226 protein-coding genes and 2 tRNA genes (1 of these 228 cut by a window edge) are annotated in these 230,686 nt (G+C 32.9%); 100 read left to right on the top strand and 128 right to left on the bottom strand.

Annotated features, from left to right (window positions below; all coding sequences use genetic code 11):
• Window positions 1-703 precede the first annotated feature (703 nt).
• The 7 genes from ABD940_RS00005 (at window position 704) to ABD940_RS00035 (ending at window position 5,754) form a co-directional block, all read left to right on the top strand.
• Window positions 704-1,123, top strand: coding sequence for a helix-turn-helix domain-containing protein (locus ABD940_RS00005; protein WP_345199443.1), 420 nt, complete (start codon window positions 704-706; stop codon window positions 1,121-1,123).
• Window positions 1,099-1,434 (top strand): helix-turn-helix domain-containing protein, encoded by a 336-nt coding sequence (locus ABD940_RS00010; RefSeq protein WP_345199445.1) that lies wholly within the window; start codon window positions 1,099-1,101, stop codon window positions 1,432-1,434. The genes ABD940_RS00005 and ABD940_RS00010 overlap by 25 nt, the downstream gene beginning before the upstream one ends.
• 59 nt (window positions 1,435-1,493) lie before the next feature.
• Complete coding sequence (locus ABD940_RS00015; protein ID WP_345199447.1) at window positions 1,494-2,129, top strand: hypothetical protein; 636 nt, start codon at window positions 1,494-1,496, stop codon at window positions 2,127-2,129.
• Window positions 2,130-2,142: 13 nt separating this feature from the next.
• On the top strand, window positions 2,143-2,778 hold the full coding sequence (locus tag ABD940_RS00020; protein ID WP_345199448.1) for a hypothetical protein: 636 nt from the start codon (window positions 2,143-2,145) through the stop codon (window positions 2,776-2,778).
• Between the two features lie 6 nt (window positions 2,779-2,784).
• Window positions 2,785-3,447 carry a hypothetical protein gene (locus ABD940_RS00025; RefSeq protein ID WP_345199450.1) on the top strand — a complete coding sequence of 221 codons (663 nt, stop codon included), beginning with the start codon at window positions 2,785-2,787 and terminating at the stop codon, window positions 3,445-3,447.
• A 603-nt stretch (window positions 3,448-4,050) separates the two neighbouring features.
• A complete protein-coding gene (locus ABD940_RS00030) occupies window positions 4,051-4,560 on the top strand; it encodes a helix-turn-helix transcriptional regulator (protein WP_345199452.1) in 510 nt (169 codons plus the stop codon).
• A 162-nt stretch (window positions 4,561-4,722) separates the two neighbouring features.
• Window positions 4,723-5,754, top strand: a complete 1,032-nt coding sequence (locus ABD940_RS00035; RefSeq protein WP_345199454.1) for a hypothetical protein — start codon at window positions 4,723-4,725, stop codon at window positions 5,752-5,754.
• Between the two features lie 496 nt (window positions 5,755-6,250).
• On the opposite strand, the gene ABD940_RS00040 is transcribed toward ABD940_RS00035, so the two are convergent.
• The 7 genes from ABD940_RS00040 to ABD940_RS00070 all read right to left on the bottom strand — a co-directional run bounded on the left by ABD940_RS00040 (window position 6,251) and on the right by ABD940_RS00070 (window position 9,967).
• The gene (locus ABD940_RS00040) at window positions 6,251-6,922 is read right to left on the bottom strand and encodes a hypothetical protein (protein ID WP_345199456.1); all 672 of its coding nucleotides are present in this window, start codon (window positions 6,920-6,922) and stop codon (window positions 6,251-6,253) included.
• A 120-nt stretch (window positions 6,923-7,042) separates the two neighbouring features.
• The gene (locus tag ABD940_RS00045; protein ID WP_345199458.1) at window positions 7,043-7,432 is read right to left on the bottom strand and encodes a hypothetical protein; all 390 of its coding nucleotides are present in this window, start codon (window positions 7,430-7,432) and stop codon (window positions 7,043-7,045) included.
• Between the two features lie 250 nt (window positions 7,433-7,682).
• Window positions 7,683-8,093 carry a 5-fold beta-flower protein gene (locus ABD940_RS00050; RefSeq protein WP_345199460.1) on the bottom strand — a complete coding sequence of 137 codons (411 nt, stop codon included), beginning with the start codon at window positions 8,091-8,093 and terminating at the stop codon, window positions 7,683-7,685.
• 10 nt (window positions 8,094-8,103) lie between these two features.
• The gene (locus tag ABD940_RS00055; RefSeq protein WP_345199462.1) at window positions 8,104-8,556 is read right to left on the bottom strand and encodes a hypothetical protein; all 453 of its coding nucleotides are present in this window, start codon (window positions 8,554-8,556) and stop codon (window positions 8,104-8,106) included.
• 10 nt (window positions 8,557-8,566) lie between these two features.
• Window positions 8,567-8,830: a hypothetical protein gene (locus ABD940_RS00060; RefSeq protein WP_345199463.1), complete on the bottom strand. Its 264-nt coding sequence runs from the start codon at window positions 8,828-8,830 to the stop codon at window positions 8,567-8,569.
• A gap of 124 nt (window positions 8,831-8,954) precedes the next feature.
• Entirely contained in the window at window positions 8,955-9,422 is a 468-nt protein-coding gene (locus ABD940_RS00065) for a hypothetical protein (protein ID WP_345199465.1), read from the bottom strand.
• A 20-nt stretch (window positions 9,423-9,442) separates the two neighbouring features.
• Window positions 9,443-9,967: a hypothetical protein gene (locus tag ABD940_RS00070; protein WP_345199467.1), complete on the bottom strand. Its 525-nt coding sequence runs from the start codon at window positions 9,965-9,967 to the stop codon at window positions 9,443-9,445.
• A gap of 344 nt (window positions 9,968-10,311) precedes the next feature.
• Between ABD940_RS00070 and ABD940_RS00075 the strand changes: the two genes are divergently transcribed.
• Complete coding sequence (locus ABD940_RS00075; RefSeq protein ID WP_345199469.1) at window positions 10,312-11,361, top strand: hypothetical protein; 1,050 nt, start codon at window positions 10,312-10,314, stop codon at window positions 11,359-11,361.
• Window positions 11,362-11,422: 61 nt separating this feature from the next.
• Here ABD940_RS00075 and ABD940_RS00080 read toward each other — a convergent pair whose 3' ends face one another.
• From ABD940_RS00080 to ABD940_RS00120, 9 genes are all read right to left on the bottom strand, one after another.
• A complete protein-coding gene (locus ABD940_RS00080) occupies window positions 11,423-11,962 on the bottom strand; it encodes a hypothetical protein (RefSeq protein ID WP_345199470.1) in 540 nt (179 codons plus the stop codon).
• Window positions 11,963-12,008: 46 nt separating this feature from the next.
• A complete protein-coding gene (locus ABD940_RS00085) occupies window positions 12,009-12,446 on the bottom strand; it encodes a hypothetical protein (protein ID WP_345199473.1) in 438 nt (145 codons plus the stop codon).
• Between the two features lie 5 nt (window positions 12,447-12,451).
• Complete coding sequence (locus ABD940_RS00090) at window positions 12,452-12,901, bottom strand: hypothetical protein (protein ID WP_345199475.1); 450 nt, start codon at window positions 12,899-12,901, stop codon at window positions 12,452-12,454.
• A 107-nt stretch (window positions 12,902-13,008) separates the two neighbouring features.
• On the bottom strand, window positions 13,009-13,245 hold the full coding sequence (locus ABD940_RS00095) for a hypothetical protein (RefSeq protein ID WP_345199478.1): 237 nt from the start codon (window positions 13,243-13,245) through the stop codon (window positions 13,009-13,011).
• 81 nt (window positions 13,246-13,326) lie between these two features.
• The gene (locus ABD940_RS00100) at window positions 13,327-15,255 is read right to left on the bottom strand and encodes a leucine-rich repeat domain-containing protein (RefSeq protein ID WP_345199480.1); all 1,929 of its coding nucleotides are present in this window, start codon (window positions 15,253-15,255) and stop codon (window positions 13,327-13,329) included.
• 164 nt (window positions 15,256-15,419) lie between these two features.
• Window positions 15,420-15,493: transfer RNA gene (locus ABD940_RS00105), tRNA-Arg, on the bottom strand.
• Window positions 15,494-15,567: 74 nt separating this feature from the next.
• On the bottom strand, window positions 15,568-17,331 hold the full coding sequence (locus tag ABD940_RS00110) for a TonB-dependent receptor (protein WP_345199482.1): 1,764 nt from the start codon (window positions 17,329-17,331) through the stop codon (window positions 15,568-15,570).
• Window positions 17,332-17,364: 33 nt separating this feature from the next.
• Complete coding sequence (locus ABD940_RS00115; RefSeq protein ID WP_345199484.1) at window positions 17,365-17,862, bottom strand: hypothetical protein; 498 nt, start codon at window positions 17,860-17,862, stop codon at window positions 17,365-17,367.
• The gene (locus tag ABD940_RS00120; protein ID WP_345199486.1) at window positions 17,862-20,825 is read right to left on the bottom strand and encodes a tetratricopeptide repeat protein; all 2,964 of its coding nucleotides are present in this window, start codon (window positions 20,823-20,825) and stop codon (window positions 17,862-17,864) included. The genes ABD940_RS00115 and ABD940_RS00120 overlap by 1 nt, the downstream gene beginning before the upstream one ends.
• Before the next feature lie 250 nt (window positions 20,826-21,075).
• On the opposite strand from ABD940_RS00120, the gene ABD940_RS00125 reads away from it, so the two are divergent.
• The 3 genes from ABD940_RS00125 (at window position 21,076) to ABD940_RS00135 (ending at window position 23,835) form a co-directional block, all read left to right on the top strand.
• The gene (locus tag ABD940_RS00125) at window positions 21,076-22,884 is read left to right on the top strand and encodes an amino acid permease (protein WP_345199488.1); all 1,809 of its coding nucleotides are present in this window, start codon (window positions 21,076-21,078) and stop codon (window positions 22,882-22,884) included.
• A gap of 138 nt (window positions 22,885-23,022) precedes the next feature.
• Window positions 23,023-23,361 carry an Mpo1-like protein gene (locus ABD940_RS00130; RefSeq protein WP_345199492.1) on the top strand — a complete coding sequence of 113 codons (339 nt, stop codon included), beginning with the start codon at window positions 23,023-23,025 and terminating at the stop codon, window positions 23,359-23,361.
• Between the two features lie 126 nt (window positions 23,362-23,487).
• On the top strand, window positions 23,488-23,835 hold the full coding sequence (locus ABD940_RS00135; protein WP_345199494.1) for a DUF4377 domain-containing protein: 348 nt from the start codon (window positions 23,488-23,490) through the stop codon (window positions 23,833-23,835).
• Between the two features lie 39 nt (window positions 23,836-23,874).
• Here ABD940_RS00135 and ABD940_RS00140 read toward each other — a convergent pair whose 3' ends face one another.
• A complete protein-coding gene (locus tag ABD940_RS00140) occupies window positions 23,875-24,825 on the bottom strand; it encodes an SPFH domain-containing protein (RefSeq protein ID WP_345199497.1) in 951 nt (316 codons plus the stop codon).
• Between the two features lie 189 nt (window positions 24,826-25,014).
• Between ABD940_RS00140 and ABD940_RS00145 the strand changes: the two genes are divergently transcribed.
• The 6 genes from ABD940_RS00145 to ABD940_RS00170 all read left to right on the top strand — a co-directional run bounded on the left by ABD940_RS00145 (window position 25,015) and on the right by ABD940_RS00170 (window position 28,782).
• The gene (locus ABD940_RS00145) at window positions 25,015-25,587 is read left to right on the top strand and encodes a Crp/Fnr family transcriptional regulator (protein WP_345199499.1); all 573 of its coding nucleotides are present in this window, start codon (window positions 25,015-25,017) and stop codon (window positions 25,585-25,587) included.
• A gap of 110 nt (window positions 25,588-25,697) precedes the next feature.
• Window positions 25,698-26,231, top strand: coding sequence for a YceI family protein (locus tag ABD940_RS00150; protein ID WP_345199501.1), 534 nt, complete (start codon window positions 25,698-25,700; stop codon window positions 26,229-26,231).
• Between the two features lie 31 nt (window positions 26,232-26,262).
• Window positions 26,263-26,484: a tautomerase family protein gene (locus ABD940_RS00155; protein ID WP_345199503.1), complete on the top strand. Its 222-nt coding sequence runs from the start codon at window positions 26,263-26,265 to the stop codon at window positions 26,482-26,484.
• 7 nt (window positions 26,485-26,491) lie between these two features.
• Complete coding sequence (locus ABD940_RS00160) at window positions 26,492-27,223, top strand: SDR family NAD(P)-dependent oxidoreductase (protein WP_345199506.1); 732 nt, start codon at window positions 26,492-26,494, stop codon at window positions 27,221-27,223.
• 2 nt (window positions 27,224-27,225) lie between these two features.
• Window positions 27,226-27,678 (top strand): nuclear transport factor 2 family protein, encoded by a 453-nt coding sequence (locus ABD940_RS00165; protein ID WP_345199508.1) that lies wholly within the window; start codon window positions 27,226-27,228, stop codon window positions 27,676-27,678.
• Window positions 27,679-27,708: 30 nt separating this feature from the next.
• Window positions 27,709-28,782, top strand: coding sequence for an NAD(P)H-dependent flavin oxidoreductase (locus ABD940_RS00170; RefSeq protein WP_345199510.1), 1,074 nt, complete (start codon window positions 27,709-27,711; stop codon window positions 28,780-28,782).
• A gap of 7 nt (window positions 28,783-28,789) precedes the next feature.
• Here the strand turns inward: ABD940_RS00170 and ABD940_RS00175 are convergent, their stop codons facing one another.
• A complete protein-coding gene (locus ABD940_RS00175) occupies window positions 28,790-30,145 on the bottom strand; it encodes a deoxyguanosinetriphosphate triphosphohydrolase (protein WP_345200703.1) in 1,356 nt (451 codons plus the stop codon).
• A 161-nt stretch (window positions 30,146-30,306) separates the two neighbouring features.
• Between ABD940_RS00175 and ABD940_RS00180 the strand changes: the two genes are divergently transcribed.
• The 3 genes from ABD940_RS00180 (at window position 30,307) to ABD940_RS00190 (ending at window position 32,749) form a co-directional block, all read left to right on the top strand.
• A complete protein-coding gene (locus ABD940_RS00180; protein WP_345199512.1) occupies window positions 30,307-30,849 on the top strand; it encodes a hypothetical protein in 543 nt (180 codons plus the stop codon).
• Between the two features lie 62 nt (window positions 30,850-30,911).
• Window positions 30,912-31,646, top strand: coding sequence for a DNA-formamidopyrimidine glycosylase family protein (locus ABD940_RS00185; protein ID WP_345199514.1), 735 nt, complete (start codon window positions 30,912-30,914; stop codon window positions 31,644-31,646).
• Between the two features lie 11 nt (window positions 31,647-31,657).
• Window positions 31,658-32,749 (top strand): hypothetical protein, encoded by a 1,092-nt coding sequence (locus ABD940_RS00190; protein WP_345199517.1) that lies wholly within the window; start codon window positions 31,658-31,660, stop codon window positions 32,747-32,749.
• Here ABD940_RS00190 and ABD940_RS00195 read toward each other — a convergent pair whose 3' ends face one another.
• Window positions 32,750-33,475 (bottom strand): LytR/AlgR family response regulator transcription factor, encoded by a 726-nt coding sequence (locus ABD940_RS00195; RefSeq protein ID WP_345199519.1) that lies wholly within the window; start codon window positions 33,473-33,475, stop codon window positions 32,750-32,752.
• Complete coding sequence (locus ABD940_RS00200; RefSeq protein WP_345199521.1) at window positions 33,472-34,548, bottom strand: sensor histidine kinase; 1,077 nt, start codon at window positions 34,546-34,548, stop codon at window positions 33,472-33,474. Before ABD940_RS00200 ends, ABD940_RS00195 begins: the two co-directional genes overlap by 4 nt.
• Window positions 34,549-34,742: 194 nt before the next feature.
• On the opposite strand from ABD940_RS00200, the gene ABD940_RS00205 reads away from it, so the two are divergent.
• The 8 genes from ABD940_RS00205 to ABD940_RS00240 all read left to right on the top strand — a co-directional run bounded on the left by ABD940_RS00205 (window position 34,743) and on the right by ABD940_RS00240 (window position 41,593).
• Window positions 34,743-35,171, top strand: a complete 429-nt coding sequence (locus ABD940_RS00205; RefSeq protein ID WP_345199523.1) for a hypothetical protein — start codon at window positions 34,743-34,745, stop codon at window positions 35,169-35,171.
• A gap of 2 nt (window positions 35,172-35,173) precedes the next feature.
• Window positions 35,174-36,139, top strand: coding sequence for a DUF6268 family outer membrane beta-barrel protein (locus tag ABD940_RS00210; protein WP_345199525.1), 966 nt, complete (start codon window positions 35,174-35,176; stop codon window positions 36,137-36,139).
• Between the two features lie 195 nt (window positions 36,140-36,334).
• Window positions 36,335-36,997, top strand: coding sequence for a glycosyltransferase family 32 protein (locus ABD940_RS00215; protein ID WP_345199527.1), 663 nt, complete (start codon window positions 36,335-36,337; stop codon window positions 36,995-36,997).
• 1,033 nt (window positions 36,998-38,030) lie between these two features.
• The gene (locus tag ABD940_RS00220) at window positions 38,031-38,747 is read left to right on the top strand and encodes an AAA family ATPase (protein WP_345199530.1); all 717 of its coding nucleotides are present in this window, start codon (window positions 38,031-38,033) and stop codon (window positions 38,745-38,747) included.
• Entirely contained in the window at window positions 38,744-39,484 is a 741-nt protein-coding gene (locus tag ABD940_RS00225; RefSeq protein WP_345199532.1) for a YggS family pyridoxal phosphate-dependent enzyme, read from the top strand. Before ABD940_RS00220 ends, ABD940_RS00225 begins: the two co-directional genes overlap by 4 nt.
• Window positions 39,481-39,855 (top strand): hypothetical protein, encoded by a 375-nt coding sequence (locus ABD940_RS00230; RefSeq protein WP_345199534.1) that lies wholly within the window; start codon window positions 39,481-39,483, stop codon window positions 39,853-39,855. The genes ABD940_RS00225 and ABD940_RS00230 overlap by 4 nt, the downstream gene beginning before the upstream one ends.
• Before the next feature lie 122 nt (window positions 39,856-39,977).
• Window positions 39,978-40,463, top strand: a complete 486-nt coding sequence (locus ABD940_RS00235; protein ID WP_345199537.1) for a hypothetical protein — start codon at window positions 39,978-39,980, stop codon at window positions 40,461-40,463.
• 194 nt (window positions 40,464-40,657) lie between these two features.
• The gene (locus tag ABD940_RS00240) at window positions 40,658-41,593 is read left to right on the top strand and encodes a hypothetical protein (protein WP_345199539.1); all 936 of its coding nucleotides are present in this window, start codon (window positions 40,658-40,660) and stop codon (window positions 41,591-41,593) included.
• A gap of 116 nt (window positions 41,594-41,709) precedes the next feature.
• Here the strand turns inward: ABD940_RS00240 and gcvP are convergent, their stop codons facing one another.
• Window positions 41,710-44,568, bottom strand: coding sequence for an aminomethyl-transferring glycine dehydrogenase (gene gcvP / locus ABD940_RS00245; RefSeq protein ID WP_345199542.1), 2,859 nt, complete (start codon window positions 44,566-44,568; stop codon window positions 41,710-41,712).
• Between the two features lie 382 nt (window positions 44,569-44,950).
• Here gcvP and ABD940_RS00250 point away from each other — a divergent pair, with 382 nt between their 5' ends.
• Complete coding sequence (locus ABD940_RS00250; protein WP_345199544.1) at window positions 44,951-45,106, top strand: hypothetical protein; 156 nt, start codon at window positions 44,951-44,953, stop codon at window positions 45,104-45,106.
• Here the strand turns inward: ABD940_RS00250 and ABD940_RS00255 are convergent.
• From ABD940_RS00255 to tpx (ABD940_RS00350), 20 genes are all read right to left on the bottom strand, one after another.
• Window positions 45,103-45,753 (bottom strand): DnaJ domain-containing protein, encoded by a 651-nt coding sequence (locus ABD940_RS00255; RefSeq protein ID WP_345199547.1) that lies wholly within the window; start codon window positions 45,751-45,753, stop codon window positions 45,103-45,105. The genes ABD940_RS00250 and ABD940_RS00255 overlap by 4 nt on opposite strands.
• Before the next feature lie 398 nt (window positions 45,754-46,151).
• Window positions 46,152-46,424: a hypothetical protein gene (locus tag ABD940_RS00260; RefSeq protein WP_345199550.1), complete on the bottom strand. Its 273-nt coding sequence runs from the start codon at window positions 46,422-46,424 to the stop codon at window positions 46,152-46,154.
• A 77-nt stretch (window positions 46,425-46,501) separates the two neighbouring features.
• Window positions 46,502-46,861: a hypothetical protein gene (locus tag ABD940_RS00265; protein WP_345199552.1), complete on the bottom strand. Its 360-nt coding sequence runs from the start codon at window positions 46,859-46,861 to the stop codon at window positions 46,502-46,504.
• Window positions 46,862-46,874: 13 nt separating this feature from the next.
• Window positions 46,875-47,429 (bottom strand): RNA polymerase sigma factor, encoded by a 555-nt coding sequence (locus tag ABD940_RS00270; RefSeq protein WP_345199554.1) that lies wholly within the window; start codon window positions 47,427-47,429, stop codon window positions 46,875-46,877.
• A gap of 236 nt (window positions 47,430-47,665) precedes the next feature.
• Window positions 47,666-48,124 carry a DoxX family protein gene (locus ABD940_RS00275; protein ID WP_345199557.1) on the bottom strand — a complete coding sequence of 153 codons (459 nt, stop codon included), beginning with the start codon at window positions 48,122-48,124 and terminating at the stop codon, window positions 47,666-47,668.
• 53 nt (window positions 48,125-48,177) lie between these two features.
• The gene (locus tag ABD940_RS00280) at window positions 48,178-48,651 is read right to left on the bottom strand and encodes an SRPBCC family protein (RefSeq protein WP_345199559.1); all 474 of its coding nucleotides are present in this window, start codon (window positions 48,649-48,651) and stop codon (window positions 48,178-48,180) included.
• Between the two features lie 32 nt (window positions 48,652-48,683).
• Window positions 48,684-49,112, bottom strand: coding sequence for an SRPBCC domain-containing protein (locus tag ABD940_RS00285; RefSeq protein ID WP_345199561.1), 429 nt, complete (start codon window positions 49,110-49,112; stop codon window positions 48,684-48,686).
• Window positions 49,113-49,178: 66 nt separating this feature from the next.
• Window positions 49,179-50,012 carry an SDR family oxidoreductase gene (locus ABD940_RS00290; RefSeq protein ID WP_345199563.1) on the bottom strand — a complete coding sequence of 278 codons (834 nt, stop codon included), beginning with the start codon at window positions 50,010-50,012 and terminating at the stop codon, window positions 49,179-49,181.
• A 47-nt stretch (window positions 50,013-50,059) separates the two neighbouring features.
• Window positions 50,060-50,917, bottom strand: a complete 858-nt coding sequence (locus ABD940_RS00295) for a VOC family protein (RefSeq protein WP_345199565.1) — start codon at window positions 50,915-50,917, stop codon at window positions 50,060-50,062.
• A gap of 93 nt (window positions 50,918-51,010) precedes the next feature.
• Entirely contained in the window at window positions 51,011-51,253 is a 243-nt protein-coding gene (locus ABD940_RS00300; protein ID WP_345199566.1) for a helix-hairpin-helix domain-containing protein, read from the bottom strand.
• Between the two features lie 41 nt (window positions 51,254-51,294).
• Window positions 51,295-51,708, bottom strand: coding sequence for an SRPBCC family protein (locus tag ABD940_RS00305; RefSeq protein WP_345199567.1), 414 nt, complete (start codon window positions 51,706-51,708; stop codon window positions 51,295-51,297).
• Between the two features lie 72 nt (window positions 51,709-51,780).
• Window positions 51,781-52,212, bottom strand: coding sequence for a VOC family protein (locus ABD940_RS00310; RefSeq protein WP_345199568.1), 432 nt, complete (start codon window positions 52,210-52,212; stop codon window positions 51,781-51,783).
• A gap of 309 nt (window positions 52,213-52,521) precedes the next feature.
• Window positions 52,522-53,298, bottom strand: coding sequence for an alpha/beta fold hydrolase (locus ABD940_RS00315; RefSeq protein WP_345199570.1), 777 nt, complete (start codon window positions 53,296-53,298; stop codon window positions 52,522-52,524).
• A gap of 2 nt (window positions 53,299-53,300) precedes the next feature.
• Window positions 53,301-53,825, bottom strand: a complete 525-nt coding sequence (locus tag ABD940_RS00320; protein ID WP_345199571.1) for a DinB family protein — start codon at window positions 53,823-53,825, stop codon at window positions 53,301-53,303.
• 75 nt (window positions 53,826-53,900) lie between these two features.
• Complete coding sequence (locus ABD940_RS00325) at window positions 53,901-54,308, bottom strand: VOC family protein (RefSeq protein WP_345199572.1); 408 nt, start codon at window positions 54,306-54,308, stop codon at window positions 53,901-53,903.
• Between the two features lie 77 nt (window positions 54,309-54,385).
• The gene (locus tag ABD940_RS00330; RefSeq protein ID WP_345199573.1) at window positions 54,386-54,976 is read right to left on the bottom strand and encodes a Crp/Fnr family transcriptional regulator; all 591 of its coding nucleotides are present in this window, start codon (window positions 54,974-54,976) and stop codon (window positions 54,386-54,388) included.
• Window positions 54,977-55,266: 290 nt separating this feature from the next.
• Complete coding sequence (locus ABD940_RS00335) at window positions 55,267-56,478, bottom strand: DUF763 domain-containing protein (protein WP_345199575.1); 1,212 nt, start codon at window positions 56,476-56,478, stop codon at window positions 55,267-55,269.
• A gap of 139 nt (window positions 56,479-56,617) precedes the next feature.
• Window positions 56,618-57,022 carry a glyoxalase superfamily protein gene (locus ABD940_RS00340; protein WP_345199576.1) on the bottom strand — a complete coding sequence of 135 codons (405 nt, stop codon included), beginning with the start codon at window positions 57,020-57,022 and terminating at the stop codon, window positions 56,618-56,620.
• Window positions 57,023-57,082: 60 nt separating this feature from the next.
• Window positions 57,083-58,594, bottom strand: coding sequence for a T9SS type A sorting domain-containing protein (locus ABD940_RS00345; RefSeq protein WP_345199577.1), 1,512 nt, complete (start codon window positions 58,592-58,594; stop codon window positions 57,083-57,085).
• A gap of 183 nt (window positions 58,595-58,777) precedes the next feature.
• Window positions 58,778-59,275: a thiol peroxidase gene (gene tpx, locus ABD940_RS00350; protein WP_345199578.1), complete on the bottom strand. Its 498-nt coding sequence runs from the start codon at window positions 59,273-59,275 to the stop codon at window positions 58,778-58,780.
• Between the two features lie 378 nt (window positions 59,276-59,653).
• On the opposite strand from tpx (ABD940_RS00350), the gene ABD940_RS00355 reads away from it, so the two are divergent.
• From ABD940_RS00355 to ABD940_RS00385, 7 genes are all read left to right on the top strand, one after another.
• Window positions 59,654-61,378: an HAD-IIIC family phosphatase gene (locus ABD940_RS00355; protein WP_345199579.1), complete on the top strand. Its 1,725-nt coding sequence runs from the start codon at window positions 59,654-59,656 to the stop codon at window positions 61,376-61,378.
• A 4-nt stretch (window positions 61,379-61,382) separates the two neighbouring features.
• Window positions 61,383-61,619: an acyl carrier protein gene (locus ABD940_RS00360; protein ID WP_345199580.1), complete on the top strand. Its 237-nt coding sequence runs from the start codon at window positions 61,383-61,385 to the stop codon at window positions 61,617-61,619.
• 96 nt (window positions 61,620-61,715) lie between these two features.
• Window positions 61,716-63,059: an MBOAT family O-acyltransferase gene (locus ABD940_RS00365; protein WP_345199581.1), complete on the top strand. Its 1,344-nt coding sequence runs from the start codon at window positions 61,716-61,718 to the stop codon at window positions 63,057-63,059.
• 3 nt (window positions 63,060-63,062) lie between these two features.
• Entirely contained in the window at window positions 63,063-63,998 is a 936-nt protein-coding gene (locus tag ABD940_RS00370) for a hypothetical protein (protein ID WP_345199582.1), read from the top strand.
• Window positions 63,999-64,171: 173 nt separating this feature from the next.
• On the top strand, window positions 64,172-64,624 hold the full coding sequence (locus tag ABD940_RS00375; protein ID WP_345199583.1) for a T9SS type A sorting domain-containing protein: 453 nt from the start codon (window positions 64,172-64,174) through the stop codon (window positions 64,622-64,624).
• Between the two features lie 15 nt (window positions 64,625-64,639).
• Window positions 64,640-65,755: a cadherin repeat domain-containing protein gene (locus ABD940_RS00380; protein WP_345199584.1), complete on the top strand. Its 1,116-nt coding sequence runs from the start codon at window positions 64,640-64,642 to the stop codon at window positions 65,753-65,755.
• A 105-nt stretch (window positions 65,756-65,860) separates the two neighbouring features.
• Complete coding sequence (locus ABD940_RS00385) at window positions 65,861-68,080, top strand: NADP-dependent isocitrate dehydrogenase (protein ID WP_345199585.1); 2,220 nt, start codon at window positions 65,861-65,863, stop codon at window positions 68,078-68,080.
• 269 nt (window positions 68,081-68,349) lie between these two features.
• Here ABD940_RS00385 and ABD940_RS00390 read toward each other — a convergent pair whose 3' ends face one another.
• The gene (locus ABD940_RS00390; protein ID WP_345199587.1) at window positions 68,350-68,697 is read right to left on the bottom strand and encodes a winged helix-turn-helix transcriptional regulator; all 348 of its coding nucleotides are present in this window, start codon (window positions 68,695-68,697) and stop codon (window positions 68,350-68,352) included.
• A 103-nt stretch (window positions 68,698-68,800) separates the two neighbouring features.
• Between ABD940_RS00390 and ABD940_RS00395 the strand changes: the two genes are divergently transcribed.
• The 7 genes from ABD940_RS00395 (at window position 68,801) to ABD940_RS00425 (ending at window position 74,399) form a co-directional block, all read left to right on the top strand.
• Window positions 68,801-69,547: an SDR family oxidoreductase gene (locus ABD940_RS00395; RefSeq protein ID WP_345199588.1), complete on the top strand. Its 747-nt coding sequence runs from the start codon at window positions 68,801-68,803 to the stop codon at window positions 69,545-69,547.
• A 174-nt stretch (window positions 69,548-69,721) separates the two neighbouring features.
• Window positions 69,722-70,705, top strand: a complete 984-nt coding sequence (locus ABD940_RS00400; protein ID WP_345199589.1) for a heme-binding domain-containing protein — start codon at window positions 69,722-69,724, stop codon at window positions 70,703-70,705.
• Window positions 70,705-71,145: a hypothetical protein gene (locus tag ABD940_RS00405; RefSeq protein ID WP_345199591.1), complete on the top strand. Its 441-nt coding sequence runs from the start codon at window positions 70,705-70,707 to the stop codon at window positions 71,143-71,145. Before ABD940_RS00400 ends, ABD940_RS00405 begins: the two co-directional genes overlap by 1 nt.
• 138 nt (window positions 71,146-71,283) lie before the next feature.
• Window positions 71,284-72,300 carry a sensor histidine kinase gene (locus tag ABD940_RS00410; protein WP_345199593.1) on the top strand — a complete coding sequence of 339 codons (1,017 nt, stop codon included), beginning with the start codon at window positions 71,284-71,286 and terminating at the stop codon, window positions 72,298-72,300.
• The gene (locus ABD940_RS00415; RefSeq protein WP_345199594.1) at window positions 72,281-73,045 is read left to right on the top strand and encodes a LytR/AlgR family response regulator transcription factor; all 765 of its coding nucleotides are present in this window, start codon (window positions 72,281-72,283) and stop codon (window positions 73,043-73,045) included. Before ABD940_RS00410 ends, ABD940_RS00415 begins: the two co-directional genes overlap by 20 nt.
• Window positions 73,046-73,187: 142 nt before the next feature.
• Window positions 73,188-73,961, top strand: coding sequence for a DUF1223 domain-containing protein (locus tag ABD940_RS00420; RefSeq protein ID WP_345199595.1), 774 nt, complete (start codon window positions 73,188-73,190; stop codon window positions 73,959-73,961).
• A gap of 45 nt (window positions 73,962-74,006) precedes the next feature.
• The gene (locus ABD940_RS00425) at window positions 74,007-74,399 is read left to right on the top strand and encodes a DoxX family protein (RefSeq protein ID WP_345199596.1); all 393 of its coding nucleotides are present in this window, start codon (window positions 74,007-74,009) and stop codon (window positions 74,397-74,399) included.
• A gap of 130 nt (window positions 74,400-74,529) precedes the next feature.
• Here the strand turns inward: ABD940_RS00425 and ABD940_RS00430 are convergent, their stop codons facing one another.
• The 4 genes from ABD940_RS00430 to ABD940_RS00445 all read right to left on the bottom strand — a co-directional run bounded on the left by ABD940_RS00430 (window position 74,530) and on the right by ABD940_RS00445 (window position 78,341).
• Window positions 74,530-75,720 carry an MFS transporter gene (locus tag ABD940_RS00430; RefSeq protein ID WP_345199597.1) on the bottom strand — a complete coding sequence of 397 codons (1,191 nt, stop codon included), beginning with the start codon at window positions 75,718-75,720 and terminating at the stop codon, window positions 74,530-74,532.
• Window positions 75,721-75,797: 77 nt separating this feature from the next.
• Window positions 75,798-76,799, bottom strand: a complete 1,002-nt coding sequence (locus ABD940_RS00435; protein WP_345199599.1) for an aldo/keto reductase — start codon at window positions 76,797-76,799, stop codon at window positions 75,798-75,800.
• A gap of 88 nt (window positions 76,800-76,887) precedes the next feature.
• On the bottom strand, window positions 76,888-77,793 hold the full coding sequence (locus ABD940_RS00440; protein ID WP_345199600.1) for a helix-turn-helix domain-containing protein: 906 nt from the start codon (window positions 77,791-77,793) through the stop codon (window positions 76,888-76,890).
• Between the two features lie 122 nt (window positions 77,794-77,915).
• Window positions 77,916-78,341 carry a hypothetical protein gene (locus ABD940_RS00445; protein WP_345199601.1) on the bottom strand — a complete coding sequence of 142 codons (426 nt, stop codon included), beginning with the start codon at window positions 78,339-78,341 and terminating at the stop codon, window positions 77,916-77,918.
• Between the two features lie 272 nt (window positions 78,342-78,613).
• Here ABD940_RS00445 and ABD940_RS00450 point away from each other — a divergent pair, with 272 nt between their 5' ends.
• Window positions 78,614-78,901, top strand: a complete 288-nt coding sequence (locus ABD940_RS00450) for a GNAT family N-acetyltransferase (protein WP_345199602.1) — start codon at window positions 78,614-78,616, stop codon at window positions 78,899-78,901.
• 1 nt (window position 78,902) lies between these two features.
• On the opposite strand, the gene ABD940_RS00455 is transcribed toward ABD940_RS00450, so the two are convergent.
• Window positions 78,903-80,000: an MBL fold metallo-hydrolase gene (locus tag ABD940_RS00455; protein WP_345199603.1), complete on the bottom strand. Its 1,098-nt coding sequence runs from the start codon at window positions 79,998-80,000 to the stop codon at window positions 78,903-78,905.
• 165 nt (window positions 80,001-80,165) lie between these two features.
• On the opposite strand from ABD940_RS00455, the gene ABD940_RS00460 reads away from it, so the two are divergent.
• The 3 genes from ABD940_RS00460 to ABD940_RS00470 all read left to right on the top strand — a co-directional run bounded on the left by ABD940_RS00460 (window position 80,166) and on the right by ABD940_RS00470 (window position 83,284).
• A complete protein-coding gene (locus tag ABD940_RS00460; RefSeq protein WP_345199605.1) occupies window positions 80,166-81,704 on the top strand; it encodes a S41 family peptidase in 1,539 nt (512 codons plus the stop codon).
• Window positions 81,705-81,821: 117 nt separating this feature from the next.
• Entirely contained in the window at window positions 81,822-82,655 is an 834-nt protein-coding gene (locus ABD940_RS00465; protein WP_345199606.1) for a helix-turn-helix domain-containing protein, read from the top strand.
• A 62-nt stretch (window positions 82,656-82,717) separates the two neighbouring features.
• Entirely contained in the window at window positions 82,718-83,284 is a 567-nt protein-coding gene (locus ABD940_RS00470) for a DUF417 family protein (RefSeq protein WP_345199607.1), read from the top strand.
• Between the two features lie 68 nt (window positions 83,285-83,352).
• Here the strand turns inward: ABD940_RS00470 and ABD940_RS00475 are convergent, their stop codons facing one another.
• The 5 genes from ABD940_RS00475 to ABD940_RS00495 form a co-directional block, all read right to left on the bottom strand.
• Complete coding sequence (locus tag ABD940_RS00475; RefSeq protein ID WP_345199608.1) at window positions 83,353-83,949, bottom strand: hypothetical protein; 597 nt, start codon at window positions 83,947-83,949, stop codon at window positions 83,353-83,355.
• An 18-nt stretch (window positions 83,950-83,967) separates the two neighbouring features.
• On the bottom strand, window positions 83,968-84,468 hold the full coding sequence (locus tag ABD940_RS00480; RefSeq protein WP_345199610.1) for an RNA polymerase sigma factor: 501 nt from the start codon (window positions 84,466-84,468) through the stop codon (window positions 83,968-83,970).
• Window positions 84,469-84,596: 128 nt separating this feature from the next.
• On the bottom strand, window positions 84,597-86,624 hold the full coding sequence (locus tag ABD940_RS00485; RefSeq protein ID WP_345199611.1) for a M4 family metallopeptidase: 2,028 nt from the start codon (window positions 86,622-86,624) through the stop codon (window positions 84,597-84,599).
• Window positions 86,625-86,718: 94 nt separating this feature from the next.
• On the bottom strand, window positions 86,719-87,531 hold the full coding sequence (locus ABD940_RS00490; protein WP_345199612.1) for a hypothetical protein: 813 nt from the start codon (window positions 87,529-87,531) through the stop codon (window positions 86,719-86,721).
• An 18-nt stretch (window positions 87,532-87,549) separates the two neighbouring features.
• Complete coding sequence (locus ABD940_RS00495) at window positions 87,550-88,050, bottom strand: RNA polymerase sigma factor (protein ID WP_345199613.1); 501 nt, start codon at window positions 88,048-88,050, stop codon at window positions 87,550-87,552.
• A 132-nt stretch (window positions 88,051-88,182) separates the two neighbouring features.
• Here ABD940_RS00495 and ABD940_RS00500 point away from each other — a divergent pair, with 132 nt between their 5' ends.
• Window positions 88,183-89,013, top strand: coding sequence for an alpha/beta fold hydrolase (locus ABD940_RS00500; RefSeq protein ID WP_345199614.1), 831 nt, complete (start codon window positions 88,183-88,185; stop codon window positions 89,011-89,013).
• Window positions 89,014-89,105: 92 nt separating this feature from the next.
• On the opposite strand, the gene ABD940_RS00505 is transcribed toward ABD940_RS00500, so the two are convergent.
• Window positions 89,106-90,734, bottom strand: coding sequence for an NADP-dependent glyceraldehyde-3-phosphate dehydrogenase (locus ABD940_RS00505; RefSeq protein ID WP_345199615.1), 1,629 nt, complete (start codon window positions 90,732-90,734; stop codon window positions 89,106-89,108).
• Between the two features lie 174 nt (window positions 90,735-90,908).
• Between ABD940_RS00505 and tpx (ABD940_RS00510) the strand changes: the two genes are divergently transcribed.
• On the top strand, window positions 90,909-91,481 hold the full coding sequence (tpx, locus tag ABD940_RS00510) for a thiol peroxidase (RefSeq protein ID WP_345199617.1): 573 nt from the start codon (window positions 90,909-90,911) through the stop codon (window positions 91,479-91,481).
• 54 nt (window positions 91,482-91,535) lie between these two features.
• Here tpx (ABD940_RS00510) and ABD940_RS00515 read toward each other — a convergent pair whose 3' ends face one another.
• Complete coding sequence (locus tag ABD940_RS00515; RefSeq protein ID WP_345199618.1) at window positions 91,536-92,012, bottom strand: hypothetical protein; 477 nt, start codon at window positions 92,010-92,012, stop codon at window positions 91,536-91,538.
• A gap of 133 nt (window positions 92,013-92,145) precedes the next feature.
• The gene (locus ABD940_RS00520; protein WP_345199619.1) at window positions 92,146-92,847 is read right to left on the bottom strand and encodes a hypothetical protein; all 702 of its coding nucleotides are present in this window, start codon (window positions 92,845-92,847) and stop codon (window positions 92,146-92,148) included.
• Between the two features lie 156 nt (window positions 92,848-93,003).
• Here ABD940_RS00520 and ABD940_RS00525 point away from each other — a divergent pair, with 156 nt between their 5' ends.
• The gene (locus ABD940_RS00525; RefSeq protein ID WP_345199620.1) at window positions 93,004-93,504 is read left to right on the top strand and encodes a hypothetical protein; all 501 of its coding nucleotides are present in this window, start codon (window positions 93,004-93,006) and stop codon (window positions 93,502-93,504) included.
• Between the two features lie 344 nt (window positions 93,505-93,848).
• Here ABD940_RS00525 and ABD940_RS00530 read toward each other — a convergent pair whose 3' ends face one another.
• On the bottom strand, window positions 93,849-94,622 hold the full coding sequence (locus ABD940_RS00530; protein ID WP_345199621.1) for an NAD-binding protein: 774 nt from the start codon (window positions 94,620-94,622) through the stop codon (window positions 93,849-93,851).
• A gap of 271 nt (window positions 94,623-94,893) precedes the next feature.
• Here ABD940_RS00530 and ABD940_RS00535 point away from each other — a divergent pair, with 271 nt between their 5' ends.
• Window positions 94,894-95,892, top strand: a complete 999-nt coding sequence (locus ABD940_RS00535) for a phosphotransferase (protein WP_345199622.1) — start codon at window positions 94,894-94,896, stop codon at window positions 95,890-95,892.
• Window positions 95,893-95,952: 60 nt separating this feature from the next.
• Here ABD940_RS00535 and ABD940_RS00540 read toward each other — a convergent pair whose 3' ends face one another.
• A complete protein-coding gene (locus ABD940_RS00540) occupies window positions 95,953-96,645 on the bottom strand; it encodes a DUF6261 family protein (protein ID WP_345199623.1) in 693 nt (230 codons plus the stop codon).
• Between the two features lie 342 nt (window positions 96,646-96,987).
• On the opposite strand from ABD940_RS00540, the gene ABD940_RS00545 reads away from it, so the two are divergent.
• The 4 genes from ABD940_RS00545 (at window position 96,988) to ABD940_RS00560 (ending at window position 99,591) form a co-directional block, all read left to right on the top strand.
• The gene (locus tag ABD940_RS00545; protein ID WP_345199624.1) at window positions 96,988-97,479 is read left to right on the top strand and encodes a hypothetical protein; all 492 of its coding nucleotides are present in this window, start codon (window positions 96,988-96,990) and stop codon (window positions 97,477-97,479) included.
• 91 nt (window positions 97,480-97,570) lie between these two features.
• The gene (locus ABD940_RS00550; protein ID WP_345199625.1) at window positions 97,571-98,221 is read left to right on the top strand and encodes a DUF4919 domain-containing protein; all 651 of its coding nucleotides are present in this window, start codon (window positions 97,571-97,573) and stop codon (window positions 98,219-98,221) included.
• A gap of 39 nt (window positions 98,222-98,260) precedes the next feature.
• Window positions 98,261-98,851: a DKNYY domain-containing protein gene (locus ABD940_RS00555; protein WP_345199626.1), complete on the top strand. Its 591-nt coding sequence runs from the start codon at window positions 98,261-98,263 to the stop codon at window positions 98,849-98,851.
• 53 nt (window positions 98,852-98,904) lie between these two features.
• On the top strand, window positions 98,905-99,591 hold the full coding sequence (locus ABD940_RS00560) for an XAC2610-related protein (RefSeq protein ID WP_345199627.1): 687 nt from the start codon (window positions 98,905-98,907) through the stop codon (window positions 99,589-99,591).
• A 60-nt stretch (window positions 99,592-99,651) separates the two neighbouring features.
• Here ABD940_RS00560 and ABD940_RS00565 read toward each other — a convergent pair whose 3' ends face one another.
• The 8 genes from ABD940_RS00565 to ABD940_RS00600 all read right to left on the bottom strand — a co-directional run bounded on the left by ABD940_RS00565 (window position 99,652) and on the right by ABD940_RS00600 (window position 110,774).
• The gene (locus tag ABD940_RS00565) at window positions 99,652-100,026 is read right to left on the bottom strand and encodes a hypothetical protein (RefSeq protein ID WP_345199628.1); all 375 of its coding nucleotides are present in this window, start codon (window positions 100,024-100,026) and stop codon (window positions 99,652-99,654) included.
• 21 nt (window positions 100,027-100,047) lie between these two features.
• A complete protein-coding gene (locus tag ABD940_RS00570) occupies window positions 100,048-100,680 on the bottom strand; it encodes a hypothetical protein (protein WP_345199629.1) in 633 nt (210 codons plus the stop codon).
• 14 nt (window positions 100,681-100,694) lie between these two features.
• Window positions 100,695-102,683 carry a urocanate hydratase gene (locus ABD940_RS00575; protein WP_345199630.1) on the bottom strand — a complete coding sequence of 663 codons (1,989 nt, stop codon included), beginning with the start codon at window positions 102,681-102,683 and terminating at the stop codon, window positions 100,695-100,697.
• Between the two features lie 155 nt (window positions 102,684-102,838).
• Complete coding sequence (locus tag ABD940_RS00580; protein WP_345199631.1) at window positions 102,839-103,255, bottom strand: endonuclease domain-containing protein; 417 nt, start codon at window positions 103,253-103,255, stop codon at window positions 102,839-102,841.
• Between the two features lie 180 nt (window positions 103,256-103,435).
• Complete coding sequence (locus ABD940_RS00585; RefSeq protein WP_345199632.1) at window positions 103,436-107,635, bottom strand: T9SS type B sorting domain-containing protein; 4,200 nt, start codon at window positions 107,633-107,635, stop codon at window positions 103,436-103,438.
• A gap of 198 nt (window positions 107,636-107,833) precedes the next feature.
• Entirely contained in the window at window positions 107,834-108,127 is a 294-nt protein-coding gene (locus ABD940_RS00590; RefSeq protein ID WP_345199633.1) for a hypothetical protein, read from the bottom strand.
• 72 nt (window positions 108,128-108,199) lie between these two features.
• Window positions 108,200-110,302: an outer membrane beta-barrel protein gene (locus ABD940_RS00595; RefSeq protein ID WP_345199634.1), complete on the bottom strand. Its 2,103-nt coding sequence runs from the start codon at window positions 110,300-110,302 to the stop codon at window positions 108,200-108,202.
• A 139-nt stretch (window positions 110,303-110,441) separates the two neighbouring features.
• Window positions 110,442-110,774, bottom strand: coding sequence for a DUF6249 domain-containing protein (locus ABD940_RS00600; RefSeq protein ID WP_345199636.1), 333 nt, complete (start codon window positions 110,772-110,774; stop codon window positions 110,442-110,444).
• Window positions 110,775-110,881: 107 nt separating this feature from the next.
• On the opposite strand from ABD940_RS00600, the gene ABD940_RS00605 reads away from it, so the two are divergent.
• Both ABD940_RS00605 and ABD940_RS00610 read left to right on the top strand, forming a co-directional pair.
• Window positions 110,882-111,427, top strand: a complete 546-nt coding sequence (locus ABD940_RS00605; protein ID WP_345199637.1) for an RNA polymerase sigma factor — start codon at window positions 110,882-110,884, stop codon at window positions 111,425-111,427.
• Window positions 111,414-111,803, top strand: coding sequence for a hypothetical protein (locus tag ABD940_RS00610; RefSeq protein WP_345199638.1), 390 nt, complete (start codon window positions 111,414-111,416; stop codon window positions 111,801-111,803). Before ABD940_RS00605 ends, ABD940_RS00610 begins: the two co-directional genes overlap by 14 nt.
• Window positions 111,804-111,806: 3 nt before the next feature.
• Here the strand turns inward: ABD940_RS00610 and ABD940_RS00615 are convergent, their stop codons facing one another.
• Window positions 111,807-112,781: a 2-hydroxyacid dehydrogenase gene (locus tag ABD940_RS00615; RefSeq protein WP_345199639.1), complete on the bottom strand. Its 975-nt coding sequence runs from the start codon at window positions 112,779-112,781 to the stop codon at window positions 111,807-111,809.
• Window positions 112,782-113,122: 341 nt separating this feature from the next.
• Here ABD940_RS00615 and ABD940_RS00620 point away from each other — a divergent pair, with 341 nt between their 5' ends.
• Both ABD940_RS00620 and ABD940_RS00625 read left to right on the top strand, forming a co-directional pair.
• Window positions 113,123-114,103, top strand: a complete 981-nt coding sequence (locus ABD940_RS00620) for a 3-oxoacyl-ACP synthase III family protein (RefSeq protein ID WP_345199641.1) — start codon at window positions 113,123-113,125, stop codon at window positions 114,101-114,103.
• A gap of 34 nt (window positions 114,104-114,137) precedes the next feature.
• Window positions 114,138-114,962, top strand: a complete 825-nt coding sequence (locus ABD940_RS00625; RefSeq protein WP_345199642.1) for an SDR family oxidoreductase — start codon at window positions 114,138-114,140, stop codon at window positions 114,960-114,962.
• Between the two features lie 10 nt (window positions 114,963-114,972).
• On the opposite strand, the gene ABD940_RS00630 is transcribed toward ABD940_RS00625, so the two are convergent.
• Window positions 114,973-115,626 carry a protein-L-isoaspartate(D-aspartate) O-methyltransferase gene (locus ABD940_RS00630; protein ID WP_345199644.1) on the bottom strand — a complete coding sequence of 218 codons (654 nt, stop codon included), beginning with the start codon at window positions 115,624-115,626 and terminating at the stop codon, window positions 114,973-114,975.
• A gap of 134 nt (window positions 115,627-115,760) precedes the next feature.
• Between ABD940_RS00630 and ABD940_RS00635 the strand changes: the two genes are divergently transcribed.
• The 8 genes from ABD940_RS00635 (at window position 115,761) to ABD940_RS00670 (ending at window position 123,254) form a co-directional block, all read left to right on the top strand.
• A complete protein-coding gene (locus ABD940_RS00635) occupies window positions 115,761-116,723 on the top strand; it encodes a Gfo/Idh/MocA family protein (RefSeq protein ID WP_345199645.1) in 963 nt (320 codons plus the stop codon).
• Window positions 116,723-117,202 (top strand): hypothetical protein, encoded by a 480-nt coding sequence (locus tag ABD940_RS00640; RefSeq protein ID WP_345199647.1) that lies wholly within the window; start codon window positions 116,723-116,725, stop codon window positions 117,200-117,202. Before ABD940_RS00635 ends, ABD940_RS00640 begins: the two co-directional genes overlap by 1 nt.
• 159 nt (window positions 117,203-117,361) lie before the next feature.
• Window positions 117,362-119,083: a cellulase family glycosylhydrolase gene (locus tag ABD940_RS00645; RefSeq protein ID WP_345199648.1), complete on the top strand. Its 1,722-nt coding sequence runs from the start codon at window positions 117,362-117,364 to the stop codon at window positions 119,081-119,083.
• A 257-nt stretch (window positions 119,084-119,340) separates the two neighbouring features.
• Window positions 119,341-120,219, top strand: a complete 879-nt coding sequence (gene bla-A / locus ABD940_RS00650) for a CGA/CIA family class A beta-lactamase (protein ID WP_345199649.1) — start codon at window positions 119,341-119,343, stop codon at window positions 120,217-120,219.
• Between the two features lie 31 nt (window positions 120,220-120,250).
• Window positions 120,251-120,664: a hypothetical protein gene (locus ABD940_RS00655; protein WP_345199650.1), complete on the top strand. Its 414-nt coding sequence runs from the start codon at window positions 120,251-120,253 to the stop codon at window positions 120,662-120,664.
• A 23-nt stretch (window positions 120,665-120,687) separates the two neighbouring features.
• The gene (locus ABD940_RS00660) at window positions 120,688-121,578 is read left to right on the top strand and encodes a 3-hydroxybutyryl-CoA dehydrogenase (RefSeq protein WP_345200704.1); all 891 of its coding nucleotides are present in this window, start codon (window positions 120,688-120,690) and stop codon (window positions 121,576-121,578) included.
• A 72-nt stretch (window positions 121,579-121,650) separates the two neighbouring features.
• Complete coding sequence (locus ABD940_RS00665; RefSeq protein WP_345199652.1) at window positions 121,651-122,976, top strand: hypothetical protein; 1,326 nt, start codon at window positions 121,651-121,653, stop codon at window positions 122,974-122,976.
• 38 nt (window positions 122,977-123,014) lie between these two features.
• The gene (locus ABD940_RS00670) at window positions 123,015-123,254 is read left to right on the top strand and encodes a hypothetical protein (RefSeq protein WP_002977986.1); all 240 of its coding nucleotides are present in this window, start codon (window positions 123,015-123,017) and stop codon (window positions 123,252-123,254) included.
• Between the two features lie 50 nt (window positions 123,255-123,304).
• On the opposite strand, the gene ABD940_RS00675 is transcribed toward ABD940_RS00670, so the two are convergent.
• From ABD940_RS00675 to dnaN, 3 genes are all read right to left on the bottom strand, one after another.
• Window positions 123,305-123,715 carry an META domain-containing protein gene (locus ABD940_RS00675; RefSeq protein WP_345199654.1) on the bottom strand — a complete coding sequence of 137 codons (411 nt, stop codon included), beginning with the start codon at window positions 123,713-123,715 and terminating at the stop codon, window positions 123,305-123,307.
• A 215-nt stretch (window positions 123,716-123,930) separates the two neighbouring features.
• Window positions 123,931-126,333, bottom strand: a complete 2,403-nt coding sequence (gene pheT, locus ABD940_RS00680; protein ID WP_345199655.1) for a phenylalanine--tRNA ligase subunit beta — start codon at window positions 126,331-126,333, stop codon at window positions 123,931-123,933.
• Between the two features lie 230 nt (window positions 126,334-126,563).
• On the bottom strand, window positions 126,564-127,694 hold the full coding sequence (gene dnaN, locus ABD940_RS00685) for a DNA polymerase III subunit beta (protein ID WP_345199656.1): 1,131 nt from the start codon (window positions 127,692-127,694) through the stop codon (window positions 126,564-126,566).
• A 200-nt stretch (window positions 127,695-127,894) separates the two neighbouring features.
• Here dnaN and ABD940_RS00690 point away from each other — a divergent pair, with 200 nt between their 5' ends.
• Complete coding sequence (locus ABD940_RS00690) at window positions 127,895-128,251, top strand: diacylglycerol kinase (protein WP_345199658.1); 357 nt, start codon at window positions 127,895-127,897, stop codon at window positions 128,249-128,251.
• Between the two features lie 76 nt (window positions 128,252-128,327).
• Here the strand turns inward: ABD940_RS00690 and ABD940_RS00695 are convergent, their stop codons facing one another.
• The 7 genes from ABD940_RS00695 to purB all read right to left on the bottom strand — a co-directional run bounded on the left by ABD940_RS00695 (window position 128,328) and on the right by purB (window position 137,810).
• On the bottom strand, window positions 128,328-128,594 hold the full coding sequence (locus ABD940_RS00695) for a gamma-glutamylcyclotransferase family protein (RefSeq protein ID WP_345199659.1): 267 nt from the start codon (window positions 128,592-128,594) through the stop codon (window positions 128,328-128,330).
• Window positions 128,594-129,223 (bottom strand): SGNH/GDSL hydrolase family protein, encoded by a 630-nt coding sequence (locus ABD940_RS00700; protein WP_345199661.1) that lies wholly within the window; start codon window positions 129,221-129,223, stop codon window positions 128,594-128,596. Before ABD940_RS00700 ends, ABD940_RS00695 begins: the two co-directional genes overlap by 1 nt.
• Window positions 129,224-129,436: 213 nt before the next feature.
• Entirely contained in the window at window positions 129,437-129,820 is a 384-nt protein-coding gene (locus ABD940_RS00705; protein WP_345199662.1) for a ribonuclease inhibitor, read from the bottom strand.
• Window positions 129,821-129,836: 16 nt separating this feature from the next.
• The gene (locus ABD940_RS00710; RefSeq protein ID WP_345199663.1) at window positions 129,837-130,808 is read right to left on the bottom strand and encodes a LamG-like jellyroll fold domain-containing protein; all 972 of its coding nucleotides are present in this window, start codon (window positions 130,806-130,808) and stop codon (window positions 129,837-129,839) included.
• Window positions 130,809-131,076: 268 nt separating this feature from the next.
• Window positions 131,077-134,772: a phosphoribosylformylglycinamidine synthase gene (locus ABD940_RS00715; RefSeq protein WP_345199664.1), complete on the bottom strand. Its 3,696-nt coding sequence runs from the start codon at window positions 134,770-134,772 to the stop codon at window positions 131,077-131,079.
• An 82-nt stretch (window positions 134,773-134,854) separates the two neighbouring features.
• Window positions 134,855-136,282 (bottom strand): serine hydrolase, encoded by a 1,428-nt coding sequence (locus ABD940_RS00720; RefSeq protein ID WP_345199665.1) that lies wholly within the window; start codon window positions 136,280-136,282, stop codon window positions 134,855-134,857.
• Between the two features lie 100 nt (window positions 136,283-136,382).
• On the bottom strand, window positions 136,383-137,810 hold the full coding sequence (gene purB / locus ABD940_RS00725) for an adenylosuccinate lyase (RefSeq protein ID WP_062161694.1): 1,428 nt from the start codon (window positions 137,808-137,810) through the stop codon (window positions 136,383-136,385).
• A gap of 202 nt (window positions 137,811-138,012) precedes the next feature.
• Between purB and ABD940_RS00730 the strand changes: the two genes are divergently transcribed.
• From ABD940_RS00730 to ABD940_RS00740, 3 genes are all read left to right on the top strand, one after another.
• Entirely contained in the window at window positions 138,013-138,162 is a 150-nt protein-coding gene (locus ABD940_RS00730) for a bacteriocin-like protein (protein ID WP_345199666.1), read from the top strand.
• A gap of 86 nt (window positions 138,163-138,248) precedes the next feature.
• Window positions 138,249-139,133 carry an AraC family transcriptional regulator gene (locus tag ABD940_RS00735; RefSeq protein ID WP_345199668.1) on the top strand — a complete coding sequence of 295 codons (885 nt, stop codon included), beginning with the start codon at window positions 138,249-138,251 and terminating at the stop codon, window positions 139,131-139,133.
• 66 nt (window positions 139,134-139,199) lie between these two features.
• The gene (locus ABD940_RS00740) at window positions 139,200-140,366 is read left to right on the top strand and encodes an iron-containing alcohol dehydrogenase (RefSeq protein WP_345199669.1); all 1,167 of its coding nucleotides are present in this window, start codon (window positions 139,200-139,202) and stop codon (window positions 140,364-140,366) included.
• A 61-nt stretch (window positions 140,367-140,427) separates the two neighbouring features.
• Here ABD940_RS00740 and ABD940_RS00745 read toward each other — a convergent pair whose 3' ends face one another.
• The 7 genes from ABD940_RS00745 to ABD940_RS00775 all read right to left on the bottom strand — a co-directional run bounded on the left by ABD940_RS00745 (window position 140,428) and on the right by ABD940_RS00775 (window position 151,145).
• Window positions 140,428-140,838, bottom strand: a complete 411-nt coding sequence (locus tag ABD940_RS00745) for a hypothetical protein (RefSeq protein ID WP_345199670.1) — start codon at window positions 140,836-140,838, stop codon at window positions 140,428-140,430.
• Between the two features lie 113 nt (window positions 140,839-140,951).
• Window positions 140,952-143,279: a beta-glucosidase BglX gene (gene bglX / locus ABD940_RS00750; protein ID WP_345199672.1), complete on the bottom strand. Its 2,328-nt coding sequence runs from the start codon at window positions 143,277-143,279 to the stop codon at window positions 140,952-140,954.
• A gap of 44 nt (window positions 143,280-143,323) precedes the next feature.
• On the bottom strand, window positions 143,324-144,541 hold the full coding sequence (locus ABD940_RS00755) for a hypothetical protein (protein WP_345199674.1): 1,218 nt from the start codon (window positions 144,539-144,541) through the stop codon (window positions 143,324-143,326).
• 4 nt (window positions 144,542-144,545) lie between these two features.
• A complete protein-coding gene (locus ABD940_RS00760; protein WP_345199675.1) occupies window positions 144,546-145,253 on the bottom strand; it encodes a carboxylesterase family protein in 708 nt (235 codons plus the stop codon).
• 166 nt (window positions 145,254-145,419) lie between these two features.
• On the bottom strand, window positions 145,420-146,808 hold the full coding sequence (locus tag ABD940_RS00765) for a glucoamylase family protein (protein WP_345199676.1): 1,389 nt from the start codon (window positions 146,806-146,808) through the stop codon (window positions 145,420-145,422).
• Window positions 146,809-146,881: 73 nt separating this feature from the next.
• Entirely contained in the window at window positions 146,882-148,306 is a 1,425-nt protein-coding gene (locus ABD940_RS00770) for a RagB/SusD family nutrient uptake outer membrane protein (RefSeq protein WP_345199677.1), read from the bottom strand.
• Between the two features lie 10 nt (window positions 148,307-148,316).
• A complete protein-coding gene (locus tag ABD940_RS00775) occupies window positions 148,317-151,145 on the bottom strand; it encodes a SusC/RagA family TonB-linked outer membrane protein (protein WP_345199678.1) in 2,829 nt (942 codons plus the stop codon).
• A gap of 463 nt (window positions 151,146-151,608) precedes the next feature.
• Between ABD940_RS00775 and ABD940_RS00780 the strand changes: the two genes are divergently transcribed.
• Together ABD940_RS00780 and ABD940_RS00785 are read left to right on the top strand one after the other, a co-directional pair.
• Window positions 151,609-152,286 (top strand): DUF4197 family protein, encoded by a 678-nt coding sequence (locus ABD940_RS00780; protein WP_345199680.1) that lies wholly within the window; start codon window positions 151,609-151,611, stop codon window positions 152,284-152,286.
• A gap of 40 nt (window positions 152,287-152,326) precedes the next feature.
• Window positions 152,327-152,632 (top strand): DUF493 family protein, encoded by a 306-nt coding sequence (locus ABD940_RS00785; RefSeq protein WP_345199681.1) that lies wholly within the window; start codon window positions 152,327-152,329, stop codon window positions 152,630-152,632.
• A gap of 60 nt (window positions 152,633-152,692) precedes the next feature.
• Here ABD940_RS00785 and ABD940_RS00790 read toward each other — a convergent pair whose 3' ends face one another.
• From ABD940_RS00790 to ABD940_RS00895, 22 genes are all read right to left on the bottom strand, one after another.
• Window positions 152,693-153,043 carry an ArsC/Spx/MgsR family protein gene (locus tag ABD940_RS00790; protein ID WP_345199683.1) on the bottom strand — a complete coding sequence of 117 codons (351 nt, stop codon included), beginning with the start codon at window positions 153,041-153,043 and terminating at the stop codon, window positions 152,693-152,695.
• Window positions 153,044-153,130: 87 nt separating this feature from the next.
• Window positions 153,131-153,745 (bottom strand): deoxynucleoside kinase, encoded by a 615-nt coding sequence (locus ABD940_RS00795; RefSeq protein WP_345199684.1) that lies wholly within the window; start codon window positions 153,743-153,745, stop codon window positions 153,131-153,133.
• Between the two features lie 38 nt (window positions 153,746-153,783).
• Window positions 153,784-154,761 carry a hypothetical protein gene (locus ABD940_RS00800; RefSeq protein WP_345199686.1) on the bottom strand — a complete coding sequence of 326 codons (978 nt, stop codon included), beginning with the start codon at window positions 154,759-154,761 and terminating at the stop codon, window positions 153,784-153,786.
• A gap of 89 nt (window positions 154,762-154,850) precedes the next feature.
• On the bottom strand, window positions 154,851-155,876 hold the full coding sequence (locus tag ABD940_RS00805; protein ID WP_345199687.1) for a glutaminyl-peptide cyclotransferase: 1,026 nt from the start codon (window positions 155,874-155,876) through the stop codon (window positions 154,851-154,853).
• Window positions 155,877-155,904: 28 nt separating this feature from the next.
• On the bottom strand, window positions 155,905-156,927 hold the full coding sequence (locus ABD940_RS00810; protein ID WP_345199689.1) for a glutaminyl-peptide cyclotransferase: 1,023 nt from the start codon (window positions 156,925-156,927) through the stop codon (window positions 155,905-155,907).
• A 35-nt stretch (window positions 156,928-156,962) separates the two neighbouring features.
• A complete protein-coding gene (locus ABD940_RS00815) occupies window positions 156,963-157,346 on the bottom strand; it encodes a VOC family protein (RefSeq protein ID WP_345199691.1) in 384 nt (127 codons plus the stop codon).
• A gap of 39 nt (window positions 157,347-157,385) precedes the next feature.
• The gene (locus ABD940_RS00820; protein WP_345199692.1) at window positions 157,386-157,823 is read right to left on the bottom strand and encodes an SRPBCC family protein; all 438 of its coding nucleotides are present in this window, start codon (window positions 157,821-157,823) and stop codon (window positions 157,386-157,388) included.
• A 28-nt stretch (window positions 157,824-157,851) separates the two neighbouring features.
• Complete coding sequence (locus tag ABD940_RS00825; RefSeq protein WP_345199694.1) at window positions 157,852-158,469, bottom strand: hypothetical protein; 618 nt, start codon at window positions 158,467-158,469, stop codon at window positions 157,852-157,854.
• A gap of 16 nt (window positions 158,470-158,485) precedes the next feature.
• Entirely contained in the window at window positions 158,486-160,099 is a 1,614-nt protein-coding gene (locus tag ABD940_RS00830) for a Na+/H+ antiporter (RefSeq protein ID WP_345199695.1), read from the bottom strand.
• Window positions 160,100-160,226: 127 nt separating this feature from the next.
• On the bottom strand, window positions 160,227-161,231 hold the full coding sequence (locus tag ABD940_RS00835) for a bestrophin family protein (RefSeq protein ID WP_345199696.1): 1,005 nt from the start codon (window positions 161,229-161,231) through the stop codon (window positions 160,227-160,229).
• A gap of 27 nt (window positions 161,232-161,258) precedes the next feature.
• On the bottom strand, window positions 161,259-161,936 hold the full coding sequence (locus ABD940_RS00840; RefSeq protein WP_345199697.1) for a DUF2490 domain-containing protein: 678 nt from the start codon (window positions 161,934-161,936) through the stop codon (window positions 161,259-161,261).
• Window positions 161,937-162,428: 492 nt separating this feature from the next.
• Window positions 162,429-162,854: a hypothetical protein gene (locus ABD940_RS00845; protein WP_345199698.1), complete on the bottom strand. Its 426-nt coding sequence runs from the start codon at window positions 162,852-162,854 to the stop codon at window positions 162,429-162,431.
• The gene (locus tag ABD940_RS00850; protein WP_345199699.1) at window positions 162,851-163,195 is read right to left on the bottom strand and encodes a DoxX family protein; all 345 of its coding nucleotides are present in this window, start codon (window positions 163,193-163,195) and stop codon (window positions 162,851-162,853) included. Before ABD940_RS00850 ends, ABD940_RS00845 begins: the two co-directional genes overlap by 4 nt.
• A gap of 183 nt (window positions 163,196-163,378) precedes the next feature.
• On the bottom strand, window positions 163,379-163,828 hold the full coding sequence (locus ABD940_RS00855) for a VOC family protein (RefSeq protein WP_345199700.1): 450 nt from the start codon (window positions 163,826-163,828) through the stop codon (window positions 163,379-163,381).
• A gap of 46 nt (window positions 163,829-163,874) precedes the next feature.
• Window positions 163,875-164,417, bottom strand: a complete 543-nt coding sequence (locus ABD940_RS00860) for an SRPBCC family protein (RefSeq protein WP_345199701.1) — start codon at window positions 164,415-164,417, stop codon at window positions 163,875-163,877.
• Window positions 164,418-164,434: 17 nt separating this feature from the next.
• Window positions 164,435-164,806, bottom strand: coding sequence for a VOC family protein (locus ABD940_RS00865; RefSeq protein ID WP_345199702.1), 372 nt, complete (start codon window positions 164,804-164,806; stop codon window positions 164,435-164,437).
• Window positions 164,803-165,207, bottom strand: a complete 405-nt coding sequence (locus tag ABD940_RS00870; RefSeq protein WP_345199703.1) for a hypothetical protein — start codon at window positions 165,205-165,207, stop codon at window positions 164,803-164,805. The genes ABD940_RS00865 and ABD940_RS00870 overlap by 4 nt, the downstream gene beginning before the upstream one ends.
• Before the next feature lie 2 nt (window positions 165,208-165,209).
• Window positions 165,210-165,680: a hypothetical protein gene (locus ABD940_RS00875; protein ID WP_345199705.1), complete on the bottom strand. Its 471-nt coding sequence runs from the start codon at window positions 165,678-165,680 to the stop codon at window positions 165,210-165,212.
• Between the two features lie 16 nt (window positions 165,681-165,696).
• Window positions 165,697-166,224: a hypothetical protein gene (locus tag ABD940_RS00880; RefSeq protein WP_345199706.1), complete on the bottom strand. Its 528-nt coding sequence runs from the start codon at window positions 166,222-166,224 to the stop codon at window positions 165,697-165,699.
• Between the two features lie 7 nt (window positions 166,225-166,231).
• Window positions 166,232-166,687 carry a DUF1569 domain-containing protein gene (locus ABD940_RS00885; protein WP_345199708.1) on the bottom strand — a complete coding sequence of 152 codons (456 nt, stop codon included), beginning with the start codon at window positions 166,685-166,687 and terminating at the stop codon, window positions 166,232-166,234.
• 299 nt (window positions 166,688-166,986) lie between these two features.
• Window positions 166,987-167,472: an ecotin family protein gene (locus ABD940_RS00890; protein ID WP_345199710.1), complete on the bottom strand. Its 486-nt coding sequence runs from the start codon at window positions 167,470-167,472 to the stop codon at window positions 166,987-166,989.
• A gap of 194 nt (window positions 167,473-167,666) precedes the next feature.
• On the bottom strand, window positions 167,667-173,549 hold the full coding sequence (locus ABD940_RS00895) for an alpha-2-macroglobulin family protein (protein WP_345199712.1): 5,883 nt from the start codon (window positions 173,547-173,549) through the stop codon (window positions 167,667-167,669).
• Between the two features lie 18 nt (window positions 173,550-173,567).
• On the opposite strand from ABD940_RS00895, the gene ABD940_RS00900 reads away from it, so the two are divergent.
• Genes ABD940_RS00900 through ABD940_RS00910 form a run of 3 tightly spaced genes read left to right on the top strand, consistent with a single transcriptional unit; the run spans window position 173,568 to window position 175,704 of the window.
• A complete protein-coding gene (locus tag ABD940_RS00900; RefSeq protein WP_345199713.1) occupies window positions 173,568-174,323 on the top strand; it encodes a UbiA prenyltransferase family protein in 756 nt (251 codons plus the stop codon).
• Between the two features lie 3 nt (window positions 174,324-174,326).
• Window positions 174,327-175,406, top strand: a complete 1,080-nt coding sequence (recF, locus tag ABD940_RS00905; protein ID WP_345199714.1) for a DNA replication/repair protein RecF — start codon at window positions 174,327-174,329, stop codon at window positions 175,404-175,406.
• Between the two features lies 1 nt (window position 175,407).
• Window positions 175,408-175,704 carry a hypothetical protein gene (locus ABD940_RS00910; RefSeq protein ID WP_345199716.1) on the top strand — a complete coding sequence of 99 codons (297 nt, stop codon included), beginning with the start codon at window positions 175,408-175,410 and terminating at the stop codon, window positions 175,702-175,704.
• Here the strand turns inward: ABD940_RS00910 and ABD940_RS00915 are convergent.
• From ABD940_RS00915 to ABD940_RS00925, 3 genes are read right to left on the bottom strand one after another with little or no spacing between them, the layout of a single operon-like run.
• A complete protein-coding gene (locus ABD940_RS00915) occupies window positions 175,682-177,712 on the bottom strand; it encodes a recombinase (RefSeq protein ID WP_345199717.1) in 2,031 nt (676 codons plus the stop codon). The genes ABD940_RS00910 and ABD940_RS00915 overlap by 23 nt on opposite strands.
• A 13-nt stretch (window positions 177,713-177,725) precedes the next feature.
• Window positions 177,726-178,370 carry a monofunctional biosynthetic peptidoglycan transglycosylase gene (mtgA, locus tag ABD940_RS00920; protein ID WP_345199719.1) on the bottom strand — a complete coding sequence of 215 codons (645 nt, stop codon included), beginning with the start codon at window positions 178,368-178,370 and terminating at the stop codon, window positions 177,726-177,728.
• A 42-nt stretch (window positions 178,371-178,412) separates the two neighbouring features.
• On the bottom strand, window positions 178,413-179,459 hold the full coding sequence (locus ABD940_RS00925; RefSeq protein WP_345199720.1) for an ABC transporter substrate-binding protein: 1,047 nt from the start codon (window positions 179,457-179,459) through the stop codon (window positions 178,413-178,415).
• 60 nt (window positions 179,460-179,519) lie between these two features.
• On the opposite strand from ABD940_RS00925, the gene ABD940_RS00930 reads away from it, so the two are divergent.
• A tRNA-Arg gene (locus ABD940_RS00930) sits at window positions 179,520-179,596 on the top strand.
• A gap of 205 nt (window positions 179,597-179,801) precedes the next feature.
• Here ABD940_RS00930 and ABD940_RS00935 read toward each other — a convergent pair.
• Entirely contained in the window at window positions 179,802-180,842 is a 1,041-nt protein-coding gene (locus ABD940_RS00935) for a LamG-like jellyroll fold domain-containing protein (RefSeq protein WP_345199721.1), read from the bottom strand.
• 132 nt (window positions 180,843-180,974) lie between these two features.
• Here ABD940_RS00935 and ABD940_RS00940 point away from each other — a divergent pair, with 132 nt between their 5' ends.
• The 3 genes from ABD940_RS00940 to ABD940_RS00950 all read left to right on the top strand — a co-directional run bounded on the left by ABD940_RS00940 (window position 180,975) and on the right by ABD940_RS00950 (window position 184,983).
• Window positions 180,975-182,963, top strand: a complete 1,989-nt coding sequence (locus ABD940_RS00940) for a tetratricopeptide repeat-containing sensor histidine kinase (protein WP_345199722.1) — start codon at window positions 180,975-180,977, stop codon at window positions 182,961-182,963.
• A gap of 4 nt (window positions 182,964-182,967) precedes the next feature.
• Complete coding sequence (locus tag ABD940_RS00945) at window positions 182,968-183,594, top strand: response regulator (RefSeq protein WP_345199723.1); 627 nt, start codon at window positions 182,968-182,970, stop codon at window positions 183,592-183,594.
• A 345-nt stretch (window positions 183,595-183,939) separates the two neighbouring features.
• Window positions 183,940-184,983 (top strand): NAD(P)-dependent alcohol dehydrogenase, encoded by a 1,044-nt coding sequence (locus ABD940_RS00950; RefSeq protein ID WP_345199725.1) that lies wholly within the window; start codon window positions 183,940-183,942, stop codon window positions 184,981-184,983.
• A gap of 361 nt (window positions 184,984-185,344) precedes the next feature.
• On the opposite strand, the gene ABD940_RS00955 is transcribed toward ABD940_RS00950, so the two are convergent.
• On the bottom strand, window positions 185,345-185,725 hold the full coding sequence (locus ABD940_RS00955) for a winged helix-turn-helix transcriptional regulator (RefSeq protein ID WP_345199726.1): 381 nt from the start codon (window positions 185,723-185,725) through the stop codon (window positions 185,345-185,347).
• 128 nt (window positions 185,726-185,853) lie between these two features.
• Between ABD940_RS00955 and ABD940_RS00960 the strand changes: the two genes are divergently transcribed.
• Together ABD940_RS00960 and ABD940_RS00965 are read left to right on the top strand one after the other, a co-directional pair.
• On the top strand, window positions 185,854-186,645 hold the full coding sequence (locus ABD940_RS00960; RefSeq protein WP_345199727.1) for an SDR family oxidoreductase: 792 nt from the start codon (window positions 185,854-185,856) through the stop codon (window positions 186,643-186,645).
• 21 nt (window positions 186,646-186,666) lie between these two features.
• Window positions 186,667-186,984 carry a nuclear transport factor 2 family protein gene (locus ABD940_RS00965; protein WP_345199728.1) on the top strand — a complete coding sequence of 106 codons (318 nt, stop codon included), beginning with the start codon at window positions 186,667-186,669 and terminating at the stop codon, window positions 186,982-186,984.
• 289 nt (window positions 186,985-187,273) lie between these two features.
• On the opposite strand, the gene ABD940_RS00970 is transcribed toward ABD940_RS00965, so the two are convergent.
• Window positions 187,274-187,834, bottom strand: coding sequence for a helix-turn-helix domain-containing protein (locus tag ABD940_RS00970; RefSeq protein WP_345199730.1), 561 nt, complete (start codon window positions 187,832-187,834; stop codon window positions 187,274-187,276).
• Window positions 187,835-188,000: 166 nt separating this feature from the next.
• Here ABD940_RS00970 and ABD940_RS00975 point away from each other — a divergent pair, with 166 nt between their 5' ends.
• Genes ABD940_RS00975 through ABD940_RS00985 form a run of 3 tightly spaced genes read left to right on the top strand, consistent with a single transcriptional unit; the run spans window position 188,001 to window position 191,471 of the window.
• Window positions 188,001-188,132, top strand: a complete 132-nt coding sequence (locus ABD940_RS00975) for a hypothetical protein (protein WP_345199731.1) — start codon at window positions 188,001-188,003, stop codon at window positions 188,130-188,132.
• Window positions 188,133-189,161 (top strand): glycoside hydrolase family 130 protein, encoded by a 1,029-nt coding sequence (locus ABD940_RS00980; RefSeq protein ID WP_345199732.1) that lies wholly within the window; start codon window positions 188,133-188,135, stop codon window positions 189,159-189,161. It begins immediately after the preceding gene.
• Window positions 189,162-189,203: 42 nt separating this feature from the next.
• Window positions 189,204-191,471 carry a glycosyltransferase gene (locus tag ABD940_RS00985; RefSeq protein WP_345199733.1) on the top strand — a complete coding sequence of 756 codons (2,268 nt, stop codon included), beginning with the start codon at window positions 189,204-189,206 and terminating at the stop codon, window positions 191,469-191,471.
• Between the two features lie 109 nt (window positions 191,472-191,580).
• On the opposite strand, the gene ABD940_RS00990 is transcribed toward ABD940_RS00985, so the two are convergent.
• Window positions 191,581-193,716, bottom strand: coding sequence for a catalase (locus ABD940_RS00990; protein ID WP_345199735.1), 2,136 nt, complete (start codon window positions 193,714-193,716; stop codon window positions 191,581-191,583).
• A 333-nt stretch (window positions 193,717-194,049) separates the two neighbouring features.
• On the opposite strand from ABD940_RS00990, the gene ABD940_RS00995 reads away from it, so the two are divergent.
• Both ABD940_RS00995 and ABD940_RS01000 read left to right on the top strand, forming a co-directional pair.
• Window positions 194,050-194,709: a DUF6766 family protein gene (locus ABD940_RS00995; RefSeq protein ID WP_345199736.1), complete on the top strand. Its 660-nt coding sequence runs from the start codon at window positions 194,050-194,052 to the stop codon at window positions 194,707-194,709.
• A gap of 46 nt (window positions 194,710-194,755) precedes the next feature.
• On the top strand, window positions 194,756-195,025 hold the full coding sequence (locus tag ABD940_RS01000) for a heme oxygenase (RefSeq protein ID WP_345199737.1): 270 nt from the start codon (window positions 194,756-194,758) through the stop codon (window positions 195,023-195,025).
• 14 nt (window positions 195,026-195,039) lie between these two features.
• Here the strand turns inward: ABD940_RS01000 and ABD940_RS01005 are convergent, their stop codons facing one another.
• Window positions 195,040-195,654: a hypothetical protein gene (locus ABD940_RS01005; protein ID WP_345199739.1), complete on the bottom strand. Its 615-nt coding sequence runs from the start codon at window positions 195,652-195,654 to the stop codon at window positions 195,040-195,042.
• Between the two features lie 10 nt (window positions 195,655-195,664).
• Window positions 195,665-196,453: an exodeoxyribonuclease III gene (gene xth / locus ABD940_RS01010; RefSeq protein ID WP_345199740.1), complete on the bottom strand. Its 789-nt coding sequence runs from the start codon at window positions 196,451-196,453 to the stop codon at window positions 195,665-195,667.
• Window positions 196,454-196,642: 189 nt separating this feature from the next.
• Between xth and ABD940_RS01015 the strand changes: the two genes are divergently transcribed.
• The 3 genes from ABD940_RS01015 to ABD940_RS01025 all read left to right on the top strand — a co-directional run bounded on the left by ABD940_RS01015 (window position 196,643) and on the right by ABD940_RS01025 (window position 199,181).
• A complete protein-coding gene (locus ABD940_RS01015) occupies window positions 196,643-197,437 on the top strand; it encodes an alpha/beta fold hydrolase (RefSeq protein WP_345199741.1) in 795 nt (264 codons plus the stop codon).
• Window positions 197,430-198,548, top strand: a complete 1,119-nt coding sequence (locus tag ABD940_RS01020) for a PAS domain-containing sensor histidine kinase (RefSeq protein ID WP_345199743.1) — start codon at window positions 197,430-197,432, stop codon at window positions 198,546-198,548. Before ABD940_RS01015 ends, ABD940_RS01020 begins: the two co-directional genes overlap by 8 nt.
• A gap of 276 nt (window positions 198,549-198,824) precedes the next feature.
• Entirely contained in the window at window positions 198,825-199,181 is a 357-nt protein-coding gene (locus ABD940_RS01025; RefSeq protein ID WP_345199744.1) for a response regulator transcription factor, read from the top strand.
• A 142-nt stretch (window positions 199,182-199,323) separates the two neighbouring features.
• Here ABD940_RS01025 and ABD940_RS01030 read toward each other — a convergent pair whose 3' ends face one another.
• The 3 genes from ABD940_RS01030 to ABD940_RS01040 form a co-directional block, all read right to left on the bottom strand.
• Window positions 199,324-199,938 carry a DUF4142 domain-containing protein gene (locus tag ABD940_RS01030; RefSeq protein WP_345199745.1) on the bottom strand — a complete coding sequence of 205 codons (615 nt, stop codon included), beginning with the start codon at window positions 199,936-199,938 and terminating at the stop codon, window positions 199,324-199,326.
• A gap of 169 nt (window positions 199,939-200,107) precedes the next feature.
• Window positions 200,108-201,430 (bottom strand): PQQ-dependent sugar dehydrogenase, encoded by a 1,323-nt coding sequence (locus tag ABD940_RS01035; protein WP_345199747.1) that lies wholly within the window; start codon window positions 201,428-201,430, stop codon window positions 200,108-200,110.
• A gap of 109 nt (window positions 201,431-201,539) precedes the next feature.
• Complete coding sequence (locus ABD940_RS01040) at window positions 201,540-203,570, bottom strand: TonB-dependent receptor (RefSeq protein ID WP_345199748.1); 2,031 nt, start codon at window positions 203,568-203,570, stop codon at window positions 201,540-201,542.
• 284 nt (window positions 203,571-203,854) lie between these two features.
• Between ABD940_RS01040 and ABD940_RS01045 the strand changes: the two genes are divergently transcribed.
• On the top strand, window positions 203,855-204,511 hold the full coding sequence (locus ABD940_RS01045) for a 3-keto-disaccharide hydrolase (protein WP_345199750.1): 657 nt from the start codon (window positions 203,855-203,857) through the stop codon (window positions 204,509-204,511).
• A gap of 97 nt (window positions 204,512-204,608) precedes the next feature.
• Here the strand turns inward: ABD940_RS01045 and ABD940_RS01050 are convergent, their stop codons facing one another.
• From ABD940_RS01050 to ABD940_RS01090, 9 genes are all read right to left on the bottom strand, one after another.
• Window positions 204,609-205,472, bottom strand: a complete 864-nt coding sequence (locus tag ABD940_RS01050) for an SDR family oxidoreductase (protein WP_345199751.1) — start codon at window positions 205,470-205,472, stop codon at window positions 204,609-204,611.
• 79 nt (window positions 205,473-205,551) lie between these two features.
• On the bottom strand, window positions 205,552-206,121 hold the full coding sequence (locus tag ABD940_RS01055) for a Crp/Fnr family transcriptional regulator (protein WP_345199752.1): 570 nt from the start codon (window positions 206,119-206,121) through the stop codon (window positions 205,552-205,554).
• Window positions 206,122-206,193: 72 nt separating this feature from the next.
• A complete protein-coding gene (locus tag ABD940_RS01060) occupies window positions 206,194-208,299 on the bottom strand; it encodes a glycoside hydrolase family 97 protein (protein ID WP_345199754.1) in 2,106 nt (701 codons plus the stop codon).
• A gap of 84 nt (window positions 208,300-208,383) precedes the next feature.
• Window positions 208,384-209,301: a helix-turn-helix domain-containing protein gene (locus ABD940_RS01065; RefSeq protein ID WP_345199755.1), complete on the bottom strand. Its 918-nt coding sequence runs from the start codon at window positions 209,299-209,301 to the stop codon at window positions 208,384-208,386.
• Window positions 209,302-209,374: 73 nt separating this feature from the next.
• Window positions 209,375-210,187: an SDR family oxidoreductase gene (locus ABD940_RS01070; RefSeq protein WP_345199757.1), complete on the bottom strand. Its 813-nt coding sequence runs from the start codon at window positions 210,185-210,187 to the stop codon at window positions 209,375-209,377.
• 452 nt (window positions 210,188-210,639) lie between these two features.
• A complete protein-coding gene (locus tag ABD940_RS01075; RefSeq protein ID WP_345199758.1) occupies window positions 210,640-211,158 on the bottom strand; it encodes a DUF2911 domain-containing protein in 519 nt (172 codons plus the stop codon).
• Window positions 211,159-211,194: 36 nt separating this feature from the next.
• Window positions 211,195-212,886 (bottom strand): sodium:solute symporter family protein, encoded by a 1,692-nt coding sequence (locus ABD940_RS01080; RefSeq protein WP_345199759.1) that lies wholly within the window; start codon window positions 212,884-212,886, stop codon window positions 211,195-211,197.
• Window positions 212,887-212,986: 100 nt separating this feature from the next.
• Window positions 212,987-215,491 carry a PIG-L family deacetylase gene (locus ABD940_RS01085; protein WP_345199760.1) on the bottom strand — a complete coding sequence of 835 codons (2,505 nt, stop codon included), beginning with the start codon at window positions 215,489-215,491 and terminating at the stop codon, window positions 212,987-212,989.
• Between the two features lie 402 nt (window positions 215,492-215,893).
• Window positions 215,894-218,962 carry a non-ribosomal peptide synthetase gene (locus tag ABD940_RS01090; protein WP_345199761.1) on the bottom strand — a complete coding sequence of 1,023 codons (3,069 nt, stop codon included), beginning with the start codon at window positions 218,960-218,962 and terminating at the stop codon, window positions 215,894-215,896.
• A 222-nt stretch (window positions 218,963-219,184) separates the two neighbouring features.
• Here ABD940_RS01090 and ABD940_RS01095 point away from each other — a divergent pair, with 222 nt between their 5' ends.
• On the top strand, window positions 219,185-219,820 hold the full coding sequence (locus ABD940_RS01095) for a 4'-phosphopantetheinyl transferase family protein (RefSeq protein ID WP_345199762.1): 636 nt from the start codon (window positions 219,185-219,187) through the stop codon (window positions 219,818-219,820).
• Between the two features lie 185 nt (window positions 219,821-220,005).
• Here ABD940_RS01095 and ABD940_RS01100 read toward each other — a convergent pair whose 3' ends face one another.
• Window positions 220,006-222,324 (bottom strand): TonB-dependent receptor domain-containing protein, encoded by a 2,319-nt coding sequence (locus ABD940_RS01100; RefSeq protein WP_345199763.1) that lies wholly within the window; start codon window positions 222,322-222,324, stop codon window positions 220,006-220,008.
• Window positions 222,325-222,518: 194 nt separating this feature from the next.
• Between ABD940_RS01100 and ABD940_RS01105 the strand changes: the two genes are divergently transcribed.
• From ABD940_RS01105 to ABD940_RS01140, 8 genes are all read left to right on the top strand, one after another.
• Window positions 222,519-224,219, top strand: coding sequence for a helix-turn-helix domain-containing protein (locus ABD940_RS01105; RefSeq protein WP_345199764.1), 1,701 nt, complete (start codon window positions 222,519-222,521; stop codon window positions 224,217-224,219).
• Window positions 224,220-224,570: 351 nt separating this feature from the next.
• A complete protein-coding gene (locus ABD940_RS01110; protein ID WP_345199765.1) occupies window positions 224,571-225,047 on the top strand; it encodes a Dps family protein in 477 nt (158 codons plus the stop codon).
• A gap of 53 nt (window positions 225,048-225,100) precedes the next feature.
• Complete coding sequence (locus ABD940_RS01115; RefSeq protein ID WP_345199766.1) at window positions 225,101-225,796, top strand: LytR/AlgR family response regulator transcription factor; 696 nt, start codon at window positions 225,101-225,103, stop codon at window positions 225,794-225,796.
• Window positions 225,797-226,047: 251 nt separating this feature from the next.
• Window positions 226,048-228,255, top strand: a complete 2,208-nt coding sequence (locus ABD940_RS01120; RefSeq protein WP_345199767.1) for a hybrid sensor histidine kinase/response regulator — start codon at window positions 226,048-226,050, stop codon at window positions 228,253-228,255.
• Window positions 228,256-228,418: 163 nt separating this feature from the next.
• Entirely contained in the window at window positions 228,419-228,865 is a 447-nt protein-coding gene (locus tag ABD940_RS01125; RefSeq protein WP_345199768.1) for a putative antibiotic biosynthesis monooxygenase, read from the top strand.
• Between the two features lie 621 nt (window positions 228,866-229,486).
• A complete protein-coding gene (locus tag ABD940_RS01130) occupies window positions 229,487-230,044 on the top strand; it encodes a hypothetical protein (protein ID WP_345199769.1) in 558 nt (185 codons plus the stop codon).
• A gap of 51 nt (window positions 230,045-230,095) precedes the next feature.
• Window positions 230,096-230,539 carry a lipocalin-like domain-containing protein gene (locus tag ABD940_RS01135; protein ID WP_345199770.1) on the top strand — a complete coding sequence of 148 codons (444 nt, stop codon included), beginning with the start codon at window positions 230,096-230,098 and terminating at the stop codon, window positions 230,537-230,539.
• Window positions 230,540-230,567: 28 nt separating this feature from the next.
• Window positions 230,568-230,686, top strand: the start of a protein-coding gene (locus ABD940_RS01140; protein ID WP_345199772.1) for an NAD(P)H-quinone oxidoreductase. Its footprint extends 850 nt past the window's final position; 119 of the gene's 969 nt are visible here — the first part of the coding sequence; it begins with the start codon at window positions 230,568-230,570; its stop codon lies off the right edge, out of view.

Raw genomic sequence — 230,686 nt, forward strand, 5'->3', positions numbered from 1 at the left:
AAGGCGTGTTGATTTTGGAATCAGCCAATAAGGCGTTGATTTTACCTAAAGTCAATGATCCTGTTGCCAATATGAAAAGTCCCATCGCGGGAACCATATGTTATGATACAGTGAGCAAAACAATGGCTGTATTTGACGGGCTAAAATGGAGCTTCTGGAAATAAAATCTCTTTAATATTAATTTTTAAGGTCGGTACAATTGTGCCGACTTTTTTATTATACTATTCTTTATAGAAAATTACTTATTGATGTTTCAATTTTCTTTTCAATATATCCAAAGAGTCATTTAGAGAATTTTTGCGGGGTACCCCTTATAGTGCTTTTCAAAAAATAACTTATGTAAAATTTTAATTTACAATCGTTTAACAAATTACAGTGAAATTAAAAATTCCATTTATATTTTATTTTTTTGATTGTCCTAATGGATTAATTTTGCCACAGTAATTTATTAAGTTTAGCAATCTATAAGTTATAGAAAGTCTGAATCAATTTTCAATTCTTCCCAAAAGACATTGCAAAACCTAATAGTTAATTAAAAAAAACACTTATAAAATGATAATAGAAATATTTTATAAAAGACTACTCTATTTTCTAATAACAGAGGATTTTTTAACTAAAGAATTTATAGTCTTTAACACAAATGATGAAAATATTTTCAAATAGTCAAAACACGTTTTTGATTATTCAACAATGACTTAATCACATGAATTTCAAAGATATTAATATTGGTTTAATGCTTCATAAACGAGCCTTAGAATGTGAAATAGAAATGTCACGGCTTTGTAAATTTTTCGGTTGTTCCGAACAGGATATTTTAGACATGTATACTGTTAAAAGTCTTGATTGTGAGATTCTTTTAAAATGGAGTCGCATTTTAGAGTATGATTTTTTCAGAATTTACACTCAAAATCTTATTCTTTATTCTCCTCCTTCAGCAATCATTACAAACGATAAAGAAAGTTCTCAGATGCCCTATTTCCGTAAAAATATTTATACAAAAGAGGTCATTAATTTTATTCTTGAACTTATCGAGAGCGGAGAAAAAACAAAAAATCAGATTATTGAAGAGTACAACATTCCAAAAACTACTTTATACAAATGGATAGAGAAAAACAGAAAATAAGCCAGCCTTTTTACAAAAAAATATATTCTGATATTCTTAGCAGAAAATTTCCTGAAAAGATGAATGAATGCAAATCTATACTATCCAAAAAAGAATTAAGCGTTTTGGATATCATTCAGCTCAACCAAAAGATTTTTGGATATAATGAGATAACATCTGATAACCAGCGTCTTCGTTCTTATGACGATCAATCTATTTTAAAAATTCTGGAATATCAGAAAGAATACAATTTAAATAATACCCAATTATCAATCCATTTCAAATTGAGCAGAAATACGATCGCAAAATGGAAAAATAATTTTAAAATCTAATATTTCATTCATTTTCAAGCAGATATTAACTAAAAATACATTTTTTAACACAAAAATTAATGAACAAAATTATTTCAACAGTACTGTTTCTCGGTATCAGTCTTTTAGCACATGCTCAAAATGCAGGAAGTATCGGCATCAACACGGCTACTCCTGAAAAGGAATTAACGGTGAATGGCACTATGAAGACATCCGGAATGACCTTAAAGGATCCTCTGGAAAAACTGGGAGCAGATGAAAATTATTCTTTTTTAATAAAATCTCCGGCTCCTCAAAACAAGATCACATCTTACAACGATTCTTTTGTACCTACTACTCCGGCGCCAATTAATCTTATTCAGTTTAAAATTACCTGTAATAAAAACGATAAAGATTGGGTAGATGAATTTGATACTAAAATTAATTCAGATAAATTTTTAGTTATCGTTGCTTCCCATGGATTTACACAACCTGTATATACAGTAACTGAAAATTGGATTACTCCTATGCACGCTATTTTTGCCTATAGTTCAAATGGTACATGGAAGCTTAAAGCAGATTATGTAGGGTTCTCAACGGATGATTCTCTTCCAAAGGGTGTATGGACGCTTAATTTATTAGTTTTTGATAAAGCTTATGCGAAAGAATTCAATTTTGCTCAGACCGTTAACAATACTACTGGAACTGGTTCCGCAGCAGCTCCTTTAATTCAATAATTCAAAATACATCATGAAAAAAATAACCACATTTTTATTTTTAATTGGTACTTATTTTTGTATCAACGCACAGGTTGGAATAAATACAGCAAACCCTCAAGGAACTTTGGATGTAAAGGGAGCAACTTTGGTAGAATCTTATGTAATTGATACTACAAATTCATACGCTACAGGTACTTATTATCTTCTTACACGTTCAAAGGATACAACACCGGTAGGAAAAGTAAAACTTCTTGATATTGCTCTCCGAAACGTAGCACCTGTTAATACCTATAATATTATTCTTAAAAACGTCCGTGAAGATGATGTTGTTAGCTTAAATACAGGACTGGAAACAGGAAAGTACATTGTTGCCATTACTGGTGCGGTTTTCACAGACGCAACACCGGGAGTAATTACGACAACACCTTACCAATCATTTGGAGCGTATTCTACGGAAGTAACTTCTGTGACAAGTGCAGGAAAAACTTATAATGCCATTAATTTAAGCTTTCAGGGAGCAGGTACAACTTCTGCCCAAAACGGAACATGGTCGCTTACTCTTTGTGTTTATGAAAAAGCACTTGTAAAAGACTGGGGAACTTACACAGGAAGTGTAAATAATACATTTACAGGAGTATCAACCAACACACCAATAGGACTTCAATAAAAAATCATGAAAAGAAAAATTTATAGTGTAATAATTGTTTTTGCCGGATTGTTCATTAATGCTCAGAATGCAAAAGTAGGAATCAAAACAGCAACACCCACAGAAACACTAGATGTAAACGGAACAAGCTCTACCAATACTTTATATCTTAGAAATCCCGGAGAACCCGACAAAACAGGCGGACATTTTCTTGCCACTTCTAAAAACTCACTGGATCTCTACGATCCAACACTTGAAAGCAGCGGGTTGTTTAATTATATAAAACTTACTATTTCCGGAGTTCCTGCTACGGGAATTACAGATTATGATACAAAAATAGATGCTACCAAATTTTTAGTGGTGGTACATAACTATTCTTTCCAGCTTAATAACGGCTCTCCGAAAGTTGCTCTTGATTATGGAAACAATGGCATTAATGATAAAAAACAAGGATCTCCCAATATCAATACTTTCAGAAGTAACGGAACATGGCACATCAGAGCAAACTTTATAAACAGCAAATTAATGGACTATATGAATCCGGATGGTACTTATAATAATTTTAAAGTAGATTTATATTTAATGGCATACAAATATCTTATCACGAAGCAAAATATCGATGACACACCAAAAGACCTTGGTGGAACCAATGGTTCAACCCAGGCTTTAAGTAAACCTTCCGGATTTTAATACGTTACATACAGTATTTCATTTTAAGATGAATTACAATTCACATTCTCTTAAAAAAGGCTGAAAAGCCTTTTTTTTATAATCAAAAACAAATTATTGATAATCAGCCACTTGATCCAGTCAAGGTAAAACAAGGGTTTGCTTGAGGGTTTTTGAGTGATGTTTAATTCTCGCGTAAAATACCATAATTATATGTTTGCCATAAATTATTTCGTAAAACCTCTCATAAAACATACAACTCCGAATAGAAAAAAGCACATGCAGGAAAAAATCACAACCGCAGAATCAAAATTATTATCCAAAACAGTCATCACACTTTCTATTATTTTCTTTTTTATATCCGTCGCAGATTTCTTTTTTAGCAGCAAGAGAATGCTATTGTATCCTACATTATTTGTTTTAATATTTAATCTGGTTATGCTATTTAATATTCATAGTCCATACAGAGAAAAATTAAAATTTGCGGATATGATTATTTTGACCATCTATTTTTCTTTTTTGTGTCATTATTTTTTTTTGGACTTATTTTTTGTACCCGTCTTTTGCCTGTTATTTATTTACTCTCTCCTGTTATTCAGTGGTTTAAAAAGAATTATTCTATACATGTTTATCACTGTGAGTATCACGTTCCTTTTGTTTCTTTTCAGGGAGAAAAATAATACATTAAGATCTTTTGGAGACAGTAATTTGTATGTTGGCTATTTACGCGCGACAGCTACTTTTGCTATTGGATTACTTTTCTATTATATCATTAATTTTTGGCTTAAAACAAAATCACCCGGAGAAACAATTACAATAAATAAAACAGACAATCATCCGGTAGCAACTTTAATCGACATTTTTGAATCTATCAACAGAAAAGATAATTCTTTCATGCCTTTATTTCTGACAACCAATTCTGTTTTCGTGAATAAAGTTAAAGAGATCTGTCCTAAAATTAATGATACAGAACTTGAAGTTTGCGCTTTAATAAAACTTGGATTAACAACGAAAGAAATTGCCATAGCTACAAATTCTACTTACAAAGCGATAGAATCAATCAAATACAGACTTAGAAAAAAAATGAATTTAGAATCCAGCATCAATCTTATGCTGTTCTTTAATGAAATGTAATATATTAAAACATCTATCTGTCAACACTTTATAAAATTGATGGATAATGAGGGGCTTCCCAAAGTGTTATAAAGTGTCTGTTTATTCTGCCTGTTTTCTTAATCATAATAATTTCGCCGACTGAAATAATACTTAAGATTTAAGTAAAAAAATATTTTAGAAATGAAAAAAATATTATTATCAACTACATTATTACTATCAGTTGCAATGCATTCTCAGGTTGGAATAGGCACATCTTCTCCCAATTCATCTGCAATGTTGGACGTCTTCTCTTCTAATAAAGGAGTTTTGGTTCCGAGAGTGGCTCTTGCAAGTTCAACAGATCAAACAACCATTCTTTCGCCGGCAACGGGTTTGCTTGCTTATAATACTGGTGTTGCCGGATTGAATTTTAACGGCTATGTCTATTGGAATGGCTTTGAATGGAGATCATTTGATGATAAATCAATAGTAAATCCTACAATTACAGGTTTAACCTGCTCTGCTTCAAGCATTTTTCCATCAACCTTTATTGCAGGTGTATCATACAGCGGAACCCTGACTGTGCCTTATACAGGAGGAAACGGAGGAAAGTATAACTCTCCTGCAACATTTACCCAAAACGGATTAACTTTTAGTTTGAATGCGGGAAATCTTAACAGTGGAAACGGAAGTATAACCTATTCTGTAAATGGAACTCCGGATTTCAACTCACCTAGTACGATATCTGTGCCTATCAATTTTTTAGGAAATTCATGTAGTGTTATTATTGGTCAGAATTCATCAGTAGCTAATCTTCAGTATGTAAGAAATGTAATTTCCCCGATTGATACAAATACACCTACAAACTCTATTACTACCATCGGCAACTTATCCATAAGATATAACGGAACAACTCCTACTGTTTCCAATTTGCAGTACAGAATCAACGGATTAAATCAAAGAACATCAGTTTGGTACTGGAAAGGAGGTACAGGAGGATCATGGTTTACCTATTATGCTCAGAACGATATAAATGCAAATACATGGAAGGACTTTCCGGCTGATTTTAATGTTGGAAACAGAGACTCTGCGCAGGCGACTATCAGTTTATTTGACAATAAGCAGGTATACAGAGTTACAGTAGTAGCCAATCCTAATTTATCAGCAAACGGAGTATTTCCGGCTCTGATATCTTCCATTACCATTTTCGTTGAATTGCTAAGTCCACAGTAAAAATGAAAATTATTAAAAGATTCTAAACACACAAAATGATAAACTAAATTGCAGAATGTGAAGGCGATCCCTTTTTATATTGCTTTTTTAGAAGAACATTTTCATACACTCAGGCTTTGTATAAAATAAGTTTGATTAAATAATTGAAAATGATAAAATTGTTCTGTAAAAGCTTTCACTTCTGCAATATTTGCTGCACTACCCTTCTCATCTCTTTCAATTATATTGAGTTTTTCATTAAAATTTTACTAAAAATATCTTCCTGCAACATTTATATAAACTTATATAAATCAATTATATAACTATATTGCTTTTAAATATTATTGTTTGAAAAAAATCTAATATTTATAATATAAAAACGCCAACATTATCTGTTGACGTTCTTGGGTTTTTAGTTATATTTTATGACTTAAATATATAATTTTGAATACTTTTGTTTAAAATCCAGATAAAATTCAAAAAATTTATTTTTCTCCATAAGAAAAAAAGATATTTCTTACTTTGTTTTATCAATAATCTGTCTGAAAAGGTTGTCCTGAACCTGATTTCCCGGCAGTGTTTTTGGGAAAGCATATAATCCGTAAACAACTTCTCCATATTTAACTCGAGTCGGAATTTCATCATTAATATCTACAAACGTTCTGAATGTGTAAGTTTCCGGTACAAAGAACAATGAACCGCCATTATAAAATTTTTCAATTCTAAGTTTTTTATGTTGAGTTCCCACTGCATTCGACATGTAATCTGCAAATGAATTTCCTTCATACAAAGCATTAAGATTCACTATTGCATAAATTTTATCCATAGCAAGATCAAATCGATACAATTGATAATTTGATTCTTTCGGATTTTTAAGCTTGATTTTATATTCCGTGGAATTGTATAAATTATTGTCAGATTTCCAGACACTTACCTTATAATTTCCTTCCGGAACTTTTTCAATTACTGTTTTATTGGGTTCGACAGTACGGTTAACAGTATAAGTATCGGATAGTTGTCCATTTTCTTTAATTCGCTCTAATGTTACTGATTTAATTTCTTTACTGGAATTTAAAAAAGCAATGGTTTGAGTAGGAGCATTATTCCATTTTTCTATCGTAACACCAACTACACAAATAATGAATAAAAGAACAAATATAAGACAGCCAATTTTAAAGACCTTATTCATTCTTACAAGCACTTATCACATTCATTACCAATTGCTTATTTTCTTCTTTTTCATTTTTAAGAAGAATAGATTTTAGTACGTAAGCTATAATGGCTCCCGGAATTAACCCAATTAATCCTCCTAAACCCGCTGCGATTTTATAACCCGGTAAAAATGCCAAAGGCTCAAATGATTTCCTCCCATATAAGCTCCGATCGTCATAAAAAGGATTGATATACCATAAATTATGATAGAACCCATTTTAGAAGATTCGTCTACCTCTACTGAAAGAACTTCCGGCTGTGTTTTCTCCCATTTTAAAATAACTTCCGCTCCAATTTTATTTCCCTTTCTAATTTTGATTGTATGGGTCCAATCTTTATCAAACAAACCAAATTCGTCTGCAGTGACAGAGTAAGAACTTCCGAACTGATTTTTAAGTTTGGTCATTAAATTAGAAGCCTCGTTTTTTAGAATTGTTTCCTTATCACCATTATTTTCTAATGAATAAATGATCTGATTGTTTTCCATGTTTTTAAATTTTATAGTTATTATTTTTTTGTTTTTATTTCTTCCAAAATATTTTTAATCTTGAAAAATTTATTTCTGATTAAATAATCTGTATCGTTTTTCTTTAAAATCTTATAAATCAATTATCTTCTTGTAATTGCATCCAATTTCATTACCTTAATTTTAAATTTCAATAGGCAAAATAAAACTACTGATATACTTCGGAAAGCATATCAATAGTTTTAAATAATCGTGTAGTTATAAATGTCTATTAATTTAATTTAAAGAAGAAAAATGCGACGGCTGCCCATTCTTTTTTAATTCCGCTAGCATAGCCAACAGTACCGTGACTGCCATTTTCTACTGTTCCGTTATCTTTGATATAACCGATAGTTGAATGACTGCTGTTTTCTACTGTTCCGTCTTTTTTAACATAACCAACTGTAGAACCACTTTTGTTTTCGATAGTTCCATCACTTTTGATACGACCAATCGTACCGTGACTTTTATTTTCAATAGAACCATCGCTTTTGATGTATCCTACCGTGGAATGGCTGCTGTTTTCTATCGTTCCGTCCGATTTGATGTAGCCTGCTGTATTACGGCTTCCTGATTCAATAGTTTGTGCGCTTGCGAATGAAATGCCGGCTAAAACGACAGCAAAAGTTAATAGTTTTTTCATAAATTTATATTTAATTAAAATTAAAGTCATTAAGAGTGACAAAACAAGCATCGATTTTTATGGGCTTTCCTACCGGATTTAAAGCTTGTAAATCGTCATTATCCTCATTAGTTAATTCTGATAAAAATTCTTCTTCCGAATTAGCAGTCCCGAAAACAATCCACGGTTTCCCGAAATCTGTCTCCATATAATATACCGGAACTTGCGATTCTCCAAATTCTGAATAAAAAATTTCGCCAATCGGAAAACCTTGTAGCTCTCCGATACGTTCAAAATTACTGCAACTGTAACGTTTTCCGATACATTTTAAAAGTTCTGAACGTTGTTTCGATTCGATTTCCCAACTGTTATCTTCATCACTTTGGGATGCATTATTAAAATCAGGAAGAACGGTTCTTAATACAAAATATAGTTCGTTATCCGAAGATTTATAAATACTGAAAATATCTTGTTCGATTGCCATGAAAATTAATTTAAGTGCATTGGAAAAATTGTCTAATCAATCGTGTTTTTGGTGAAAAATAAAGATAATAACTTCCGAATACTCCACCGGAATATAATTTCGCTACAAATTCGGGAACGGAGAATTCCGGAATCAGAATCTTCTGTTCAATATATTTTTTATCTTTTTCTATTAAAGTTTCCGTTGGATAGCTTGTCAACATTCTGTCAGACTGAACAGAAACTGCATCAAAAGAACCCGTTTTTTTATAACTGGTAATTTTTCTTGTTTTCATTATGTTTTTTGAGTTTACAGGATATAGTCGGAAATATTCACTATCCTTTTATTATTAGTTTTTAATTTTTTTGCAATATAGGACGTTTCAAAGAAATTAAAATTATTTTTTCTGATAAATATTCTTATTTTAAATCCTCATAATTCAAGGAATATGAAAAGTATGCATCTCCATCTTCGTCAAGAATAAAAAATGTAACTCTGTTATTTTGAAAATAAACCATACATGGCATATTTGAATGTAAATAATTTTTTTCTCCTTCCGGATGTATAAATTCATTATTTTCATATTTAAAATTTACATACATATCCGAAGAATATTTTAACAAGGAAGGCAACATTTTATTTTGTTGCAGTTTTTTCAATGTGCTTTCAGAAATCACAGTGTAGTTGCATCTAGATAGTTCTGTATAAGGAAATTCCTCTTCTGCAAAAAACGGAAGCTCATCGTCTATTAGTTCTTTTATCAATGCATTAATTGTTTCTAAAGAATGATCTCCCAACAAATATTTGTCGATCATCATTTGTGTATCATTATAATAAAATCCCGATTTAGAATTATTCAAATCTATCTGTGTTATACCTATTGCCATATTATTATTGAATGTTTTATTCATAAAGACAGAAGAATTTCTTCTATCTTCTCAATTTCCAATTTGTAAGTATCAACATTTATTCTTTTGTAAAGATTTTTACTTGCCTTTAGAAACTCTTTGATAAATTTATTTCTGTTTAAACAAAAGGAATTTTGATCTCCTATTTTAACATGTAAAAGTTCTTTTTCTTTTGTTAAAATAACTTCAACAGGCTGATCGGGGAAATAAAATTTTTCAGATTCCTGATTATTAATGATGATTTCATACAGAGAATTAATGAAATACGCACATAGCTGATCTATTAAATCCCAATACTTCAAACCGATGAGCCCTTTCCCATAACATGTTACGGACACAGCGCCATCTATATAAAAACTGTTTTCAGAAAAGTAATCTCTCAGTTCATTTTCATCCAATTCATTAAAACGAAGAAAATACAATTTCCAATTCTCTGATATGTTATTTAAATCATCAATGACAATATTCTTCTTTTTCAAGAAAAATTCTATGTGAATTTCTTTATCTTGTTTTCCTGTGATCATATTATTTTTTTAATTAGCTATAAAATATTATTCGGAAAATTGATACTCATATTTTGTATGAATATTTACAGACAGAATTTCCTTTATATCAATAAATCGAATTCTATATCCCTCATATAAATCTTTAGCAAAAGTAGCATCTACGGCTTGTCCAATCACAAATTCTATATAGTTAAAGTAAAGTATCTTCATGTCAAATTTTATAAATCAGGAGAAATAATTTATCTTAAATTTTAGATGCAATATAATATTAATTTATTCTTTAATCATTTATTAGCGGGACTTTGTAAGCATAGAATATTAATTATTTTATTTACATTTGCCCGATTTAAAAAACAACTATCATGAGAACACGTAAACTATTTGTAGGATTATTAATAGCCTTTAGTCTTACTGCGACCGCACAGAGTAAGATAAATGAAAATAAGTACAACAAATTCATTAAAGGAGAAAAATACACCGAAGCATTAACCTATCTACAAGAAAAAGGAGTTGCAAACCCTGACAGCTATTGGTTTAACAAAGATGTAGACCAATTACTTACTTTTTGCTTTGATCCTAATTTTAACGATAACGAATACAACATGATAGTTTCGTATGCCAACAATAGCTTCAAAAATATGGATTATAAAGATAGAAGTTATTATGAAATGGGCGGCTGCTATTTTGTTAAAACAAATCATTATTTGTGGAAAGGAGATTATGAAAAGGCTGCACAAGCTTATAAGGAATCGTTGGAAAAATTAGAAAAATTTAAGAAAGAAAACGATCTGAATCCTGAAGGTACCAAGGCTATAAAAAGTGTAATCGAGAGGCTTTATTTAAGCGAAACAGAAGCTCATAAACTAGTAAAAACATTAAGAAATTTTGATGTAAATAATCTTAATTTATCTGAAGAACAAGCCTATGCAGCCAGACAACAGATAAAAGGGTTATTATCTAGCTATGATAAGCCCCGTAAAGTTTATTTTATCACTTATCAAAATTATTCTACCATGAATGACGGTTTTGCGAAGGAATATTTTGCAATACCTGATTATTTTCAAAATAATTTTTTCTATAACATGCCTAAGACTGTAAAAGATAAATATTTCCCTACTATCAATTTACTTTATCTTTTTAATAGTGATAAATATAAAACTAAAGAAGAGGAAACTCAACAATCAGAGCAAAGAAAGGCAGCGTTAATTAAAAAGTACGGAAAAAATTTCGGAGAAGCTGTTTTTGAGAAGAAAATTATTATCGGAATGACCAAAGCTATGCTGGAAGAAGGCTTTAATAAACCTAGAAGTGTAGATGTTTCTGAATATAGTGAGTATTGGACATGGTCTGACCTAATGGTTACCATCGATAAAAAAACGCAGAAAGTAACTAATATAACAAACTTAAGGTAAATTAAAAAAAGGCTTTTCTCACACTAAGAAAAGCCTTTTTCATCACGTATCAGGATATTATTTAACGTATTTTTTTCCAATTTCTGCTATCAATTTTAAAAGAATTATTCAGTATAAATTCTTTTACTTTGTCTAAATTTTGCAACCATATATAAGTTCCAGATAAATTTTCAACATTTCCGACAACGTATCCATAATCTATGAATTCAGATATTTTGGTCATCAATTTTTCATGTTGTTCTTCTTTAAATATAGTGTCGCTGCTTGCAAATCCGACATCAAAACCATAGAGATATTCATCATCCCATGTTAAGTAATTAATTGATAATGGCATACTAAAATCAGGATGTCTGTAAGACAGCAAACCCAATCCTTTCCATGAACAGACCAAATCTATTATTTGCTCATCATTCATTGATTCGTTCAGATAAATATGTTCTTTTTCTTCCCCGTTTCGGCTGTCGTTAAAAACTACTATTTCATACTCATCTTTTTCAAGTAAAACATTTATCGATTTCAATTTTTCATTAAAATCGATCATAAATGACCTTGGATCTTGTTTTTCTTTTAATAAAAAAAGTGTTACGTCAAAACTGCTCATTTTTCTTTGACTTTAGTTAATATTGAGTTTTTTTGTGTTGAGTTTTTTAATTTATTTGATCTAATATATTCTTCGGAATATAATCTTGTGGATTTTCATATTTTCCTGTCCATGTTTCATTCGGCAAATATGTTTCTACCTCAATATCGTCGAAAGCACTGATGTATCCTTTTGTATCAAAATCAATAAAAAACATTATTTCTGAGTATTCCTCTGAAAAATTTTCAATAATATTTTTTACTTCTGATATAGAAATTTTATCCTCTGAAATAGAAATAAAAAAAGGCTCCTGCTGATCATCAGTTACATTAAAAACATTATTCCTAAAAACATATTGACCATCATTTGAAATATAATCCGGATTGTATTTTTCGTGATTCAAAATCCACCATGCTATTGGCATTAAGTAAAATTGATAAGCATTATTACGTTTGATGCAACCCAGGATATAGTTTTCTTCTAATCTTTGCTTTATGCTTTTCATGTAATTTAAGTGTATGATTGTTCAATTTCTTTAATCCTTTTTAGGGCTTTAGGATTTTTACTTTGACTGTTAAGCCATTTGTTAAATACCTCTGTAAATTCCTCTTGAGTAGATTTGATGAAGTAGTCCATATTAAAGGAAAAATAGCAATATTCTTTTTTGTTATCATCAAACCAAGATATTTCTCCGTTATTATCTTTTAGTCCGATAAACAGCATTGGAATATCTGTACCTTTTAATTTAAAATAATGGTTTGAGAAATAATTCTCGGCTCTATCATAATACTCTATTTCTTCATTTAGGTCTTTAAAATCATTTTTCTCATATAAAATATCTCTGCAGTTTGCAATACATTTTTCATCTTCAAAATAAAATGGAAATGATTCTGTGAGTAATATGGACTTATTTTTTTGAAACCACTCATAAACTTCAAGAATATTCCATTCATGATTCACTATTTCAGTTATTGCTGACTGATCATTAAGTTTTAAAATAATTTCACCCCAAATCTCATATTCTGAATTGAGTTCATCTTATATGGATTTTGTGTGAACATGAAATATTACCTCCATGAATTCATTTCATAGTTTGTAAAGTTCATATTCATATCTTCAATTCTTTCTTCAAGCGCTTTAATACCTGTGTATAAATATTTTTCCTTTTCAGACTCGTTTAACGTATAAAGAACATCAAATCCCGGAGTGGGTTTAGGAATCGGAACAGATAATTGGATATTGTTGCCTTCTTCATAAACATAATAGTTCCAATCTTTTTTTTCTAATAGTTTTTTTTCGCTCATAGTTTAAACAATTTTTTGAATAGTATTAAACCCACATCTAATTTTCTATTACATAAAAATAATTTGATATTTACAGTCTTTTTAAATTCCAAATTCGTCCTTCTCCCAAATCCATAAATTAACCATTGGTAATCCACAATAAATGGCAATTTCCGGACGATCCAATTGCTCTTCAAGATTTAATTCGTAATTCTCTACTGCCAAGTTGACTTCCTTCAAATTTGGTAATGTATTCAAAACCAGAACATCCGTAACTTTTGTTCTGTATAAATCCAGACGCTCTAATTTTTTTAACGGTTCTAAAGCTGAAATATCGTTTACCTCATAGCTTTCCAATAATGTTAACCATTTCAAATTGGGAAATTTCGATATTTCTGTGAAATCAATATTATTTTGAATGCATGATAAATCTAATTTTTCAAGCGATGGTAAAGTTTCAATGGAAGACAAATTCTTAATTGCACTATTTTGCAAATCCAGAACTTTCAGCTTTTTCAGGGTTTTTAATTGCAGTTTCTTTATCCCTTCTAATTTCAAAAATTTTAAATTCGGAAACTGGCTCAGTCCATTCACCGCACAATCTTCATAACTGTAAAAACTCAATCTTTTCAGGGATTTCATTTTTGGAAGTGTATTAATATCACATTTTCCGTCACTGCTTATGTCCAAAGATTTTAAATGTTTCAAATGTTCAAATCCCGTACAACGTAAATTTGATTCACTGTAAATATTTAAAAACTCCAAGTTTTTCAGATTTCCCAAATCGATAATCTTCTTTGTTTTTTCTATCCTTATTTCTAATTTTTTTAATTTTTTAAAAGCAAGAATAGATTCCACAGTCTGTAACGAAATATTGTAACCTATTTTTAAAGATTCCAGTGCTGTAAATTTTTCGATGGGATAGTTTGTGGGTTTATCCTGAGATTCATAAAACTCCAGCTCTTTCAGCTGTTTTTTTAGAGGAAACAGTTTTGAAAAAATTCGGGTATCTTTACTATCTTTTCCAAAACCGTTTAATTCAAAACTTGTCAAATTAGGAAAATGCTTGAAATAACTATGTTTTTTAATCTCCGAATCTCTAATTTCTACGCTTTTGATTTGTTTAGCAATGGGTAAAAATGCATCTACATAAAACTTAGATTTATCAAATGTGAGATTATGTAACCTTTCAAATTTTTCCAGATTATCAATTGTCTTTCCTTTAAAATTGGTAAAATGTATATGATTAATATAATTTTTGAGCCCTAATACATTTTTTAAAGCAAGTGGCTTTTTACCTTTCACCAAAAAAACACAGGTAATTTTTTTATTAAAAGGATTTTTCAATTCCTTTTTATCTTCAACTATCGTATTATTATCAAATCCAATTTCTTCAAGCTCCTTAAGCTCCGAAATTCCCTCAAAGCTCCCTATACGGCAGTTTACAAAATCAATATCCCCTACCGATTTTTTAAAGGGTATAAAAGAAATATCTTCAAACTGCGAGTCGGAAACACTAATCCTGTAAATTGATTTCTCTTTTATTTTTCTTGGATGATAGGTGAGGGTTATTTTATCAAGATATAATGCAGAAATTCCTTCTATATTGCTTAGCTCTTGAATGTTTTCAATATGACAGTTTTCAATAGAAAAGCTATGGTGTCCTTTACTAACTGATGTAGGAAAGCAATTCAGCCCGCTTGCATCAAAATTCATATTAGAAAAATGAAGTTCACTTGGAAAATCTCTCGTTACCTCACAATCGTTGTTTGTGAACGCCACATTATCCAGATGAAAAGAATAACAATTATCCAACTTCAATAATTCTGAAAAATTGGAAATGGTAGAATCGCTGAGATACAATCTTCCTACATTACTGATCCAGGGCAAGATGATAGAAAAATCGTCAATTGTTAAATTTTTGAGTTCTATTCTTGATCTTGCATAATCTTCCCAAGGTTCTTCTCCTAAAATTTCTTTTAATCTTTTATATGCTTCTGATGTTTTATCTATTTGATGATCTTCTCTCATTTGTTCGCTGTTTAATTTTCTGAATGGTTATTTTATTTAAATATTAATTTTTTTTCATTCTCGGCAAAAATTTTCTTCTGAAATTTCTACAGCAATTTTTCCAAGTGATGATTAAAATTAGAAAAGCGCCAAATAACTTTTTATTTGGCGCTTTTTGCAATTAGTGACTTCGGAGGGGTTCGAACCCCCAACCCTCGGAGCCGAAATCCGATATTCTATCCAGTTGAACTACGAAGCCGATTATAATTGATAAACGATAATTTATAAGTGACATGATAATCATTCATCAATTATCATTTATCAATAATTATTTTAGAAAGTAATCTTCACTCCTCCCAAAATCTGTGCACCAAGAACTTTGTATCCTTTGTACGTCTGATATTTTGAGCTCAGAAGATTATTCCCGAGCGCGAAAATACTGAAATTTTTGTGAACTTTATACTCTGCCGAAAGATTTAAATCTGCATAGCCGCCAACTTTGTCATTCGTATTCTCTGTAGATTGGTAAAACATCGGGCTTCCGACACCTTCAATCATGAAAGAATTCGTTGTTCTGTCACTTGCAAAAATCCCTTTAAAACCAAGCATTAATTTCTGATCAAGCATTGTATACTTCGCTCCAAGACTTGCTGTCAACAATGGAACGTTGTAAATATTTTCGTAATTATTTAAGTCAAATTTTGTGAATTTTACTTCTGTATCTAGTACTAAATTCGCCAAAGGAAAATACTGCAAACTCCCTTTGATATCACCTACATTTCCGTCATCATAAACTGTCGAAAAAGTATTGGCAAAGTTGTAGGCAGAGCGGTTTAAAGTATAGCTGTTATCAAAAATACTGTTTGCCTTAAAGAACATAATATCTCTCATTTTTCCATAGCCTGCTGAAACATCGTATTTGAACATTTCATCGATATCTCCTCTCAAACCTACATAAAAATGATATTTTGTTTCTGTTGGTCTTAAATATTGATCAGAAACAATGAATGGGTTTTGTTGCAATAAATCAGCATATGTATTGATTTTCAAACCTCCGTCAACTCCTCCGTAAAATTTAAATTCTTTGGCTGCAGCAAATTGAAATTCCGCTTCCGGAAACCAATATGTCTTATTATTTTTCATTTGCCCCGCCATCAGATCGTTTGAATTTTTGGCATTCAAAAACGAAAAGTTAGAACCTAATCTTAAATAAGAATCTCCTTTGCTAAATGTCACTTTTGGAGTTAAACTTGTATTAAAAAAGTTTGAAGAATTTTTATCTCTTATAGCAAAATCAGATTTTACAGTTTCCAATTCAACGCCTAAATCTGCATTTAAATTAATTCCGGATTTTCCGATCTCAACGCCATGTTTAGAGAAATTCGCCAACACTGAAGCCTGATTTTCCTGAGCATCAAAATGATCTTTTAAAAATGAAGATTTTACACGTACATCATTTAAAATTTCATTGGAATAAAAATCGTAATAACCATTTACTTTAAACTGATTCACTCTTTGATCCAAATCAACATCTCCAGGATTTAAGGCATAAATACCATAATAATTATAGCTGTTTAAGCCATATTCGGCATTCAAATTAAATTTTCCCTTATCTGCGTAAGAATTAAGATAAGCTCCCAACGTTGTAGAACTTTGCTTGGAATCCCAATCATATTCTTTTTTCAACCCTTGAGTGGATAGGAAATGAGCATCTAACCCTACTTCAATTTTATTTTGTAATGTTTTAGAAATATTGGCATCACCTAAAATTTTGCCGTAATTCCCCATTCCGAACTGGATGTAATTATTCTGAGCCGAACCTTCAAATTTCGGAGTAACATCCGCTCCCTGAATCGTCGAAGTTTTGAAATCCGAAACCGCAGGAACATCTGTAATATTGTATTGTACAGGGTTCTGAGATTTCTCTTCCGGTGGATAATTTTTAATTGTTTCCACAGAAGTCTTCTTTTTTTCGATCTTTTTTACTTCCGGTTCTCTTTTTTTATTAAGAATCAGCTTTTCTTCTTTGATCTGGGAAAACGCAACCGACGAGATCCCTAAAAATAATATAGATAATATTTGAATTTTCTTATTCATACTCTTAATTTTAATCACAAAGGATTTAAAAATCTATTGAATATTATTGTTTATTTTTTTAATTAATCCTCCACCTAAAAAATCGTGGAAGATTCCAACACTTTCATCTCTTTTATACAAATAATTATAAAATGTTCCTTCAGATTTTTTACCATTATTTAAGTAATAACCTATAAAGTGATTAGGATTAAACCTAAAATCATTTATAACAATATAAGATGTATAAAAATTTATTCCTGACCTATTTAAAGGAGCAAAAAAATCGCCCGCCCAATTTCCTCCAAACAATCTGATAACTGACTCTCCAATATACGCCGTTAGAAAAGCCTCTAAAATACTTCGATCATTTAGATCCTGCTCTGAATATTTCTCTAAAATCTGATCAATTTCAATTTCTAAACTTTCTAATGAAAAATTGAGGTTAAATCCTTTTCTATTCATTATTGTAGCAAAATGCTCTGCGCATATCTCCGGCTTCATTGGCTCAGAAATAGAATATTCATATGGAAGATTTTCTCCTAAAAATATCATTACTTTTTAATAGTCTTTTTAACCTCTTTTGCTTCTGCAACAATTTCAGGGAAATCTTTGTAATTTTCAATGATCTGATCACAAGTGTAACTCGCCTGATAATTATCTTTTAAGCCAATATAATTTTTCGCCATCAAAACCAGCGCTTTTGCACCCCAATATTCTTCTGAAGCATAATTATTAGCTAACTTGAAGATCGTTTCATTAGAAGATTTAAAGGCTTTTCCTTTGTTTTGATAATATGCTTTTGCATACAAAGATTCTGCCGCAACTGATGTATTTGAAGACTTTTCAAGAGAAGTATAAGCGGTTTGCGCATCTTTATCTTTCCCTGAATTCATCAAACTTCTCGCCTTGATTACTTTTGCAGTCTCAATTACAGCTGCCGAGTTTTTACTGTTTGCTATTACCGCATCAGCTAATTTTTCCGCCTGAGAGAAATTCTTTTCATCTGCGTAGATCTTCATTAATTCTACATTTGCGTAATTTTTAATGTTAACATCTGATGAATTTTTAATATTTTCAAGATACTTCTTAGCTTCAGTTGTGTTCCCTTGGTTTACATAAATTTGAGCTAAACGAGTCTGTGCATCATCCTGATAATCATTGGCAACATTAGCAACTTCCTGTAAAACCAGAAGAGATTTCGTTGTATCTTTTGTTTGATAATAGCTTTCCCCTAATTCATATTTCGCTTGATAAAGCCCCTCTCCTGTTGGATTTTGAGTTAAATATTTTTCGTAATAAGAAATCGCATTTTTATAATCTTTCTTCGTGAAATATTGTTTTGCAGTCGATAGATTAATTTCATCAATTTCTGCAGCATCTACATTTACTCCTAAGTTTCTTGCGAAACTTTCATAACCTGCAACATCACCATTTTTGGTAAAGATAGGTTTCGCAGCCTGAACTATTTTTTCTGCGTAAGCTGTATTTTTATACTGATCTCCAAGAGTTCTTAATTCAGATAAAGCCTTATCACCTTGATTCTGATCGATATAATTCTGCGCTCTGTAAATCGATGCATTTGCTACTAAATCTTTATCAGATGAAGTTTTAATTACTTTATTAAAGAAATCATTAGAATTATTAAAATCATCCTGTGCTGCGTAAGCCGTTCCGATTTCGTATTGAGCGTCGTCGTAATAATCAGAACCAGGATATTTAGATAAAAGATTTTTAAGATTTGTAATTTTTGCCTGAGTATCACCTTTAAATCCTAAAGCCATTGCCTTTTGGTACAAAGTATAATCTGTTGCATCTTCATTTTTATCGTAGATCGCGATCGCTTCGTTCAAATTATTATTTGCATAATTGATGTCCGCTAAACGAAGTTCCGCATCATTTTTAAACTCAGGTTTCGGATTGGTCAAATATTGTTTAAAATATGTTTCCGCTTGATCGAATTTTTTAGATTTAAAATAAGCATATCCTAAATCGTAAGGCAATTGCTGTTTTTCTGGGAAAGTTTCGGTAAGTAATTTTTCATAACGGGCAATCGCAGAAGGATAATTCCCTTTTTGATAATAAACCTGTCCCAACCAATATAATGCTCTGTTATTGAATTCTTTATTGATATTAAATCCTAAGCTTCTCAATAAATATTGTTCAGCCCCATCGTAATTTCCTTTATTGAACTCTTCTGTTCCCAATAAGTAAGAAACTTCCTGATCGATTTTATTGATTTCCGGAGTTGAATTCTGCAATCTGTCAATCGCATTTAACGTTTCTTTGTAATTTCCTGAATATAAGTAAGATTTCACCAAAAGTGATCTCATTTCAGGAGCATTTGCATCATTTTGATTTTCATTAATATAATTCTGAATAACTGTTGAAGCACTTTCAAACGGGTTTCCGATGTCATAGCTTAATTTTGCATATTGTTCGTGCGCCAGTTTTTTTACTTTTTTATCATAATTCATCTGATACGCAGAACGGAATGCAGAAAGTGCTTCTTGTTTTTTACCAACCGCTAAATAAGCATTACCTAACTGATAATAAGCATTTTGAGCCAAAGCGGAATTACTGTTCAATAACTGATTGTAATAAGAAACCGCTTCATCATATTTTTTAAGCTGAGCCGCGACAAATCCCATCTCGTAAAGATCATTTTCAGACGGATTTTGCTGAACAGTCAGATAATCTTTTAAGTGAGGATAAGCCGAAGTGTAATCATTTTTCATGAAATAACTTTCACCGATGATCTTGTGAACTTCAGCCTTATAAGAATCGGAAATATCTTCATTTAGCAAAGCTGTTCCTTCGGAAATTGCCTTGTCATAATCCTTATCATTATAGTACATCTGAACATAATAAGGACGAACCAATTTAGAATATTTAGCCTGATCTTTTATAGAATCAAAATATTTAAAAGCTTTATCATTCTGTCTGTTCGAATAATAAAGGTGACCCAACATATAAGCAATATCGCCTTTTTGAGATTGATCTGCTGTTTTGTACGCTTCTTCCAATGCATCTGTTGCTCCTTTAGAATCGCCCATCATGAATTTAGCATACCCTAATTTCAGGATATACTGTGTATTTTCTTCTTTTGAAAGCTGGTACTGATTTACTTTTTTCAAAGTTTCCAATGCTTTCTGAAAATCTTTTTTAGCCAAATAATAATCAGCCAGCGGTAAATTTGCCTGAGCAAAATAGGCAGAATTCGGATATTCTTTCATAAAAGCAGTCAAACCCTCTTCTGCGTGATTTTTCTGAAGAATTACCCCGATTACATTATCAAAAAACTGCGCAGCTTCCTTCCTCGACCTTGACAAATTCTGATTATAGAAATACTGTCTTGCATATTCGTATTGAGAAGCGTTGTATATTTTGGTCTGATAAAGATTTTCAGCTAGATTGAATCTGTAGTTTTCCTGTTGTGTAAAGTACTGAGACTGCTGCGCATCGGAGATTCCGAAATACATGACAGCAACCGCTAAAAGTATTTTTCTTGATTTCATTAATTTTAAATTTTGAAACGTGTAAGCCTGAAAATCAGGTCTAATATTTAAAATTACGGGAAATATTTATCCACAATTTATCAACGAAAATATTGAAAAGATATTGTATAAACAAGCCTTTTAACACATTGTTAATAACTCCATTCTTTTTTAAGACTTCTTAACTTTTTGATAAGAAACCTTAAGAAAATAAAAATTATTTCCTAGAAATAATTACATTTGCTTTTTTCGAAATCAAATATAGAATTGAATGAATCAACTTTTTAGAAGGAAACCATTGAATGCCACAATTTTGGAAGGAGGTGATGGTGAAAACCATTCTTTAAACAAAGTTTTAAGTGTAAAAGATTTAACGTTTTTCGGTATTGCTGCAATTATTGGAGGTGGTATTTTCAGTGCGATTGGTAATGCCTGTTTTTCTGGCGGTCCCGGTGTTATTTTCTTATATGCTATTTGTGCCGTTGCATGCGGATTTACAGCAATGTGTTATGCAGAATTTGCTTCGCGGGTTCCGGTTTCTGGAAGTGCTTATACTTATGCTTATGTTTCTTTTGGGGAGATTTTTGCATGGATCATTGGTTGGGCTTTAATTATGGAATATTCCATCGGAAATATTTACATCGCCTTTTCGTGGAGTGGTTATTTTACCAATTTACTCGACACATTTGGAATTCATTTGCCGGAATGGCTTACCATTAATTATAAATCTGCACATTCTATTTTTGATAATAATACAGCTTTTATTCAAAGTATAAATAACTATCTGTCGAATAAAGCCAGTCTTGTACATAATTCTCCTTTAGAAAGTTATTTAACCTCTAATGAAGTGAAAGGACATCTGAAAGAAGGGCAAAACATTGCAACCATTCTTCAAAAAAAGATAACAACACTACAAAATGCAGAAGGCTTTTTAGCATGGAAAAACCCACCACTTTTAGGAGGTTTAAAAGTAATATTTGATTTACCTGCTTTATTAATTAATGTATTAATTACCTATTTGGTTTACAGAGGAACTAAAGAATCTAAAAACTTCAGTAACTTAATGGTTTACATAAAACTAGCCGTAATTCTTCTTGTGATTATCGTAGGTTTTGCCTATGTTGACATTGATAACTGGACACCGTTTTTACCTAATGGTTTTGGTGGAGTTATGGCAGGGGTTTCCGCAGTTTTTTATGCTTATATTGGCTTTGATGCCGTTTCTACTTTAGCAGAAGAAGCGAAAAATCCTCAAAAAGATTTACCAAGAGGGATGATTTACTCTTTGGTAATCTGTACAGTTGTTTATATTATCCTGGCTTTGGTTCTTACCGGAATGGTTTCCTATAAAGAATTGGGCGTTTCTGATCCTTTAGCGGAAATATTTGCATTAAAAGGAGTAAAATGGATGCTTTTCATTGTATCAATATCTGCAGTTGTAGCAATGACAAGTGTTTTATTGGTTTTCCAAATGGGACAGCCAAGAATCTGGATGACAATGAGTAGAGATGGCTTGATGCCAAAAAAATTGTCTGAAATCCACCCTAAATATAAAACACCCGGTTTTGCAACAATTCTTACAGGTATTGTTGTAGGGCTTCCTATATTTTTTACAGACGAAAATTTAATTTTAGATTTTACAAGTATTGGAACCTTGTTTGCCTTCGTTCTTGTTTGTGGAGGTGTATTGATGCTTTCGCCACAAAGTGAAGAAGAAATGGCTGAAAGAAAAGGAAAGTTCAAAATTCCTTATATCAATTCAAAATACATTTTCCCTATCGGATTTGTTTTGAGTTTGATTTTTGTGAATTATCTTTTCCCCACTTATTTTTCTGATATATTTAAAGATGTAGTGAAGAATATTCCGCTGATTTCTTTTTATTTGGTTTGCATAGTTATTTCTGTCTTAGCTTTTGTTAAAAACCTTTCTTTAATTCCAGTTTTAGGGTTAATTTCTTGCTGTTATCTTTTAACAGGAATGAGTACAGAAAACTGGTCTTGGTTTGGAATTTGGTTGGTTTTAGGATTAATTTTCTATTTTTCTTATGGTAGAAAAAACAGTAAACTTGGGAAAGCTTAATTTTCAATAGGTTAGAAATAAAATATAATAAAAAGGCAAAATTGTTAATCGCAGTTTTGTCTTTTTTCTTTTTAGTAGTTTTCTTTGATCTTGGCTAAATTATTGCTTTAATTCTTCTAATATTAAACTAAAACTGCCATGTCTGAAAGAATAAAAACATTCAAAGAATTTTACCCGTTTTACCTTACTGAACATAGTAGAACAGGAACCAGAATATTTCATTTTATCGGAACATTACTCGTTTTTTTCGTGATCGGATATGTTATCAGTTCAGGAAAAGAAAGATTTCTGTGGTACATTCCGATTTTCGGGTATGGTTTTGCATGGTTTAGTCATGCTGTGATTGAAAAAAATAAGCCCGCAACTTTTAAATATCCTTTATGGTCGTTAATTTCGGATTTCAGATTATTTTTCGAGTTATTGATTGGGAAGCAAAGTTTTATTGGGGCAAGTAGACCCAAAAAGCCTTGGGAATAATTTCATCTATAAAGTTGAAAAAAATCTGAATTGCTAAGGTTTTTAAAAACTAATTATCATTAAAAGACTGATTTCAAAAATATTTTCGGCATAAAAATTGTCTATTCCAGCTCTAAAATTTGAATTATGAAAAATATTACAACACTTCTAAAAGTACTATTTTCTGCAGTTTTCATATTGGTATTGGCACAATGTACTGCAACAACAAGCGCTTCCAGTGAAAATGAAAAAACATTTATTGTAGGACCTGAAACTGCAGACTGCACAGGAGTTGCTCCAATGAAATGTCTTCAGGTAAAAGAAAACAGTTCAGGTGAATGGACAAATTTTTACAGCAATATTGAGGGATTTACTTACGAGCCAGGTTATGAATATGTTTTAAAAGTAAAAACCGAAAAAATTGAAAACCCTCCTGCAGACGGATCTTCAATAAAATATACATTAGTAAAGCAAGTTTCTAAAACGAAGAAATAAGTCATAAAAAAACCTCCGGAATTTCGGAGGTTTTTATTTTTATAAATTGCTTTTTGTCCCGTGATTATGATCTTTTGGAGGTGGCGGATAATTCCCTTTTGTCACCTCTCCTACTGTATTTGCGGTCGTCATTGCTACAACCAGATCATTCAGCATTCCGCTTGCTGCAGTTGGCGAATTTGGCAATAGAACCAAATTACTTCTGCTACTTGCTCCAACAGAATGCAATGTATCATAATGTTGTGTAACCACAATCAATGCAGAAGCTTCGTGAGAATTAATATCAACATTATTCAACATTCTTACAGATTCTTCAAGACCTTTTGCAATTTCTCTCCTTTGGTCTGCAATACCTTGTCCTTGTAATTTTTTAGATTCAGCTTCTGCCTTTGCAACCGCTACAATTCTGATTCTCTGCGCTTCAGATTCGTATTCTGCAGCTGTTTTTTCTCTTTCCGCAGCGTTGATTCTGTTCATTGCATGTTTTACCTGTTCATCAGGATCGATATCAGTTACCAAAGCTTTAATAATATCATAACCATAACTTTGCATCGCTTCCTGAAGTTCGGCTTTTACCGCGACAGCAATATCATCTTTTTTCAGGAAAACATCATCCAGTTTTAATTTCGGAACTTCCGCTCTTACAACATCAAAAACATAAGAAGTAATCTGATCATGTGGACTTTCAAGTCTATAAAAAGCATCTGCAACCTGAGTTCTGATCACCTGAAACTGCACGGAAATTTTCATTTTCACAAAAACATTATCCAGCGTTTTGGTATCGATCATTACATCCAATTGTTGAATTCTGAGATTCATTCTTTTTGAAATTTTATCTAAATAAGGTATTTTGAGCTGCAAACCCGCGTGACGGACTGAGTGAAATTTCCCTAAACGCTCCACAATTGCCGCAGTTTCCTGTTTTACAGTGAAAAAAGAGGCAAATAATGTCACTAATCCGATAAAAACAATAATTCCTAAATATGCCATAATTTGATTTTTTTAATGAGTCGTTATTATTTATGTTTTGTTAAAAATAATGAAAAATATAAGAACAATCAAAGAAGAATTGCTTTTAAAATATTGAAATTCAATATCATTTAAAATGATCTTAATATTTGATTTCTAAGTTAAAATTATTTTAAGAAAAGACTTAATTTTGATTATTAATTATCCATTATGGTCGATGCAAAAGAAATATTAAAATCACATATCTCAAGATTTGCTTCTCTTACTGACAATCAGTTTGAGTATGTTTTTGGGCATTTTAATATGATCAATCTTAAAAAAGGGCAAATGCTGATCACGGAAGGAGATTTTGTAGATCATGAGTATTTCGTTTTAGATGGCTGTCTGAAAGCATTTTACCTTAATGATGCTATGAAAATGTTTATCCTTCAATTTGCCATGCAGAATTGGTGGGTAACAGATTTCGATGCACTTTACAGCAAAAACAGAGCAACTATCAACGTTGATTGCGTTACGAATGCAAGTATTTTATCCATTTCAAATGAAGATAGAGAAAAGATTTGCAGTGAAATTCATGAAGTGGAACATTTTTTCAGGTGGCGAACAAATAAAGGTTATGTTGCAGCCCAAAAACGTTTGCTTTCTTTCATGAATAACGATGCAAAATTCAGGTATGAAGAGCTTATGGCTTTGTATCCTCAATTATACAATTTAGTTCCTAAACACCTGATTGCCGCTTATTTGGGAGTCACGAGAGAGACTTTAAGCAGGCTTCACCAATAATTAATAACCTTAAAAACACAGATTAAACTTTCCCATATTTCGTGATGTACATCACGTAACTTTTCCTTCGATTCGGCTGAACTTTGTATCAACATTTAAAACAAATCAAAATGGATACAAAAAATTTTAAAGTAAACAGCAAAAACAGTTTAGTAGAGTGGATCGGAAGAAAAGTAACCGGAGCTCACAACGGAACCATCGAAGTAAAAGACGGAGATTTCACTTTTGAAAACAACAATCTTTTATCTGGCAAATTTGTAATCAATACAAGATCAATTACGATTCTCGATGTTGAAGATGCCGAAACCAACGTACAATTTGCCAGTCATTTGGCTTCAGACGATTTTTTTAATTCTGATCAGTTTCCTGATGCAGTTTTCGAAATCAAACATGCAGAACCAGACGATAATAACCTTTATTACGTAAAAGGAGACCTTACAATTAAAGGAATTACTCATTCAATTGATACTACTTTACAAATTGTAAAAACAGACAACGTTGCAGTTTTGGACGCTAAAATTGTAATCGACAGAACAAAATTCAATATCAAATTCAGATCATCAAATTTCTTTGCCAATCTTGGCGATACTTTGATCTACAATAATTTCGATTTGAATGTACATTTAGTTGCAGATGCGCAATAATTTATTTAATCACATTTAAAAATTTAACATTATGCCATTCATTAAAATAGATGTTTTACGCGAAGATATTAACCGCGAAAAAAAACAGGAATTAATCAGAAAAATCAGTGAAGTTGTTACTACAGTTTTGAATAAAGATCCGCATTTAACCCACATCATGATCAACGAAATAGAAGATGACAACTGGGGATATGCCGGAGAACAGGTTTCTGTGTTAAAAGAACAAGGATTTTCAACAGCCCAAAAAAAATAATTTAAAAATGAAAAAACAAACAGTAATCGTAACAGGCGCATCATCAGGAATAGGTTTGGAAGTTGCCCGTTATTTTTTAGACAGAGGTGATAATGTCGTGATTAATTCACAAACAGGATCAAAATTGCATGAAGTTTATAATGAACTGCGAGCGGGAGAAAATCTGGCGATGGTTGCAGGAAGTGTTGCCGATAAATCAACTGGAGAAGCGTTGGCAAAAGTTGCTATTGAAAGATTCGGTTCTATCGATGTATTGGTCAACAATGCAGGAATTTACGATAACAAACCATTTTTGGATGTTACCGAAGAATATTTAGATAAATTTTTAACAACGAATTTAAAAGGAACATTCTTCACAACGCAAGCTGTCATTCCTCAAATGATCAAGCAAAAAGACGGAGTTATCATCAACGTCGGAACACCTTTAGTTTACCACGCAATTGCGCAATCTCCATCGACTGCGCCGATCTCAAGTAAGGGAGCAATCCATGCTTTGACATTACAATTGGCGGCAGAATTTGGGAAAGATAATATCAGAGTAAACACAGTTGCACCTGGATTGATCAGAACACCAATGCACGATGAAAGTATTGACAACAATGCAGGAATACATCTGATCAACAGAATCGGAGAACCGGAAGAAGTTGCGCAAATGGTTCATGCTATTGCCAAGAACAAATTTATTTCGGGCGCCATTATTAATGTAGACGGAGGAATGGGCGCCGGACACAATTTATAAAAATGAAAATCTTATTAATAATCGCATGGCTGTTCAGTTTTCCATTGAACAGCTATGCACAAAAAACAAGTGTCATGAAAACAGATCAAACACAAGAAGCTGAAATAAAAAATGTTATTGAAAACTATTATTTCAAAGGAATTTATGAAGGAAACACCGAGCTTTTAAGAAAGGCTTTCTATAAAGATGCTTTGCTTTTCGGAGACATAAAAGGTGTCCCTTATTTTAAAACCGCAGCACAGTATATCGAAGGTGTCGGAAGTCGTGTAAGTCCACAAAAATCAGGGAAAGATTTTAAACCGACAATCATCTCAATTGATGTGATAAACTCGATTGCCACAGCAAAATTAAATGTAAAAATGTATGATTTTAATTACTATAATTTTATAACTTTCAATAAAATTAACGGTGAATGGTTCATTGTCAACAAAACATTAACCGACGTACAACCTTAATCTAGTTTTTTAACCAAAATCATCAAAATCATGTGGAATAAAAATAGAATTACAGAATTACTGGGAATTGAATATCCCATTATGCAGGGTCCTTTTGGCGGAGGTTTATCAACGATTGAACTGACGACAACGGTAAGTAATCTTGGCGGTTTGGGCGGATTCGGAGCTTATACTTTATCACCTCAGGAAATTTATGATATTCACAAACAAATAACATCTAAAACCGACAAACCTTATAACCTTAATCTTTGGGTAAACGATCACGACATCATCGATGAAGAACACACAAAACAGCAATATGAAAAGGCAATTGAGACTTTTAAACCATATTTTGATCTTTTAAATACCGAAATTCCTGCACCACCACCCTCTTTTGAATCGAGATTTCAGAATCAGTTGCAGGTTGTTTTTGATATTAAACCTAAAGTTTTCAGTTTTATGTTTGGACTTTTAGATCAAAATATAATTGAGGATCTTCACAAACAGGGAACAATCGTTTTCGGAAATGCTACAACTTTAGATGAATCTACTGCTTTGGAAAAATTGGGAGTTGATGTTATTGTTGCTTCTGGTTTCGAAAGTGGCGGTCACAGACCTTCATTTTTAGATAAATCCGAACTTTCTACAACGGGAACTTTTGCCTTGATTCAATTGGTTAAAGATAAAGTAAAAATCCCTGTTGCAGCAGCCGGAGGAATTGCCAACGGTCGAGGAATCGCCGGAGCTTTCACCTTGGGAGCTGAAGCTGTACAAATCGGGACTGCATTTTTGGCAACCGAAGAATCAGGAGCCTTACCTATTCACAAAGAATTTTTATTTTCCGATGCAGCAAAATCCACCACGCTTTCCAGAGCTTACACAGGAAGATTAGGACGCGGAATTACTACTAAAATCACAAGAGACGTATTGACTGCAACAGACAAAACATTGCCTTTTCCTTTACAAACAACCTTCATGGGAGCATTGAGAAAAGCTGCTCTGGAACAACAGAAAAATGATCTGGTTTTCTTTTGGTCTGGTCAGATTGCGCCGCTTTTAAAGCATAAAAAAGCCTCAACTTTAATGCAATCATTAATCGAAGAGGCTTCTGAATTATTAAAATAAATAGAAATTATACCGTCATTCCGATGTCAATTCCTTTGATTTTTCTGTAAAGATCGGTTGCATAATTGTCAGTCATTCCGGAGACGAAATCGATTACTCCGAGAACTTTCTGGTAGTCGGTTCCGTTTTCGTAAATGAATTGTTTTGGAATTAATTTTAATGCTTTTATATCGTAAGATTTAATTTTTTCTTCAGATTTTAAAATCGACGGAATAAAATGATCCAATAATTCATACATTACGTTGTAACCTGCATTTTCAATTTCTACAACGGCTTTGTGATTGTAAATTTTCTCCACCGAAAAACTCGCAATATCTTGTAATGCTTTATTTTCATTCTTGTACATATCAAGCAGACCGTTGCTAAGATTTCCTTCAAGAATCGTTTCAAAATTATGCTTATACATTTCGAGCGATTTATTAATCAATGCGTTGATAACTTTCGCTCTTAAATAAGAAATCTGCTCGTTTTCATTGGAAATGGAACTTAGTTTTCTTTCAATTCTGTCAACATCGCCCGTTTCAGATTTCACCAGTTCGAAAAATAAATTCTTACAATCTGCTGTCGAAACAATACCCAATCTGTGGGCATCTTCCATATCGATAATATTGTAGCAAATATCATCTGCCGCTTCTACCAGCCAAACAAATGGATGCCTTTTGAAAATATATGGCTCATCGTTTTCTAAAATTAAATTTGTTCCTTTGGCAATCTCAAGGAAAATATCTTTTTCATTCTGAAAGAAACCAAACTTTTTCCTGTGAATAATGCCTTTCTTTTTGGCAATCGCTTCACACGGATATTTTGCAATACTTGCCAATGTAGAAAATGTCAATTGAATTCCTCCTGCGTCTTTTCCTTGCTGCTGTTGTGCTAAAACTCTGATTGCATTGGCATTTCCTTCAAAATTAACCAAATCCGCCCATTCTTTTTCATTAAATTTTGGCTTTAAATCGGTTTCATTTCTATCAAAATAACTCGCAATCGCATCTTCACCGGAATGTCCGAAAGCGGGATTTCCGACATCGTGACACAAACAAGCCGCTGCAATTACATTTCCTAAATTATGAAGGTAAAAATTCCTGGAATCTTCTGTTAAATCATTTTTATAATTGTCATGAATAAATTCCCCGATAATACTTCCCAAACTCCTTCCAACAGATGAAACTTCCAACGAATGCGTCAAACGGTTGTGTACAAAAACACTTCCCGGAAGCGGAAAAACCTGCGTTTTATTTTGCAGTCTTCTGAAAGCGGATGAAAAAATAATTCTGTCAAAATCTCTCTGAAAATCCGTTCTTGAAGCCTTTGTATGTGGATTATTTCCTGTACGCTGATTGGTGAAAATCTGGTTTAAGTTCATCATTTTTCAAAATTACTCCAAATTTTATTTTTTATGAACTAATCGGATGATTTTTTCTAAAAAACTCTGATTCGCAACTTCTATTTTTCCGTAAAAATACCTGAAAAACTTTCTTCTATTTTACGCTAACTTTATGATTACTAATAACCAAAAACACGATCATGTCAGAATTACTACAACAAATATTGGGAAGTACGATTGTCACCGCCTTTTTTACAGCGATCATTGCTTATTTTTTTCATAAAAGAACGGAACGGCACAACTCCATCATTAAAAGAGAGTTTGAAGCTTTATCGAAAAAAGATAACTCTTATTTTGAATGGCGGAAAAATACTGTCGAATTATTAGGACAAGTTTATATTCATCTAAATCGGTTGAAGCTTGCTTTTCAAAACAAATATTCTAAAATTCAAAAATATGATCAATTTTATGAAGATGAAATTATCTTGAAATCCAATCAACACATTCGGGATTTACTGATCAATAACGGACATTCTCTCCCACCGGAATTATTGGATGAAGCGACAAAATTGGTCGAACATTTTGATGTCTGGTTAACAAAATACAATCAAATACGAATTTTAGATAAAGATTTTAATACAAAACAGATTTATGTTGGTCCCGACGGTTTTAGATTTCCTGAAAATGCAGAAAGAATGTTTAAAGAAAAATATATTGAGATGTTCAACGAGTTACATCGGTAAATTTAACTTAATTAAATTTTTTCGTGGCAAAATTATTGTTGTGTAAGATCTAAATTTAAAACATGCCTGAAGGTCCAACAATAGTATTAATGAAAGAAGATCTGCAAAAATTTGTCGGTCAGAAAGTAATTGAAGTTGAAGGAAATTCAATTAAAGAAACATCGGGAATTAAGAATGAGATTTTACGGGAGATAAAAACATTCGGGAAACAAACTTACCTTATCTTCGATACCATCAACATCCGGATTCATTTATTAATGTTCGGTTCTTACAGCTTGTTCGAAAAGAAAGATCAGAAAGATAATTTACGATTAGGTTTGATTTTTAAAGATGGAGGAATGTATTTTTATACCTGTAATGTAAAACTTGTTGATTCTGAATTTTTAGCTAAAATCGATTGGGAAGCCGATGTCATGAGTGACGATTGGAATCCTGAAAAAGCGAAAGAGAAATTAAAATCAAATCCTAAAATGATGGTTTCCGATGCTTTGATGGATCAGGATATTTTTTCAGGAGTTGGAAATATTATTAAAAATGAAGCTTTATTCAGAATTGGAGTTCACCCTGAAAGTTTGATTGGCAATTTACCTCCAAAAAAATTAGACGAACTAATTGAAGAAGCCCGAAATTACAGTTTCGACTTCAAAAAATGGAAAAAAGCAAATGTTCTGAAAAAACATTTTCAGGCTTATCACAGAGAAAAATGTCCAAAGTGTGGTTCAGAAATTATAAAAAAAGATACTGGTTCAGGCAAACGAACAAGTTTTTATTGTGAAAAAGATCAAAAATTATATTAAAAACAATTTTCATGAAATCATTTTACTCATCTATTCTTCTCATTTCATTATTTTCCTGTAAACAATATGAAATAGAAAAAAACTGTTTTGAGGACGGCAAAGAAAAAGATACTAAATACAAAGAATTCAAAATCGATACTCCTGAAGAAATCTTGAAGGCAAATCCTTCTCATGTAAAATTCAGCATCAATAAAGATCTGAAAACTTATGAAGAAGAATTTAATGATGAGAGAAAATCAATGTCTGACTATGATGAAAATGCATGGAAGAAAAGAACGGAAGAATACAATGCAAAATTTGGTGATCTAAGAAAAAATTTTGGCGAACAGTTTCTTTATAAAAATATTCAGAAAGAAAATAATGATACTTACGGAATTGGCGAAAATCAGTTTGGGTATTGGTTTCTTGAAGTGAAAAACAATATTCCGAATGCTTACTATTTAGGTTTGAGCAATTTTACTCATTTTAATAATAATCAACCGGAAAATTTTGTATCCGGCAACAAACTTCTGACTTATGGAAGTTTTATAAGAATCAGTGAAAATTGGGGTTATCCTTTTGGTCCGCCAAAAGAAGCCGTAAAAGATCAGCTTGTTTTTGAAATCGATCTTGATGAAGTAAGAAAAGACAGTGATAAAGACCGTTTCAACAATTTATTTGAAAGATTAATTTTATTAAATCCAAACTCTGCAGACACTGATAATGATGGAATTTCGGATTTTACAGACATCAATCCGTTGCATAAATCTGAGAAATCTAAATTCACAGATCTGTATTCTCAGGTTGTAGATCATGATTATAAGAGCTTTGATTTTTCCAAAAACAATTATTCTTTTGCGGGATATTTTTCGGACTGTGATTATTTCCAAAAAATTAAACCAACTCATGTAAAAGTGCTTGTTTATCCTGAAAAAGAAAGATTTAATTTAAAATCTGATTATAAATTGAACATGTTTTCTCAGTATCTCGGAAAAATTAAAAGAGATAAAGACGGTAAAAAATTCTTTATCAATTATGGAAGTGGTGAAGGTGGCGGTTTTGTTGAAGCTATTTATCAAAATGGAAAATGGATTTTATCAAAACAGTCAACTCATGCTATTTAATTAATTATCAAAATTTAAAGATCCTCCAGAATACGCTTTAAAAAACTCAGATCTGTAAACTTCTCCTAAAGGGATTTCCGCATCATCAATGTAAATATTATGATTGTCGAAGGAATCAATAAATTTAATATTGACAACATAAGATTTGCTCACTCTCAGGAAAATATCTGCAGGAATTTTCTGATGTATTGTTTTTAAATTCATCGCTGTAATCAGCTTTTGCGTCTGTGTGTGAATGACAACATAGTCTTTCAAACCTTCGATATATTTAATCTCGGAAAAGTTGATTTTATAATATCTTCTGTCCGCTTTGATGAATAAAAAATCGGTAGTATTTGATTCTACAGTATTTTTTACCGTTTTGCTGGATAATAGATCTTTATAAAGAACAGCTTTTTCAATTGCTTTTTCAAGTCGTTGTTTATCAATTGGTTTCAATAAATAATCAACCGCATCCAGTTCATAACTTTTCAATGCATATTGCGAATAAGCAGTCGTAAAAATTATTAAAGTATCTTTTGGCAGCGTTTCTGCAAATTCCAGTCCTGAAATTAACGGCATTTCGATATCAAGAAAAATTAAATCAATTTCTTTTGTTTTCAAAAATTCTGTTGCTACAGGAACATTCGAAAAGCTTCCTAAAATTTCAATCTGCGAAATTTCTTTGATTAGCGACTGCATTTCCGCTCTTGCCAACGGTTCATCATCTACAATTATACAATTCATACAGGAATAATTAAGGTTACAAAATATTCTTTATCAGTCGAAATAATGTCCAATTCATAGGTGTTTTGATATAACAGTTCCAATCTTCTTTTGATATTGACCAATCCTAAACCGCTATAATTTTTATCCGAAACAGAATAGGTATTATTTTTTGAATTAATGCACTCGAAATAAAGTTTTTCATTCTCCATTTTAATCTTAATTTTGATATAATGTTCACTTCCATTGATATCAACACTATGTTTTACAGCATTTTCCACAAACGTTGTAAAAAGGTTCGGCGGAATAAAAATACTATTCAGTGTTCTTTTCTCAATATCTACATGAATATCAACAGATAAGTCTTCTCTTCTTATTTTTTCGAGGTTGATAAAGTTTGAAAGAAAATCAATTTCAGAGGTGAGTAACGTTTTTTCTTCGCCGTTTTCATATAACTGATACCTTAAAAATTCGGACAGTTTCATAATAACGGTCGTCGCTTTTTCGGGATCGGTTCTGATGAGTGCTTTTACATTATTCAGCATATTAAACAGAAAATGAGGATTGATCTGGTTTCGAAGCTCATTCAGTTCCATTCTTAGCGTAAGATTGTTGAGTTCTGTAATTCTCTGGCTGTCTTTTATCCATTTCTGCAAAAGTTTTACCGTAGTCGTCGTCAGAATAATCGGGATACACATCAAAACACCTTCATAAATTCCGCCTTTTCCGCCTTCTCTTGGAATATTCATGACACGATATTTAAGAAAAAAAGTTTCAAAACAGTAGCCGATCATATTTAATCCGCCCACTCCGAGAAAAATAAGAAGAATAAAATAGGTAAGATAGCGCGTCTTGAAGAAAAACAGTGGAACCAATACATATATATTAATATATACCATCCCGATCAATAAAACATACACAAAAAACAAGATGTAGTATTGATAAATTCCCGAATACCAATGCCAAAAACTCGCATTATAAATCAACAGAAAGAAGAAAATAAGGAACAACAAATGCCTCACAAACCTGAAACGGTCTTCCACAAGAAAATCGATGACGAGTGTTTCCTTAAAATTATGAGAATTGTATTTCATTCTTTTAAACTGTTTTTATCACTCAACAAAAATACGTTATAACGCAAGTTTTAATTAAAATATTATACAAAATCCGCATTTTATTATACAAATTGTTACGCCTTTGGTTTTCGTATAAAATACTACCTGTTTCGTATAAAAAACAATTTCCAGTGGGTAATTCTCTATTCCTTTGTCCTGTAAAATTTTCACTTATGGAACTGACAGCCTTTCAGGAATTAACAGAGCAAATCTCAATAGAATGTTTTTATATGACTGATTCTCAACAAGAAGAAAAGGTAATTCAACTTATTGACCTGCATCATTTTATTGACTGCTATAATCCACGGATTAAAATCATTAATTACATCAACCATCCGATCAATATCATTGAAGAAAATGGGGCTAAAAAAGGAATTTTATTCTACGATCTGAAACATCCCATTTCTTTAGACTTAAATCTTTTTGAAAGTTTTAAACGAAATAATCATCTGAAGGAAATCTGGTTTGTCTTTGTTGAAGAAGATTCCATTTCCAATTCTAAACAGTATCTCGAATTTATCGTAGAAAACAGTATTGAAATTTTTTATGATAAAATCTTCCAGTTCAATTTTTTCCAATCTATTATTAAAGAATTAAAATAATTATGAAAACATTTAGAAAAGCTCTTATTCCGTTTGCGTTTCTTCCTTTTAAAAACATTGTTTATTCTCAAAAAAAAGACAGTATTCCATTGAAAGTAAGAGCATTTGTTGCAGATAAATTTCCGCAGGCTCGTGATTTTAACTTAGAATTTACCCAAACAACACCACATAAATTCACTTCAAATCTTAATGGAAATGGCTTGCCTGACAACAAAGTAAAAGACTTTCATCAGATAAAAGCCAATGCCAATATTTATCTGGTCAAAAACAGAAAATGGTTGTTGAGTACTTCTCTTAATTACCGTTATACCGCTATAAATACCGAAAATCCTGTTTCGGATTATCAGGACAAAAACGAATATCATTATCATTCTGAAGCTATTAATGCAACTTATTTTTCTAAATTGTTTAATAAGATCGCTATTTATTCCGCTTCGATTTCTGTGGACGGAAGTGATGAACATTTTGAAAGAGTTCGCGGAATGCTGACCGGATCTATCGTTTTAAAAGCCAATCAGAAAACTAAAATGACATTGGGAGCAGCCGTATTTATTGATCCAAGTTCACAAGTTCCTGCCCTTCCGATTTTTACTTATGAACATAAATTCGACAATGGATGGGTTGCAGATATTATTTTACCGAAAAAAGTTCTGGTAAGAAAAGATGTTTTTTCAAACGGAAGGATTGCTTTCGGGACAGAAATGGATAATACTTCTTTCTACATTTATAAATCTGATAAAACTTATGAGTACAGACAATTGGAGATTAATTCCGGAGCAATTTATGAGCATAATTTAGGTAAATATTTCATCGGAACTTTAAAAACAGGAATCAGAGCAACTCCAAATGCAAGAGTTTTTGAGAAACAGGAATCTTTTAAAGACTACATTTTTGAAGCCAAATACAAGCCTTCTTTTTACTTCAATATCGGAATTTCTTACAATCCTTTCGGAAAACCAAAAAATTAATCAAGCGATTGATTTAACTTTTTAATAAAATTTTAATCTTATGATTAACTCAAAGATAAGCTGCATCAGCATTTAAAGATTATCATGGTTTCCCTTCCCATTCAAAATCTTTTTTGCTACACGAAAAATTTCAGTTAAATGAAATCATCTATAGCTTATTATTAATTGAATAACAGACTATTAAAAAAATAAACTATGGCAGTTCCGAAACAAATATTCCAGACTTTTAAGACTAAAAATCTTCCCTTCATTACTAAACTGCACATTTGGAACATGAAAAGAAAAAATCCCGAGTACAAATATTTTTTTTATGATGATCATGACATTGAAAAGTTTATCACAGAAGAATTTCCACCCGAATATATCGAAAACTACAAAAAACTAACTATCGGAGCTGCAAAAGCAGATTTTTTCCGTTACGCGATTCTCTACAAAAAAGGCGGAATTTATCTGGATGTAGACAGCTCTATCACAAAACCACTGAAATATCTTATAAAAGATAATGACGAGGCGATTATCAGCGCGGAAAGACATCCAAATCTTTTTGTTCAATGGGGATTAATTTTCAATAAAAACCATCCTTTTCTGGAAAAAACTTTGGAATTAATGCTTGATAATATCAAAACTCACCGCTACCCAAATAATATTCATGCAACAACTGGTCCTACAGTATTTAGCGAGGGAATAAGACAGTCATTACAGGAAAATCCTGATATTTCTTACAGGCAATTTGATGGTATTGAATTTCGTGGCTACTTAAAGTTTAAATATAAGCTAGGAAAATTTTTTCTTTATGAAAAGCGAGCGGAACATTGGAAACAAAAACAAATTAGTCAGGCAATTATTCAGGAATGCTAAACTTAATGTATCCTCATTTTTTGAGGTCGGAATAAATCCTGTGCACAATTAAAATAATTCTCATGCCTATCTCAATTAAAGATAAGGCATCAATTCTTTTTGTTTTAAGGAGAAGTTTAGAAAAAGATCAGCATCATAAGATTTCAACAATAATTGAAACAAAAGTTTGAAAAACAGATTATTTTTCAAAGAAAATTTGTGATTAAAATTTAAATTTTTTCTATTATTTATTAAAACATAAATGACATAATAAAAATTGTGTCATACATTTTTGTATGAAAAATTACGCTATAAATACTGATATAAACATCATAAAAAAATTCACTTGAAATTGATTAATAATAAATTTCATTAACATAAAAACTTTATACAGTTCCAAAATAAGTGATATAATATTGTCTCAAAGAATGTTATTATGTATTGCATTTTTTCTTTTTTGTATTATCAACTTTTAAATACAAAACATGAAAGTATTGAGAGATTGATAAAATTTTACAGATAACACAATAAAACCCTTTGTAAATTTTCAATTTTATATTAATTTAATGTAAACTAATTTTATCAAAATCTTAAACAAAACCACGTTAAAACACTGATATACATCATAATTATTTGTTTTGGCACATCATTTGAAAGTTGTAATATTGCAAATGTAAAATTGATAATAAATAGTCAAATAATTAAAAATTAAACAAAATGATCACTTACATCGGAATTGCAACATGTTTAGTAGTATTCGCATCTTATTTTGCAGCAGCAAGAAGAGAAGGAAACTAAATTAAATTTTCTGAACTGATAAAATAATCGGTTTCGGAACCAAGACGAATTATATTGTTATATGTTTTCAATCTGTAAAAAGATTGACTGCTCTTTTACTCATATCGAGTAAAAGGGCACAAAAAACATAGCAAAAGAATTTTACACTAAGGAAGACAAATTTTAATTTTTATAATAGCCGATAGGAAGTCGAACATGTATTTGTTCGGCTTTTTTGTTTTTTAAACTTTTATCTTTGCATAAAATTGAAGAAACGATGAATCTGTACGACCTTATTATTCAGGATAAAGAACAAGTAACACTCAATGATATTTTCCTTGAGCCCCGAAATAAGGAACAATTTGTGCAGCTCATCAAAGAGCATACATACATTAAAGAACTGCAGGAATATGGTCTTCCGGTGAACAACAAGGTACTTCTACAAGGAAGTTCAGGCTGTGGAAAAACGATGACTGCAAAAGCAATTGCGAATGCTTTGGGTAAAAATATCATTATTTTAAATCTAAGCAATATTGTTTCTTCGAGAATTGGCGAAACTTCGCAGAATATCAAAATGATTTTCGATAAAGCTTCCCGTGAAAGATCGGTGCTTTTCCTTGACGAACTCGACCAAATCGGAAAAGCGAGAGGAAGTGACGACAAAGATGTAGGCGAAATGAGGAGACTGGTAAACACATTGATCCAGTTGATTGATTATTATCCTGAAAATGCACTTTTGCTTTGTGCTACGAATCATCCTGAAATCATTGATACAGCATTGATCAGACGTTTTCAGCTGAAAATTAATTATGAAATGCCGTCTACGGAATTTCTGAATACCTTTTATGACAATTTATTGTCAAAATTTCCTGAAGATTTAAATAAAATAGATCGAAAATATGACGTTTCTTTTGCAGAAGCGAAGGATCATACTTTTACTTTAGTTAAATCAAATTTAATTAAAAAACTGGAGGCGAATGCCGTTAAAATATGAAAGAAGACATCCTTCACAACCTTAAAATCATCAACCAAAGAATAAAAAAAGCTTGCGAAAAAGTGGGTCGAAATGTTGATGAAGTGAAATTATTACTGGCAACAAAAACGGTTTCCGCAGAAAGAATTAAAATCGCTTTGGAAAGCGGACAAATATTAATTGCAGAAAATAAAGTTCAGGAATTAAAGGAAAAATATGAAGATTTAAAAGATATAACGCACCAAAATCATTTTATCGGTCATCTTCAAACAAATAAAATCAAGGATATTTTGAAATATGATGTTGCTTGTGTTCAATCTGTTGATCGTTTTGATTTGGCTGAAAAAATTCATCAAAGGCTTTCATTGGAAGGGAAATCGATAGAGATTTTAATACAGGTAAATACGTCGAATGAAGAAAGTAAATTTGGAATTCATCCCGATGAAGCAATTGATTTGGTGAAAAAAGTTGCTGAATTGGATACTTTAAAAATCAAAGGTTTGATGACAATTGGATTATTTAGTTCAGAAACCGAAAAAGTAAGGCAATGTTTTAAATTGCTGAAAAATCTTCAACAGAAAATCATTCAACAAAATATCTCAAATGTAGAAATGAAAGAACTTTCTATGGGAATGAGCGGTGATTTGGAAACCGCAATTGAAGAAGGTTCTACGATTGTGAGAGTCGGAACGGCAGTTTTTGGAGCAAGAATTTATCCTGATTCTTATTATTGGGATGAAAAGAACAAAAATTTATGATGAAAATATTTGGCATTTTTTTATTATTGATTCTGTTAATTTCCTGTTCTAAAAAATATTCCGGAGAAATAAATTTCAAAGGATGTAAAATAGCCTATCCTCTTCATAATGAGGAAAAAGACAAAGAGCTTTACGGAGATTTTGCAGTTTCCAATCAATGGGAATATGAATCGGCAATGCAAAAATTAGCAATTTGTCTTTGTGAAAAATATATCCAAAAACCTGATCCGGAAATCAAAGAAAAAATCATAGAAATCTATAAAGGTGATTTTGAATATTATCGCAGAGAAGTTTCCTTTAAAAAAGTGAATTTTGATTCTGTTTTAGCTAATAGAAAAGTAATTTTCGATCCTTCGATTTTTGTGAATTAAAGACATGATATTTTATATTTGGGTGATTTAAAATTTAATTTAATCGCTTTACCCAAATTATTAAACAATGCCTTTTCGATATACTGTTTTTTAACTATTTTTACATCATAATCTAATGATATATGAGAAAAATAGTGCTTGTGGGAATAGCAACTTTAGGAGGATTTCTAACAATCAACGCACAGTGTAAAACTGTATCTACCCTTACAGAAAATTTTGACACATGGAAAGATATTAATAAATGTTGGACCGCTCAACAAGGAAAAGCAATGCTTTATGCCAGTGATAAAAAAATTATATTTTATTCGATGACAAACCCCGGAGAAAATATGTATTTAGTAACTCCAAAAATTAAAGCCGGAAATTATACACTTACTCTTGACGCTTCAGACAACGGGGGAGAAACTACAATGGAATTATTTTCAATAAACAATACAGCCGATACAAAATCGTATGTTTCCATAGCTAAACCTTCAAAAATAACGGGAGATAAAAAAGTATTTAATATTTCTTTAAAAAAAGATGCCAATTTGGGGCTGAAAGTTTTGCTTAATGGTGTACATCAGGCTGTATATGTGGATAATTTGTCTTTGAAGTCAAAGAAATAATCTTTGGATAATTTACATATAGAATCCCTTTCGTTGATGAGAGGGATTTTTTATTTTGTGTTAACGAATCTAAACACAACGGAAATTCCGGCATCCTGTTGCGTCCTACTAGAATCTATATATCAGCTAATTACAACTCAATCATGTGATTGGGATATTTTTTCACTTGGTTTTGAGATAATTCTAATTTGAAAATGAGATTAAATTTTATTTATTTTAATTTTGATAAATCTCAATTAATAAAAAATTTAAATAAAGTGGATATTAAAGAATTCTTAGAAGATAATTTAAAAAAAATTAATTCAAAATGTTTTATCTGTTTTTGTGATTTAGGTAGTGACAATTTATCAAAAGAACATATTATACCCAAGTGGTTATTTAAAAAATTTAACCAAACGAATGGCGAGATAAAACTAGGAAATAGCTCAAATCTAAAATACCAGCGTCTTACAATTCCAGCGTGTAAAGATTGCAATAATGGCTTATTAAGTGAAATTGAACAAGATTTTAAATTAATTTTAGAAGAAAATTTCACAAATTTAACATTTGAAGATGAACTTACTATTGCTCAATGGACTTTAAAAGTAATGTTAGGAACAATTCTTAAAGAAACAATATTAGATAAAGATATCAGAAATCGGGGTGAAAAAATCCTTTCATTTGAAGAGATACAAAAGCTAATACCATTATTTATTTTACTTCAATCAGTCAAATATGAAACTAAATTCGAAAATGGAAAACCGTGGTCATTATTTATAACAACTTTTGATTCAGAAGACTATGATTATCAATCACATTCTTTTTTCAAAAGTGCAAGTTTTAAATTTGGAAAAATTGGATTCACTATAACATTTGATGATAGTGGGTACTATAAAAAAGCAATAACTAACGAATTTAAATTTACCAATTTGTCACATAAACAATTTATTGTTTTGGCATACTCATTCTTTTCACTTAGAAGTAATGAATTAAAAGACCTTACAGCACATAAAGAAATTACCTCAAATATATTACTTATTAAAAATAAAAAGCTATTCTTTAAACCTAAAATATTATTGGATAAAAATTTTCTCACAAAATACAATCATCTTATTGAAATATATCAAAAAAGGTCAAATGTAAATAGTTAAAAATTGTACTTATATAAAAAATACTTAATTCTTTTCAAGTGAACTTTGCTCCTCATAATAAAACAAAAAATCCCTCTCATCACTGAAAGGGATTTATTATATTTAAAACTTTTTAATTACATATAAGCTTCAATCGGCTCACAAGTACAAACTAAGTTTCTGTCTCCGTAAGCTTCATCAACTCTTGAAACAGAAGCAAAGAATTTGTGATCTCTCACCCACTCTAGCGGATATGCTGCTTTTTCTCTGCTGTATGGTTTATCCCAAGAATCAGAGATTACGATTTGCTCTGTATGAGGAGCGTTTTTCAATACGTTGTTGGCAGCATCTGCTTCTCCGTTGGCAATCTCATCGATTTCATGTTTGATAGCAATTAAAGCTTCTGCAAAACGGTCGATTTCTGATTTGCTTTCAGATTCCGTAGGCTCGATCATTAGTGTTCCTGCAACCGGGAAAGAAACTGTTGGAGCGTGGAAACCGTAATCCATCAATCTTTTCGCAACATCAGCCACTTCAATTCCTAATGATTTGAACTGTCTGAAATCTACGATACACTCGTGCGCTACTCTACCTTCAGTATTTGAATATAAAATAGGGAAATGTTCAGCTAAAATTTCTTTTAAATAATTAGCATTTAAGATCGCGTGTTCAGTTGCTTTTTTCAAGCCTGAAGTTCCTAACATTTTGATGTAAGCGTAAGAAATATTCAAGATCAAACCAGAACCGTAAGGCGCTGCAGAAATCCCTTCAATAGCTTCTTTAGAGCCAATTCTGATGTTTGCATTGGTAGGCAAGAAAGGAACCAGGTGTTTAGCCACACAGATCGGACCAACTCCAGGACCTCCACCTCCATGAGGAATAGCGAAAGTTTTGTGAAGATTCAAGTGACAAACGTCTGCTCCGATGTTTCCAGGACTTGTGAATCCTACCTGAGCGTTCATGTTGGCTCCGTCCATATATACTTGTCCGCCATGTTGGTGAATTAAGTCTGTAATTTCAATAATATTTGCGTCAAAGAATCCGTAAGTTGACGGATACGTGATCATTACACAAGAAAGGTTTTCAGAATGTTGTTCTGTTTTAGCTTTTAAGTCTTCGAAATCAATTTCTCCGCTTTCAAGATTTTTAACAACAACAATCTTCATTCCTGCCATTGCTGCAGAAGCCGGGTTGGTTCCGTGCGCAGACTGAGGAATCAATACTACATTTCTGTGACCTTCGCCTCTTGAAATATGGTATTCTCTGATCACCATTAATCCTGCATATTCTCCCTGAGCTCCAGAATTTGGCTGAAGAGAAGTTCCTGCGAAACCAGTGATTTCAGCTAAATCTTTCTCCAATTCACGGATCATTTCCTGATAACCTCCAGCTTGATCAACCGGTACAAATGGATGAACACTTCCCCAATTGTCCCAAGAAAGCGGTAACATCTGAGTTGCGGCATTCAACTTCATTGTACAAGAACCCAAAGAAATCATTGAGTGAGTCAACGATAAATCTTTTCTTTCCAGACGTTTGATGTAACGCATCAATTCTGTTTCCGTGTGGTATTTGTTGAATACTTGTTCCGTAAGAATTTCGTCTTTTCTTAAATTCTCTTCAGGAATGCTGTATCCTTCTTTTATTTCTAGTTTGAAAGTCTGCTTATCTTTAAACTGTGCGAAAGAAGCCATCAGAACATTTAATTTTTCCAATGTTGTACTTTCGTTGATCGCGATGCTTACAACTCCTTCTGTGAAATAATTCAGATTAAGTTTATGATCAAGCATCATTCTCATTAATCTTCCTTTTTCATCTTCGCTTAAAGTGATTTTTACGGTATCAAAAATTGGCTCTTCAACCGTTTGATATCCTAAAGCTTTAAGACCGTTTTTCAAAGCATTTGCTTTAAAGTGAATCTGATCAGCAATATAATTTAATCCTTTAGGACCGTGATAAACAGCATACATTCCAGCCATTACTGCCAAAAGAACCTGAGCTGTACAAATATTTGAAGTTGCTCTTTCTCTCTTGATATGTTGCTCTCTAGTCTGTAAAGCCATTCTTAATGCACGTCTTCCGTACATATCCTGAGAAACTCCGATAATTCTTCCCGGAATATCTCTCTTATAATCTTCCTTACAAGAGAAAAATGCTGCGTGAGGACCTCCGTAACCCAATGGAATACCAAATCTCTGAGAAGTTCCAACTGCACAGTCAGCGCCCATTGAAGCCGGAGATTTTAGTTTAACCAAAGCCATCGGATCACAAGCAACTGCAACCTGAAGATCTAATTTTTTATATTCTACAATATCTTCCGTATAATCTAAAACAATTCCGTTTTTACCCGGATATTGTAATAGAACTCCAAAATAAGAACCATCAAACTCGTGAGTTTTATGATCTCCTTCTACGATTTCAATTTCCAATCCTTCAGCTTTTGTTTTTAAAACAGAAACTGTCTGAGGTAAAACCAAGTCAGAAACAAAGAATTTATTTGCACCTGCTTTTTTCTGATCTTTTGTTCTGTTATTGAAGAACATATGCATTGCTTCTGCTGCTGCTGTAGATTCATCTAATAATGAAGCATTTGCCAAAGCAAAACCAGTCAAATCACACACAACAGTCTGGAAATTAAGAAGAGCTTCCAATCTTCCCTGTGCAATTTCCGCCTGATAAGGTGTATAAGCGGTGTACCAACTCGGATTTTCAAAAATATTTCTCTGAATAGCCGATGGTAATAATGTATTATGATATCCAAAACCAATATAGCTTGTATAATCAGTATTTTTCGATGCCAATTCTTTAGAATGGATAAGCATTTCGTATTCTGAAAGCGGTTCTGAGATGTCAAGATCTTTTTCTAAACGGATAGAAGAAGGGATGGTTTGAGAGATGAGCTCTTCGATACTTGAAACGCCAACTTTTTCCAACATCGCCTGTTTATCGGCTTCATTTAGGGAAATGTGACGGCTCACAAACTGTTCTGTATTCATTTTTTATATTAGATTTTGTTTGTAAAAAAGATTCGTAAAATTACGATTTTTTCGAAAATTGTACAACTAATTTAAAATCACAAACAAATAACGAAAAGTATTCTATCTTATTCAAAATTAATAGGTTTTTATTATCATTTTAAATATAAAAACAGTTAAATACAACTTTTTGATTAAATTAAAACTGATTATAATTTTTTAAAAATTCGTAAAAATGAGTAAGAAAATTCTATTATTAGGTTGATAAAGTTTTTTGTGGAAATTTTAAATAATGAAACTTAGATTAAAAACACAAATTATGATTTAAACCATTAACAATCAAAGCATAATAATTTATGAAATTTTATTATCTATATTTATTCTAAATTAATATATTTGCAACATGAATATGATTGTCCCTTTCAAAGTTCCGGCTTTGACTCCTGCTTTTTCTATAAATACTGAGGAAATGTATTGTGGAACAAAGAAATCTTGCTGCAAAAAATTTAAAAAAGGAAAAAGATGTAAATCTTGTCCGGGAAGAAAGAAAATGGCTTAATGATTAAAGCTTTTTACTAAAAAATAGATCGCCAAAATTAATAGTAAAATACCCGCGATTATTCTTACAATTTTTGGCTGACCGCGTCGATTTGCAACTGTTCTCGGTTGTGATTTGAATAATTCTTCCGCTTTTTCTTTGAATTTTTCTGTACTATTCTCAAAAACTTCGGTTATTGTAATTCCCTGAACTGCAGTTTTGTGCAACAGTGAATTCGTCGCATGAAGCAAAATTTGGAATTTACCATCCTTGAATTCCGTTATCTTAAAAACTCTTTCTCCGTAAGGCTTTTCCAGTCCGAAAGGTAAAACTTTCACTACATCGGCATTTTGAGTCTGCCAATTGATAATGACCTCCTCTCCTTTTTTCGCATGAATTTTATTTGCCGTAAATGTCTTTATCGAAGGCGGAATATTATACCTGAAACTTTTCTGGTGACTTTCTAAATTCTGGTCGTAAGTATATCTCCTGCTTTTATCGCTCAATGTTTCGTAAGCTTCCTGAATTTCTTTAAAACGATCTGCGAAAAAGTCGTCATTTTCGTTTTTGTCAGGATGATATTTTAAAGATAATTTTCTATAAGATTTTTTGATGTCTTCTTCTGAAGCATCGTGAGAAATCCCGAGAAAATAATAGTAATCTTTCATTTGAACTATGCAAAAATAAGGAATTTATTTTCTTTTGTTTCCAAATTCCACAGGATTTTTGTCATTGCGAGCAAAGCGAAGCAATCTATTTTAACGCAAAGTCCGCAAGGATTTTTCTTGAAATGTTTGAGAATATTTTTCGTTCGCAAAGGCGTTTCACTCAGCGAAGGTTGAACGTAAGAATATCCATAAAGTTTGTCATTCAGAGCGAAACGGAATGGAGCATGGAATCTATACTTTTTTTGTAGATATTATTTTATAAAATCTTTGTTAAGATTTCTTGATATTTTGAGATTGCTTCGTCGCTTCGCTCCTCGCAATGACATGAAAAAATACCGGCGCGGGAAGCTTTGCTTCCCGCGCCGGAATTAACAATTTCAATTTAGTTACTTTCTATATTATGCTTCTGCAATATCTTCTTTTCTTTCGAAACCTCTGTGGTGACATCTTGAAGCGAATTCTTTTTTGAATTTACCTTTCAGTTCCTGATATTGCTCTTCATTCATTTCTCTGATTTTATCAGCCAATCCGAAAGGAGATTTTTCTTTGATTCCGTATTCTTCGAAAATACCTTTTACAAATCTTTTTCTTTCGATTGCTTTTTTAGCGATCATTGCAACTCCGGCAACTGCTAATGCTCCAAGAGCACCTTTTAATACTGAATTTTTCATTTTTTCAAAAATTTTAAATTTTACTACTTCTTGTTTTTTTATATAGACGAATGAAGTTTAATTTTACTTTACTACTTCTAAAATTTTTCTTCTTCGTTTGTTCTGTTTTGTCTGTTGAAAAAACCTCCTGAACATCTGTCTTTCCAGACTTCTTTGAATTTTTCTCTTTCTTCGGGAGATAAACTCATCATTCTGTCTCTCATCATTTTTTTCTCCTTAAAATCTCTCATTCCTTTTCCAAAATGGAAGCCTCCGAAAAGGATTTTACTTAAAATCAATATTCCCATTGCCTGCCAATACGTAATCGATTTCACTCCTAAAATATCGGGAAGAAGGCAATTCCAAAGAGCCATGACGATCCATGTAACTCCCAATAAAATCAAGGGTGGACATAAGAATAAAAAAATCCAGCCTTTTTTGTGTTTATTATGATTCATAACTTTCTTTTTACTAACTATTTAAATCTTCGTATAATTTTCTCAATCTGTTTCTCAAATGCTTTACCGCATAGTTTTTTCGACTGATAATTGTTTTAATGTTTTCGCCCTGTTCATCGGCAATTTCCTGAAGTGTTTTGTCGTTAAGCTCGTTTTCTACGTAAACCAATCTTTGCTTTTCCGGTAATTCATCCAATGCTTCAAAAAGCTTTTTCCAGATTTCATCCTGAAACATTTTTACTTCGGGACCTGCGCTTTCATCCAGCAAAAGAATATCTTTTATAGAAAAACTTCCGTCTTCATCTTCGTACACGAAATCTTCAAGATTTTCGGTTTTCTTTTTACGGTATTTGTCCGTGATTTTATTTGCTGTCACTCTATAAAGCCAACCGCCAACGTTTACAATTTCAGAAAGATTGGTAAGACTACTGAACTGATACCACACCTCCTGCAAAATATCTTCCGCATCTTCCGTGTTTTTCACTTTCGGACGAATATACGACATCAGCTTTCCGCCGTACTTTGAAACGGTTTGTGAGATGATATTTTCCTTCTCTTTTTGCGGCATTGTTATTTTTTCGACAATCTCCATATTGCTATGACGATTGATATTTTTGTTTTACTTTAATAAATTTAAAATATTTTTCCGGATTTTCTATTTTTCTTTTGTTAGTGGGATCTTTGACTAGTTTAATTACTCATCAGCAATTGTTATTAAAAAAGATTGCTTCGTCGCCTCACTCCTCACAATGACAAAAAAACGGAAAGCAAAACTCTCCGTTGTATTTTTAAAACTAATTAAATTTAATTCAGATAAATTCCGAAATACCAAGTCCATGCAATCAAAATAATCTGCATCGGAATCCTTTCTTTATAAAGATAACTCATTCCGGGACCTGAATAGTCTCCTTTAAATAAATTCACTCTTTTTTTCGAGGAATTAATATTAGCCAGGAAAACTAAAATCAAAAAGACAATTAATAAAATTGCAGTCAGTTCACGAATGGAAGGAATTATTAATCCAATTCCGGCAGCAATTTCAATTAATCCTGTAAAATATACCCAAAACATTTTCGCAGGTATAAAATCAGGAATCATCATCGCCATCCCTTTCTGAAACTTGAAATGTGCAAATCCTGTAAATATGATAAAAACTGCCATTCCCAGATTTCCGGAAAATAAAAAATTCCAGTCTCCCTGAAAAATTTTTGTTCCCAACAAAGCCAAAATAAATGTGGCAAAAAGAATGACAAGTAATTTCATATAATATTTTAATGGTAATTTATCTCAAATTAGTTGACTATTTAACTTTTACTTTAAAATAAACTATTCAAGTCATAATTATTTTCTTCAGCAAGATCTTTAACGATTTCCAGACCTTTTATAAATCCTGTGTTTATAGTGTCCTGCCATTCTTTTTCGACCTGAACTTCTGCGTGAAGTTTGGTTTTACCATCAAAATCAATTAAAATATATTTTTCGAAACAACCGCTCCATTGTTTTATTTCCATACTTTCTATATCTTCTACCCCATCTTTATCTACCATTCCCAAATGCTTAAAAATAACCTGATTGGGCTCATCCAGACTGTCAATTGTTGAAACCATTCCTTCGCCCTGTGCATTGGTGAAATACGTTTTTCCATTAACTTTCCAATCAGATTTCATAAAAGAATCGGAAGCCGGATTGAAAAATTTTGTCCATTGGCTGTACGTTTCAGTATCCCAAAGAATATCCCAGATCTTTTGCTTAGGAGCATCAATAATTTTTTCGTAAGATAAAGTTTCCATATGTTTAGATTTTTTATGTTTTTAGTTTAATTTTAAAATTGATTTTCAGAAAGTTGCTTTATGATTTGTATTGCGTTCGGAAATTTGTCTTCAAAAAACTCCTTAAATTCTTCGTTGGTCTGAATTTCACTTTTCAATTTTGTTCCCTCTTCATTCTCTTCTAAAATCCATGTTTCAGTAGCATCACCCCAATTTTGAGGAACTTCAATTCCATCATAAATATCTCCAAGATGCAAGAATTTCATTTCCTCATTAGGAATATTTTTTTCAACCCGACTATACATTCCATTATTATTCGGATCAAAAAACTTCACAATGCTTCCCTCCTCCAAAGTTCCCATGTAGAAAGAACCTTCTGTAAAAGCCGTTGTCCATTGTCTGTAAGAAATATCGTCCCAAAGTACACTCCAGACTTTTTCCGGTTCTGCATTTATCTGTATTTCGAAATTTAGTTTTTCCATTATTAATATTTAAGATTGATTAATTTTAAGGTTAAGTCCTATAAAAACTGCTATTTCAAATTAAATTTATCCTCCAACAAAATCCCCACCATTAATATGAATAATCTCTCCTGTGATAAAACTTGAATCCTCCGAAGCAAGAAAAACATAAGCTGGGGCGACTTCCGAAGGCTGTCCCGCTCGCTTCAAAGGATTATCTTTTCCGAAAGTCGATAGATTATCAAAAGTTTCTTTCACAAGAGGAGTCCAGATTGGTCCTGGAGCAACACCATTTACCAAGATTCCTTTCTCAGCAATATTCACTGCTAAAGAACGTATAAAAGTCGCAATTGCTCCTTTCGTAGCCGAATAATCGATTAAATGATCACTTCCACGATATGCGGTAACAGATGTTGTACAAATGATTCTTCCTCCTTTTTTCATTAATGGTAGAAAATCCCTTGTCAAAGCAATCATTGAAATAATATTCGTATCAAAAGTTTTCTGAATCTGTTCATCCGAAATCTTTTCAATATCATTTTTCGGAAACTGAATTCCTGCATTATTAACAAGAATATCTAATGTTTTCCAATCTTTTTTAATCTTATCTAAAAGTTTTGTTCTGAAAGCCTTTTTTGAAACATCACCTTTAAACAAAATACATTTCTGTCCTTCTTTTTCAACTAGTTTTTGAGTTTCTTTGGCATCTTTGTCGCTTTCTTTATAAATAATCGCAACATCGGCTCCTTCTCTCGCAAAATGAATTGCAACAGCTTGCCCGATTCCACTGTCTCCACCGGAAATTACAGCTTTTTTATTAAGAAGTTTTTTGCTTCCTAAATAGTTTTTACGGATAATTTCAGGATAAAGCCCGTCTTTAGGCACTTTTGATTTTGAATTTGACTTGTTCTGTGTCTTCATAAGCCAATCTTTTTATGAATACCATCAAACGGCAAGCCGAAAAAGGTTTAAGAATTATAAGCGTCTTCCAAATCCTGAATAACAATCTTCTGCATTCCCATCATTGCCTGAACAACTTTTCCTGCTTTTTCCTGATCAGAATCGCTCATTAACTGAATTAATCTTTTAGGAACAATCTGCCAACTGAAACCAAATTTATCCTTTAACCAACCACACATACTTTCTCTTCCGCCGTCATTCGTTAAAGCATTCCAATACTTGTCGGTTTGCTCCTGATCATCGGTCATTACAACCATTGAAACTCCTTCATTGAAATCAAAGTTGTGATCATGGGAAGAATCCATACAATAAAGACTATAGCCATCAATGACAAATTGAGCATGCATAACATTCTCCGGATTCTCGCCGTTTTCGGCTCCATCTTTATATTTTGAAACATTTCCAATACTGGAATTTGGAAAAATTTTGGTATATAATTCCATCGCTTCCATTGCTTTTCCGTTATTTTCATGGATAAACATTAGTGTAGGAACTATTTTCTGATCGTTTGTTTTTTCACCTAAATATATTTGCCAACTCACCTCATATTTATCCTGAATCCAACCATATTTTTTGCTCCAAGGATAAGAATCCAAAGGCATCATAACCGTTCCGCCATCCGATAACTGATCCCAATATTTCTGTACCTCATCTTCCGTTTCACAAATAACCATAAACGAAACTGTAGCATTTTTTTTGAATTGAGGACCGCCATTCAATAACATTAGTTTTTGACCAAAAAGATCAATATTCATTACGACAGGTGTGTCTGCAGTGATTTTTCCGTCAAAAATTTTACAGTAAAATTCAGCAGATTCTTTTGCGTCTCCATCGTACCAAAGACATGGGAAAATATCGTTGTTCATATAGTTTTAATTTATTTAAGTCATTTCGAACGAAGCAATCTCTATTAAAAGCTTAAATAGATTTTTCTTCGTAAGAATGACAAGTTGTGTGTTTTAATTATTTTTAAAAGAAATATGATTTTCTTTCATATAAACTTTCAGTTTTTCCATTGCATTTTTTCCGAAACCGTGTAATTGCATGATTTCTTTCTCGGAATAATCTGAAAGTTTTTCCAGAGAATTTATTTTCTCTTTTGCTAAAGCTCTTCGTGCAGGTGCTGCAAGAACGCCTTGTAAAAAGTTTCCATTGACAACAACATGACTAACAGCGCAAATGGAACTTAAACACTTTGCCATTATCACTAAATTTATCATGGTTTTGAAAAAATTAAAATTAATTAGTTGTTTTCAACATATTTATGGAAATTGTTAAGAATAGCATACCATCCGTCTCTTTGCATTTCCACAGAATTTTGTTTTTCGGGGTCAAAAGTTATTTTAACACTCGTCGTATTTTCATCAACAGAATCAAAAAAAATGTCTACTTTTCTTCCGTCTTCCATATGATATTCTATTCTCTCGTTTGGAATGACTTCATCATAAATTCCTTCAAAATCAAATCCAAAACTTCCGTCTTTTGCTTCCATTCTGGTTTTAAATTTACCTCCAACTCTTAAATCATTTTCAGAACTTGGACATTGCCATGTTTCGTGGGCAAAATTCCATTTTACGATGTGTTTAGGTTCATTATAATATTCCCAAACTTTCTGAACGGGAGCCAAAATCGTGATGTCTATTTTAATAGGTTCCATAATTGTATTTTTTAATGAAAAGGGCAACAAAAATTCAGTTACCCTTTTTTGTAATTTAGCTTAAAGATAAGATTATTTTGTATATTGTTCGTTATAGTTTATCATCCAGTGAACACCATATTTGTCCTGAAAGCTACCGAAATAGTCTCCCCAAAACTGGTCTTCGATTGGCATTTCAATGTTCCCATCTTCCGAAAGTCCTTTGAAAAGTCTGTCAGCCTCTTCTTTAGATTCAGGAAAAATTGAAACATAATTATTATTTCCGACATTCAGTTTTTGTCCGAAACTTGGAACGATGTCTGAAGCCATCAATAAATCTCCGCCAACCGGAAGTGCAATGTGCATCACCCTGTTTTTTTCTTCGTCCGATAAATTTTCAGTTCCGGGAGCATTTCCCATTTTGTGAATTTCACCCAAAAATTCTCCACCGAAAACGGATTTATAAAAATTGAAAGCTTCTTCTGCTTTCCCATCAAAATTTAAGTAAGGATTTAATTTAGCCATGATATTTTATTTTTAAGATTGTTTTTTGTTTAAACACAAATGGCTCGAATTTTTTTCACTAATAACACTAATATTATTTGTGAAATTTGTGTAGAGCATTTCTGTTTATTTGTGCTTTCTTTAAACACAAAGAGCGCTAAGTTTTTTTGAAATGATTGAGTATATTTTTTGTTTACAAAGGCGTTTCACTCAGCAAAGGCTGAATGTTTATTGCCCATGTTCTCATTCTGAGAGAAACATACGGAATTACTGAATCTGCCTCAACACAAACAGATTTTTCATTTTATTTATAAAAAGTTTAATTAAATTTTATTGATTCAAAAACTTCTCGACTTCACTTACTGTAAAATCAATCAATTTATCATCAATATTTCCTCCAAAATCAGCCATCATATAAGAACCGTGTGTTGCAGGGAGAATCATCAATTGTGAACCTTCTACTAATCGCCACATTTCAACAATATGTTCCGGTTTCATTACATCTTTATCTCCTGAAATAAACAAAGTCGGGGATTTTATGGATGCTAAAATATCTTCGCTCCAATCTTCGAAAGTCTGCATTCTTTTACTGTCTTTATCGAACATATTTTCGAGCGCTGAAAAGTCGGGATTTAAGTTTAAAAAATTAATTTTCAAAGGCTCAGGCATAGAATCTAATGTAGCATCCATCATACTTTCGAAGAAACCGTCCATCATTCCATTTTTCTTATAAAATGCGGATGCTACAACCAATTTTTCTATTAATTTCGGATAAAGGTGAGCGATTTGCATCACAGTATTTCCACCGTTACTGAATCCCCAAAATGAAGCTTTTTCAATATTAATTTCTTTCAAAAGAGCAGCAACATCATGCGCATCTTGCTCAAAAGTTTCGGGAATATCTCGATGTTCGGACATTCCGTGGTTTTGTAAATCAATTCCAATTAATTGAAATTGAGTTTCTAATCTGGAAATAACTTCCTTATAATCAAACAAAATCGAACCGCCTCCTCCATGAATCAGCACCAAAGGTTTTCCGGAACCGTAGATCTCATAATACATCTTGATTCCGTTGACTTGCTTATGACCTTTTTCAATCGGATTCATTGTTAATATTTTAAATCTTTATCAAAATCATATTTCATTCCTTCATAGCCCAGAATTCTTCGCATTAATCCGATCTGTCCACTTAAATAATCTTCACGACCAATGCACATTCCGACAAAATTCAGAACTGTTTCGGGGAAAAAATCGATATTCATTCCCATAGGAAATGCAGTGTCTAATTCTTCGTCTGTTGCTTCCAATAATCTTTGATAAACAAGTGGTGAGATCTTGTGAAAAGCTTCTTTTAATTGCTGTAAGGAAGGATAATTCAAACTTTCGTCCAGTGCTTTTCCCTGAAAGAAAAAATCTTTGAATTCAAATTCTTCTTTAAGTCCGAGAACAGCTCCCAAAGCGTACCGCATATCGAGAAAATTTCCAACCATCCAAATAATGTGATTGGTTCTGCCTTCAATTCTTTTCAATGTATCTTCTTCTGAAATTCCATCAAGAACCATTAGAAAACTTTGGCTGTGACCTCGAAATGCAGGAATGATAATGTCTAATTTTTTTGATTTTAGTGTGTCCATTTGATTGTTTTTTTTGAATTTTTATTCTTTCACGGATTTTCACAGATTATTATGATTAATCTGTGGAAAAGAAATTTATTCCGTCGGTATTTGAGAAGGGTCTGCAAATATCACATTCCAACCATGCCCGTTGATATCCCAGAAAGAATTTTGATACATCCAGCCATGATCCTGCGCTTCTTCGTGTTGGTAAGCTCCGTTTGCAACTGCAGCATTTACAACTTGGTCTACTTCTTCACGGCTGTCTAATCCGATCGCTACCAAAACCTGTGTTGTATCACCTTTTGGAACTGGTCTTTCTGAGAAAGTCTGGAAAAATTCTTCTTCTAAAAACATCACCTGAATATTGTCACTCATCACAATACAAACTGCTTTTTCATCTGAAATTTGCTCATTGATTGAGAAACCGATATTTGTCCAGAATTCTTTAGTTTTTTGAATATCTTTTACAGGAAGATTGACAAAAATTTGATTGATTTTCATTTTGTAAATTTTTAAGGTTTAACTTTTAACCAAAATTACCAAGTCATAATGAAAATCAACTTGCCATAGGACAAGATTTAATTTTTCTTTGGATGCGAAACCAATTCCTTACGAATCCGGCTCAAAGAAGTATCCGTAACTCCCAGATATGAAGCAATTTGTTTCAACGGAGCGAACTGTATAACGTGAGGTTTTTGTTCTAAAAGATTAAGGTAACGCTTTGTTGCAGAAAGCGTAAACATTTCTACAGAACGCTGTTTGTAAACGAAAAGCTGCTGTGACATCCAAGCTCTTCCCCATTCTCTGAGGTTCGGGATTTTATGAAATAATTTCTGGAAAGTTTCAAAACTGAATTTCCAGCATTCACAATCTGTGATACAGATAATATTTTCCTGAGTCGGAATTCTTTGAAAAATTGAGGAAACTTCGATAATAATTTCGTTTTCCACGAAAAAATGCGTGGTTACTTCGTTGCCATTAAAATCATTAACAAACGAACGCGCTAAACCTTTTTCCAAAATATAATATTCATTCGCCGTTTTCCCTTCTTCAAGGATAAAATCGCCTTTATGAAAAACTACTTTTTCGTGCGCCTGAAATATCTCTTCAAGTTCTTCTGTAAGGAAAAATGGGAAATCATAACAGATTTCTAAGGCTTTGTTGCTCATCAAGTCAATGTTTTTTAAGGCTTTAAATTTAAAATTTTTATTGGAAATGATAAAGAAAATATTAAACAAAATAATAACTTGTGGTAGTTGATTTTTGTGTAATCCTTTACACTAAGGCGTTATAAACTGTTTATATTAATTCTAAATTATTAAACATTTAATTTTTCTACCGCAAAAATGCACGTACTCTGTCATTCTGACGAAGGAAGAATCTAAGCTATATTTTTAGAGATTCTTCACTCCATTTCATTTCGTTCAGAATGACAAAAAAGCCGATTATTTAAATAATTTTAAAACAAAGAAAGCTGAATCGGTTTTGGATTCGACAGTTTTTGAGCATCTCCGAAAACAGTTTTCCCACCAAAACGCCATGAATTTTGACGTTCTTCTTCGATAACCTGTTGAATATCAAAATCGGGAATAAACTCCTTTTCGGTTTTTGTGACGATATCGTGAAGTTTGTTTAAAGTTTTTAGTTTGTCTGAATTTCCAAGCTTTGATTTTTCGATTCCTGATTTAAGAATTTGAAGACTTTCATCATACACTTTTGTCGGAACTGGAAACGGATGACCGTCTTTTCCGCCATGAGCAAAGGAAAATCTTGCAGGATCTTTAAATCTCGATGGTGCTCCGTGAATCACTTCACTTACCAAAGCCAAAGACTGCATTGTTCGTGGACCGACACCTTCTAACATCAATAAATCTTCGAAATTTTGCGGCTGTTGTTCGCGAGTGACATATAAAAGTGCTCCAAGACGTTTTAAATCTACATCAGAAGCCTGAACATCATGATGATTAGGAAGAATTAATCTTGCAAAATCGCTCATAATTTCCGCAGAATCGGTATGGGAAATTTCTAAAATTCCTTTTCGGTTTTCAGAAGCTTCAGAAGCTGTTAAGTTTAAAATTTGTCCTCTTGAAATTCCGTTAATTCCTGTATGAGGTTCTTCTATAAAAGATTTTATATTTTCAGAATGCCAATGATAACGTCTTGCTGTTCCGTCGGATTCATGCATTCCTTGTTGAACGACGCTCCAATTTCCGTTGTCTGACAAAATAAAATTGTGCAGATACAATTGATAACCATCCTGAATTGCTGTATTATCAACTTTTGCGGAAAGTTTACTTGCTTTTACCAAATCATTTCCGTTTAAGCCCGTTTTATCTGCAATTTGAAGTAATTCCAAAGGAGTTTCTCTGGAAAATTTACCTTTTCCACCACAAATATAAAGTCCGAGAGCTTGAGAATTAGGATTAATGGAGCGTTTCAAAGCACCCATAACGGATGTTGTGATACCTGAAGAATGCCAATCCATCCCCATTACTGCGCCAAAACTCTGGAACCAAAACGGATCTGCCAATCGGCGGAGAACTTCATCTTTTCCATAATCCATTAAAATCACCTCAACAATTGAAAGTCCAAGAATAGACATACGTTCGTACAGCCAAGGTGGGACTTTGCCATAATGAAGGGGTAAATCTGCTGTTCCGGAACGTTTCATTTTGTAAAGATAAGTTTTATAATAATGATTTTTTGATGATCGGAATCAGTTTTAAATTTTCACTTTAAACAAAAATGACAATTGTTGTGGATTTTTTTCTACTGCAGATGTTTCTGTTTAATTTTATGGTTAAATCAAATTAATGGATTGAATAAAAATTTAAATCTTTATGTTTTTCTTCATCGAATTTTTCGTTAAAAATAATTTTGTTCCCAAAAGGATCATCTACTTTAAAAGAAATGGCATCATAAAATGTTTTTTCTAATCCCGGGCGATTGTATTTGTATTTTTTATCAATCAATTCTTTATGATAATCTGCAATATCTTCACCCCAAATAAAAACCCTGCTTCCGGGAGTTCCGTCACCATGATGTTCACTTAAATGGAGAACAATATTGTCTTTCTTCACTTCCATATAAACCGGAGTGTTGTCTTCGAAATGATGTTCCCAAACGATTTCGAAACCGAGCCAGTCGATGTAAAATTCTTTTGTTTTTTGGTAATCAAAAATTCTTAAAATTGGAATGATTTGTTCTGCTTTCATAATTTAGGTTTAATTTCCAATAATAAGAAAAAGCACCCTTTTCAGGATGCTTTCATTTTATTAATTTTTAATTATTTTCTTTATTATGCTTTTTTCTTTATTTTTAATTTTAAGCATATACACTCCTTTAGGCAGATCATGAACATTGATACTATTTTCATTTTTTCCGGATCTTATTAAGCTTCCATTCATAGAATACAGCTCAAAGTTTTCCAAATTCTGATCAGAATATAAAACTTCTTTTACAGGATTTGGATATACTGAAATATCTTTTTTATCTGTTAACAAATCATTTGCTTCAAGATAAGAAGGTACTGATCCATTGAATCTTGCAAGAAAAATATTAGTTGATCCCGCAGATCCACAAACCATTATTTTTCCGTTACTCAAAATATCAATATCCTTAATAACAGATAAGTTGCCATATCCTTGCTGAGTTTTTCCGTTGGTTCCGAAAGTTGTATCCAGATTACCGTTGGTTGTAAGTCTTATTAAACCTATATCATTATAAGATCCCGAAGCAATGGTTCCAGCCAATAAAATTCTACCGTCTGAAAGCAACTTCATTTGATAAGCTGTATCATCGGATGTTCCTATTGCAGTCGTAAAAATACCTGTTGTATTAAAAGAAGTATCCAGTGTTCCGTTAGTATTCAGTCTTACAACGGCAAAATCATCTCTGCTGCTAGTATTAAGAAACGCAGATCCTCCCATTAAGATTTTTCCATTACTCTGAAATGCTATTGCAACCGGCTTATCGTTATATGACGGCGCAATTACGACAACATGTTTCCCGTCCGTACTGAATGATGTGTCTAAAGAACCATTTGAGTTATACTTTGCAATACCAAAATCAGCAAAATTATTTGATGACCCAGCTCCGTAAGTATAGCTTCCTACCGCAAACTTTCCGTCTATGTTTATAGCAATACAAGTTGCATCATCATTATTTCCCGCAAGATCTGTAGTAACCTTTCCATTGGTACCAAATGTACTGTCCAATGTTCCATCTATGTTTATTCTTGCAATAGCAATATCTTTGTAGGACCCTGTAAAAGCATATCCTGCCACTAGAATTTTCCCGTCATTTTGTATCGCTACAGTATGAGCAACATCTTCATTTGTACCAAATGCAACAGTAACTTTTCCCGTTCCATTAAATGTAGTATCTAGTGTTCCGTCTGCATTTAATCTGACAACAATAAAATCTTTTCTATTAACACTTCCTGTATCTTCCCAATATCCTACTGCAACAATTTTTCCATCCGGTGCAATTTTCATATCGTACAATACAGCATTTTCTCCTCCAAAATTTATTGATGTTGAACCTGATGAACCAAAAGTAGTGTCTAATTGGTTTGATGAACTAAATCTAAAGAATTTAAAAGTATTGTCCGTACCATAGGTTCCAATTACCATTTTTTGATTGGCGTCTATTTCAATACACTGTCCATAGGCTCCACTATTGTAGACAGAAAATCCTGAATTTCCATAAGTTGTATCTAAAATTCCGTCTTGTGAGAACCCTAATGCAAAAATTAGGGTTGATAAAGAAGTTAAAATGCGCTTCATTGGTTATTTAATTTTTTTGCAAATCTATCTTTTTTAAAGACAAAATGCAATTAAACGCCAATAAACAGTTTAAAATATTAATTAACAAATCATTAATATTTTAAGTTTTATTTAACATAAATTAAAACAAAAGCCCTGTGAAGATCTCACAAGGCTTTCTTAGAATTTTTTATTTCTGATGTTTTATTTTAAAGCCGCTAAAGCTGCAGAATAATTAGGTTCATCTGCAATTTCTGAAACCTGCTCCGTATAAACAATTTTGTTGTCTGCATCAGTTACGATTACTGCTCTGCTCAACAATCCTTTCATTGGAGAATCTGTAATTGTAACTTCGTTATCATCACCAAAACTACTTCTGAAATCCGAAAGTGTTTCAACATTGCTCAATCCTTCTGCCGCGCAAAATCTTCCTAATGCGAAAGGCAGATCTTTAGAAACATTGATCACAACTGTATTATCAAGTGCAGAAGCTTCTTCATTGAATTTTCTAGCCGAAGACGCGCAAGTGGGTGTATCAATACTTGGGAAAATATTGAAAACTTTTTTCTTTCCTTCAAAGCTTTCCAGTGTTTTTACATTCAAACCAGAATCTACCAAAGCAAAATCCTTAATTGTAGTTCCTACTGATGGTAAAGTTCCTATTGTGTTTACAGCATTTCCTTTCAATGTAATATTTGACATAATTTATTTTTTAGGTTTTTCAAATTTAATTAAAAAACTAATGACATCTATAGATTTTTTATGAACTTTTACAGTTTTAATAAGAGTTAGCCTTGTTTTAATATTCCCTTTTTTTCAGAAACAAGAAGAGTGGCAATTAATTTTACAAATTCTTTATCTATATCTTATTTAATTATGAATTTCCTACTTAATACAGCAATAAGATATGGTATTAAAAAGAAAATTTTTTATATTTGCCAGCTACCAAAATCCGAATATTATACGTGAGATTATGATTTTCAATCATATATCAATTTATTTTCCTTTATTTTTTAAGAAATAGGGCAATTATTGATAAAAACTGAAATTAAATATCATTTTCTTTAAAACTAATAATTGATGTATAAAACATTTTCGGAGTTAAAAAAGGCTGTAAAACAAGATTCAACTTCATCAAAAGTTATCAAAGTAGCTCTATTGGGTGACACTGCAACCCAATTTTTGAACGTGGCATTAAAAGGAAGTGCAAAATCTGAAGGTTTCAATCTGGAAGTTTTTGAAGCTGATTTTGGACAGATATCCCGACAGATCATGGATCCGTCTTCAGAATACTATGAGTTTGATGCAGATTACACGATTATCTTTGAATCAACACATAAATTATTAAATCAATATTATAAATCTTACGATTCTGCCAAAGATTTTGCAGAGAATAAGATCAAATATATCAACGAACTTTATAATACAATACACAACCGAACAAAAAGTCGTGTCATTTATTGTAATTTTCCGATTATTGACAGTAAAGTTTTTGGAAATTTTTCGAACAAGGTAGAATCTTCTTTCAATTTTCAGCTTAATAAGCTTAATTATTTGCTTTCTCTGGAAGTTGCAATGAATAAGGACAACTTCTTCATTTCTGATCTGCTTTCCATTCAGAATAAATGGGGAAGAGATTTTATGTTTGCACCAAGTATTTATGTCAATACCGAAATGGTGCTTTCAATTGATGCTTTGCCTATTGTGGCGCACAATATATTTAGCATTGTCTCTTCTTTGGAAGGTAAGTTTAAAAAATGTCTGATTCTGGATCTGGATAATACAACTTGGGGAGGAATCATTGGTGATGATGGTCTTGAAAAAATACAGATCGGAAATTTAGGAATCGGAAAAGCTTTTACAGAATTTCAGTATTGGGTAAAAGCATTACAAAAAAGAGGAATTATCCTTGCTGTCTGCAGTAAAAATGATGAAGATAAAGCAAAAGAACCTTTTGAGAAACATCCGGATATGATTTTGAAACTGGATGATATTGCTGTTTTTGTTGCCAATTGGGAAAACAAAGCGGATAATATCAGAAAAATTCAAAGTATTTTAAATATCGGATTCGATTCGATGGTCTTTTTAGATGATAATCCTTTTGAAAGAAATCTCGTGAGAGAAAATCTTCCTGACGTTTGTGTCCCAGAATTACCCGAAGATCCCGCAGAATATCTTGAATATTTATATGGCTTAAATCTTTTTGAAACGGCAAGTTTCTCTGAAAATGATATTGAAAGAACCAAACAATATCAGGTAGAAGCACAAAGAACAGTTGATTTGGAAAGTTTTACCAATGTAGAAGATTTTCTGAAAAGTTTGAATATGACTTCTGATGTTCAGAGTTTTAATAATTTTTCTAAACCAAGGGTTTCTCAGCTGACACAGCGATCGAACCAGTTTAATCTGAGAACTGTACGATATACAGAACAGGAAATAGAAAATCTTATAGCTTCAGATAAGCATCATACCATTTCATTCACATTGGAAGATAAATACGGTGACAACGGATTGATCTGTGTAATCGTGCTTGAGGAAAAAGATAAAGAAACACTTTTTATAGACACCTGGCTTATGAGCTGCAGAGTGTTGAAAAGAGGAATGGAAAGTTTCACACTCAATACCATTGCAGAAATTGCTAAAAAACAAGGCTATAAATACATTGCAGGAGAATATATTTCCACCAACAAAAATCAAATGGTAAAGGATCATTATAAAAATTTAAGTTTCATTAATGAAAATGATAAATGGATCCTGAATGTAAATGATTATCAACCGCAAGAAGTATACATTAAAAATAAATAACACTATGGACAGAAATGAAGTTTTAACAAAACTTACACCTATTTTTCGTGAACAACTAGACAACGAAGACATTGAACTAAACGCTGAAACTACTGCAAGTGATATCGAAGAATGGGATTCTCTATCTCATATTCAGCTTATTGTGGCGATAGAAAAAGCTTTTGGAATTCGTTTTACCTCTTCAGAAATTCAAAGCTGGAATAATGTAGGTGAAATGATCGATTCCATTATCAGCAAATAAAATCGTATGCTTCTCAATTCGTACTATTTCATTCTCTTCTTTACTGTATTATTTTTTGTTTATTACATTTTCGGAAAAACATCAAAAAATCAGAATTTGTTTCTTTTAATAGGAAGCTATATTTTCTACAGTAGTTGGAGCTTGAATTTTTTGTCATTGCTTATCCTTTCTACTTTAGCTACTTTTTTCATTGGAAACAAGATAAAAAAATCGGAAGGAAAAGCAAAGGCTTACTGGCTCAGAACCGGTGTTTTTTTAATATTAATTCAGCTTTTGTATTTTAAATATTTTAACTTTTTCATTGAAAATTTTAATGATTTACTAAAAATATTCGGACGTCAAGATCAGCTGGGCTTATTAAAAATTATATTTCCTATAGGAATAAGCTTTTATTCTTTCAGGATGATTGGTTATTTGCTGGATATCAAGAATAATAAACTTAAAGAATTACCTTCTCTTCTTGATTATTCGGTTTTTGTAGCGTTTTTTCCGTGTATTATTGCCGGACCAATTGACAAAGCATTACCGTTTTTGAATAATCTGAAAATTAAAAGAGAGTTTTCTTCTTCACAGTTTACAGATGGATTGAGACAGATTTTATGGGGACTTTTTAAAAAATTGGTTGTTGCAGACAATATTGCAACGATCACTACTCCATTATTTGAATCTTACCATACGATGAACGGAAGTGCTTTATTCATAGGAGCAGTTCTGTATTTTATAGAATTATATGCAGATTTTTCAGGTTATACAGATATGGCGATAGGAATTTCCAAATTGTTGGGAATCAAAATTCAGCCAAATTTTAATTATCCTTTATTTGCTCAAAATGTTTCCGATTATTGGCGAAGATGGCATATTTCATTAACGTCGTGGCTTACAGAACATGTTTTTACTCCGCTATCCATTCAATTCAGAGATTATGATAAATACGGATTGATCATGGCAATTATTATTAATTTTTTGGTTGTAGGTTTTTGGCACGGTGCAGAATGGCATTATATTTTTCATGGATTGGTAAGCGGAATCATGTTTATTCCCGTTATCTGGAAAGGAAAAATGAACAAAAAAATAAAAAGTTCAAACAATATTATCCCTACAAAAGAAGAGCTGAAAAATATTCCCGTAACATTTGTGATGTTTGCTTTATTGATGGTACTTTTCTTTTCGACCGACATGAAAATGGCTATAGGCTATTACAAGGAAATTTTCTCTCTTTCTTTTTTCCAGATTCCTAATTATCAGTTTCACAAAGAAATTGCTCTTCTTATTATATTCACATTAGGTATTGAGTGGATCGGAAGAGACAAAGAATATGGTATAAAAGAATTGTTCATCAACAATAATGTTGTAATAAGATGGGGATTTTATTATGTATTAGTATTTTTGGTGTTTTTATTTTACATTGCTCCGAAAGGGTTTATTTATGCACAGTTTTAAATTATGAAAAAATCAATCTATAGATTAATTAAATTTTCTATACTTCCATTACTTTTCATCTGCTATGCGATATACATAACCGGGAAAAATACAGGTGATTTCTATAAAAGATTTTCTTCTCCTCAACAAAACTCTTTAATATTGGGAAGTTCGAGGGCAGCCTCCATGAATCCTGAAATTATTGATCAGATTATACATTCCAAATATCCGAACGCAAAATTATACAACTATGCTTTTACTTGGGCACATTCTCCTTATGGTCCAAAATATTTAGAATCCATAGAAAAAAAAATAAAACCTGATACAAAAGACGGTGTATTTATTGTAACCGTAGAACCTACTGCATTGATGGTTGATAAAAATAAACCGGACGATCCGCAATATTACACTGAAAATGATAAATCAGTTGCTAAAACTTCTATGGTTGCCACAAATCCCAATCTTGAATACCTTCTTGAAAGCTACGATTTTTCCATTACCAACGAGTTTAATAAAAAAATAAGACCCGAAAAAAATCCTATGATTGAAGTTTCTGTATTAGATAACGGACAGGTCCACGGAAAAGTGATCAAAAGGTTTTCTACTGAAAAGAGAAAAGAAGTAAATGCAGAAAAAATGGCAGAATTAAAAAACAGGATCAACGAACTTAAAATTTCTCCCACCCGATTAGAATATCTTTCAAAAACCATTGATTTTTTAAAACAACACGGAAAAGTTATGGTTGTAAGAATGCCTGTAAGCAAAGTTCCTTATGATATTGAAAATTCGGCGGTTGCTGATTTCGACAAAATCATATTAGATATTACAGAATCTAAAAAAGTACCTTATATCAATTACAACAATTATCCAAATAACTATCAATGGGTAGATGAAGTTCATCTGGAACCCGAATTTATGGATAAATTTTCTGCAGTAATTGCGAAAGATCTTGTTCATTAAAACTTTAAAGACTCTTACATTTTAATCCTTTAATTTTCCAATTCCTTATCATACATTTTGGTTTAAATAATCTCGTATTAATCATAAAACGAAAATAAAATTACTTAAATCAGACCGTTAATTTTTTAAGTGAAATTTTTTCTATATTCGCAGTCCTTAAAAAATTACTAATCATGCGAAAAAAAATTACTCTATTATTATTTGGAGTTCCGTTTTTCAGTTTTGCCCAATCCGCGATTGGAAGCATAAATTCCGGAGCGGTTTCTGCAGATAATTTCACACATTCCGTAGGAGAAATTTATGTAATCCCGACTGATCCTGATCAGGCAAATTCCGGAACAATGGGAATGCTTTATCAATCTGTTCTGAAAGTTCTGGGAATTTCTGAGCTTGAAAAAGACAACGTAAAAATCTACCCGAATCCGACTGCCGATTTTATTTATGTTAAATTAAATTCAAAATCAAAAATCGAAGGTGCAGAAATTTATGATCTTTCCGGAAAGCTTGTTTTTAAAACAAAATTAGACACAGAACAATTAGATCTAAGACAACTTCAGCAGGGAGTTTACATGATTGTTTTCAAAAACTCCGACATCAAACCAATTAAAATTATTAAAAAACCTTAAAAAAACTATTTGAACATGAAAAAATTATACGCTACTATAGGACTATTTCTTGCAACTTTATTAAGTGCGCAGGTTCCACAAGCTTTCAGTTACCAGACAATTGCTTTTAATGCAGCGGGAGCACCAATTGCCAACGGAAATGTTGCTTTGAGAGTAAGCATTTTGGAAAATTCTTCAACAGGAACAGTTTTATACACGGAAACTCATAGCAAAACTACAAATGCGAAAGGTTTGGTGAATTTAAATATCGGTCAGGGAACTGCTACAACAGGAACTTTTGGAGGTATCAACTGGGGAACAAATACAAAATTTGTAAAAGTTGAAATGGATCCTGCAGGTGGAAGTAACTATACAAATGTTGGGACAAATCAATTGATGAGTGTTCCTTATGCTCAGGTGAGTAAAACAGTTGTGACAGGTGCAGGACAGGGAATTACACTTACTTCTCCAAATGGAACAGCTTATACTTTGGGGGTAAATGATTCAGGAACGTTGAGTTTGCCTACAACTTCTAGCTCAACAGGTAATAATTTACCATCAAATCTATATATGTATGGATCTTATAATTCATTTAACGCTTCAGCTGCTGAATTAATGAAAGGTAATGGAATTCCAAAATTTGGATATAAGTATCTTCAAGCAAATACTCAGGTGAAATTTTTAGCTTCTCCTGGTAATGGAGCACAAACTTATGGATCTGATTCGTTTGGATCAATTGTTTCTAACGGAAGCAGCTATAATGTAACTTCTAATGGGTTTTATCAAATATTTGTAGGTTTTAATACGACAACAACTATCGGTGTTAATTTTGAGAATTTTGTTCCTAAAGTTCAATTTACCTCGACAAACGGAACTACACCTACGACTAATGTATCTTACAATAGCACAACTGGGAAATTCACAATAAATGTGTATGGAGTTACCAATAGCAATGGTGGATCTTTTTATATTCAGTTAGCTCCAAATGGTATAGAACCTGAAGATTTGGGTGATAATTTAAATGATGGATCATTTGATGTAAATGGCTCCGCTATTAATTTTCCAAATCTTACTTCTAGCCCTAAAAACTTCAAAATAGAGTTTAGCCTTAATTTTGATGCAACGGGAACTTATACAATTACACAAATATAAATTTAAAGAGGCAAAAGCCTCTTTTTTTATGCAAATAGCCTAAATAAAACAAGGATATTTACTAAATTTGTGGAACTAAAAAATCAAATAATAAATAACAGTATAATGTCAGACAAATCAAAAATCTATTACACCCTTACGGATGAGGCTCCAATGTTGGCAACACACTCGTTTTTACCGATTGTAAAAGCTTTTACAAAATCAGCAAACATTGAGATCGCGGTTCCTGATATTTCTTTGGCAGGAAGAATCTTAGCAAACTTCCCAGAATTTTTGAAAGATGATCAGAAGATCGGTGATGCTTTGGCTGAATTAGGTCAATTGGCTACTCAACCGGATGCAAACATTATCAAATTACCAAATATTTCAGCTTCTGCACCTCAATTAGATGCAGCTATCGCTGAATTACAGTCTAAAGGTTTCGCAGTTCCAAATTATCCTGCTGAACCTAAAAATGACGAAGAAAAAGCTATTAAAGCTAAATATGCTAAAGTTTTAGGAAGCGCTGTAAACCCTGTGTTAAGAGAAGGAAACTCTGACAGACGTGCTCCAAAAGCTGTTAAAAATTACGCAAAAGCAAACCCTCACAGAATGGGGAATTGGGCTTCTGACAGTAAAACCGACGTTGCTCACATGGACAACGGAGATTTCTACGGAACAGAAACTTCAATTACTCTTGAGAATGCTACAAAATATAAAATCGTTTTCAAAGGAAATGACGGTGCTGAAACTTTATTAAAAGATTTCGCAGGTCTTCAGGCTGGAGAAGTGATCGATTCTTCTGTAATGAACTTAAACGCTTTGAGAGCTTTCGTTCAACAGGCTATCGACGAGGCTAAAAACAGAAATGTACTTCTTTCTGCTCACTTGAAAGCGACGATGATGAAAATCTCTGATCCAATTATTTTCGGAGCTATCGTAGAAACTTTCTTTAAAGATGTTTTTGCTAAATATGCTGAAACGTTCAAGTCTTTAGATGTTAATCCAAACAACGGTCTTGCTGATCTTTTCGATAAGATCAAAGGAAATGCTCAGGAAGCTGATATTAAAGCTGATATTGAAGCTGCTTTAGCAAACGGACCAAGAGTGGCAATGGTAAACTCTGATAAAGGAATTACAAATTTCCACGTTCCTTCTGACATCATTGTTGATGCTTCTATGGCTGCTTTGGTAAGAGGTGGAGGAAAAATGTGGAACAAAGACGGAAACGAAGAAGATACAGTTTGTATCATTCCGGATCGTTCTTACGCAGGTTTTTATCAATCTGTAATTGATGATATGAAAGCACACGGAAAACTAGATCCTACAACAATGGGTTCTGTTCCGAATGTTGGTTTGATGGCTCAAAAAGCTGAAGAATATGGATCTCATGACAAAACTTTCCAAGCTACAGCTGAAGGAACAATTGAAGTTCAGGACGAAGCCGGAAATGTTCTTCTTTCTCAAAAAGTTGAAGCTGGGGATATTTTCAGAATGTGTCAGACTAAAGATGCTCCAATCCAGGACTGGGTAAAATTAGCGGTAAACAGAGCAAGACTTTCTGAAACTCCTGCTATTTTCTGGCTAGATAAAGGAAGAGCTCACGACAGAGAAATGATCAAAAAAGTTGAAAAATATTTAGCTGATCACGATACAAACGGACTTGACATTAAAATTCTTGATGTAAAAGATGCAATGACTGAAACGTTGAAAAGAGCAAGAGAAGGAAAAGATACAATTTCTGTTTCAGGAAACGTATTGAGAGATTATTTAACGGATCTTTTCCCAATTCTTGAGCTTGGAACTTCTGCTAAAATGCTTTCTATCGTTCCATTGATGAACGGTGGTGGTTTATTCGAAACAGGAGCTGGAGGTTCTGCTCCAAAACACGTTGAGCAGTTCATCGAAGAAGGTTATTTAAGATGGGATTCTTTAGGTGAATTCTTGGCTTTACAAGCTTCTTTAGAGCATTTAGCACAAACTCAAGGGAATACAAAATCTCAGGTTTTAGCTGATGCATTGGATGAAGCGAATGCTAAATTCTTAGCAACTGATAAGTCTCCGGCAAGAAAAGTTGGACAAATCGATAACAGAGGTTCTCACTTCTATTTAGCAATGTATTGGGCTGAAGCGTTGGCAAATCAAACTGCTGATGCTGAATTGGCTAAACAATTTGCTCCAATCGCAGAAGCTATGAAAGAAAACGAAGAAGTAATTAATTCTGAATTAATCGGTGCTCAAGGAAAACCTCAAGATATTGAAGGTTACTACAAAACTGACAAGTACAAAACTTACGCAGCAATGAGACCAAGCACAGTTTTAAATGAAATTATTGACGGAATTTAATTTTCGGATTTAATATAAATGAAAGCTCCTTTTTAAGGGGCTTTTTTTATTTTTAAACACAAATAGCACAAATGTTTTTCACAAATAACCACAAAGTAAATATCCATCCCTTTTGTCATTCTGACGAAGGAAGAATCTATACAAAATATTATTTTAAGTTTTGGCTAAAGCCAATTTTGGTTATATTTAAAGTAAAAACGGGCTAAAGCCCGTTCCTATTGATGCTGTAAAGCCTTTATAAATTGTGCTATTTGTGAAAAATATTTGTGCTATTTGTGTTTAAAACCCTCTCCCACAATCACTCTCCGATGTTCTCTACCCCAATTAATCATTTCTCCGATAATTGTTCCGAAAGTTCTGCAGTATTCAGTTGGTTCATATTCAATTAAAACGGGAGTTTCGGGATAAACAGTACGTTTTAACAGCTTATTTAACTCCATTTCTTTCAACTCCTTTGAAAGCATTCTTGTGGTAATTCCCGGGATGCTTCTTTCAATTTCGCGGAAACGTCTGTTACCATTGCAAAGCGAATTGATGACTGGAATTCTCCACTTTCCGCCAATGAAATAAAGGGTGTCCTGCAATGCTCTAAGCTCTTCGTTTTGATCTCTTTCCATGTCTGCAAAGTTAAATGATATAATTGATGATACCGATATACTCTGTGATACTGGTTACAAAAGTATATCAATTTGAAATAACTTTGTCAAAAATTTTAAAGAAATGAAAAAGTTTAATAACAAACTAGCCATCGTAACAGGTGGAAACAGCGGAATCGGATATGCAACTGCAAAAGAATTAATAGCAGAAGGCGCAAAAGTAATCATCACAGGAAGAAGAAAAGAAGCGGTTGAAAAAGCAGCAGAAGAATTAGGAGCAATTCCATTTGTAGCAGATCAGGCAAATCTTGATGATATTGATTTATTAAAAAATGAAATCGAAAATCAATATGGAAAAGTTGATATTCTGTTTATCAATGCCGGAATTACAGGAGGTTTAATTCCCATTGAAAACATGACTGCTGAGAATTTTGATAATGTGATGAATATCAATTTCAGAGGAGCTTATTTTACTTTGAATAAATTGATTCCTTTATTAAATGACGGAGCTTCTGTTGTCTTTTTATCATCGATTGTTGCAACAACATACCATCCGAATAATTCAGTTTATCAGGCAAGTAAAGCTGCATTAAATTCAATTGCAAAGACCGCAGCGGCAGAATTGGCACCAAGAAAAATCCGCGTAAACATGGTAAGTCCGGGACCTACAAAAACGGAAATCATGAACAAAGCAGGTTTAAATGAAGAAAAACTGAAAGGCATCAACGAATGGATGATCGATGCAATTCCTTTGAAAAAAATCGGAACAGCGGAAGATGTCGCAAAATTAGTTGTTTATTTGTCCGATGATAACGTTGCTAGTTTCATGACTGGAACAGAAATCGTTATTGATGGCGGAATGGTTTTATAGAAAACAAAAACATTAAATTTTTATTAATGTCGGCAATTTTGTTGTCGACATTTTTTAGTTTGGATTTTAAAGTCTGAAAATTCTAATTCATCTTTTGATTTGTCCGGTTCACCTAATTTTTGATTTCAAAACCCTATTTCAACACCTACTTTTGAACCATAAAAATAAATTATTATGGACTCATTAAAGAAAAAAAGAACAGCAAAACCCGTTGCTACCATATTTTTGGTAGTCTTAGGAATTTTTATTGTTTTACAGCTTTTCAATAAACCATTAGAAGGAAAACATATAACTAAAAAGATTGAAGCTCCCCACGAAGTTCTCGCAATTCTGGAAAATTCATGTTTTAACTGTCATTCCAATCAGCAAAATTTAAGTTGGTATGATAAAATTGCTCCGATTTCCTGGGCGGTGAATAAAGATGTAAAAAGAGCAAGAGAAATTCTGAATTTTTCAGAATGGAATTATTCAGCAGGAGAACATCAGGGAAAAATGTACGCCATTTTAAATATGATGCAAAGCGGAAAAATGCCTCTGCACGAATACACAATTCTTCATCCTTCAGCAAAAATCACTCAAAAAGAAATTGATATAATTAAAAAATATACACTTTCTTTATCAAGTGTTACACCTGTAAAAAATGAACTTAAAAACATTCATCAAAATATTAAAATTACAGAAAATCATACACCTTCAAAATTTCCTATTTCGCCGAATGGCGTAAAATATACAGATGATTATAAAAACTGGAAAGTCATCAGTATGAGCACACTTTTTGACAATTCGATAAGAGTAATTTACGGAAATGATATTGCTGTAAAAGCTATCGAAACAGAAAATTTTCATCCGTGGCCAAATGGAAGCATCGTTGTAAAATCCGTCTGGAAACAGGAAAAATCACCTGACGGAGAAATCAGAGCCGGAGAATTTGTCAATGCGCAATTCATGGTAAAAGATTCTAAAAAATATACAGATACAGAAGGTTGGGGATTTGCAAAATTTTCAGGAAATGATCTCCATCCAACAGGAAAAACGGCATCATTCGCCAGAGAATCCTGCATCGCCTGTCACCGACAGTTAGCCGAAAAAACAGGATACTTATTTGATGTTCCCATGAAAGTAAATACCGAAAGATTAATTAAAAACCTTCAGAAATAATGAAAAAAATATTGCTAATCATCGTATCAGTTTGTGCCATATTCACTGCCTGTAAAATTGACGAACCGGATAAAGATTTACATCGCGTTATTTTCGATCCTGGAAATTTGAAATTTATTTCAACCTCATTAAATGCAACAAAGGAAACCTCATCCGCTTTGTATGGAAACCAAAGTGCTTTGGAATCATTGTCAGGTGAAAATAATCAGCCAAAACCTAATTCTGAATTTAAATTAGTCACTTGGAGATATCATGAAAATCCTCAGTACATCGGAGGAACGATTACCGGAGAATTATTAAGTGTAGAAAAAATTAAAACAGATAAAAATGGAAATATTTCTTATTCAGTTAAAAATGCATCTAAAAAAGAACAAATTCAACCCAATAAGGAGGAGAGAATAAAATACATCATGAGTTACAAACCCGTCATAAGACCATAATAATAGTAAAAGTGAAGTGTGATCATCTGGAGTTGAGAAATCGGCTCCGGATGATCTTTTGAGTGAATTGACTATCCAAAATTTACAGAATTATCAACAAAAAATATTACCTTAACACCTTTAAAATTCACGGTTGTCATGCAACAACAAAAAATAAAAATTTCACAAGCCGTCATTTGGATAAGCTCTATTTTCTTAGGCGTTTTATCTTCAATTCCACAATTGGCTTCTCATGCTTTCAATTGGGAAGAAGCTGTGGTAAATTCAGCTATAACAGCGGCTTTTTCTGTGATCATGTGGTATCTCAACATTTATATGCTGAACCGCAACTCAGAGAAAAGACGACAAAATATTTCATATTCAAGATTGATGGTCGCTTTGGCTTTCGGGATGGTTATTATGTTTGGACTGGCTTGGATTCAGCAATTGATCTTATCACATATCAATTTCGGTCCGACCATGTTAATGATCGAAGTTCGTGGAATTTTAATCAATCTTGTCTGTTATATGTTTTTGACTTTATTGCAAAACAATTACGCAGGTCAACAAGTTCAGCTTGAATTGGAAAAAGTAAAAAGTGACAATCTTGGAGCACAATTTGAATTATTAAAACAGCAAATCAATCCACATTTTCTTTTCAACAGTTTAAATACTTTAAAATCAATGGCGGAAACGAATGATTCTGAAACTGTCGATTTTATCATGAAACTTTCTGACTTTTACCGATTTACACTAGAAAGTAGAAAATTAGACTTAATTACTGTTCAGGAAGAAATGAAAATCATCGATTCGTATATTTTTCTACAAAAAGCTAGATTTGGCGAAGGAATTACACTTACGAATGAATTGAATAATGATGTTTTAAAAACATTAATTCCACCATTTACATTACAATTATTAGTTGAAAATTGTATTAAGCATAATATTGTTTCACAAAGCAAACCTTTACATATCAAGATTTATAATTCTGAAAATAAAATCATTATCGAAAATCCTATTCAGAAAAAAATGACCGTTGAAGATTCATTAGGAATTGGACTTGATAATGTAAAACTACGCTACAAACACCTTTTAGAACAGGAAATAGAAATCAATTCAGACGAAAAAATCTTTCAAATAAAACTACCATTTATCCATGAATATAATCATTATTGAAGACGAATTTAGAGCTGCAAAATCCCTTCAAAATTTAATTGCAGAATTAAAACCTGAAGCTAAAATCACAGGAGTTTACGACAGTATTGAAATGAGTATCGAAGCTCTTAAAGAAAGTAAACCTGATCTTATTTTCATGGATATTCATTTGTCAGACGGGCTTTCCTTTGAAATTTTCAAGCAGGTAGAAATCACTTGTCCGGTTGTTTTCTGTACCGCTTTCGATCAATACATGCTCGATGCTTTTAAAAGTAAAGGCGTTGATTATGTATTGAAACCATTTTCACGTGACGATATTGCCGAAGCTTTCAGAAAATTTGATGAACTAAAGAAATTTTTTCAGAAAACAGAACTTCCAGAACTTGAAGCTCTTTTACAGAAAATTGCTCAACCGCAAGCTGCCGCAAAATCAAGTTTTTTAGTTTTTAAAAATCAAAAATATACCACGATTCCAACGGAGAATATAGCCTATTTTTTTATTCATAATGAAATTACACACTTAATGACTTTTGATAAACAACAGTTTCAGCTTACTCAAACATTGGGACAAATTGCAGAGCAGGTTTCTCAAAAACAATTTTTCAGAGTTAACCGACAATACATTATAAATTTCAGTGCAATTAAAGAAATGGAGCATTATTTTCAGCGAAAGATTTTGGTAAAACTGACCGTTGAAACTCCTGAACAACTTTTAATTAATAAAGAAAAATCCCACAGTTTCTTCACTTGGCTAGAGGATCGCTAACCTCAAACTTCCCTCTCCCAGCATCCATGCAAAAAACTTCAAGTTTATAAAATACAGGTTCACCTTTCATTTTGTCTGGTTGAACCTTTTTTGTATTCTTTCGCCTCGAAAAGGTGCCTACTTTTGAATCAAATTAAAAGAAATGGTACTAAAAAATCTAATAGGAATGGGAGCTTTCGTAGCATTGATGTTTACCGTATCCGCCTTTGTTCACGAAGAAAAAAAAGAAACAGCAGCACAAAATATTTCAACAAAAAATGCCGGATTTGCGGTGTTGGAATTATTCACTTCTGAAGGCTGCTCAAGTTGTCCGCCTGCAGATCAGTTGATGGGTGAGATTGAAAAAAAATACAAAGATCAGCCGGTTTACATCCTCTCCTATCACGTTGATTACTGGAACAGAATGGGTTGGAAAGATCGTTTCAGCAGTGCTCAAAATTCTAAGCGTCAACAGGAATACAGCAGCAAGTTGGGTTCTCAGGTTTATACTCCACAGTTGGTCATTAATGGAAAAACTGAGTTTGTAGGTTCTGACAAAAAAACAGTAGAAAATACTATTTCAAGCGTATTGAATGGTTTAAATGACAATAAAATTGATTTAAAAGCAAAAATTATTTCGAAAGAAATAAGCTTTAATTACACTATTTCGCAAATCAATTCTAATGATAAATTACTTATAACTTTTGTAGAAAAACAAGCTTCAACTAACGTTGGCGGAGGTGAAAATGAAGGTCGTCATTTACAACATTTTCAAATCGTTCAGAAGCAATATCCTGTGAATTTAAGCAGTAAAGAAGGAACTGCAACATTTCCAATTCCAAATAATTTCAATAGCAATGATTGGGAAGTGATTGGTTTGGTTCAGAATACGAGAAGCGGAGAAATTACGGCTTCTATAAAAGCAATATTTAATTAAAATTTACAAACAATAGAATATTAACAACTTAAAACAAAAAAAATTATGAAAACTAAAACAGCAAAAATCATCTTTTGGTCAGGCGCAATCTTTATGTCACTTTGGTTCGGAGCGAGCGGTTTCTTTGAATTAACGAAAAATCCTGTAGTTTGGGACATCACTCGACAATTGGGTTATCCACCACATTTCATCTACATTTTGGGAGTTTTCAAATTATCAGGAATTCTGGTCTTATTACTTCCCAACAGACTTTTGAGATTGAAGGAATGGGTCTTCGCAGGAATGTTCTTTGATATTATTTTCGCATTTTTCTCACAAATTGCCGTGCTTGGTTTTCCGGCAACGATTGATGCGATTGTAGCATTTACCGTACTTTCCATAACTTATTTGATGTTTAGAAAAATATATCATCCTGAAACAATTTTTGGAGAAGCTTAAAGTAAAAACAAAGTACATCCGTCTTTAGTAAAACAAATATCAACTTTTCAGACTTATGTTAAAAATAAATCCTCCCAGAAATGAGAGGATTTATTGTAGAAAATTATGAGTAGAAAATAATTGTTTTTAATTAAGCATGAGCTTTTCTTAATTTAATCAAACTTAAAATAAACAGTCCTAAAATTCCTAAGACAAAATATCCTTCTGCAACCTGCAGCTGAATCTGAGGTTTTATCATTGCCACAATTCCGTAACTGATTGCCGAAGTGATGATGAAAGCCACTCCGCCTGTTAAACCACCTGCAATGCCTGCAGAGTTCGGAAACCTTCCGATACAGTAAGAAAAATAGTTATTAAAAATAAATCCAGCCGTCACATGAATTAAAAATGCAAAGGCAACCAAACTGTAAATGTTATTTGAAAAATAGGAAGCAATAAACATTAAAATGATTAGAAATATTTGGACGAAGTTCGCATAACGAATTTTAGGCAAAAACGCTTTATTGATTAACGCTTTTCCTAAAAAACCACCTGTCATCCAAGCAAAACCAAGAATCAAAGAAACATAACCTGCAACTACTTCCGAATAGCCCATTTTATGTTCAATGATAAAAGACCCACATAAATTGAAAAACATAATCATAGAATAACTCAATCCGCACATTATCATTCCATAGAAAAAATCTTTTGCTTTAAACATTGAATTATATTCCTGAATTAAAAATTCAAAGCGAAAAGGATTCCTTTTTTTCAATGTTTCACCTGAAAATATTAACTCCAACATTAATAGCAACAAACTATACCCTGCCAAAACATAGAAATTTGATTGCCATCCGAAGTTTTTCTGTAAATATCCTCCGATAAATGGCGCAATAATCGGACCTACAGACCAAACAATCGTCATGATACTTAAATAATGTTTTCGCTCATCTCCTTCATAAACATCAACAAAAAATGCTCTTTTGGAAACCACTGCAAAACCCGACAAAATTCCCTGTAACACGCGCATTGCATAGATTACAAAAATATTTTGAGTAGTTGCCGTAATTAAAAATGACACCACAAATAAAGCCAACGAAGCCATTGAAACTTTATATCTTCCAAAGGAATCGACAATACTTCCTGCAAAAAACTGCGTCAGTCCGTAACTGATTAAAAATATGGATAATGTAAGTTGAATATTACTTTCCGTCTGATGCAATTCCGTCGCCATACTCGGCATTGAAGGCAGGTAAATATCCGTCGCCAAACCCGACATCGGAATTACAGCAAATGCTAAAATTGTAGCAATAAATTTATTTTTTTCTTTGAGTGTTACCATCTCTGTCATTAAATATTTTCATGAAAAACTCAGATTCCCGATACAATTTTCAGGAATCTGAATTTTATAAAATAGTTTTAATTGTTTACTAATTTCATAGAACCTTCACTGTATCTTTCCCCGATATTTGGATATTTTTTAAGAATAGAATCGATGGTTTCCAAATCTGAAGACGAAAGTTCAAGATTGATCGCTTCAATATTTTCTTCTAAATATTTGATACGTTTTGTTCCCGGAATCGGAATGATATCTTCGCCCTGATTCAAAACCCATGCAAGAGCTAATTGTGTTCCTTTCACTCCTTTTGAAGCTGCAAAATCGTTGATTTCTTTGGCTAAATTTTTATTATTTTCTAAATATTCAGCCTGATAACGAGGCAGAGATTTTCTGAAATCTTCATCTCCAAAATTCTGAACCTCATTAATATTAGAGAAAAGTCCTCTCGCCAAAGGAGAATACGGAACCAAAGTAATTCCCAGTTCTCTGATTGTCGGCAGAATTTCTTTCTCAACATCTTTGGTTAAAATAGAATATTCTGACTGCAAAGCCGTAATCGGGTGAATTTTATTCGCTTTTCTAATAGATTCTGCGGAAGCTTCCGATAATCCTAAATACCTTACTTTTCCGGCTTTTACCAAATCCGCCATTGCTCCGACCGTTTCTTCAACAGGAATATTCGGATCTACCCTATGAGCGTAATACAAATCAATTTCATCAATTTTTAATCTTTGAAGACTCAGATCAACTGCCTTTTTGATCCATTCCGGTGAACCGTCAAAATATGTTCCCGGAGCTCCACTGTGACTGGCTTTTCCATCTTTAAACCTGAATCCGAATTTTGTCGCGATAAAAATTTTATCCCGGTTTGGAACCAGAACTTTAGAGATCAGTTTTTCATTTTCTCCATTGGCATACATATCTGCTGTATCCAAAAAATTTATGCCCAAATCCAAGGCTTTGTGTAAAGTATTGATACTTTCCTGTTCGTCTGTTGGTCCGTACGCAAAACTCATTCCCATACATCCTAAACCGATGGCAGATAACTGCTCTCTTGTGTTTCCTAATTTTCTAAATTTCATGATAGCTTGTGATTTAAAATTTATAGTGCAAAGTTATAATTGAAACCTGATGTCTGTAATATAGAATTCAAACGAAGAATTATAAAATTCAAACAACGGCTGTTCTTACCGCATTTGGCGTCATTCCTGTTTGTTTTTTGAAATAATTGGTAAAATAAGCAGGTTCTTCAAAACCTAATCCATAAGCAATTTCAGAGATATTCCAGTCTGTGTGTTTTAATAATTCATTGGCTTCCTGAATAATTCTTGAAGTAATCTGCTGACTTGTCGTTCTTCCTGTAATCTCTTTCACAGAACGGTTTAAAGAATTAACATGAATAGACAAATTTTCGGCATAATCAACCGGACTTTTTAATCTTAAAAATCTTTCGGGGCTATCAATTGGAAACTGTCTTTCAAGCAACTCCATGAACAATGACGCAACTCTTTGCGAAGCATTCTGATAATGTTCAAAATTTTCAACGGGACGCATTTTCATGGTTTCGTGGATCAAAAGATGAAGATACGCTCGAAGCATATCATATTTATGTAGATAATCCGATTGAATTTCCGTCATCATTTTAATAAAGATATCTGCGACAGTTTTCTGCTGTTCCTCATCAATAAAGAAAATCGGAGTTCCTCCAACTCTGAAAAGCGGCGATTCCTGAAGTGTTCCCAAACGATTTCCATCATATAAAAAATGATCGGTAAAAAGACAGAAAAACCCTTTCTGATCGTTATCATCGGCTTCCCAGGAATATGGAATCGCAGGATTTGAAAACAATAATGCAGGTTTGTCCACATGAACCCATTTATCGGCATAATGAAGTTTTCCTTTTCCTATAATTAATGAAATTTTATAATAATCTCTCCTGCTGTAAGGCGTAATTGATGAACAATTTTCTCGTGAAAATACATTAAAATGCCCTACTCCGGGAGTTTTAATGCATTGTAAACCTTTGTTAAGAGCATTGCGCTCGTAAAAACCTTTTACTGTTTCTCTTGATTCCATGATTCAAAATTATAAAATTCAAACAGAAATCAAATCATAAAATAATGATAATCGATAAAATAAAAAATGACCGATCTTTCGATCAGTCACTTCAAAAATTGAATGTATAGTTGATAATTGGTTTAATGATGATGTCCGTTTCCGTGTTTTTCTTTTACAACATAAACTTTCTTATTATTATGTTTATATTTTTTATCATTATTCTTGTTTCTGTTATAAACTGCTACGGGATTTTGACCTTTATAATATTTATTTTTAAATTTTAAATATTTATCACGTCCCATAATTCTTTCCAGCTCAACATATCTGTCATTTCTCCATCGATCGGGATTGCTTACGTACACTCTGTTCCAAGAGTTGTAATCATGATATCGGTCATTCAATGAATAAATTTCATTAGCCTGAGTTTTTGACAATAGTAAGTCTGCAATTACAGTCTGCCAATTTACGTCTGTGACGCTTCTTCTATAATCATTATAATAATCTGACTGTGCATAGCTTAAACCAAATCCTCCAACGAGCATTATAGTTAATAATAACTTTTTCATTTTCACTTTATTTAAATTAAACTACTATTGAATTTTCAATTAAAATGCCAAATGCATGAAAGGCACTCACAATGTTTGTTAAAGGAAATATAACTAATTGATAATCTTTGAACTATTTATATTTTAATTATTGAAGAAAATCTTAATGATGCTAAAATTTGTTATTAATTTTATAAATCTTGGACTTTCTTTATTATTTAATCTTAAAAATTTGTAATTTTAAAAGGAGAAAATTTATCAGAAATCATTAATTCAATCAAATCTCAATAATTATGGAAAATATAAAATTTGAAGTATCTCCATATCAGGACGAATTGCAGATACTAATTGATGAAAAAAAAGCGGGTTATATGTCCATAGAGATTGACGGCAGACTTCTGATCGTCTACTACACCAAGCTTGATGAAGAACGTGAAGGAAAAGGATATGCCAAAATGCTTCTGGACGAATTGGTTCGCTATGCCGAAGAAAAAGACCTATTGGTAGATCCTGAATGTGATTTTGTAAGACAGCAATTCGAAAATCATCCTGCGAGATACAAAGATATTTGGCACGCGTAAATTAATCTTTCCACCAAATTTTGAACTGATTGTCTGATTTATTCAGATCAACAGGTTCACCAATAATCGGGGTTAAAATATGTAGATTTTTCTCTTTTCCGAGTCTTGTTACTTTTTCCAAAGGTTCGTTCCATGCGTGAAGAGCCAAAGCGAATTTCGACGAGTGAACCGGAATAATATTTTTCGCATTTACATCAATACTTGCCTGAACAACATCTTCCGGCAATGCATGAATATATTTCCAAGCTTCGTTGTACTGCCCGTTTTCGATGATTGCATAATCGAAAGGTCCGTATTTTTCCCCTATCATTTTGAAATGAGCGTCGTAGCCGCTATCACCTCCCAAAAATAATTTTCTTGTCGGAGTTTCCAGAACATAAGAAGTCCAAAGTGTAACGTTTCTTTTTACTTTTCGTCCTGAAAAATGTCTTGCAGGAGTGTAAATAATTTTAAGGTCATTTTTTAAATTCACTTCTGTACCCCACTCTTCTTCAATCAACTGCTCAGATTTATAGCCCCATCTTTCCAAATGTGCACCAACACCCAAAGGTAAAATGACTTTTGAAACTTTGTTCTTAATTGCTTTTACCGTTGGATAATCCAAATGATCGTAGTGATCGTGAGTAATGACCAAATAATCAAGGTTCGGAATGTCTTCCGGTTTAAAGATATCCGCTCCGGAAAATGCTTTGTTGAAAAATTTAAACGGAGAACCATATAAACTTAAAACAGGATCAATTAAAAATGAAACTCCATTCGTCTGAATATAATAAGAAGAATGCCCCAACCAAACGAAAACATCCTGATCTTTAGGAATATTTTTTAGATCTGTATGAATAGAAGGAATATTTTTTAAAGGTTTTAAAAGCGGATCTTTTTTCTTAAAAAAGAAATTAAACATCACTCTCGGCATAGAATATCCTTCTGTAAGTGATGGCGTATAACTTAAGTTTTGAAACTGATTATCTTTATAATTCTTCGATTGCTGCATTCTTTTTAACCTTTCACCTTTCGCTTCTGAACCAAAAACTTCCTGACCTGTAATAACGAAATATAATAAAATTACTAAAACTACAATGGCAATAATTGTGTACATCATTTCTTAAAAATAGGAGTCAAATGTATGACTTTATATGATATGACGATTTAAAAATACAAAACCTTTATTTTTTACTTAAATTTCAAAGAATTAGGGTAATTTATTTACTGAAATCATTAATTGATTGCGTGAAACTGCTTAATTTAGCGTTCGGAAAAATTCAAAATGCGCCTAAAAAATTATTTAATATTATTATTGATTATTTCGCTGACTTCCTGTTTATCAGTAAGAAAGCATAATGAACAGCAAAAAGTCTGCATTTCTCCTGAAAAACAGAAAGAGGATGTTGATTTTGCTTATTCAAAATTACAAGAAACTCATCCACAACTTTACTGGTATATTTCAAAAGAAAATCTGGATCATAAATTTGACAGTTTAAAACAAACTATCAATGAGCCACTTACACCACTTCAATTTTATTTTAAATTGCAGCCCGTTATCGCAGAAATTCGTGAAGGACATCTTTCATTGAGAATTCCGTCAAAAAGAATTACAAAAAAAGAAATCAAAACATTAGAAGGAAAAAAAGGAATGTTCAGCCGTTTTGAATATTATGTTAAAGACGACCGACTTTTTATTATTGAAAACAAAGATTCTATACAAAATATAAAGCCCGGAACTGAAATCCTTACCATTGACCAAATTCCCGTTTCCGATTATATTAAAAGATACAGAAAACTAATCAGTAGTGATGGTTTTAATACCACTTTTCAGCCTTATTATCTGAAAGATGTTTTCTTTAATTATTACGTTGCAGAAAAAGGTTACGAAGATCGGGCAACACTTGAAACTGTTTATAACGGAGAAAAAAAGACCTATAAACTAACCCGGGAATCAAAATCTGAAACCGACCTTAAACAGGATAAAGAGAACAAAAAGCGAACTCAGGAAAAAAAGGTAAATGACTATATCGCTTTCAACAATTCTTATAACAGAAATTTCAAGTTTTTAGATAAAGACAGCACGATTGCTTACATAAAAGTGAAAAGTTTTTCGAGTGATTATTCTTCAAGATTTTATAAGGAAACTTTCAAAAAAATCAAAAATGCAAAATCATCCTATTTAATTATTGATGTTCGAAATAATTATGGCGGTTCGTTGGAAGAGATCAACAATTTGTACTCTTATTTAAGTCCGGAACCTTACACTTTGATAAAACCGTCACAGGTTATTTCAAAAACTTCACCTCTGAAAACCAATTATTTCAGAAAAAGTAATCCTTTTCAATTTATTTTAAAAACCTTGGCTTATCCTGCTTTTTTCTTTGCACAGACTTTCAGCACGTATAAAAAAGACGGTAAATTTTATTATAAAAGCAGATCGGACAAACAATCAAAACCTAAGGAAAATGTTTTCAAAGGAAAAGTTTTTGTTTTAATCAATGGAGGAAGTTTTTCCGCATCATCTATCATTACTTCTAAGCTTAAAAATGACAAAAGAGTGGTTCTTGTAGGCGAAGAAACCGGCGGTGCCAATGACGGAACTGTTGCAGGATTCTATTCTTATCAAACCCTTCAAAATTCTAAAATCGATTTGCCGATCGGAGTACTTTTGGTACAACCTAATATTATTTTTACGAATACAAAAAAAGGCGTAATTCCTGATGTTTCAATAACTGAAACTATGCAGGATATCATTGATAAAAAAGATCCTGAAATGGAATGGATTATGAAAGAAATCGAAAAAGAAAAAAGCACTAAATAATTTATAATAGTTAATGGTAAAAAATATCTTTACAGCTTTTAAAATTATTGTTTCCATCATTATTCTGTGGTTTGTAATTCATTAAATTTATAAAAGAAAATTATGTAGTTTTATGCCATGAAAAGTACTTTTTTTTCCGTCCGTAAAGAGGATTCGGAATCTTTCAAAAATATTTTCAGTGATTCGATGTATCACATTTTTCTGTTCAATGGAAACGGGAAAATTATTGTTGATTTTGTAGAGTATGAATTCAATGGCAGAACTGTATTTTTCTCTTCACCTTTTCAAAATATTCAGATTTTAAGTGAAACTCAATTTGAGGTTGAAATTTTAAATTTCCACAGTGATTTTTATTGCATAGAATATCATAAAAAAGAAGTTGCCTGTAATGGTTTACTTTTCAATAATATTTATCTTTTTCCGCATTTTTCCTTACATGAAGAAGTTTATAAAGAAATATCAAATTACTTCTCGAAAATTCAGAAAGTAGATTATCATGAAGATTTTTCAGGTTCTGTTTTACAGTCTTATCTTCAGCTGATCTTGGCAATTTCAAGTCGTGAAAAGAACAAGTTATTATTTGATAAAGAATTAATTAAAGATGATTTTAATGACCTCAAATCATTTCAAAACTTGGTGGAAGAACATTTCCTTTCAGAGAAAAACCTGGCTTTTTATGCCGACTTGCTTCATGTCACTTCAAATACTTTAAGCAAAAAAATTAAATCAAAATTCAATAAAACGCCTTCACAAATTATTCAGGAAAGAGTCATTTTAGAAGCTAAGAAACAGATTCATCTTACGAGAAAATCAATTAAAGAAATTGCTATTGAACTTAACTTTAACGACGAGTTTCATTTCAGCAAATATTTCAAAAAACATGTCGGAATTTCGCCTACACAATTCAGAAAAGAGGCAGGAATTTCCATCGTGGCAGATTTGTACAAATAACATCCATAATTGTCTATTCTATTGCTTTTAGGTTCAGCATAACTTTGTCAAAAAAATAAATTATGTTAGAACTTTTAGCAAAATCACAGAAAAATTTCATTCATTTTTTAAGAATAAGCATTTTTATAGTTATGGCTTGGATCGGTGGTCTTAAAGCTTATCATTACGAAGCGGAAGGAATCATTCCTTTCGTTGCAAACTCCCCTTTTATGAGTTTTATGCTGAACAAAAAAGTTTCAGATGCCGATAATTACAAACTTCATAAAAACAAAGAAGGTGAGGTGATTCCCGAAAATGTAAAATGGCATGAAACGAACGGGACTTACATTTTTTCTCACGGATTGGGAACTGTAATTGTATTAATCGGGATCACAGTTTTATTAGGCATTTTTTACCCGAAAATTGGATTAGTTAGTGGTATTTTAACGGCAGGAATGTCTTTTGTGACCCTTTCGTTTTTGATTACAACTCCGGAAGTCTGGGTTCCGAATTTAGGAGGAAGTGACTATGGTTTTCCTTTACTTTCGGGAGCCGGAAGGTTGGTTATAAAAGATATTATTATGATGGCAGGTGGATTAGTAATCGCTTCCGATTCTGCAAAAGATATTTTGAATTTGAGAAAGGCGTAAATTTTCTATATTAAGTGGTTTCGGCGGGCTGAAAGCCCGCCGAAACCTTTTCAAATTAAACTTGAAAGTTATTTTTTAAGCTCAACTAAAAGATTTTCAATCTGATCAATATGTTTTCCGTAAAACTTCTTAAACCACCATTTTCCGAATAAAAATAAAAGAGGCATTGTAATCACCAATGATCCGATAAGTATGGTAGCAATTTTTAAATTAGATAACGGAACCGGACGCGGAATAAATTCCAAAACAATAATTATTTCGCAGACCAAAAACGGAACAAACGCCAAATAGAATGACAGATAATATTGCTTATTCAAATTAAACTGATACAATAAGTCTTTCAGACCGTCGTACGTTTTCATCATAGGATCGGTGATGTTTTTATACAATTTAAAAAATTGACTGAAAAAGAAAAATGTCACAAAAACCATTGAAGCAATCAAAATAGTAATGTAAAATTTAAACTTAAAAGGTCCAGGAGATAGAGCGATCAAAGCGAAAGCAAAAACGAAAATTCCAACGGTTGACCAGAATTCCATGCGCATATTTTTGCGTATTTTCTCAAGCGGAAGATTAATTTTATTTTTTTGCTCAATGCTGATTTTCGGTGTTTCATCAAAAGAATCGTCTTCGTTCCATGTATTTTTCAGTTCATCTATATTCATGATAATTGATTTAAAAAGTTAGTATTTATTTGTGTTTAAGATATCTTTCAACTTGTTTTTGGCGCGGTTCATTTTCACTCTTACATTTCCTTCGGAAATTCCCATTTGTTCGGCAATTTCTTTCCCTGAAAAATCTTCCAGATAATAAAAAATAAAAGCTTTATCAATGGGATTCAGTTGATGAATCGCTTTATACATAGCATTCAGTTTTTCTTCTTTTTCATGATCAAATTCCTCCTGAATAATTTTATATTCTGAAAAATCATCATTTTCTATAAAACTTCTCTTTTTTTCATTTTTAAGAAAAATAATGGCTGTATTCAGAGCAATTCTGTACAACCAGGTTGAAAATTCGCTCTCTCCTTTAAACTTCGGATAAGCCTTCCAGACTTGGTAAGTGATCTCCTGAAAAAGATCATCGCGGTCATCTTTTTCGTCCATGTACATTTTGGAAATCTTAAAAATGATTCCTTTATGTTTTTCAATTTCTCCTAAAAATTCGTGTTCTAATGAGCTCATGATTTTTACTCTCTATAGAGTTAGTTGCTTATTGAAAAATATGTTACACTTTTTTGTGAAAATAAATAAAAAAACCCGACAGAAATTTCTGCCGGGCTTCCATTGTGTGTTTTTTTGATCATGAAAACTTATTCTACTACTATCTTTTTAGAAATAGCAGTACCATTGAAACTAATTTTAATTATATAAACACCTTTTTGTATTCCGCTGATATTGATTTTATTTGTTCCTTTACTTAATTTTTCCGAAGATTTCACCAATTTCCCTGAAACATCATAAATTTCAAATGCTGCTTCATTTTTATTGTTTTCAATAGTGAATACTCCATTTTTAACAGGATTTGGATAAATATTGAACTGACTTTCCAAATTGTCTTTCACTTCATTTGTTGATAATAAAAGTCCGTTTCCGATCCCTACTGCATACCAAGCTTTTACGTTTTGTAACTGTTCATTTCCTGATGCTCCGTATAAATCTGTAACCGCTTGTTTACTTGCATTATAGGCATCAATAAACTGACTGTTTGCTGTAAGATAATTGGTTAAAGTTCGATACGCTATTTTTTCAGCCTTTTGTATGGTAATTCCTGTTACACTAAATGCATTCCCAATATCATTAGTTCCTGAACCGCCCATTGATAAAAGGTAAAACCAATAATTTCCTACTCCGCTATTCGTGTGGACTCCTCCATTATCGTTTGTAGTATTATACGGCGGCAAAGTACTTTTCCAATACGTTCCCTGATAAGTATCCGGTTGCTGAGAACCTAATGCTGCAGGTCCTGAATTAGGATTCGACATACTTCTTAAAAATGTAAAACCTAAAGCCGGATTTGGAAGACCTTCACCAATTGTCCAGTTCGGACTGATATTAGAATAAAATTCTATTGCCGCACCAAACATATCTGCAAAAGACTCATTCAAAGCTCCTGACTCTCCCTGATAAGCCAAATTCGCAGTTCTACTGACCATCAAGTGAGAATATTCATGTCCCGCAACATCTATTCCCACAAAAGGATTGAAATATCCGGATTGCCCTTGATAAGTTCCGTTTCCATACACCATCGCAACAATTCCCTGTGTATCCAATGCGGCTGCATTCACTCCATTTACAGGCTGTCCTGCGCTTGCGAAATTGATATTGTAATAATTTCTGATGATAGAACCATTTCCGTCATAAGAATTTCTTCCGTGTCTGTTGATATAATAATCATGTGCATTTGCCATTGCCCAATGAACTTCCACCGGTGGTTTTGTTTCTGTTGTCGTGAAATTTGGTGTTGCACTTGTGTATTCAGTAATTGTACCTGTCAACTCTCCCGTAACTGTATTTCCGCTTCCGTCCCAATTTGTTCCGTTTAAAGTATGAATATTTCTTGCGTTATCTTTCAGACGGTAAGCTCCGTTGTTTGAATCAACCGTAATTTGTTGATTTCCTTTATAAAAAGTAGCGCTCGAAGAGGATGTGTCAACGAACGGTTTTGCGGTACTACTTATTCCGTTATTGTGATGATGAATTTTTTCTAATTTTTTCACAATCTGCTTCGTCGAATTATCTACATAATACATATAGCTTTGTAAAGCCTTCAAAGAAAGTGCATTGATCTGAGAAACAGAATATAATTTTACTCCTTTATCTGAAGCAACTTTTGTAATGACCTGATCAAAATCTGCAAAAGTAATATTCGGAGCTCTCATCTCTTCACTTACAATATTTTCAGTTTCAGATTTTGTAAGAGGCTGTGAAATTGGCAAATCGATATTATTTGTGAATTCTCCGTTTACGAAAGTAAGCAAGCCATTTTTCTCATGAATTAATATCAATTCATCCGCAACTTTTATATTTTTATAATAATGCTGAAAAGAAGAATGTTTAATGCCCAATTCATCCGTAGAAGTTTTTACCAACATAAACGAATGATATCCATTACTTCCCAGCCATTCTCCTAAATGACTGATAAGAAAATCCGACGAAATATTCTGTCCGCTGAAATCTGCGCTGAAATTTCCCATTGATGATGTGGTAATTCTTTTAGGCAAATTTTTCACGCTAGTTTCCGTGCGATCATTTTGCTGAGCCTTCACCAAAGAAATTGGTGCAATACCAACGGTAAATGTAAAAACTAAAGCCTTAACAATTGTAACTGTCTTTTTCATATTTATTTTTTGATTGAATCTGACAGTTAGTAGAAAAAGATAATATTTGTTACAAAATGACTAATTATTTTAAGTAAAATTTAAAATAATATTATTAATTTCCTCTATTTAAAGCTTTTTGAAGAATATTCAAATCTATCCAATTAAGCTTGGCTCCTATTAAAATGATGACAACAAGAACTATTGTTAAGAATACAATAATGAAAATATAAACTGAAATAAACCACAAGATTGTATTGAGAACATTTCCTCTGATCCCGAATTTATTAATGAAAAATTTCTGAGAACGCTCAAACCATGTCTTTTTTCTGATCTTTTTAGGCGCAACTTCCACTCCATTCAGTTCGTCTACTACATGTACAACATCTTCAATATATTTGCCGTACATATAATAAATCCAATATTTAATAATAAAACAAAGCAACATAATTGTGATCAAAAAACTAATCCCGAAAATTGCAACATGATAATCTTCATTAAACTGAAAACCAATCTCATCCAACGATAAAACAAAAGCCAAAGGAATGTAAGAAATGTAATAGGAAATATAAATTTCCTTAGAAACTAAAAGCTGGGTTTTGATATTAAACAAGTCATAATTTGTATTAATACTGGTTTTAGTAAGCATTTTATACAGTTTCAAAAATCTCGAATAAAAATAGACAATCAAGCCAATCGTTAAAAGTGTAACGAATATTGAAATCGTCTTTACATTAAAATCTTTTGTTGCAAAAGGAAAACCAATTAAAAGTGTCGGTAAAGTTACTACCATTAACCAAAATTCGGTTTTCATATTAATTTTGATCATCTCCAGCGGAGAATGAATTTCGTTCTGTTTTTCCAAAGAAATTTCCGGAAGATCATCGCTGTCTTTGTTCCAGAGTTCTTTAAAATTTTCTAATTCCATACTTTAGATGTTTAAAATTTAAACCGTCCTTTTTTCAATTATCTCTTTCAGCTTGGCTTTTGCCCGATTGAGTTTCACCCTCGCATTTACTTCTGTAATTCCCAGCTGCATAGCAATCTCTTTACCCGGAAAATCTTCCAAAAAGAAAAAAATAAGAGCTTTATCTATTGGACTTAACTGATGGATAGCTTCATACATCATCTTCATATTCCTGTCGTCTGTATCATTGTAAGACTCATGATGAATACTGAGATTTTCTATACTTTGATTCTGTATAAAACTACGTTTTTTTTCGCTTCGAAGAAAAACAATTGCTGTATTGAGTGCCGTTCTGTAAAGCCATGTAGAAAATTCACTCTTTTTCTGAAAATCGCTGTAGGATTTCCATGACTGATAGATGATCTCCTGATAGAGGTCATTCTGATCGTCAAGGTTGTCCATATACATCTTCGAGATCTTGAAAATCACGCCTTTATGCTTTTCAATTTTCTCCAAGAATTCTTTTTCCAGTGAAGACATTAAATTTAGGCTATGTTTCAGTTAGTAGAAATTTTAAATTTTTGTTACATTTTAAAATTAAACTTTAGATACCACACTTTATTTTAATGGCTTAATATTTGAAATTTATGAGTAACACCAAACAATATAAATATGCCTTACATTACAAAACAAAATGAAAAAAGTTTTGAACTTTACTATGAAGATTTCGGATCGGGACAGCCGATTATTTTAATTCACGGTTGGCCTTTAAGTGGAAAATCCTGGGAAATGCAGATTCCCGTACTTCTTAATCTGGGATATCGAGTAATTACTTACGATAGAAAAGGTTTCGGGAAATCTTCCCCTACTTTAGACGGATATGATTACGATGGATTAGCAAAAGATTTACATGAATTAATTTCACAATTAGAATTAAAAAACGTTATTCTTTTCGGTTTTTCAATGGGAGGTGGTGAAGTTGTTCGTTACTTAACAAATTACGGTTCTGATAATGTAAGTAAAGTTGCATTGATTTCATCCATTATTCCTTTGGTAAAGCAAAAAGAAGATAATCCGAATGGCGTTCCGCAGGAAAAACTTGACGAAATCATGAATGCTCTGAAAACGGATAGAATCACTTTTCTGGAATCATTTCACAAGGATTTTTACAACTACGGATTTCTTTCTCAATCAGTAAGCCAAAAACAGCTTGATTATGACTGGACAATTGCTTCTTTTGCAAACCCAATTGCCACAATAAAATGTGCCGAAAGCTGGGCAAATACAGATTTCCGTCCTGAACTGCAAAATGTAACTGTAAGAACGCTAATTGTTCACGGAGATTCTGATAATATCGTACCAATTGAAACTGCCGGAAAACAGGCTTCAAAAGGAATCCCGGACAACGATTTTTTCATCATCGAAGGCGCTCCACATGGTTTGAATGTCACTCATGCAGACGAACTGAATGATATTATCACAAAATTTCTGACAGCACTATAACTTTTCTTCCAATATATGTTTTTGATTTTCATTAATCAAAAAATCCGCAATATTATTTATTGCGGATTTTCTTTTTTATTTAAAATATGTAATTAAAAAATATAATCTGTACTTAAGAAATTTGAATCGTGATCTCTCACAATTGTATTCAATAAATTTTTGTTGGAATCTGTGATTTTCGCTGCCACCAAAGAACGGATCGAGAACGAACGAAGCGCATCAAAAACAGACAAAGTACCTTCTGCGCTGTCTTTTCTTCCCGTAAAAGGAAAAACATCCGGACCTCTTTGAGCCTGACAATTGATGTTTACACGACTCACCAAATTCACAAAAGGATCTATTAATTTTGAAACTTCCATCGCATCTTCACTGAAAATACTCACCTGCATTCCGTGATCTGCATTCACCTGATAATCGATCGGCTCCTGAATATCATCAAACGGAACAACCGGAATTACTGGTCCAAACTGTTCTTCATGATACAGTTTCATATCGCTGTTTACTGGATAAACAACCGCAGGAAAAACAAAAGACGCTTCGTTGTAACCTCCATTTTCATTAAGCACTTTTGCTCCTTTCGCCAAAGCATCATCAATACATTCTTTTAAATATGGTGGTTTATTAACTTCCGGAAGCGGTGTAATTTTCACATCTTTTTCCCACGGAAGTCCGCCTTTCATTGCAGAAACTGCAGCCGTTAATTTTTGTGTAAACTCTTCTGCAACATCTTTCTGAACGAAAATTAATTTTAAAGCAGTACATCTTTGTCCGTTAAAAGAAAGCGATCCCAAAATACATTCGCTTACCGCGACATCAAGATTTGCATTTTTTGTAACAATCGCTGCATTTTTTGCATCTAAGCTTAAAATAGCTCTTAAACGATTAACTTTAGGATGAAGTTTTTTCAAACCGTTTGCTACTTTACTGGATCCGATGAATGCCAAAACATTCACTTTTCCGCTTTCCATGATTGGCGTGATGATCTCTGAACCTTTTCCGTATAATGTATTTACGGTTCCTTTCGGGAAAGCTTCTTTGAAAGCATTTAACAAAGGATAATGCGCTAAAACACCATGCTTAGGAAGTTTAAACAAAATTGTATTTCCCATGATCAAAGCAGGAATCAACGTTGTAAAAATTTCATTCAAAGGATAATTAAAAGGTCCCATACTCAAAACAACACCAAGCGGAGCTCTTCTGATCTGTGCAATGGTTCCTTCCGCCTGTTGGAAACGTGAAGATTCTCTATCTAAATCTTTCAGTGCATCAATAGTTTGATTAATGTAATCTACTGTTCTGTCGAATTCCTTTGTAGAATCTGCCAATGTTTTCCCGATTTCCCACATTAACAATTTAATTACAAGATCTCGCTCTTTAATCATCAGATAAACAAACTTCTGCATACATTTTATTCTTCCTTCCACAGACATGGTCGGCCATTCTCCCAATCCGTTGTCATAGGCTTTTACACAGGCTTCAAGAACCTCAAGTGCTTCGTCCGGACCGATATTGGGAATGCTTCCCAAGAGTTTTCTTTCCAGTCCGTTTTCTGTGGGAATGCAGACCGGTGAATAAATATTCTGTACATCACCGTTCCATTCTACCAACTCTCCATTTAAGAGATAAACTTTCTGGTGGATTTCGGGAACTTTATATTCTTCGGGAATTTCGTTTTCGGGTTTAAATATTTCATGAAATGATGGTGTATTTACTGAATCCATAAATCTTTTATTTTTTTAATAGTATTAGTGTAAACTTTTGATAGAATAAAGGTAGACGTAAAAATTGACTTTAAAAAGAGCTGATTAATAGATTTGCTCTATTTAATAGGTTTTTGAATTAAAATTAATCTTAGCGAGTGGAAAAAAGAATAATTTTGCTTAAAAATAAAATTCATGTATTCAAAATTAGTTTTCAGCGCGATGTTATTTTTCTCGGCTTTTGCTTTTGCACAAAACTCTAAAACAGAAAATACGGTTTTGATGGGAGGAAAACCTGTTCATACTTATGCAAAATTACCATCCGTAAATAAAGCGGCTCCAAAGTTCATTCTTACAGATGTTACGATGAAAGATCAGACTTTAGATTCTTACAAAGGAAAATATCTGATTCTTAATATTTTTCCAAGCGTAGATACAGGAGTTTGTTCGGCTTCCGTTCGTCATTTTAATGAAGATGCAGCAAATATTCCGAATACGGTTGTTCTTTGTATTTCTAAAGATCTACCTTTTGCTCAAAAAAGATTTTGTGGCGCAGAAGGAATTAAAAATGTAGTAATGCTTTCAGATTTCCGTTCAGATTTCGGGAAAAATTATGGCGTGGAAATTACAGATTCTATGATGAAAGGACTTCTGAGCCGAGCTGTAGTCGTGATCGATCCTTCAGGAAAAATTGTTTATCAAGAGCAAGTTGCGGATATGTCACACGAACCGAATTATGAAGCGGCGATTAGTGCTGTGAAAAAGTAAATTTTTGCTTTAAAATATTTTAAAAACCTCTGGCTTATTACCAGAGGTTTTTAATTATCTGTAAATGAAATTACCATTTTTATCTACCAAATCATGAAATCTATGTTCACAATGACAGACATAATCTCCGATTTTGGCTATTTTATTATTAATATATTTTTTATGTAATATTCCTGTATCATCTTCATTAATTTTCAATAAAAGATAATCTTCGTAAATATCGATAATTTCTAACGGAATCCGGACAGCTACTGTGACAGTGAAAACTAAGAAGTCATTAACTTCTGGTTTTTCGTTGTGCCCGATTGGTTTTATTTTATATTCAAAAATATTTTTGTCAAATTCATTCTGAACTTTATCTATATTTCTGATATTTGTATGAATTCTTGTTTCTGTTTCGCCTTCAAACTTTATTTCTTTTTCTGAAAATAATATTCTTTCCTGTACTTCCCAATACAATCCTGAATCAACAGACTTTAAAACCATTCCTTTCTGAAAACCATTTTCAACGTCTGTGATTGTTACAAGCATTCCAAAATTTTTTAATACTGAAGATGATATCACTTTATGTTTATGAGTTGCATCCATTGTTTTCTTAAATTGCGTCTCCTACATATAGTTAAATCACTTTTTATAATATCGAGACGTGTATATTTTTCAAGATTTATTTTTTCGTTGTTACCAAAATTACTCCATTTTTTCCCTTTTCACCATAGATTGCTGTTGCTGAACTTCCTTTTAATACATTCATTGCTTTTATAGAATTCTGATTAATTTTTCTGAATTGTTTTTCATTAATAATTTTTCCGTTCAGAACATACAGCGGTCTGTAATCATCAATTTTTACAGATTGAATCCCTCCTAAAATAAGATTTTTGGATTGAAGAGTGTCTTTTTTATGGCTAATTGCTATACCTTCAACTTTCCCTTTTAATTTATTTTCCTCATCTTTTGCCAGACATTCCTGAGAAATTACAGTAGGAGCTCCCGTAAAATATGTCTGTTTCTTTGTAATTCCTGCAATAGTAACGACCTCATCTATTTCTTTAACCTGTACAGAATCATTTACCATTTTGTTTTGTGCATTCACAGCCATAAAACCAGCCGTCGTAAAAATAAAACCAACTGCAAATTTCGTAAGAACTGAATTAATATGAGAGTATTGCAGATCTCTGTTGAGTTGAGATTCGTTGAATTTTCCACAAATATTTTCTGAATTGGTCGAAAAGACATTTAAAATTTCTTCATCAGAAGCAACCGTAAAATCTCTGACAGTTTTTGAACAAACGGAACAGAATCTTCCTTTTTCTTCTGGAGTCATAGCTTCCCAGTTTTCATGACATGGTTTTGGTATCGTAAGTTTCATATTGATATCTTTTCTTATAAAGATGCTTGTTTTTGGAAAAAGGTTGGAAAGGATTTTAATTTTAATTACAAATCAGACACAAATTGTAAATCAAACTATAAGATTTAGAGCAAATATTTTTTATAATTTTATTTATATTTGGCGAAAATTGATAAAATGAAGGAAGAAAACATAAATAAATTGAATTCTCTGTTTTCAAATTTAAAAACGGAGGAGGAAAAACTAAAAGAAAGTCTGGCAAAAAAGAAAAGCGAAGATGATTTGTTTGTGGAAGAGTTTAAAACTATATCCAAAAATCTGATCGAGCCAAAGATGCAGGAATTCAGAAGAATGTTGAGAGAAAACGGATTTGGATGCAAAGTAGCTTTTAATGAAGAGAATAAAAACGGTTTAGGAATCAACTCACAACCCAATATGAAACTTCAGATTTCAAGAAATATAGATTCCAATTTTTATGCAAACGATAAATTTCCGCACATCATGTTTGTTGCCGATAAGAATTTAAAAAGAATCGGAATTCATCAGGATACTATTTTCCAAAACGGTACAGGAAATGCCGCAATGAAGGAACAAGCCTACACTCTTGAAACACTTAATGAAGAAAATATAGAAAAGGAAATTCTTAATTCTATTGAAAATATATTAATGAATAAATAAAATAAAACCTGCCATTCCGCAGGTTTTATTTGTATTATAAGTTGGTAAGCATTTTTTACGTTTAGACAAATTTTAAAAATTCTTTGTATACCAAAAAGCGATTAGAGTAAATAAAAAAGATAGAATAAACCAAAGAAAAGTTAAAATAATCAAACCCAAAACACTATATAGAGTAATCCCAAAAGTTTTCTCCAATGCTTTTGAGTTTTTAAATTCTTTATAACTTTCACCTTTAAAGAAACGTATCCCAAGGAAAATCAATAATCCTATACAGACAATTGTGGAGAATAACATTCCCATAAATGGTTCAAATATAGAACCGCAAGCCAGAAATAACTGCATACTTATTGACCTGAGTTTGTCATGTGAAAATATCTCGGATCAGGATATTGAAATTCAAAATCCAGTTCTTCAATTAATTTTGATGGCGAAATTGTTCTTCCTGTTGCCGCTCTTTCTCCTTCATAAGGCAAATCTTTCTGCGCATTGATCACTTCTTCTTTATTGGGATGAATTGGCGCGACAACATTATACACTTTAGATTCAGATTGATTATCCAGCATTTTTTCAACTACCGAACAAATGTCTGCGTAATGAATATGATTCACTAACATATCCAAATTGGAAATATTATAATTCTTTAAAAGCCTTTGATCTCCCATCAATCCAGCCAATCTTAAAATATTGGTCTGTGGAAATTTTTCTAAAATGAAGCTTTCACTTTCCACTTCTTTCGCTGATTTATCTTCTTCTGTAAAATCTTTTTCCGTTTCAGGATACACTCCCGTAGAACTCATTAGAAATAACTGACCTTTGTAATCGTCAAGAAATTCCAACAGATTCTCCTGCCTGTCTTTCATTGAAATCTGCGCTCCTCTTATTCCCGAAAACGGAATCGTAATGATAATTGCATCCAGCTCAGAAACAGCTTCCCATTCTTTCATTTCAGCATCGATCTCATCGGAAAATTTTACTAAAGCTGCATTATATCCTTTGGATTGTAATTCCTCTATTTTAGATTCTGTGGTTGTCGTTGCAAAGATTTCATATCGGTTTGATAATCGTTCTGCGATGTGATTTCCCAACCAACCGTAGCCGATGATTCCCAGTTTTTTCATATTGAATACTTAGTATTTATTAGTTTTAATGAACGTATTATTTTAAGAGCTCCAAAAATATCACTTTAATACTAATATTCATAGACCTCAATTTATAAAAAACTTACCGATGTACTGAGCTTTTGATCTATTAATTTTGTAAAGATTTATTATATTCTTTTGGTTTATTTGTGTGTATAAATTCTGCAAAAAATGTTTTTATTTTTCTATATTTGAACGTATTGCCTAAATCCAACCACATTTAGGCACATTTACAGACAATTTACCAGAAATGACAACTTTTCCAATTATAGCTTCGACATTATCACAAAAAGAACTGGGTGAATTTATTAGCGAAAAATATCAATTGAAAGAACCTTTTGATTGTAAACTCTTTAGAACCGGAGTAAATCACACCTATTTTATGTCCTCTACTCATACAAAATATGTTGTTAGAGTTTATTGTCATAATTGGAGAACAAAAATTGAAATCCAACAGGAATTAGAACTTTTAAACTTATTGAAAAACAATAATATTCCTGTGTCATTTCCGATTCCTGATAAAAATGGAAATTTAATTCAGGAAATTAATGCACCGGAAGGATTACGATATGTAGTACTTTTTACATTTGCAGAAGGTGAAAAAATGCGATTTATGACCAATGAAACCTGCTCTGCAATTGGTTCAGTTATGGCGAAGATTCACAATATCACCGCAGCCAAAAAAATCGACAGAATAACCTACAGTTCTGATGTTCTTTTGAATAAAGCTTATGATTATCTCAACTTATTTTTTTCTGATGATTTAAGTGAAATGAAATATATTAAACAAATTACTCCTAAAATATCGAAAAGTTTTGAAGACGCTGATTTGTCAGAAAATCAAAAAGGAATCGTTCATCTCGATATTTGGTATGATAATTTGAGCGTAAATAAGGAAGATGAGATTATCATTTTTGACTTTGATAATTGTGGAAACGGAGTTCTGATTTTAGATATAGCTTATTTTTGTAAACAACTTTTTTTCATTGAATCAGACAAGAACGAATATGAAATGAAGGTTGAAAGCTTTCTTAACGGCTACAGGAAAGAAAGAAGTTTATCCGAAGAAGAACTGAAATTAATTCCGGAAGCAGGAGCATCCATTTTTGTATTTTATCTTGGTGTTCAAACCCAACGATTTGATTGGTCAAATATATTTTTAACAGAAAACTATCTTAAAATGTTTGTCGGAAGAATAAAAAACTGGATGGAATATTACCACTTAAAAGAAATAAATCTTACCATCTAAATAAAATTTTCAACTTCAATAAAAAAACTCAGCGATATGCTGAGTTTATAATTTTAAATTCTAAGATTTCTTTTCTTCCTTCGTCTTTATGTCCGAATTTTTCGCTGCTTTTACAAATTCATTCGTATCACTGTAGAGAAGTTCCCAACCCGGAATATCTTTCATGACGGTCAAGAGATTGATATAAGATTTCAGATTTTTCTCAAGATCTCTGCGGCTTGCACTTGTCATTTGTCTAAGATCTGCATTGGCTTCTGCCTGATCTGCAAACTGTGCTTCAAAATATTCATGCTTGGTTTTCATGTCCATGAAAGCAACATTCAGAGAAAGAAGCGAAATTTTCTGCATATTTTCGGGCATTTCCAAAGTCTCGATCAGCTTTTTCATCTGAGCCGTCTGTTTAGAATAACTTAAACGATCCAGATCCAATCCGAATCTTTTAAAAATACCATACAAATCTTCTGCAATCTGATAATTTGCCACTGAAGAAATTTTTCGGTAACCATTCAGAAATGCTTTCATATTATTGTAAGCAACGTCCCTTTCATGATCTGCCGTAGCAACGTCCTTGCCTTTTCCGCTGTAGATTTGCTTTGTATACACTTTGTCATATTCTGTGTAAGAAGTCTGCAAAGTCGCCGTAAGAGGATGATTGGTAATAACAGGATATTTTCCTGACTGAATGTTTGAAATAATTCTCTGAGCTAGAGTCGCAAGATCTTTAGTGCTTAATCTCACTAATGATATTTTCATCTTTTAATGTGTTTGTTTGTTAGAAATATATTAATTACTCAAAACAAATATAAATATTTTTGCATTTACTTAAAAACATTTTGTTTGAAACAAAATGCAGTTGCATGAAGTTTCCCGCAACTTGTTGGAGACTTCCTGCAGTTGCAGGAGGTTATAAACAACAGTGTTTTAAATGAAATGCGGGTGCAGGAGATTTGTTTTAAGATCGTTTGTGAGGTTTTGCGGATGCGGGTGGTTGTAGGACGAGTTGTTTTAGAAAAAATTTTAATTTTTAAGAGATTGTGGAAAGTCGTAATTTTAATTTTATTTTAATATATATCTTTGAGAATTAAAAACAAACGTATGAAAAAATATATTTTACTTTTTTTTCTGTTTTCACAACAAATATTTTCACAAACCACAGATAAAAATAATGATGAGTTTAAATTTGAAGAACATTTTGGCAAAAGGGTTTACATTAACAAAACTGTTACTTCTTATAATTTTTCATCAATAACATATCAAAATAGTAAAGAAATTAAACGTAAAGAATATATTAACTTTAAAAATCCACAGCCATCTAAAATTTTTATTAGCTCTGATGAAGAAAAAGTGACAATCAGAGTCAATAGCAAATACTTTCGAGAAGATTTATTTTTTGAAGCAAAAAGAATCTATAAGATGGAAGAAGAGGATGGCTCTATTTTTTACAATTTTGTAGGTAAAACATCATGTGATATATATTATTATGTACCTAATGATGGCTATAATCAATCTTTAGATATAAAATGTTTAGACGAAAATAAAAATGGTTCAGGTTTATATTTTACCATGTCACAAAATGAGCAATTATAAAGCACGTAAAAATAAAAAAATTCAAACAGCTATTAATTAAATTAAACATAAACAAAATTTAGCCCGATATTATAAAATAGCCACACAACAAATGAAAACCCACAAAAAACTTCTATTTATCACACTACTCCACTTCATTTCAATAAAAACATTTGCACAAGAAAACAAAATTATAATTCCAAATTTTGATGATAAATATTCTAAATATGTAAAAAATCTTGAAAATGGAGAATTAGATATTGATTACACAGATTTTAGGAATAGCTTTTTAGAGAGCAAACAATACAATCTCAAAAAATCAAATTACAAAGACCTTAAAAACCAAGTTTACTCTGAGATAGAAAAGAAAAATTATCAGGGTGTCATCAATGCAACCAAAGCGATCTTGAGCATAGATTACACAAGTATGTTTGCCCATAAATATCTTCAACAGACTTATAAAATTTTGGGCGATGCCGCAAATCAGAAAAAATATCATGATATAGAGTTTGGTCTTTTGAATTCGATCATCAAAAGCGGAGACGGAAAAAGTTGCGAAACTGGATGGCATGTGACGCAGATTGAGGAAGAATATTTTATTTTGAGCATGATGGGCGCAGAGCTTCAATCTCAAAGCATCAGCAACGGAGGAAATAATATCTGCGACAAAATGGAAGTAAAAAAAGACGACGGAAGCTTAAAAACATATTATTTTGAAGCCAATAAAGTTTTTGAAAAAGAAAACGAAATGCTGAAAAAATAAAATCGCTTATTATTTTGTACATTTATCAAAATACAAAGAATGAAAAATAATATTATTTTCTTCATTACCTTTCTTTTAATCTCCTGTTCAAAAAATGAAAATACCATTCAAATAAAAGAAAAATCTAATAATGATGTAAATCAACTTTCACAAAAAATTGAAAAACATCCTGCAGAATATGATTTAAAAGACAGCGTAAAACTCTCATACATTAAAAATGATTTTTATAAAAACGAATATGGATTTCTTTATCAAAAAACACTTGCGCAAAGAGAGTTTAATGGACAACTAAAAGATGTTGAATATTTTAACGGAGTTATTCCTCAGGAAATTGATCCTAATACATTTCAACAGATAGAAAGTTCCTGGTTCGCGAAAGATCATAGAAATATATATTATTACCGTCCGACAAGTGGTGGAATACAGATCTCAAAAATAGAAAATGCAGACGTTCAGACTTTTCATATTCTTAAAGGAAATTATAAATATGCCCTTGATAAAAATAACTTTTACAAAGAATCCGATAAAATAAAAAGATTTATTCCTTTAAAAACAGAGCAAATACAAGATCATAGAGGAAAAGTTATTAAGCTGAAAATGGCGAATAGCGAAATGAATCTTGAAGAATAAAATTATATTCAAAAAAGAATATATTTTATTCAAATAAATTAATCTTATATAAATTGAAAAAGATAATCATTTTTTTAGTTTTAATTTCAATAATTTCCTGTCATAAACATCTGGAAACAAAAAACATTGCATCCACAAAAATAGATACTCCAACAATTGTAAAGAAGGATATTGTTGCGCAAAATTCAATTTTTGAAAATGTGATAATTTGCGACTCAGTATATCAAAATAAAAACTATAAAATTGTTTTAAGGCATTTTTCATGGGAAAAAGATTATGATGAAAACGATAAAAATACAGTCTTTACTTTCAGCAAAAAAATAAACGGAAAATATCAGGAACTTTTACGTGATTCTATTGAATCTCATGTCGGAACTTATGAATTTCAGGATTTTAACGGTGATAAAATCAAAGACATTCTCATCCAGAATATTTCTGATGTCAGAAGCAACTGGACGTATTATTTATACTTGGTAGATCTTAAAAATGACAAACTGACGAAGGTTAAAAATTTTAATCAGATTAAAAATCCACGTTATTTGCCTCAGTATAATTTAATCGACAATGAAGTAATGTCCGGAAGAAACTGGACGTCGTTTTATCAGATCAAGAAAGATACGATTTTCGACTTCGGATATGTGACCTATAATGGCGAAGATGATAACGGAAATGCTATTGATTTTGGCAAAGAATATGATAAAGTGCTGTCGAAAGTTCTTAAAAATAAAAATTATAAGTAAAAAACCTGCCTCACAGCAGGTTTTTACATATATAAAACTTTTGATTCAAATCCGAACTTATTAATTTTTTCTTCTTTTCATACATAAAAAGATAAAACTTATAGCAAGAAAAAACAATGCAAAATTCTGAATAAAGTTGATATAATCAATTCTTACAATTTCAAAAGATAAAAAATGATCTGTATTTGCTGAATATTTTTTAAAATAAAAATACTTAGGAAAACCAAAAGTTTTTATGATCCAATCTTTTGAATTTGAAGTTTCAGAATATAATAATCCTGCGAAAGTAATGATTAGTGTAATTAAAATTATTTTCCAATCCAACAACAACTTCCAGCTTAGTTTTCTTCGCTTTATAACTACAAAATTTGCAATTATTAAAACAAATAATAAAACTAAAAAGTATATTGTCGTAAACTGATTGTGAAAATCCATTACAAAACTGATTTATTAAAATTACGGATTAGAATGTTGCTTATTTTTAATTTCTTCACTATATCTATTTTTCAAGATTTTGTAATACTCTAAATTTTCATCTGTTTTATTTATTTCTTTTTCATAACCCATTGCAGCAAAATATAGAGGTAAGGAAAATGAATCATAATTAGCTGTTTTCACATTGTCCATCCAATTCATATCATAATCTCTTAAATGTTTTTTTAAATTAGAAATAATGAAGTCTCTAATTTTAATCTGTTCTTTTAGAATTAAATACTCTGGTAAAGCATTAAGAGTAATAGATTTTTGAAATAATAACCGCTCTGTTTCTTCTTCATCCGTAGATTGAGCATTATATAAATATGAAAAAATTAAAACAAATACTCCGTAAATTATAACTAATGGAATAGGTGAAAAATTTGATCCAAAAGCAAAAGCAATCAACATAAGAAATACAAAGGGAACTGATGTCAACAGATATCCCTTCAATAGATTTTCTTTACACTTTTTAGCCTTATACTCAGCCGAATTATTTCTATCAATAAAATAATGTCCGGTAGGGAAAATTGGCACAAATATCACTAAAAATTTAGTTACAATTGCCTGTTTATTAAGTTTCTTGGAAGATGTAATATCAACTATTCCGATCATTTAAAAATTCTCTATTAATTAAAAAGATTCTCATCCACAAAATTCGGAAGCGTCACTTTCAAATTCGGTTCAGCTTCCATTGCTCTTTTAATAGCGAAAACAGCCCCTTCATTTCTTGCCCAGCTTCGTCTTGAAATTCCGTTATTCACGTCCCAAAAAAGCATAGATTTTAATCTTCTGTCGGCATCATCGCTTCCATCTAACAACATTCCGAAACCTCCATTGATCACTTCTCCCCAACCAACTCCGCCTCCATTATGAATGGAAACCCAAGTTGCTCCACGAAAACTATCACCAATCACATTGTGAATCGCCATATCTGCCGTAAATCTTGAACCGTCATAAATATTGGAAGTCTCTCTGTAAGGCGAATCCGTCCCCGAAACATCGTGATGATCTCTACCTAAAACCACCGCTCCGATTTCTCCGTTTTTAATGGCTTTGTTGAAAGCTTCTGCGATTTTCATTCTTCCTTCTGCGTCTGCATACAAGATTCTCGCCTGCGAACCGACAACCAATTTATTTTCCTGCGCCCCTTTGATCCACTGAATATTATCCTTCATTTGCTGTTGGATTTCTTCAGGAGAATTTTTAATCATTTCTTCTAAAATCTGACAGGCAATTTCGTCTGTTTTCTGCAAATCTTCAGGTTTTCCGCTTGTACAAACCCAACGGAACGGTCCGAAACCATAATCAAAACACATTGGTCCCATAATATCCTGAACATAACTCGGGAATTTAAACTCTCTTCCCAATGTCGGATTTTCTGCCATTACATCGGCTCCAGCTCTTGAAGCTTCCAGTAAGAATGCGTTTCCGTAATCGAAGAAATACGTTCCTTTTGCCGTATGTTTGTTGATAGCTTCTGCATGTTTTCTCAATGTTTCCTGAACTTTTTCTTTAAATAATTCAGGATCTTCCGCCATCATTTTATTAGATTCTTCAAAACTTTGTCCGACAGGATAATAACCTCCCGCCCAAGGATTGTGAAGCGAAGTCTGGTCTGAACCGATATCAATTCTTAAATCTTCCTGATCGAACTTTTCCCAAACCTCAACAATATTTCCAAGATAAGCCAAAGAAACAGTTTCTTGAGTTTGCTGAGCTTTTTTTACTCTTTCTACCAATTCATCAAGGTTTTCATGGATTTCATTCACCCATCCTTGATCATGACGGATTTTTGTGATCTTTGGATTAACTTCAGCAATAACCGTAACACAACCTGCAATATTTCCTGCTTTTGGTTGAGCTCCGGACATTCCACCTAAACCTGAAGTTACAAACAATCCGCCTTTTGGTTCTTTACTTATTTTTCTGAAAGCATTTAAAACTGTAATCGTCGTTCCATGAACAATTCCTTGCGGACCAATGTACATATAACTTCCCGCCGTCATTTGTCCATATTGTGTTACACCTAAAGCGTTGAATTTCTCCCAATCATCCGGTTTGGAATAATTAGGAATCATCATTCCGTTCGTCACAACAACTCTCGGTGCATCTTTGTGAGAAGGAAATAATCCCATCGGATGACCAGAATACATTGTCAAAGTCTGTTCATCTGTCATTTCTGACAAATATTTCATTGTCAAAAGATACTGTGCCCAGTTTGAAAAAACCGCACCATTTCCACCATAAGTAATCAATTCATGAGGATGTTGTGCCACTGCATAATCCAAATTATTTTGGATCATTAACATGATGGCTTTAGCCTGCTCGGATTTTCCGGGATATTCTGCAATGTCTCTTGCTTTCATCTCATAATCCGGACGAAAACGATACATGTAAATTCTACCGTATTTTTCTAATTCTTCTTTAAATTCCGGCAATAATTCCGCATGAAACTGAGGCTCAAAATAACGTAAAGCATTCTTTAACGCTAATTTTTTCTCTTCTTCTCCTAAAATCTCCTTCCGTTTCGGAGCGTGATTGATATTGGTTTCGTATTGTTTCGGCTGTGGCAATTGGCTTGGAATACCTTGCTGTATCTGTTCCTTGAAAGTCATTTATAGTTGATCGTTATTTATAGTTGATAGATTTTTTGTGGTTTTAAAGATATTCAAAAAAGAAAATTCCTGCAACTACTGCAAGAAATTATGCATTATGCAATTCCCTTCCTTTGGAGGGGTGACGAAAATTCAAAGAATTTTTGACGGGGTGGTTAATATTTATAATGTTTAATAATGAAATCCTCTAAATCTTTCATCACAATAGCCAAATTATTTTTGACATCGAAATCTTTAATCCTAAAAACTTTCAATCCTAAAGATTCAAGATATTTTTGTCTTACCTCATCGTAAATTTCTTTAGTATCATGACTCCAACCATCAATTTCAATAACTAATCCTAAATTTTTCACATAAAAATCTACAATATAATTCCCAATGATTCTTTGACGGTCAAAATCTATATTGTGAAATTTTCCTGCTCTAACCTGTTTCCAGAAAATTACTTCGCTTAGAATTCCGGCTTTACGTTTTCCGCTTAGTAATGGTTTTAATTTTGGATTATAAGGGAGATTTTCTACGAAGTTTTTATAAATGGAAATTCCGTTTATTTCTGTGATAATTTCTTTCATTATTTATTGTTGTTTTATTGTTTGTGTTTTATTAACCACCCCGTCTTCTCCCTTTGGTCGAATCCACCCCTCCAAAGGAGGGGAATTTTTACTATGGATAAATTCGAATGCTTAATTTTTCAAAAATAAAAAACCTCACTGAAAATTCAATGAGGTTTGAAACTGATAAATATAAAATGACTAATTATTATTCTTCACCAAAATCCAGCCTGTAAACGATCTTCCATCCGGAAGAGTGATCACATACCAGTAACTTGAAGTCGGAATTGCTCTTCCTTTTAATGTTCCGTCCCAGAAGAATTGAGTGTTTGAACTTTGCTCAAAAATCAGAGCCTGATAACGGTCGAATATTTTCACATTAGACATTTTGTCTCCGAATACCTGAAGATTTCTAACGATCCAATGATCATTCATTCCGTCTCCGTTTGGTGTAATGGCATTTTTAATATCTAAAACCACTCCTTGCTGTTTTACGATACAATCACTGTTTACAAATTTTACATAGAAAGTTGTAATTCCTGTTGGCAAATTGTAGAAAGTATTGGTTGCCTGCCAAGTGATTCCATCAATTGAATATAAAATCGATTGTGAGCCTGTCGCATGAACGGTAACATTATTTCCATTAAATTCAAGATTCTGAATAACAGGAACTTCATAATGTTTGATTTCAAAGGTTTTGGTGTAAGAACATCCGTTGCTCGCTGTGACAGTCAAGGTATAAGTTCCAACGGTTGTAATTCCTGTAATAGTATCTGTTGTGGAAATAATCTGCCCCGAAGGATTTGTCCATGTATAACTTGTGATTGTATATCCTTCAATATGAACAGTATAATCCAGTTTACCTTCCGGACAGAAATATAACGTCGGAATATCAAAAATCGGAGTTTTTTTCAATGATAAATGAATTTCCGCAACATTCGGACAAGAACCAGGAACGCTTACTTTTACATAAACAATATTAGAGCCCGTTGTTTGATTATAGACAAAATTTGTAGGTGTTGTAATCGCATTGGTTCCTGCATTCAGATCAGCCAATGATGGATAATAGGTAAAAGTAACATTTGCTCCGGTATAAATCTGTGTTTGAAATTGTGTTAGGTTAACATTTTCAATTCCGTTATTTCCTGTGTCACAAGTTTCAAGCTGGAATGGTCCCGGATTTTGTAAAGTCAGTTTATTCCCAAGGATAAAGTTGATCATTGCAATATCATTACAACCCGGAGAATTCTGTACTTTAAACCAAATTTGTGTCGGGAAAGGATTAGCTGTAAAATTAGCCGGATTTGCGATTGGATTCACTCCGTTTTGAGCATCCTGTTGCGTCAGATAAAATGTAAATATATTCGCTGGATTTGGAAGATCAACCATTAAATTCGTATAACTCAATAAATTCACTTCATAGCTTCCATCCAAATTCTCATCACAAACTGTAATTGTAGAATTAATAGCTTTCGGAGGGAAATAGGTGTTCAATTGAATTGATGCAACAGAATAACATCCTGTTGTATTCGACTGAAATCTCGCCCAAACCTGAACCGAAGAAATGTTGGTAGTAATTGTGTTTCCGATCTGATTTGCCGGATTTCCCGCATTTGCTTCCGCTTGTGTATTGTAATACGAAATTGTCATTCCCGACAAAGGGTAAGTATTTTGTGATTGAATAAACAGTTGAGAAACCACATTATTCAGCTGAAAAGTTTCACTTAAATTAAAATCTTCATCACATTTATTTAAAGTAGCACTGTTCAAAACAACAGGTGGTAAAAATGTCATTTGAATATTTAATTGAGTCGCGGAGAAACATTCACCATTATTAAATTTAACCTTAACAAAAACCGTCGCACTTCCTCCTGTAACCACAAATGTAGTCGGATCTGTTATTTCATTGGAAAAAGTATGGTTTGCTGCATCATAATTTAAATAATAAGTAAAGCTAACGTTAGAGCCTGTATAAATTTGCGACTGAGCCTGAGTAAGATTGTAAATTTCGCTTCCGTCATTATTATTATCACAAATATTATTTAACGTAATCGTCACCGGAGAATTCACCGCCGGAGTTGAGGTTAAGCTTACAGTTACCGGATAAATCTGTTGACAGTTATAAGAAGTAATTTTAACAAAAATCTGTTGAGTTCCTGTAAGTGCAATCGTATTGATCGGATTATTTCCACTTGCTGCATCGGCTGCATTCAGATAGAAAGTTGTTGTTGCATTCTGGTTTCCGATAATGGCTGATGAAAATTGAGACAACTGTACATTTTCCAGATTATCATTATTAAAATCACAAATCGTAAAATTGGATTGAACAGCCACAGGATGAACCAAATTGACATTAATTGCTCTTATCGTATAACAATCAGATGAATTTTCAAAACGAACCCAATAGGTCTGCGAAACAAAGTTTCCATTGGCTGTAATGACCTGATTTGGGCTTATCGGATTTGTTCCGAAACTTGCATCTGCATAATTCGAATAAAATGCAGTAACCGGAACCGTGGAAGGAGAAATTAGCATTCCGTTTGAAAGTGTATTTAAATTAACACTTATATCATCCGTTCCGTTGAAACAAATATATTCTGTCTTTTCGTTCACCATAATTTTTGTGAATGTCACATTCATATTTACAGTGGCAACTGCAAAACAGCCGTTCGGAATCTGAACCCTTACATAAATTGTATAAACTCCTTCTTTTACAGAAGTTAAAACTGTTCCGGTTCCTGTAAAAGCGTCATTATAAGTTTCATAAGCCGTAAAAATTACTCCAGGCTGAGTTGAGATTAATGGACCGACCATTAACGGATAATCGAAATGCTCCGTATTATCTGCATTGATATCACAGATCGATAAAGTATAATTAACCGGCGAATTCATATTAACACCCGGTCTGAACTGAAAATTAACAGGTCCTAAAACATAGGTACAGTTTCCTTCCTGAAGTCTTACCCAAATATTGGTACTGGTCGTAATATTTGCTGTTGTGATTGCATTTACATTATTCTGAGCATTAGATTGAGAGCTGAAGTAAGAAATTCCTGTAGTTCCTGCCGCAAAAAGTTCTGTATTTAATAAACTCAAATTGTAGTTCGCTTCTACTCCATCATTATTCGTATCACAAAGCTCTACTGTATTTTTTAGTAAACTTTTCGTCAGGAAATTTAATGTTAAAACTGCTACTCTATAACAATTGGGAGTACTTGGATTCTGAATTCTTACATATAAAACCGTGTTTCCATTTAATGTAAAATTATTCGGTAAAGCACCAACATTATTTTGTGCGTTTTGTAAAGTTGTGTGAAAACTAAAGTTGAAATTTGCAGGATTTTGGGAAGTTAAATTAGCCTGAAAACTATTTAAAGTCAAATTTACAGGAGAATTTCCACAGAAATCCTGTGTGTAATTTTTTGCTGCAGGATAAGTCGGATCGAAAGTCAACGGAAAATCGTCAGTTAAAATAAGGTCGCTGTTTCCGCAGATATTAAATTTAACATTGGCTGTAAAAACATCATTCTGTATTGGACAAATCGTAGCCTGAATTCCTGTTGCAACCGTTTGTCCTGCAGAATTTGTCCATGTAACTTCCGGCTGAATCACATTTCCAAGCGGATTGAATCTCCAACCTTCCTGTAAAGCCTGCCAAACTCCTGTGTTTCGGTTTGCGGGAGATACACCTTGAGTTCCGTCGCTGTTGATGACTCCTATCAAAGCATTTTCAAACTTTCTTGTCGGACAGGGTGTTAATTTTTTATCCACAAAAACTTCAATTACATTTGTTGTTTCATGCAAAACAATTTGCGATGAAGACCGATCTGTGCAACCTGCAACTCTTCCATCAAAAAAATTGATTACAAATTTTCTGTAAGGTGCAGTTCCGATCGTTGAATAATAAATTTCTGAAGAATCACCTGCCGAAAAAACAATATCATGGTATACCCCGAAAATCGAATTTTTCGGAAGACTCGTACTCGGATTTTGCCACTGAACATTCGGATAATTGATGTTTCCCAACTGACTCAGATCGAAAGTTACCATTCCGTTTGAACCTACAACAAGTGCATCAAAATATTGATTATAAAAACAAAATTTAAACGGAAGATCCAGTTTTACGGCAAAAAGATCATCGTAATTGGCATTAAGAGAAGTTCCCTGGTTCATTGCAATTGGCGGACTGTAAGTTTCAGAAGTAACTTCGTATCCTGTTGTCTGTTTCAGCACGGGATATTCTACATGAAGAGCTATACAGCCATTCGCGTTGAGATCATTGGTACAGGTAACATTGAAGCTTTCGTTTCCTGCAGCATCTTTCACTTTCACGTTTCCCGGAACCTGAGAAAGTCCGAAAACACAGGTAAAGACTAGTATAATTTGTATAAATTTTAGCATAAGTTTTTCTAGGATTAATCACTAACTAATGATAAATTTACTACTTTTAATTATATTATTTTCAATGATAAATATTTATTTATGTTAAATTAATATGCAAAGTTTCTATTAAATTATCATAATCTATTTAGATTTTAAATATTAACAAAAAAAACCTTACCGGTTAAAGTAAGGTTTGTATTTATAATCGATAAATTTTTAAGTTAAAACATCATCGTTTTCTTCTTCGTGGTCATCGTCGTTATCACTGATGCTCCAATAATTGTTTTCCTCATCTTCAGAGCCGATTTCCTCCTGTTCGTCATCATCTTCTGTTCCGGGAATATCCAATCCTTTGTCGATTTTATCTTCATCAAAGTCTTCATCCTCGATCGGGTTTCCGTCACCATCCAGCGGAATATGCTTTTCTCTTGAAAAAATATCTTCGTTTGGACTGTAATCCATCTGTTCCAGTTTTCTGTCTTGCTCTTGAGGACTGTTTTCGGGTGTCATAATATTATTATTTAGTGTTGAATAAATGTAAACAAAAATAGTTCCACGTTTCAAATGTTTTCAATAAATAATTTAGTTTGATAAATCATTATTGTTGATTTTTCTTTTTGTCGTTTTTACTTCACTCTTCAACTTTCCAAATTTATAATTTACATTGATCCCAAATGACCTGTAATAATCTCTTACATAATTGTTTTGATAAAAAGCAGTATCCAATGTTTCTGTAACAGATTTTCTAAACTTATTAAAAGGATTACTAACGGTTGCAGAAAAAGAAAGCTGATTATTAAGAATACTTTTACTGATGCTGAAAGAAGAACCGACAAAAGAATTGGTTGTATTCTGTAATCCTGCAGGCATTTTGCTGGTAACTTCCAGATTTGAACTTACATTCCAGTTATTTTCAAATTGATAATTTGCAGACAAATAAATATAATAGGTGAAAAGATTATTTTCAACAAAAACATCATTGACTTTCCCGCTGATAAAGAACATTGCAGAATTTCCATTAATGCTTAAATTAAGCTTTTTGTTAACCGGATAATTCAAATAATAGTCAAGTCCCAATCTACTTGCTTTACTAGAATTTTCGTAGGTTGTTTTCGTAATATTTGTAGAAGGATCATAAGTGGAAACCTTCAAATCGATTTTATTTGAAAAGGAATAAGAAAGTCCTATATTAAGATTTATTTTTTTATTAAATGAATAATTTGCCATCAAATCATTGTTTACAACAGACTTTAAATAAGGATTTCCGCTAATTTCGAAATATGGATTCGATTTATTCACAAAAGGATTCAGACGAATGATTCCCGGACGTTTTATCCGCTGTGAAAATCCAAAATTGATGCTGTGATTTTCTTTCCAACTTTTACTGATGGAAATATTAGGAATTAAGTTAAAATAATTCTGATCAACTTCCGAATTGGTTGAAGTAAAATTCACATTAGTCTGCGTTCCTTCCAATCTTAAACCTGTTTGAAAATTCCAGTTTAATAAGCTAAACCTTGTTGAAAGATAAGCTCCATAAATATTTTGTTTATTTAAAAATTCATCAGAATTGAATACATTTTCAGGAATCGCATCATAACCACTGTTATTTTTTCTAAGAATAGCTTTCAAGCCTGTTTCCAGAGATATTTTTTTAATATTTTTCACAAAATCAATCTGAAAGGTATTTTCATTGTTTTGATTACTATTATTTTGTTCGATTCGGTTTGAAGAATTGCTTAAAATATTGGTTATATCAGAAAAACTAGTCAAATTGTAATCATAATTATTGAATCTGTAAGACAATGTTAAAAGCTGGGTTTTATCATTTTTAAAGCCGATTTGATAATTAACCGAAGTTTCAAAACCATTTCCATTGTTGTTGGAATTATTTGCTGAAATATTATTTTCGCTAAGCAAATTTTGATTATAAAAATAAGAATCAAGAATATCTTCAGATTTGTTATTTGAAAAATTTGAACCTAACTGAACGTTTACCAAATTCAAGCTGTCTATCTCATAACTCGCATTAACGTTAAAATATCCGCCATTTCCTTTGCTTGAAGTTCTTCCTTTTTGATTTAAATAATTGGAAGAAGTCCGTTGATAATTCTGATACTCAATTTCAGGATTATTTCTTAAAAAACCACCACCATAAGCTGAAATACCAAGCTTTTTCTGTTGAATATTTAAAGAAAATCCTGCATTCTGTTCTTGCTTGGGAAATTTTGTCCCGAAATTAACAGAAGCATTATAACCGTCACTCATTTTCTTCGTCGTGATAATATTTATAATCCCCGAAACGCCTTCTGCATCGTACTTTGAAGATGGATTGGTAATCACTTCAATACTTTGAATTGTATTGGCTGAAATGCTTTTCAAAACATCTTTCGCATTGTTATTGAGAAGTTGGGTTTCTTTACCGTTCATCAGAATCTTAAAATTCGTATTCCCTTTGAAAAGTATATTTTCGTTGTTGTCAACAGCCAAATATGGGATTTTTTTCATCATTTCGATCAGACTTTTGGACTTGCTTTCCGGATCAGATTGGATATTATAAATGAAACCGTCGATTTTATTTTTAATTAAAGGTTTTTTACCATTAATAGTCACTTCTTTTATCGAAGTTTCCCGTTCGTTTTTGATTGAATCTTTTTTTGTTTCCTGAGCTCGTAAATTGTTCATAAACAATGTAAAGACTATTACTAAAAGTATATTCAAGTTTTTCATAATTGTTTAAAAAAGGACATAGAAATCCCGAGTGCAAAGTTTTTTTGCCCTTAAAAGGTTCGAGATTTTTATTGATTAATTTAGATTGAGAAGTTTATTTCTTCTGATTTTTCATCACGAAATAATAGGTAAGAAAGCCGAGTGCAACAAAAACTGTCATCACTCCATAAGGAAGAGGCGTATTTTCATCATGAGGCAGAAATTCCAGAACGATCAGACCTACTCCACCAAACAATAAAATGATTCCCCATTTCAACATTTCGGAATTAAATCCGGTCAGATTATTCAGAATCACGTACATTTTATCATCAATATTTTCCTTATTTAAAATTCTTCTTTTCAGGTTGTAATTGGTGATCACCACGATAATTACCGAGATGGCAATTAATATGGCAATCATGACTATGAAGGGTGCAAGATGTTTCATTTCGAATTATATTTAGCCAATAGACAAAATTACATAGCATCAGGTTACAAAATTTACAATAAATTAGAAAGTTGTAACCTAAAAGTAAAAATTTTGTCTAATGTGATATGTTTGATGAAGAAAAAACCATTAATGATATTCTAAAGGGAAACCTTACTGCTTTTCAGCATATTGTAAAGCAATATCAGAATTTGGTGTATTCTATTTTGAACAGAATGATGAATAATGACGAAGATATTGAAGATGTCGGACAGGAAGTTTTCATTAAGGTTTATGACAATTTAAAAAATTTTAAAAGAGAATCTAAACTCTCAACATGGATTGCGAAAATCACTTATAATGTGGCTGTAAATTACGTAAAGAAAAACTCAAAATATCAATTTAATATCATTGATGAACGCTCAGATTTTCAGTTCTCTTCCGAAACTCCTGAAACGAAACTTATCGGAAAAGAGTTTGATATTTACATTAATAAATTGATTAGTGAACTTCCGGTGCAGTACAGAACGGTGATTACGCTGTATCATCTAGATGATTTTAGCCTTCAGGAAATTCAGAAAATCACAAAATTTCCCGAAGGAACTATCAAAGGATATTTATTCAGAGCCCGAAAATTGTTAAAAGAAAAACTTGAAAAAGATGGATACCAATAAAAAAATTCAAACTTTAATTAATGATCAGGAAAATTATAATGAATTATCTGAAAGTGAATTAAAAACATACGAAATACTCGATGGTTCTTTAAAAAAAGGATCAGAAAAAGGATTTTCACTAGGCTTTTCTATACACATCATAAAAAAAATCGAAGCTAAAAAACAGCGTCGATTTAATATAAAATTATATGCTTTATTTTCTGTGATTTTATTAATGTCTTTCGCTTTTTTGATTACATTTTTTAATCAGGATCAATTTTTAATGATGTCTTCCCTATTTTTGGAATATAAATTTATCGTTTTATTCTTGCTTTTGGCTGTAATTTTAATTCAGTTAAGCAGCAGATTTATGATTTCTAAAGAATTAAAAGATTAAAATTTATTTGTAAACATCAGGATTTGCACAAGCCGGCATTTTTTCACCTTTTGAAAAAGCGATAAGGTTTTGTGCGGCTAATTTTGCCATTCCGTTTCTAGCTTCAATCGTTGCAGAACCAATGTGCGGAAGAACGCAAACACTGGAAAGTTCTAAAATGGGATCTTCTTTATAAATCGGTTCAGGATTCGTAACATCCAGTCCGGCTCCCCAGATTTTATGTTCTGCTAAAGCATTATATAAATCTTTTTGATTGTGAAAACCGCCTCTCGCTGTATTTATAAAAATAGCATTTTCCTTCATTTTTTCAAAAACCGAACTGTTGAAAAGTTCTTTTTGTTCCTGCTTAAAATTCGCATGAATACTTAAAACATCAGATTGAGAAACCAATTCATCGAATGAAACATATTTTGCATCCAATTCTTTTTCGGCTTCCTCATTTTGGTGGCGATTATGATAAATAATTTTCATGTCAAAAGCGGCTTTGGATTTTTTCGCCATTTCGAAACCAATTCTTCCCAAACCAAAAATTCCCAACGTTTTACCATACAATTCCTGTCCTAAAGCATGAAGCGGATCAAAATCACCCCAATTTCCAGCTTTTACTTTTTCAAAATTATAACTAGCTCTTCTTGCAACCGATTGCATTAATAAAAACGCGACATCTGAAGTTGCTCTACTCAAAACATTTGGTGTATTTCCAATCGGAATGTTTCTTTGATTAGCTTCCTTGATATCAACATGGTCGAAACCAACAGAATACAGCGCAATTGCTTTAATATTTGGACATTCGTTGAAAAAATCTGTATCATATTTAAATTCACCTCCGACACTTAAAATCATGTCATTACTCTTACAGTAACTCAACCATTCGTCTTTAGATAAATTTTCATGTTCGGGGATAAAAACCTCCAATCCTGCATCTTCCAGCATATGAATTCCAATCTCGGGAATCCTTTTGTTTATGAATACTTTCATTTTTATTTTTTTATTAGTTATTTGAAATAAAAAACCTCGCTACTTTTAAAAGAGAGGTTCTAAACTTTATTATTAAACATTATTTTTAATAGAAGCATATAGCAATAGTTTTAATTACAGACTAAATGATCGTATAAAATTGATACAATTTTCATTCCGAAACCCTTTAAAAATGGTCTATAAACTGCAAAAATAAATACTTCATTCACTAATATGTATTTATAAAATAAATTAAAAATATTTAAACCAAGGTCATTTATCTAATATAATTATTACTAAATTTGTTATGTTTTTACATTAAAATTAAACGTTTCACCAAATTGATAAAAATATCACAAAACATGACTCTTAAAAAAAATGCCTTCATAAAAGGTACAGGCTCTTATGTACCTCCAAAAATTTTAAAAAATGACTTTTTTGAAGCTATCGGCTCTTCTGATGAATGGATTTATAAAAATTTAGGAATTAAAGAACGTAGGATTGCAGAAGGTGAAGTTACCAGTGATCTCGCTTATAAAGCAGGTTTAGAAGCATTAAAGGAAGCCAATGTAAGTCCTAAAGATATTGATCTGATTATTGTAGCAACTTCAACTCCTGATAGACAAGCTCCGTCTACAGCATGTTTCGTTCAGGAAAAAATGGAAGCTTATCAAGCAGTGGCATTTGATATTTCTGCAGTTTGTTCGGGCGGATTATACGGAATTGCAATCGGTTGTCAGTTCATCGAAACAGGAATGTATCAAAATGTATTGATCATTGGTGCAGATACTTTTTCTACGATTACAGATTGGGAACGAAAAGATTCTGTATTTTTCGGAGACGGGGCGGGAGCAATTCTACTTTCCGCAACTACAGAAGATAAAGGTTTTTTTGATTTTAAACTTCACGCAGACGGTCGTGGAAAATATCATTTTAATATTCCTGCAGGAGGTTCAGAAATGCCCGCTTCTGAAGAAACACTGAAACAAAAGTTACATTATTTTCAGATGAACGGTAAGGAAGTTTTCAATACAGCAACCAAAGTTTTGCCCGAAACAATCACTGAAATTTTGGAAGCCAATAAGCTTTCTTCTGAAGATGTAGATTGGGTAATTCCGCATCAGCCGAGTATCAGAATTCTACAGGAAACTGCCAGAAAAGTGAATATTCCTTTCGAAAAAGTAATGACCAATATGGATAAATATGCCAATACTTCAGGCGGAACAATTCCCATCGTTCTTGACGAAACTTATAAAAGCGGAAAAATACAACCCGGAAATATTCTTTTATTTGCAGCCGTAGGTTCTGGATGGACTTGGGGAACAGCTCTTTATAAAGCTTAAAATCAATATTTTACTTAAATAATATAAAAAAAATATGCTGAAAGATCAGACATTTCTCATAACGGGCATTGCAGACGAAAATTCTCTTGCCATGAAAACCGCCGAAAAAATCCTTCAAAATAACGGAAATGTAGTTTGCGCAGGATTAGGTATTACCCCTTTTCACAAAAATATTTCCGAAAAAGCACAGGATTTCCTGAACAAAAACTATAATGACTTTCAGACTGCCTGTCAAAAAGTTTTAGGAGATCAGGTTTACACAACTCCATTAGACGTAACATTGTCTGAAAGTCTGGATTTTCTTGCAAAAGATTTACATCAGAAAGATATTAAGCTTAATGGTTTTCTTCACGCCATTGCGATGGACAAAACCATCAGACAAAAATCTGTAAAACCAATGCTGGAAGTTACTGTAGAAGAATTCAATGAAACGATGAATGTTTCAGCATTTTCTCTGATTTCCTTATCACAGGCTTTACTTTCGAATAATGTTCTTCAAAATGGTTCTTCTATTGTGTCGCTCAGTTATATTGCGGCAGAAAAAGTATCATCTTTTCCTTACATCAATATCAGTATTGCAAAAGCCGCTTTGGAAAGATTAACCTTGGAAATTGCCCATGAATTAGGAAGAAAATACGGTATTCGTGCAAATGCCATCCGATTTTCACCTTATATGGGAAGCAAAGCCGGAAATGCTACTTTAAATCCTGAAGATGTTGAAAAAGCAAATCAGACAAGTCCGCTTGGAAATGCTCAACCGGAAGATTTAGCGCATGAAATTGTTCATCTTTTCAGAAAAGAAACTAGAATTACCGGAGAAATCCGCCATGTTGACGGAGGTTTTCACATTATGGGATAAAATTTGGTGCTTATAGATTCGTTTTACCTAACATTGGAACAAATTTATAAGCCCCAAATTCTTCTTTTTCAAATTCTGTTGGAGAATTTTTTGTAAATCTGTATAAAACCTGTTCATCTGTCGGACCTAAAGGAATTACCATTTTTCCGCCAACTTTTAGCTGTTTTAATAATTCAGTCGGTAAAACAGAAGCCCCACAAGTCACTATAATTTTATCAAAGGGAGCAAATGTAGGAAGTCCCGCGAAACCGTCTCCAAAACTTTGAAACTTTGGATATAAATGCATTTCACGAAGCTTTTTCTTAGAAAAATCAAACAGATCTTTTTGTCTTTCCACTGTATAGACATGAGCTTTCATTGCCAGTAAAACTGCAGTCTGATAACCACAACCTGTCCCTATCTCAAGAACTTTTTCGCCTTGCTGTATCTGCAAAAGTTCAGATTGTTCTGCAACTGTCGAGGGATGCGAAATCGTCTGATGCGCCAAAATAGGAAAAGCCCGATCTTCATAGGCAAAATCCTCAAAAATACTTTCGATAAAGAGATGTCTCGGAACTTCATTCATTGCCGAAAGTACATTTTCATCCGAAATCCCGATTCTGTTTCTGAGATAATCAACCAAAATCTTTCTTTTCCCTTTGTGTACAAACGAATCTTGCGCCATTTAGATGTAATTATTAAGTTGCAGTTAATAGTTTCCTGCAAAAGTAAAAAAACATTCAGTATTTATCAACCTAAAACCTATCATCTCTTGCCCAATACCTAAAATCCTTATATTTACAAAAATTTAATACAGCTATGTTAAAAGCAGGTTTGGTAGGTGCCGGACATTTAGGAAAGATCCATTTACGACTTCTAAATCAGTCTAATAGATACGAATTTATAGGTTTTCACGATAAAGATGTAGAAAACGGCAAAAAATTAGAAGCCGAATTCGGTTATAAATATTTCGAAAATTTTGATGAATTGCTTGATCAGATTGATATGTTGGATATTGTAACACCAACGATTTATCATTACGATTATGCTTTAAAAGCTATTGAAAAAGGTCTTCATTTCTTTATTGAAAAACCTGTAACCCAAACTCTAGAGCAGGCAGAAGAAATTCTTCAGAAATGTCAGGAAAATGGTATTAAAGCTCAGGTTGGACATGTTGAAAGATATAATCCTGCGTTCATGGCAACAAAAGATTTCATTAAAAATCCAATGTTTATTGAAATTCACAGATTGGCGGAATTCAATCCACGCGGAACAGATGTTTCTGTTGTTTTGGATTTGATGATTCATGATTTGGATATTTTATTAAGTGTTGTAAAATCTAAAGTTAAAAATATTCACGCAAGCGGCGTTTGTGTAGTAAGTAAAACTCCGGATATTACCAATGCAAGAATCGAATTTGAAAACGGATGTGTTGCCAATCTTACCACTTCAAGAATTTCCATGAAGGTGATGAGAAAAAGCCGTTTCTTCCAGAAAGATGCTTATATTTCTGTTGATTTTCTTGAGAAAAAAGCAGAAGTTATCCGTATGAAAGATGCTCCTGAAAACCCTACTCCATTTGATATGATCATTGAAAATGCCGATGGAGAAAAGAATCAGATTTTATTTGAATATCCTAATATTCAGCCTAATAATGCGATTTTGGATGAACTGAATTCTTTTGCAGATTCTATTACCGAAAATAAACATGTAGAAGTTTCGATTGAAGATGGAACTGAAGCATTAAAAGTAGCTTTGGAGATTATGAAATTGATTTCTTAATGAATAATATTAAAAAATACTTTTTGCCTGTATTAATTCTGTATTTGGCACTAATGTGTTTATATATCAGTTATTTATTTATAATTGATGATTACAATATTACTAAAAGCATTTATCAGCCTTATAAAACATTCGTACAGTTGTCACCTTTTAATAACTGGAATGTTTTTATAACAATTTTTAAAGGAATTTTTGGTGTAGCGGGTTTTATAAAGTTTATAATCAATCGTAAAGTGATCAACTACTTCAATACGCTGTTCTTAGTAATTACTTTATTTGAAATTATTCTTCAATTATATAATCAAATTGAAAATTTTAAAAGTTTCTCAATTTATGTTGATTTGACTAGCACCATTATTACAGGAATTTTATTTCTAATCATTGGATTCTATTATTTTAGAAATGCAAAAATTAAAGAAATTATTCCACAAATACTCATAGGTTTTTCATTAGCGGTCATTTCTTATCATTTACATTAATTATTTTAAATATTTACAAGCGGGTTAATAAACTCGCTTTTTATTTTCAATAATTCATTCAATTGTTCATTTCTCTTCAATATTTTTTAAATATATTTGTGAATACTTAAAACAATAATTCTTAAAACAACCCCATAATATTTAAATAATTAAACTACTATGAAAAGAGTCATCCTATTATCCGCTTTTTTATTGTCTCAATTTGGGACATCACAGCTTTTAAAAACAAATGGTCAAAAAATTGTAAACGATAAAGGTGAAAATATCCAATTAAGAGGTCTCTGTTTAGGAGGATGGATGTTGCAGGAAGGTTATATGTTGAAAACAGCCGATTTTGCAGGTCCGCAATACAAGATCAAGGAAAAAATTGCAGAACTGATCGGTGAAGACGGAATGAATGAATTTTATAAAGCTTATCTGAAAAACGGCATCACAAAACAGGATATTGATTTTCTGAAAAAAGCAGGTTTCAATTCGATCAGACTTCCGATGCATTATAATCTGTACACTTTACCGATTGAAAAAGAACCGAAAAAAGGACAGAATACTTGGCTGGAAGAAGGTTTTAAAATGACCGATGATATTTTAAAATGGTGTGCAGATAATAAAATGTATCTGATTCTGGATCTTCACGCAGCTCCGGGAGGACAAGGAAATGACGTGAATATTTCTGACAACGATAAAACAAAAAAATCACTTTGGGAAAGCGAAGAAAATCAGAAAAAAACAATTGCTCTTTGGAAAAAACTAGCCGAAAGATATAAAGATGAACCTTGGATTGGCGGATATGATTTAATCAATGAACCAAATATTAATTTTACAGGGAAAAATCCAAACGGAACCGACGAAATGTCGAACGCTCCGCTTTGGAAACTACAAAAAGAAATTACGGAAGCAATCCGTACAATTGATAAAAAACACATTATCATCATCGAAGGAAACGGTTGGGGAAATAATTATAATGGTTTAACTCCACTTTGGGACAACAATATGGTTTTCAGCTTCCACAAATATTGGAACTATAATAATGATGAAACACTGAAATTTGCTTTAGATTTAAGAGAAAAGCACAATATTCCGATTTGGTTGGGAGAAACGGGAGAAAATTCGAATGTTTGGTTTACAGAGCTGATCCAGCTTTTAGATAGGCATAATATCGGTTACGCTTTCTGGCCAATGAAAAAAATCGACAATATTGCAGGAATTACCAATGTAAAAATCACTCCTGAATATCAAAAATTATTAGATTATTGGAAAAACGGCGGCGAAAAACCATCTAAAGAATTTGCAAAAAAAGCTTTAATGCAAATTGCAGACAATTATAAATTCAGCAATACTGAAATTAAAAATGATATTATTGATGCGATGTTCAGACAGACAAAAGACGGTTCCACAAAACCTTTCAAAAACCTTCAGGCTCCGGGGAAAATCTTAGCGACAGATTATGATTTGGGAAGAATGGGTTCTGCATATCTGGATAAAGATTTTATCAATCTTTGGGTAAGTGATGCGGCAAAAAGATCTGAATGGAATTCCGGAAATCAGTTGAGAAATGATGGTGTTGATATTTATAAATCGAAAGACAATCAATATTACGTCGGAAAAACAGAAAGCGGAGAATGGATTCAATACACAATCAATTCAAAGGCTGATAAAGCTTATACTTTTGACATAAATTACGCAAGCAACAACGATGCAAAAATCAGGATTGAAGATGCTTCAGGAAAGCAATTGGCAACTGTTTCATTAAGCTCAACAGGCGGAAATGAAACTTGGAAAACAGCTTCGACAAAAGGAATTAACCTTAAAAAAGGAGAAAATAAAATCCGAATCTATTTCGAAAATGACGGCGTCAACCTGAATTATTTTGAAGTGAAGTAAGAAAAAATCTTAAATTGCAAATCCCTTTTAGTTTCTAAGAGGGATTTATTTTTTAATTTTTTTAACCACAAAAGAAACAAAAGATTATCGCCTTAATTATTTTAAGTTTATTATTAAATTGAAAAAAGAGCACAAAAGTTTTAAAAAAAATCTTCTTTTTATTTTTTGAAAACTTTTAATAAGCTAAAAGTATTTAAACATTATGGTATTTCTTTTGTTTCTTTTGCGGTTAAAATAAAGATCACTAGCAAGTTATTATGAAAAAATTAGGACTATTATTTCTATTGATTTCTGCGTTTACTTTCGCTCAGCAATCAGCTTTAGAACAAAAAATCAATTCCATTATTAAAGGTAAAAATGCGACGGTCGGAATTTCCGTTCTGGGCTTTGAAAATGGTTTTAAATACAATAAAAATGCAGATAAAAAGCTCCCGATGCAGAGTGTTTTCAAATTTCATATTGCAGCGGCTGTTTTGGATTTTGTTGATAAAGGAAAACTTTCATTAGACCAAAAAATTTTACTGGATAAATCGAATTTATTAGAAAATACATGGTCGCCACTTCGCGATAAATATCCAAATGGAGGTATTGAAGTCCCTTTAAGTGAAATTTTGGAATTTACAGTAGCGAAAAGTGACAATAACGGCTGCGATATTATGCTGAAATTATTGGGCGGAACACAAACTGTTCAGAAATTCATGGATTCTAAAGGTGTAAAAGGTTTTCAGATCAAATTTAATGAAGCTGCGATGCACAAAGACTGGAATGCTCAATATGAAAATTACAGCACGATGACTTCAGCTGTTGACGTTCTGAAAAAGTTCTATGATGGAAAATTATTGTCAAAAAAATCGACTGATTATCTGATGAAAGTAATGCTGTCAACTTCCACCGGAAAAAATAAATTAATTGAACAACTTCCAAAAGATACGCCTGTCGCAAGAAAAACGGGATCTTCAGGCAAGAATGATGCGGGTTTAACGGGTGCAGAAAACGAAATTGCCATCGTAACTTTACCGAATGGCAAGCATTATGCAATAGCTGTATTTGTCAGTAACTCAACGGAAACGGATGTGGTGAACTGCAAAATGATCTCAGACATTTCAAAGACTGTGTGGGATTATTTTAATAAGTAAAATTTTAATCTTAATTTTAAAACCATTAAAAATGAAAAAAATATTATTAACAATCGGATTATTCAGCTCAGTATTATTCTTTGCTCAAAAAAGTGAAAACTATTTACAGATAGGCTATCACAGTATTTGCTGTGGAACTCCGTCGGATAAACCTGTGATGGATTTTATCAGCCAATTTCAGAAAAAGAATAAAATAAAAGGCTTCGAAACTTACAGACAAAGTGGTTTGGGAAGAGAGGGTGAATTTAATATTTACATAGGAACCGATGGATTTTCTAAAAGCCAGAAAACCAAATTTATCAGTGGATTGAAAGCTGCCATTGATAATCAAAATAATACAAGACAAAAAAATCGTGACGGAAGGGTAAGTTTTGAACAAACTGAAACAGTAAAAAAAGCTGATCTTTCCAACGCAAGAAATTTAACTCTAATCAAGAATAAATAATTAAAACTAAATAAGGAAAAATGATTCAAAACATTGTAGTTATCGGAGCAGGAACCATGGGAAATGGTATTGCACATACTTTCGCACAAAGCGGGTTTAAAGTAAACTTGGTAGATGTATCACAGGAAGCTTTAGACAGAGGTTTGAAAACCATTACTACCAATCTTGACAGGATAATTGCAAAGGGAAACCTTTCGGAAGAACAAAAGGCTGAAACATTAGGAAATATCACGACTTTCACGGCTCTTCAGGATGCTGTAGGAAATGCTGATCTTATCGTAGAAGCGGCTACAGAAAATCAGGAATTAAAGTTGAAAATTTTCGGTCAGATGGATGAACTTGCACCTGAAAGCTGTATTTTGGCTACGAATACTTCATCAATTTCTATCACTAAAATTGCTGCAGCTACAAAAAGAGCTGATAAAGTAATCGGAATGCACTTTATGAATCCTGTTCCAATCATGAAACTGGTTGAGATCATCAAAGGCTACTCTACTTCTAAAGAAACTTTTGACTCAATTTACGAAATGAGCAAAACGTTAGGAAAAGTTCCCGTAGAAGTTAACGATTACCCAGGTTTTGTGGCAAACAGAATCTTAATGCCTATGATCAATGAATCGATCGAAACGCTTTACAACGGTGTTGCAGGTGTTGAAGAAATTGATACAGTAATGAAATTGGGAATGGCTCATCCGATGGGACCGCTTCAATTGGCCGATTTTATCGGTCTTGATGTTTGTCTGGCGATCTTAAATGTAATGTATGACGGATTCAAAAATCCTAAATATGCTCCGAATCCATTGTTGGTAAACATGGTAATGGCTGGAAAATTAGGCGTAAAATCAGGAGAAGGTTTCTATGATTATTCAGAAAGCAAAAAAGCCGAAAAAGTTGCTAAAATGTTTTCAAAATAATTTTTAAGTTGTGAATTATAAGTTATAAATTTAGGCTCTAAACCTGCAATCTATAACCTAATAACTGCAACTTTGACAAAAATTAAAGAAAAATATATTCAGATATCATTGGTCATCATTACTTTAGTGGTGACCATTTTACGTTTTTTACTCAATGAAAAAGGGCGCATGAGTCCTGATTCCATCCGTTATATGCGTTTTGCACACGTTTTTCCGACGATCGATAATACAACGACACCTTTAGGGTATCCTTTGAGTATAAAATTCTTTACTTTATTTGGTTTTGATGAATTTTGGGGAAGTAAAATTGTTGGAATTTCAGCTTTCCTTTTTATCATTTTATTTACATGGAAAAAGAAATTTTTCTTTAGAGAATCTATTATTTTATGTGCTTTATTCAGTTTCCTTTCGATCTTTTCTTTTACGATGAGTGAAGCTCTGATCTTGCCTTTTGTCGTGTTATTTTTATATGTTTCTTCATTAATTATTGAAGGAAAATTAGAAAAAGGGAAAGCTATTTTTTATCTTTCATTAAGCTTAATTGCACTTTATAACATCAGATACAGTTCACTTTTCATTATTGGCGGAGTCGGACTTTTCGGATTGGTTTTCTGGAAAAGAAAATATGCCTCTACTTTTATTATTTCAGGGATTATTGGCGGAATTTTTGTGGTTTTATATAAACTATTGTTCATTGATTATTTTAATGAAAATTATGTAAAAAATGCTCTAACATTTGGTTTATATCCAACTTCAAAATTATTGGTTGAATTGTTTCAGGGATTGTGTACAACCTTCAATCCGTTCATTCACATTGCAAATCCGGGAGGCGGAATGATCAATTATGCTATTTATGGAATCGGCTTTTTAAATATCCTTTTAATCATTTATCTTTTTATAAAATATAAACTTACAGAAACTGAATTTTTCTTTGTTTTCGTAAGTATTGCAGGAATTGTCTGTTCTTATTTTGTACAGTATTTTTATCCTGTCAATGCGATTGATTATAGATTAATGGCGCCTTTCAGCCTTCCGATCTGGTTGATTTATTTTAGAAAACTGTTTCATCTATTTAATAGTAAAGTGTATGCAATAGGATTTTTAAGTGTGATGTCGGGAATTCTTTTTACATGGCTTTCAAAAGGAAATTATCTTGAAAACAGAAAAGAAATGAAACTGTTTTTACAATCCGAAAAACTGGATAAAGTTCCTTTGAAGTTTTATCTTGAAAATATAGAAGAACTTGAACTTGATAAAATACAGGTCGCGGAATTGATGAGTACGGTCAATCCTAACATTACGCTTACTTCAAAAGCAAAAGATACACTTCAGAAAACTACGTTAACGAGGTATAAAGTTTTACAAAAAATTAAGATCGACAAGAACAAATACCAATAATTTTATTATCTTTGATTTAAAGTTAAAACATTAGAAAAATGAAATTACCAAAGTTTTTATTAGCAGATAATTCGGAATTTCCAGAAGATTTATTCGTGGTTCATACAGAATATCCAAGATTTATCTTAAACGTTGAGGAAGAAGAAGTTGAGTGGTTAGACGATTTGGAAGGTGATGATGAAGAAACGATGGCAGATGAAGCTACAAAGGTAGTAGAAGCTGCGTTCAAATGGTGTGATGAAGAGTTGGCTAAGTACGACGAAGAAGAGGAAGATTAATAACAATCTATCTAAACATAAAAAAGGAACTCAATCGAGTTCCTTTTGTTTTATTCAGCTTTATTGAATTTCAATAATAAAAGATTATCCTGATACAATTCTAAAACATTTCCTGTAATTACATATTTGTTGGCTTTTCCTACCATATCCATGAAGTTTTTCTCAACACTCATATTATCACAAGCCATTCTTGTAGAACCCAATGCTCCTGCAGAAAAATTACCAGTAGAAGGATCTACTTTCGCAGTTCCGAAGTAATTATTACAACCTCCATTTCCGCTGATTTTTTCGCCTTCAATATTCAATGTAGGAATTTTTCCTTTCACATTATCAGCCAATGCCCATTTTGTACCCGCGAGAGAAGGTTGAGCCTTCCCAACTTTCGATGCAGAAGAACTCGACATCGTGCCACAGGAAACCAAAACTGCTGCTGTACATATACTTAAAAAAAGATTTTTCATTTTTTTCTTTTTGATTAAACCAAATTTACGGAAATATTATTATTTGAACGGTTTTCAGAGGATTTTATTGTTTTTTAACAGTAGTTTTTTATCCATAAATATTAAGAAAATAAAGTAAAACAATAGTCGTTTTTTTCATTATGATTAAATTTTTACAAATAAAAAAACGGACTTTTTTAAGTCCGTTCTATGTATTCAATATTATTAATTAAAAATTAACCTCTTAATTCCGCATTGAATTCTTTTTGGAAAGATTTAATCAAAGAATCCATTACAGTCGTAATTTCTTTTTCTTCCAATGTTTTTTCTTCATTTAAAAGCTCAAAACTCATTGCGTAAGATTTCTTACCTTCAGGAAGATTTTTCCCTTCATAAACATCAAATAAATTGATATTCTTAATATAAGGAGATTTATTCTTTTTAGCAGTCTGATAAAGATCTTCATAATTCACATTTTTATCAATTAACAATGCCAAATCTCTTCTGATCTTATTGAATTTAGGAATATCTTTGAATTTCAGTTCGTTTTTAGAACGTAATTCCTGAGCAAATTCCAACTCGATTTCTGCATAGAAACAATCCTGATCAATATCAAAATCTTTCAACATTTGAGGAGCAACTTTTCCGATTCTTACTAAAGCTTTTCCTTCAACTTCATAAGCTAGAGCATCGGAGAATCTTTCATCAGATAAAGCAACCTCTTTATAATCAATCGCTAATTTTTCTAATAAAACTTTAACGTAAGCCTTTAAATTATAGAAACTTGTAGCAGATTTTGGCTGCAACCAGTTTTCTGCAACTTCTCTTCCGGAAACAAGGATCGCCAATTGCTTTCTTTCCTCGTATTTTTCTCTTTTATGATAAATTTTTCCGAATTCGAAAAACTTAATATCCTGATTTTTTCTGTTGATATTGTAGATCGCATTTTGTAAAAGTCCTTCCAATAAAGACTTTCTCATAAATGCCAAATCGTTACTCAGAGGATTCAATAGTTTTACAGCATCCGTTTCATCTTTTACAGAAGTCAATGAGTTGTTCATTACTTCGTTGAAACCAAGGCTTTGTAAAGTTCTTGCCCAGTTGTTTTCCAATTCATCCTGATCTTGTGCACTAAGCTTTACAGGCGTGAACGAAATCTTTTGAGGAGCATCAATTTTGTTGTATCCGTAGATTCTTAAAATTTCTTCAATAACGTCAATTTCTCTCGTAACATCCGCTCTGTATGCAGGAACAGAAATTTCATAACCATTTTGAATTTCATTTAAAACCTGAATTTCCAATGCTTTCAAAATTTCTTTTACTTTTTCTCTGTGAATTTTCGTTCCTAAAATCTGTTCGATTTTTGAGAATCTGATGATCACATAATTATCCTCAATTTTCTTCGGATATTCTTCCAACAACTCTCCTACTAATTTTCCTTCAGTTAATTCCTGAATTAATTTGATAGCATGAGTAATTGCTGTTCTTGTAATATTGGGATCTACTCCTCTTTCAAATCTAAAAGATGCATCTGTATTCAATCCGTGGAATTTTGCCCCTTTTCTCACCGCAACCGGATTGAAATAAGCACTTTCCAGGAAAATAGTTTTTGTTTCTGCAGAAACTCCCGAATTTGCACCACCGAAAACTCCGGCAATACACATCGGATTATCTTTTCCGTCTTTGATCATGATTTCAGAACCATTCAGAGTTCTTTCAACACCATCCAAAGTTGTGAATTTTGTTCCTTCTTTTACATTTCCGACTTTCACTTTTTTGTCTGCAATTTTGTCTGCATCAAAAGCATGAAGCGGCTGTCCGAAACCATGAAGAATATAGTTTGTAATATCTACAACGTTGTTGATCGGGCTTAACCCAATCGCTTTTAATCTGTCTTTCAGCCAAGCCGGAGAATCTGTAACTGTCACATTTTCAATTACCGCTCCAATATATCTCGGACATAATTCTGCATTTTCAACTTCCAGTGTAAAATCATGAGAACCTTCGTTATTCAAAACTACTGAAGATACTTTTTCAAACTCAGACTTTTGCTTGTTTGTAGAAAGATAGGCATGAAGATCTCTTGCAACGCCATAATGAGACATCGCATCGGTTCTGTTTGGCGTTAATCCGATTTCTAAAACCTCATCATTTGTAATTTCAAAATAATCTGCGAAATTCTTTCCAACTTCATATTTTTCTTCATCCAAAACCATGATTCCGCCGTGATCATCACTTAAACCAAGTTCATCTTCCGCACAAATCATTCCCTGAGAAATTTCGCTTCTGATTTTTGCTTCTTTAATTTCAAAAAAGTTTCCGGTTTTATCATAGATTTTAGTTCCGACAACAGCTACAGGAACAGTTTGTCCAGCTTCTACATTTGGAGCTCCACAAACGATGTTCAATATCTTCCCGTTTCCTACATCTACTGTTGTTTTCTTTAATTTGTCCGCATTCGGATGTTTCTCGCAAGTTAAAACCTTACCTACAACAATTCCTTCCAGGCTGCCTTTTATGCTTTCAAATTTTTCTATCCCTTCAACTTCAAGACCGATATCTGTAAGGAATTCACCGATTCTTTCAGTTTTCAATTCCGTTTTAATGAAGTCTTTAAGCCAGTTGTTTGATATTTTCATCTGATAAATTATTATTTTTTAAGGTTAAAAAAACCTCGCTTATTTTGAAAATTTTACTTGAATTTTTCGCGCTACAAATGTCGCGTTTTTTTGAGAAATACAGAAATTTATAACAGATTTTAAGAGTTTAATTTCTCTTATTGATTATTCTTTCTGCTGCATAGATTCTGTTAAAAACAAAAGAGGTCTTGAAAATCAAAACCTCTTAAATTATTTTATCTAAATTAATATTACAAACCAATTACAGGCATTGATAACATTAAGATATTTTCGTTTTCTTCAAGACCATCAAGAGGTTCGATAATTCCCGGTCTGTTTGGCTGAGACATTTTCATTGTGATATCGTCCGAACCTAGAATTGTCAACATTTCTGTTAAAAATTTAGAACTAAATCCGATGTTGATGTCTTCTCCGTTGTAGTCACAAGGAATCTGCATATCTGCTTTGTTTGCATACTCCGTATCTTCTGCGTGAAGATGAAGAATGTTTGCAGACAATTTAAATCGTACCTGATTTGTTGATTTATTTGACATGATAGAAGCTCTTTTAATTGCTCCTAACAAAAGATTTCTATTAATTGTCAATACATTCGGATTTTCCTTTGGAATTACTGCTGTATAGTTCGGATATTTTCCGTCGATCAATCTACAGATCCAGATATGTTTACCAAAAGTAAATTTAGCCATGTTTTCGTTGAAGTCAATTGTAACGTCTTCGTTTGAACTTGCTAAAATATTTTTGAAAATATTCAATGGCTTTTTAGGCATGATGAATTCCATTGGTTCTGGGTTCATCAAATCCATTCTTTTATAGACAACCAATCTGTGAGAATCGGTAGAAACAAAGTTCGTTTCATTTTCTCCAAACTGGAACAAAACTCCCGTCATTACAGGACGAAGAGAATCATTACTAGTTGCAAAAAGTGTATTGGTAAGAGCTTCAGACAAAACTCCTGCAGGCATTGTAACACTTTGGGAAGCGTCAAATTCCGGCAATTCAGGATAATCATCCGCATTATCTAATGCCACCGCGAAGTTATCTTTTTCATCTAAAATCTCAAGCTGACTTCCCGTTCCTTCTGCATTATCTTTCACTACCAAGGTTAAGGGCTGTTCACCGTAAGTCTTGATGAAATCCTGAAAAATCTTTGCAGGAACAGCAAATTTACCTGTATCATCAGACTTCGCCTCAAGAGAAGTTACAAGAGTCGTTTCGCCATCCGATGCTGTAATGGTAACTTGAGTTCCGTCTAATTCAAAAAGATAGTTTTCTAAAATCGGTCTCGATTGAGAGCTTGATATTACGCCACTTACAGTTTGCAAAGCCTTCTGCAGTTCACCACTTGAAATAATAAATTTCATAGATTTAAAAATAAATTTTTACAAATATAATAAATAGAAAATAGATGGAGAAGAATAATGATGTGAGTTATTAACAACTTTTCAAAAGAATCTTCTAACTATCTCTACTTTATTTTTTTGATTAATATGATTCTCATTAGGATGATAAATTTAACAATTATTTTCATCAATTAGTTATATTTGTAAATAATCTTTTCACAATGCGAAAACCACCCATTCATAAAAGTTTTTTTAATGCTTTCCGAGGTGTTTTTCTGATGATTAAAAGTGAAAGAAATTTCCAGATTGAGGTTTTTGCCTTTTTTATCAATCTTCTTTTGATTTTTTATTTAAAACTTTCTACAATCGATACCGTTTTAGTCTTAACTGTTTCATTCGGAGTTTTGATTGCAGAAATTTTTAACACAGCTATTGAAAAGATCTGCGACATTATTCAGCCTGAATTTGATAAAAGAATTGGTTTCATTAAAGATATTTCTGCGGGAGCCGTTATTTTAATGACGATTTCATCTATAATTGTCGGAATTTTGGTCTACTGGAAATATATTTTTAATTGATTTTGCAAATCTATTTTCCGACATAAATAAATCCTGTTTTTCCGGACTTGAAAACTGTTTCAATTCTTTTATAATCCTACACTTCATATTCGTCAGCTTGCAAAATTTCTTCATTTGTGACTTCAAATAAAATACCTTCGACTTCATCTTCAACATTTCCTGAAAATCCTAAAATCGGGTGATATTTTTGATTGCTTTTTCTCAAAACTTCAGGATCTGTAATTTCCAGCATTTCGAGTTTGTAACCCGTCAGAATATCTTTTTCGCCATTTAAAATTCGACCAAAAGTCTCGATTTGAACCTGCTCTTTCTGCAAAGTTCCATAAGAAAATAAATTAGGCATTATAAATATTTTTCAATAATTGGGATTGCAATTTCAGCCATCATTCCATATCCTTTTTCGTTGGGATGGACACCGTCTTTGGAAAGTAAAATTTCTTTATCCTGTAAAAAAGCGGAATGAAAATCGATATAACGTAACGAGTTTTCAACCGCAATATCTTTCAGAATTTGATTGTAAATCAAAACCTCATCATTCGTTCTCAACTTTCCGGAAGCGACGACTACTCCATCTACATTGCTGGAAAACGGAAGAATGCTCACCAAATAAATATCGTTGGAATATTTTTTCACTTCCTGAACTGCCTTTAAAATATTGGTTTTAAAATTTTCAGGATTTACCATTTGAATATCCTCTTTTACAGCCAAATCATTTGCACCGTAACCCATAAAAACAATATTTCCTTCAGCAGAATTTCTGGCAGCCATTTCGTTTGGAATTCTTTTAACAAGACCTTCCGTTGTTTCACCGTCTATTCCAAGGTTAAAAAGAATCAGTTCGTTGCTTTTTCCTTCATTGTATTTCTGCAAAGCATATCTTTTCAGGATATCTACCCAGCCTCCAAAAACTCCGTCATATTCTCCGTAAGTGATGCTGTCGCCGAAGAATAGTCCGTACATCATTTTTTTCATTTATTTTTTTTAATTGTTTTGAATTGAATGTTGAATCATTAAAGTTTAATTTTAGAAGTTAAGAATGCTGAGATCCTTCGACTCCGCTCAGGATGACATCGCTAATACTAACTGCGTTGAACTTAGGTCGTGAAAATAATATTAAACTTAAATTTTTATAAAACTTAATAACCTAAACTTCTTAAATTTAAATCTTAATGGTTCAAGTTTAAATCAATCCAAAATTAGCTTAATATTTTCGTGTGATTCTATAATTTCAATTAAAATTTCAAATAAGGTTTGTCCGTTTCCATCAATCAGTTCATCCAGTTTTTGTTGAATTAATTTGACATTGAAAGGTTTTCCTATTCTGATTTTATTCTCATAGAATTCTTTCGTTAAATCAAAACCTAAATCCACTTTTGATTTTTGAGAATCTTTCCAGGTTATATTTGAATCAATTCCATACAGAATATCATCAAAACCATCCAAAGTTCCGACTTTCCAATCTTCATCTTTCATGAAAAGTTGAGAAATTTCTTCATAGAAACCCTCCAGATTTGAAAAATGACTGCCATTGATGACAGTCATTTTTTTATTTGAATTTTCGTTATTCATAACTATTTCCAGAAACTTATTTTTTAATGAACTTTATTTTTTCATTATCTAAATTAATAAAATAAATTCCGGTATTTAATTCTGATACTTTAATAATATTATTTTCTTTCTCTACATTACCAGTTTTAAGAAGTTGTCCTGCAGCATTAAAAATTTTGTAAGCCGTTTTTTGCTTAAGTCCTGAAATTGTTATTTCATTTTCTGCCGGATTCGGCGCCACTGAAAAAGATGAATTATGATCGACATCTTTCGTAGATAAAACTCCTGTTCCCACCCAATTGGATATGATACCCGTTAAAGCAAAATTCAGTAAAGTACCGTTTACAGTATTAAATTCATCATTCAGAGTAGTAACAGTTGGGTTATTTCCGTTCGCAATTCCCTGATTAAATTTATAATAAGAAACCAATCCTGTCTGTGGCAATACAAGTGAATTATTCATATTGGCAGTAATCTGGCTTTGGGTTCTTTCGATATTCCAGATTCTGAATTCGTCCATCGTTCCTTTAAATAGCTGTGAACCATCTGTTTTTGCTCCAAAAGACATTAAATTTGCAGTTCCCCAAGATGTAGTACCACCTCCTAAGAGAGTTTCCGAAACACCATTAAGATAAATCTTCGTAGTATCGAGAGCCGCAGACCTTACAATTGCAATATGATTCCATGCATTCAAAGTAAGCGCATTTGAAACCATAAAATTATTAGTTCCACTTATATAAACATAAATAATTCCTGCACCACTTATCAAAATACTTACATAGTTCGAATTGCTTGTCTGTACAAAAAATACACGACTAATACCATAAGCAGTCGGTTTTATTTTCGCCTCAATAGTAAAATCCTGAGTGGCAACATTGTTAAACATCGTAGGAACATTGAAGGTAACATAATCATTCGCTCCATCAAAATCTAGCGCATTTCCGGACTGAGCCTGCGCGAAAATCATTGTAAAAAATGAGAAAAATAATAGGTAGTAGTTTTTTAACATAATCAAAAGTTTTATGAACCAAAATTAGTAAAAAAACAAGCAATAAGAATATTCAAGTAAAATAATTTAATGATAAATAAATATTGAAAATATTTTTTAAACCATAATTGAAACATTCTCAAAATTTATACAAGAGGTTTAGAAAATGTGCAAATAGTTTATCATCCCGATGTTAGCAAATTGAAATTAGAAAAAGTAATATTTAATAAAAAAAAAGGATTCGAACATTACATCCGAATCCTTTTATATATTGAAATTTTAATAAATTTTACTTGAAATATTCCACTCCATTTTTGAATATGTTGTGGTAATTCGCAGTTGGAATATTTTTCATCAACCCTTCTGCAAAACGTTCCGGGTGTCCCATTCTACCGAATATTTTCCCATCCGGACTTGTCACTCCTTCAATTCCGAACAATGAATTGTTTGGATTGAAAGGCATTCCATGAGCAATGTTTCCGTCTAAATCCAAATACTGCGTTGCAATCTGTCCGTTTTCGTATAACTTCTGAATTTCTGCTTCCGAAGCCATAAAACGACCTTCACCATGAGAAATCGGAATGGTAAAAATCTGATCTTTCATTCCTTTCAACCAAGGTGATTCGTCATTTACAACTCTTACGTTCACCATCTGAGAAATATGTCTTCTGATTGCATTGTGAGCCAACGTTGGAGAATTTTCATCTAAATCTTTGATTCTTCCGTAAGGTAACAATCCAGATTTAACCAACGCTTGGAAACCGTTACAGATCCCGATAATCATACCGTCTCTGTCTAACAATTCGTGAACTGCATTTCTCATTTTCTCGTTTTTCAAAACGTTAACGATGAATTTTGCAGAACCATCCGGCTCGTCACCTGCTGAGAAGCCTCCTGAGAAAGCCAAAATCTGAGAAGTTTTGATTTCCTCAACCCAAGCATCAATACTTTCGTCCAACAACTGGTGATTGATATTGATTAAAGGTAAGCTATTCACAACTGCACCTTCTTTTGCGAAAGCGTTCAACGTATCGTATTCACAGTTTGTTCCCGGGAAAACTGGTGCGAATACTTTTGGCTGAGCAATTCCGTGTTTTTTAATGATAATATTTCTAGGATTGATTGAGTTTAATTTCTCATCAATTTCAACCGTCAATTTTTCTTTTTCAACTGTTGGGAAAAGATTTTCAAACGTATTGGTATTTGCAGCTAATAATTTTTCAATTGCAAATTCAACATCATTAATTTTGATAACATTTGAATTTTTAACTTCTCCGATGAATTGAAGATTTGTAGCACTTAATTCTTCTTTAGATTCGATGATTAAGCTACCGATATTTTTCGATAATAAAACACTTTCATCAACTGTAATTTCAGCACCTAATCTGTTTCCGAAGCTCATTTTAGCTAAAGCAACCGCAACTCCACCTTCTTTCACCGTTTTCACAGAAACGATTTTTCCAGCTTTGATATTTTCGAAAATAAATTCAAAAATAGTTTTTAAAGCATCATAATTTGGAAGTCCGTTTTCCTGAGCGATATGATTGAAGAAATAAACTTTATTTCCTTCACCTTTAAATTCAGGAGAGATAATATTTTTCTTTTCTCCGTTCGCACAAGCGAAAGAAATTAACGTTGGCGGAACATTCAAATCCTGATACGTTCCACTCATTGAATCTTTTCCTCCGATGGCAGCCAGTCCAAAATTAATTTGAGCATCGTAAGCTCCTAAAAGCGAAGCTAAAGGTTTACCCCATTTTTCAGGGTTCTGACCTAATTTCTCAAAATATTCCTGGAAACTGAATCTGATATTTTTATAATCGCCACCCATTGCAACGATTTTCGCCACACTTTCTACAACTGCGTAAGAAGATCCTAACAAAGAATTCTGCTTAGAAATCTCCGCATCAAATCCCCAACTTGCCAAAGAAACTGTTTCAATATCTTTTGCTCCGATGATTGGCAACGTTTGAACGCTTCCTTCCATCAAAGTCTGCTGATATTTTCCGCCTAAAGGCATCGCAACCGTAGTTGCACCGATAGAAGAATCGAACATTTCCAACAAACCTTTTTGAGAAGCTACATTTTTATCGCTTAATATTTTTAAGAAATTCTCTTCATTGAATGTCTGAGTTTCTTCTTTTACTTCATTAAGGTGGGTAATTTTAACTTCCTGGCTTTTAGAACAACCATTGGTATCCAAAAATTCTCTTGAAAGGTCTACAATTTTATCGCCTTTCCAGAACATTTGCATTCTGCCGGAATCTGTTACTTTTGCAACTTCAACAGCTACAATATTTTCAGCCTCACAGAACTTGATGAATTTTTCTTTATCTTTTGGTTCAACCACAACCGCCATTCTTTCCTGAGATTCAGAAATAGCAAGCTCGGTTCCGTTCAAACCTTCATATTTCAAAGGTAAAACATCTAAATTAACTTCCAAAGAATCAGCAATTTCGCCGATCGCTACAGAAACACCTCCAGCTCCGAAGTCATTAGATTTTTTAATCAATCTCGTCACTTCCGGATTTCTGAACAATCTCTGGATTTTACGTTCTTCAACCGCATTTCCTTTCTGAACTTCAGAACTCATCGTGTGAATAGAAGTTTCGTCCTGTTCTTTCGAACTTCCGCTTGCTCCACCAACACCGTCACGACCTGTTGCACCACCTAAAATGATGATAGAATCACCGGCTTCAGGTTTTTCACGTCTTACCCAATCAACAGGAACGGCTCCGGCAACGAAACCTACTTCCATTCTTTTTGCTTTGTAACCTTCATCGTAAATTTCAGAAACCATCGTAGTCGCCAAACCGATTTGGTTACCGTAAGAAGAATATCCGTTTGCAGCCTGTTTTGTGATTGTTTTTTGAGGTAATTTCCCCGGTAAAGTTTGGTCAATTGACTCCAAAACATCAGCAGCACCCGTTAATCTCATCGCCTGGAAAACGAAAGAACGTCCAGACAAAGGATCTCTGATCGCACCACCTAAACACGTTGAAGCGCCACCAAAAGGCTCGATTTCTGTTGGGTGATTGTGTGTCTCATTTTTGAATAATAAATACCACGGTTCTTTTTTACCATCGTATTCAGCTTCGATTTGGATGGTACAAGCATTGATTTCATCTGAAACCACCAAGTTTTCCAAATCACCTGTTTTACGGAAATATCTTCCGCAAACTGTCGCCAGATCCATTAAAGAGATTGGTTTCAATTCGCGTCCTAAGAATTTTCTTTTTTCAATATAATCATTGAAAATCGTTTCCAATGTATGTTTAAACTGTCCTCCAAATTCAATATTTGATAATTCTGTTTCAAAAGTTGTGTGACGACAATGGTCACTCCAGTAGGTGTCTAAAACTTTAAGTTCCGTTTCCGTAGGATTTCTCTCTTCAGTTTTAAAATAATCCTGAATAAATTTCAAATCGTCCAATCCTAACGCGAAACCATGATTATTAAAGAATTCTTCAAGCTGAGCATCATCAAAATTGATGAAATTTTCGTGAACAATCACTTTTGACGGTATTTCTTCTGCAGGAATATTTAAAATCGATAAATCTTTTTCCTGAGATTCAACCTTATTAATTAAAAGGTCTTTGATCTTTGCTAAATCAGATTCGAAAACTCCTTCAAACTCGATTAATTTTCCGCTTCTTACTTTAGACTTCTCATTTTCAGTCAATAAAGCGATACATTGTTGCGCAGAATCCGCACGCTGATCGTATTGTCCAGGTAAAAATTCTAATGCGAAATAAATTCCTTTTGCAGGGTTTTCTTCGATTAAAATATCAGTAACCGGATCTACGAAAGTGCTGTTGACCACTTTTTCGAATTCACCATCGTTTAATCCAAAAATATCGTAAACGTTATAAACTTTTACGCTTTGGATAGACGGAGCAACCGCTTTTACTTCATCAAAAATTTTTGGACTTTCTACATCGAAAATTCCTCTTTTTTCTACGAAAATTCTTTTGTTATTAGACATTAGATGTCAGATTTTTAAATATTAGATTTATTACTTTCTTTTTTTTCAGAACCAATATATGATTCTCTATACTCTTTATCCCTTAAAGCTTCAACATCAAATTCTTATCAAGTGTTCCGTCTGCATTAGAAGCTCTTTGGGGAGCTGATATCCAACCCGATTTATTCAATACAAATTTAAAGGAATAAGTCTTACCCTTTTCAAATTTGGACATAGGAACTTCCAGTTCGAACCTGTTTTTATCTTTTTGTATCATTTGGTATTCTTTATTTTCAGAATTCCAATCGTTAAAAGAACCTGCAATAGAAACAGTATTGAGCAATCCGGCATCCAAGTTTTTGGGATGGATATAGCTGAACAAAATGCTATTTCCTTTTAACGTATACCCATAGATCTCTTTTGCATCCGAAGACTTTGTAAAATCTTCCATAATTTCACCAGCAGCATTCTGAAGAACGGGAAATGTTGTAGGTGTACTGTTATTAACAATTATACAAATTCCCATTTTAAGCTCAGGATAAATGGTAAACCAAGTTTGAGTTCCATAAGCACCTCCATGCTTATAGCCTACCTTTCCATATTCACTCACATAAAAATTATCCCAAAAATAGCTATGCCAATTTTCTTTGCTATTATCAATATTTTTTTGTGATTCCAATACCACCTTATCCTTCGAGTAAAGTTCGTCTTTCATGAACTTCATCAAATCTCCCATGCTCGATATCGTTTTCATTCCTGAAGAGCTCCATAGGTTTGATTCAAAATGTGGCATCAGCTTCCCATCATGATATCCGTTTGCTACAGACACAGTTTTATAAGCTCCGAATTGGGTATGCTGCATTTTTAATCTTGATAAAATATTTTCTTCGAAAAGTTTTTCAATACTCTTCCCATATACATTTTCCAAAATAACCCCGGTTAGTTCTAGACTTAGATTACTATAATTGTATTCTATTCCCGGAAGTCCTTTTAATTTTACATTTTTCAAGTCTTTGAAAAACTGATCTCGGGAGTAAGTACCAGATAATTTTTTTAGTAAAAATGGGGTTTCACTTGTTATATTTTTATAGAGTTTTTCATCATCAGGTAATGTTCGCGGTAATGCGGAATTATAAGCGACAATGTTTTTAATCTTAACCGGAACACCATTATATTCAAGATTGGGATAATCTCCTTTTAAATATTTTCTGATATCGTCATCAAGATTTATTTTTCCATCAACAACAGCTTTTGCCAGCAATTGTCCGGTCATCACCTTGGTTACTGAAGCTATCTCAAAATAAGTTTCATCGTTTGCTTTGTTTTTTTTCCCTTTATCTATTTCGCCATAATGTTTTGTATAAATTTTCCCGTCTTTCAGGATTCCAATGGAAACGGAGTAAGCCCCAGAATTTTTTGTAATCTTTTCAGCATTGGCATCCATAATGGTATATACATCTTTCTGATTTTGCGAAAAACTCTTCACAGAAAGAAAAATGAACAGAAAAAAGGGAAGACTTTTTAAAGTCATAAATTATTTTTATTTTACAAATTAATCAGGATTATTAACCCTGCATTATGATGAAACCTTTTAAAATAAAATATGCAGCCCAAAAAGACTGCATATTAATTTATACTTTAAGATCAGCCTCTAATCCTATCAGATCTTTGTTTGCGTCAATAATCGGCTGGACTTCATTCGCGATGAATTCTTCCGTCTGAATTGGTGCAAAACCAATGAAGTTTTTAGGATCAAGAACTTCTTTTAATTTTGATTTATCTAGTTTTAATGAATCGTCATTTAAGATTCTTTCGATAAGGTCGTTTTCTTTGCCTTCTTCTTTAACCTTTTTAGACGCTTCCATTGAATGAACTCTGATCACTTCGTGGATTTCCTGACGGTCACCACCAGCTTTTACTTCTTCCATGATGATGTATTCTGTCGCCATGAAAGGAAGTTCTTCCATAATATGTTTGTTGATTCTGTTTGGATAAACCACGATTCCATTCATGATATTGTTCCAGATCAAAAGGATCGCATCAACAGCTAAGAAAGCCTGAGGAATTGTTAATCTTTTGTTTGCAGAATCGTCCAATGTTCTCTCAAACCATTGTGTTGAAGCTACCATTGCAGAGCTCGTCGTCAAAGACATCACGTATTTTGCCAATGCTCCGATTCTTTCACTTCTCATCGGGTTACGTTTGTAAGCCATTGCAGATGAACCGATTTGGTTTTTTTCGAATGGTTCTTCAATTTCTTTTAAATTTTGAAGAAGACGTAAATCGTTTGTAAATTTATGTGCAGATTGTGCGATATTTCCTAATAAGGCAACAACTTTAGCATCGATTTTTCTGTCGTAAGTCTGTCCGGAAACTCCGAAAACTTTTTCGAAACCGAATCTTTTTGAAAGTTCTTTATCTAAATGTTTAACTTTAGAATAATCACCATTGAAAAGCTCCAGAAAACTTGCAGCAGTTCCAGTTGTTCCTTTTACTCCTCTAAATCTTAATGTTTCTAAGAAGAAATCAAGCTCTTCGATATCAAGAACTAAACTCTGTAACCAAAGTGTTGCTCTTTTTCCAACAGTCGTTAACTGAGCCGGTTGAAAGTGTGTAAATCCTAACGTTGGAAGGTCTTTATACTGAATTGCAAAATCTGAAAGATTTTTCATCACGTTAACCAACTTTTTCTTTAAAATTAAAAGTCCGTCACGAATTTGAATTAAATCTGTATTATCTCCTACAAACGCTGAAGTTGCTCCCAAGTGAATAATTCCCTTTGCTGAAGGCGCCACATCACCATAAGCGTGAACGTGTGCCATTACATCATGACGAAATTTTTTCTCGTATTCAGCAGCTTTATCATAATCGATATTTTCTGCATTGGCTTTCAATTCAGCGATTTGCTCGTCTGTAATGTCAAGTCCAAGGTCTTTTTCGATTTCAGCAAGAGCTATCCAAAGTTTTCTCCAATTCTGGAATTTATTGTTATGAGAAAAATTAAATAACATTTCTTCGCTTGAATAGCGTTCTTCCAAAGGATTTTTGTAGGAATTCATTCTTTTCTTTTACTTTTTTAGATATGCAAAAATACGATTTTTCATCGAGAGATAAAAACGCTTTTTTTTGACCATAGATTTACTAAATTTTTTTTAAATATTTTTTCAACATATCGTGAATTTATTCCAATTAATTTTATATTTTTATCCTTAAGCAAACCTTAAAAAACTTACAAAATAAACCAAATTAAAACAATTTATTATGAAAAATTTAAAGAAACTATCAAAATCAGATTTAAAAATGATCTCAGGAGGATGGGTTCCTCAACCTGGACAAAGCTGTCCACAGGGAACATGTCAATACAAGGAAAACGGACCTTGCAGAATCTATAACGAAAACCTTTGCATTTAAACATAAGCCTGATTTTTCAGGCTTTTTTATTTTCCGAAATTTTTGAAAAACCTACATTTGCTGCTTCGTTTTAAAACAATAATGAAATGGGCAGTTTGAAGAAATTAGAAATTAAAAAGAATATTCAGAAAGAAGAAGATAAAAATCTGTCATTCCGAGTTTTTGATTTGACGGAAGAAAATTTGAAAGAGTATTTTAAACCTCACAAAAAAGATCATTTCTTAATTATCATCATTGAAAACGGAACGCTGCAACTTCATATTGAAGATAAAATTCATTATTTAAAAGCCGGAAAAATTTCCGTTGTATTTCCGGAGCAGGTTCATTTTATTTCAGATTTAAGTGATGATCTAAAAGGAAAAATTATTTTATTTGAAGAAATATTATTCTGTTCTGATATTCTGAAAAATGAACTGAGCACTTATAATGTGAATCTTTCAACACAACTTAACTGTACAATTCTCTCTCCGGAAGATTTTGAACAAAGTTTAAATTCGATTCAAATTATTCAGGGAATTTACCAAAAGCCTAGTTTGATTAAAAAAGAACAGGCTAGATTTCAGATTAAGATTTTTTTGTTAGGTTTAATTGAATCTGTCCATGGTCTGCATCCGATTTTGCATAAAGAAACTGTTGACAAACCTATTTATGTTAGATTTAAAAAGCTACTGAACGAACATTACAAGCAACACCGAACTGTTCAATATTATGCTGAAGAATTAATAATTACTCCAAAAAAATTAAATTCAATTACTAAAAAGCACTGTGGAGAAACAGCGATTCAGGCAATTCATAATCGAATTTTAATAGAAATAAAGCGTCAGTTGATGTTTTCAGACCTTTCACACAAAGAAATTGCTTTCGATCTCGGTTTTAATTCTCCTTCCGCTCTCAACAAATTTGTAAAAGCAAAATTGAAAGAAACACCAACCGAACTTCAACAGGAACTGGCGCAAATGTATAACGCATAGTCTTGTTTGTATAACATTGCTCATTTTGGCTTATCTAATTTTGCGTCATCAAAAATTAAATAAAAAATGAGCAAATTATTTATTGCAGGAGAAGTTTTTCATGGTGCAGGAACACTTTCTGAATTAGCAAATATTAAAGGTACAAAAGCAGTAATCGTAACAGGCGGAAGCTCGATGAGAAAAAGCGGAACGTTGGATAAAGCGTTTGCTTACCTTACTGAAGCAGGAATTGAAACTCAGATTTTCGAAGGTGTGGAGGAAGATCCTTCATCTGCAACTTGTGCAAAAGGAGCTGAAATGATGAAGACTTTTCAACCGAATTGGATTATTGGTTTAGGCGGTTGTTCAGCTATCGATGCGGCGAAAATCATGTGGGTATTTTATGAATATCCGGATGTGGAATTTGAAGCTTTAATCAAACCTTTTACGGTTCCTGTTTTAAGAAATAAAGCTAAATTTATCGCAATCCCTTCTACAAGCGGAACAGGAACTGAAACGACAGGTCTTGCTGTAATTACCGATAGAGAAAAAGGTGTAAAATATCCGGTTGTTTCTTATGAATTAACTCCTGATATTGCGATTATTGATGGAGAAATCTGTGCTTCTATGCCGGCTCACGTTACCTCAAACACAGGTCTTGACGCACTGACTCACTGTGTAGAAGCTTATGTTTCTAATATTGATAATAATATTGCAGATGTACTTTCAAAAGGTGGTCTGGAAATCGTTTTTGACAATCTGAAAGAAGCTGTGAAAAATCCGAACAATATTACAGCTCGTCAAAATATGCACGATGCGTCATTTATGGCAGGTTTAGCTTTCAATAATGCTTGGTTGGGAATTGTTCATTCGTTGTCTCATCAGGTTGGAGCATTGTACGGAATTCCTCACGGAGCTTCAAATGCAATTTTCCTTCCGAATGTTATCCGTTATAACTCTTTTGCTACTGAACGTTATCCTGATTTGGCAAAAATAATCGGTAAAGAAACGACTGAAGAATTGGCTCAAGCAATCGAAACATTGCGTTCTGAAGTTAATAACCAATCAGCAATCAAAGAATTTGGAATTTCAAGAGAAGATTGGGACAAAAATCTTGACTATATTGCCAATAATGCCTTGATAGATCCTTGTACAGGTTTCAACCCAAGAATTCCAACTTTGGAGGAATTGAAAGCAATTTACAATGCCTGCTATGAAGGTCTTGTATATGCTGAAGAAGTTGTTGCAGGATAATCTTATATCTAAATTTTAGGATAAAAAAACAGGAAGTCAAAATTGATTTCCTGTTTTTGTTTTATTGATAGATCACGACATCATCTTTTTTAATCTGATAGCCTGTCTTTTTGTAAGGAACCAAAACATAGCTTTCTTTAATATGATTTCCGCTTTTCCAAAGTTTACCTTTTCCCTGTCTTGTAAGAATAATGCTTTTTGCTGCTCCGTCAGGAATGAAAACTTCCGCTTTTTTCATGTCTTTACTAAAAATAACTGCCGTCATTGTAGTATAACCCTTTTCCGAACTTACTTCATTTAACTTGATTTTTTGTTCGAAAACTCTTACACAATCATTTTTGAGTTGAGAATAAGTGTAACCTGCAGAACCTTTACAGCCATGAACATCTTTGTCACCTCCTACCATCGGAGTTTTTTGTGCAAAAGCTAAAGATCCAAGAAGCATTGCTCCCAATAAAATAGTTTTTTTCATATTTAATTTTTTTAATGTTTTCAATTTGGTAAAAAGTATGCCAAAAATATGGTATCAGTTTATTTAATTCTAAGATACAAAAAAAGCCACTCAAAATGAGCGGCTTATAAAATTTATTTTGTCCAGTTGATTTTTGAATGTTTTACATCTTCGGAATTTGTCCCGATCATGATATCAAAATCTCCTGATTCCCAATCATACTTCAAATCTCCATTGTAGAATTTCAAATTTTCAGGAGTAATGTCGAAAGTAACTTTTTTAGATTCACCTTTTTTCAGCATCACTTTTTGGAAACCTTTCAATTCTTTTACAGGTCTTGTAATGCTTCCAACCATATCTCTGATATACAATTGAACCACTTCCGCTCCGTCATAATTACCAGAATTCGTAACCGTTACAGAAGCCTGAATCATTTGATTCCCCTTTGGATTAGCATTAGAAACCGCCACATCAGAATAATTGAATTTCGTATAACTCAATCCAAATCCAAACGGATAAAGCGGTGTATTACACTCATCCATATAATTTGAACGGAATCTTTGATATTCACATTTATCAACCAATTTCTGGTCTAAAGGACGACCTGTATTTTTAGCATTATAATAAATCGGAACTTGTCCTAAACTTCTTGGGAAAGTCATTGGCAATTTTCCAGAAGGATTTACTTTTCCGAAAAGAACATCTGCAATCGCATTTCCTGCTTCTGATCCCGCAAACCATGCATTAAGAATTGCATCCGGAGTATCTTTTACATTCGTTAATGCTAAGGGACGACCTGTGAAAAGTACCATTGCGATTGGCTTTCCTGTCTTTTTTAATTCATTTAATAAATCAACCTGAGACTGAGGAATTGTAATTTCTGTTCTTGAAGAAGATTCTCCGCTCATTTCTGCAGATTCCCCGATTGCTAAAACGATAACGTCTGCTTTATTGGCAACGTCAACAGCTTCTTTTAATAAAGCTTCTTTTGAACGATTATCTCTGTCGGTTTTCTTACCGTGAGCTGCATAAATGTCTTCCAATTTTGCATCATAATCGATGTTTGCACCTTTTGCAGAAAGAAATTTGACTTCTTTACCAAAATTCTCCTGCAAACCTTGCATTAAATTAACCGCTTTTGCATGTTGAGCAGCAACACTCCAAGTTCCGGGCATGTTTAATGAATTGTTTACCAACGGTCCGATCACTGCAACAGTTCCTGATTTTTTTAAAGGAAGAACCTGATTTTCGTTTTTCATTAAAACCATAGATTGAGCTGCCGTATTTCTAGCAATATTTCTGTTTTCCATACTGAAAACTTCTTTTGCTGCTAATTTTGCATCTCCGTATTTATAAGGATCTGTAAATAATCCCAAATCATATTTTGCCTCAAGAATTCTCTTTGCAGCCATATCAATTTCAGCTTGAGTCACTTTCCCTTCTGATAAAGATTTTTTAAGTGTTGTTAGAAATCCTTCACCTACCATGTCCATATCAATTCCTGCTTTTAAAGCCAAAGCTGAAACCTGTTGAAGATCTCCCATTCCGTGTTCAACCATTTCATTGATTCCGGTATAATCTGTTACAACAAAACCTTTAAAGTTCCATTTATTTCTCAAAACTTCAGTTTGCAACCATCTGTTTCCCGTTGCAGGAACTCCGTCAACTTCATTGAAAGAAGCCATTACAGAAGCTACACCTGCATCAACAGCTGCTTTATATGGTGGAAAATATTCGTTGAACATTCTCACGTGACTCATGTCAACTGTATTGTAATCTCTACCCGCTTCACCTGCTCCGTATAACGCAAAGTGTTTTACACAAGCTAAAATCGTATTACCAACAGAAAGATCTTTTCCCTGATAACCGTAAACCATGTTTTTGGCAATTTCACTTCCTAAATACGGATCTTCACCGGAACCTTCGGAAACCCTTCCCCATCTTGGTTCACGGGAAATGTCTACCATTGGAGAGTAAGTCCAATTGATTCCGTCAGAAGAAGCTTCTTTTGCTGCAACTCTCGCCGACTGTTGAATCAAATTCATATCCCAAGAAGCGGCTAAACCTAATGGAATCGGGAAAGTGGTTTCGTAACCGTGGATTACATCCATTCCGAAAATCAAAGGAATCTTAAGGCGGCTGTTTTCAACGGCTACTTTTTGAACGGCTCTGATTTTATCAGCACCTTTTATATTGAATAGTCCGCCAACCAAACCTTGTTCAACTTTTTTTCCGATATCGGAACTTTTTGCCAAACCTGTAGTAAAATCGCCTGAACTTGGTAAATTTAGCTGTCCAATTTTTTCGTCTAATGTCATTTTCGACAAAAGATTATCTACAAAAGCTTTCTTTTTAGCCTGATATTGAGCCGTCTGATAAGACTGAACAGGCTTCGTTACCATTTCCTGCGCCAAAAACATCGGAGCCAATGCTAAAGTTGCTATTACAATTAACTTTTTCATAAATCTATCTTCTTTAATTATAGTTCTGTTTTTTGTTTTAATTTTTATATTACTTCAATAAAGTAGTAATCTGTCTCACCTGTAGTTTTATTTTTAACGCGAGATTCAATTGTGTTTCCAAATCTGTCATATTTTTCAATTATGTCAAAATCCTGCTCTAAAACCTGAGTGTTTCCATCTTCATCTTTTTCAAAAATATGCTTTTTATTCAGAAAAAATTCTGATCTGATTCTTTTTTCGTTTTCTAAATAATGGATGGCAACTAATTGACCTTCTTCATACTGATGCACTTTATCTTTAAAATATTCAAGTTTTTCATATCCTTCACTGCAGTCATCATAATCAGTTTTTGTTTTACAGTAGAAATATCCGTATTCAATATTATATTTATCAAAATACTTGTAATCCTGAATATAATCCGTTAAATGATCGGTTGAAAAGTCAGGTCTATAAAATTTTTCTTCATAGACTGTTCTATTCCCAAATTTATCATATACAAAAACTTCCAGGTTCATCAATTTCATGATGGGCTTTAAATTCTCTTCATCCTGGGATCTTATATATTTTTTTACAAGCGTGATATTATCATCATTTCCTATAAAACCTATTCTATTTAGAGGTCGTTTCTCATCATCATAAAGGGTAATTTTATAGTCGTATTTCTCTTCCGTATGTATTTTTTCTATGGTTAAATCATCTTCATATTGAAACCATTTTTCTTCGTTGCTGCTGTCATCATTCAGTTTAAAAAAAATTTTATTCTGATGAATAATTCTGCCTTTATCATCATATTCAGCCCTAATGATATATGACTTTTCATAGCCATCGATATCAAAAGTAAGTTCAATTAGCCGATTATTTTTAAAGCGATATATGATACGAACATCCTGTGCATCAATACTGATCTCTTCAATCCCGTTTTTAAGATTCTTAATTTTCCAAAAGTTGTTCTCTTTAACGGAAAAACTTGTTGACTCGTTGATTTCAAAGCAATTATCAAAGGACATATGTTTTGAAGAAATTTCCCCCGATTTGCTGTAAACGGTTGAAATTTTATAATTATCATGATATTCATAAACCCTATGGTGTCTGTCTTCCTGTCCAAAATCCTTTCGTTCAATCAACTTTGAATTTCGATACAGGTTCCAATACACCAAAATATTATTTTTATAATAATTGATGTAAATATCCTTATTTAATGTATGTTCAAGAGATTCAAAATTAAAATAACCGTGAAAATTTTCATGAAGCAATCTATTCATAGTGTTATTTTCCTTTTCTTTTTGACAGCATCCATTCATATAACTTAGGATTTGAATAGGTAGAATCCCAAGAATTGTGATTATCATTTGGAAAAATTGTCAATTCTGCGGATGGATTTACAGGATGTAATGCTTGATAAAAATTAAGTGCATTTTCGGGCAAAACGACATCATCCATTCCTCCGTGAAAAATTTTCAAATTTAAATTCTTGTATTGATCGATGTTCGCATACATTACTCTATCTGTCGGAGCGCAAACGGAAACTACTGCCGCAAACATTTCAGGATGCTCCATAGCTAATTTCAACGTTCCCCAACCTCCCATTGAAAGTCCTGTAAGATAAATTCTGGAAGCATCAACTTTATATTTTGACTGAATTTCTTTAATCAGATTATAAACTGTTTCCGTATCCCACCACATATTTTCCGGACATTGAGGTGCCAAAATAGCAACAGGTTCTTTGATCAGATTTTTATGTGTGAAAGGACTATGAGCCTTTACTATTTCAAGATTAGTTCCTCTTTCTCCTGAACCGTGAAGAAATACAATAAGAGGAACATTTCCTTTTGCATTTTGAGGATAATCCAAAATGTAGGAAATCTTTTCCTGTCTTTTTACTTCTTTGTTCAGTTCTCCTTTAATTTCCTGTGCGTTTGCATTCATAGAAAATAAAAGAGGTAATAAAAAGGTATATTTTAGTTTAAATTTCATGTCAGAATTTTTAAGTTTTGGCTAGATTTGTTTCTATTTGAGACAAATTGTATTGTTACTGGATTTTTTAGCCCCGATTGCAACGGCATCCTTTTTCTGGAATTGGCTTGAAAAAAGCGTTGGAGAAAAAGATACAGTGGAAAGCGGGAAATAGCTCCTAAAAATTTTATTTAATGTTATATTTTTCGGATTTAAAACTTAATTTTTTTAATCCTTGCTGGATTTCAGGAGCATTCATGAATAATTTCCATAAAAATCCAGTTCTATAATTTTCAATCATTGGAGCAATAGTTCCTTGATCAATTGCCAAATATCTAGGCGTTGTCCAGTTATCATAATTAATGGAGGTAGCGTCGTAAGGTCCTGCAGAACCAATAAATTCAGGTTTTTGGGTATAAATAAATCTTAAAAAATCCATCGATTCTTTTGGTGAATACGGAAAACTGCTTAAAGCCGCAGTCGGACTTATCACTCCGTGATCATTTTGTGGAAAATGAGCATCGTAACCAACAGTTCCGTCATTATTTCTTGAATAACTTGCCGTTAATCCCCAATAATTTGGTCCGTAACCTTTCCATTGCTTAGGGTTTTCAACGCAGTATTTATAATCAATTAAGACTTGATTTTTATTTAAATCAAAGTAATTTTTTATTAATTTATCTGATAAATTGGTTGGATCTAAACCGATGTAAGAATATTGAGTCCAAAATAATGGTCCTCCATATTCTTCGGCTCCATTATGTTTTACATACATTGGAAGTCCATATTTTTCTTTATCTGAAAGATACGTTCCGTTTCTTGTCCAGCCTTTGTAGTACGTTTCAGCGTCAATAGAATAAGTGGGTGATGATGCTGCTAAAATGTAAGTAATCAAACATTCATTATAGCCCTGCAATGGAAAGTTCATTTCCCATTGATATTCGGGTGACCAATGCCAGTAAAGAACTTTTTCACCTCCTTTTGTATACCAATTCCACTGAATGCCTTTCCAAAGTTCATCACATTTTTTTGCTAAAGCTTTTTCTTCGGCATTTCCATTTTTGAAATATTCGCGAACCATTAAAATTCCTGAAGTCAGAAATGCTGTTTCAACCAAATCTCCACCATTATCTTTTTTACCAAAAGGAACAGTTTTTCCCGTTTCTCCGTTAATCCAATGTGACCAAGCTCCTTTATGACGATCAGCTTTTGATAAGAAATCCATTATTGTAGTCAATCGCTTTATCGCATCTTTTCTTGGAACAAAACCTCTTTCAACTCCGACCAATATTGTTGCTAAACCCAATCCTGATCCACCAGTTGTAACAACGTGTTTATCATTATCCGGATAGATATTGTCTTCGTGATAGCGTTCTCTTCCCAACATTGAATGTGGCTCTGCGTAATCCCAAAAATATTTTAAAGCATCTTTCTGAACCCTGTCCATCAACTGTTCATCAGTAATATCACTTTTCACCGCTTGAATTTTTGAAACTTCCTGTTTTGAAGTCTGTGAGTTTTTACAAGAGTCTGAAATTAATGATATTGTGATGATTGAAAGTATTATCCTTTTCATGAAAAGTTCTTTTAAGTATATACTAAAAGAAGAGGAGAACTTTCATTCTCCTCTCAAGTTTTATAAATAATTGTTAGTAACCAGGGTTTTGTGTAAACAGACCATTACTTTGATTCATTGCATCTAAAGGAATTGGGAAAAGTTCATTCTTTCCTGTTTTAAATCCTTTAGCACCTAAATAAGTAGCTGCTTGTCCTGTTCTTACCAAATCTGGGAATCTATCATTTTCCATAGCTAATTCTACTCTTCTTTCCTGCCAAATAGCGGCTCTAAGAGCAGTTTGTGTAGACGCTGTTGTTCCACCTAAAGACGCCCTTGTTCGTACTTTGTTTAGATTTGTAATAGCCGTAGAAGTATTTCCTAATTCGTTTGCAGCTTCTGCATTGATTAAAAGAATATCAGCAAATCTTAAAATTCTAATATTTTGTATAGAACCATAACCACAAGCATTATTATTTAAAGATGATGGCACATAAACTTTTTGATTCCAAGTGTTTCCTGCTTGGGGATCCTGTTTGTGAATCAAATCTCCTTCAGCAGTTGTTTCTCCTTCTCTCAAAATACTCAATTCTTTTCTAATATCTCCAGGTTCAAACGCATTTTCCAACTCGGTTGTAGGAGTAAAAAAGCCCCATCCAAACTGATTCCTAACTCCTTGAACTTCAGCATACTGACTACCTCCGTACGCTGCAGAACAGTCACAATTTACTTCAAAAACAGACTCTGTTCCAAATTCTCCAGCCGGTCTGAATAAATGATTAAAGCTTGGATCTAATGAATAACCTAATGCAATAACTTGATTAGATGTATCATATGCTTTCTGATAATCTTTCATATAAAGATATACTTTTGAAAGCAACCCTAAAGCTCCTCCCTTTGTAACTCTTCCACGATCTGCAGCCGAATATGTTTGAGGTAAAACCGCTGCAGCTGCAGTAAGGTCAGAAACTATGAAGTTATAAACTTCTGCTGTAGAGTTTCTTGCTTTTAGATAATTTCCATCTGCAGGCAGTCCATCATATATAGGAACTCCACCATAAATTCTTACTAAATTAAAATAGAAATAAGCTCTTAGCATTCTAGCTTCGGCTACCAATCTATCTCTAAGTGTAGTATCCATCTGTATTTTCGGAACATTTGTGATAACCTGATTTGCTCTGTTAACAGCTTGCCATTGTCCTATCCAATAACCTCTTACTCCATCATCACTTACTGTAAACGTAAAGTTATCATAAGCATTTATAAATGATGCATCTCCAGGATTAGATCCTTTTTCCACATCATCACCAGTTACTCCGAATACATATTGTGCAGGAAAACCTGAATTCTCCCAACTTCTTAGAAAGCTATAAATAGCATTAGTTGCCTGCATTGCATCATCTTGTGTCGTGAAGAAATTTGCTACATCCGTTTGTCCTTCATCCTTAATATCTACAAAATCATCATTACAACTTACGATTAATGAAAATATAGAAAGTGTTAAAAATATTTTTTTCATGATCTTTTAATTAAAATGTTAAGTTCATACCTACTGTATAAATCGCAGAGATTGGGTAAATATTATTATCAATTCCCATTTGTACTCTATCTGTATTCGTAATCTCTGGTGAGAAACCATGATATTTGAAGCTAGTCCAAGGATTCTGTGCACTCACATATAATCTCAATTTTGTAATAGATAGAGCATTTGCAAAAGCTTTCGGCAAATTATATCCAACCTGAATATTTCTGATTCTGATATAGCTACCATCTTCTACATAAAAACTATTTGGTAAAATAATAGATTGATTAGATGTAATCATTGAATTCGTATTAGAAGTACCTGGTCCCTGCCATCTGTTTTCATACATATCCAAATCCCATGTCTCATTTCCATAACGTTGTTCACGATTATAATTGTATATTTTGTTACCAAATACGCCTTGAAAATCAACAGCAATATCAAAAGCATAAACGTTAAAATTAACACCAAACCCATAAGTTCCTTTAGGAATCGGACTTCCTAAGAATGTTTTATCTCTTGAGTCAATAACACCATTACCATCCTGATCTGCAAACTTAAACCATCCAGCTTTTGCACCACTTTGTCCCGATGCAGCAGCTTCTGCATCTGTTTGGAAAACGCCAGCAACTTGATAACCATAATAAGAACCAACTGCCTGACCTGCTTGTAATCTTACAATAGAATTTCCAAATAAACTAGCTCCAGTTTCTAGGTATGATCCACCATAAACTGATGTAATCTCATTTTTAAGTGTTGAAAAATTACCGTATATTCCAAAAGTAACATTGTCACTAAGTTTAGTGTTATAATTAACAGAAAATTCCAAACCTTTGTTATTAAAAGAATAAGCGTTGGTTACAAAATTATTCCAGTTACTTGCCCCAGATACAGTTCCTTGGTTTACTCCATAAACTACATTTTTGGAATCCTTATCATAATAAGCTGCATCAATTTTAAGTTTATTATTAAATAATGCCATTTCCAATCCTACATCTTTTCCTGTTGTAGTTTCCCAACCAATAGTTGGATCTATAAACTGGTCAATAGTCGCAGCAGGATACCCTGTATTACCAAAATAAGCACCGCCACCTATAATTGATGTATTTGCATTAAACTTTCTTACTACATTAGGATTTCCTAGCTCACCATAACTGGCTCTTAACTTTAATAAATTGAAGACGTTTTGTTCACTCATAAAATCTTCTTTAGATATTACCCAACCAGCACTAACTGCAGGAAAGGTTCTGGATCTATCAACACTAATTTGTGAACTAGCATCTCTACGAATAGATGCATTTAATAGATATTTACCTTTATAATCATAGTTAATTCTTCCGAAGAAAGATTGAATTCTTTGCTGATCTTGGAAAACTCCAGAAACAACAGCATCATCTCTATCTATACCACTTACATGAACAAGGTCTGTTCCGTTTGCAATATTTAAAGAACCATTTGTTCCGTCATAATTAACATTCTTAGCAGACCAATAGTCTTGTGATAAAGAAGTTCTCGTTCTGGAAAAACCTGCAAGCACCTCTAAATTATGATTTCCTAATTTCTTTTTCCAATTAATGGTATTATCCCAAACATAATTTCTATTTCTAAAATTTCTTGTAACTAATGTGGATGCTACTTGACCAGAAATAGGAACATAAGAAAGTGTTGGAGTGTATTCATATTGACTTGGGCTATAGTTATCACTAGAGTAGCTAATTCTTACTGTAAAGTCTTTTAAAAATTTCAATTCTCCCCATACATTATTAAGCAATCTCTCCTGTCTTACCTGAGAACGATAAAGATCAAGCATAGCTCTTGGATTTGCAATAGAATATCCATTGAAATATTGATAATCTCCTGTACTTGGGTTCATTACTGAGAAGATAGGCGGTGCAATAAAAGCAGTCAATAAGGGATTTTGCGATACATCAGTACGCATTTTGGAGAAACTAAAGTTATCCCCAATTGTAATATTATCAGTTATCTTGTAACTAAGATTTAATTTACTATTAAATCTATTAAAACCACTTCCTGAATTAATACCTCTTCCTGCTGCAAGATTACCTTCATCCTGAAGATATCCAACACTTCCATAATAATTAAGTTTTCCTAAACTTCCTGTCGCAGAAAAATCATTAGAATTTATAATGCTTGTACGAAGAATCTCATCAAACCATTTTGTATCAGCAGGAAACTGATTTCTATTTATTGATCCCGCACTTGATCCATTATTATCATTTACTAACTTTTCATTATATAATTCTATATATTGATCAGTATTAACCATTTCAGGAACATTAGTTGCCTTTTTAAATCCTATATAAGAATTGAAGTTATAAACTGGCTTACCTTTCCCTGTTTTGGTTTTGATAATTATAGCACCATTAGCTGCTTGAGCTCCAAAAATAGCCAAACTTGAGGGATCTTTCAAAACACTCATAGATTCTATATCTTGGGAGCTAAGATAGGAAATGTCAGTAGTAATCATACCATCTACAATAAAAACGGTATTTCCTGTTAAAGAACCAACCCCTCTAATGTCAACTCTTGGAGAACCTCCAGGAGTACCTGTATTTGTTATGTTTACACCTGCAAGTTTTCCCTGAATGGAGCTAATAGGGTTCGCATTAGGCTTATCCGCTAAATCTTTTGCTGAAACAAGACCAATACTTCCTGTTACATTCTCTTTTTTCTGAGATCCATATCCAATCATCACAACCTCTTCAATCTTCTGTTCCTTTGGAATAGTATCTTTACGAGTTGTCTGCGCATTGACATTCATACCAAAGTATAAAACAGCAATGAGACATGAATACTTTAAATCACTTTGTTTCATATAGTTTAATTTTATTCGTACAATCACTTTTTTAACAAAAGACTTTCGCCTTTTTCACGCCTTTTATTGAAAAATACTTTATTCTCAAAAAAAGACATTAGCCAAAATTATAAAAATATATCTTACAATGTTAATTTTGCTTAATTTTTTTATCATTTTGTTAATTACTGAAATTTCAATAGAAACTAATTAAAGTTACTTATTTTTAAGAGATTATCCAACATAATTGAAATTATTAAACATATTTTCAATTCATAATAAAAGACTTTCAAAGAAAAAATTATTAACATTTCGTTATTATTTCTTTATTTAAAAGCTTTTCAGCATGCTTATTAAACAAAAACAGCTTCATTTCACAAAAAAGTGTATTAATAATATTGTTGATTATAAAATTTGTTAAACTAATTATAGTGTTATAAATTTGGTTCATTATTTGAAAACTATTAACGTTTAATCAATATCAATGAAAAAATACATCATCGCTGCAGCTTTAGTAATAGGAACCGGAGCTGTTATTAATACTACAATGCAGTCTTGTACCACATTAGCAACATCTGATCTGGGTTTATCAATTATTAAAAAATTCCTTTTAAACGGAATTGATAAAGGGGTAAATGTCTACAGTAACAGAGATGCGTTCTTACAAAACAACATGGTTGATAAAGCTCTTCCGAAACAGTTGAGAGACATCAATTCGATGCTGGAAAAAGTAGCACCGTCTTTGGTGGCAAAAGAAAGAGCATATATTGCTGATGCGGCAGTTTATACTGTAAATATCTCAAAACCGATCTTAGTGAATGCCGTAAATAGTTTGAACTCCCAAGATGTGACAAGAATTATTCAGGGAGAAAAAGGAACAGCGACATTAATTTTAAAAGAAAAAACCTCACAACAACTAATTGCAGCTATTGCTCCGAAAGTTGACGAGCAACTGAATCAGTACGGAATTGTAAAAAGTATTAATACAGCATTATCAGGAAGTAATTTATTGGGAAGCCTTTTAGGCGGAAACAAAACAACTGTGAATTCCGGAGGCTTAAGCCAATTGGCTTCTGAGCAGCTTGTCAATGGAATATTCAACATTATTGAAGATTACGAAATCCAAAACTCCAAGTCACTTCTTGGACCGCTTGGAAAATAAAAAAAATTTCACTATATTTATATAGATATTTAAAAAGTAGATGGATATATTACAAGGAAATCAACATGCAAGTCCTGAAGATTTTTACAATTCTTTAAAGGAAAAACTGGAAGATCACCACGATTTTCCGGAAGATTATTTATTCAAATTTATTATTCCGACAGATCAGTCTAAATTGACAGAAATTTATAAAGTATTTGACGGAATCAAGTTTACATTAGGAAATCGCGAAAGCAAAAACGGAAAATATACAGCCTGCAATATCAATGCATTCGTTTTGGATGCCAATCAGGTAGTACATATTTATAAAGAGGTCGCAAAAATAGAAGGCGTAATTCTATTGTAGAAACGAAAAAGTCAGCTTTACCGCTGACTTTTTTAGTTTAAATTTTTAATGTAATGACGTTTATTTTTCAATAAAATACTTAACATTTTCAATCGGTCTTCCCAACATTGCCACAGAACCTTTGATTATAATCGGTCTTTGAATTAGTGAAGGATTCTCAGACAAAACTTTAATCCATTCTTCTTCGGATAAATTTTTGTCGGCAAAATTTTCCAGATATAATTTTTCTGTTTTTCGGATGATATGAAAAACACTTTGATTCAATTTCTTTAAAACGGTTTTAATTTCAAGAATACTTAGCGGATCGTCTACAATATTGATGATCTCAAACGGTACTCCATTTTCGTCAAGATACTCCAAAACCGCATTCGATTTTGAGCAATTTCCATTATGTAAAACTTTAACTAACATCTTTAATTATATTTAAAATTAAACTTGTCTTTAACAAATTTAAAAAGAAATCAAATCACAGTGACTTTAATTTATAATAAAACTTTGTTAAAACAAGCCATTTAATTCTGCCTCGATTTTTTCTAAGATAAATCCGAAATCTTCAGGTTTTTCTACAAAATCCAAATCATCAACCTCAATGATCAAAAGTTTTCCTTCTGTGTAATTGGAAATCCATTTCTCATATTTCTGGTTCAGTTTTGAAAGGTATTCTATACTGATCGATGCTTCATATTCTCTTCCTCTTTTGTAAATCTTTTTTACCAGATTCGGCACATCAGATTTAAGATAAATCAATAAATCCGGTGCAGAGACGAAAGATTTCATCAACGTAAAAACAGCTTCATAATTTTTAAAATCACGATCTGAAAGAAGATTCATATCATTCAAGTTCTCCGCAAAAATATGTGCATCTTCATAGATTGTACGATCCTGAATAATGTTTTTACCACTTTCCCTGATCTCTTTTACCTGTTTGAATCTACTTCCTAAAAAATAAATCTGCAAAGCAAAACTCCATTTGCTCATATCCGCATAAAAATCCTCCAAATAAGGATTGTGATCTACATCTTCAAACTGAGCATCCCAACCATAATGCTTAGAAAGCATCGTCGTCAAAGTAGTTTTTCCTGCTCCAATATTTCCTGTAACTGCAATATGCATATTTTTCCTTAGTTTATTTTTCTATTTTTAATAAATAACTAAACTCCGGCAGACTGAACTTCCGAGCTATCCTCAATCAGCTTCTGCAAGGAACTTTCTGCAGGATTTTTGCTTTCAATTTCCTGAGTTTTTTTCTCCAGCTTTCCTTCTGGAGTGTCTGGTTCCGAAGGTTTTTCCGCCGATTTTTCTACATTCTGTTCCGTGTCTTTTTGCTTTGGATCAGGTTCTGTTTGTAGTTTAGCTTCTTTATGTTTTTCGAGGTTGTAAAGATAGAGTTTGTTCGCTTTGATTTCAAAATAAGCAAGGGTATTTTTATCCACAATTTGGGCATCAGAATCCCCAAAAACCTTAACCATTTCTTTTTCCGGAACGTATTTTAAAATAGAATTATTTGTGATAACCAAAATAGATTCATTCTCTCTTCTGAAACGTTTACCGTTTTCAACAGGAGCTTCAAAGATTTTTTCGAATTTTAAGGTATAAACTCTGATGTGTTTCCTAGTTAAAATGTACACTTTATTTTCATACACCAAAAGATCCATCAGATCATCAAAACTTGCATCAAAAGGATAAGAATTGATTGTATTTTCGTTTCTGAAATTATACTGAATCAAGCGTTTTGTACTGTCGTCCAACAGCCATAATTGCTGCAGATCTTCCGCATACGCCATTTTAATAAAACCAAATTTCTGTTTAAAATCAACCTTCTGGATTTCATTTAAATTTTGATCGACGAATTTCATTTCCTGAGCATTTTCAGAAAACAGAGGAACGCTCAACGGATTTTGTACCGTCTGAACTTTAAAAGGAACCGTAAACATCATTTTCCCAATTTGTTTTCCCAACGAATCATACTTTGTAAAACTGAAATCTTTATTCTTGTAGATATATAAACTGCCGTAATCATCGGCAAGCATATCTTTTGCTTCCTTTAGTTTCAAAGTGTCTAAAGGAAGTGCTTTCTGCGCAGAAAACAAACAGAAAATCAATACAGATATTAAATGTAATACTCTCAAATTATTTACTAAAGATAGCGCTCCAAAAGGAACGCTACCAATTTACCTATTTTTATTTGTTTCAATAGAAATTGTGATTTATTTTTAATTTACTTAATCGCAACTTCATATATTTTTGACCAATTCTTTCCCGTCACCAACATATTATCTCCTTTAAAAGCGATTCCGTTTAAAACATGTTCGCTGTCATTTTTGGTATTTTCGTCTGTGATCTTTGTAAAATCAAATTTCCCGACCACTTCTCCTGTCGCAGGATTTATCTTTAAAATATATGGTTTGTGCCAAACATTTGCGTAAATAAATCCGTTGTGATATTCCAATTCATTAATTTGAGTATAAATATCTTTATTTCCACCAACGGGAACAGTTTTTATAACTTTTGAAGGATTATTTACATCCAAAAAATACAAATCGTTTGAGCCGGTATCCGCAATAAGATTTTTCCCGTCATAAGTCATTCCCCAACCTTCACCAAATTCATTAGGCAAAGGAAATTCCGAGATTTTCTTTAATGTGTTTTTATCGTAAACAAATCCTATTTTATTCTGATATGTCAGCTGATAAATTTTATCACCAACGATAGCGCAACCTTCAGAAAAAACATCGGCAGGTTGTTTTTCAGACACAGTTGGAGTTGTACTTCCCAATGTGTATTTTATTAATTGTGAAGCCTTTTCCAATCCGTCACTTTCATAGATCGTATTTCCTTCAATAAGAAAACCTTCTACAAAATTTTTCGGATCATGAGGATATTCAGCTACAATTTCAAAAGGAATATTCTGTTCAGGAGTTTTCGAAAAAACATTGATCGTTGCATCCTGGTTTAAAGTTTCGCCGCCTTTTGTCTTAATATTAAAGGTAACTTCATTATCCCCAAATTCAAAAAACTTAGGATCAATTGTTAAACTTGAAGTTTCTTTATCTCCAAAGCTGATCGAAATACTTTCCGCATTATCGGTCACATCTTTAGGAAGCGTCAACTTATCTCCGAAATGATATCCTTTTTCCGTCATCGAATTATTATAATCCGCTAAAGAGTTCAAAATATCTTTATTATTTTTACAAGATGTCAATAACAAGACCAGTGCAAAACCTACAACAAGACTTTTCTTCACTTTTACTATTTTAATTTAAACTAAAAAATTACTTGATCGTAACTTCATAAATTTTTGACCAGTTTTTCCCCGTCACCAACATATTTTCTCCTTTGAAAGCAATTCCGTTCAACACATCATCGCTTCCTTTTGTATTTTGTTTTGCGATTTCAGTGAAATCAAATGTTCCGACAACTTCTCCGTTTGCAGGATTTATTTTCAAAATAACAGGTTTTTGCCAAACGTTTGCATAAATAAATCCATTGTGAAATTCTAGCTCGTTTAATTGGTCATAAGTCTGAGAACTTCCCGCAACGGCAATATATTTCACCATTTTTGAAGGATCATTCACATCAAGGAAATATAATAATTTACTTCCGTCTGAAGCGATAAGGTTTTTCCCGTCATACGTCAATCCCCAACCTTCTCCCAACACATTCGGATAAGCAAATTCAGATAATAATTTTAAAGAACTTTTATCATAAATATATCCTTTTTTGCTTTGCCAAGTCAGCTGATAAACTTTGTCACCTGCAATCGTACTTCCTTCGGAAAAATCTTCCTGACCTTGTTTTGTCGAAGCTAAAGGAGTTGTTGTTCCCAATGTATATTTTAAGATTTGTGAAGAACCGTTCTGTCCGTCACTTTCGTAAATCGTGTTGCCTTCAATCTGGAAACCCTGCACAAAATTTTTAGGATCATGAGGATATTCTGCTACGATTTCGTAAGATAATTTTTGTTCAGGATTTTTTGCAAAAACATTGATCGTTGCATCTTGAGTCAATGTTTCACCACTTTTTGTTTTGATATTAAAAGTAACAGCATTGTCGCCTAAAGTAAAAAATTTCGGATCGATCGTTAAACTTGAAGTTTCTTTATCTCCAAAACTAATAGAAATGCTTTCCGCATCGTCTGTTACATCCTTCGGTAATGCAAGTTTATCCCCAAAATGATAACCTTTCTCTGTCATAGAATTGTTGTAATCTGCCAATGATTCAAGAACTTTTTTATCATTTTTACAAGATGCCAACATCAAAATCGCCGCAAAACCTACTATTATATTTTTTTTCATTGAATTCTAAATAATTTCTCCAAAATTAGCAAAATTTATTCCGCTGTACTAATTTCGTCGGCATGTTGACCAAATTGTAATATGTAGCCATTATTGTCGTAGATCGCAAACTCTCTCATTTCCCAATCGAAGGTTTCAATTTCGTAACAAACTTTTGCTTTGGTTTTTAAATCTTCCCAAAGTTCATTGACATTATCTACATTAAAATAGAATGAGCCTGTAAAGCCAATTCCGTTGAATTTTTCATGTGAATTTGGCGGGGAAAGCATTATCTGGATGTTGTCTTTCTGTAATAATGCCCATTGCCAATCTTCATTTCTGTTTAACAGGATAAAGCCAAGAATCTGAGTATAAAACCCTATCGTTTCATCGAAATTTTCTGTCCACAAAACCGGACGAATAAACGTAAATTTTGTCATTATTTATTTTTTTAGGTAAAAAAATATGATCTTAAATCTTTATTGAGCTGATTTACTTTCCAAATATGGCTTCAGACTTTGGTTGATAATTCCGTTCCAACCTTCTGTAAAAGCTTTTCGTGAAAAGTTTTCGCCCAAATCATTAAAATTGTCAATATCATCATGAATAATCTTCACCAAAGTTCCGCTTCCTTCAGGTTGAATTTCCCAGCTTACCGTCGTTTTCTTATCTGAAAGTTCGGGATAAGTCCAAGAGTGGCTCAATTTTTCATTGGGAACAATTTCTAAAATTTCTCCCTGATGATGATATTTTTTTTCTTCGCCCGGTTCATAAAAATTAAAAACTTTTCCATGTTCCAATTCAAAATCATAAATATCGAAATACCAGGATCTCATTTCAATTTTATCAGTCAATGCTTTCCAGACTTTGTGAATTGGCGCATTTATTTTATGTTCTACGATAATTGGATTGCTCATATTTTTGTTTTTAAAGATTAAAAATATTTTAAATACTTACATTCAGTTTATCCAAAACTTGTTCCTTTTCCATTTTCCAACGCTCTGACAATTCAGAAATCAATTCGTCTGTAAATAATACATTTATATTTCCATTTCCCAATCTCTCTTGATTTTCTTTAAAACTCTTAATAGATTCTTCTATAGATACATCACAAATTACTTCAACTATACAGTTTCCTATTTTCAGAAAATCTTTGGCAAATGTACTTACTGCAGATTTAATAGTTTCAATATCAATTCCTTCATTGGGATGAAAAATTTCTATGTAGGAAGGTTTTATTCCTTTTTCATTCTTAGGAGCATCAAAACTAACTTCAAAAAAGTCCTCATCTCCTATTTCGTCATAACAAAACCAATAATTACAAACATTACCAGATAAATGCCTCTTAATAACATCAGTAAATTCTATTTCCCTCTCATCATCAATTAAATCTTCCAAAACATATCGTAAATATGATTTTGTACACAAACAAAGCCATCCAATTTTCTCTCCAGATTCATCAAACAACGTTATATCTTCCCATCCCGTTTTTACATCAAGACCATAAATTCCCCACCAAAGATCTGCAGATGTTGTTTCTACAATAATTTTTTGCGTATTCACTTATTAAATTTAAAGTCTATCCGTGAGCAAATCCTGTAATTTTTGCTTCATCAAAATCCAACTGCATTTCAATGGTTCTCATTACATGATCGTCAAAAATTTTCTCACGTTTCATTCGGTGAAGTTCGTTTCTCTGCGCCTGAATGATCTGTCTCATGACATCTTTATTTTCACTCATTGCTGTTACATAATCTCCTGTTGAAGCCATACATTGTGCTTTGTCTGCCATCATCATCATTTCGTTTTCCAACTTATGTTTTTGATGCTGAACCAGGCTGTTTCTTTCCGCTAAATCTGAGAAATCATTTTCCAATTTATGCAAAGCTGTTTCTTTTAATTTCCGCATTAAAATTACCTCTTGTTTTTCTTCAGGAAGTTCGCTTCCAGAATCGTTTATCTTTAATAATTTTAAAATTGGCGTCAACAATAAACCTTGTCCTACCAATGTAATTAATATAATAACGAAAGTTACGAACAAAATGATATTCCGGTGCGGAAAAGCTTCACCGTTGGGTAAAAATGCAGGAATCGACAGTGCCGCTGCCAAAGAAACCACTCCCCTCATCGCCGCAAAACTTATGATAAAAGGTTCTCGCCAATCAGGTTTTGGAGCTTTTAATCTTAATTCTTTAGAACAGATTCTTGGAAAATACATTAAGGCATAACTGTAAAGAATTCTTGTCCCGATAATTGCTCCGCCAATGACAACACTATAAAAAATCCCTTCTGAAATCGTGTAATCTTTCATCGCTGCAACTACAACCGGCAATTCTAATCCAATTAAAATAAAAATGATGGTATTCATCAAAAATATCAAAACGCTCCAGACATTTCCAGACTGAATTCTTGAGGTATGACTCAGATAGCAATGTGAATTGTAAGACATCAACAAACCTCCCGAAACGACAGCCAAAACTCCTGAAAAGTGAAAATGTTCTGCGCCAATGTACATGATGTAAGGAACAATTAGAGTGATAATCGTATCAATATTTGAATTTGAAGGAATGATTCTTAATAAAGCTCCAAAAAGCAATCCCGATCCTATTCCAACAGCTAATCCTCCGATTGCCATTGTGAAGAAATCTTTCACTGCTTCTCCGAAAATAAACTGTCCGGAAATTACGGCAGCTAAAGCAAATTTAAATACAATTAAACTCGACGCATCATTAATCAAACTTTCTCCTTCAAGAATTGTTGTGATTTTTTTCGGGATTTTTAAATGTTTCAAAACTGAAGTTGCTGCAACGGCATCCGGAGGAGAATTTACTCCTCCCAACAGGAATCCCATTGCGACCGTTAATCCCGGAATAATTGATGAAGAAAGATAGGCAACGACGATAGAAGTTAAAAATACCAATCCAAAAGCCATTGAAAAAATTTGTTTTCTCCATTTGTGAAAATCCTGCCATGATGTGAACCAAGCCGCTTCAAATAAAATTGGCGGAAGGAAAATCAGGAAGACCAAGTCGGGCTCTATTTCGATGTGTGGCATTCCCGGAACAAGGCTTATCAAAAGACCTGCAATAACCAAAAATATTGGATAGGCAACCTTCAATTTTTGCCCGATCATTACGAGTATCATTACAGACAACAGTACTGCAATAGATATTATAACATAACTGTGAATCATTTATCTCTGAGTTTTTTAATGTTAAATTTTATTATTTTAAATAATTTAATTTCAACAAAATTTGTGTTTTTCTCTAAGCTATTTAAGATTCTTTCAGCATTATTTTGATTATTCTAATTTAAGAATATTAAAGCACAATATTATTTTTAGGAATAATTGCAGGAGGAAGATTTGTTTCATCCAACATATCTCTCATATCAATCTCAATGGTACGGCTTATTTGTGTGATCGGAACGTCATTCGGACTTCCTTCAAATGGATTTACCGAAGCTTCTCCTACACTATCCAATGTATGAAAACACCAAGTCACCAAAAGAGAAAACGGAATATTGAACCATAATGTAAAACCTTCTAAAAAGGTTCCATCACCCAATTTATCAAACTCTTTCAAAAGTCCAAACGGTACAAAAACAATAAATAACAACAAGAGATAAGTCGTAATCGATGAAAAATTTCTTGGATAAGGAAAGTTTTTTATTCTTTCGGCTTTCCCCTGATTATCTGTAAATTTCACCAATTGCTGATTGATCTGCGTCCATTGGAAATCATTGATTTCTCCGTTTGTATAAGCTTCGGACAATTCTTTGCTCTGAAAAGCCATCAATTGAGTTGCTCTGTTTTTTTTGCTTAAAATATATTTCAATTCATCGGCAGAAAGATAGTTTTTCAACTCATCATCCAACTTTAGTAGTTTTTCGCAAATATCATATTTTCTTGCATACTCTTCGTATTGAGCAGTATTCATATTTTCCCATGCTCTAGGTTCACGAAGCTGAAAACGAAGCGCAGTCAGCCATGCATAATGACGAGCGAACATTGATTTTACTTTCTCAGAGTTTTTCATGGAAAGAGAATCTCTTAAAGTATATCCAAAACTTCGGCTGTCATTGATAATTGCTCCGTAAATCTGCCTTGCTTCCCAAAGTCGGCTGTAACTTGCATTATTTTTAAATCCTACGATAAACGCAACCGCAGTCCCCATAATCGCGATCGGCTGCCACGGAAATGAAATAAACTTCCATCCGCAAAAATAAAAGAGCGTAGGAATTGTTGATAAAATTGCCAGACATAAAATACTTCTTTTTGTCCAAACGATAAATTCTATTGCGGTAAATTTTTTTCCTGCGTGCATATGTGTTTAGTTTTTAAGGTTTATTTTTTAATTTTTTGTGAACGGAATATTGTTATAAAACCCGATTTGAATCTGTCCGCGGTTTTTGTTTTCCTGAATCTGATTCATATAGCCGGCTTCAATTCTCATATTTTTATTAATTACATATCCTAAAGCTCCATAAACTCTGTTTCTGTCGAAAACCGGACTATTCAAATTCATAAAAATCTCATTATAAACAGATCCGTAGAAAGTTTTCGGCAGCATTTCCTTATTATTAATCGGAATATTTAAGCCTAAAAAATAACGGAATCTCATCCTGAAATCATCCTGTAAAAAACGCTCTTCCAATCTGTAACGATGCTGAAGGTAAAATCTCCCGAATTTTTGTTTTGTAATATATTGCTGGAAAATTCTATGCTCTATATTTTCGGTTTTTTCTCCCTTTATATAAGGTTGGCTTAAAATAAATCCATATCCCAATAAAACATTATTATTGTTTTCCGTAAGATCATATCCGATTCCGGTACGAATTAACAGTTGTTCCAGATCTCCTATTCCGTCGAAGTTTCTGTACTGAATTTCATTATGTAAATTTAATTTTTTGCTTATTTTATTATTTCCAAAATACATGTACCAAGCTCCAAGATCACTTTTTTGAGCCTGTAAAAAAGTTGCTCCCAATGTAAAAATCCCCAAAGCAGCCTTTGTAAAAATATTCTTCATTGTTTTATTACTATTATCTATCGTTTTCAACAAATTTAATATTTTAAATCAATAATAGCAAACTATAAATTCCTTAGAAAAAATCAATCTTCATATTTGTGAATCAGCTTTTTGGTTTTATTATCAAATGTAAAGGCATAGTAAGTGAATAAGGTTTTATAAAAAAAGACTTTATCACAATTATAACAACCTACCTTTTTCTCTGGTTATCCCCACCTTGCAAAAAATCTATTTTGCTCTACTTCTAATGACGTATTTCTAAATTTCTCAGAATAACTTCTTTCGTAAAAAATCATGCTTAAGGAAAATACAAATATCAACAGTATAAAACAACTTGTAAAAATCAAAAATATCTTAGCAACAGCTTTCATTTTAAAGTATAATCGTTATTAGTTTTTAAAACAGTTTAAGTTTTAAATTGTTTCAAATCAGATATATAAAAAAACCGACAGGAAAATCTGCCGGTTCTTTTTAACTTTATTCTGTATTTAATTAATTTGCCTGTCCTATTTCCAGCTTATCAAATTTTCCTTCGCTGTTTAGACTGAACTTAAAATATGTTTTAAAGTCGCCCCAACTTTCTGTGTGGAATTGTCCGAAAATCTCTTTTCCTTCGTTCTCGATTTTATCAATTGTTGTAAATTTTTCGTGTCCGCAAGCATCTTTTACAAATTTTTTGAAATCTCTCGGACTGCCGTCATCATATAGTTTTGCATCTGTTGTAAAGTAAGAAGTAAAAACTTCTGCGTTACCGTTTTGCCATGCATCGAAAGCTTTTTTTACCGTTTCATTTAGTTTTGATGTGTCCATTCTGTCTTTTGTTTTTTCCTGTGTTTGAATTATTTTTGTTGAATTATTTTTCTGTGCACATGCCGAAAACACTGAAAGTATTGTCAGCAAGAATATTATTTTTTTCATTTGAGCGGATGTTTAAGATAGACAATTACAAGATTCAGGATAATGAAAGGAAGCTCTATAAACGCACCTTTCAGATCTCCGTGAAAAAGCTCGAGACACATTATCAACAGAATAGTTCCCGCCATCAGAAAATTTCCCCAAACGAACGTCTGCGGAATAAGAATCATCACTGCACTCAGCAATGTAAAAACTCCTAAAATTGTAATTGCAGTATTGTTCAGTCCCAATTTACCAAGCATCTGCAGCATTTCAGGTTTTCCCGAAACCATTGCCCAGCCTTGTTTAGCACTCATGTAAACTGCAAAAAGAATCAATGCAGCATTAATAATTTTTAAAATCATATATATGTTTTTTTAGTTATGATTGTGAAAAGGCATTATTTAATAAAAAATTACTTTTGAATCATTCCCAATTCCTAATTAATCAAATTTAAATATTTTTTGCTTTCAAAATGTATAAAAAATAAAACTGACGAAAATTTCGTCAGTTTTATTAATGTAATTTCTAAAATTGTCTGTGATAGACTATGGATGCTGCTGCATTTTTGCAGGATCATCATAATTTACCATCCAATTAATTCCGAATTTATCTGTAAACATTCCGAAATATGCTCCCCAGAAAGTATCTGCCATCGGCATTGTTACTGTTCCATCTTCTGAAAGCCCTGCAAATAATTTGTCTGCCTCTTCTTTAGATTCTGCGTTGATAGAAATTGAAAAGTTGTTTCCAGCTTTAAATTGAGATGCATAATCGCAACCTGCGTCACTTCCCATCAAAATTGTTTCCTTAGAAATCGGAAGAGAAACATGCATGATCTTGTCCTTATCTTCTTCTTTCGATTCCTGACCTTCCATTGGAGGCATTTCTCCGAAAGTTCCGATGTAAGGATATTCCCCACCGAAAACAGATTTATAAAAATCAAATGCTTCTTTGCAATTTCCGTTGAATGTTAAATAAACGTTTACTGATGCCATAATGTGTGTTTCTTTTTTTAATTTATAAATTTAGTTTAGAGTATAATTATTGTTTTTCAGACAAATTTTTCAGTCTTGTCAATCCTTCCTGATAATCTTTTCCGATGCTGCCTTCCATATTCATGAAAAGTTTCATCACTGTGAATGGATAAGGAATTGTAGAGGTGAATCCCCAAGTTGCTTTACTTCCGTTTCCTTCCGGGGTAACCGACACATAAGCATTCGCTTCGCTTTTGTAAGGTGTAAGAAAAACAATTGCCGTCTCAATTTTTTTGTTGGCTGCATCTATTTTCTTTACTTCCTGACAACCTTCACCCGCTTCTTTTTTAGTACTTTTCCAGCATACTTTTTCTCCGGCTTGTCCTGTTGTTCCAGTCCATGTTTTATTCATATTCGGATCCAGGTCATTCCACGGGCTCCATTCATCCATTGCTTTTAATGTATTGGTATTCTGCCATACTTTTTCGACAGGAGCATTAATTGAAATTGATTTTTCATATTTACATTCTCCCGAAATAAAAAACGCTAAAACCAGCCAAAAAATTAAAATCGATGCTAAAACAATGATCGTCCATTTTAAAAATTTCATAATTTAATATTTAAAAATTATCTGTGCTGATCAATTAAAATCATATTTCCATCCGGATCTTTCAGATAAATATGAGCCGGACCTGAAGTTGTTTCGTCTGTATCTTTTTCCAATGTTAATCCCTGTTCTTTTAATTTTTTCTGAATATCACGAACATCATCAAAAGTCTCAAGATTCTGAGCATTCTGATCCCACCCCGGATTGAATGTCAACATATTTCCATCAAACATTGCCTGAAACAAACCGATGATATGATCTCCGTTTTTCATGATCAGATAGTTATGATCCATTGCTCCAGCCATGTGACTGAAACCTAATTTTTCGTAAAAATCTTTAGACTTCTGAAGATCTTTTACACTTAAGCTGATTGAAAATGCGCCTAATTTCATGCTTTTGTATTATTTAATGCTAATTTATATCCTATTAAAACCAATCCCCAAAGTAAGATCCCAAGAACCCAGAACCAAACCGGAGTCGGTAACATGATCATATTATAAACTGTTGCCAATAAAAAGAAAACTCCGCAAATAATTGCATATCTGTTCTTTCCGTCATTCGCAATTTTAGTAGAAATAAATCCTGAAACTACGGCTCCTAATGAATAACCGACTAACACCAAAAGCAAAGCAGCAAAAGGCAATGTAGAAACATAAGCTTTAAACGCTTCAACACTTGTAGGTTCAACTCCTGCAGGAAGCGGATACAGAAAATGTCCCAAAGCTTCCATCAGCCAAATGCAGATCGATCCCGCCAAAAGACCGCCGACAACTGCCAAAATTCTTCTTCCCATAATTATTGATTTTTAATACGAGTTTTAAAGTCTAAAGTTCCGTCGTAGCTTTTCCAGTCACCAATTAATTCAATATATTGAGCTTCCACTTTTTCGGTTTCTTTGTTCCATCGGAAAGTATAAATAAATCTGCCTTTGAAAATCCCGGAATGCTTTCCTTTATTTTCTTCAGCAAATTCGTATTCACCGAAGACAGTGCCTTTTTTCTTGGCATCTTTATATTTGGTAATCGTAAGTGTTCCTTCAAATTTTGTGTAATTCTTATCTACCAAAGTATATCCTGAAACGAAATATTCCTGGTCATTTTTTTTATTCTGTTCCGAAATATTAATCTTCAGTTTGATTTCCTGATCTTTATTTCCGATCGTTCCGCTGTAAGCCTTACTGTTATTCAGCCAAACATTTGAAATATTTGGCATTTGCGCGAAAATAAAGTTTGAAATGAGAACAAGGAATAATAAAAGTTTTTTCATGTGCGTTTTAAGGTTTTTATTTAAATATAACTTTAGAAATATCTGTCGGAACAAAATTTGCCCACCAAACATCAAAATCCAAAGTATCAGAATAATTTTTCCATTTACCTTTGAAAGTAACTGTTGCTTTACTCTCTTTTGTTATCTTTTTTAAGGTCTGAATTCTCAGTTTTCCTTTAAACTCTCCTGAATGTTTGTCTGAACCTAATTCTTTCATCGTGAAATCTGCAAAAACAAGCATATCGTTCGGTTCATTATTTACATTATATTTTTGAGTGAAAATAATTTCTCCGGAAAAATCTGACTTATTTCCTTCTACATCAGAATAACCAGAGATGAAATACTGCTCTTTTTTATTAGGATTTTTCGTTGCTTTTTGAATTCTTAATTGAATAACCGTCTTACTTGTTGAAATTTCTCCATAAAAAGGTGTTTCATAATTCATTAAAAACGCGCTGAAATCTTCATCTTTTAAAGGAAATTCTTTCACCTGCCCGAAAGAAAATGAAAATGCAAAAAGTAAAAAGAACAGAACTTTTTTCATACCAATATTAAACTCCAAATTGAGCCAAATGATGATTCAAATGTTTTGCAAACATATTGTTCCATTCTTTAGCTTTCAGTTTTCCGAAAGAAAAAGATTCTTTTCCATCAAAAGCTGCAGTTCCCAACTGTTGAGTTTTTTGGATAAAACCAATCAGTCTCTTTTTTTCATCTTCAAAATTTTTCCTGTCCGAAACAATAAACTGAGGCGCCGTTGGTCCGTTCTGCGAGTAAACTTTCTCACCAACAACTTTAGATTTTACAAAAGCTTTTAAAATAAACTTTGCAATAGCTCCTGGTTTTTTGTGCTTTTCAGGTTCATAAACCATCTCATAGGACACATTGCAATGCGCCAACATCTGATCCACCATCATTTTTCCCCACAATCCTTTTGTTTCTGGAGTAAGGTTATTTATCCTATCAATGTAATTCTGAGCATCTTTAGCATCAAAAACGTTTTCCATAGTCTATTTAATTGTTAAAAAACAAATATATTAGTTTTTTCTTATCATTTTTCATCATTTATTAAAAAGAATTTAATTCACTAAAATTCAAATAATTGCGAGTCATATTTTCAAATTATCAATCGTGAATTGTATTCTATTATTTTTTATGATACTATAAATTAGAAATTTATTTTCGATTGATTTTTTCTATTAATTTTCTCTTACTTATAATTTTCTAAAATATTAAAAAGCAAATCTTAATCAACAAAAAAACTCCTTACAAATGTGAGGAGTTTTATATCTAAAATTAATTCAAATTATCTTTGAACAGCTTTCTTCATTACATCCGGACGAAGAACTCTGTATCGAACTTCCATATCTTTAGGAATATAAAAAACCAGCGGTAATTTACTGTTGTATCTTACCGTTTCAGGTTGAAGAGAGACAAATTTTTTGGTCAGTTTTTGATCCGGACAAGCCATTAATGTTCCACCAGTTTCCCCTTTTGACTCTACCTCATAATAATTGTAACCCCAACCTTGAAGATCCTGATTATTCATTTTTCCTATAAGGAAATGTTTATTACAATCTAACATTTTTTCTTCTCCGACAAAAAATTCTACCTTAAGATCATTTTCGTTTTTTGCAATCGGAAGCTGAACATAAACTTGTTTAAAACCCTCTTTTGCTTTTGGAAACATTTCAATCTGCAATTTCTCAAACTTTTCAGTTTTCTTTTGAGCGAAAGCATTTACTCCGACAAACATGATCAATCCCGCAATAATTTTTTTTGAAAATTTCATATTTTTTGTATTTACATTTTACAAATTCCTTAAAGCCAAAAATCATTCCAAACTAAACAAATGTTTAATTTAATATTTGATATTAAGAGTTATTTTAATTTAAAATTCACTTATAAATATCACGAAATCTTCATATTATATCATAAAAAAACTGCAGTAATCTTACTGCAGTTTTTTGCTCATTTATAAATTTATCATTCTAAAATCATCACATTAGTTCCTTTCGTATGCGCATTCATCTGTGGTGCGTAATAATTCTGCATCGTTGTAATTCCATTCGAGAATTTCCCTGAAGCATTCGTAACATAATCATATTCAAATACATATTTTCCTTTCGGCATATTTTCGATATAGAAATTTGTAGAAGCATCTTTCGTCGATTGATAATACCCTAAATTATTTTTCCACTGATACCCCGAAAGTACATCAACCGGCTCAAATCCCGCCGCTCTCATGTCTTTGATATGAATAAATTCCATCGGACGGTCTGTATTCAGAATCATTCTTACAGTCACTTTATCACCAACTTTCAATGGCGTTTCGGAAGAGATTTTCTGCAATTCCTCACCATTTACCGTTTTGATTTTTTTGTACAATTCTTTCGTTATGGATATGTAATTCTCAGAAGATTTTATTTTATCCAGATCTTCATAATATTGCCAGAATAATCCTCCCTGAACAATTCCCGCTCCCGGTTTTGTTACGGTAACTGTTGCTAAATTTTTATCTAAAACATCCGTTTTCACAGTAGATTTTACATAGCCTGTTGCCTGAGTTTCAGGTTTTAATTCTTTTCCGCCCCAAACAATGGTTGCTTTGTCACTTTCCGCGCTCGTCCATGATTTTCCTGAATTTAAAATCGTAAAAATCACTTCCGAAGTTCCTCTCGAGCTTCCCCATGAATTCACTTCTTTCTGCGTGATCAGCCAGATTTTCATGTCTTCGATAAATTTTTGATCGTTTGGTTTCAATTTGTTAAAAGCTTCCAAAGCTCCTGCATGATTCACCACTTTTGAGCTGAACCAACCCCAATCATCAAGGTTTTGTTTCCAGTAAACGCCCTGAGTTTTTGAATCTACAGAAGTTTCTTTTAAGTAAGCCATTAATTTATCTGAAACATCTTTCAACCCATAGTCATTCATTAATAAAGCTGCGCGATGCAATCCGAAGAAAGTAAAATCTGTAAGTTTTGCTGTTTTTGCTTTTTGTTTTACTAATGATTTTAAAGTTACACCTTTTCCTTTTAATGGATATTGTTTTTCCCAGTAATTTCGGGTATTAAGATAATCTAATGTCCAATTTGTCCAGATGTTTTTTTCTTTAACATCCCAATATTTATTGATCTCATTATCTACATATTTTACCAAATTGGCAATCAATTCATTCTGTTCTGAACTTTGATAATCTTTCACATTATCTTTTAACCAAGAATTGATTTTTCCTAAATTTTTCAATATATACAAAGAAGTTCCGTAAGAACTCGGATAACCTTGATACCATGAGAAACCGCCATCAGGATTTTGAAGTTTTTTGAAATCATCCCAATCCTGATTGATAGAATTTTTCATCGAATTCACATCAAACAACAATGCCAGTTTCTCCATTTGCTCTGTTTCGTTTTTACTTTCCAAAACCCATGGAGTTTCTTCCAGCAACAGTTGTTTTAATTCCTGATTTTTTTCAAGATTTGAGTTTAATAATCCTTTACTCTGATATTCTTCGAAAACGGTTTTCATTTTCGGATTTGCTTTAAAAATTTCTGAAGCTAAAACATCGGCAAACCATTTATTGAAGATCACATCGGCAGAATTATTCTGGTCATTTTTCAAACTTGGAAGCGCAAACATGATTTCCCAAATCGGATTCGTCGTCAGTTCCAATGTATTTGAAACATTGGAAATCGTTGTCGAAGTTGCATTTTTAAGATTTTCCAGTTCGAAAGTTTTGGTTTCACCTTCTTTCACTAAAACCGGAACTGCATCTGTTACGAGCATTCTGTTGGGTAAAACGGCAACTCCTTTTTGTTCACCATCGGAATATTGTCCGGCTTTTGCAACAACTTTTAAAATAATCGAGGAAACGTTATTCGGAACTTTTATTTTCCAAGTTAAAGATGAGTTTCCGTTTTCATTTAAATCAAAGTTTTGAATGCTTGAATTTAAACCAAATTTCGACGAAATATCTTCGTTTGTAAAAGCGTCCAAAATCTGTAAACTTGCCGAACCGTTTAATTTTTTGCTCGTTAAATTGGAAAGTTTTGACTGAAGATTCAATTCATCGCCTTCTCTTAAAAATCTTGGATAATTCGGTGTTACTGAGAATTCTTTCTGAGTTACTACTTCTTTTTCCAACGTTGCCGCTCTTGCATCTTTTGTGTGAGCCAAGAACATTAATTTCCATTTTGTCAAAGCTTCCGGTGAAGTGAATTCGAAGCTTACGTTTCCTTCGGAATCGGTTTTTAAATCAGGGTAGAAGAAGGCGGTTTCGTTTAAGTTTTGGCGAACTTGAACCTTACCTAACACTTTTTCTGGTGCCGTTTCAACTTTTGGAGCTTTTACAGGTTCCGGAACAACATTTTGAATAACAGCTATTTTATCCTCTGTAACAGCTACTTTCATTGCCATACTTGCTTTTACTCTTCCTATTGGCGGCGGCGGCGGACTATATCCTGCAGCTTTCACTCCTTCCTGATTAACCAAACCTATACTTGTCTCAATAGCATTTCCGCTCACCCATAATACACTTCCATCATACCAATTAAAGATAGGAACTTCAACCTGTTTTCCATCAGCATACTCTAATCTTTTCTGATAATATTTTTGAAGGAGATATAGTCTCATTTCATAAGATGTTATGATTGAAGTTGGAGCATATAAACTGTACCAATTGAATGTATTGACAGCAAATTTATCCAAAGACATATCATACATATTTGCTAAAACTTCTGCATTGATTTTTTCTTTATCGTTTCCTAACACTTTTACAGACCATTTTTCTTTCGAATTCGGCTGAATTTTATCTCTGAAAGTAACGGTTTCTATTTTCAACGGCTGTTCAGAATCTTTTATGGCAAGATTTACAGATCTTGTCTGAACATCATTAAAAGCAACAACCTGAAACTGAACATTCAAAGTCTGTACATTTTTATCTTTCGGAATATCTGTTGTATATTCTAAAATTCCATTTTTAAATTGATGAACTTCTGAAACCGTTTTTCCAGATCCGTCCTGAATAAAAATATTCAGTAAAGTATTCGGAATTGAACAATAGATAGTAAATATAGCCTTCTCTCCTCTTGTAAACTCCTTTTTAGGCTCTAAAACTGTAAGGAAAGTTTTTTGATTTGTATTTAAAGAACTTTTATTCCAAACACTAAAATTCTGCACGGTTTTTATCGTGTCTTTACCTTCAATATTATACAATTCAAGTTGATAATCTCCAGCTTCTAATCTTCCTAAATCCAAATCTTCAGAAGATTCAGTTTTAGTGGAAATTATTTTTGATTTCCAGTTTTTTGGATCATCATTTTTATCGTAAAGGTCATGTGGAAATTTGCTGATAAATTCTTCTTTTGAGAATTTTGGCAAATCCTGAACTTCCGATTTAAAATTATTTCTGAAAATTCTGTCAGGCGATTCTAATTTTGATAGTTTTACCTGATAAGATTTTTTAAGAAGCTGTTCGTTGTAATTTTTGGTTTCAACTTTTAATTTTATATTTTCGTCTGAGAAGATATTTTCTATTCCTTCAGCTTGTATATAATGAGAAACCGAAGCTACTTTCAACTCTGTATGGGCTATTTGTGTTTCTCCGTTGATGTCTGTAACAGAAGCATTTATTTCATAATTATCGATCTGAATTCCGTCTAATTTTTCATCTTTTTTAAGATCAAGTTTAATTGTAAATTCTCCTTTTTCATTCGTTTTTACGTCTCCTAAAACAGAATTTTCATTGTCGTCATTTTGTGGATACCAACTAAAATATCTCCAGCGGATATTATGTTTTCTGATTTCATAACTTACCGTCGTATTACTCAAGGCAACACCTGAAAACATCATTGCTTTACCTTTTAATTCGATAGTTTGACCGTATTTATATTCTTCTTTTACAGGATCAAAAGTCACTTCAAATTTTGGTCTTTTGTATTCCTCAACTCTAAAATTATGATATCCGTCATTTTCATCAGTTCTCAGATAAAATGTTCCGTTCAATTTACCTTTTGGAAGAATAAAGCTTCCGTGATAAGAACCGAATTCGTTGGTTGTAAAAGTCTGAGAGGAAACTTCCTGACCGTTTGTATCTGTTAACGTTATTTTTTGTTTAATTCCTGAAACAACAGATTCAATTTCTTTATCACGACTTGTATTAATTACTTTAAAATAAACCGTTTGACCGGGTCTGTAGATCGCTCTGTCTGTAAAAATCTGAGCTTTACTACGTTTGGTTTCTTTATTTTGATCATTATTACTAACTCTGCTTCCATACATTTCCATGATCTGAAAGTCGTTTGTTTTTGGCTGTCGGATCAGGAAAGTTCTGTAATAATATTTACTTGCTGTAGTTGGAAACGTGAAAACTCCCTTTTCATTTGTTTTTCCATCTACTTTAGTTAAAGTTTTATTAGAAACAAATTCATAAAATGTAAGATTTTCATTAATAACAGGTTTTCCGTTTTCGCTGTTGACTAATTTCAGTTCATTTGACAATTGATTTCTGTCAGTTTTCGTCTGATAAATAATTCTATTGTCTGAAACCAGAAAATAAAAATCTTTTTCAGCTTCAGCATCTTTATCGCTTATTCCGACCACAGAATATTCGGCAAGGTAAATTCCGGACGGAAGAGGTTTTATTTCTAAAGATGTTTTATGAGTTTGAAAATCTTTAAGGTCATTTAATTTATAAATTTCTTTTTTAATAAGATTTTTTTTAACCTTAGTAAATGTATTAGGATAAGAATTTTTGGCATATTGTAAAAATGATGTCAAATCATCTTTCACTTCATAAATATTAATTGAAAAAGCAGAAACGTTTTTATACTCTGCAACAAAATGAATCGGCATATTGCTTTGCGTCTGCTGTTCATATTTAATGTTTAAAGAAGGATTCAGGATCTGATCTTCTTTATTTTTAATATTGCCGATAAAAGCTGATTTTGGATATTGCGTTTTTGCCTGATTTGCAATTTCAAGAGCTGCTTTTTCTTTCTTTTGAGCAATCAGTTGTTCCATGATGTCATCCATGATCAAAACTTTATAATCGCCCTCCGTTTCATATTTTAGGAGATTTTGAAGCTGTACCAACTTATCTTTACAATGATTAAAATCACAGTTATCCTGCAACTTTTTATGCATGAAATATAATTTGGAATTCCCCTTATTCTGAGAAATCAGTTCATCAAAAATACTATTGATCTCAGTGCGATTTGTTTCTAATTCATTTTTGGTAAAAAGATCATTATCAGAAATAAATGTGCTTTTCTTTATCAAATACCAATCCAGTAAAGTCGGGAAATACGATATATATTCATCGTATGAAAAAGCATCTTCATATTTTTTAAGAGAAATCTTTCTCATTTCAGCCTTTAGCTGATCAAGTTCCTGATAGTTTTTATTTAAATAATTTTTAAAATCAAGCTTACTCCATGTTTCAATTTGAGAAATATCCTGAGAATTTATATTGGTTCGCTGTCCAATTTCCCATGAATGTTCATTATAATAATCCAGAAAAAAAGTATTAACTAAAACACTAAATACAACTCTTTCTTCTCCTTTCAATTCTTTTTGTACACCCTGTAGTTTTTTGAAAAACTGAGATACAGAGTCATTATCCTCATCATCATTTATGTAATTTATTGTAGTAAATTCAGCCTTTAAAGACCGAATAAGCTGTAAAACATTATTATCTTTCATAGCCTGTTTTTGTATTCCTAAAATAATCGGAAGGTTAGATTTATAAATTCCTTTTTTAGAACTTTCAGCCACTTTCTTCCATTGCTCGTCGTAATATTTCTGAGCAAAAACCGCCGAAAAATTCAGCAGGAGAAGCAAAAGCATAAAAATCTTGGAAAATCTTTTCATATATGTTATTTTTGATAAATGAATTTCTTAAAAATACTGAAAAAATCTGTCATTGACAGCCAACTTTACGTATCCTTAACAGGAACCCTTTTTGCAGTATTTTTCATGGAGGAGCAAAACACGTTCCGTTATCCGACCATGTTCCTGATTTTCATTACTTATTTCAGCGGATACCTTTATACCAAATACCAAAAGACTAAGCATTTTTTTAAAATCGTACTTCTGAATATTATTGCAGGAATCATTTGTGCATTTTTAATCATTCACAATCATAATGAAATACGGCTGATAAAATGGTTTGTTATCGTTGTTTTAGGATTATTGTATAACAGCTTTTTTTTAGATCTGTATATCCGTAAAATTCCTTTATTAAAAGTATTTTACGTTGGCTTAGTATGGGGTTTGATGAATTGTTGGCTTACGCTGCCGGAATTTAATTTTCCAATCTTTTTCATCAGTTTCTTTTTCATTACCGCATTGGTTTTACCTTTTGATATTCGCGACATGAAAGTTGATACAGTAAAAACTTTTCCTACGATTATCGGAGTTCAGAATACAAAATATATCGCTTATTTATTAATTTTCGTAAGTAACATTCTTTCAGCCTGTTATTTGGACTTAAATTATTCTGTTGCATTTTTTCTCTCCAGTATTCCTACCTATATTTTTATTTACTTTTCTGAAAATGAGAGGAATGACGCTTACTTTTCATTTGGTGTAGAAACCTGTTCTGCACTTCCTTTTTTATTTTTATTAATAATGGAGTATTTTTGACAAATGAATATTAAGAAACTTTCCCTGTACAATTTCAAAAACCATTCTGAAAAAAAATTTGAATTTTCTCCGCAAATCAATTGTTTTGTGGGAAATAACGGCGTGGGAAAAACTAATATTCTGGATGCTCTTCATTATCTATCGGTTGGAAAAAGTTTTTTGGGAAATACAGACCTTAATAACATCAAAAAAGATGAAGATTTTTTCACTATTGATGCTGAAATTCAGAATGATGACAGCGAAGACAATATTAAAATCCTCCAACCCAAAGAAGCCAAAAAAGTCATTAAAAAAAACGATAAAAGCTATGACAGAATGGCGGATCATATCGGATATTTGCCAAGCGTGATGATTTCTCCGTATGATTCTAATTTGATTTCTGATTCGGGAGAAAGCCGAAGAAAATTTTTGGATTCAATGATTTCTCAGACTGATTCTGAGTATCTTTTTGATTTAATTCAGTATCAAAAAACGATTCTGCAGAGAAATGCCTTATTGAAATATTTCGCTAAAAACAGAGTCTGGGACAAAGATTCTTTGGAGATCTATGATGATCCGATTACAAGATTCGGTACAAAAATTTTTGTTAAAAGAAAGAATTTTGTTGAAAAATTAAACCCGATCGTTAAAAATTTTTATCAGATCATTTCAGGAGGAAAAGAAACTGTTTCTGTTATTTATGAATCACATTTGCTTGAAAATTCTTTTGAAAATTTACTAAAAGAGAGTCTGGAAAAAGACAGAATGCTGACTTACACCTCAAAAGGAATTCACAAAGATGATCTTCTTTTTGAAATGGATTCGGTTTTAATTAAAAAAATCGGTTCACAAGGACAGCAAAAATCGTTTTTAATTTCTTTAAAATTAGCGCAAATGAGCCTGATAAAAGAATTAACAAACAAAACCCCGATTCTTTTACTTGATGATATTTTTGACAAATTAGATGACAGTCGCGTTTCTCAATTAATTGAGTTGGTGAATCAGGAAAATTTTGGACAAATTTTCATTACAGATACGCATAGAGAACGTACGGAAAGCGTTGTGAAAAAGATTAATGAAGAAAGTATAATTTTTGAAATTTAAGATGAGAAAAAATAAAAAACGCGAATTCCAATCCTCTGAACTTGTAAAATCTTTTGCGAGAATTCATGGTTTTGAGCATAAATTAGTAGCTTTTGAAATTAAAGATTTTCTTGAAGAATATCTTGACGAAAGCCTTTTCAGTGAAATTCAAAGTGTAAATATTGAAAATAAATGTGTTATTATAAAAATCAATTCACCTTTACTGAAGCATGATTTTCAGATGCGCAAAAGTTTTTATCTGAAAAAATTTCAGGATAAATTCGGTGATGATAAATTTAATGATCTTCAGATTTTGTAGATATTGTACTGTTCATCAAATCATCCGCTTTTTTATCTAATCCGGATCTTAACGGAAGGAAAAATTTTAATGGATGTTTGGTAAAATACCTGAAAATTTCCTTATAAATTTCACTTACCTGTCCGAAATTCAACTTTCTTGATCTGAAAGCTAAAAACATGGATAAGCTAAAACTTACTAAAAAGTTAAAAAATCCTATTAAGAAAACCGTTATAAAAGAGATCCAAAAAGTATAAGAATCAACTGAAAAATCTTTTCCGTAAAGCCCAATCGCAAAATTTCCGGCAGCAAAGGTAATGTGACGAATATCCAAATCTAAACCGAAGAATAATCCAACGGGAGCTGTCGCGCCAAGAAAAACACCAAACCAGAAATTTGAAACAATTCCGGGCCAGTTTTTAGCATAATATTTAGATAAACCTTTTGCAAACTTTTTCCCGAATAATCTGCTGATCGAAAGATTTTTTGCAATTCTTTCCGGAATCTGATAAAAAACAGAATTATTCCCGATATTCCCTGAAATAATTCCTGAAATAAAAAGATAAAATCCCGCAATACTTGCATGAAGAATCGCCTTTGATTTAAACGGATCTAAATCTTTTAACAGTTTATCTGATCTTTCAACCGCTAAATTTTGCGAGAAAAATACGTCTAAACCGTAAATTATCAACAAAGCAACAGGAAATGAAAGTAAAACATTACCAACAAATGCGATAAACTGACTTCGAAATAATTTGGAAACCAAATGCGCAAATTCTGTGTTGTTGCTTCTTATATTTCCCTCTTCCGATAAAACCTTTGTCATCGTCGCAGCCGTCATTGCAGGCTGTTTTGTTGCTAAAGTGAAACTCATTAAATAGATCATCACAAATCCCATCGCATAATTCATCGAATACAAAAATGCATGCGAAAAATCGCTTCCGGGAACATATCCGTACAACATTTTCAATACACATAAGGCTCCAACAATAATTCCGCCTCCACTTGCTTTATAAAACATCGTCATGTATTCCTTCCGTGTGGAAGTGATGTAATGCGTTCCGGTTTCTGCGGTGTGATTCGTGATCAGATGCGAGATCAGTCTCGTACTGTCATTGATTAAATCTGAAATATTATTTTTATGAGATTTATATCTTAAAACACTAAAAACTAATTGCTTAGAATTAATTAAAACATCTTCCTCCTTGTCAATAACGAACAACTGAATAATTTCATAAATTCTTTGAATTTGCTGGCGGATTTTTAAAAGTGACTGATTAATTTTCCCCGAAATTCCATATTTAGAAGAATTTTTAAAAGAAATATTTACAAATTCCAAACATTGTTCTATATAGATCTTAATCTGTTTGTATCGGCTGTCTTTTGAATTCAGTTGAAGTTCAGAATTTTTTTCCAGTTCATCGGCAAGATTTTCCAGTTCATTTTGCAATGCCAAAAACGGATTTTCAAAATTTTTGTATTGAGGAGCCATTCTCACCACTTCTACTTCCATTGCAGCACCAGTGACACGCCAAGCGAGAATATTCATGGAAAAAAGCATCTCTTTCTTCACTCTCGGATCCAGAATAAAATCTGAAATCTCAAGGAGATCAAAAAATTCATTTACTTCATTTTCGGGAAGATTATGAAAATATTTGAGGTCTTTTTGGGGTCTTAAACTTACATTATCAATTAAATACCAAATCGTTTTTTCATTAACGACAGGTGGTAAAATTTTATTAAGAATCCTTTTTTTAAACTCGGGAACGAAAGCATTCTCAGATAAAATATTAGCTTCCGTCAAAGAAAGATTGAAAGGTCTTCCTTCAAAAATATGATGAATGTAATATTTAAAATTTTCAGTTAATTCAGGATTTTCCTTAAAAAAATCAAGTACATCTTTAAAATCATTTTTTTTTATCCCTTCCAAAAATTCGGCAAACGGCTCGAGAGAAAGGGTTTCATTCTTAAAAGAAAAATATTTTTTAAGATCAGATTTAAAGTTTGTACTGGAATGGAAGAATTTCATTAGTACAAATATACTACTTCAAACTTACATTCCTCATTTGTCTCATGATCCAGTTGTGTTTCTTTCTTAGATATGCTGATGGATTTTTGGGATCGTACTTCTTTGGATTTGGTAAAACAGCTGCAATCCAGGCTGCATCAGAAGCTGTAAGATCTTTCGAAGATTTCCCGAAATAGTACTGTGAAGCCGCTTCAACACCGAAAACTCCCTGTCCCATTTCAATAGAATTCAGATATCTTTCCAGAATAATATCTTTGTTCCAAACCTTTTCAATAATAAAAGTATAAACAGCTTCCAAACCTTTTCTCAACCAGCTTCTCCCCTGCCAAAGAAAGATATTTTTTGCTGTTTGCTGAGAAATTGTACTTCCGCCTCTTATTTTTTTGCCCTTTTCGTTATTTTTCATTGCTTTTTCAATCGCAGTATAATCAAAACCATCATGATTAAAGAATTTTTGATCTTCAGAAGCAATTACAGCCCTTTTAACATTATTTCCCATTTCGTCATAGGAAATATAATCTCTCTGTAATCTTCCGTATTCGAAAAGTCCACCGATCTGCGTCAATGTAATTGGCGGATTGAAAAATCTTCCCCAAACGATAAATACCACATTCAGGATCAGAACAATGAATATAATTTGTTTAATTTTTTTCCACATAATCTTGTAAAAAGGAATAGCAAAAATAAGCAAATAGTCTGATTATTGTAACTCTTTCATATAAGTTAACTGATAATCCGGCAACAATTCGGGATGAAAAATTTTAATATAGTCTTTTAAAACAAGGTCAGATCGTACCACACCGCTTTCAAAAAAGTCATTGGCTTTTGCCTTTTCTTTTCCAGTAATCACGTAAATTTTCCCTTTATTGAAAACATTCAATTTGCTGTAAAAAGGATTCATGCTCAGCATTTCTTTTTTTGAAACATGATTTCCCGCATTTACCCAATACTGAACGTCGTTTGATTTAGCAAAAACTTCTTCAAAGCTCATCGTTACGGCTTTTTCTTCATTATTTCCTTTTAAAACATAATTTGCATTAGCATCAGATATAAAATTTGCTACAGACGTTTTCCCACCCGGAAGATACCAAACATCACCATACATTTCATTGGCTAAAACTGTCGGTCTATTTTTTGACTTTAAAGCCAATTGTTTTAGTTCATTATAGTTTTTTTCTACTTCTTCATATTTGGTTTCCGCTTCTTTGTCTTTTCCAAAAAGTTTTCCAAAAAGCTTAATATAAGCCGTTTTCTCCAACGGTTTTTGCTCCATATATTCATCAAGGAAAATAACCTGAATTCCGTTGTTTTTTAATAATTGATAGGTATTATCAAAACTTGCGATATGATTTGTGAAAATAGCATCGGGCTTTAGTGATATAATTTTTTCAACATCATATTTTTGTTCACTTCCAACATTCTGAATTTTTCCTTCTTTTAATAAACTTTGAATTTTTTCAGAAAAAATATATTCCGGACTAGAAACTCCAATTACTAAATTTTCAGCTCCCAATTCTGAAATATATCCCGCCATACTTGCATTCAGTAAAATAATTTTCTTAAATGGAATCTGATTTTGCTTAAAATCATAAGTAAAATTTCCAGATTTTATATGCAAATCTCCATTTTCTTCTTTATACTGTACAAGATTTGAAACTGAAACAGCTTCAGTAGGCGAAATTTTTTGTTCTCTTTTACAAGACATTAGCGTCAAAAACGCGATTAATAGTAAAATTCTTGGTTTCATCTTTCAAAGAAAAGAAAAAAGTGCTATATTTGCAAACCTTTAAACGGTAAAAAAAACAACGGCCTCGTGGCGCAACTGAATAGCGCATCTGATTACGGCTCAGAAGGTTACAGGTTTGAATCCTGTCGAGGTCACCAAAAGCCAAATTGCGCCAACTGTCTTTAGTTGGCGCAATTTTTTTTAAAGATAGCTTTTAATAAAATTTCCCGTTCTGGAAGTATGAAAGTATAACCAACAAAAGCCATACCCACAACAATACTAGATCAGGTTGCCCAGAAATAGAATAATTTAATTAACATTTCTATTCTAAATTCATTACAAAGAAAATGAATTTCTACCGTCTTAATTTTTAATGACTTTTATTGTCTCAAGACCCTGTTCGGTTTTTACTCTAATCCAATAAGAAGCTGGAGTAAGAAATGACAAATTAATTTCTGCTTCAACGCTGTTTATTTTTTGTGTTATAACAGTTTGCCCTAAAAAGTTAATCACTTCAACTTTTAAAATGGGTTGTTGTGATGTCAGGAACAACTTATTTGTAGCAGGGTTAGGAAATAGTTTAAAATTATTCGTTGTTTTTTCTACTGAGGATACATTTAAATAAGTAGTGCAAGTAGTTCCGGTATTTATAATACTATTGCCAACCCAGTTAGAGAAGATTCCGTTTAAAGCAAAACCACTAAGAGCTCCATTGTAATTATTTCCACTGCTGTCTAGCAAGGTCGTTACGGAAGCATTATTTCCATTGGCTATGCCCTGATTAAATTTATAATATGCAATTAATCCTGCTACTGAACCGGGTAACTCACAGTTCATTGTGTTTGCTATTTCAGTGGGAGACAAAGCTCTATTCCAGATTCTTACTTCATCTATAGTTCCTTTGAAAAGATTGTCAGCATCGTTAAAGGCGCCTAATCTAACCATGTTTCCCTCATCAACTGGATCAACATCATTATTGGTATCTACTAATGCTCCATCTTTGTATAATTTCAGCGTTGTAGTCGCAGCGTCATAAGTTACTGCAACGTGATGCCAAGTATTAATCGACAATGGAACACTGTCTTCTACAGCAAACCAATCACCGTTATGCCCCGCAGAAATTTTACCGGAATTACTTACTGGTACCCAAAAAGCATGCAACCCATCAGAATCACCACCAGAGATAATGTTGTTGGGACTGTTTAAACTTTTCACATAAATCCACGCCTCTTTGGTGTAAGATACAGGCAAAATGTTTCCACAGCTTACATAATCATTTACACCGTCAAAATCTAACGCCGCTCCTTGCTGAGAAAATCCAACCTGGAAAATTAAAAGAAAACAGACAACCCAATTTTTTTGAAAATTTAGTTTGAATGGCATTAAAAGTAGTTTACTTTTCATAATAATAATTTTATTAATTAAGTCACAAAATTGTACTATTCTTCCGGAGATTCATACAAGGGGAAACCCCTGAATTGAAGATTGTATAATTTTCAATATCAGAAATTGATACATTTGTAGAAAAATAGATATATGCCTACGATTAAGAAAATAATATTCTTATTCATTACTTTTTTCACATTATCATGTAGAGAAAAAAAGGAAAATTTTTATTTTGAAAAAATAACTCCGCCAAAAGAAGAGCCTACAAAAATTTGGTTAAGAAAAAATGAAAACTATAATACGGATAAAGAACGTTACTTGAAAGTTTTTTTGGACTATTATCAAAGTAAAATTGCTAAAAGTAATTATTCGGACGCTTCCAAAATTCTGGATTTAGTGACTACAAAATTTGTTTATTATTATGATTTTGACCCTCGTCTTACCAAAGTTGTAAAAGAATTTGATGAAAGGTATAGAAGTGAATTACCACCCATAAAAACAATTTACATTGATAGTTATTATGGCAATTTAGAATTTGATAAAGACAATCTGAAAAAGGCTAAGAATTATTTTTTAAAAATTACAGCGTTAGAACCTGATGATTACAAAAGCTGTTACAAAATAGCCCGTGCTTATTATGATTTATCATATACCTATTTTGTTTTAGGGGATTTAAAAAACAGCATAGAAGCGAATGAAAAATCAAGAAACTACTCCATAAGAATCAGAGATCAGGAAAGTATAGCTTCTGTAGAGTCGAATTATATTAATATTTACAAAGCAAACGGTTCTTTTCAGAAGGCAGTCGCAAGTGCGGATGAAGTGATAAAAATATCTAAAGAAATCGGGAACACCTATGATTATTTTATGGGCAAATACAACAAATGTTCTGTTTATGGTTTCTTTAATAAGCATCAAGTGAAAAATAAATACATCCACGAAACTTACAAAGAATATATAGCCAGCAAATATGATAATGATGTACTTCTGCTTTGTATTTCTGATTACGAAATAGAAGCTTTAATTGAAGAAAACAAATTAAATGATGCTAAAACAGTTTTAGACAGAATAAAGCCTGTTGCAGAAAAAAATACCTCTCAAAACTGGCAAAAGGATTATCAGGCGACATTAGCTCTCTATCAAATCAATAAAGATGTAAAAACGTGTAACACAAAATATATAGAAAATTCACTGCCCAATTTGCTTGAGCATAAAAACTACGAAAGAGCCACCCTATTTTACGATGTTTTATTAGAAAAAGCAATTCAAAGCAGAAATCTGGACAAGGTTGTTTTTTATAATAATGAATTTTACCGCACAAAGGACAGTTTATCGAGCGCAAAAAGTAAGCTGATCAATTTAGAACTCGCAGCAAAATATGAAACTAAAGAAAAAGAGCAGGAAATTAAACTCCAGCAAAAAACAATTATCAATAAAAATGCTGTTATTTTGGCTTTAATACTTGTTTTTATTGCATTATTATTAGCAATTGTTATTTATTATTTAAAACAAAAACAAAAGAAATTATCTTTAGAAAAAGAACAATCATTGCAGTTTACTAAAAACCTTCTGGATAAAACCGAGGAAGAACGCAAAAGAATTGCATCTGACCTCCATGACAGCGTAAGTCATGAGCTACTGTCGCTTAAGCATTCGTTTGAAGTAAGCCAACTTCAGTTAAACGAAAAAGTGGATAGCATTATTAATGACATCAGAGCAATCAGCAGAAATTTACATCCCGTTTTGTTTGAAAAAATAGGACTCGAAGCCAGTTTGGAACAGTTCATAGAACGTATCCAAAATACACATCTTTTTATGATCTCATCCGAAATCCATTATCAGGATGGTCTCACGACTGAAAAAGAATTACAAATCTATAGAATTGTTCAGGAAGCTGTTTCAAATATTATAAAATACGCAGACGCTATCGCGGCAAAAGTAATTTTAACTGAAAATAAAGACACCGTTATTTTAGAAATTATGGATAACGGAAAAGGTTTTAATGTAAAGGAAACTCTGGAAAAAAAGGATGCTTTTGGCTTACACAATATGATAGAAAGAAGCAAAACAATTGGTGGGCAGGCTCTTATCACGTCAACTGATAAAGGCACAAAAATAATAGTTCAAATAAAAAAATAATATAATGAAAATTCTAGTTGCAGACGATCATCCTTTAACCCTGAATGGAACGGTTTCTTATCTTACCAATTTGGGATATAACGTAGTTAGTGCCTGCTCTAACGGAACGGCAGCACTTAATTATATTCAGGTTTATTTGCCGGATGTAGCTATTTTAGATTTAAATATGCCGGGTTTGGACGGATTGGAAGTGGCAAAAAAAGTTATGGAAAATAAATGGCGTACTAAAGTTATAATCCTTACCATGCACAATGAAATTGGAGTTCTGAACAAAGCAAAAGAATTTGAAGTAGATGGTTATATTTTAAAAGAAAAAGCTTGTCCTGATTTAGAAAAATGTCTGAAAGAAATTGCTTTAGGAAAGAAATATTATTCCGGAGCTTTACTTCAAAATTACATGATAGAACACACTGATGACCTTGGCAAACTCAACCTACTAACACTTTCTGAAAGAAAAATAATAGAATTAATAGCGGCTCAAAAAACCAGTAAACAAATTGCAGAGCTTCTTTTCCTGTCCGAAAAAACAGTAGAAGGACACCGTACCAGAATTATAGAAAAATTGGGTATTCCGAAAGAAAAAAATGCGTTACTGATTTGGGCAATACAGAATTATAAAAAATCCTTGTAGACTTAAAAATGATGATTAAAAATGAAAGATATCTTTCGCCATATTATAAACCTACGGGAACATTATTTTTTTTTACAAGTAGTTATATGCTGGATGAATTTCGGAGTAAATTATTAGATTTTGAAACTTACAATTTACCTTTAATCCAACTTAAATGAACCAAATCATCTACAAAAGTGTTTTTGAACATTGCTAAAAAAAAGCGATTCAAAATATATACCTAATTTTTTAAATTACTCCAATATTAGCCTGCATTAATTCTTCATTTTAACTACAAAAAAAAGTAATACAGATACAAAGAATTCTGTGGATACTTATTACATTTGGATAAACAAAAATTATAATATGATTAAAGCAAAAGGCTACGCAGCTCAAGATTCTAATTCTGATTTAGCTTTCTGGGATTTTCAAAGAAGAGAAGTTGGCGCTCACGATGTACAAATTGAAATTATGTATTGTGGTGTGTGTCATTCGGATCTGCACCAAATAAAAAATGATTGGTTTCCGGGTTTATTTCCGATGGTTCCAGGACACGAAATTGTAGGTAAAATCGTAAAAGTAGGCGATCATGTAAAAAACTTCAAAATTGGTGAACTTGCAGGAGTTGGATGTTTGGTAGATTCTTGTCAGGAATGTGAAAACTGCAAAAATGATTTAGAACAATATTGCCTAGATGGAAATACGCAGACTTATAATAATCTCGACCGCAGCGGAAATCCAACTTATGGAGGATATTCTGATACAATCGTCGTGAGAGAAGAATTTGTGCTGCATATCTCAGAAAAATTAGATTTAGCAGCCACTGCTCCATTATTGTGTGCGGGGATTACAACCTATTCTCCTCTTCGTCATTGGAAAGTTGGAAAAGGTCATAAATTGGCGGTTTTAGGATTAGGAGGATTGGGACATATGGCCGTAAAATTCGGAGTTGCTTTCGGAGCTGACGTAACTGTGCTAAGTACTTCTCCTTCAAAAGAAGAAAATGCCAAACAATTGGGTGCACATCATTTTGTTGTAACCAGTGATCCTGAACAATTAAAAGCTGTTCAAGGTTCTTTTGATTTTATTCTGGATACCGTTTCTGCGCCACATGATATGAATCTTTATATTTCATTATTAAAAACAGACGGTGTTCATATATGTGTTGGAGCGCCTTCAAAGCCAATGGAATTAGGAATATTCCCACTTTTAGGAGGACGAAAGAGTGTTGCAGGATCGGGTATCGGTGGAATTAAAGAAACTCAGGAGATGCTGGATTTTTGCGCAGAAAACAATATTGTATCCGATATTGAACTTATTGATATTAAAAACATATCAAATGCTTATGAAAGAATGCTTAAAGGTGATGTGAGATATCGATTTGTTATTGATAGCAAAACATTAAAATAAAGCATTAAATAAGTACATATTTAAATTTTAAAACAGCATCATAATTTGATGCTGTTTTTAATTTTTTGCTATAATAATTAAATCAAATCTGCTAATTTTCAATATATTTTAATCAAAATTAAGACTCATTAGAATAAGTGATGTATCCGTTTCCCTCTCCCGAATAATAGGTATCTCTGTCGCTTTCTGATAAAGTCAAATTATATTTAAAACGTTCTACCAAATTCATTCAACTAAACACCAAAGGAAAAATGTAAAGCATTTTATAAATACTTTTTTATCATCATAAAGACATCAAATTTAATATTACTAACATTTGAGATATACCTAAACTGATAATCTTAAGCTAATTCTGATATTTTTAATCTTTCTCTGCATTGGGAGAGCCCTGAATTCTATTTAGAATTAACATTCTTAATCGATCCTCATGTTGATCTCCCCATTGCCCTAAAGCACCGATTACAGGAATCAAACTCTCTCCAAACTCAGTAAGAGCATACTCTACTTTTGGTGGAACCACCGGATAAATAGTCTTTGAAATAAGTTCATGCTCCTCCAGTTCTTTCAGCTGAATATTTAAAACCCTTCGTGATGCATCCGATATTTTTCGCTGCAATTCACTTGGTCTTTTATGTCCCTGATTAATAAACCAAAGCAAACGTATCTTCCATTTGCCATAAAGAACTTCACCTATCAGATCAAGCCCGCAATTCAGATTCGGTATTATTTTTCTCTCATACATATTACAAAAATAAAAGTATGTTCCGATTTGTACAATAGGGGAATAATTTATCCCTATATGAATCGTAATTCCGTACTTGTATGAACTGTTTTTATACCCCAATTTTGTCCTATAAATAATTCTTAAAAATGGAACAACTTAATTTCAACAATGAGTTATCGGGCAAGATTGCATTGGTAACAGGAGGTACAAAAGGTACCGGAAAAGCCATTGCAGAAAGACTGCTGCAAGCCGGTGCAACAGTTATTATTACCGCAAGAAATGCACCTGAAAAAGAGAACAGCAATCTGCATTTTATTTCAGCTGATTTAAGTAAGGCAGAAGGAACGCAAAAAGTAATCAATGAAGTGTTGTCAACTTACGGAAGACTGGATATTTTGGTGAACAATCTTGGTTCTTCATCAACGCCCGCCGGTGGTTTTAATGCATTAAATGATGAAGACTGGGAATCGACCTTACAAGCTAACTTACTTGCTCCCGTTCGGCTCGACAGAGGATTTCTGCCCCAAATGATAAAGCAAAAAAGTGGCGTTATTATTCACATTGCTTCAATACAGGGAAAATTACCGCTGTATGACTCCACTTTACCATATGCAGCTGCAAAAGCAGGATTGAGAAATTACAGTAAAAGTTTATCAAATGAAGTTACTCCAAAAGGAGTTCGTGTACTCACTGTTTCACCAGGTTGGATCAGAACAGAAAATGTAAAAGTATGGTTGGAAACGATTGCTAAAAATTCAAATATTTCTATTGAAGAAGCTCAACAAGGAGTTGTGAATGCATTGGGTGGAATTCCTTTTGGAAGACCTGCCGAACCGGAAGAAGTAGCCGAATTGGTTGGTTTTCTTGTCTCACCAAGAGCCAGTTATTTAACCGGAACTGAATTTGTAATCGATGGTGGAACAGTACCAACAATTTAATCATCTTAAAAATATAAAAAAATGAATTTACCCAAAGTTATCACAGATTTAATTGAAGCACAAAACACTTTTGACAGCGCAGCCTATGCAAATTGTTTTTCTGAAAATTCAGAAGTATTTGATGAAGGTAAAACCCACAACGGGAAAGTAGAAATTGAAAACTGGATTGACAAAGCCAACAAAGAATATCAAGCCACTATGAAACCATTAGATTATAATGAAAAAGAAAACATCTTATCAGCAGAAGTTTCAGGAACATTTCCAGGCAGTCCTATTGTTTTGAAATATCATTTTCAATTATCTGATGGATATATTAAATCATTGAAAATAACCGGTTAATTTTTTTTAACTGACGAAATTAATTAAAGCTGAAATAAGGATTATCCTTCTGGAATAAAAAAGAACAGGGACTTGAAAGTTCCTGTTCTCTGTTCTATCAAAACCTTTAAAACATATGTACTATTTTTTGGATTTTAATAAGATCTTTTATGAAAACTAATCGTTATTAAGGATTAGAATAACTTTTTCACAGTTTTTCTCCTATCGTTTATTTATATTCAAAGATGCTATTTTAATGAAGTAAAAATGCTATACATTTCTGGAATTGATTTACATAAATCACACCTTTTTACAAATCTTCTAAGTTCTTCAACCGTTTTTGCTTAAGCTGTTTATAAAATGAAGGCGAAAGCCCTGTTATCTTTTTAAATTGGTTGGAAAGATGTGCAACACTGCTGTAATTGAGCTTATAAGAGATTTCTGTAAGATTAAGCTCATCATACAAAAGTAACTCTTTTACCTTTTCCACTTTATTGATAATGATAAATTGCTGCAATGTCATTCCTTTCACTTCAGAAAATGTATTGGCAAGATAAGTATAATCGTAACCGAGTTTTTCACTTAGATAATCTGAGAAATTTTCTTTCGGAAGAGATTCGGAATAATGGATCATTTCTGTGACCGCACTTTTTATTTTTTCAATCAAAATGCTTTTTTTGTCATCCAGTAATTCAAGTCCGGTTTTAAGGAGATTTTCCTTTAAAGCTTGTCTTTGTTCAATACTGATGTCATCTAATATTTCTACAAGACCAAGGTCTACTACGGCATTTCTGATGTTCAGTTTTTCAAGTTCCTGATGAACCACCATTTTACAGCGCAGGCTTACCATATATTTTATATACAACTTCATAATCCTTACTGTATTTCCAGCCCGCCAATCAATATGTTGACAGTTCCTCTTTCAAAGTTAGCTCTTTAAATCTTAATATCTATGATTTATGTAACAAATTGAAAGACTATTACAAACCTTTCTTTTTTTAATAGATGACCTTTACTTACAATAAAAATATTTTAATATGTCAAAAGAAAAGGAAACGAAGAAAAAAACAGATAAAACACCTGCAGCAAAATCATTAAAAGAGAAGCGGGAAGACAAACAAAACAAAAGGAAAGACAAAGAAAATGAAAGTCGCAATGCGACAACCTAAATGGTAGAAATAAAAAAAGAGGGAATTATACTCAGAAAAACTGACTTAAGTTTTGAAAACGAAGGGGTTCTGAATCCGGCAATCATTCAGGAAAATGGTAAAATACATTTGTTTTATCGTGCCGTTGCAAAAGGTAATTTTTCAAGTATCGGATATTGTATTTTATCAGACCCTCTTACAATAGAGCAACGGAAAGATTCCCCAATTCTCGTACCTGAATTTGAATATGAAAAGCACGGCATCGAAGATCCCCGAATTGTAAAAATAGATGACTTATTTTATCTCACTTATACAAGTTACGACGGCATCAATGCATTAGGAACATTAGCAACTTCTAAAGATTTCAAATCATGGAAAAGTGAAGGTATTATTGTTCCGAAAATTCCTTACGAAGAGTTTAAAATTTTATCAGAATCAGAAGGTTTAATACCCGAAAAATACAAAAGATACAATCAATTTCAGATCAGTCATACCAATAGTGACGCTATTTTTTTATGGGATAAAAACCTGATCTTTTTTCCGAGAAAGATAAACGATAAATTTTATTTTCTCCACAGGATAAGACCTGAGATTCAGATTGTAAGTGTGAAAAATATTGAAGACCTGAATTATGATTTCTGGCAAGATTATTTTTCTCATTTTAAAGATCATATTTTATTATCACCAAAGTATGATCATGAATCCAGTTACATCGGAGGCGGATGTCCGCCGATAGAAACAGAATATGGTTGGTTAATGATTTATCACAGCGTTCATGATACTGTTAACGGATATGTTTACAACGCCTGTGCAGCTTTATTAGATCTGGAAAATCCCGAAAAAGAAATTTCCAGACTTCCTTATCCGCTTTTCAAACCAGAAGAAGAATGGGAACTGAAAGGTGAAGTTAATAATGTCTGTTTTCCGACAGGAGCTATTGTAAAAAAAGATATCCTGTATATTTATTATGGAGCCGCAGACGAAAGAATTGCTGTTGCATCACTGAGTATTTCAAAATTATTGAAAGAACTGATGATGTTTGCAGTATAATGATAATTCAGAAAGGATTATCACATAAAAAAGAAAATGAATATGAACAAAGATATTAATTCAGACGTGGAGGACAAAGCAATAAGACAATCTGACAAAACAAAAAAACACACAATTAATAATAAATCCGAGATTGTCTTTATCAGTACTTTTCCTCCAAAGGTGTGCGGAATTGCAACTTATACTCAAGATCTGATAAAATCTCTACAGTCAAAATTCGGAGAATCATTCAATGCGATCATCTGTCCGATGGAAACAGAAGAAGAAACCTTTGAATACGAAGAAAATATTGAGTACAGCTTAAACACTTCCGATGCCGTTTCTTATCTTGAATTGGCGGCACAAATCAATAGAAATGATAATATCCGTCTTGTAATGCTTCAGCACGAGTTTGGCTTTTTTAATGAAACAAAAAATGGATTGCCTCTTTTTCTTAGAAATTTAAAAAAAGATGTCATCATTACTTTCCACACCGTTTTACCAAAACCGGATAAAGAGTTAAAAATTAAAGTAAAAGAAATCGCAGATGCTGCAAAAACCATTATCGTGATGACTAATATTTCGGCAGAAATATTATGCGATGAGTATGATATTTCTCCTGAAAAAATTGAAGTCATTCCGCACGGGACGCATCTTCTCCCTTTTACAGACAAAAACGCACTGAAAGAAAAATACAATCTTAAGAACAAAAAAGTTCTTTCAACATTCGGATTATTAGGTTCCGGAAAAAATATTGAAACAACTTTGAAAGCCTTACCGGAAATCATTGCAAAAAATCCGGATGTCATTTTTTTGATTCTTGGCAAAACACATCCTGCAATAGTAAGAAATGAGGGTGAGAAATACCGTGAATTTCTGGAAGATCTTACCTGTAAATTTAATCTGGAAAACCATATCCGATTTATTAACGAATATTTGCCATTGCCCGAGTTACTGGAATATCTCCAGCTTACCGATGTTTATCTTTTTACTTCAAAAGACAGGAATCAGGCTGTGAGCGGCACTTTTTCTTATGCCATAAGTTGCGGATGTCCTATTGTTTCCACTCCTATTCCACACGCTTTGGAAGTCTTAAAAGAAGATACGGGAATTATCATTGATTTTGAAGCTCCTAAACAATTAGCTGTTGCTGTAAACACATTATTGGATAATGAAAACAAACGCGAAAAATTACGTTCAAAATCATTAGAAAAAATGGCTCCGACAGCTTGGGAAAACTCTTCTATTTCGCACGCTTTATTATTTCATAAATTTAGAAATGATGAAACAGAACTTAATTATACATTACCGAAAATTAATCTTGGGCATATCCAAAATATGACAACAGAATTTGGAATGATCCAGTTTTCCAAGATTAGTAAACCTGATATCGATTCAGGTTATACATTGGATGATAATGCTCGTGCTATGATTGCTATTTGCAGACATTATGAAGTCAGTAAAAACAAATCAGACCTTGAATTAATTTCAATTTATTTAAACTTTATCAAATTTTGCCAGCATAATGACGGAAGTTTCCTGAATTACGTTGATGAACAAAAACAGTTCACCAATCAAAACTATGAAACCAATCTTGAAGATTCAAACGGAAGAGCAATCTGGTCTTTGGGTTATTTAATTTCATTAAAAAGCATTTTACCTCAGGAATTTTCTGAAATCGCAGAAAAGATCATTCAGAAAAATCTTTTATGGGCAGAAAAAATTCATTCTACGAGAGCAATGGCTTTTATTATTAAAGGGTTGTATTATCAAAATTCCGAAAAAAATATTCCGTTATTAAAAAATCTAGCTGATCGTCTCGTGAAAATGTATCAACATGAAGCAAAAGACGATTGGCATTGGTTTGAAAGTTATCTTACTTACGGAAACAGCCTATTACCTGAAGCTTTGCTTTGTGCATGGATCGCAACCAAAGATGAGGTTTACAAACAAATCGCTGAGGAATCTTTCCAATTTCTATTGTCCAAAATTATGATTGATGATAATATAAAAGTAATATCAAACAAAGGTTGGATGCAAAAAGAAAACACAGAAAACGATTCCCAAATTGGTGGAGAGCAGCCTATTGATGTTGCGTATACCATTTTAGCATTATCTACATTTTACAAAGCTTTTAATGATGAAAAATATTTACAAATGATGCAAAATTCTTTTAATTGGTTTTTGGGAAAAAATCATTTGAATCAGATTATTTACAATCCGGTAACCGGTGGTTGTTACGACGGACTTGAGGAGAAAAATGTAAATCTTAATCAGGGTGCAGAATCTACTGTCAGTTATTTGATGGCAAGACTTTGCTTTGATAAATAAGAACTGATGGCAAAATATTAAATTCAATTAATAAACTTACAGATAAAAAAAGGCAGAAGATATTTTTTACTTCTGCCTTTTTAATTTTAATATTTTGTGATGTGGTTTTCTATGCCGGATTATTTCTGTCTTTCTCCAATTCCCAAACACGGTGATTAGCTACAGCTTTGATGAAAGCGTTATCAGAGTTATTATTGTCTGAAATAATAATTGCTGGATCTTCGTGTTTTTTATTTTTAATGTTACTTGCATTATAAATTTCATCTGTTTCTTTTCCGAAATAGATTGCTTTACAATGCTTATAAGCTTCATTTACAAATAAAAGCGTTCCCGGTTTATTATCTTCATTCAACAGGTTTTCTGCAGAATTTTTACCACTGGAAACATACAGAGCATCAAAACAAACACTGGATGTACTTGTAAGAGAATGTTTCGGTTCGAAAGCTGTTCCATCATCTGCTTTTACTGGTGCAAGACTTCCCGCAATGATCTGTACTACAGCTCCTTCTTTTTCAAGTTTTGATTTCAAAGAGTTTACATCCTTTGCAACGACTCCATTTTCCATGATAAAACCGATAACACGGCTTTTTATAGTGTCCTTAACCGTATTTTTCATACTTAAAGCTTCGGAGCTTTTAGTCGAAGGTTCTTTTTCAGGACTTTGTAAGGTTTTCGGGTCTGCATCTGCAGGAATACTTCCGTTGGGTTGTTTTAATTTAGTCACATTTACACCTACTTTTTTTGCAACTAATGATGCTAATTCTTTATCAATAAAATTCAATTGACCAACAACTCTTTCACGGATTGCCGGAATCGTTACTTTTGATAATTCAAAGATCAATGCATTCTGTAGATGTGTCTTTTCAGGAACTGACTGGCTATTGTAGAATAATTTAGCCTGAGAATAATGATCAACAAAACTTTGGCTTCTTGCTCTGATTTTCTTTCCATCCACTCTTTCTTCCTGCGAAGTAAAACCGCCATCTTTCATCATTGCCTGAAACGGACAGCCGCCGCCGATAGAGTTTGGCTCATAGCTTACTTTTCCTTTTGCAATCTGTTGACGCATATGTCCGTCGCGCTGATTATTATGAACCGTATTAATAGATCTATTGATTGGAATTTCGTGGAAATTTGGTGATCCTAATCTTGATAATTGAGTATCTGTGTAAGAAAATAATCTGCCTTGTAATAATGGATCGTTCGTAAAATCAATTCCCGGAACCAAATGTCCCGGATGAAAAGCAATCTGTTCTGTTTCTGCAAAAAAGTTATCTGGATTTCTATTTAGTGTTAAAGTCCCGACCAATTCTACGGGTACTTCTTCTTCAGGAATCAGTTTTGTAGGATCTAATAAGTCAAAATCAAATTTATGCTCATCTTCTTCAGGAATGATCTGTACTCCAAAATCCCATTCAGGAAACGCGCCGTTTTCAATAGCTTCCCAAAGATCTCTTCTGTGAAAATCTGAATCTTTACCTGAAATTTTAGTTGCTTCATCCCAAGCTACGGAATGAACGCCCAATTTTGGTTTAAAATGAAATTTCACAAAATGCATTTTCCCTTCTTCATTGATGAATTTAAAGGTATGAACACCAAATCCTTCCATCATTCTATAGCTTCTAGGAATTGCTCTGTCGCTCATTGCCCACATAATCATGTGCATACTTTCCGGCATCAGGGAAATAAAATCCCAAAATGTATCGTGTGCAGATGCTGCTTGCGGAATGGCATTATCAGGTTCTGGTTTTACGGCATGAATAAGATCCGGAAATTTCATTGCATCCTGAATAAAAAATACAGGAATATTGTTTCCCACCAAATCATAATTCCCTTCTTCTGTATAAAATTTAATTGCAAAACCTCTAACATCTCGAGCTAAATCTGTACTTCCTGCGCTTCCTGCAACAGTAGAAAAACGTACAAAAACAGGCGTTTCTTTTCCTTCTTCGGATAAGAATTTTGCCTTGGTGTATTTTGCCAGACTTTTGTTGATTCTAAATGTTCCGTGTGCTCCGGAACCACGTGCATGAACAATTCTTTCAGGAATTCTTTCGTGGTCGAAATGAGTAATTTTTTCTCTCAGAATGAAATCTTCCAATAAACTTGGCCCTCTTTCTCCTGATTTTAATGAATCCTGATTGTTATTAATTTTCAATCCCTGATTAGTAGTAAGAGCCTGCTCGTCATTTGAAGTTGTGGAATGGCTTAGCTGCTCTAATTTTGAATTAGAAGATTCTTTCATAATTATTTATATTTTATTTTATTCGGCGTTTTAATAATTATTCAACAATCAAGCCAAATCATTTTATTTTAATGCTTGTGTTTTTCAAATAAATCAAACAAATAATAAATTACAGGCATGATTATTGATAATTTAACAACACCACATCATAAAATTTTATCATTCTTAATAAAAATCAAATCAACTGTTGAAAATAATGCTGTAACAAAATGTATGCGAAAATTAACGTTAGGAGTAAAAAATAATTTTTTCACTAATTTTCGATTGGCATTTTATTTTATGTAAGCTTTCAAAACTTAGATACAAATGGTAAAAAAATTTTAAAATCAGCAAATGAAAACAAATAAGAATACTTTTCTTTATAAAAATGGTTTAAGCATAGTTGTTGTAAGCCTATTTGTTTTATTTCTTTCGTGTCAGCTTATTACAGGTTGGCATGTGAAGAATGATGAGCTGTCTGAAGTAAAATTACCTTCTCTGAGTTTAACTCAATATATTTCCAGTCCGCATTTTATGCAGGCAACTTTTGAAAACTGGGAAAGCGAGTTTTTGCAAATGTGTATGTATGTTGTATTAACTGTTTCATTAAGACAAAAAGGTTCTGCGGAATCAAAATCTCTTACAGAAAAAGAAGATGTAGATAGAGAACCCGTTGCTCATAAAAATGCACCTTTGCCTGTAAAAAAAGGTGGTGTTATATTATCCCTTTACAATCATTCTCTTTCTATTTCATTGGGAATTTTATTTATCTTAAGCTTTATATTTCATTTCATTGGAAGCCTGAATAACTATAATGAAGAGCAGATTGAAAAACATTTAGCCACATTAGGCTGGAAGGATTATATTATAAATTCTCAATTTTGGTTTGAGTCTTTTCAGAACTGGCAAAGTGAATTTCTTGCTGTAGCATCATTAGTAATACTTTCGATATGGTTCAGAGAAAAAGGCTCTCCTCAGTCAAAGCCTGTTGATGCAGCTTATGATGAAAATTAAAATAGTATCCCTTATTAATATTTCCACTTAATTTAAAATTAACATTATGAATACCATCCGTCTCTATAAATTTAAAGATTCAATCAGCAGAAAAATGCAGTTTTTGAGTAAAGAATCTAATTTGGATTCTTTAGATGATCCAATACACTCAAAATTACTGGATATTGAAATTGTAACAGAATATATAATCAATATTTCCAATGATTTTATTTACGAGGATTTATCGTACAGCGAGCTAATCCATCTATGCAGCTCTGCAAGAAAAACCATAGAACACTATTTTGTTAAAAGTAATATTGATTATGATCTGATATAAAATCCTGATAGTACCTATATAAAATCCATTAATCCGTCTGTCAGTCTTTTCCACTGAATTTTGGAAATCCCTATCATTCCGCCAAAGCTTGTGAAAAGATTTCTTATTTTATCAAAAAAGCCCGCATTAAGATTAGGATATTCATTTCTTCCGTAAATCCCCATTTTTATAAATTTTTCGCCCCTATAAATAATAAATGATGAAGTTCCTTCTTGAGAGTAAAAATGCGCAATATGAGAAGTTTTTTTATTATAAGGAATTTTGGAGGGACGACAGATAATAATGTATGATTCAAGGAATTCATTATCTATATTTTGATCCATATCAATAATTTCTACCCAATCAAATCCTTCGGCTTCAAAATTTCCCGGTCCAGGAATATTAATTCTAATATAATCTCCGATAATGGGGTATCTTTCGACAAAATTTCCATCATAATCATATAGTTTAAATTCGGCAAAACCTTTTCCACAGTAATCTTCCCAATGATTAATATTAAAAAATCTTTCTTTTAAAATTTTAAATTGATTTATTGTGATTTCAGTACTTTCAAAGTTCGTCTGACTTTCAGTATCATGAAAGCTTCCTTTTATTTGTTTCGGTACTTTTGCAATTGATTTAGGCTTCATTATTTTAAATTTATGTTTTATCCAGCTTATCTTTTAATTCAATCCAAACCGGAGCATGGTCACTGGTTTTATCCCAGCCACGCACTTCCTTATCTACTCCACCCGATTTTAAATCGGGTATCAAATAAGGACTGAGTAAAATATGATCCAGCCTTATTCCTGCATTTCGTTCGTAAGCTTTGTATAAATAATCCCAAAATGTATAGATTTTCTCATCAGGATAAAGTGTACGGATAGAATCTAGCCAGCCTTTTTTTAACAAATCATGGTAAGCTTTTTTTACCTCAGTTCTGAATAATGCATCATTTTCCCATCTTTCAGGCTTGTAAACATCTTCTTCTGTAGGAATGATATTAAAATCACCGATCAAAATAGCCGGAAGTTCCATTTTGATAAGCTGATTTGTTCTTCTTTTAAAACGTTTGATCCAGCTAAGTTTATAATCGAATTTCGATCCGGGATAAGGATTTCCGTTGGGTAAATAAATACAGCAAATTACTATCTGATTGATAATAGCTTCAATATAACGGCTTTGCAGGTCTTCAGGATCTCCGGGTAAAGAATTTTGAACTTCAACAATTTCCAGATCTTTTGCAAGGATGGCAACTCCGTTCCAGCTTTTTTGTCCTTTCCAAATTGCCTGATAACCAGCCTCGTTTATCTCTTTCACAGGAAAACGCTCTTGTGGAGCTTTCAATTCCTGCAGACAGACAACATCGGGTTTCGCCTCTTTTAACCATTGAAGCAAAACAGGCAATCGTCCATTAATTCCATTAACATTATACGTTGCTATTTTCATGTTTATTGTGGCTATTTATCTGATTATCTGTCAATAATTATTCCATAGTTTCAAAACAATATTAGTAATTCACAAGAAAAAAATATTGCCTATCAAAAGGGCATTAAGTAAAGAAAATAGTATTAAAATCATCTTTATAAAATATGTTTGTCAAGATTAATACATTATATTTGTAAAAAGCATCCATTTATGAATGTACTTAAAAGAAATAACGTCATTGTAAGTGGAAACGGAGACAATGTGATGATGTTTGCTCATGGTTTTGGCTGTGATCAGAATATGTGGCGTTATGTATATCCGGCTTTTCAGGATAGCTACAAGATCGTTCTTTTTGATCATGTGGGCGCCGGAAATTCTGATCTTTCGGCTTATTCTTTCGATAAATATGCCAGACTTGAAGGATATGCAGAAGATATTGTTGAAATAGCCAGAGAATTAAATATTAAAGATGCAGTTTTCGTAGGACATTCAGTAAGTGCTGTTATGGGACTTATGGCTGCAAATATGGCTCCTGAAATTTTCAAAAGCCTCATTCTTATCGGACCTTCACCATCTTATATTAATCAGGATAATTATATTGGAGGATTCGACAGATCTGAAATTGATGAACTACTGGAATCTTTGAATAACAATCACCTCGGCTGGTCCATGGCAATGGCTCCGGTTATCATGGGCAATCCCGAAAGAGAAGAGCTTGGAAATGAGCTTGCCAACAGTTTTTGCAAAACGGATCCCGAAATTGCAAAACATTTTGCCCGTACCACTTTTCTGACAGATAAACGTGATATATTAAAATATACAAAAATTCCGGTATTAATCTTACAATGTTCCAATGATGTAATTGCACCCGTAGAAGTCGGTCAATACATGCACAATGAAATACCTGAAAGCAAATTGGTTATCATGAAAGCTACAGGACATTGCCCCAATCTTAGTGCTCCCGAAGAAACAATTGCTGCTATAAGTAATTATTTACATGGATAATAAATATACTCTTTCTTCTGCAGAAGATTTTAATGACTTTTTCGAATCAGCATTATGCGGCTTCGTGATTACAGATGGTAACGGAATAATTATAAGAATTAATAAACGTGCTGCTGAATGGCTTCATAGCGAGCCGGAAAATTTTATCGGAAAACGTATTTCTGATATCCTTGCTGTAGGAGGAAAAATCTATCTGGAAACTCATCTTTGGCCATTACTGCTTATGCAAGGTCATTTTGATGAAGTAGCTGTGGAACTTATAAATTCCGACAAAGGAAAAATGCCTGTCTATATTAATGGATATACAAGAAAATCTGAAGACGGACAGCCTATTTTTATGCGGTTTACATTATTTAAAGCTTCAGACAGAAGAATATACGAAGAGAATCTTCAGATGGCAAAACAACTTGCCGAACAAAATTTGAATATTGAAAAACAAAATGCTTTAATCAGAGAACAGTTTATTGCAGTTTTGGGGCATGACCTTCGGAATCCGCTTGGCGGAATCATGAGTGCAACACAGGTACTCACGAGATTTGGTTTTGGAGAGCGTGAAAAAAGACTTATCGATATTATACAGACCAGCTCAAAAAGGATGCATGAAATGATTAATAATATCATGGATCTTGCACGCGGTCGATTGGGTGGTGGAATCTCTATAAACCTCGAAGAAGTAAATCTTGAAAATTTACTGAATCAGGTAAGTGACGAATTAAAAATAACATTTCCTGAAAGAATTATAGATTCGAATTTTACGATCTCCAAAACGATAATGTGCGATCCTGCCCGTATTTCACAATTGGTTTCCAATCTTCTTGCAAATGCCGTTACGCATGGTTCACATGATACTCCTGTAATATTAAAAGCATTTACAACCGATACATATTGGGAAATTTCCGTGATTAATCAGGGACTTCCAATTCCCAAAGAAGCATTAACTCATCTGTTTCATCCTTTTCACCGTGAAAGTTCTCACTCAAGTCATAATGGTTTAGGACTCGGGCTTTATATAGCTTCGGAAATAGCAAAAGCGCATAACGGGAAATTAACAGTTGTTTCAGATGAACAGTATACCTGCTTTACTTTCAGAAGCGAATTTATAGAGAAATAATATAAGACAAACTCATTAAGAAAATCCTTTAACATTTATCAAGACACAGGTTCGAATCTTTCCACAAATATTTTACGGATTCTGTTTTAATGTTTCAGTAGAGTAAAAGCAAATCATTTATTAATGAAATTCACAGCGAAATTCTTCTTTAAATTTTTGATTATTAATTTCTTTACCATAAAACATAATCTAGAGCAATTTCATAATAGAGATCATTAAAAAAAGATTTTTTTCTTACCCTCTCACAGATTGGCTTTGTTTTTGCCAGGCAACAGTATGAAAACAATTTTTATCGTGGAAGATGAGACAGGCATCAGAGATGCATTACAATTGCTCCTGTCATTCGAAAATTATGATGTACGTTCTTTTTCCAGCGTGGAAACATTTAATAAAAGAGATAAATCGGTAATTCCTGATATTTTTATACTGGATGTAATGTTGCCTGATGGATTGGGTACAGACCTATGTAATCAGATTAAAGAAGAACCTGCGACATCCAACATTCCTGTTATGGTTATCAGTGCTCACGCAAAAGCTGAGAATGTGACAAGTGCATGCAAAGCAGATTCGTTTATCAGTAAGCCTTTCGACATTGATGATGTTCTTGAAAAAATTAAAAGCCTGACCGATTAATTACATTTTAATTGTAAGCAATTTAGCTGATAAATCTTAAACTGTTTATATTCAAAAAAAATATCCTGATAAAATCGATGGCTTTAAAGCTTCAATTTAATCAGGATAAATTAATTTATTGAAAAATAATCAAAAGATAATTTTATTTTACAGCAGCTTTCGCTTTCTCAGATTCCATCAAATGATGTTCTAAAGTCGGAAGCGTTGTACTTGCAAAAGATTTTAATGAAGATTCCATACCTTCAGAAGCTTCTTTTTTAAATTCTGCGATATCTTTTTTATGATCACTAACCATAAGATCGGTATATGCGTGGTCAAACTCTGCTCCTTTTTTTAATTTTAAATCATCATACATCTTTTGCTGATCGGCATCCAATGAGGTTGGTAAAGTGTACTTAGTTGCTGAAGCCCATTTTTTAAGTTCCTCATTAGCTTTGCTATGATCTTTTACCATCATATCTCCCAATGATTTTACGGTTGCATTAGTAGAATTACTTGCAGCAAGCTGTCCCATCATCACTTCCATCATACCTCCTTTTGCCGCTGCATCTGCAAATTTTTTGTCCTGAGTACTCAAAGAATTAGTTGTCTCTGAGGTAGAAGAAGATGTTGCTGTAGAATCGTTTACAGCCATTCCAGAATCTGCAGGAGCCGATACTGCTGCACTGTCGCCTGACTTTTCATAAGTTGTGGACGCATTTTTTTTACAAGCTATCATAGTTGCGACAGCTAAAATCATTAAAACTGAATTTTTCATATTATAAAATGTTTAGTGGTGGATTGCAATTTAATATTGCTATCGTATTTGTAACAATTTGTTTGCCAAAACTTTAAAGCAGCTGTCATTGCATCTTATTTTGTACATATAAACTGGAAAAATAATATTTTCGCTCAATTTAATCGTTTACAAAAAGTCGTAAAAAGATTTAATTTTTCTTATTATATGAAACTCTCCAGACAATACCACTTACATCATCGGCTACTAGCAAAGATCCATCAGCAATTTGAAGAACACCAACTGGTCTTCCATACACATCTCCTTTAGCTTCATTGGCTATAAAACCAGTGAGAAAAGGTTGATAAGATCCGGAAGCTTTTCCATTGCTAAAAGGTACATAAGCCACTTGATATCCTGTTAATGATGATCGGTTCCATGATCCGTGCTGCCCTATAAAAGCGCCGTTCTTATATTTTTCCGGAAACTGATTTCCTGTATAAAATGTTAATCCTAAAGACGCCGTGTGACTTCCTAGAGGAACATCAGGAACTATAGTCTTGGCAACCATATCAGGTTTTTCACCTTTTCTTCTTGGATCTTCATGTTTCCCAAAATAAGCATAAGGCCAACCATAAAAAGCATTCTGTTTAACACTTGTTAGATAATCAGGAACCAGCTCATCGCCAAGTTCATCTCTTTCATTTACCACAGTCCATAATTGTCCGGTTACAGGGTTCCAGCTCATTCCTACAGGATTTCTGAGTCCGGCTGCATAGATTTTTTCGCCACTTCCATCTGGATTTATTTCCAAAATATTGGCTCTTCTTACTTCATTTTCCATCCCGTTTTCGCCTACATTACTTCCGGAACCTACAGAAATATAAATTTTTGACTGGTCTTTATTGGCAATCAGATTCCTTGTCCAGTGGTTATTATATCCTCCTGCAGGAAGACTGACAATCTTTTTTCCCGGCTTTGTTATTTTTGTATCTCCTGCTTTGTATGGATAAACATACAATCCATCGGTATTCGCAACATAAAACTGATCTTTAATAATCAACATTCCGTACGGTTGGTTTAAGTTATCTAAAAATACAGAGGAAGATTCTGGAATACCATCTTTATTAGCATCACGGTATAGAATAATTCTGTTGGCAGATTCTCCTCCGACTTCAGCTTTACTTTTTCCACTGATATCGTTTTTAATCTTATCTGCTGTTGAACGCTCTGAATTGGAGAGCACCACAAATATATCACCATTTTCTGCCTGGATTATATTTCTCGGACTTTTAATATTTTCTGCAAATTTTGTCACAGTAAAACCTTCCGGAGCAGTTGGTGCTTTATCTTTAGGCCATCCTATTACGTTACTGAACTTGTTTTTAGAATTTTTTTCATCAGGTTGTGGTAGTTTTAAAGTATCGGTTTGTGTGACCACTTCATCACTTTTCCCAACATTTTCAGAATTGTTTTTCTTGTCTTTACAACTGAAAAAAAGCAATGTAATTGCCGGTAAGAGATAATTTTTCATAATTTTTAAGATTTGGTGTTAAGAAATAGTTTAAATACAAATATCAGACCTCCATAATTTTATTTTTATCCTGATAATCATCAAGAAATGACATTTTTAGATTTTTAGATTAAAAATATGCTTCAACTCCAAGTATAAAGTTTCTTTTAGCCGCAGGATTATAATAGCGGTTTCCAAAAGCATTAATATCATAACCCAAAACATAATCTGTATTATAGAGATTCTGAATCTTAAATGATAAATTCAGCTTTGTCTGATCAAGATTTACAGGAACTCTGAACTGGATATTTCCAACTAAATTGGACTTCGACCAAACCGAATTGGCATCATTCAAAGGCATTTTTGAGGTATAAAAATGAGAAAAGTCAACAAAAAATTTTCTAAAAAAAGTAAAATTAATCAAAGAACTGATCGTTGTTTTCGGAACACCCGTCAAATCATTTCCTGAAAAATCATTGCCATTCTGCTTATAATTCTGAAACCTGAAGTTATAGAAGTTTCCAGAAAAACGAAATTTGAACCGGCTGAAAAAATCATTTTTTAAATCAAAATTTTTAGATTCTAAAAGAAACTCCAACCCTTTCTGCACCGTTTCTCCTGCATTTACAAAATATTCCTGTCCTGCTTCATTCTGTCTTCTTACAATCGCATCTTTCATTAGGAAATCAAAATAACTGCCTTCCACAAAAAGAAAATTTCCAAACTGTTTTCTTATTCCGATTTCTTTATTCCAACCATATTCCGGATTGAGATTTGTGTTAAATTCATGATTAGATGCACGAATTTCTTCGTTTGTAGGCGCAGAATTTCCCTTTCCTATTTTTCCACGAACCGAAAAACCTTTTCCTAATAAATAACTCATCCCAAAATTGGGCAACCATTGGTTTTTAAATTTCATTTTCCCGCTTTCTGTTTCCGGAAAAAGCCGCTTCCAATCGTAAGAATTTGAATTTAAACTAATGGAAATATCGGTAAACCATCTGTCGTTAAAATTTAATTTCTGAGAAAGAAAATAAAAGCCTGAAGCATTTTTGACTTGGTCAAAATTCTGGGGATTTCCTTCATATCCTTTATTATTATCATAATTTTTAACAAGAATATTATTAAGTCCTCCTTCAAAACCCAATCGGTAAGCCAATGAAACTTTATCCCAATTTTTCTCATAATTAAGGTGTGTTCTTATGGCAAAATTCTTTTCAAAGCGGTTTTCGAAATTGGTAATAAACGGATTTTCAAAATCAACATAAGATCCTTGAATTAAAATGAAATGAGAGAAATTTTTATTAAGCTGATAGTCATTTGAAAGTCCTGCTAAAAACATCTTATTACGAATTCCTGCTTTTTGCTCTTTTGAGCCGGGAAGCGTTGCAGTTCCCGGTCTTGCCTGTTTTCTGTCCAATTGCATCTGTTCCAAAGTCAAACCTCCTGGAGTCTGGTGATCTAGATCCGAATACAAAGCTAAAAACTTGAGCGAGCCTTTTTCAGAGTATTGAAAATTATCTTTGAAGAAAATCTGCTTCCGTTTCATTTTAGATTGTTCTCTGTAAGAATCGGTTTGATAATAATTTTGAAAAACTTCAAAAAAATGTTTTCCGGATTTTTTAGACCAGTCGAAACTTTGATTAAAAGTACCATAGCTTCCAGTCGATAAATTAGCGGAAAGATTATTAGAATCTCTAGTTTTGAGAAGAATAGTTCCGCCTGTCACTGATCCGTAATCGCCACTTTCCGGGCCTTTATAAATTTCCATTCTGTCAATTAATTCGGGAGAAAGGATATTAAAATACGTATTACCTGAAGCATCGGACAAAATAAAATCATCGAGATAAACTTTAACATTACGAACACCAAAAGGCGACCTCAAAGTACTTCCCCGAGTAGAAATCCTGTAACTTCCAGGTGAACGTTCTTCCATTCTTGCTCCCGGAACCTGATTAATCGATTCCAGCATTCTTTCCGGTATATTTTGTATCATTAAATCTCTGGAAACCACAGAAACTGATTTTGTAGAAGAAATTAAAGTTGAAGGCTTTTTGTACACATCAATTTTTACCTCAGCGATCAGGTTTGCAGAATCTGTTTTTTGAGATAACAGGATTGAGAAAGAAAAGATTGAGAGAAAAAAATATAATTTTGTCATTAAATTATGTTTAGCAAAAACCATACTTTGTTTTATATTAAGCATAGTAATTTCAAAATTTAGATAGACATTTTAATAAAGATTGTTTACAAAGCGAAGCATCTTAGAGAAGTTTAGAATTTTTAATGAATTATATTCACTTATGATTATAGAAAATTTTGGATATTGTATGCAAATGCATATTTTATTTAGATCATGTCTTCTTTTTTCTTAAAAATACAAAATGTAATAATTACTTTTACCGTATCATTTCAACTTGTTACATATTTTATAAATTCTTATTTATGCTTAAAAAAAATATTTTTGTTTTTGCCTTTTTTGTTATTTTAAATTCATGCGGTATTCAACAAAAAAACTGGTCCGAGAATGATTGGTATGCTTATATAAAAACAAGTTCTGAAAAATTAGAACCTTCAAAAGTATATGAATTCACTGATGGAATGATCAGAATGCATGGCGAAAATATTGGGTATCTGATGTCTAAAAAAAGTTATACAAATTTTGAACTTTCTCTGGAATACAGATGGAATATGGACGATAAGTATAAAGGAAAAGGTAAGAAAAACAGCGGGGTTATGTACAATATTCCTACAGATTCACCTGATAAGATATGGCCTAAAGGTATTCAGTTTCAAATCAAAGAAAATACCACCGGAGATTTTATCTTTTTGGATCAAGTGACTGCAAAAATAAACGGAAAGATGGTTGAGCCGGGTACAAGCGTTACTTCTCCAAAATTCTCAGAAAATGAAAAGCCTTATGGCGAATGGAATTCGATCATGATCAAGTCCGTTAATGGAAAAATCACACAATTTTTGAATGAAAAACTAGTGAACGAATGTGTAGAAGCATCTTCTGTTGAAGGCCGGATTTCATTAAATTACGAGGGTTCGGCTATTGATTTCAAGAATATTCGATTAAAACAAATCTCGATAGAATAAAATTTTATTTTTTACTTGTTGAAACAATGTCAATAACAACGACGAAGATATAAGTCTCCGCCGTTTGTCAGTTTACATTTATTTATCTGTTCAGGGATTAGTCTAATAATTCTCCCATTCCGAAGACAGTTAAACCTTTTCCAAATTGTTCTTCAACTGCCTTATTCGCAGCATTAATATATTCCCCAGTTATCGGATCAACAACAGTTCTCAAAGGTCTTTTGCCTTTTTCGGTAGAAATAAGTTTTACGATCGCATCAGCAACATCCTGCGGATTCGTTTGATGCTCCTGAATCAGTCCGCCAAGTGCAGCCATCATTTTATTAGGAATCTCTGCGATGGCACCATATCCTTCAAATACAGCCTGATCTGAAGCATAAGTTGTTTTTTGTGCCATTTCAGTTGGAAAAGCACCCGGTTCCAGAATGGCAACATCTATTCCCAGACGTTTAACTTCGTAATGTAAACCTTCGCTCAGTCCTTCCAAACCAAACTTCGACGCGGCATACACTGTTGCGAAAGGAAAAGAAACCCTTCCAAATCCACTGGTCACATTAATAATTAGCCCATCTTCCTGTTTACGCATTGCCGGTAACACCTGCTTAATGAATCTCCAAGGTGCAAAAACATTCACATCAAACATTGCCTGAACATCAGCAGTTGTAAAGCTTTCCGCCACGCCATGCATTGAAAATCCTGCGTTATTTATGAGTACATCGATAGAACCCTCTTTAGCGATAATAGTTTCTATAGCTTGATTCACGCTTTTATCATCAGTAAGTGTAACATCGAGAACAGTTATGTTTTCAACCGCTGAAAGTTCCTTCGCTTTATCTGCATTTTTGCCTTCAGTATCTCTCATTGTTGCATAAACTTTGTGACCTAATGCTGCAACACTGTGTGCAGTCAGCCAACCAAAACCACTATTTGTACCTGTAATCAATACGATTTTTTTGCTCATCTTTTTATTTTTTAAATGATTGATGCAAAGGTTGGTCAACTCAGGTCAAAAACATTTACCATTTGGTAAAAAGCAACATTTAACGGATATTTTTTCTAATTCTACTGAGAGATTGTTGAGTAATTCCGAGATAAGAGGCCACCTGCGAAAGGGGAACACGGTTGACAAGCCCCGGAAACTGATTAATAAACGATAAATAGCGGGTTGTAGCATCTTCAGATACCAGCGGGCTCCTCCTTTCTAAAGCTTTCATCAGACAGTTTTTAACGATAAGATTTTCTATATCTTTCCAGCCGACGATGGTATTTCCAATCTCATCCCAGTTCTTTTTTGAAAAGACAAGCAGTTCGCAATCTGTTATAGCCTGAATATATTCTGAAGCAACCATTTGCGCCTCAAACTTTTGCTGATCTGAGACGAAATTATTTTCATCAACAAAAGAATGCGTAATCTCTTCGCTTTTATTGTTGTAATAACAGAATCGGGTTACTCCTTTTAGAAGAAAACCAACATATCGGGGAATTTTGCCGGCCTCAGAAAAATATTCATCCTTGCGAAGCTTCATTGTTTCGGCTTTGCTCAAGATCAATTCGATCTGCTGACTGTTCAGATTACCGAACTGTAATATGTAATTGACAAATTCTTCCATTATACAAATTTCGGGTTTACAGAGGAAAATATATTTACCATATGGTAAAAAATTTCTTTGAATTAAATCAGATTATTTAATCTCTTTTATGCTTACTGCAATGCCGCCGCTTGGTGCCAATTTCTTTTTTAAAACGGTATTGGAAGTTATTGTTTGTTTACTAATTTTATAATCTATCGTACTGGTTTTCCAATCTGCTTTTTCTCCATCTTCATAGATAGTGGCTTCATATTTTTTTCCTTTTGGAAGAAAACTAAAATTGATGGTTGCCGTTCTTTCATTTTCATCGGTGATACCTCCCACAAACCACTCGTTTTTATTTTTTGCTTTACGAGCAATTGTTATAAAATCACCAGGTTCAGCTTCCAAAATATAAGAATTATCCCAGTCTACGGCAACATCTTTAATAAATTGAAAAGCATCGGGACGTTTTTTATAGTTCTCTATTAAGTCAGCAGCCATTTGTAACGGGCTGTACATGGCGATATACAATGCAAGCTGCTTCACCAAAGTAGTTCTTACCCTTGATTTATTTTTACCATAAACAGAAAGATCGGTCTGAAAAATTCCTGGGGTATAATCCATCGGTCCTCCCATTAATCTGGTGAATGGTAAAATGGTCGTATGTTCCGGTTTATTGCCTTCTACAGATTCAAATTCAGTTCCCCTCGCCGACTCCTGCGCAATCCAGTTCGGGAACGTTCGGGAACGTCCCGTTGGTCTTACAGCTTCATGAGAATCGACCATAATTTTATATTTAGCTGCTTTTTCTGCCACGAAATTATAATGATTTACCATCCATTGGCTGTCATGATATTCACTTCTTGGAATAATTGGTCCTACATATCCTGTTTTTACAGCATTATAATTGTGCTTAGTCATAAAAGAAAATGCGTCATCTAATTGTCTTTCGTAATCGTTAACAGATGATGTTGTTTCATGATGCATGATAATTTTAACACCTTTAGCTTTAGCATAATTCTGAAGTTCCTCCACATCAAAATCAGGATAAGCTTTGGTAAAACTGAATATTTTTTCTTTTTCATAAGGAGCCCAATCTTCCCAACCTTCATTCCATCCTTCAACAAGCACTGCATCAAAGCCGTTTTCTGAAGCGAAATCTATGTATTCTTTTACATGTTTTGTATTTGCGGGATGGTGATTGTTGGGTTTTAATTTAGAATAATCCGTTTCTCCAATGATAATATTTGAATCATCAGAATAAGCCCAAGAAGCCCCACTTCCAATAAAATACTCCCACCATACACCGATATATTTCATTGGCTTTATCCATGAGGTATCTTCGATTTTGCTGGGTTCGTTTAGATTTAATATTAATTTTGAAGCTAGAATGTCTCTCGCATCATCACTTACAACAATAGTTCTCCAAGGTGTTTTCATTTGAGACCTTACGAAAGCTTTTTCTCCATTTCTGTTGGGGCTGAGATTAGCGCTCAGTTTATAATTTTTATCATCAATATTTAAATGCATGGCTGGATAATCGACCAGCGCTGCTTCATGAATATTAATATATAAACCATTGGCAGATTTCAGCATGAGTGGAGTTTGTACCGCTAATGTTTTTGAGGGAGCATTGGATGGCAGAGGCTCTTTTCTTACTTTATCAATAAGCGATGAAACCTCGGAAATTTTTGAAGTTGTAATAGAAAATTCATTGGTTTCATAATCTGATGGAATCCAGAATGCTTTATCATCTCTTGCTAGATTAAATTCCGTGAGTTCTTCATTTATTCTGAAGCTGTGTAATTTTTCCTGAACAGGAAATTCGTATCTGAAACCCAGTCCATCATTGAATAACCGGAATCTTATATTAACTTTATATCCTGTCTGAACCTGCTCCAGATATACCATCATTTCCTCATGATTATCTCTTATCGTTCTTTGCTCGCCCCACACCGGATCCCAAATTGTGTCTGATGAAGAATATTTTATATCCTGTACCTTAAAACCATCGAAAAAAGAAGTGTCAGTATTAATTATAAACCCTAGTTTACTGTTTTGTACGACATTTTTGTTTTTATAATTCAGAGTGTAAAACGCTTCTCCTTTTTCACTGAGTAAAAATGTAATTTGAAGATTTTTATCCGGCGACTGAAGTTTCTGCGCGTTTAAGGAAATCAATGAAGAACAAATTAACAGATAAAGGAAAAGTTTCATGGTTTATTTTTCTGATATTGTGAGCAAATATAAAATATTTTAAACCACCATCAGTTCAGGAAGTTTTAATTATTTCTGTAAATTTCAATTAAAAGATTGTCTAAACTCTAAAGGCGAAAGACTGGTCTTACTTTTAAACAATTTACTGAAAGACTGAGAATGTTCAAAACCCAGCTCATAAGCGATTTCAGTAACGGAGAGATTCGTTGTAGTAAGTCTTTCTTTGGCTTTTTCAATAAGTTTTAAATGAATATGCTGTTGAGTGTTATGTCCCGTAAACATCCGAAGCATATCTCCAAGATATCGTGGTGATACTTTTAATTCTTCCGATAAATACTGAACGGTAGGAAGACCATTAACTGCAGATATTTCCTGATTAAAATACTGATCCAATGCATGATCCAGCCGATTCAGCAAATCATTATTCATAATTTTCCGCGTAATAAACTGGCGTTTATAAAATCGCTGACTGTAATTTAATAACAGCTCAAGCTGAGCAATCATCACGTCCTGACTTAGATCATCGATGGCAGTTTTCAGTTCGTCTTCTATAATGGCAGCTATTGTAGTAATGATATTTTTTTCTTTATCTGATAAATGAAGTGACTCTGTAACAGAATATGAAAAAAATCCATACGTTTTTATTTTATGGTTTAAATTATAATTTCTAAAAAAATCCGGATGTATCAAAAGTGTAAATCCCAAAGCAGAATCTATCGACTGCACTCCTGCCAAAGGCTGTCCCGGCGAAGTAAAAAACATTCCTCCTTCGTTAAAATCATAAGTTGTCTGTCCGTACCGCATGCTGCAGCCAGCAGATTCATTATAGGTAATATTATAAAAATCCATCACGAAATTAGTTGCTAACATTTCCCCTGTGATTTTTACATCCTTGTAATTCAACATACTGATCAACGGGTGCCAGGGTTTTGGCAGCCCCAATTCCTGTTGCATTTCTGAGATTGTATGAAAATGACGCAGTTTGTTTTTAGGTTTCATCATTAATTTAATTATTATAAAGATAAAAAAAATCCGACCATTGATTGATGTTCAACAGCCGGCTGATTCTGATATGTTAAATGATCGATGTACCACCTTCCAGCATTTGCTGAATGTCTTCTCTAAAAACCTCATCTCCAACCGCCAATCGGTGAGTATACATCGCAATGGCATCTTCGCCACAAACATAACGTAATTTTTTTGTTCCGTCTGTTGCTGCTCCATACACAACTTCTGCAATTTGCTCCGCAGTAGTAATTTCTTTGGACTGACCGATAAAAGACATGAAAGAATTTAGCATCTCATCATAAGCAGGATGTGTAGCTACTGGTGATTTATTTCCAATTTCCGTAGCCACCAAACCCGGTTCGATGGTTTTGATTCCGATTCCGAATTGAGCGAGTTCAAAAGAAAGACTTTCGCTCCACCCTTCGATTGCCCATTTACTGGCATCATATATAGATCCTACAGGAAAGCCTGCCAATCCAGCCGACGAACCAGTTGTAATAAACAGTCCTGCATTTTTCTCACGGAAATATGGAATAAAAGCTTTAGTTACACGAACAACCCCTAAAAAATTTGTTTCCATCTGATCTACCAACTGCTCATCTGAAATAGCTTCCAAAGCTCCCATCAGAGCATATCCTGCATTATTGAAAACCACGTCCACCTCTCGTGTTTCCAATACTTTCTGTACAGTTTCCTGAATCTGTTTCAGATTAGTGACATCAAGTTTTAAAACTGTTACATTTTGTATTTTATTCAGTTCAGTTTCTTTTTCAGGATTACGCATCGTTGCTATTACATTCCAGCCTTTTTCACTGAATAATTTAGCTGCAGCCTTTCCAATTCCGGATGAAGCTCCAGTTATAAAAATAGTCTTGTTCATTTTTGTTATTTTAACAAAGCAAAACTACTTTCCTGCTATCATTTATTTGAAGTGGAAATGGTAAATTTTGTATTCAAAATGGTAATCTTCAATTCAGCTTAATGATCTTTTCACAACGATTCTTAGAGTAGTGTTTTAATAGTTAATCATAGTACAATACAAGTTTAACATTTTAATTACTTGATAAAAATGTAATTCTGGCTTAATCGAACCAGATTATCTATAAAAGTGTTTGAAGATACGCTCGTCTTGGTCACCAAAAGCCAAATGAAGCTACTTTAGAACAAGTAGCTTCATTTTTTGTATATCTTTAATAATCATTAACTCTAAAGCTATTGCAAGATAAGACAATCACTATCACAGGAATTTATAATAATTATTTTGATGCAACATCAAAATTTTAAACAAAAAAAATCCCGCTTTACCGGGACTTTAATTTCTTACATTAAGATTTATTTTATCTCTACAGGAACTGAGATTTTATCCCAATCCATTGTAAATCCATTGCTGTTTATTTTATAAACTAAAGTTTCCTGTGTTGCGGGTAAAGCCTTTGTTTTTACATCCACACGTAAAGCATCTTTTGCTTCTTCGTATTTATAAGCACCCCATTGTTTTGGCTCTTTATTAAAAACTGCAGTCCACGTACCACTTTGTTTAGGAATTAAGAAAAAGCTGTATTTACCTGCAGGAAGCTTTTTACCCTGAACGGTAATGTCTTTATCCGTTGTGAAAGTTGTTGCTTCATTGGCTCCCGCACGCCAAACTTTATCATAAGCTTCTAGACCACCCCAGATTGTACGCCCTTTTACAGAAGGACTGCTATAGGCAATTGTAATGGTTGCATCTTTTATTTTTCCCGTAGCAGTAGCCGGAGGACTCGCAGGTTTTTTAGCTTCCTGTGCAAAGGCATTTACAGAAATCGTCATTGCAGCAACAAGGACGGTAGCAGATTTAAGGATTGATTTCATATTATTTTTAATTTGTTTGTTTTTATCATTGTTCGTTTACGAATTTACGGCTTTCGGCTTATAAAACAACAACCCGATTGCAGAAAATATAATGACCGCTGCTGCTCCGATTACGTTCAACCAAAGGAAAGAAACAATATCGAACTGATAAACGACAATTACTGTAATTTCAGATAAAATTGCAGAAATAAATACAATCGCACCGTTGACTTTTTTATAATAAAATGCAACAAGAAAAATCCCCAATATCGAACCATAGAAAAGAGAACCTAACACATTCACCGCTTCAATAAGAGAACCCATTTGAGTGGCAAACATCGCTACACCAATTGAGAAAATCCCCCAAGCTAAAGTATGCAATCGACTGTACCTCAACTCAGTCGCATCATCAGGAATTTCTTTTTTAAATATTAAATGAACATCTTTTAATGAACAAGCGGCAAGAGAATTTAACGCTGCTGAAATCGAACCCCAACTGGCCAGAAAAATGACAGCAAACAACAAACCTATCATCCCTATAGGCAGGGTATTTTTTACGAAATACAGGAAAATGTAATTCGTATCCGTTTTCTCTGCATTAAAATTTGATTTATTGATTGCTTCCTCAACCTTGCCGTGAAGTGCTTTCACTTCAGCTTGTGTATTTTTAAAATCCTGAATTGTTTGTTTAAGTTGAGGAGATTGAGTTTCTTTTAACTTTAAAATTTCTTTCGATTCTGTATTAAATTTTGCTTGTAAATCCTGATGTTCTTTTTCAAAAACCGCAGCCTGTTCAGGTTTTGTTTCCTTTAAATGTTGGTACGAGCGTTCGTTAAAATAAATCGGAGCAGGTTTTAGAGAAAAGAAAGCGAAAAGCAAAGCACCAATCAACAGAATAGCAAACTGCATCGGAATTTTAACCAATCCGTTCAACAGCAAGCCCATTTTCGCATTGGTATTGTCTTTCGCAGTAATATATCTCCCTACCTGACTCTGGTCTGTACCGAAGTAAGAAAGCGCCAGAAAAAAACCACCAATCAATCCGCTCCAAATATTGTATTTATCTTTCCAGTCGAATTCTGTGGTGATTACATTGAGCTTTCCGGATTTCCCCGCCAGATAAAGCGCGTCGTTAAAACCAATTCCATTCGGCATATTTTGAATGAGCAAATAACCTGCAAAAGCCATGGTTCCCAGAATAATAAGAAACTGTAATTTTTGAGTGTGGGCGATCGCTTTTGCTCCTCCAACATAAGTATAAATCAACAGAATACCGCCTGTCAAAACATTCGTTAAGTAAATATTCCAGTTTAAAACGCTTGATAAGATGATACTCGGAGCATAAATGCTGATTCCTGTTGATAAACCTCTAGAAAAAAGGAAAAGCAGTGAAGTCAGTACCCTTGTTTTTTTATCAAAACGGTTTTCTAAATATTCATAGGCAGTATAAACATTTAAGCGCTGAAAAATCGGGATGAAAGTAATACAGATCACAATCATCGCCAAAGGCAAACCAAAGTAATACTGAACGAAACGCATACCGTCCGTATAAGCCTGACCCGGCGCTGAAAGAAATGTAATCGCACTTGCCTGAGTTGCCATAATACCGATCAGCACAATGTACCAAGGCATTTTATTATCTGCTTTCAGGTAGGATTCGTTGCTTTTTTGGCCACGACCAATGAATACGCCGTAAATCACCACTGCAACCAATGTAAAAATAAGAACTGTCCAATCTATCGTACTCATGCCCAGAATTTAGTAAACCAATAATAAAATACAATCTGAGATATTAATGCAACGGCTAATAATATATACCAGATATTCCAATTTTTAAGTTTATTGTTCATCAGTTTTTCTGTGCAGATAAAAAGTTAAAAAATAAACGTGCCGCACCCACATTTCCCGCAGGCAACTGTCTGAAAAAGGCCAACGGGGTATAAATAAAATTACCTTTCCCGTATTTGGCATATAAAGTAGATCCCTTCAGTGGTTCTTCACCTGTATCGTGCATTTCAAAAAGCGGTTCATATGCTGCATCCCATTTATCGGGGAAATAAGCACCACGCTCCTGTACCCAGCCTTTAAAATCATCCGCAGTAATTTTGTTCGGAAAATTCAGTAATTTATGATTTGGATTTAAAAACGTAACCGCAGCATTTTCTTCGGTAACACGCTTATTCGCAATACTGAAATTGTACATTCCCAATTGATCAAGGGTTGTATCCTGGTTGGTGTTATACTGCATCACCAAATTACCTCCGCCTTTTACATAAGACCATAAAAAAGGCATCCAGCGTCCCAGCTTTCTCTCTGTATTATTGACACGCACACCAAGTACGATGGCATCATATTGTGATAGTTTATTTTGACCGCCGTTTCCGCCGGATTCATCTAAGTTGCCATAAAAATCCTCGTCTTTCAAAACATCTACCTGAACACCTGCAATACGTAAAAATTCAGGAATGAAATCTCCAGCTCCTTGTATGTAGCCCACTTTTTTAACCTTCGCCTGAATATCGCCTTTCATCACTGCGACCGTTGCAGGTGCAAAATATTGTAAGGAGGGCAAATGCGGATACTGAATTAATACCTGTTTTTTGTTATAAGTGACTCCATCTGCAACAAAATTGGCATCCAATTGTAACTGATTTGATTTTATTGAAGCAAGTTTAGCTTTTGGAATGACATAATCAACGGTAACATCTTTTCCATTAATTGATTTTAAATCACCACCGCCTAATCGTTCTCCATTATATAACAAGTTTATTTTTCCATTATTAAACTGTTTATTTGAATTAATTTTAAAATTTAAACTCAAATGTAAATCTTCATTTTCTTTAACTAAATAAAGCGGTTGTGTAAATTTCAGTTCCAATGCTGGAACAATGCGCAAGGCTTCGACCACATCACCCCGCACCGGATCTAATTTTTTGAAAGATAAAGGAAGTTTAACCTGAAATTTTTCCGAGCCTATTTTTAAATTAAGCAAAACATTCAATGGTGATTCCGCCTCAGGCAAACCGACTAAAGTATCATTCGGAACAGAGAAAGTGGCCGCGTCTTTGGCTGGTTTTGCCAACCAGTAAGGTTCTGTGAGTGCTGCATCAGAAGGAATCTGAATATCGTGCTGAATGGTAATTAAAGAATCTTTTGACAGTTTTCTGTTGAAATTTTCTGACTGATTATTTAACCATTGTACATCTTCTAAAACGACAGGATTTGCAGCTCTTGAAATCAAATTTAATCTAAAATTATAATGATCTCCGGCAACAGCTTCAGCCTGATTGGTAACCACCTCGCCCATAAACCCAACACAGCCTAAAATGATATTATCAAGAGATTTAATTTTATCATTTTTTAAATCTGAATCTTTTAATGCTAAAACTTTTTTTCGCAAAACAAGCAAATCAGGCAAGCTTTGTTCAGGATTATTGAAATTGAAATTCGCAATAATTTTATCTAAAGATTGGTCAATATCAGCGCTTCCTTCTTTTGTCCAGGTTTTAGTTACTCCATCAAAAAGTGTTGACTTTGCAGACTCGCCATCAACATGGGAAAAATATTCAGTTTTAATTCCGGCTACAGACTGTGTTCCTGCACCCTGACTTTTATGTAAACTTCTGCTTAATCCAGCCAGTTCACCATAGCCCATTCCCAGTTGAGCATCATATTGCCCAACGGTGACTTTCAGTTGATTTTCAGCCGTCGTATTGTTGTTACCAAATCGGAAAGTATTCCACAATATGCGTTTGGGTTGGCATACATTCACATATTTCAGTTGATTTGGAAAAGCTGTTTTATCGCCTGCCAACTTGAAAGCTTTTTCTGCAACCACAGCCGAAGCAGCGTGTTGTCCGTGTCCTGCCGCAGCAGTAGGAGGGAAACGACAAATGATCACATCAGGACGGAATGTACGGATGACCCAAACTACATCCGCTATAATGCTATTTTCATCCCATTGTTTAAAGGTATCGGTCGTATTTTTAGAGAACCCGAAATCAATCGCTCGGGTGAAAAACTGCTGGGCACCGTCTAATTTTCTTGCCTCTAAAAGCTCATGAGTTCTGATTAAACCTAATGCGGCACCTTGCTCTGTACCTAATAAATTCTGACCACCATCGCCTCTGGTCAAAGACAAATAGCCCGTTTCTACATTTTGGTCGTTGATTAACCAAGAGAGTAATCCCGTATTTTCATCATCGGGATGAGCTGCGAGGTATAAAACTTTTGGAAGATGTTTAAGTGTTTTGATTTCGCGGTAAATTTCAGATGATTTAGATGGCCGAATTTGTTGAGCCGAAAAAACCGTATACAATCCAAGGATAAATACAGTGCTTACTTTTTTGAACATATGAATTTGCTTTGCGGGGCAAATATAAGTAAATCGTTTTTCTTTCAATATTAAAAGAAAAGCAACACACTTTTTGCGGACGATTTATAAATCGGCTTTATTTTATGACAGATGATTATCATAATTTAAATAAGAACACAACTGCATATAATTAAACTCTTAATTTGAAATAAATAAAGATTACTACTAATTATCTATTTATAAATTAGAGTTTTAAGTTTAATTTAAATATAGGTAATAGGATTTATATAAAGATATAATCTGGTACATTTAAGTATTATTATAGCCCAAACCAATTAAGAAGCTGAATGTTGTACAGTATTAACTTTTCAAACTAATAGTCAGCTTTAAAACTGACTATTAGTTTAAATATACAAAACCCAATTTGTCTAAAAGAAGCTTCTAAAGAACTCCCATAAATTTTAAATAAGGAGTCATAAGTTTTTTATCAAAAACTGGAGGAGACAAACTGATATCTGATAAAAAATACTGCGTATTGCTTCTATCATAATAATATGTATTTTCATACGCTTCTACTAGAGATTTCCCTTCATGCACGTCCTCTGTAAATAAACTGAGCAAAGGATAGATCGGCAAGTCGCTGTTGTATTTCCATTGATTAAGCCATTGATGATATTCCATTCCTTTTAAATCAATTTCATAATATTCATTTATTTTGGCACAAAAATCAGTAAGTGAAACATCATTTTCAGGCAGTGGTGAAAGATGAAAATTGAGTCCTGTTGCTTCTTTCTTTTTACTGATGTGTACAATCGACTTGCACATATAATCTACCGTAGTCAATTCATCTTTTAACCCCATGACAAGAGGAAATGAATTAAGTTCCACACAACTTCTTATAAGTGCTCCCCACCATTGATTCATCACCGTTGCTCCCGAAGTGCTGTGACATACAGCGAAGCCTAATCTGAAATTGGTAATGGGAAGACCTTTTTGTCTTGCTTTCTCCGCTATACTTTCCATTACCCATTTGCTTTTTATATATCCTAAATCTCTGGAAACTGCAGACATATTCTGATCTATGGAATCATCTTCATGCATCCATGTTTTTTTTGTAAAAGGTCTTCCCCAACTAAATACCCCCATGGAAGACAATAGCATCAGAAATTTTGTTTTCCCAGTAACTGCCAAATCTATGATATTGTGCAACCCATCAATATTTGATTTTTTTATGAGCTCGTAAGGCTGTACATAGCTCACAGAACTTCCCGAATGGTAAATAACCTCAATCTGTTTTGTAATAAAATCATAATCTGCATTTTTCATCCCAAAATGCGGCTGGGATAAGTCTCCAATCATTGCGATGACGCGAAGATCATAATCGGAAGACCACGGAAGTTTAAATTTCATGAAAGTCTTTTTGATACGTTCCAATCCTTCTTCTGACGATGAAGCGCGTACTAAACAATAAATACTTGCCGAAGTTTGCAGCAATAGCTCTTCTAACAAATGTGACCCTACAAAACCGGTTGTTCCTGTTAAAAAAATATTTTTAGGATTAGTTAAAATATTTGCGTCGGGTAACTTATCAATTCTGAAATCAATGTGCAGTTCTGAATCCTTTATCAGTTCATTGGTGATCATTTCCGCTTTGCTTTGTTGAGAAATTTCTGTTTTTTGCATTCTGTTTTCAATCTCCTCAACAAAACTGGAAATAGTAGTGTAAATATAAAGTTCCTGTAAACTAATAAGATTCCTTACGGGTTCGGGAAGCAGCATATGCAGTTGAGCAAGCAACAGTGAATGACCTCCTGATTCAAAAAAATCATCTTTTTCGCTGACATTTTCTAATGAAAGAAGATCTGTCCATATGTGTGTAACTATTTGAGTTAAATTATCTTCTTTCCATTTAGGAATAGTCTTGGTTTTTATTTCATCAGCCGGAATTTCCAAAAGTTTTTTATCTATTTTTCCGGCATGGTTTAATGGCATTTCATCCACTATAAAAATTTTATCCGGAAGCATATATGAAGGCATTATTTGCTGTAATTTAGTCCTTATATTTTGTGAAATTTTTGCCTGATCTTCATTTTTTTCCAGCTGAATGAAGGCAATTAAAGAAGGTAAACCATTTTCCTTTCTCTGTACTTTAACTGCACTTTGAATAATTTGCGGTAATTGGGCAATATGATGTTCAATTTCAGAAAGTTCAATTCGATAACCTCTGATCTTAACTTGGTCGTCTTTTCTACCATGAAATTCAAGGTTCCCATCTTCTCTTCGGAGCACCATATCTCCTGTTTTATATAAAATATTACCCTCGTCCGATATACCCGAAAGCCATTCAGGCGCTTGGATAAAATGTTTTTTAGTTTCGTCACTCCGATTTAAATATCCTAACGCCAATTGAGTACCGCCAATATAAAGTTCTCCCACATTACCATCTGCAACAGGATTTAAATCACTGTCAAGAAGCAATAAATCTACAAATGGTATTGCAGCGCCAATAATTCTTGGATTAGTTTCCTCTTTAAATTCATAATTAGTCACTGCAACGGTAGCTTCGGTAGGACCATAACTATTAATTAAGCGAATTTTTTTATACCATGACTTTACTGTCTGTTCAGTACAAGCTTCTCCACCAATTGCTACGGTTTGCAGTTTCCCTATCGGTCTGTTTTGAGGTAGTGATGCCAATACCATGGGAGGCATTAAAGGCACTGTATCAATATTATGTTTAACAATAAAATCTAAAAGAGGCTCTCCCACAATTTTATTATTGGGGTATAGATGCATCGTAGCTCCTTTAACTAAAGGCGTCCAAATATCTATTATCGCAGCATCAAAACTTGGAGAAGCAAATTGCAGGGTTTTGCTGTGTATTGATAATTCTAAAACATTTGCCTGATATTGAACAAAATTATGAAAAGATTTATGGGAGATAATTACACCTTTTGGGGTTCCCGTACTTCCGGAAGTGTAAATTACATAGGCAGGATTTTCAGGTAAAATTTCTATCGAGGGATTTTCAATTGATATTTTTTGAAAGTTTTCTTCGTAAAATAAAATGTCTAAATCTATACTTAGGCTATATTGATTGTTAATTTTTTCTAAATATTGCTCTACACACAATATTAAATCCGTCTGTGAATCCGCAATCATCATCTTGATTCGTGCTGATGGCAATTCACCATCAATAGGTAAATAAGCTGCTCCAGTTTTTAAAATTCCTAAAAAAGCAATTATTCTATGTGCTGATTGAGGAACGCATACTCCTACCAATTTTTCTTTTCCGATGCCCCGATTTATTAAATAATTTGCTAATTGATTTGCTTTTAAATTGATTTGCTCGTAAGTAAAGTGTTTCAAACCATCAACAATAGCTATTTTTTGAGGATACTCTTCAGCTATTTTTTCAAATTGTTTTACTACATTTTCGATTTTGTTCTGGAAATTACTTATCAATAAGTCATTTAATGGCTCATTTAAATTTTTTGATTCTTTTTTCATGGTTAAAATTTTATGTTAAATTTGGTATTAATATTTGAACATAAAATTAACAAAAAACACATATGAATTATAATAATAAAGTAAAATATTAAAATATTAATTAAATATAATATACTTTCTTTAATCATTAGATAAAATAAAAATTTTAACAACCCTATTTCAAGTAATCATTATATTAAAAGAAAAACAAATTTTCTTGTGACCATATACAGATATTCTAAAATGCTAAATATACTATACTCTTACATTGACAAGGAAAAGCATACTTTTTTTCTAGATAAAGAACTTCTGGGGATGCCATTAGATTTTCAGCAAAAAGTTTTGAAGTACAAAAAATGGGAAAATCAACAAGCCGCCATATTAGGTCGGACTCTACTGAATACCCTTATAAAAACATCTGGCTTCAACTTAAGTATTGACAATTTAGTTTATGGTTTAAATCAGAAGCCTTATTTTAAAAGTAGTAAAATATATTTCAATATTTCGCACACTGAGGATATCGTCATCTGTGCTATTACCGATATTAATGAAATAGGCATTGATATAGAAAAAACACGAGAAATTGATGTTTATAATTTTGAAAATCTTCTGACTGAAAATGAATGGAAATCCGTAAATAATTCCCCAAAACCTTCTGATAGTTTTATTTCTCTCTGGACAAAAAAAGAAGCCATTATTAAAGCTTCAGGGTACGGTCTAAGTTTAAATCTTGATTCATTTGAGATTAGAAATAATAAAACCGAGATAAAAAATGAATCTTATTCAGTTGAAGAAATATTTATAAATGAAGAGTACAAATGTCATGTTGCTATCAAAGGTGATTTACCCAAAATTCTTGAGGTAAAATTATTTATTTAAAAAATTAGCTCTATAAAAATCAAGGTGACAATATATTGTAATGTACCAAATTGGCTTCTATGACAAATAACCCCATTTTTATTTACTTAGAATATTGTTTTTTAGCTTAAAATCTATCCAAGTATGTCAGATTCATTGATTGTAAAACATATAACTATATTTTACTGATTGGAAAAGTTTCATATTTATAATCGATCAGCGTTTTCATTGACTACCTTTTCTTTGTAATTGGATTTGCTGATATTGCCGAGGTTGTATTTTACAGTTAAAGATATTGTAGGCGTATTACCATAAAAAGTACCTGTAGATGACATTTTTTTATAAGTCAATTTTTGAATATAATCCATTTGTTTGAACACATCATTATACCTTACAGTAAAATCAAATTGACGGATACTGGCATTTACCCCGAGATTTATAAGACACATGGCGTTGTACTCAAAAATACCTTCGGTACGGTTAGTTATATAAGAAGCATCCAGCAAAAAGCTGAGATTTTTTTTGAAACTATAGCTATTGTTGGTTGAAAAATAGATATACGGCGTACTTTTTTGAGAAACAGCCATAGTATCTTCAATCTTATCATAATTAAGACTAAGACTATTCTGCGATTTAAATTTTTTAAGAGTTAATTCATAGTCTGCACTCAGATTACCTCCAATTTCTTTATCAAAATTAACAATCATAAATGTTGATATATTTTTAGCTTCATCAAATACCAAAGTGTACCCCATCGGATTTTTATCTTCATAAACGGAAGCTGTAATTGACCATTTTTTCAGTTTGGCATTCAGTGTTACTGTATTTGAATATGATGGCAGCAATAATGGATTTCCCCTGTATTCAACATAAGGACTTCCGTACAAACCTCCTGATGCTAAATTACCATAATTGGGTCTTGAGATACTTCTTCGATAATCTAAGCTGTAGTTAAAATTCTCATTCGGTTCAAAACTGAGTTGAAAAGAAGGGAACCAATCCGTATAGTTACGTGCAATATTATCCACGCTGGTTTCTTCATTTTCGCCTTTTGCAATCGTATTTTCCATTCTTACACCTGCCTTCAGAGCGAACTTTTTTATATTGATATCCAAATTCGCATAAGTTGCCAAATTTGATTCTCTGAAAAAGTATTCCAACCGTTCTGGATTTTTAATGTTACCAAACTGAGTTGTATTATCAGTAAATGCTTCTGCACTGTTAAAGCTTCCTCCTGATTCAACTTTAAACAAATCTGAGAACTTTTTCTCTATATCTATTCGTCCGGAATAGATATTTCCGGAATAAAGCTGATGTCGGAACTGGCTGAATTCGTAACCTGCAAAGTCTTTATTATCGTAGAAATTGTAGTCTACCTGATCATTTTCTCTTTTGTACTGAAAGCCTGTGAAAATATTGGCATCTAATTTTGGCAGATTTTTATTAAAATTGAACATCGCATTGACAGTTGCCCGATTTCTATCTTGCCTGTTCAAAGTCTGTACATTAGTATTCATTGCATTCTCAGAATAGTTCGTAACAGTGGTATTATCACCTTTATCTGGTCGCATATTGCCGTTGAGAGCCAAAGAAATATAGTCACCTTCCTTATCTAATTCCTGATAGAAATTTGCTCCAAAGATCAATTGTGGACGCTTGGTTACAGATTTTATAATATAATCTGAGGCTATTGCTTTTGTATCGATTGCATAATCATAACCATTACTTTCCCAGTGATTAATCTGATTATAGGAAGCGTTTAATTTCCATTCTGTTTTATTTTTCTTTGCCTGGTAATTTCCTGATAGATAATTGCTGTACTTCTTTTGGAAAATTCCGGTTTCGGTCAGTATCAATTTTTGACCTTCTTTTCTGCTTTTTTTAAGATTGATCTTTATAACAGCTTTTCCTTCAGCTTCATATTTAATAGAAGGGTTTCGAATTAGTTCTATCGACTTTATATCATCTACCGAAAGCGCGCTTATTAAAGAAAAATCAACTCTCTGATTATCGATATACAATAAAGGTACACCTTTGCCCACAAAGGAAAGATTTTCACCATTTGGATCTATCCTTACAAAAGGTAGTCGTGATAACAAATCTGTAGAGTTTGCCACTTTGCTTAAAGCAGAATTGGCAATATCGATGCTTAAATTTCCGTTTTCTGTTTTTACACTATTTATATTTTTAACGATCTTCAATTCTTCCAGATCTGTCATACGAGGATTGAAAATTATTTTAAACTTATAGTCTTCATTTAAAGTAAAAGGAAGTTCATTCTGTATTTTCGAATGATTAACAATTTGGATATAATAAGAAGTATTGGCATCAATATTTTTGAATTCAAATGTGCCGTCTTGCGAAACTGTGGACTTGACAATTTTATCTTGATCATCAAACAGATTAACTTCAGACAATTCCAACCTTTCATTTTTCTGATCCAGAATCTCACCCGAAATACTGAAATGACTCTGAGCAGAGAGACCAATTGAAAACAGGAATAGAAGCGCAATAATGCTTTTCATATTAACTTTAATTTTTTGCCAAAAATAGCTTTAGATAGAAAATCTCTAAAATGTTTTACGTCCTAAATGATGAATGAAGACCATTCAAAAGTCCCAATTTATCAATATGTTAGGATAAATACCAATCTCCTTGCGTTTAGCTACTGAGCTTCATTGAAAAAATAGTTTATTTTTGTACACATTAACTTCCAAAGATGAAATTATTCAACAGATTTTTAGTCTTATTTTCTTTTCTTGTGCTTGGCTTGGTTTGGGAAAAAGCTGTTCCGGAACAAGATTATAATTCTTTGAGACAACAATATTTTTCTTTATCAGAAAATGACCGTACAGCTTTCGATAAAGGTCTGGATATTTTCATCACAAAAGCCACCAAAGAAAAAAATTACGAAAAATTGGCTCAGGGTTATGATGATGCAACAATTTTTATCAATGATAAAAACCAAAAATTAGATTATGCCAATAAAGCAATAAAAGTTGCCTTACTGTCCAAAAATGAAGATACTATCGGCAACGCTTATCTTAAGAAAGGTATTGTTTATTACTATAATTTCAGACAATTCAAAAAAGCTCTTAATGAATATCTTCTTGCTTATAAATATCTGGAAAAATCAAAAAACAGAGCATTCACTTATCAAAATCTCTATCATATTGCAGAGATGAAAGCCTATTTGGGGTACAATGAAGAGGCTTTGCATATATTTAAAAAATGTATGGATTTCTTTGCTGATCATGATATCAATGCAAAATCTCCCTCAAAAGATTATTTGAACAGTCTGCATCAAACGATTGTATGCCTTCAAAAACTGAATCGTTTTAAAGAGGCAGATATTTACATTAATAAAGCTCTTCATCTCGTAATAAACGATTCAGGCATAAAATTGCAAAAAAGTTATTTTTATAAATCTAAAGGCATATCCGAACTTCATAAAGGCAATTACAAAACATCACAGAATTATTTCGATGAAGCACTCCCGGAATTGATATTGCATGATGATTTCATCAACATTTCTATCATTCATTTTTACCAAGGTCTTCTTTTTGAGAAAATCGATCGAAAATATTTAGCTTTGAAATCATTTAAAAAAGTAGATTCTATTTTCAATAGACATCAATTTGTTCTTCCAGAAGTCCGCCATGCTTTCGAATATCTTTTGGAAAATCAGCAGAATAAGATCAATATAAAAGAAGAATTATATTATACAAGACAGTTGCTAAAAGTAGATGAAAATTTAAATGGAAATTTCCAGTATCTTTCCGGCAAAATCCACAAAGAATACGATAAGCACTCTTTGGAAGTACAACAGGAATTATTGATAAAAAAAGAGGCAAGAACATTTTACATTCTTCTCTTTACTGCGATTTTGTTAACGTTCTCAATCATATTCAGTATTTATAAGTTTCTGGAACACCGCAAATCCAAACGGGAATATTTTACATTAAAAAATCAGCTGCAACAGTTGGAGAATGAACTTAATTCGATTAAAGATTTAGCTCCTGAAATAAATGAAAAGTCTAAACTCCAAATACCCGATGAAATTACTAAGCAGATTTTAATGAAATTGGAAACATTCGAAAAAGAGAAAGATTTTTTGCAAAAAGGTTTGACACAACAGAAGTTGGCAGCTCAATTACAAACCAATGTCAATTATCTTTCACACATTATCAACGAACATAAGGGTACAAATTTCAATAAATACCTTGGTACTTTGAGAATCAGCTATATCACAGAACAACTGCATAAAAATAAAGTTTTTCTCAAGTATAGTGTAGAGACATTGGCGCAAGAATGTGGTATTGCGTCGAGGCAGAATTTCTCAGATCTCTTTTTTGATATCAATGGTGTACGACCAACGGACTTTATCCGCAATCTTAAACAGAACCACCAGATTTCTTAGAGTATTTTAGAAATTTATAATCATCATTATACTGTTTCTTAAAGATTAAATGTTAAAATCAAGTCTGTACAAAATTTTAAGCCCCAAATTAATCCCTAAAAAACTTACAGAAGCAATTTATAATTTGAAACAGATTCTGGCTTATGACAGATAATTTTAAAGTCTCATATTAATAGCTTCATCATCTTATCAATAAATTTCATACTTTCAAGTAAATTATTATTAAATCAATAATCATACGGATTTGATTTCAACGACTCATTTTGCCCATTCAACGAAAAAATCACCAAACCAACATCTTTCCGACCGAACTTTACATCATCAAAAAAGAACAACTTAAATCCTTTTATTATGAAAACAAAAATCGGAATCACAGAACAAAACACAGAGGCAGTTGCAGAACAATTGGCAAAACTTTTAGCGGATGAAACTTTATTGTATATCAAAACACGAAATGCCCATTGGAACGTAACTGGAGATAACTTCCACGCCAATCACATTTTCTTCGAGGAGCAATACAAACAGTTGGACGAACTCATTGACAGCGTTGCAGAACGTATGCGAAAAATCGGACATTACGCTCCAGCAACGATGAAAGCTTATTTGGAACTGACACATCTTACCGAATACAGCGACAGAACCAACGACGGACTCGGCTATATGAAAGATTTGTTAAGCGACCACGAAAGCATCATCGAATTTCTCCGAGGAAACATCTCACCTTTTGCCGAAGAATACAAAGATTACGGAACCAGCGACTTCATCACAGGATTGATGGAAACACACGAAGAAATGGCTTGGATGATTCGTTCATACTTCAGAAATTAAGGAAATAAGACAAGGAATAATTATATTTGTGTGAACCATAAATAACTATCCCTATGAAAGCTCTAATCGTAGATGACAACGATATTGCCAGAACAACTTTGGCGCACTTGGCAAAACAAGTCCCAAATCTCACGATTATCAATGAGTTTTCCAATGCGATTGAGGCTTATAACTACCTGCAGTCCAATTCTGTAGACTTGATTTTCCTCGACATCGAAATGCCGGAAATGACAGGAATCGAACTCACTAAAAACCTTTCAGGAAAAGACGTTATCATCATTTATACAACGTCAAATAAAGAATATGCCCTCGAAGCTTTCGAACTTAACATCGCAGATTATCTTCTGAAACCTGTGATGCCTGCGAGATTTTTACAGGCGGTAAGCAAAGCTCAGGCTATTCTTGACAGCCGAAAAGAAGACGTGGAAGTCACCAAAGACGAGTTTCTTTTCGTGAGAGATTCCAATATCACGAGGCGTTTGAAGCTTGATGACATTTTTTATGCAGAGGCAATGGGCGATTACGTGAAGTTTTACACGAGGGAAAAAATGTTCGCCATTCACGGCAAGATGAAAACCGCAGAAGAACGTCTCCCGAAAGACCATTTTATCAGAGTTCATCGGTCTTACATCGTTTCTGTCGGCAAGATAGACACGCTTCAGGACGGCGGAATTATGATAAACGGAAAATTCATTCCCGTTGCAGATGCTTACAGAAAAGCGCTCAACACGAGAATGAATGTCTTTTAAAATTTTTATTTGGGCAGCTTAATCCGCCTTCCGCTCCCAATCTTTTTTGCAGAACATTTCGGTCTAAATAGAACTAAAGAACAAGCAAAAAAGGATTTCCGCTCAAGTCGGGCTGCGACAATTCGACGTTCAAATTCGAGCGAAAAAATTCCCCTCCAGAGGAGGGGTGGCAAAAATTCAAAGAATTTTTGACGGGGTGGTTTTACAATTCTAAAGTGGTTTTCAACAATTCAAAATAAGTACAAGCACTTATGAAAAAAATATCCTCAGTAATGGGAAACAAACGATTCAGTTATTTTATCATCCTCGCATTCATTGCGGGTTCTCTCCTATTGATAGCTGTTCAAATCAACTCGGCTCAAAACACGAAAGAACTTATCAAAAATAATAACAAACTTCTCAACGAGTTACGTTCCAGCAATCATTTGCGTGAAATCGACCGCGATATTTTGGGTGTCGAAAGCAGAATCCGAGCTTCCATTGCAACCAACGACACGACACATTTGGAAGGCATCGACCAAAAAATCAATCAGATAGAAAACTTTCTGGATTCCCTTTCCAAAGACAATTCAGACGATATTGAAGAAAGAATGATTCACAGACTGAGTGTTCTTGCTATGGAAAAGAAAACCACGAAAGACAAATTATTGCTTCGTTACTACACACTCGGAAATATGGATGACAACACTTCCATTGCCAATCCAAGAGCCAGAAACATTTCCAACGAAATCACTTCCATTACAGCAAAAATCTACGAGAGCAGAAAACTTCATATGGTTGATCTCAGCAAAGAAACCGAAGCAATGGGACAAAAAGCGAGATTGTATGATATTTCCCTTTTGATTCTTTTGATTTTAAGCGGTTCAATCGTGGGTTATCACATTCTTCGTCAGTTCAATCGTCAGAGAAAGTTGATTCAGGAATTGGATGTTGCGGAGAAAAAAGCGTCGGTCGCCGCGCAAACCAAAGAAAATTTTCTTGCCAATATGAGCCACGAAATCCGTACGCCTTTGAGCGGAATTTTGGGCTTTACCAATCTTTTACAGAAAAGACCTTTGGACGAAACTTCGAAAGAATTTGTTTCGTCAATTCAACGTTCTGGGGAAAATCTGATGGCGATTATCAATGATATTTTAGATTTATCAAAAATCGAAGCCGGAATGATGCGCATTACCAAAGGAATATTCAGCATCAATGGATTGGTGAATTCTGTCGAAACATTTTTCGTAGAAAGAGCCAAGGAAAAAGGATTGACGATTTCAAGCAAAATAGATGCTTCTATTCCTGATACTTTGAATGGCGATGCAACGAGACTGACTCAAATTTTGGTCAACCTCATTGGAAATGCCATCAAATTTACACATCAGGGAAACATTAATATCGAAATTTACAATAAACAACACACCGAAAACGAAGTCGTTGTTGGCTTCAAAGTTTCTGACACAGGAATCGGAATTGATAAAGAAAAACTTAGTGAAGTTTTTGAAAGATTCAATCAGGGAGAAGATTCGACAACCCGAAATTACGGCGGAACCGGACTTGGTTTATCCATTGTGAAAAGTCTGATTCAGTTGCAGAACGGCGATATCGAAGTCATCAGCGAACAGGGAAAAGGCACGACTTTCCATTTCTACATTCCTTATGCGATTGCGAAAGAACAGCTGAATGTAGTTCCGAAAGTTGACACCGATTATTTTAAAGATAAAACAAATGCGCCTTTAAAAGTCTTAATCGTGGATGACAACGCTATCAATCAAAGTCTGATGAAACATCTCCTTTCACAATGGAACATCGATTTTGAAACTGCAAACAACGGTCTGGAAGCCGTAGAATTCCTCAGAAATAACGATTGTGATTTGGTTTTAATGGATATTCAAATGCCACAAATGGATGGTTACATTGCCACGCAGACCATCCGTGAAGAACTGAAACTGAACACGCCAATCATCGCAATGACCGCACACGCTTTGGCTGGTGAACGCGAAAGATGTATGAGCCGTGGAATGAATGAATACATTTCTAAACCGATAAAAGAAGACGAATTATTCAAATTAATCTCCAATTTCGGATTGAAAGAAGTTGAAAAAACGGAAACTAAATCAGAGGAAATTACTTCTAATTACGAATTCATCGACCTTACCTATTTGAAGTCTATCAGTAATGAAGACAAGGATTTTGAAAGAACCGTGACGCAACAGTTTTTAGATAAAGTCCCAACTCATTTGCAGGAACTGAAACTGGCTTATGACAATAAAGATTTCAAATTGCTAAAATTAAGAGCTCACGATTTGAAATCGAGTGTGGCGATAATGGGTTTGTTAACTTTATTAGATAAAAAATTAGATATTTTAGAATTAACAACCGAAGAAAATCCAGCATCGCAACTGGCTTTGGAAGAGGTAAAAGATGTTTTGTTGAAATCTTTTTTTGAAACTAAATTGTTTATGCAATCGATTTAAAGGCTCATCAATTGCGTCGGGCTTTAGCCCGATGATTAAAATGTAAATAAACTCGGCTTTAGCCAAAATTTAGATTAAGTTTTGGCTAAAGCCTAACCTATTATTTTTCGGGAACGAAAGGGCTAAAGCCCATTTCTATTGATTTTTTAATACCAAAATAATTATGGAAAACCAAGGCGCATCGGTGGTCATCACCCATCACGTTCTCAACGGCAAACAAACCGAATATGAAAAATGGCTCGATGAAATTCTGCCCGTTTCCAAAAACGCCAAAGGCTTTATCAACTGGCAAATCGTTCGTCCAATCCCAAATCTTACTTTTGTCTACACGGTCATTATCCGATTTGATACGATTGAAAATCTCAGAAACTGGATGGAATCTGATACGAGAAGAAAATTGATTGACAAAGCGCATCCCTTATTCACCAAAGAAGACAATTACGAAATCAAATCGGGATTGGACTTTCTTTTTTATGGCGAAAAAACAGACAATAAAGTTCCTACAATATCTGGCGACTTGGTCTGCCATTTACCCTTTATCATTGCTGATGCAGTTGCTATTACTGCCCTCTTTAAGATTATTGCACATCCCCGCCAATCGGTATTTTGATACGTTAGTCAGTACGGGATGTTTGGTTTTTCTGGTGATTTATGTGGTGATGCCGAATTATACGAAGCTGATTAGGAAATGGCTTTACAAATAATTAAAATTAATTCTAAAATAAAATCCGTCTCAAACAAAATTGAGACGGATTTTTTGTTTAAAGCTTTTCTTAAAAACAATTTGTTTTAAACTAAAACTCAACTTGTATTTCCTCTGAGCAGGCTGTTTAAACCAAAACACATTTTACTTTCCTTCAAAACAACTCATTTAAACTAAAACACAACTTGTATTCTTTCTAAACGAACTGTTTAAGACAAATATACTTTGCTGTTTGTTTCCCACAACCTGGTTGAAACAAAATAACTTTGACGGAAGTCTCCGACAGTCTGCGGGAAACAAATCAACTTTTACTTTTGTTTAAATCAACTCTGTTTGGAGCAAAACAACATTGCATTTTCTTTCCTGCAACTCGTTTGAAATAAAACAATTTTTATCTCTTGAATATTACAATCTTATTTTTCTCATTTAACGACAGTTTCCGCCTGTTCATCGAACACCAATTGATTTTGAAATTTGTTGAATGTAGCTTTACATCATCAAATTAACAAATACAAACACTTAAACTTTATGGAAATTATTCAAACCCCAGAAAACGCATTGTCTCACTCTACAGTTACAGCGATTATCAATGCCCCAATCGAAAAAGTAAATATCGCAGATTGGTTACTTAATCTTCCCGATGCCGAATATCAAAGATGCTCAACACAACACATCGGAGCGGCCATTTCCACCACTTTTGATGGACAACCGGTTTCATTAAATGTGGAAACAATCGGAGATGCTTTGATGGTTCAGCATTATGTTGCCGTTGAGCACCGCGCAGATTACTGCAGAATGTTGTCGATTTCAGATTCAATTACCAAAGGCGGAAGAACAAAAGTTCAGGTTTTATGGGAACTGAAAGCCACAAAAATTGATGATAACACGACATTGTACACCAACGAAATCCACGCAACGGCAACTCCCGAAATGTTCGAATATTTAAAAGAACACAACGTGAATCTCGCTGATGCTGCCGCTTCAAGACAAGCCGCTTCCGACGCTCACAACCACGAGGAAACGCCCAACTTTGCGAAAAGCATCGAAAACAAAGCGTTGACCGGAAAATACAATCAACCTTTCTAATTCAAAAACATAATGAGCGTATTAAAAGTACGCTCATTTCATTTTAAAGTTATGGAAACACTTTTTGAAAAACTTATAGGAAGCTGGACTTTAGTAGAACTTATCGAAGTTCCTGTAAACGGCGGAGAAATCACGCATCCGATGGGCGACAATCCGAAAGGACTGATTATTTACAATCCAGATGGTTATATGTCGGCACAAATTATGGATACGCACCGGGAAAACTTTCATCAGGAACATTGGACTAATGCCACGCCGGAAGAATATACACAGGAAGGTTCTACCTATCTTGCGTATTCGGGACCGTTCAAAACGGACGATGAAAAACAGTTGGTGAGTCACACGATGTACATCTCGCTTTTTCCCAACTGGACGGGGCAAACGCAGAATAGAATCGTTATCTTTAAAGATGGTTTTCTGCATCTTGAAAGTGAGAAACCGTTCACCAGCAACTCTAGATTGGTAACTCACAAGCTGACCTGGAAGAGAGTTTGAAATGAATCTGATATTAAAATTTAAAAGAATGAAAGCAATTGTTATCACAAAATACGGCGCTCCTGAAGTATTGAAATTACAGGATTACCCAACTCCCGAAATTTCCGGAGATGAAGTTTTAATTGAAGTGAAAGCAGCCGGGCTCAA

It is taken from the genome of Chryseobacterium ginsengisoli (assembly GCF_039542325.1).
In the GTDB taxonomy this organism is placed as follows: Bacteria; Bacteroidota; Bacteroidia; order Flavobacteriales; family Weeksellaceae; genus Chryseobacterium; species Chryseobacterium ginsengisoli.

Coding starts and splice junctions, on each gene's coding strand:
- ABD940_RS00005 (WP_345199443.1), top strand. CDS start 704: ATGAATTTCAAAGATATTAATATTGGTTTAATGCTTCATAAACGAGCC.
- ABD940_RS00010 (WP_345199445.1), top strand. CDS start 1,099: ATGGATAGAGAAAAACAGAAAATAAGCCAGCCTTTTTACAAAAAAATA.
- ABD940_RS00015 (WP_345199447.1), top strand. CDS start 1,494: ATGAACAAAATTATTTCAACAGTACTGTTTCTCGGTATCAGTCTTTTA.
- ABD940_RS00020 (WP_345199448.1), top strand. CDS start 2,143: ATGAAAAAAATAACCACATTTTTATTTTTAATTGGTACTTATTTTTGT.
- ABD940_RS00025 (WP_345199450.1), top strand. CDS start 2,785: ATGAAAAGAAAAATTTATAGTGTAATAATTGTTTTTGCCGGATTGTTC.
- ABD940_RS00030 (WP_345199452.1), top strand. CDS start 4,051: ATGTTTATCACTGTGAGTATCACGTTCCTTTTGTTTCTTTTCAGGGAG.
- ABD940_RS00035 (WP_345199454.1), top strand. CDS start 4,723: ATGAAAAAAATATTATTATCAACTACATTATTACTATCAGTTGCAATG.
- ABD940_RS00040 (WP_345199456.1), bottom strand. CDS start 6,922: ATGAATAAGGTCTTTAAAATTGGCTGTCTTATATTTGTTCTTTTATTC.
- ABD940_RS00045 (WP_345199458.1), bottom strand. CDS start 7,432: ATGGAAAACAATCAGATCATTTATTCATTAGAAAATAATGGTGATAAG.
- ABD940_RS00050 (WP_345199460.1), bottom strand. CDS start 8,093: ATGAAAAAACTATTAACTTTTGCTGTCGTTTTAGCCGGCATTTCATTC.
- ABD940_RS00055 (WP_345199462.1), bottom strand. CDS start 8,556: ATGGCAATCGAACAAGATATTTTCAGTATTTATAAATCTTCGGATAAC.
- ABD940_RS00060 (WP_345199463.1), bottom strand. CDS start 8,830: ATGAAAACAAGAAAAATTACCAGTTATAAAAAAACGGGTTCTTTTGAT.
- ABD940_RS00065 (WP_345199465.1), bottom strand. CDS start 9,422: ATGGCAATAGGTATAACACAGATAGATTTGAATAATTCTAAATCGGGA.
- ABD940_RS00070 (WP_345199467.1), bottom strand. CDS start 9,967: ATGATCACAGGAAAACAAGATAAAGAAATTCACATAGAATTTTTCTTG.
- ABD940_RS00075 (WP_345199469.1), top strand. CDS start 10,312: ATGAGAACACGTAAACTATTTGTAGGATTATTAATAGCCTTTAGTCTT.
- ABD940_RS00080 (WP_345199470.1), bottom strand. CDS start 11,962: ATGAGCAGTTTTGACGTAACACTTTTTTTATTAAAAGAAAAACAAGAT.
- ABD940_RS00085 (WP_345199473.1), bottom strand. CDS start 12,446: ATGAAAAGCATAAAGCAAAGATTAGAAGAAAACTATATCCTGGGTTGC.
- ABD940_RS00095 (WP_345199478.1), bottom strand. CDS start 13,245: ATGAGCGAAAAAAAACTATTAGAAAAAAAAGATTGGAACTATTATGTT.
- ABD940_RS00100 (WP_345199480.1), bottom strand. CDS start 15,255: ATGAGAGAAGATCATCAAATAGATAAAACATCAGAAGCATATAAAAGA.
- ABD940_RS00110 (WP_345199482.1), bottom strand. CDS start 17,331: ATGAATAAGAAAATTCAAATATTATCTATATTATTTTTAGGGATCTCG.
- ABD940_RS00115 (WP_345199484.1), bottom strand. CDS start 17,862: ATGATATTTTTAGGAGAAAATCTTCCATATGAATATTCTATTTCTGAG.
- ABD940_RS00120 (WP_345199486.1), bottom strand. CDS start 20,825: ATGAAATCAAGAAAAATACTTTTAGCGGTTGCTGTCATGTATTTCGGA.
- ABD940_RS00125 (WP_345199488.1), top strand. CDS start 21,076: ATGAATCAACTTTTTAGAAGGAAACCATTGAATGCCACAATTTTGGAA.
- ABD940_RS00130 (WP_345199492.1), top strand. CDS start 23,023: ATGTCTGAAAGAATAAAAACATTCAAAGAATTTTACCCGTTTTACCTT.
- ABD940_RS00135 (WP_345199494.1), top strand. CDS start 23,488: ATGAAAAATATTACAACACTTCTAAAAGTACTATTTTCTGCAGTTTTC.
- ABD940_RS00140 (WP_345199497.1), bottom strand. CDS start 24,825: ATGGCATATTTAGGAATTATTGTTTTTATCGGATTAGTGACATTATTT.
- ABD940_RS00145 (WP_345199499.1), top strand. CDS start 25,015: ATGGTCGATGCAAAAGAAATATTAAAATCACATATCTCAAGATTTGCT.
- ABD940_RS00150 (WP_345199501.1), top strand. CDS start 25,698: ATGGATACAAAAAATTTTAAAGTAAACAGCAAAAACAGTTTAGTAGAG.
- ABD940_RS00155 (WP_345199503.1), top strand. CDS start 26,263: ATGCCATTCATTAAAATAGATGTTTTACGCGAAGATATTAACCGCGAA.
- ABD940_RS00160 (WP_345199506.1), top strand. CDS start 26,492: ATGAAAAAACAAACAGTAATCGTAACAGGCGCATCATCAGGAATAGGT.
- ABD940_RS00165 (WP_345199508.1), top strand. CDS start 27,226: ATGAAAATCTTATTAATAATCGCATGGCTGTTCAGTTTTCCATTGAAC.
- ABD940_RS00170 (WP_345199510.1), top strand. CDS start 27,709: ATGTGGAATAAAAATAGAATTACAGAATTACTGGGAATTGAATATCCC.
- ABD940_RS00175 (WP_345200703.1), bottom strand. CDS start 30,145: ATGAACTTAAACCAGATTTTCACCAATCAGCGTACAGGAAATAATCCA.
- ABD940_RS00180 (WP_345199512.1), top strand. CDS start 30,307: ATGTCAGAATTACTACAACAAATATTGGGAAGTACGATTGTCACCGCC.
- ABD940_RS00185 (WP_345199514.1), top strand. CDS start 30,912: ATGCCTGAAGGTCCAACAATAGTATTAATGAAAGAAGATCTGCAAAAA.
- ABD940_RS00190 (WP_345199517.1), top strand. CDS start 31,658: ATGAAATCATTTTACTCATCTATTCTTCTCATTTCATTATTTTCCTGT.
- ABD940_RS00195 (WP_345199519.1), bottom strand. CDS start 33,475: ATGAATTGTATAATTGTAGATGATGAACCGTTGGCAAGAGCGGAAATG.
- ABD940_RS00200 (WP_345199521.1), bottom strand. CDS start 34,548: ATGAAATACAATTCTCATAATTTTAAGGAAACACTCGTCATCGATTTT.
- ABD940_RS00205 (WP_345199523.1), top strand. CDS start 34,743: ATGGAACTGACAGCCTTTCAGGAATTAACAGAGCAAATCTCAATAGAA.
- ABD940_RS00210 (WP_345199525.1), top strand. CDS start 35,174: ATGAAAACATTTAGAAAAGCTCTTATTCCGTTTGCGTTTCTTCCTTTT.
- ABD940_RS00215 (WP_345199527.1), top strand. CDS start 36,335: ATGGCAGTTCCGAAACAAATATTCCAGACTTTTAAGACTAAAAATCTT.
- ABD940_RS00220 (WP_345199530.1), top strand. CDS start 38,031: ATGAATCTGTACGACCTTATTATTCAGGATAAAGAACAAGTAACACTC.
- ABD940_RS00225 (WP_345199532.1), top strand. CDS start 38,744: ATGAAAGAAGACATCCTTCACAACCTTAAAATCATCAACCAAAGAATA.
- ABD940_RS00230 (WP_345199534.1), top strand. CDS start 39,481: ATGATGAAAATATTTGGCATTTTTTTATTATTGATTCTGTTAATTTCC.
- ABD940_RS00235 (WP_345199537.1), top strand. CDS start 39,978: ATGAGAAAAATAGTGCTTGTGGGAATAGCAACTTTAGGAGGATTTCTA.
- ABD940_RS00240 (WP_345199539.1), top strand. CDS start 40,658: ATGAGATTAAATTTTATTTATTTTAATTTTGATAAATCTCAATTAATA.
- gcvP (WP_345199542.1), bottom strand. CDS start 44,568: ATGAATACAGAACAGTTTGTGAGCCGTCACATTTCCCTAAATGAAGCC.
- ABD940_RS00250 (WP_345199544.1), top strand. CDS start 44,951: ATGAATATGATTGTCCCTTTCAAAGTTCCGGCTTTGACTCCTGCTTTT.
- ABD940_RS00255 (WP_345199547.1), bottom strand. CDS start 45,753: ATGAAAGATTACTATTATTTTCTCGGGATTTCTCACGATGCTTCAGAA.
- ABD940_RS00260 (WP_345199550.1), bottom strand. CDS start 46,424: ATGAAAAATTCAGTATTAAAAGGTGCTCTTGGAGCATTAGCAGTTGCC.
- ABD940_RS00265 (WP_345199552.1), bottom strand. CDS start 46,861: ATGAATCATAATAAACACAAAAAAGGCTGGATTTTTTTATTCTTATGT.
- ABD940_RS00270 (WP_345199554.1), bottom strand. CDS start 47,429: ATGCCGCAAAAAGAGAAGGAAAATATCATCTCACAAACCGTTTCAAAG.
- ABD940_RS00275 (WP_345199557.1), bottom strand. CDS start 48,124: ATGAAATTACTTGTCATTCTTTTTGCCACATTTATTTTGGCTTTGTTG.
- ABD940_RS00280 (WP_345199559.1), bottom strand. CDS start 48,651: ATGGAAACTTTATCTTACGAAAAAATTATTGATGCTCCTAAGCAAAAG.
- ABD940_RS00285 (WP_345199561.1), bottom strand. CDS start 49,112: ATGGAAAAACTAAATTTCGAAATACAGATAAATGCAGAACCGGAAAAA.
- ABD940_RS00290 (WP_345199563.1), bottom strand. CDS start 50,012: ATGAAGACACAGAACAAGTCAAATTCAAAATCAAAAGTGCCTAAAGAC.
- ABD940_RS00295 (WP_345199565.1), bottom strand. CDS start 50,917: ATGAACAACGATATTTTCCCATGTCTTTGGTACGATGGAGACGCAAAA.
- ABD940_RS00300 (WP_345199566.1), bottom strand. CDS start 51,253: ATGGCAAAGTGTTTAAGTTCCATTTGCGCTGTTAGTCATGTTGTTGTC.
- ABD940_RS00305 (WP_345199567.1), bottom strand. CDS start 51,708: ATGGAACCTATTAAAATAGACATCACGATTTTGGCTCCCGTTCAGAAA.
- ABD940_RS00310 (WP_345199568.1), bottom strand. CDS start 52,212: ATGGCTAAATTAAATCCTTACTTAAATTTTGATGGGAAAGCAGAAGAA.
- ABD940_RS00315 (WP_345199570.1), bottom strand. CDS start 53,298: ATGAATCCGATTGAAAAAGGTCATAAGCAAGTCAACGGAATCAAGATG.
- ABD940_RS00320 (WP_345199571.1), bottom strand. CDS start 53,825: ATGGACACACTAAAATCAAAAAAATTAGACATTATCATTCCTGCATTT.
- ABD940_RS00325 (WP_345199572.1), bottom strand. CDS start 54,308: ATGAAAATCAATCAAATTTTTGTCAATCTTCCTGTAAAAGATATTCAA.
- ABD940_RS00330 (WP_345199573.1), bottom strand. CDS start 54,976: ATGAGCAACAAAGCCTTAGAAATCTGTTATGATTTCCCATTTTTCCTT.
- ABD940_RS00335 (WP_345199575.1), bottom strand. CDS start 56,478: ATGAAACGTTCCGGAACAGCAGATTTACCCCTTCATTATGGCAAAGTC.
- ABD940_RS00340 (WP_345199576.1), bottom strand. CDS start 57,022: ATGAAAGCAGAACAAATCATTCCAATTTTAAGAATTTTTGATTACCAA.
- ABD940_RS00345 (WP_345199577.1), bottom strand. CDS start 58,594: ATGAAGCGCATTTTAACTTCTTTATCAACCCTAATTTTTGCATTAGGG.
- tpx (WP_345199578.1), bottom strand. CDS start 59,275: ATGTCAAATATTACATTGAAAGGAAATGCTGTAAACACAATAGGAACT.
- ABD940_RS00355 (WP_345199579.1), top strand. CDS start 59,654: ATGTATAAAACATTTTCGGAGTTAAAAAAGGCTGTAAAACAAGATTCA.
- ABD940_RS00360 (WP_345199580.1), top strand. CDS start 61,383: ATGGACAGAAATGAAGTTTTAACAAAACTTACACCTATTTTTCGTGAA.
- ABD940_RS00370 (WP_345199582.1), top strand. CDS start 63,063: ATGAAAAAATCAATCTATAGATTAATTAAATTTTCTATACTTCCATTA.
- ABD940_RS00375 (WP_345199583.1), top strand. CDS start 64,172: ATGCGAAAAAAAATTACTCTATTATTATTTGGAGTTCCGTTTTTCAGT.
- ABD940_RS00380 (WP_345199584.1), top strand. CDS start 64,640: ATGAAAAAATTATACGCTACTATAGGACTATTTCTTGCAACTTTATTA.
- ABD940_RS00385 (WP_345199585.1), top strand. CDS start 65,861: ATGTCAGACAAATCAAAAATCTATTACACCCTTACGGATGAGGCTCCA.
- ABD940_RS00390 (WP_345199587.1), bottom strand. CDS start 68,697: ATGGAAAGAGATCAAAACGAAGAGCTTAGAGCATTGCAGGACACCCTT.
- ABD940_RS00395 (WP_345199588.1), top strand. CDS start 68,801: ATGAAAAAGTTTAATAACAAACTAGCCATCGTAACAGGTGGAAACAGC.
- ABD940_RS00400 (WP_345199589.1), top strand. CDS start 69,722: ATGGACTCATTAAAGAAAAAAAGAACAGCAAAACCCGTTGCTACCATA.
- ABD940_RS00405 (WP_345199591.1), top strand. CDS start 70,705: ATGAAAAAAATATTGCTAATCATCGTATCAGTTTGTGCCATATTCACT.
- ABD940_RS00410 (WP_345199593.1), top strand. CDS start 71,284: ATGCAACAACAAAAAATAAAAATTTCACAAGCCGTCATTTGGATAAGC.
- ABD940_RS00415 (WP_345199594.1), top strand. CDS start 72,281: ATGAATATAATCATTATTGAAGACGAATTTAGAGCTGCAAAATCCCTT.
- ABD940_RS00420 (WP_345199595.1), top strand. CDS start 73,188: ATGGTACTAAAAAATCTAATAGGAATGGGAGCTTTCGTAGCATTGATG.
- ABD940_RS00425 (WP_345199596.1), top strand. CDS start 74,007: ATGAAAACTAAAACAGCAAAAATCATCTTTTGGTCAGGCGCAATCTTT.
- ABD940_RS00430 (WP_345199597.1), bottom strand. CDS start 75,720: ATGGTAACACTCAAAGAAAAAAATAAATTTATTGCTACAATTTTAGCA.
- ABD940_RS00435 (WP_345199599.1), bottom strand. CDS start 76,799: ATGAAATTTAGAAAATTAGGAAACACAAGAGAGCAGTTATCTGCCATC.
- ABD940_RS00440 (WP_345199600.1), bottom strand. CDS start 77,793: ATGGAATCAAGAGAAACAGTAAAAGGTTTTTACGAGCGCAATGCTCTT.
- ABD940_RS00445 (WP_345199601.1), bottom strand. CDS start 78,341: ATGAAAAAGTTATTATTAACTATAATGCTCGTTGGAGGATTTGGTTTA.
- ABD940_RS00450 (WP_345199602.1), top strand. CDS start 78,614: ATGGAAAATATAAAATTTGAAGTATCTCCATATCAGGACGAATTGCAG.
- ABD940_RS00455 (WP_345199603.1), bottom strand. CDS start 80,000: ATGATGTACACAATTATTGCCATTGTAGTTTTAGTAATTTTATTATAT.
- ABD940_RS00460 (WP_345199605.1), top strand. CDS start 80,166: ATGCGCCTAAAAAATTATTTAATATTATTATTGATTATTTCGCTGACT.
- ABD940_RS00465 (WP_345199606.1), top strand. CDS start 81,822: ATGAAAAGTACTTTTTTTTCCGTCCGTAAAGAGGATTCGGAATCTTTC.
- ABD940_RS00470 (WP_345199607.1), top strand. CDS start 82,718: ATGTTAGAACTTTTAGCAAAATCACAGAAAAATTTCATTCATTTTTTA.
- ABD940_RS00475 (WP_345199608.1), bottom strand. CDS start 83,949: ATGAATATAGATGAACTGAAAAATACATGGAACGAAGACGATTCTTTT.
- ABD940_RS00480 (WP_345199610.1), bottom strand. CDS start 84,468: ATGAGCTCATTAGAACACGAATTTTTAGGAGAAATTGAAAAACATAAA.
- ABD940_RS00485 (WP_345199611.1), bottom strand. CDS start 86,624: ATGAAAAAGACAGTTACAATTGTTAAGGCTTTAGTTTTTACATTTACC.
- ABD940_RS00490 (WP_345199612.1), bottom strand. CDS start 87,531: ATGGAATTAGAAAATTTTAAAGAACTCTGGAACAAAGACAGCGATGAT.
- ABD940_RS00495 (WP_345199613.1), bottom strand. CDS start 88,050: ATGTCTTCACTGGAAAAAGAATTCTTGGAGAAAATTGAAAAGCATAAA.
- ABD940_RS00500 (WP_345199614.1), top strand. CDS start 88,183: ATGCCTTACATTACAAAACAAAATGAAAAAAGTTTTGAACTTTACTAT.
- ABD940_RS00505 (WP_345199615.1), bottom strand. CDS start 90,734: ATGGATTCAGTAAATACACCATCATTTCATGAAATATTTAAACCCGAA.
- tpx (WP_345199617.1), top strand. CDS start 90,909: ATGTATTCAAAATTAGTTTTCAGCGCGATGTTATTTTTCTCGGCTTTT.
- ABD940_RS00515 (WP_345199618.1), bottom strand. CDS start 92,012: ATGCTTGTAACAATCACAGACGTTGAAAATGGTTTTCAGAAAGGAATG.
- ABD940_RS00520 (WP_345199619.1), bottom strand. CDS start 92,847: ATGAAACTTACGATACCAAAACCATGTCATGAAAACTGGGAAGCTATG.
- ABD940_RS00525 (WP_345199620.1), top strand. CDS start 93,004: ATGAAGGAAGAAAACATAAATAAATTGAATTCTCTGTTTTCAAATTTA.
- ABD940_RS00530 (WP_345199621.1), bottom strand. CDS start 94,622: ATGAAAAAACTGGGAATCATCGGCTACGGTTGGTTGGGAAATCACATC.
- ABD940_RS00535 (WP_345199622.1), top strand. CDS start 94,894: ATGACAACTTTTCCAATTATAGCTTCGACATTATCACAAAAAGAACTG.
- ABD940_RS00540 (WP_345199623.1), bottom strand. CDS start 96,645: ATGAAAATATCATTAGTGAGATTAAGCACTAAAGATCTTGCGACTCTA.
- ABD940_RS00545 (WP_345199624.1), top strand. CDS start 96,988: ATGAAAAAATATATTTTACTTTTTTTTCTGTTTTCACAACAAATATTT.
- ABD940_RS00550 (WP_345199625.1), top strand. CDS start 97,571: ATGAAAACCCACAAAAAACTTCTATTTATCACACTACTCCACTTCATT.
- ABD940_RS00555 (WP_345199626.1), top strand. CDS start 98,261: ATGAAAAATAATATTATTTTCTTCATTACCTTTCTTTTAATCTCCTGT.
- ABD940_RS00565 (WP_345199628.1), bottom strand. CDS start 100,026: ATGGATTTTCACAATCAGTTTACGACAATATACTTTTTAGTTTTATTA.
- ABD940_RS00570 (WP_345199629.1), bottom strand. CDS start 100,680: ATGATCGGAATAGTTGATATTACATCTTCCAAGAAACTTAATAAACAG.
- ABD940_RS00575 (WP_345199630.1), bottom strand. CDS start 102,683: ATGACTTTCAAGGAACAGATACAGCAAGGTATTCCAAGCCAATTGCCA.
- ABD940_RS00580 (WP_345199631.1), bottom strand. CDS start 103,255: ATGAAAGAAATTATCACAGAAATAAACGGAATTTCCATTTATAAAAAC.
- ABD940_RS00585 (WP_345199632.1), bottom strand. CDS start 107,635: ATGCTAAAATTTATACAAATTATACTAGTCTTTACCTGTGTTTTCGGA.
- ABD940_RS00590 (WP_345199633.1), bottom strand. CDS start 108,127: ATGACACCCGAAAACAGTCCTCAAGAGCAAGACAGAAAACTGGAACAG.
- ABD940_RS00595 (WP_345199634.1), bottom strand. CDS start 110,302: ATGAACAATTTACGAGCTCAGGAAACAAAAAAAGATTCAATCAAAAAC.
- ABD940_RS00600 (WP_345199636.1), bottom strand. CDS start 110,774: ATGAAACATCTTGCACCCTTCATAGTCATGATTGCCATATTAATTGCC.
- ABD940_RS00605 (WP_345199637.1), top strand. CDS start 110,882: ATGTTTGATGAAGAAAAAACCATTAATGATATTCTAAAGGGAAACCTT.
- ABD940_RS00610 (WP_345199638.1), top strand. CDS start 111,414: ATGGATACCAATAAAAAAATTCAAACTTTAATTAATGATCAGGAAAAT.
- ABD940_RS00615 (WP_345199639.1), bottom strand. CDS start 112,781: ATGAAAGTATTCATAAACAAAAGGATTCCCGAGATTGGAATTCATATG.
- ABD940_RS00620 (WP_345199641.1), top strand. CDS start 113,123: ATGACTCTTAAAAAAAATGCCTTCATAAAAGGTACAGGCTCTTATGTA.
- ABD940_RS00625 (WP_345199642.1), top strand. CDS start 114,138: ATGCTGAAAGATCAGACATTTCTCATAACGGGCATTGCAGACGAAAAT.
- ABD940_RS00630 (WP_345199644.1), bottom strand. CDS start 115,626: ATGGCGCAAGATTCGTTTGTACACAAAGGGAAAAGAAAGATTTTGGTT.
- ABD940_RS00635 (WP_345199645.1), top strand. CDS start 115,761: ATGTTAAAAGCAGGTTTGGTAGGTGCCGGACATTTAGGAAAGATCCAT.
- ABD940_RS00640 (WP_345199647.1), top strand. CDS start 116,723: ATGAATAATATTAAAAAATACTTTTTGCCTGTATTAATTCTGTATTTG.
- ABD940_RS00645 (WP_345199648.1), top strand. CDS start 117,362: ATGAAAAGAGTCATCCTATTATCCGCTTTTTTATTGTCTCAATTTGGG.
- bla-A (WP_345199649.1), top strand. CDS start 119,341: ATGAAAAAATTAGGACTATTATTTCTATTGATTTCTGCGTTTACTTTC.
- ABD940_RS00655 (WP_345199650.1), top strand. CDS start 120,251: ATGAAAAAAATATTATTAACAATCGGATTATTCAGCTCAGTATTATTC.
- ABD940_RS00670 (WP_002977986.1), top strand. CDS start 123,015: ATGAAATTACCAAAGTTTTTATTAGCAGATAATTCGGAATTTCCAGAA.
- ABD940_RS00675 (WP_345199654.1), bottom strand. CDS start 123,715: ATGAAAAATCTTTTTTTAAGTATATGTACAGCAGCAGTTTTGGTTTCC.
- pheT (WP_345199655.1), bottom strand. CDS start 126,333: ATGAAAATATCAAACAACTGGCTTAAAGACTTCATTAAAACGGAATTG.
- dnaN (WP_345199656.1), bottom strand. CDS start 127,694: ATGAAATTTATTATTTCAAGTGGTGAACTGCAGAAGGCTTTGCAAACT.
- ABD940_RS00690 (WP_345199658.1), top strand. CDS start 127,895: ATGCGAAAACCACCCATTCATAAAAGTTTTTTTAATGCTTTCCGAGGT.
- ABD940_RS00695 (WP_345199659.1), bottom strand. CDS start 128,594: ATGCCTAATTTATTTTCTTATGGAACTTTGCAGAAAGAGCAGGTTCAA.
- ABD940_RS00700 (WP_345199661.1), bottom strand. CDS start 129,223: ATGAAAAAAATGATGTACGGACTATTCTTCGGCGACAGCATCACTTAC.
- ABD940_RS00705 (WP_345199662.1), bottom strand. CDS start 129,820: ATGAATAACGAAAATTCAAATAAAAAAATGACTGTCATCAATGGCAGT.
- ABD940_RS00710 (WP_345199663.1), bottom strand. CDS start 130,808: ATGTTAAAAAACTACTACCTATTATTTTTCTCATTTTTTACAATGATT.
- ABD940_RS00715 (WP_345199664.1), bottom strand. CDS start 134,772: ATGTCTAATAACAAAAGAATTTTCGTAGAAAAAAGAGGAATTTTCGAT.
- ABD940_RS00720 (WP_345199665.1), bottom strand. CDS start 136,282: ATGACTTTAAAAAGTCTTCCCTTTTTTCTGTTCATTTTTCTTTCTGTG.
- purB (WP_062161694.1), bottom strand. CDS start 137,810: ATGAATTCCTACAAAAATCCTTTGGAAGAACGCTATTCAAGCGAAGAA.
- ABD940_RS00730 (WP_345199666.1), top strand. CDS start 138,013: ATGAAAAATTTAAAGAAACTATCAAAATCAGATTTAAAAATGATCTCA.
- ABD940_RS00735 (WP_345199668.1), top strand. CDS start 138,249: ATGGGCAGTTTGAAGAAATTAGAAATTAAAAAGAATATTCAGAAAGAA.
- ABD940_RS00740 (WP_345199669.1), top strand. CDS start 139,200: ATGAGCAAATTATTTATTGCAGGAGAAGTTTTTCATGGTGCAGGAACA.
- ABD940_RS00745 (WP_345199670.1), bottom strand. CDS start 140,838: ATGAAAAAAACTATTTTATTGGGAGCAATGCTTCTTGGATCTTTAGCT.
- bglX (WP_345199672.1), bottom strand. CDS start 143,279: ATGAAAAAGTTAATTGTAATAGCAACTTTAGCATTGGCTCCGATGTTT.
- ABD940_RS00755 (WP_345199674.1), bottom strand. CDS start 144,541: ATGAATAGATTGCTTCATGAAAATTTTCACGGTTATTTTAATTTTGAA.
- ABD940_RS00760 (WP_345199675.1), bottom strand. CDS start 145,253: ATGAAATTTAAACTAAAATATACCTTTTTATTACCTCTTTTATTTTCT.
- ABD940_RS00765 (WP_345199676.1), bottom strand. CDS start 146,808: ATGAAAAGGATAATACTTTCAATCATCACAATATCATTAATTTCAGAC.
- ABD940_RS00770 (WP_345199677.1), bottom strand. CDS start 148,306: ATGAAAAAAATATTTTTAACACTTTCTATATTTTCATTAATCGTAAGT.
- ABD940_RS00775 (WP_345199678.1), bottom strand. CDS start 151,145: ATGAAACAAAGTGATTTAAAGTATTCATGTCTCATTGCTGTTTTATAC.
- ABD940_RS00780 (WP_345199680.1), top strand. CDS start 151,609: ATGAAAAAATACATCATCGCTGCAGCTTTAGTAATAGGAACCGGAGCT.
- ABD940_RS00785 (WP_345199681.1), top strand. CDS start 152,327: ATGGATATATTACAAGGAAATCAACATGCAAGTCCTGAAGATTTTTAC.
- ABD940_RS00790 (WP_345199683.1), bottom strand. CDS start 153,043: ATGTTAGTTAAAGTTTTACATAATGGAAATTGCTCAAAATCGAATGCG.
- ABD940_RS00795 (WP_345199684.1), bottom strand. CDS start 153,745: ATGCATATTGCAGTTACAGGAAATATTGGAGCAGGAAAAACTACTTTG.
- ABD940_RS00810 (WP_345199689.1), bottom strand. CDS start 156,927: ATGAAAAAAAATATAATAGTAGGTTTTGCGGCGATTTTGATGTTGGCA.
- ABD940_RS00815 (WP_345199691.1), bottom strand. CDS start 157,346: ATGACAAAATTTACGTTTATTCGTCCGGTTTTGTGGACAGAAAATTTC.
- ABD940_RS00820 (WP_345199692.1), bottom strand. CDS start 157,823: ATGAGCAATCCAATTATCGTAGAACATAAAATAAATGCGCCAATTCAC.
- ABD940_RS00830 (WP_345199695.1), bottom strand. CDS start 160,099: ATGATTCACAGTTATGTTATAATATCTATTGCAGTACTGTTGTCTGTA.
- ABD940_RS00835 (WP_345199696.1), bottom strand. CDS start 161,231: ATGCACGCAGGAAAAAAATTTACCGCAATAGAATTTATCGTTTGGACA.
- ABD940_RS00840 (WP_345199697.1), bottom strand. CDS start 161,936: ATGAAGAATATTTTTACAAAGGCTGCTTTGGGGATTTTTACATTGGGA.
- ABD940_RS00845 (WP_345199698.1), bottom strand. CDS start 162,854: ATGAAAAAAATAATATTCTTGCTGACAATACTTTCAGTGTTTTCGGCA.
- ABD940_RS00850 (WP_345199699.1), bottom strand. CDS start 163,195: ATGATTTTAAAAATTATTAATGCTGCATTGATTCTTTTTGCAGTTTAC.
- ABD940_RS00855 (WP_345199700.1), bottom strand. CDS start 163,828: ATGGCATCAGTAAACGTTTATTTAACATTCAACGGAAATTGCAAAGAA.
- ABD940_RS00860 (WP_345199701.1), bottom strand. CDS start 164,417: ATGAAATTTTTAAAATGGACGATCATTGTTTTAGCATCGATTTTAATT.
- ABD940_RS00865 (WP_345199702.1), bottom strand. CDS start 164,806: ATGAAATTAGGCGCATTTTCAATCAGCTTAAGTGTAAAAGATCTTCAG.
- ABD940_RS00870 (WP_345199703.1), bottom strand. CDS start 165,207: ATGGGAAGAAGAATTTTGGCAGTTGTCGGCGGTCTTTTGGCGGGATCG.
- ABD940_RS00875 (WP_345199705.1), bottom strand. CDS start 165,680: ATGAAAAAACTTTTATTATTCCTTGTTCTCATTTCAAACTTTATTTTC.
- ABD940_RS00880 (WP_345199706.1), bottom strand. CDS start 166,224: ATGAAAAAAGTTCTGTTCTTTTTACTTTTTGCATTTTCATTTTCTTTC.
- ABD940_RS00885 (WP_345199708.1), bottom strand. CDS start 166,687: ATGGAAAACGTTTTTGATGCTAAAGATGCTCAGAATTACATTGATAGG.
- ABD940_RS00890 (WP_345199710.1), bottom strand. CDS start 167,472: ATGAAATTTTCAAAAAAAATTATTGCGGGATTGATCATGTTTGTCGGA.
- ABD940_RS00895 (WP_345199712.1), bottom strand. CDS start 173,549: ATGAAAAGATTTTCCAAGATTTTTATGCTTTTGCTTCTCCTGCTGAAT.
- ABD940_RS00900 (WP_345199713.1), top strand. CDS start 173,568: ATGAATTTCTTAAAAATACTGAAAAAATCTGTCATTGACAGCCAACTT.
- recF (WP_345199714.1), top strand. CDS start 174,327: ATGAATATTAAGAAACTTTCCCTGTACAATTTCAAAAACCATTCTGAA.
- ABD940_RS00910 (WP_345199716.1), top strand. CDS start 175,408: ATGAGAAAAAATAAAAAACGCGAATTCCAATCCTCTGAACTTGTAAAA.
- ABD940_RS00915 (WP_345199717.1), bottom strand. CDS start 177,712: ATGAAATTCTTCCATTCCAGTACAAACTTTAAATCTGATCTTAAAAAA.
- mtgA (WP_345199719.1), bottom strand. CDS start 178,370: ATGTGGAAAAAAATTAAACAAATTATATTCATTGTTCTGATCCTGAAT.
- ABD940_RS00925 (WP_345199720.1), bottom strand. CDS start 179,459: ATGAAACCAAGAATTTTACTATTAATCGCGTTTTTGACGCTAATGTCT.
- ABD940_RS00935 (WP_345199721.1), bottom strand. CDS start 180,842: ATGAAAAGTAAACTACTTTTAATGCCATTCAAACTAAATTTTCAAAAA.
- ABD940_RS00940 (WP_345199722.1), top strand. CDS start 180,975: ATGCCTACGATTAAGAAAATAATATTCTTATTCATTACTTTTTTCACA.
- ABD940_RS00945 (WP_345199723.1), top strand. CDS start 182,968: ATGAAAATTCTAGTTGCAGACGATCATCCTTTAACCCTGAATGGAACG.
- ABD940_RS00950 (WP_345199725.1), top strand. CDS start 183,940: ATGATTAAAGCAAAAGGCTACGCAGCTCAAGATTCTAATTCTGATTTA.
- ABD940_RS00955 (WP_345199726.1), bottom strand. CDS start 185,725: ATGTATGAGAGAAAAATAATACCGAATCTGAATTGCGGGCTTGATCTG.
- ABD940_RS00960 (WP_345199727.1), top strand. CDS start 185,854: ATGGAACAACTTAATTTCAACAATGAGTTATCGGGCAAGATTGCATTG.
- ABD940_RS00965 (WP_345199728.1), top strand. CDS start 186,667: ATGAATTTACCCAAAGTTATCACAGATTTAATTGAAGCACAAAACACT.
- ABD940_RS00970 (WP_345199730.1), bottom strand. CDS start 187,834: ATGAAGTTGTATATAAAATATATGGTAAGCCTGCGCTGTAAAATGGTG.
- ABD940_RS00975 (WP_345199731.1), top strand. CDS start 188,001: ATGTCAAAAGAAAAGGAAACGAAGAAAAAAACAGATAAAACACCTGCA.
- ABD940_RS00980 (WP_345199732.1), top strand. CDS start 188,133: ATGGTAGAAATAAAAAAAGAGGGAATTATACTCAGAAAAACTGACTTA.
- ABD940_RS00985 (WP_345199733.1), top strand. CDS start 189,204: ATGAACAAAGATATTAATTCAGACGTGGAGGACAAAGCAATAAGACAA.
- ABD940_RS00990 (WP_345199735.1), bottom strand. CDS start 193,716: ATGAAAGAATCTTCTAATTCAAAATTAGAGCAGCTAAGCCATTCCACA.
- ABD940_RS00995 (WP_345199736.1), top strand. CDS start 194,050: ATGAAAACAAATAAGAATACTTTTCTTTATAAAAATGGTTTAAGCATA.
- ABD940_RS01000 (WP_345199737.1), top strand. CDS start 194,756: ATGAATACCATCCGTCTCTATAAATTTAAAGATTCAATCAGCAGAAAA.
- ABD940_RS01005 (WP_345199739.1), bottom strand. CDS start 195,654: ATGAAGCCTAAATCAATTGCAAAAGTACCGAAACAAATAAAAGGAAGC.
- xth (WP_345199740.1), bottom strand. CDS start 196,453: ATGAAAATAGCAACGTATAATGTTAATGGAATTAATGGACGATTGCCT.
- ABD940_RS01015 (WP_345199741.1), top strand. CDS start 196,643: ATGAATGTACTTAAAAGAAATAACGTCATTGTAAGTGGAAACGGAGAC.
- ABD940_RS01020 (WP_345199743.1), top strand. CDS start 197,430: ATGGATAATAAATATACTCTTTCTTCTGCAGAAGATTTTAATGACTTT.
- ABD940_RS01025 (WP_345199744.1), top strand. CDS start 198,825: ATGAAAACAATTTTTATCGTGGAAGATGAGACAGGCATCAGAGATGCA.
- ABD940_RS01030 (WP_345199745.1), bottom strand. CDS start 199,938: ATGAAAAATTCAGTTTTAATGATTTTAGCTGTCGCAACTATGATAGCT.
- ABD940_RS01035 (WP_345199747.1), bottom strand. CDS start 201,430: ATGAAAAATTATCTCTTACCGGCAATTACATTGCTTTTTTTCAGTTGT.
- ABD940_RS01040 (WP_345199748.1), bottom strand. CDS start 203,570: ATGACAAAATTATATTTTTTTCTCTCAATCTTTTCTTTCTCAATCCTG.
- ABD940_RS01045 (WP_345199750.1), top strand. CDS start 203,855: ATGCTTAAAAAAAATATTTTTGTTTTTGCCTTTTTTGTTATTTTAAAT.
- ABD940_RS01050 (WP_345199751.1), bottom strand. CDS start 205,472: ATGAGCAAAAAAATCGTATTGATTACAGGTACAAATAGTGGTTTTGGT.
- ABD940_RS01055 (WP_345199752.1), bottom strand. CDS start 206,121: ATGGAAGAATTTGTCAATTACATATTACAGTTCGGTAATCTGAACAGT.
- ABD940_RS01060 (WP_345199754.1), bottom strand. CDS start 208,299: ATGAAACTTTTCCTTTATCTGTTAATTTGTTCTTCATTGATTTCCTTA.
- ABD940_RS01065 (WP_345199755.1), bottom strand. CDS start 209,301: ATGATGAAACCTAAAAACAAACTGCGTCATTTTCATACAATCTCAGAA.
- ABD940_RS01070 (WP_345199757.1), bottom strand. CDS start 210,187: ATGAACAAGACTATTTTTATAACTGGAGCTTCATCCGGAATTGGAAAG.
- ABD940_RS01075 (WP_345199758.1), bottom strand. CDS start 211,158: ATGAAATCAATCCTTAAATCTGCTACCGTCCTTGTTGCTGCAATGACG.
- ABD940_RS01080 (WP_345199759.1), bottom strand. CDS start 212,886: ATGAGTACGATAGATTGGACAGTTCTTATTTTTACATTGGTTGCAGTG.
- ABD940_RS01085 (WP_345199760.1), bottom strand. CDS start 215,491: ATGTTCAAAAAAGTAAGCACTGTATTTATCCTTGGATTGTATACGGTT.
- ABD940_RS01090 (WP_345199761.1), bottom strand. CDS start 218,962: ATGAAAAAAGAATCAAAAAATTTAAATGAGCCATTAAATGACTTATTG.
- ABD940_RS01095 (WP_345199762.1), top strand. CDS start 219,185: ATGCTAAATATACTATACTCTTACATTGACAAGGAAAAGCATACTTTT.
- ABD940_RS01100 (WP_345199763.1), bottom strand. CDS start 222,324: ATGAAAAGCATTATTGCGCTTCTATTCCTGTTTTCAATTGGTCTCTCT.
- ABD940_RS01105 (WP_345199764.1), top strand. CDS start 222,519: ATGAAATTATTCAACAGATTTTTAGTCTTATTTTCTTTTCTTGTGCTT.
- ABD940_RS01110 (WP_345199765.1), top strand. CDS start 224,571: ATGAAAACAAAAATCGGAATCACAGAACAAAACACAGAGGCAGTTGCA.
- ABD940_RS01115 (WP_345199766.1), top strand. CDS start 225,101: ATGAAAGCTCTAATCGTAGATGACAACGATATTGCCAGAACAACTTTG.
- ABD940_RS01120 (WP_345199767.1), top strand. CDS start 226,048: ATGAAAAAAATATCCTCAGTAATGGGAAACAAACGATTCAGTTATTTT.
- ABD940_RS01125 (WP_345199768.1), top strand. CDS start 228,419: ATGGAAAACCAAGGCGCATCGGTGGTCATCACCCATCACGTTCTCAAC.
- ABD940_RS01130 (WP_345199769.1), top strand. CDS start 229,487: ATGGAAATTATTCAAACCCCAGAAAACGCATTGTCTCACTCTACAGTT.
- ABD940_RS01135 (WP_345199770.1), top strand. CDS start 230,096: ATGGAAACACTTTTTGAAAAACTTATAGGAAGCTGGACTTTAGTAGAA.